This is a genomic window from Desulfacinum hydrothermale DSM 13146, assembly GCF_900176285.1.
GTDB lineage: Bacteria > Desulfobacterota > Syntrophobacteria > Syntrophobacterales > DSM-9756 > Desulfacinum > Desulfacinum hydrothermale.
Genome location: NZ_FWXF01000007.1, coordinates 1 through 185,885, shown reverse-complemented (window position 1 = coordinate 185,885; position 185,885 = coordinate 1). Strand labels below are relative to the sequence as shown.

145 protein-coding genes, 5 tRNA genes, 1 other RNA gene and 2 pseudogenes are annotated in these 185,885 nt (G+C 61.1%); 70 read left to right on the top strand and 83 right to left on the bottom strand.

What is annotated here, in order from left to right; all coding sequences use genetic code 11:
• The 5 genes and pseudogenes from B9A12_RS17315 to B9A12_RS16945 form a co-directional block, all read left to right on the top strand.
• Nucleotides 1–561 (top strand): annotated as a pseudogene (locus tag B9A12_RS17315) (hypothetical protein); the annotation flags it as partial.
• Nucleotides 558–965 (top strand): hypothetical protein, encoded by a 408-nt coding sequence (locus B9A12_RS08365; RefSeq protein WP_084057432.1) that lies wholly within the window; start codon nt 558–560, stop codon nt 963–965. The pseudogene B9A12_RS17315 and the gene B9A12_RS08365, both read left to right, overlap by 4 nt.
• A 421-nt stretch (nt 966–1,386) precedes the next feature.
• The gene (locus tag B9A12_RS16950) at nt 1,387–2,973 is read left to right on the top strand and encodes a hypothetical protein (RefSeq protein WP_170920455.1); all 1,587 of its coding nucleotides are present in this window, start codon (nt 1,387–1,389) and stop codon (nt 2,971–2,973) included.
• Between the two features lie 13 nt (nt 2,974–2,986).
• Nucleotides 2,987–3,214 carry a hypothetical protein gene (locus B9A12_RS08355; protein WP_084057430.1) on the top strand — a complete coding sequence of 76 codons (228 nt, stop codon included), beginning with the start codon at nt 2,987–2,989 and terminating at the stop codon, nt 3,212–3,214.
• A 110-nt stretch (nt 3,215–3,324) separates the two neighbouring features.
• Nucleotides 3,325–3,474, top strand: a complete 150-nt coding sequence (locus tag B9A12_RS16945) for a hypothetical protein (protein ID WP_170920454.1) — start codon at nt 3,325–3,327, stop codon at nt 3,472–3,474.
• 85 nt (nt 3,475–3,559) lie between these two features.
• Here B9A12_RS16945 and B9A12_RS08350 read toward each other — a convergent pair whose 3' ends face one another.
• Together B9A12_RS08350 and B9A12_RS08345 are read right to left on the bottom strand one after the other, a co-directional pair.
• Nucleotides 3,560–4,771, bottom strand: a complete 1,212-nt coding sequence (locus B9A12_RS08350; RefSeq protein ID WP_084057429.1) for an NADP-dependent isocitrate dehydrogenase — start codon at nt 4,769–4,771, stop codon at nt 3,560–3,562.
• 225 nt (nt 4,772–4,996) lie between these two features.
• Nucleotides 4,997–5,073: transfer RNA gene (locus tag B9A12_RS08345), tRNA-Trp, on the bottom strand.
• Nucleotides 5,074–5,234: 161 nt separating this feature from the next.
• Between B9A12_RS08345 and B9A12_RS08340 the strand changes: the two genes are divergently transcribed.
• From B9A12_RS08340 to B9A12_RS08285, 11 genes are all read left to right on the top strand, one after another.
• The gene (locus B9A12_RS08340) at nt 5,235–5,498 is read left to right on the top strand and encodes a hypothetical protein (protein ID WP_084057428.1); all 264 of its coding nucleotides are present in this window, start codon (nt 5,235–5,237) and stop codon (nt 5,496–5,498) included.
• A gap of 292 nt (nt 5,499–5,790) precedes the next feature.
• A complete protein-coding gene (locus tag B9A12_RS08335) occupies nt 5,791–7,233 on the top strand; it encodes an acetyl-CoA carboxylase biotin carboxylase subunit (RefSeq protein WP_084057427.1) in 1,443 nt (480 codons plus the stop codon).
• A gap of 203 nt (nt 7,234–7,436) precedes the next feature.
• Nucleotides 7,437–9,089 carry a hypothetical protein gene (locus B9A12_RS08330; protein ID WP_084057426.1) on the top strand — a complete coding sequence of 551 codons (1,653 nt, stop codon included), beginning with the start codon at nt 7,437–7,439 and terminating at the stop codon, nt 9,087–9,089.
• 136 nt (nt 9,090–9,225) lie between these two features.
• Nucleotides 9,226–10,101 carry a site-specific tyrosine recombinase XerD gene (gene xerD / locus B9A12_RS08325; protein WP_245802391.1) on the top strand — a complete coding sequence of 292 codons (876 nt, stop codon included), beginning with the start codon at nt 9,226–9,228 and terminating at the stop codon, nt 10,099–10,101.
• A gap of 31 nt (nt 10,102–10,132) precedes the next feature.
• Nucleotides 10,133–12,787 carry a CBS domain-containing protein gene (locus B9A12_RS08320; RefSeq protein ID WP_084057424.1) on the top strand — a complete coding sequence of 885 codons (2,655 nt, stop codon included), beginning with the start codon at nt 10,133–10,135 and terminating at the stop codon, nt 12,785–12,787.
• Nucleotides 12,784–13,446 (top strand): site-2 protease family protein, encoded by a 663-nt coding sequence (locus tag B9A12_RS08315; protein ID WP_139796551.1) that lies wholly within the window; start codon nt 12,784–12,786, stop codon nt 13,444–13,446. The genes B9A12_RS08320 and B9A12_RS08315 overlap by 4 nt, the downstream gene beginning before the upstream one ends.
• A gap of 30 nt (nt 13,447–13,476) precedes the next feature.
• Nucleotides 13,477–14,484, top strand: coding sequence for a tryptophan--tRNA ligase (trpS, locus tag B9A12_RS08310; RefSeq protein ID WP_084057423.1), 1,008 nt, complete (start codon nt 13,477–13,479; stop codon nt 14,482–14,484).
• Nucleotides 14,474–15,235, top strand: coding sequence for a pseudouridine synthase (locus B9A12_RS08305; RefSeq protein ID WP_084057422.1), 762 nt, complete (start codon nt 14,474–14,476; stop codon nt 15,233–15,235). Before trpS ends, B9A12_RS08305 begins: the two co-directional genes overlap by 11 nt.
• Before the next feature lie 33 nt (nt 15,236–15,268).
• On the top strand, nt 15,269–17,152 hold the full coding sequence (locus tag B9A12_RS08300; protein WP_170920453.1) for a tetratricopeptide repeat protein: 1,884 nt from the start codon (nt 15,269–15,271) through the stop codon (nt 17,150–17,152).
• Nucleotides 17,153–17,165: 13 nt separating this feature from the next.
• Nucleotides 17,166–17,241, top strand: a tRNA-Val gene (locus tag B9A12_RS08295).
• 449 nt (nt 17,242–17,690) lie between these two features.
• Nucleotides 17,691–18,140, top strand: a complete 450-nt coding sequence (locus B9A12_RS08285) for a hypothetical protein (RefSeq protein WP_084057419.1) — start codon at nt 17,691–17,693, stop codon at nt 18,138–18,140.
• Between the two features lie 664 nt (nt 18,141–18,804).
• Here B9A12_RS08285 and ffs read toward each other — a convergent pair.
• The 3 genes from ffs to B9A12_RS08270 form a co-directional block, all read right to left on the bottom strand.
• Nucleotides 18,805–19,062, bottom strand: an RNA gene (gene ffs, locus B9A12_RS08280) — signal recognition particle sRNA large type.
• A gap of 240 nt (nt 19,063–19,302) precedes the next feature.
• Nucleotides 19,303–19,944 (bottom strand): hypothetical protein, encoded by a 642-nt coding sequence (locus B9A12_RS08275; RefSeq protein ID WP_084057418.1) that lies wholly within the window; start codon nt 19,942–19,944, stop codon nt 19,303–19,305.
• Nucleotides 19,945–20,029: 85 nt separating this feature from the next.
• Nucleotides 20,030–20,716 (bottom strand): HAD family hydrolase, encoded by a 687-nt coding sequence (locus B9A12_RS08270; RefSeq protein WP_170920452.1) that lies wholly within the window; start codon nt 20,714–20,716, stop codon nt 20,030–20,032.
• A gap of 156 nt (nt 20,717–20,872) precedes the next feature.
• On the opposite strand from B9A12_RS08270, the gene nadB reads away from it, so the two are divergent.
• Complete coding sequence (gene nadB, locus B9A12_RS08265; RefSeq protein WP_084057416.1) at nt 20,873–22,552, top strand: L-aspartate oxidase; 1,680 nt, start codon at nt 20,873–20,875, stop codon at nt 22,550–22,552.
• A 97-nt stretch (nt 22,553–22,649) separates the two neighbouring features.
• On the opposite strand, the gene B9A12_RS08260 is transcribed toward nadB, so the two are convergent.
• From B9A12_RS08260 to B9A12_RS08205, 12 genes are all read right to left on the bottom strand, one after another.
• Nucleotides 22,650–23,114, bottom strand: coding sequence for a hypothetical protein (locus B9A12_RS08260; RefSeq protein WP_084057415.1), 465 nt, complete (start codon nt 23,112–23,114; stop codon nt 22,650–22,652).
• 13 nt (nt 23,115–23,127) lie between these two features.
• Complete coding sequence (locus B9A12_RS08255) at nt 23,128–23,913, bottom strand: hypothetical protein (protein WP_084057414.1); 786 nt, start codon at nt 23,911–23,913, stop codon at nt 23,128–23,130.
• 220 nt (nt 23,914–24,133) lie between these two features.
• Nucleotides 24,134–25,375, bottom strand: coding sequence for a menaquinone reductase integral membrane subunit QrcD (gene qrcD / locus B9A12_RS08250; RefSeq protein WP_084057413.1), 1,242 nt, complete (start codon nt 25,373–25,375; stop codon nt 24,134–24,136).
• Between the two features lie 35 nt (nt 25,376–25,410).
• Nucleotides 25,411–26,175, bottom strand: a complete 765-nt coding sequence (gene qrcC / locus B9A12_RS08245; RefSeq protein WP_084057412.1) for a menaquinone reductase iron-sulfur cluster-binding subunit QrcC — start codon at nt 26,173–26,175, stop codon at nt 25,411–25,413.
• A gap of 15 nt (nt 26,176–26,190) precedes the next feature.
• Nucleotides 26,191–28,593: a molybdopterin-containing oxidoreductase family protein gene (locus tag B9A12_RS08240; RefSeq protein ID WP_084057411.1), complete on the bottom strand. Its 2,403-nt coding sequence runs from the start codon at nt 28,591–28,593 to the stop codon at nt 26,191–26,193.
• Nucleotides 28,594–28,668: 75 nt separating this feature from the next.
• On the bottom strand, nt 28,669–29,226 hold the full coding sequence (qrcA, locus tag B9A12_RS08235; RefSeq protein ID WP_084057410.1) for a menaquinone reductase multiheme cytochrome c subunit QrcA: 558 nt from the start codon (nt 29,224–29,226) through the stop codon (nt 28,669–28,671).
• Nucleotides 29,227–29,501: 275 nt separating this feature from the next.
• Nucleotides 29,502–30,542: a cytochrome d ubiquinol oxidase subunit II gene (cydB, locus tag B9A12_RS08230; RefSeq protein WP_084057409.1), complete on the bottom strand. Its 1,041-nt coding sequence runs from the start codon at nt 30,540–30,542 to the stop codon at nt 29,502–29,504.
• 60 nt (nt 30,543–30,602) lie between these two features.
• Nucleotides 30,603–31,919, bottom strand: coding sequence for a cytochrome ubiquinol oxidase subunit I (locus tag B9A12_RS08225; RefSeq protein WP_084057408.1), 1,317 nt, complete (start codon nt 31,917–31,919; stop codon nt 30,603–30,605).
• A 39-nt stretch (nt 31,920–31,958) separates the two neighbouring features.
• Nucleotides 31,959–33,155 (bottom strand): flavodoxin domain-containing protein, encoded by a 1,197-nt coding sequence (locus tag B9A12_RS08220; RefSeq protein WP_139796550.1) that lies wholly within the window; start codon nt 33,153–33,155, stop codon nt 31,959–31,961.
• A gap of 152 nt (nt 33,156–33,307) precedes the next feature.
• The gene (gene rbr, locus B9A12_RS08215) at nt 33,308–33,883 is read right to left on the bottom strand and encodes a rubrerythrin (protein ID WP_084057406.1); all 576 of its coding nucleotides are present in this window, start codon (nt 33,881–33,883) and stop codon (nt 33,308–33,310) included.
• Nucleotides 33,884–33,980: 97 nt separating this feature from the next.
• The gene (locus B9A12_RS08210; RefSeq protein ID WP_245802388.1) at nt 33,981–34,412 is read right to left on the bottom strand and encodes a Fur family transcriptional regulator; all 432 of its coding nucleotides are present in this window, start codon (nt 34,410–34,412) and stop codon (nt 33,981–33,983) included.
• A 78-nt stretch (nt 34,413–34,490) separates the two neighbouring features.
• Nucleotides 34,491–37,154, bottom strand: a complete 2,664-nt coding sequence (locus B9A12_RS08205; RefSeq protein WP_212636875.1) for a M1 family metallopeptidase — start codon at nt 37,152–37,154, stop codon at nt 34,491–34,493.
• A 151-nt stretch (nt 37,155–37,305) separates the two neighbouring features.
• Here B9A12_RS08205 and B9A12_RS08200 point away from each other — a divergent pair, with 151 nt between their 5' ends.
• Both B9A12_RS08200 and B9A12_RS08195 read left to right on the top strand, forming a co-directional pair.
• The gene (locus B9A12_RS08200) at nt 37,306–37,818 is read left to right on the top strand and encodes a MarR family winged helix-turn-helix transcriptional regulator (protein ID WP_084057404.1); all 513 of its coding nucleotides are present in this window, start codon (nt 37,306–37,308) and stop codon (nt 37,816–37,818) included.
• Nucleotides 37,815–38,654: an HAD-IIB family hydrolase gene (locus B9A12_RS08195; protein ID WP_084057403.1), complete on the top strand. Its 840-nt coding sequence runs from the start codon at nt 37,815–37,817 to the stop codon at nt 38,652–38,654. Before B9A12_RS08200 ends, B9A12_RS08195 begins: the two co-directional genes overlap by 4 nt.
• A gap of 106 nt (nt 38,655–38,760) precedes the next feature.
• Here the strand turns inward: B9A12_RS08195 and B9A12_RS08190 are convergent, their stop codons facing one another.
• The 6 genes from B9A12_RS08190 to B9A12_RS08165 form a co-directional block, all read right to left on the bottom strand.
• Complete coding sequence (locus tag B9A12_RS08190) at nt 38,761–39,867, bottom strand: ABC transporter ATP-binding protein (RefSeq protein ID WP_084057402.1); 1,107 nt, start codon at nt 39,865–39,867, stop codon at nt 38,761–38,763.
• 38 nt (nt 39,868–39,905) lie between these two features.
• Nucleotides 39,906–40,736, bottom strand: coding sequence for a carbohydrate ABC transporter permease (locus B9A12_RS08185; protein WP_084057401.1), 831 nt, complete (start codon nt 40,734–40,736; stop codon nt 39,906–39,908).
• A gap of 19 nt (nt 40,737–40,755) precedes the next feature.
• Nucleotides 40,756–41,637: a carbohydrate ABC transporter permease gene (locus tag B9A12_RS08180; protein WP_084057400.1), complete on the bottom strand. Its 882-nt coding sequence runs from the start codon at nt 41,635–41,637 to the stop codon at nt 40,756–40,758.
• 72 nt (nt 41,638–41,709) lie between these two features.
• Nucleotides 41,710–43,023: an ABC transporter substrate-binding protein gene (locus B9A12_RS08175; RefSeq protein ID WP_084057399.1), complete on the bottom strand. Its 1,314-nt coding sequence runs from the start codon at nt 43,021–43,023 to the stop codon at nt 41,710–41,712.
• A 463-nt stretch (nt 43,024–43,486) separates the two neighbouring features.
• Complete coding sequence (locus B9A12_RS08170) at nt 43,487–44,029, bottom strand: nitroreductase family protein (protein WP_084057398.1); 543 nt, start codon at nt 44,027–44,029, stop codon at nt 43,487–43,489.
• A gap of 86 nt (nt 44,030–44,115) precedes the next feature.
• Nucleotides 44,116–44,907, bottom strand: coding sequence for an RluA family pseudouridine synthase (locus B9A12_RS08165; RefSeq protein ID WP_084057397.1), 792 nt, complete (start codon nt 44,905–44,907; stop codon nt 44,116–44,118).
• 75 nt (nt 44,908–44,982) lie between these two features.
• Here B9A12_RS08165 and B9A12_RS08160 point away from each other — a divergent pair, with 75 nt between their 5' ends.
• On the top strand, nt 44,983–46,479 hold the full coding sequence (locus B9A12_RS08160; RefSeq protein ID WP_084057396.1) for an RsmG family class I SAM-dependent methyltransferase: 1,497 nt from the start codon (nt 44,983–44,985) through the stop codon (nt 46,477–46,479).
• A gap of 68 nt (nt 46,480–46,547) precedes the next feature.
• Here the strand turns inward: B9A12_RS08160 and B9A12_RS08155 are convergent, their stop codons facing one another.
• Complete coding sequence (locus B9A12_RS08155; RefSeq protein WP_084057395.1) at nt 46,548–47,210, bottom strand: YiaD family glycine zipper/OmpA-like lipoprotein; 663 nt, start codon at nt 47,208–47,210, stop codon at nt 46,548–46,550.
• Between the two features lie 181 nt (nt 47,211–47,391).
• Between B9A12_RS08155 and B9A12_RS08150 the strand changes: the two genes are divergently transcribed.
• On the top strand, nt 47,392–48,597 hold the full coding sequence (locus tag B9A12_RS08150) for an MFS transporter (protein WP_170920450.1): 1,206 nt from the start codon (nt 47,392–47,394) through the stop codon (nt 48,595–48,597).
• Between the two features lie 449 nt (nt 48,598–49,046).
• On the opposite strand, the gene B9A12_RS08145 is transcribed toward B9A12_RS08150, so the two are convergent.
• The 3 genes from B9A12_RS08145 to glyQ form a co-directional block, all read right to left on the bottom strand.
• A complete protein-coding gene (locus B9A12_RS08145; protein ID WP_084057393.1) occupies nt 49,047–49,361 on the bottom strand; it encodes a BON domain-containing protein in 315 nt (104 codons plus the stop codon).
• A 113-nt stretch (nt 49,362–49,474) separates the two neighbouring features.
• On the bottom strand, nt 49,475–51,547 hold the full coding sequence (glyS, locus tag B9A12_RS08140; protein WP_084057442.1) for a glycine--tRNA ligase subunit beta: 2,073 nt from the start codon (nt 51,545–51,547) through the stop codon (nt 49,475–49,477).
• A 124-nt stretch (nt 51,548–51,671) separates the two neighbouring features.
• Complete coding sequence (gene glyQ, locus B9A12_RS08135; RefSeq protein WP_084057392.1) at nt 51,672–52,556, bottom strand: glycine--tRNA ligase subunit alpha; 885 nt, start codon at nt 52,554–52,556, stop codon at nt 51,672–51,674.
• Nucleotides 52,557–52,893: 337 nt separating this feature from the next.
• Here glyQ and B9A12_RS08130 point away from each other — a divergent pair, with 337 nt between their 5' ends.
• From B9A12_RS08130 to B9A12_RS08120, 3 genes are read left to right on the top strand one after another with little or no spacing between them, the layout of a single operon-like run.
• On the top strand, nt 52,894–53,529 hold the full coding sequence (locus B9A12_RS08130) for a TetR/AcrR family transcriptional regulator (protein WP_170920449.1): 636 nt from the start codon (nt 52,894–52,896) through the stop codon (nt 53,527–53,529).
• An 8-nt stretch (nt 53,530–53,537) separates the two neighbouring features.
• A complete protein-coding gene (locus B9A12_RS08125; protein ID WP_084057390.1) occupies nt 53,538–54,803 on the top strand; it encodes an HlyD family secretion protein in 1,266 nt (421 codons plus the stop codon).
• Between the two features lie 38 nt (nt 54,804–54,841).
• The gene (locus B9A12_RS08120; RefSeq protein ID WP_084057441.1) at nt 54,842–56,353 is read left to right on the top strand and encodes a DHA2 family efflux MFS transporter permease subunit; all 1,512 of its coding nucleotides are present in this window, start codon (nt 54,842–54,844) and stop codon (nt 56,351–56,353) included.
• Here B9A12_RS08120 and B9A12_RS08115 read toward each other — a convergent pair.
• From B9A12_RS08115 to B9A12_RS08080, 8 genes are all read right to left on the bottom strand, one after another.
• The gene (locus tag B9A12_RS08115) at nt 56,340–59,000 is read right to left on the bottom strand and encodes a hybrid sensor histidine kinase/response regulator (RefSeq protein ID WP_170920448.1); all 2,661 of its coding nucleotides are present in this window, start codon (nt 58,998–59,000) and stop codon (nt 56,340–56,342) included. The genes B9A12_RS08120 and B9A12_RS08115 overlap by 14 nt on opposite strands.
• 465 nt (nt 59,001–59,465) lie before the next feature.
• Nucleotides 59,466–64,922: an SIS domain-containing protein gene (locus tag B9A12_RS08110; RefSeq protein WP_084057388.1), complete on the bottom strand. Its 5,457-nt coding sequence runs from the start codon at nt 64,920–64,922 to the stop codon at nt 59,466–59,468.
• Between the two features lie 459 nt (nt 64,923–65,381).
• Nucleotides 65,382–66,014: a corrinoid protein gene (locus tag B9A12_RS08105; protein ID WP_084057387.1), complete on the bottom strand. Its 633-nt coding sequence runs from the start codon at nt 66,012–66,014 to the stop codon at nt 65,382–65,384.
• Between the two features lie 18 nt (nt 66,015–66,032).
• Nucleotides 66,033–67,484, bottom strand: a complete 1,452-nt coding sequence (locus B9A12_RS08100) for a trimethylamine methyltransferase family protein (protein WP_084057386.1) — start codon at nt 67,482–67,484, stop codon at nt 66,033–66,035.
• Nucleotides 67,485–67,493: 9 nt separating this feature from the next.
• Nucleotides 67,494–68,129, bottom strand: coding sequence for a hypothetical protein (locus B9A12_RS08095; RefSeq protein WP_084057385.1), 636 nt, complete (start codon nt 68,127–68,129; stop codon nt 67,494–67,496).
• An 11-nt stretch (nt 68,130–68,140) separates the two neighbouring features.
• Nucleotides 68,141–71,050 (bottom strand): 2Fe-2S iron-sulfur cluster-binding protein, encoded by a 2,910-nt coding sequence (locus tag B9A12_RS08090; protein ID WP_084057384.1) that lies wholly within the window; start codon nt 71,048–71,050, stop codon nt 68,141–68,143.
• Complete coding sequence (locus B9A12_RS08085) at nt 71,047–71,307, bottom strand: sarcosine oxidase subunit delta (RefSeq protein ID WP_084057383.1); 261 nt, start codon at nt 71,305–71,307, stop codon at nt 71,047–71,049. The genes B9A12_RS08090 and B9A12_RS08085 overlap by 4 nt, the downstream gene beginning before the upstream one ends.
• Nucleotides 71,308–71,360: 53 nt before the next feature.
• On the bottom strand, nt 71,361–72,578 hold the full coding sequence (locus tag B9A12_RS08080; protein WP_084057382.1) for an FAD-dependent oxidoreductase: 1,218 nt from the start codon (nt 72,576–72,578) through the stop codon (nt 71,361–71,363).
• Between the two features lie 309 nt (nt 72,579–72,887).
• Between B9A12_RS08080 and B9A12_RS08075 the strand changes: the two genes are divergently transcribed.
• Nucleotides 72,888–73,763, top strand: a complete 876-nt coding sequence (locus B9A12_RS08075) for a MurR/RpiR family transcriptional regulator (RefSeq protein WP_084057381.1) — start codon at nt 72,888–72,890, stop codon at nt 73,761–73,763.
• Between the two features lie 45 nt (nt 73,764–73,808).
• Here B9A12_RS08075 and B9A12_RS08070 read toward each other — a convergent pair whose 3' ends face one another.
• A complete protein-coding gene (locus tag B9A12_RS08070; RefSeq protein WP_084057380.1) occupies nt 73,809–74,555 on the bottom strand; it encodes a DUF72 domain-containing protein in 747 nt (248 codons plus the stop codon).
• A 19-nt stretch (nt 74,556–74,574) separates the two neighbouring features.
• Between B9A12_RS08070 and B9A12_RS08065 the strand changes: the two genes are divergently transcribed.
• Together B9A12_RS08065 and B9A12_RS08060 are read left to right on the top strand one after the other, a co-directional pair.
• Nucleotides 74,575–75,468 (top strand): DUF1848 family protein, encoded by an 894-nt coding sequence (locus B9A12_RS08065; protein ID WP_212636874.1) that lies wholly within the window; start codon nt 74,575–74,577, stop codon nt 75,466–75,468.
• On the top strand, nt 75,465–76,007 hold the full coding sequence (locus B9A12_RS08060) for a YbhB/YbcL family Raf kinase inhibitor-like protein (RefSeq protein WP_245802386.1): 543 nt from the start codon (nt 75,465–75,467) through the stop codon (nt 76,005–76,007). Before B9A12_RS08065 ends, B9A12_RS08060 begins: the two co-directional genes overlap by 4 nt.
• Here B9A12_RS08060 and B9A12_RS08055 read toward each other — a convergent pair.
• A complete protein-coding gene (locus B9A12_RS08055) occupies nt 75,985–76,323 on the bottom strand; it encodes a hypothetical protein (protein WP_139796549.1) in 339 nt (112 codons plus the stop codon). The two genes, B9A12_RS08060 and B9A12_RS08055, sit on opposite strands and share 23 nt — an antisense overlap.
• A gap of 427 nt (nt 76,324–76,750) precedes the next feature.
• On the opposite strand from B9A12_RS08055, the gene B9A12_RS08045 reads away from it, so the two are divergent.
• Nucleotides 76,751–76,826: transfer RNA gene (locus tag B9A12_RS08045), tRNA-Arg, on the top strand.
• A 202-nt stretch (nt 76,827–77,028) separates the two neighbouring features.
• Here B9A12_RS08045 and B9A12_RS08040 read toward each other — a convergent pair.
• The 3 genes from B9A12_RS08040 to cooS form a co-directional block, all read right to left on the bottom strand.
• Nucleotides 77,029–80,202: a PAS domain S-box protein gene (locus B9A12_RS08040; protein WP_170920447.1), complete on the bottom strand. Its 3,174-nt coding sequence runs from the start codon at nt 80,200–80,202 to the stop codon at nt 77,029–77,031.
• A gap of 727 nt (nt 80,203–80,929) precedes the next feature.
• On the bottom strand, nt 80,930–81,601 hold the full coding sequence (locus tag B9A12_RS08035; protein WP_170920446.1) for an MEDS domain-containing protein: 672 nt from the start codon (nt 81,599–81,601) through the stop codon (nt 80,930–80,932).
• A 275-nt stretch (nt 81,602–81,876) separates the two neighbouring features.
• Nucleotides 81,877–83,781, bottom strand: a complete 1,905-nt coding sequence (cooS, locus tag B9A12_RS08030; protein ID WP_084057374.1) for an anaerobic carbon-monoxide dehydrogenase catalytic subunit — start codon at nt 83,779–83,781, stop codon at nt 81,877–81,879.
• Between the two features lie 195 nt (nt 83,782–83,976).
• On the opposite strand from cooS, the gene B9A12_RS08025 reads away from it, so the two are divergent.
• The 3 genes from B9A12_RS08025 to B9A12_RS08015 all read left to right on the top strand — a co-directional run bounded on the left by B9A12_RS08025 (nt 83,977) and on the right by B9A12_RS08015 (nt 86,702).
• Nucleotides 83,977–84,603, top strand: a complete 627-nt coding sequence (locus tag B9A12_RS08025) for a TetR/AcrR family transcriptional regulator (RefSeq protein ID WP_139796548.1) — start codon at nt 83,977–83,979, stop codon at nt 84,601–84,603.
• 108 nt (nt 84,604–84,711) lie between these two features.
• Nucleotides 84,712–85,269, top strand: coding sequence for a NapC/NirT family cytochrome c (locus B9A12_RS08020; protein ID WP_084057372.1), 558 nt, complete (start codon nt 84,712–84,714; stop codon nt 85,267–85,269).
• Between the two features lie 86 nt (nt 85,270–85,355).
• Nucleotides 85,356–86,702 carry a multiheme c-type cytochrome gene (locus B9A12_RS08015; protein ID WP_342752488.1) on the top strand — a complete coding sequence of 449 codons (1,347 nt, stop codon included), beginning with the start codon at nt 85,356–85,358 and terminating at the stop codon, nt 86,700–86,702.
• A gap of 310 nt (nt 86,703–87,012) precedes the next feature.
• On the opposite strand, the gene B9A12_RS08010 is transcribed toward B9A12_RS08015, so the two are convergent.
• The gene (locus B9A12_RS08010; RefSeq protein WP_170920445.1) at nt 87,013–87,300 is read right to left on the bottom strand and encodes a DUF2845 domain-containing protein; all 288 of its coding nucleotides are present in this window, start codon (nt 87,298–87,300) and stop codon (nt 87,013–87,015) included.
• Nucleotides 87,301–87,769: 469 nt separating this feature from the next.
• Nucleotides 87,770–88,630, bottom strand: a complete 861-nt coding sequence (locus B9A12_RS08005; RefSeq protein WP_084057369.1) for an RpnC/YadD family protein — start codon at nt 88,628–88,630, stop codon at nt 87,770–87,772.
• Nucleotides 88,631–89,631: 1,001 nt separating this feature from the next.
• Between B9A12_RS08005 and B9A12_RS08000 the strand changes: the two genes are divergently transcribed.
• From B9A12_RS08000 to B9A12_RS07990, 3 genes are read left to right on the top strand one after another with little or no spacing between them, the layout of a single operon-like run.
• Complete coding sequence (locus tag B9A12_RS08000; protein ID WP_084057368.1) at nt 89,632–90,336, top strand: flavodoxin family protein; 705 nt, start codon at nt 89,632–89,634, stop codon at nt 90,334–90,336.
• Nucleotides 90,299–90,853: a DUF1638 domain-containing protein gene (locus tag B9A12_RS07995; protein WP_170920444.1), complete on the top strand. Its 555-nt coding sequence runs from the start codon at nt 90,299–90,301 to the stop codon at nt 90,851–90,853. The genes B9A12_RS08000 and B9A12_RS07995 overlap by 38 nt, the downstream gene beginning before the upstream one ends.
• A 29-nt stretch (nt 90,854–90,882) precedes the next feature.
• Nucleotides 90,883–91,593: a Crp/Fnr family transcriptional regulator gene (locus B9A12_RS07990; protein WP_084057366.1), complete on the top strand. Its 711-nt coding sequence runs from the start codon at nt 90,883–90,885 to the stop codon at nt 91,591–91,593.
• A 354-nt stretch (nt 91,594–91,947) separates the two neighbouring features.
• Here the strand turns inward: B9A12_RS07990 and B9A12_RS17310 are convergent, their stop codons facing one another.
• The 6 genes from B9A12_RS17310 to B9A12_RS07960 form a co-directional block, all read right to left on the bottom strand.
• Entirely contained in the window at nt 91,948–92,199 is a 252-nt protein-coding gene (locus B9A12_RS17310; protein ID WP_212636873.1) for a hypothetical protein, read from the bottom strand.
• Nucleotides 92,200–93,002: 803 nt separating this feature from the next.
• The gene (locus tag B9A12_RS07980) at nt 93,003–94,556 is read right to left on the bottom strand and encodes a mercuric reductase (RefSeq protein ID WP_084057365.1); all 1,554 of its coding nucleotides are present in this window, start codon (nt 94,554–94,556) and stop codon (nt 93,003–93,005) included.
• Between the two features lie 159 nt (nt 94,557–94,715).
• The gene (locus B9A12_RS07975) at nt 94,716–97,799 is read right to left on the bottom strand and encodes a DUF5714 domain-containing protein (RefSeq protein WP_084057364.1); all 3,084 of its coding nucleotides are present in this window, start codon (nt 97,797–97,799) and stop codon (nt 94,716–94,718) included.
• A 339-nt stretch (nt 97,800–98,138) separates the two neighbouring features.
• Nucleotides 98,139–98,837, bottom strand: coding sequence for a patatin-like phospholipase family protein (locus B9A12_RS07970; RefSeq protein WP_084057363.1), 699 nt, complete (start codon nt 98,835–98,837; stop codon nt 98,139–98,141).
• A 478-nt stretch (nt 98,838–99,315) separates the two neighbouring features.
• Nucleotides 99,316–100,446 (bottom strand): SO_0444 family Cu/Zn efflux transporter, encoded by a 1,131-nt coding sequence (locus B9A12_RS07965; RefSeq protein ID WP_084057362.1) that lies wholly within the window; start codon nt 100,444–100,446, stop codon nt 99,316–99,318.
• A 20-nt stretch (nt 100,447–100,466) separates the two neighbouring features.
• Nucleotides 100,467–100,820, bottom strand: a complete 354-nt coding sequence (locus tag B9A12_RS07960) for an ArsR/SmtB family transcription factor (RefSeq protein ID WP_139796547.1) — start codon at nt 100,818–100,820, stop codon at nt 100,467–100,469.
• 259 nt (nt 100,821–101,079) lie between these two features.
• Here B9A12_RS07960 and B9A12_RS07955 point away from each other — a divergent pair, with 259 nt between their 5' ends.
• Nucleotides 101,080–104,436: a bacteriohemerythrin gene (locus B9A12_RS07955; protein ID WP_084057360.1), complete on the top strand. Its 3,357-nt coding sequence runs from the start codon at nt 101,080–101,082 to the stop codon at nt 104,434–104,436.
• Nucleotides 104,437–104,544: 108 nt separating this feature from the next.
• Here the strand turns inward: B9A12_RS07955 and B9A12_RS07950 are convergent, their stop codons facing one another.
• Both B9A12_RS07950 and B9A12_RS07945 read right to left on the bottom strand, forming a co-directional pair.
• Nucleotides 104,545–104,859, bottom strand: coding sequence for an AzlD family protein (locus B9A12_RS07950; protein ID WP_212636872.1), 315 nt, complete (start codon nt 104,857–104,859; stop codon nt 104,545–104,547).
• Complete coding sequence (locus tag B9A12_RS07945; protein ID WP_084057359.1) at nt 104,856–105,626, bottom strand: AzlC family ABC transporter permease; 771 nt, start codon at nt 105,624–105,626, stop codon at nt 104,856–104,858. The genes B9A12_RS07950 and B9A12_RS07945 overlap by 4 nt, the downstream gene beginning before the upstream one ends.
• Before the next feature lie 601 nt (nt 105,627–106,227).
• On the opposite strand from B9A12_RS07945, the gene B9A12_RS07940 reads away from it, so the two are divergent.
• From B9A12_RS07940 to B9A12_RS07930, 3 genes are read left to right on the top strand one after another with little or no spacing between them, the layout of a single operon-like run.
• Complete coding sequence (locus tag B9A12_RS07940; protein ID WP_084057358.1) at nt 106,228–106,929, top strand: RNA polymerase sigma factor; 702 nt, start codon at nt 106,228–106,230, stop codon at nt 106,927–106,929.
• Between the two features lies 1 nt (nt 106,930).
• The gene (locus B9A12_RS07935) at nt 106,931–107,521 is read left to right on the top strand and encodes a zf-HC2 domain-containing protein (RefSeq protein ID WP_170920443.1); all 591 of its coding nucleotides are present in this window, start codon (nt 106,931–106,933) and stop codon (nt 107,519–107,521) included.
• Nucleotides 107,514–107,963 carry a DUF3106 domain-containing protein gene (locus tag B9A12_RS07930; protein WP_084057356.1) on the top strand — a complete coding sequence of 150 codons (450 nt, stop codon included), beginning with the start codon at nt 107,514–107,516 and terminating at the stop codon, nt 107,961–107,963. Before B9A12_RS07935 ends, B9A12_RS07930 begins: the two co-directional genes overlap by 8 nt.
• A gap of 209 nt (nt 107,964–108,172) precedes the next feature.
• On the opposite strand, the gene speB is transcribed toward B9A12_RS07930, so the two are convergent.
• Nucleotides 108,173–109,558: an agmatinase gene (gene speB, locus B9A12_RS07925; RefSeq protein WP_212636871.1), complete on the bottom strand. Its 1,386-nt coding sequence runs from the start codon at nt 109,556–109,558 to the stop codon at nt 108,173–108,175.
• A gap of 62 nt (nt 109,559–109,620) precedes the next feature.
• Nucleotides 109,621–109,929, bottom strand: coding sequence for a hypothetical protein (locus tag B9A12_RS17305; RefSeq protein ID WP_212636870.1), 309 nt, complete (start codon nt 109,927–109,929; stop codon nt 109,621–109,623).
• Nucleotides 109,930–110,465: 536 nt separating this feature from the next.
• Between B9A12_RS17305 and B9A12_RS07915 the strand changes: the two genes are divergently transcribed.
• The 4 genes from B9A12_RS07915 (at nt 110,466) to B9A12_RS07900 (ending at nt 115,463) form a co-directional block, all read left to right on the top strand.
• The gene (locus B9A12_RS07915; RefSeq protein ID WP_212636869.1) at nt 110,466–110,981 is read left to right on the top strand and encodes an NUDIX domain-containing protein; all 516 of its coding nucleotides are present in this window, start codon (nt 110,466–110,468) and stop codon (nt 110,979–110,981) included.
• A gap of 124 nt (nt 110,982–111,105) precedes the next feature.
• Nucleotides 111,106–111,471, top strand: coding sequence for a VOC family protein (locus B9A12_RS16940; protein ID WP_170920442.1), 366 nt, complete (start codon nt 111,106–111,108; stop codon nt 111,469–111,471).
• Between the two features lie 124 nt (nt 111,472–111,595).
• A complete protein-coding gene (gene acnA / locus B9A12_RS07905) occupies nt 111,596–114,349 on the top strand; it encodes an aconitate hydratase AcnA (protein WP_084057352.1) in 2,754 nt (917 codons plus the stop codon).
• Between the two features lie 46 nt (nt 114,350–114,395).
• Complete coding sequence (locus B9A12_RS07900) at nt 114,396–115,463, top strand: DUF362 domain-containing protein (protein ID WP_084057351.1); 1,068 nt, start codon at nt 114,396–114,398, stop codon at nt 115,461–115,463.
• Nucleotides 115,464–115,630: 167 nt separating this feature from the next.
• Here the strand turns inward: B9A12_RS07900 and B9A12_RS07895 are convergent.
• From B9A12_RS07895 to B9A12_RS07885, 3 genes are all read right to left on the bottom strand, one after another.
• Nucleotides 115,631–115,718 (bottom strand) — tRNA-Leu (locus B9A12_RS07895).
• 352 nt (nt 115,719–116,070) lie between these two features.
• Complete coding sequence (locus B9A12_RS07890; RefSeq protein ID WP_084057350.1) at nt 116,071–116,496, bottom strand: polysaccharide biosynthesis C-terminal domain-containing protein; 426 nt, start codon at nt 116,494–116,496, stop codon at nt 116,071–116,073.
• A 98-nt stretch (nt 116,497–116,594) separates the two neighbouring features.
• On the bottom strand, nt 116,595–117,629 hold the full coding sequence (locus tag B9A12_RS07885) for a M28 family peptidase (RefSeq protein ID WP_245802384.1): 1,035 nt from the start codon (nt 117,627–117,629) through the stop codon (nt 116,595–116,597).
• Between the two features lie 670 nt (nt 117,630–118,299).
• Here B9A12_RS07885 and B9A12_RS16935 point away from each other — a divergent pair.
• From B9A12_RS16935 to B9A12_RS07845, 6 genes are all read left to right on the top strand, one after another.
• Nucleotides 118,300–118,641, top strand: a complete 342-nt coding sequence (locus B9A12_RS16935) for a P-loop NTPase family protein (RefSeq protein WP_170920441.1) — start codon at nt 118,300–118,302, stop codon at nt 118,639–118,641.
• Nucleotides 118,631–121,642 carry a PAS domain S-box protein gene (locus B9A12_RS07875; RefSeq protein WP_170920440.1) on the top strand — a complete coding sequence of 1,004 codons (3,012 nt, stop codon included), beginning with the start codon at nt 118,631–118,633 and terminating at the stop codon, nt 121,640–121,642. Before B9A12_RS16935 ends, B9A12_RS07875 begins: the two co-directional genes overlap by 11 nt.
• Before the next feature lie 821 nt (nt 121,643–122,463).
• Nucleotides 122,464–124,641 carry an acetyl-CoA hydrolase/transferase C-terminal domain-containing protein gene (locus B9A12_RS07860; protein ID WP_084057437.1) on the top strand — a complete coding sequence of 726 codons (2,178 nt, stop codon included), beginning with the start codon at nt 122,464–122,466 and terminating at the stop codon, nt 124,639–124,641.
• Nucleotides 124,642–124,772: 131 nt separating this feature from the next.
• A complete protein-coding gene (locus B9A12_RS07855; RefSeq protein WP_084057345.1) occupies nt 124,773–124,985 on the top strand; it encodes a hypothetical protein in 213 nt (70 codons plus the stop codon).
• 123 nt (nt 124,986–125,108) lie between these two features.
• A complete protein-coding gene (locus tag B9A12_RS07850) occupies nt 125,109–126,503 on the top strand; it encodes a class II fumarate hydratase (RefSeq protein ID WP_084057436.1) in 1,395 nt (464 codons plus the stop codon).
• A gap of 599 nt (nt 126,504–127,102) precedes the next feature.
• On the top strand, nt 127,103–128,152 hold the full coding sequence (locus B9A12_RS07845) for a VgrG-related protein (RefSeq protein ID WP_139796543.1): 1,050 nt from the start codon (nt 127,103–127,105) through the stop codon (nt 128,150–128,152).
• Between the two features lie 192 nt (nt 128,153–128,344).
• Here B9A12_RS07845 and B9A12_RS07840 read toward each other — a convergent pair whose 3' ends face one another.
• The gene (locus B9A12_RS07840; RefSeq protein WP_084057343.1) at nt 128,345–130,297 is read right to left on the bottom strand and encodes an acetoacetate--CoA ligase; all 1,953 of its coding nucleotides are present in this window, start codon (nt 130,295–130,297) and stop codon (nt 128,345–128,347) included.
• 445 nt (nt 130,298–130,742) lie between these two features.
• Entirely contained in the window at nt 130,743–131,093 is a 351-nt protein-coding gene (locus B9A12_RS07830) for a cupin domain-containing protein (protein WP_084057341.1), read from the bottom strand.
• Nucleotides 131,094–131,397: 304 nt separating this feature from the next.
• Here B9A12_RS07830 and B9A12_RS07825 point away from each other — a divergent pair, with 304 nt between their 5' ends.
• The 4 genes from B9A12_RS07825 (at nt 131,398) to B9A12_RS07810 (ending at nt 135,539) form a co-directional block, all read left to right on the top strand.
• A complete protein-coding gene (locus B9A12_RS07825) occupies nt 131,398–132,204 on the top strand; it encodes a sugar phosphate isomerase/epimerase family protein (RefSeq protein ID WP_170920439.1) in 807 nt (268 codons plus the stop codon).
• 25 nt (nt 132,205–132,229) lie between these two features.
• Nucleotides 132,230–132,559 carry an MTH1187 family thiamine-binding protein gene (locus B9A12_RS07820; protein WP_084057339.1) on the top strand — a complete coding sequence of 110 codons (330 nt, stop codon included), beginning with the start codon at nt 132,230–132,232 and terminating at the stop codon, nt 132,557–132,559.
• Nucleotides 132,556–132,786 (top strand): KH domain-containing protein, encoded by a 231-nt coding sequence (locus B9A12_RS07815; protein ID WP_084057338.1) that lies wholly within the window; start codon nt 132,556–132,558, stop codon nt 132,784–132,786. The genes B9A12_RS07820 and B9A12_RS07815 overlap by 4 nt, the downstream gene beginning before the upstream one ends.
• Before the next feature lie 284 nt (nt 132,787–133,070).
• On the top strand, nt 133,071–135,539 hold the full coding sequence (locus tag B9A12_RS07810) for a Lon protease family protein (RefSeq protein ID WP_084057337.1): 2,469 nt from the start codon (nt 133,071–133,073) through the stop codon (nt 135,537–135,539).
• Nucleotides 135,540–135,627: 88 nt separating this feature from the next.
• On the opposite strand, the gene B9A12_RS17790 is transcribed toward B9A12_RS07810, so the two are convergent.
• From B9A12_RS17790 to B9A12_RS07745, 13 genes are all read right to left on the bottom strand, one after another.
• On the bottom strand, nt 135,628–137,244 hold the full coding sequence (locus B9A12_RS17790) for a bifunctional aminoglycoside phosphotransferase/ATP-binding protein (protein WP_084057336.1): 1,617 nt from the start codon (nt 137,242–137,244) through the stop codon (nt 135,628–135,630).
• Nucleotides 137,245–137,470: 226 nt separating this feature from the next.
• Entirely contained in the window at nt 137,471–138,244 is a 774-nt protein-coding gene (gene folE2, locus B9A12_RS07800; protein WP_084057335.1) for a GTP cyclohydrolase FolE2, read from the bottom strand.
• A gap of 140 nt (nt 138,245–138,384) precedes the next feature.
• Nucleotides 138,385–139,164, bottom strand: coding sequence for an ATP-binding protein (locus B9A12_RS07795; protein WP_084057334.1), 780 nt, complete (start codon nt 139,162–139,164; stop codon nt 138,385–138,387).
• 227 nt (nt 139,165–139,391) lie between these two features.
• Nucleotides 139,392–139,679 (bottom strand): FAD assembly factor SdhE, encoded by a 288-nt coding sequence (locus B9A12_RS07790; protein ID WP_084057333.1) that lies wholly within the window; start codon nt 139,677–139,679, stop codon nt 139,392–139,394.
• The gene (locus B9A12_RS07785) at nt 139,679–140,533 is read right to left on the bottom strand and encodes an esterase/lipase family protein (protein WP_170920438.1); all 855 of its coding nucleotides are present in this window, start codon (nt 140,531–140,533) and stop codon (nt 139,679–139,681) included. The genes B9A12_RS07790 and B9A12_RS07785 overlap by 1 nt, the downstream gene beginning before the upstream one ends.
• A 1-nt stretch (nt 140,534) precedes the next feature.
• Nucleotides 140,535–141,230, bottom strand: coding sequence for an HAD family hydrolase (locus B9A12_RS07780; RefSeq protein ID WP_084057331.1), 696 nt, complete (start codon nt 141,228–141,230; stop codon nt 140,535–140,537).
• 16 nt (nt 141,231–141,246) lie between these two features.
• Entirely contained in the window at nt 141,247–142,716 is a 1,470-nt protein-coding gene (locus B9A12_RS07775) for a thymidylate synthase (protein WP_245802383.1), read from the bottom strand.
• A 16-nt stretch (nt 142,717–142,732) separates the two neighbouring features.
• A complete protein-coding gene (locus B9A12_RS07770; RefSeq protein WP_084057330.1) occupies nt 142,733–143,329 on the bottom strand; it encodes a deoxycytidylate deaminase in 597 nt (198 codons plus the stop codon).
• 176 nt (nt 143,330–143,505) lie between these two features.
• Nucleotides 143,506–144,513, bottom strand: a complete 1,008-nt coding sequence (locus tag B9A12_RS07765; RefSeq protein ID WP_084057329.1) for an ABC transporter ATP-binding protein — start codon at nt 144,511–144,513, stop codon at nt 143,506–143,508.
• A 51-nt stretch (nt 144,514–144,564) separates the two neighbouring features.
• Nucleotides 144,565–145,533: an ABC transporter ATP-binding protein gene (locus B9A12_RS07760; protein WP_084057328.1), complete on the bottom strand. Its 969-nt coding sequence runs from the start codon at nt 145,531–145,533 to the stop codon at nt 144,565–144,567.
• Nucleotides 145,534–145,548: 15 nt separating this feature from the next.
• Entirely contained in the window at nt 145,549–146,475 is a 927-nt protein-coding gene (gene nikC / locus B9A12_RS07755; protein WP_084057327.1) for a nickel transporter permease, read from the bottom strand.
• Entirely contained in the window at nt 146,476–147,480 is a 1,005-nt protein-coding gene (locus B9A12_RS07750) for an ABC transporter permease (RefSeq protein ID WP_170920437.1), read from the bottom strand.
• A gap of 106 nt (nt 147,481–147,586) precedes the next feature.
• Nucleotides 147,587–149,194, bottom strand: a complete 1,608-nt coding sequence (locus B9A12_RS07745) for an ABC transporter substrate-binding protein (RefSeq protein ID WP_084057326.1) — start codon at nt 149,192–149,194, stop codon at nt 147,587–147,589.
• A gap of 210 nt (nt 149,195–149,404) precedes the next feature.
• Here B9A12_RS07745 and ftsH point away from each other — a divergent pair, with 210 nt between their 5' ends.
• Nucleotides 149,405–151,312 carry an ATP-dependent zinc metalloprotease FtsH gene (gene ftsH, locus B9A12_RS07740; protein ID WP_084057325.1) on the top strand — a complete coding sequence of 636 codons (1,908 nt, stop codon included), beginning with the start codon at nt 149,405–149,407 and terminating at the stop codon, nt 151,310–151,312.
• A 426-nt stretch (nt 151,313–151,738) separates the two neighbouring features.
• Here ftsH and B9A12_RS07735 read toward each other — a convergent pair whose 3' ends face one another.
• Nucleotides 151,739–153,259, bottom strand: a complete 1,521-nt coding sequence (locus tag B9A12_RS07735; protein WP_170920436.1) for a leucyl aminopeptidase — start codon at nt 153,257–153,259, stop codon at nt 151,739–151,741.
• A 170-nt stretch (nt 153,260–153,429) separates the two neighbouring features.
• Complete coding sequence (locus B9A12_RS07730) at nt 153,430–154,299, bottom strand: HesA/MoeB/ThiF family protein (RefSeq protein ID WP_084057323.1); 870 nt, start codon at nt 154,297–154,299, stop codon at nt 153,430–153,432.
• A 267-nt stretch (nt 154,300–154,566) separates the two neighbouring features.
• Here B9A12_RS07730 and serC point away from each other — a divergent pair, with 267 nt between their 5' ends.
• Both serC and B9A12_RS07720 read left to right on the top strand, forming a co-directional pair.
• The gene (gene serC, locus B9A12_RS07725) at nt 154,567–155,652 is read left to right on the top strand and encodes a 3-phosphoserine/phosphohydroxythreonine transaminase (protein WP_084057322.1); all 1,086 of its coding nucleotides are present in this window, start codon (nt 154,567–154,569) and stop codon (nt 155,650–155,652) included.
• Nucleotides 155,653–155,842: 190 nt separating this feature from the next.
• Nucleotides 155,843–156,541, top strand: a complete 699-nt coding sequence (locus B9A12_RS07720) for a PilZ domain-containing protein (protein ID WP_170920435.1) — start codon at nt 155,843–155,845, stop codon at nt 156,539–156,541.
• Here the strand turns inward: B9A12_RS07720 and B9A12_RS07715 are convergent.
• The 5 genes from B9A12_RS07715 to B9A12_RS07695 all read right to left on the bottom strand — a co-directional run bounded on the left by B9A12_RS07715 (nt 156,538) and on the right by B9A12_RS07695 (nt 162,957).
• Nucleotides 156,538–157,542: a P1 family peptidase gene (locus B9A12_RS07715; protein WP_084057320.1), complete on the bottom strand. Its 1,005-nt coding sequence runs from the start codon at nt 157,540–157,542 to the stop codon at nt 156,538–156,540. The genes B9A12_RS07720 and B9A12_RS07715 overlap by 4 nt on opposite strands.
• Before the next feature lie 207 nt (nt 157,543–157,749).
• Nucleotides 157,750–158,238, bottom strand: a complete 489-nt coding sequence (locus B9A12_RS07710) for a cyclic nucleotide-binding domain-containing protein (protein ID WP_084057319.1) — start codon at nt 158,236–158,238, stop codon at nt 157,750–157,752.
• 855 nt (nt 158,239–159,093) lie between these two features.
• Nucleotides 159,094–159,951 (bottom strand): rhodanese-like domain-containing protein, encoded by an 858-nt coding sequence (locus B9A12_RS07705; protein WP_170920434.1) that lies wholly within the window; start codon nt 159,949–159,951, stop codon nt 159,094–159,096.
• Nucleotides 159,952–159,962: 11 nt separating this feature from the next.
• A complete protein-coding gene (locus tag B9A12_RS07700; RefSeq protein ID WP_084057317.1) occupies nt 159,963–160,487 on the bottom strand; it encodes a Crp/Fnr family transcriptional regulator in 525 nt (174 codons plus the stop codon).
• On the bottom strand, nt 160,462–162,957 hold the full coding sequence (locus B9A12_RS07695; protein ID WP_084057316.1) for an ATP-binding cassette domain-containing protein: 2,496 nt from the start codon (nt 162,955–162,957) through the stop codon (nt 160,462–160,464). The genes B9A12_RS07700 and B9A12_RS07695 overlap by 26 nt, the downstream gene beginning before the upstream one ends.
• 399 nt (nt 162,958–163,356) lie before the next feature.
• Here B9A12_RS07695 and mutY point away from each other — a divergent pair, with 399 nt between their 5' ends.
• From mutY to dacB, 8 genes are all read left to right on the top strand, one after another.
• Nucleotides 163,357–164,466, top strand: a complete 1,110-nt coding sequence (gene mutY / locus B9A12_RS07690) for an A/G-specific adenine glycosylase (RefSeq protein ID WP_084057315.1) — start codon at nt 163,357–163,359, stop codon at nt 164,464–164,466.
• A gap of 56 nt (nt 164,467–164,522) precedes the next feature.
• Nucleotides 164,523–165,416, top strand: coding sequence for a hypothetical protein (locus B9A12_RS07685; protein ID WP_170920433.1), 894 nt, complete (start codon nt 164,523–164,525; stop codon nt 165,414–165,416).
• A 3-nt stretch (nt 165,417–165,419) separates the two neighbouring features.
• Nucleotides 165,420–166,610 carry a ChaN family lipoprotein gene (locus tag B9A12_RS07680; protein WP_084057313.1) on the top strand — a complete coding sequence of 397 codons (1,191 nt, stop codon included), beginning with the start codon at nt 165,420–165,422 and terminating at the stop codon, nt 166,608–166,610.
• 352 nt (nt 166,611–166,962) lie between these two features.
• Nucleotides 166,963–167,958 carry a 3-dehydroquinate synthase II gene (locus tag B9A12_RS07675; RefSeq protein ID WP_084057433.1) on the top strand — a complete coding sequence of 332 codons (996 nt, stop codon included), beginning with the start codon at nt 166,963–166,965 and terminating at the stop codon, nt 167,956–167,958.
• Nucleotides 167,958–169,079 (top strand): prephenate dehydratase, encoded by a 1,122-nt coding sequence (gene pheA, locus B9A12_RS07670; RefSeq protein WP_170920432.1) that lies wholly within the window; start codon nt 167,958–167,960, stop codon nt 169,077–169,079. The genes B9A12_RS07675 and pheA overlap by 1 nt, the downstream gene beginning before the upstream one ends.
• A 26-nt stretch (nt 169,080–169,105) precedes the next feature.
• On the top strand, nt 169,106–169,942 hold the full coding sequence (gene aroE, locus B9A12_RS07665) for a shikimate dehydrogenase (RefSeq protein ID WP_084057311.1): 837 nt from the start codon (nt 169,106–169,108) through the stop codon (nt 169,940–169,942).
• Between the two features lie 64 nt (nt 169,943–170,006).
• On the top strand, nt 170,007–171,326 hold the full coding sequence (gene aroA, locus B9A12_RS07660; protein WP_084057310.1) for a 3-phosphoshikimate 1-carboxyvinyltransferase: 1,320 nt from the start codon (nt 170,007–170,009) through the stop codon (nt 171,324–171,326).
• Nucleotides 171,327–171,510: 184 nt separating this feature from the next.
• Nucleotides 171,511–172,842: a D-alanyl-D-alanine carboxypeptidase/D-alanyl-D-alanine endopeptidase gene (gene dacB, locus B9A12_RS07655; RefSeq protein ID WP_170920431.1), complete on the top strand. Its 1,332-nt coding sequence runs from the start codon at nt 171,511–171,513 to the stop codon at nt 172,840–172,842.
• Between the two features lie 15 nt (nt 172,843–172,857).
• On the opposite strand, the gene B9A12_RS07650 is transcribed toward dacB, so the two are convergent.
• Entirely contained in the window at nt 172,858–173,781 is a 924-nt protein-coding gene (locus tag B9A12_RS07650) for an NAD(P)-dependent oxidoreductase (protein WP_281247908.1), read from the bottom strand.
• Nucleotides 173,782–174,058: 277 nt separating this feature from the next.
• Between B9A12_RS07650 and B9A12_RS07645 the strand changes: the two genes are divergently transcribed.
• The 6 genes from B9A12_RS07645 to B9A12_RS07620 all read left to right on the top strand — a co-directional run bounded on the left by B9A12_RS07645 (nt 174,059) and on the right by B9A12_RS07620 (nt 180,581).
• Nucleotides 174,059–174,811: a DUF6125 family protein gene (locus tag B9A12_RS07645; protein ID WP_084057307.1), complete on the top strand. Its 753-nt coding sequence runs from the start codon at nt 174,059–174,061 to the stop codon at nt 174,809–174,811.
• Nucleotides 174,812–175,064: 253 nt separating this feature from the next.
• On the top strand, nt 175,065–176,012 hold the full coding sequence (lpxC, locus tag B9A12_RS07640) for a UDP-3-O-acyl-N-acetylglucosamine deacetylase (protein ID WP_084057306.1): 948 nt from the start codon (nt 175,065–175,067) through the stop codon (nt 176,010–176,012).
• Nucleotides 176,013–176,125: 113 nt separating this feature from the next.
• Nucleotides 176,126–176,698 carry a DUF4390 domain-containing protein gene (locus tag B9A12_RS07635; protein WP_084057305.1) on the top strand — a complete coding sequence of 191 codons (573 nt, stop codon included), beginning with the start codon at nt 176,126–176,128 and terminating at the stop codon, nt 176,696–176,698.
• Between the two features lie 9 nt (nt 176,699–176,707).
• Nucleotides 176,708–178,933, top strand: coding sequence for a sensor histidine kinase (locus tag B9A12_RS07630; protein WP_084057304.1), 2,226 nt, complete (start codon nt 176,708–176,710; stop codon nt 178,931–178,933).
• 19 nt (nt 178,934–178,952) lie between these two features.
• Nucleotides 178,953–180,344 (top strand): sigma-54-dependent transcriptional regulator, encoded by a 1,392-nt coding sequence (locus B9A12_RS07625; RefSeq protein WP_084057303.1) that lies wholly within the window; start codon nt 178,953–178,955, stop codon nt 180,342–180,344.
• Between the two features lie 159 nt (nt 180,345–180,503).
• Nucleotides 180,504–180,581, top strand: a tRNA-Pro gene (locus B9A12_RS07620).
• A 315-nt stretch (nt 180,582–180,896) separates the two neighbouring features.
• On the opposite strand, the gene fbp is transcribed toward B9A12_RS07620, so the two are convergent.
• Nucleotides 180,897–182,009 (bottom strand): fructose-1,6-bisphosphate aldolase/phosphatase, encoded by a 1,113-nt coding sequence (fbp, locus tag B9A12_RS07615; protein ID WP_084057302.1) that lies wholly within the window; start codon nt 182,007–182,009, stop codon nt 180,897–180,899.
• A 223-nt stretch (nt 182,010–182,232) separates the two neighbouring features.
• Between fbp and B9A12_RS07610 the strand changes: the two genes are divergently transcribed.
• Nucleotides 182,233–183,351, top strand: a complete 1,119-nt coding sequence (locus tag B9A12_RS07610; RefSeq protein WP_084057301.1) for an FAD:protein FMN transferase — start codon at nt 182,233–182,235, stop codon at nt 183,349–183,351.
• Here the strand turns inward: B9A12_RS07610 and B9A12_RS07605 are convergent.
• The 4 genes and pseudogenes from B9A12_RS07605 to B9A12_RS16930 form a co-directional block, all read right to left on the bottom strand.
• Nucleotides 183,293–183,796 (bottom strand): hypothetical protein, encoded by a 504-nt coding sequence (locus B9A12_RS07605; RefSeq protein WP_084057300.1) that lies wholly within the window; start codon nt 183,794–183,796, stop codon nt 183,293–183,295. The two genes, B9A12_RS07610 and B9A12_RS07605, sit on opposite strands and share 59 nt — an antisense overlap.
• A gap of 38 nt (nt 183,797–183,834) precedes the next feature.
• Entirely contained in the window at nt 183,835–184,938 is a 1,104-nt protein-coding gene (locus tag B9A12_RS07600) for an NADH:ubiquinone reductase (Na(+)-transporting) subunit F (protein WP_084057299.1), read from the bottom strand.
• Between the two features lie 12 nt (nt 184,939–184,950).
• The gene (locus B9A12_RS07595) at nt 184,951–185,544 is read right to left on the bottom strand and encodes an NADH:ubiquinone reductase (Na(+)-transporting) subunit E (protein ID WP_084057298.1); all 594 of its coding nucleotides are present in this window, start codon (nt 185,542–185,544) and stop codon (nt 184,951–184,953) included.
• A 231-nt stretch (nt 185,545–185,775) separates the two neighbouring features.
• Nucleotides 185,776–185,885, bottom strand: a pseudogene (locus tag B9A12_RS16930) (transposase); the annotation flags it as partial.

The window sequence follows — 185,885 nt, the reverse complement described above, 5'->3', positions numbered from 1 at the left end:
GGGCCTCACCTACTTATATTAAGCCGGCGGGGCGATACGTTTTCTTTTACATACGAAGACAAAACGGTAGATATAACCATTCCAGAATTTGCTGATGTAAAACTAGCGTTGTTCGCAGCGGTGCGGAACGTCGGGGACTCCATCGACGCCCGCTTCAAGCACGTGTTGATCTTTCCACCCGCTGATCCAGAGCCATTAATAACGGCGTCCATCTTCTTAGAAGAGGCAGGCTCGCCCGCACTTGACCAAGCCTTAATCTCCCCAACTTTTCGGTCTATCCGGCTCGTTTGGAACAAAACTCTCGCTGTCCCGGCGCGCCGGGGCGCCGGTGTTATCCAGGGCACTGTACTTGTGGCGGGCGAACCGGCCCATCGACGGGTAACACTCTTTGATCGGCACACCATGCGACCCTTAGCCATTACCTGGAGCGACCCGACGACGGGAGAATATCGGTTCGACGGGTACGACCCGCGGTTCAATTATCTTGTTGTGTGCGGCGACTACACGCAGTCCTACAACGCAGCCGTTGCCGATTGGGTGCGGCCGGAGGTGTCCGAATGATTGCGCTGAATCCTACTGTGCAGGATGCCATGCTGCAGGCGGTGGCCGATGCCATCGATGCCGGATCGCCCAGCCCCGGGCTCATCCGCATCTACGACGGCACGGCGCCGGACCCTCCCGGAGCCGACGTGACCACGCAGACGCTACTGGCCGAACTGACGTGCAGCCTGCCCTGCGGGACCGTAGCCGATGGGACGCTGACCCTATCGCCCATCGCCGAAGAAGGCAACGCACCCGCCACGGGGACAGCTGGCTGGGCGCGCATCGTGGACGGGGCGGGCGCCTGGGTGGCGGATCTCGACGTGGGCACGACGGGCAGTGGGGCGGCCATCGAGCTGAATGCGGTGGAAATATACCAGGGCGGCATCGTGCGCATCACGCAAGCGACCCTGAGTGCGGTATGAGGCGATGGGCTATGATCTCCAGCTATACCGCCGGCTCCCCGCATCGCTGGACCTGGACCTGGCGGCGCCCACCGGCGGCATCCTGTTGGTCCTCCGCGAGCCGATCCCGGAGACACCGGATTTCCATCTCGGAGCGCAGGACGCACCGCCTCCAGAATTGCGAGTCGGGGCCCTCGCCGCTTCCGTCGGCATGCTGGGAGACTGGATCGGCGCCACAGGCCTGCGAGGCCCATTGCAGGCGGCCGTGCAGGGGATGGCGGCGATCGTCGGGCAGCAGGGAGTCGGCGGGTTCATTGCCGAAGGCGTCCCCACAGGTGTGGCGCCTGCGATCACGGGCGAGTGGGACCCGAACACGTGGCGCGGGCCCGGAACACAGCCCGCCGAGCGATATGCTCCAGGATCGCCCGCGCCGGCAGATCGGGTGGGCATCGCGTGCGGATGGCATTATGGAGCGCCTCGAAAGCCAGCGGCACGGGAGCGATGGCAGGACGCCACGCACTCCTCCTCCGCGGTGCGAGCGCCTCACGTCTATCTATCCCGCACGAGAATCGGGGCAGGCATCTCCTGGGGGGATGGCACGCCGGTCAGTGCCAGGGCGTGGTCAGCCTACGTGGCGGCCTACCGTCGGCATACCGCCCGCGGGGCGGCGTGGGTGGAAGGATCACCGGTGCGGCTCCTGTGGGGCGTGCCGTGGATCCGGCTCTGGCCGCGCCAAAGGGGGTATGAACACCCACACGATGAGGCCACGCGGACGCGTAGGGCCTGGACGTGTCCCTCTGCCTATGGACGCAAGCTCCCCGGCCTGCTGGCCAAATACTGGGCTCCGTGGGAGGAGGCCATGCGGCCCCCTTTTATCTGGCCGCCGCCTGAACCTCCCGAGCCGCCCGTCGAGCCCCCGTTCGTCCCGGACCTCGACCTGGTGCTGGAGTGCCGGCTGCCGGTCCCGCTGTGGGGCCCGGTGGCTTTTGACTTGTGGATCGATACATGCGACCGGGCCCGGCACGCAGGGCTGGAGATCCCCACACATCGGAGGGTTATCGTCGTGGTCCATACCCTGACCATCACCACCATTCCCGACGGCACACCCATTCCGTGCGCGGCCCTGGAAATCACGTCAGACAGAGACTCGTGGTGCTGGCGCTGGCGGGCGACGGTCATCGGTGCGGCGACCGAACTGGCCGAGGAGCAGCGCGAAGTGCTGATATCCATCGATGGGCTATCTTGGTCCGGCATCGTGGAGAGCTCGTCGATGACCCGCAGGCACGGGGCGTCGACCACCACGGTGGGCGGTCGGAGTCTTTCTGCTCAGCTATCCACACCCTACGTGGCGCCCAGGAGCCGCCTGGAGGCCGCGGATCGGACTGCGGTGCAATTGGCGGAGGACGAACTCTATAACACCGGCTGGACGCTGGACTGGCAGACGGTGGACTGGCTCGTTCCTGGCGGTGTCTTCTCGTATGACCGGTTAACGCCCATTGGTGCCCTGGTCCGGATTGCCCAGGCTGTCGGCGCATGTGTGCGGTCCCACACGCAGCAGCAGATACTCACGGTCTATCCCAAGTATCCGGTGCCCACGTGGGATCTGGGTGGCGCCACGCCGGATATCATTATCCCGGGCGATATCATCCTGGAGATGGGGACGCAATGGCGGCCGGAGGCACTCCATCGCGGTGTCTGGGTGGCTGGCAAGACAGCTGGCGTGTCGGTCCGCGTCTATCGCTCCGGAACAGACGGCGCTCCCTATGCCCAGATGGTGGTGGATGACTTGATCACCCATATCGATGCGGCCCGCGAGCGCGGCCGCCAAATCCTATCGGCTGGAGGCAAGCGGGCCGATGTGCGCCTGTCCATGCCCCTCACCACCGACACGGGCCTGATCCTGCCTGGCCACATCGTGGACGTGACCGACCCGGCCATGCGGGGCTATGCCGACGCCATCTCCATCAATGCCTCCAGTGCGCGCGTCATCCAAGCTGTTACGATCGAGCGCGTGGACGAAACACCATAGGGAGGACGTGCACATGGCTAACGTCTGGACGCAATTCCGGCGCCTGCTGCCCAGCGAGGCGCTTCTGGCCGGCCAGGTCACGGCCCACAATTCCGACGGCACCAGCACCATCAGCCTCCCCGACGGGGCCACACTAAGAGCCCTGGGCCAGTCGGTGGCCGTCGGTGCGCGTGCCCTCGTCCGCTCCGGCGAGATCGTCGGCGAGGCCCCCGACCTCCCCACCTACGACGCCGAGGTGTGAGCCCATGCCCACCCCACCCTCTGCCCCTCCCGCCTCCCTCATGATCACCTTGACCCCGTGTACGGCTCCCCTAACTTTCGCATTTTACCTGCAAATGTTTCCCATTTTACATGGCAGCTTACAACGAGCTCCAACGACAACACAACGCTTTCCGGGGTGAAGAGGAAGAAGACCTCTTGGACGCCGTGGAAGAGGCCTTCGCCAACCTGGAAGGGCTTCGCAGTCTGAACGACGACAACGGTGACGGCTTGAATTCCTAAAGATCGACGGCAAATGGGGCAAGGGGGTGGCAAGGGCGTGGAACCCATGCCTCCCCCTTGCCCGTTTCGGCGTCGTCGGCAGCCTTCAGAGGGCCTGGTCCAGCCGCTCCTTGATGGCGGCCAGAAACCCATCCGAGTCCACGATCTGCTTTCCGGGAAAGGGCGGGGAAATGGCGGCAAGATCCCCGGTCAGGATCCCGTCGTCGATGGTTCGCAAGGCGGCCCGTTCCAGGGTGTCGGCGAAGCGAACCGCGTCCGGAACATCGTCCAGTTCGCCGCGTTTCCGAATGGCTCCCGTCCAGGCGAAGAGGAGGGCCATGGGGTTGGTGGAGGTCTTTTCGCCCTTGAGGTAGCGATAATAGTGGCGCTGGACGGTTCCGTGGGCGGCTTCGTACACGTAGCAGCCTTGGGGGGAGATGAGAACGGAGGTCATCATGGCCAGGCTGCCGCAGGCGGACGCCACCATGTCGCTCATGACATCCCCGTCGTAATTCTTACAGGCCCAGAGAAGGCCGCCTTCGGATTTCATGATCCGGGCCACCACGTCGTCGATGAGGGTGTAGAAATAGTGGATGCCCTTTTCTTCGAAGCGCTCCCGATAGGCGGCGAATTCTTCTTCGAAGATCTCCTTGAACCGGCCGTCGTAGGTCTTTGAGATGGTGTCCTTGGTGGCGAACCACACGTCCACGCCATGGTCGAGAGCGAAGAGGAAGCAGGCCCGTGCGAAGCTCCGAATGGAGGCGTCCGTGTTGTGGATTCCCTGGAGGATGCCGGGGCCTTGGAAATCCGCGATCTTTCGCACTTCGGTCGCCCCCGTGGAAGAGCGGAAGACCAATTCGGCGGTGCCTGGTCCCGGCACCCGGATCTCCGAGTTTCGGTACACGTCCCCGTAGGCGTGGCGGGCGATGGTGATGGGCTTTTTCCAGCTTCGGACCGCCGGCGGAATCTTTTCCACCAGGATGGGAGTCCGGAAGACCGTTCCGTCCAGGTAACCGCGGATCGTGCCGTTGGGGCTCTTGTAGGCGCGCTTGAGGTTGTATTCCTTCACCCGTTCGGCGTTGGGGGTGATGGTGGCGCACTTGACTCCCACCTTGTGGGTTGCCACGGCCCGGGCGGCATCCAGGGTCACGGCGTCGTCGGTGGCGTCCCGGTGTTCGATGCCCAGGTCGTAGTAGTCGATGGTCAGGTCCAGGTAGGGAAAGAGCAGCTCATCCTTTACCATCTTCCAAAGGATCCGGGTCATCTCGTCGCCGTCCATTTCCACGATGGGATTTCTCAGCCGGATTCTTTCCACCATTGTCCTTCCTTTCTCTAGCTTCCGCGTTTCCGCTCGGCGCTCGAGTGGATGATGGAACCTGGGCCTGCCTTGAAACGGCCCATACCCCATGTGAAGGCGGCGTATGGGCCGTTTGGGACCAGGCGTGACCGAAGATGCGGGGGGTCTTGCAAAGCACGGGCAGGAAAAAGCGTGCTCATAGTAAAAAAGGGGTCGCGGTCTGGATACCGTACCCCTTTTCGTGCGTGGCAGGCCAGGAGGGATTCGAACCCCCAACCCCCGGATTTGGAGTCCGGTGCTCTAGCCGTTCGAGCTACTGGCCTAAAACCGCCGCCTTTATAGCCCCTTCCGGAGCTGTTGTAAAGCAAAATATGTGGCAAAAAAGAGGGCGCTCACCTTGTCTCCGGCATGCTTTGTGCTTAAAATTCCAAAGCAGGAAGCGCTCGATCCCACCAAGGGATCTGGGCCAGGAAGGAGGATTGGGATGAAGATCAAGTATTGCAAGAAGTACGAAAAGTACGTGAGCCAGCAGCATTGTGAGTTCTTTAATGAGGGGAAGGATTGCGAGTTCTACAGCCCCGGGTACTGGAACAGCATCAAGGAGTTGCTCCAGGACGTGAACCGTCCCAAGTGGGAAGTGACCGAGGTGATCAAGCCCTACAAGTGCAGCCTTTTGGACCGCGAATACCTCAATCGGATGACCCGTCGGCGACGCGAACAGCGGCGGCGATCCGCCCCGAGGCCGTAAGGAAGCGAGGACCGATCCGCGGCCTGAGGATTCCCGCCTTGTGAGCCAGCCTGAGATCTTCCCGCCATTGCGCCGTTGATCCCCCCCGGGCACTATGCTATGAGTGCTAGCCACTCGCACGAGATGGCCTGTGGTGATCTTTGTGCCGTCTTTGCCGCCGCCGACGACGGGGCGTGCGCTCTATCGAGAAGAAACCACATCTTCCGCGTCCGCGGACCGGAAGGCAGATACGGGAATGCCACGCCGGGGTGGCCGGGCCCCGGGGTTTTGCACCCAAGCGAAGGGGTGGTCCATGTTCAAGAAGCTTCTGGTGGCCAATCGAGGGGAGATCGCCATTCGGATCATACGTTCCGCCCAGGAACTGGGGATTCGCACGGTGGCGATCTATGAAGAGACCGACAAGACGGCCATGCACATCATGAAAAGCGATGAAGCGGTGTGTATTGGGTCCGGGCCGCGCAAAGACTATCTGGACATCGATCGCATCGTGCAAGCGGCCAAGGCCGTGGGGGCCGACGCCGTTCATCCGGGTTACGGTTTCCTGGCGGAAAATCCCCTCTTTTCCAAACGCTGCACGGACAACGGGCTCCTGTTCGTGGGGCCGCCTCCCCAGGTGATTTCCGACATGGGCAGCAAGGTGATCGCCCGAAAGGTCATGACGGAGGCCGGCATCCCGGTGATACCGGGAAGCGGCGTATTGCCCGACGGGCAGGATGGGGAAAAGGAGGCCCTGGAGTTCGCGCGACGCCACGGGTTTCCCATCATGATCAAGGCGGTGGCCGGAGGCGGTGGCCGCGGCATCCGGGTGGCCAACGACACGGCGGAATTGGTCCAGGGGCTTCGTCTGGCCCGGTCCGAAGCGCGCATGGCCTTCGGGGATGAGCGGATCTATCTGGAAAAGGGCCTCAAGAATCCGCGCCATGTGGAGGTGCAGGTCCTGGCTGACGGGCACGGCAACGTGGTTCATCTGGGCACCCGGAACTGTTCTATCCAGCGCCGCCACCAGAAGATGATCGAGATCGCTCCGGCCACCCTGCCCTCGCTGGTCGAAGAGCGCATCTGTGAGGATGCGGTCCGGGCCGCGCGGGCCACCGGCTATGTGAACGCGGGAACCGTGGAATTTCTGGTGGATTCGGAAGACCAGTACTATTTTCTGGAGGTGAACACCCGCATTCAAGTGGAGCATACGGTGACGGAGATGGTCACCGGGGTGGATATCGTGCGCGAGCAGCTCCGGATCGCCGCCGGGGAGGGCCTCTCTTTTGGTCAGGACGAGGTGAAGGTGCGCGGACACGCCATCGAACTGCGGATCAATGCGGAAGACCCCAAAAACGGCTTTATCCCCAACCCCGGCCACATCCGCATCTACCAGTCACCTGGCGGACACGGCGTGCGGTTGGACGGGTGCATCTATCAGGGCTACGAAATCCCCCGTTATTACGATTCCATGCTGGTCAAGCTGACCGTTTACGGCTTTACCTGGCACGAGGCGGTGGACCGGCTCCGTCGGGCCCTTGACGGCTTTAACATCGTGGGGGTCAAAACCACCATTCCCTTTTACAAGCAGATTGTGCAGGAGCCCGACTTTGTTCATCAAAAGTTTGACACATCCTACATCGACACCCATCCGGAGCTGTTGGACTACCGAGAGGAAGTGCCGGAGTTCGATCGGCTGGCGCGTCTCATCGCAGAGATCAACGCCTACGGCCTCAATCCTTACGCCGAAAGATCCTAACGGGCTGTGGGGGAGGCGGAGGGATTCGGCCATTCCATCGTATCTTGGCCATGCGTGTGAAAGTGCGCTTGCACGATTGCCGGCAGGAAGATGACCTCCTGCCTGGACGGAAGGGGCGGCCGGTGCCGGCTTGGGGGGCGGGCTGAAGGCGCCGTATCCACGAGCGGGTGCTAAACCTATAAGGACCTTGGGAGCGAACGGGCATGCCAGACAGACAACGGGTCACAGCGAAGATGAGCGTCCGGGAGATCCTGGCCTTCTTGCGGGAGACTCCCGGTTATTTTCTCACCAACAACGAACGGGACGTGTCGCAATCCGACTTCAAGTGCCGGATCCTTCCCCGCACGACCCTCCGTGTGGCTCCCTACCGGGACGATACCGGCTACTTCGCCTTTGAAGTCACCGGCGGCGCTTCGGTCCACGTGGATCTCATGAACCGGCAGATCAATCCCTTCGAGAAGCTCCGACTGGTCAAACAGCGTATGCCACAAACCCTGGTGCAGACCGTGTGCCGGGGACGGAATCTCTTCGGGTATCGGCCGTACCCGGACAATGTACTGCGCATGACGGTGCGACTCTTTGCCCGGTACGTGGATGTGTGGCGGGTCTACGACTTTCTCAACCATGTGCCGAACCTGGAAGTGGTGGGGCGTGAGGTCCAGAAGGCGGGGAAGCTCCTCATGCCGTGTGTCTGCTTCAACACGGGCGTTGGACACACGGACGAGTACTACGTGGCCAAGGTGGGAGAGATTCTGGACACCTTTGGCGAAGAGATCATCGTGGGGATCAAGAACCATTCGGCCGTGGGGAGCCCGCGACGGATCGCCTCCCTGGTGGCGGCCATCACGTCCCGTTATCCGGAGCTCATCCTGGCCTACCACGGCCACAATACGGATGCCAACGATCTGGGCCGCCTGGTGGCGGCGGTGGAAAACGGCGTGAAGATCGTGGAAGTGGCCGATCACGGCTACGGGGGCATGTATTCCCAGGCGCCGGCCTTGAGCCTCATTCAGACCCTCAACGACTATGGCTACAAGGCACCGGGACTCAAGGTCCAGCCCATCGTGGACGCTTCGGACCTGTTGCGCCGGGAGAGGCGCCATTACGAGCGGTTCGAAACACCGTTTCGCGGCTTCGATCCCACCGTGAAGCGTCACAAACTCACCGGGGGCGCGGCCAGCATCGCTTTCGAGCAGGCCCAGAGCCTGGGACTCCTGGAGCGGATCCACCAGATCTTCAGTGAACTCATGGACGTGAACCGCGAGATGGGCAACATCTGGTCCGTTACGCCGGGAAGCCAGATCCTTTGGAGCACGGCGGTGAGCAACGTCATCCACGGCAGGTACGAAAACCCGAGCGATGACTTGAAAAACCTGCTGCTCGGCCGCTACGGCCCCTTTCCCTTCTACGAGCCTCAGCAATGGATCTACGAAAAGGTACTGGAACACGGGCGGCGCGACGGCAAGAAATGGTACCAGATCCTGGCCGATGAGGCGGGAATTCAGCCGTTGCCCGATGTGGACCTGGAGGCCAAGCGAAAGGAGTTGGAAGAGAGCCTGCGCCGTCCCGCCTCCGATGAGGAGCTCTGTCTCTATGTCCAGTTCCCCAAGGACGCTCTCGACTACTTCCGCTTTGAGGACACCTTTGGAAAGGCCTGGCTGCTGCCGCCCGATGTGTGGTACCGCAGGGGCGGATTCCGCGACGGCGAGACCATTCGGATCCCGGACGAAGAGGGCAAAACCCATCAGATCGACGTGGTGTCCACACATCGCAAAGCGGACGAAGTGGAAACCTCCCTTCTGGTGGACTTCCATTTCCAGACCTATTCGGTGCCCCTGAACCACCCCAAGCGCTGAGGGGCTGGGAATGTGTGGGATCGTGCCGGAAGGGACACAGGGTCGCCGCGCCGCAAACGGTCGTCTCGCCAGGGGCGATGGGTGCCGCCCGGGCAGGGGCGATTGACGGAGCAGGGGAGACAGTGCGGTGGACGAAATGGTGGATCGTTTTCTCACCTACCTGGTGGCGGAACGGCGGTTGAGCGCCAATACGGTGCGGGCCTATGCCGCCGATTTGGCCCATGCGACGGACTATCTTTCGCAAAGGGGCGCCAAGAGCTGGCGCGATGTGGAAAGCGAGGCACTTTTCGGCTATTTCCGGCAGGGCTTGCAGGGACTGAGCCCGCGCACTCGGGCACGGAGGTTGGCGGCCGTGCGGTCCTTTTTCCGTTACCTGGAATCGAAGGATCTGATCGAAAAGAACGTGGCTTCCCGGATCGCCTTCCCCAAGATCCCCGCTTCGCTTCCCAAGGTTTTGAGCGGTGAGCAGGTGGAGGCCATCTTGCAAATGCCGGATCCCGGTACCCCCCTGGGGATGCGGGATCGGGCCATCTTGGAAATCCTCTATGCCACGGGGCTTCGCGTGTCCGAGCTGGTGGAGCTGCGCTTTTCGCAGATCAACCTGGAGGCCGGCTTCCTGATCGTCCGCGGCAAGGGAGACAAGGAGCGCCTGGTGCCTCTGGGGGAATGGGCCTTGGAGGCTTTGAAGACCTATCTCGACCGGGGACGGCCCCGGCTGGCCGGGCGGGAGGACCGGGACGTGATCTTTTTGAACGCCCAGGGCAGGCGACTTTCCCGTCAGGGCGTGTGGAAGATGGTAAAGAAATACGCCGTGCGAGCCGGGGTTTCCAAGACGGTGAGTCCCCATGTATTGAGGCATTCCTTCGCCACCCATCTGCTGGAAAACGGGGCCGACCTTCGGTCTTTGCAGGTGATGCTGGGCCATGCAGACATCAGTACCACACAGATCTACACGGCCGTGGCTCGGGAGCGCCTGAAAAGGCTCCACCAAATCCATCATCCTCGCGGATGAGACCCCTTCACCAGTGGCAGGGTGTAGCCCAATGGATGTGATCACCACCCACCTCAATGCCGACTTCGACGCCATGGCTTCCATGGTGGCCGCCAAGAAGCTTTATCCCGAGGCCCTGCTCGTCTTTCCAGGATCTCAGGAAAAGAACCTTCGGGAGTTCTTTGTCAGCACGGCGGGCTATCTTTTCGACTTCACCAAGCTCAAGGGCTTGGACCTGGAACAGGTGACCCGGCTGGTGCTGGTGGACACGCGGCAGGCCTCGCGCATCGGCAAGTTTCGTGAGCTCATCGAGGCGGGCCGGGTGGAGGTCCACATCTACGATCACCACCCCGACGCGGAAGACGACGTGCACGGGTCGGTGGAGGTCGTCAAGCCCGTGGGGGCGACGGTGACGCTGCTCACCGAGCTCATCCGCCAGCGGGGCATTCCCTTGAGCTCGGAAGAGGCCACCATGCTCATCCTGGGTATCTTTGAAGATACGGGCTCCTTCACCTTCTCGAGCACCACACCGGAAGATTTCCGGGCGGCCGCCTACCTGGTGGAGCAGGGGGCCGATCTCAACATGGTCTCCGACCTGGTCACACGAGAACTCACCGCGGAGCAGGTGGCTCTTTTGAACGAGCTTTTGCAGTCGGCACGCACCTACAACATCAACGGGGTGGACGTGTGCGTGGCCACGGTGTCCGTGGATAAGTACGTGGGGGACTTCGCCGTTCTGGTCCACAAGCTGAAGGACATGGAAAACCTGGATGTGATCTTCGCCTTGGCGCGCATGGAGGATCGGATCTATCTGGTGGCCCGGAGCCGGATTCCCGAGGTGAACGTGGGCGAGATTGCGGCACACTTCGGCGGGGGCGGCCACGCCACGGCGGCTTCCGCCACCATTCGGGATTTGACGCTCATCCAGGCTGAAGACCGCCTCTTCGAACTGCTCCAGAGCACCATCAAGCCGTCGGTGACCGCCCGCACCCTGATGAGCTCCCCCGTGCTCACAGCCGATGCCGAAAGCTCGCTGGGGCAGGTGGAAGAGATCATGTTGCGCTATAACATCAACGCCATGCCCGTTCTGGAAAAGGGGCGCCTGGCGGGCCTGATCAACCGCCAAGTGGTGGAAAAGGCCATCTATCACGGTCTGCGCGACCAGAAGGTCTCCGACTACATGAATCGGGATTTTTCCACGGTGCAGGCCTCGGCCACCCTGATGGAGATTCAAAAACATCTGGTGGAGCATCAGCAGCGCATTCTGCCCGTGATGGACGGGGACCGACTGGTGGGGGTGGTGACGCGGCGCGATCTTCTCAATCACCTGATAACGGATCGGTCCCGGGAGCCGATGGCCCTCAAGGAAGAGATGGCTTCGGGCCCGTGGGGGCGCCGCAAAAACGTGACCAGCGTTCTGGCCGAACAGTTGCCGCGCGAGATCATCGGGCTGCTGCGCCGGTTCGGGGAGCTGGGCCAAGAGCTCCATTACAAGGTCTACGCCGTGGGAGGCTTCGTTCGCGATCTGCTGCTGCGTCGCCCCAACCTGGATATCGACATTGTGGTGGAAGGCGACGGCATTCGCTTTGCCAAGGCCTTCGCCGAACGGGAAGGGATTCGGGCCCGGTGCCACAAGAAGTTCAATACGGCCGTGCTCATCTTCGACGAGCGTCTCAAGGTGGACGTGGCCACGGCCCGCCTGGAATACTACCAGTATCCGGCGGCCCTTCCCGTGGTGCAGTTCGGTTCGCTCAAGATGGACCTGTACCGGCGCGATTTCACCATCAACACCCTGGCCTTGGCGCTCAATCCCGACGAATTCGGTCAGCTCATCGACTTTTTCGGTGGGCAGCGGGATATCAAGGATAAGGCCATCCGAGTGCTGCACAACCTGAGCTTTGTGGAGGATCCCACCCGCATCCTGAGGGCCATCCGGTTTGAGCAGCGCTTTGGGTTTCGAGTGGGAAAGCAGACGGCGAGCCTCATGCGCCACGCGGTCAAGATCGGGCTCATCGACCGGCTGGGAGGCCAGCGACTCTTCCACGAGATCCAGCACATCCTCATGGAAGAAGATCCGGTGCCGGCTGTCCGGCGCATGGCGGAATTCGGCGTCCTGGAGGTCATCTGCCCCAACGTGTGTTTCGACGCCAAGGCTGTGGAAACCCTTCTGCAAATCAAGGAGGTGTTGTCCTGGTACGAACTGAGCTTCCTGGAAGAGCCGCTGGAGGGTTGGCGGGTCTATCTCCTGGGGCTCCTGTCCAGGCTGCATTACAGAGATCTTGGGAAGGTCCTGGAGCGCCTGGATCTTCCGAAAAACATGAGGGAACGAATTGCCTGGACGTTTCAAAGGGTTAACGAGGTCCTGGGAGACTTTTTGCGGTTGCCTCCCCCACGTCCCAGTGCTATCTATCGAGCACTCCAACCGTTCAGGCCGGAAGAGATCCTGTTCATGATGGCCACCACGCAACGGGAAGAGGTCCGGCGGGCCATCAGCCACTATTTCCATCGGTATCGTCACGTGCAGCCGGAGATACGAGGAAGGGATCTCCAGGAGATGGGCATTCCCCCCGGTCCTATCTATGCCAAGATTCTGGATCGCGTTCTGGATGCCCGCTTGAACGGAGAGCTGAGGAGCCGCCAGGAGGAGCTGGCTTTGGCGCGGGCCATGGCCTGGCGTGAACTGGGAGCCGGGGAAGGCAAGCAATGACCATGATCATGGAATGGGTTCGAGACGTGTCCATCTACGCCGTGCCGCTTCTTCTGGCGGTGATCAGCCACGAGGTGGCCCACGGGTGGGTGGCGGAAAAGCTGGGAGATCCCACGGCGCGCATGCTGGGACGCATCTCCCTCAATCCTCTGGTGCACATCGATCTCCTGGGCACGGTGATCATCCCTTTGGTGTTGCTGGTCACCAACGCTCCTTTCATGTTCGGCTGGGCCAAGCCCGTGCCCGTGCAATTCCATCGGCTTCGAGGAGGGCGGCGCGGCATGGCCTGGGTGGCCCTGGCGGGCCCTCTGACCAACCTGATGCTGGCCGCGGCCAGCGCCCTGGTCTATCGGCTCATTCTGATGCTCTTCGCATCGGGTTACGCGGTGGGAACGGCGGCCATGGTGCTGCGACCACTCTTTCTCATGGCCCAGTTTTCGGTGATCTTCAACCTGGTGCTCATGGTGATCAATCTCTTTCCCGTGCCGCCCTTGGACGGCGGGCGCGTGCTGGCCGGAGTGCTGCCTCGCCGGCTGGCGTGGCAGTTGGCGCGCCTGGAGCGCTACGGGATGCTGATCGTTGTGATTCTCTTGGCCACCGGGTGGTGGGGGCATCTCTTGAACCCGGTGGTCAGCCTTTTTGCCCGACTGTTTCTGTAAGGACGAACGTGTGTGGAGGTGACGCGGAAAATGACCCCTAAAAAGCGAATTCTGAGTGGAATGCGGCCCACGGGCCGTCTGCATCTGGGAAATCTTCACGGTGCTCTCAAAAAGTGGATTCAGCTTCAAGAACAGTATGATTGCTACTTCTTCGTGGCCGACTGGCACGCTCTGACCACCGACTACGCCACCCCCGGGGCCATCCGAAAAAACACCTGGGACATGGTGCTCGACTGGCTGGCGGCCGGTTTGAACCCGGAACGGTGCACGGTCTTTATCCAGTCGGATGTCAAGGAACATGCGGAGCTGTATTTGCTGCTGGCAATGATCACTCCCCTGCCGTGGCTGGAAAGAAACCCCACCTATAAGGAACAGCAGCAGCAGCTGACCGCCAAGGACCTTTCCACCTACGGTTTTCTGGGCTATCCGGTGCTGCAGGCGGCCGACATCATCATCTACCGCGCCCACGGAGTGCCCGTGGGCAAGGATCAGCTGCCCCACGTGGAGCTGACTCGGGAGATCGCCCGGCGTTTCAACCATCTCTACGAAAAGGAGATCTTTCCCGTGCCGGATGCGCTGCTCACGGAAGTGCCCGTGCTGCCCGGCACCGACGGGCGCAAGATGAGCAAGAGCTATGACAACTGCATCTACATCACCGAGCCCGAGGACACGGTCCGGAAGAAGATTCTCCAGATGATGACCGATCCGGCCCGGGCCCGTCGGACCGATCCGGGGGACCCGGCCAAGTGTCCGGTCTTCGACTATCACAAGCTCTATTCCACGGCCGAAGAAATGGATCGGGTGAGCGAAGGGTGCCGAACGGCCGGCATCGGCTGTGTGGATTGCAAGAAGATCCTTCTGGAACATATTATGGCCCATCTGGGCCCGATCCGACAGCGGCGCGAGGCCATGGAGAAGGAAATGGACACGGTGCGCCAGATGGTACTGGACGGCACGGCCAGAGCCCGGGAGGAAGCCCGTAAAACCATGGACCTGGTCCGCTCGGCCGTGGGTCTGGGCGTGGAAAATGGCATCTAGCCCGAAGAAGGCGGCATCGGCCATACGCCTCCACAAATACATCGCCCAGGCGGGCTTGGCGTCCCGCCGGGAGGCGGAACGCTGGATCCAGCAGGGGCGGGTCCGCGTCAACGGCCGGGCGGTGACCCAGTTGGGCGTGAGTGTGGATCCTTCCGTGGATCGTGTGGAGGTGGACGGCCGTGTGGTGAAGGCGCAGCAGCAAAAGGTGGTCCTGCTGCTGCACAAACCCAGGTATTGTCTGACCACCGTGAAGGACCCTCAAGGCCGTCCCACGGTCATGGACGTGCTGGGCCCCGTGCCGTGGCGGGTCTTTCCCGTGGGGCGACTGGACTGGGACGCCACCGGGGCCTTGATCCTCACCAACGACGGAGACTTGGCCAACCGGTTGCTCCACCCCCGCTACGGTGTGCCTAAAACCTACGAAGTGAAGGTGCAAGGGATCCCGTCGCAAGAGGCCTTGGAACGCCTTCGCACCGGGGTGCGCCTGGAAGAGGGCATCACGGCGCCCGCTGGGGTGGAGGTCCTTCGCCGGGGCCCCAAAGCCACCTGGCTGCGAATCGTGCTTCACCAGGGCTGGTACCGGCGGATCAAGCGGATGGGCCAGGCCGTGGGGTGTCCCGTCTTGAAGATCCACCGAACGGCCTATGGGCCGATAGGCTTGGGATCCCTGGGGGTCGGCCGATGGCGGCATGTGAAAAGCCTTGAACTGAACCGGCTCACGGCGGAGATCAAGCGACAGGGGAACGGATAGGGGACTTGAGTGATGCTGGGCCGGAGACGGTACGTGAGAGACTACCAAACCTCGCTCTTTCGCCCCAGGAAAAAGAAGAACCGCGCCAAGACCCTTGTCAAGTGGCTGCTGGTTTTGGGGCTGGTGGCGGCCGGCGTGTTGTGGTTCCAGGGGGTTCCCCGCGTGTCCCAGATCGTCCTGGAGCATCTGCCGGTGCCCCATCGCCTTGTGGGCCTCCAGGTTCAGATCAATGGAAAACCACAACGTCTGCCCGCCGGGGCCCAGCGAATCGTCCATCCCGAAGACCGGTTGGAGATCGTGGCGGTGGAAACGGACGGCTGGATTCCCTGGGGGGTCAAACTCTTTGCCGGTCCCGTGCCCTGGCCCCCATCTCCTGAAGGCCCCTTGTCCTTTAAGGAGCTCTTTCCCCAGGAGGATTTTGAGACTCCGCTGAAGGTGCCGCTGAGGGCACGCTGGTTCGGGCGGGAGTTGGGCGCCGTTTCTTTTGTGGCGAAGCTGGGTGCCAAGGACTGGCTCCACAAGGCTGACTCCGCCCAAAGCCCCGAGGAGAAAGTCCGTTTTCTGGAACGGGCGTTGGCGGAAGATCCGGGAAACACCTTGGCGAAAACCCGCCTGGCGGCCCTCTATGCCGATCAGGGCCGTCTGGCGGAGGCGGAAAAGCTCTACCAGGAGATCCTCCGCCTGGGGCGGTCTCGGCCGGTGCTGGAGCGCTTAGTCCACATTTACCAGCGCCAAAAGAAGCATGAGGCCGTTCTCACCACCTATCTGGAGCTGCTGCGCCTGACAGACGATCCCTCTGTTTTTGAGGCGTTCCTGGCCTATCTCAACAAGCACCTGTCCGTCAAAAGGGCCTTGGCCTTCCTGAGCCGGCACCTGAAGGAAGTGCCGACCCGCTATCGCGGTCCCTGGTTCCTGGTGCAGGCCGAACTGGCCTCGCGCAGCAGGCGCTGGGGGGAGGCGGCCCGGGCCTACGAGGCGGCCCTCAAGGCGGGCGTGCGCGATCCCAACATCCACTACAACCTGTCGGTGGTTCGTGCCAAAACGGGGGATCTGAAGAGGGCTGTCGCCGATCTGGAAAAGTACCTGGAGGCCAATCCGAAGGATGAGGCCAATCAGCTCAAGTTGGCGGCTCTGTACGAAAAGTTAGGCCGCGACGATCAGGCCAAGCGCGTTTACCAGCGGGTGCTCAAAAGGAATCCCACAAAGAAGGCGGCCCTCGTGCGCCTGTTGGCTCTCCTGGAAAAGACGGGGGACAAGAAGGGACAGCTGAAGGCCTACGAGATGCTTTCGACGCTGGAACCAGACAACGCCGTGGTCCACTTCAACCGCGCCATGCTCTACTACGAGCTGCAACAATGGGACAAGGCCGAGAAAGCCTTTGCCAAGGTGGCGCGCCTGGAGCCGGACAATCCCGAGCCTTTGCACTACCTGCTGGCTCTTCGCCAGAAGCGAAAGGATGCGAAGGGACAGGTGCCCATCTTGCGGCGCCTGGTCGAGCTGGAAAAGGACAACTTGTCCTATTACGATACGCTCTTTGTGCTCTACGACCAGGCCAAGGATTACGACCAGATCCTGAAGCTTTTTGAAAAGGCCGTCCAAGATCATCCCCAGGTGGTGGCCTTTCATCAATACATCCTCTACGCGGCCCTCAAGAAGGGGGACAAGAAAAAGGCCCTCCATTGCCTGGAGCAGTTGAGCCGACTCATGCCCAAGGAGGTGAAATACCTGAGACAGGCGGCTCGGATTCACGAAAGCCTGGGCCAGTATCGACAGGCTCTGGAGAAGACCAAGCGGATTCTGGACGTGTCGCCGGGCGATGAACAGGCCAAGGAGGACTATCTGCGTTTGAAGCTTCTGCTCTTGGGGAACAAGAAAGCCAGCTTTTTCTATTGCATTGAGCGGAACCTTGTTGTATAAGGCTCAACGTTTCGGGCGGGTAACTCAGCGGTGAGAGTGCCATCCTCACACGGTGGAAGTCGAGGGTTCGAATCCCCCCCCGCCCACCAGAGAGCAAGGGGTTGCGATCGCGAGATCGCAACCCCTTTTTGCGTTGGGAGGGGGAGGGCGACGGAGCCCTGGGTTGGGAAGAAAAGGATGTCATCGGGGCGGGGGATCTCTGGGCGTCGTTACGCCACCTGACCGCCTTGGCCAGGATCTGTCGGCAGGAGTCCGTGCCCGGCTCCCGTGGCCCGGTTGTTTTTGGGTGGGGCGGGCGTTAGTTTAAGACGAAAGACCGGGCACCGTGAGGAGCGTTTCATGTGAAAAGGCTCGTGCGTTGGATTCGGGTGGAAACGGCCGTGGCCGCCATGGGGATCGCCGCTCAGCCGTCTCGCGCAGAAAGGATCCTGTAAGAGGACTCTTTCATCCGAGCGGGGAGGTGGCGCGCTCCAGCGTCCATGATCCCGGGGACATAAAGAGGGTGGATTGGCCATGAGGTGGAAAGGACGGAGGATCCATGGGAAAGTATTTTGATGTGCAAGTGCGGACGGCGGAAGACGATCCATCGGAAACCATCCTGGAGGTGCGTGTGTCGCTGGAAGGGACGGAGACCGGCCAGGTCTTGACCACATGCCGTACGCTGGACCAATTGTCGCAACTGGCGGAGGTTTTGAGACGCGAGGCGGAACTGTTGGTGGATCAAGCGGGGGAGGCCTTGCGCGAATTGGAGTCACGACCGAGGGACGAGGAGATGGATTTGGCGCCGGAAGAGGTTTGGAAACAAATGGAAGCCGCCGCGAGCGAAGAGGACATGTTTCGCTATTTCAATGCGCTTTCGGAAGACAAAAGGCGCCAGGTGGCCGAGTACATTCTGACCCAGGTGAGCATGTTCAAGGGGCGTGGGCCTGTTTTCGCCGAGCACTATAACATCGTGGAACACACCCTGGACGAGGAAAAGCTCCTTTAAGAGTTTGTCCACAAAGCGGCTCTTGGCCTTTTCGGGCTTTCTGACCTGTTGAAATTCCACTGCGCCCGCTGGTGCTTTTGGATCTCTCATAGACAGCTTTGTAGGGGCGGGTTCGGAACCTGCCCCTATTTGCTGCAGGGCCAGGCTGGCAGCGTGAGTCCGCCCGGTAGTCCCAACCTTGCGTCCGCACAAGAAGGGACCAGGCAGGGCCTTGGAGCTTGTCCGAAAAAGCCGATTTTAGAACTTGTGGGTATGCTAAGTGTTCGAAATTGCATTGGCCCAAATGGATGATTTGGCGTCTTCAAACAGCGTCCTTGTCCGATAGGCTTTTTGCGCGAACCGGGCAGGTGGGTTGGGGTTTGCCTTGACAAGGCTTGCTGGCGGTGCGAGAGCGAAAGGGCTTGGTGCTGGCTCGTCTGCGGGGGCGACTCGCCGGCCCCCCCCAAGGGCGTTGTTCGGTTCAAAATGCCGCCAATGGTCCATGGCCTTCGTGGCCGCAGGGTAATCGGCCCCACGGGAAGGTGCCGTCGTAACCCCATGGCTTGCGGGACATCCGCAGGCCCTTCGGCGGCCTTATGGGGATTGGGTTGAGGAAAAAGCGCTCCGCCCCGGCGTTTTCGAACCCGTTCTTGGGTGCTGCAGGGTAGGAAAGAAAGACCCTTGGCCGTGCACCCCTCGTCGAACCGGTCGGTGTCGATCCGCCGTCCCTGCAGGTCTTGGTCAGAGTAAACCACGACACAGACCGCAATGCTTACCGCTGCTTCCTTCCGGACCTGACGGGGTTCACATCCGTCTGTTGCGCGGTGTCCGACCGACGCTGCAGTTCCAAACGGATCGTCCTGGCACGAGCCCTCGAAGGGGGATTCAGCCCCGCTGAGCGGATTTCGGGTTCAGGGAACCGCTAGCTCCCCGCCTAGCACGACCAAGGGCAAAAAGTGTTCCGAAGAACGATCCATGTTCCGGGTGGAGTGGGAGAAGGTTCCGGTCCACCCAAAGCGTGGCCGAGAATAGCAGAAACGGGAGGCCAATTCAACGCCATTCCATGGCGCGCAGGATCCGAAAACCGTAATCTCCAATCCGTAGCGTAGGTCGTGGTTGGTGCGCAGTGGCCAGGCATGGCCGATGGGCCGGGACGGCTTGCCCGTGTCCCGAATCTCCTCCCTCATGGCCCGTCGCCCACCACCGTCCCATCCAGAAGCAGGCAGCGGGGCTGCAGGTCCTGAAGGCGCCCGCGCAGAGTGGCCGGATCTTCCTGGATGCGCAGGTGCTCCCAACCTCCCAAGTACACCAGGTGTGGGGGCTTGAAGGTTCTCAGGATGGCCCGAATCTGTACTTCCAGATGTGTTTCCCGTTCCCAAAAGATGGTGGGCCAGGCGCCGGAGGGCGGCGGGGCGGACACGGCACCTGCCTGCAAGGCGCAAGCGGCCTGCCGGTAGACGTGGTCGGCGGAGGGATCGGGGTCGCGGGGCAGGGTGAGCAGAACGGTCAGATTGGCCGGGGAGAGCAGTTGGGGCCAGTGGGCCAGGAGGCGTTGGCTCACGCGGGAACTGTCCACGGGATAGCAGGGCACGCCGTGGGCCCTACGGTGAGCTTGGGCGGCCCGCCATTCGTAGGGGATAGCGATTTGGCGAAAGAGTCGACGGATGTGGGGGTGGCCGAGGGCCTGGTTCCTGGGCATGCCCAGGCGCTTGGCGGCGGCGGCGACGCTCCTTTGAAGCCGCTTCAGCAAAAAGCGCCGGTGACGGATGCGAAATCCCAGGGCGAAGGGGCTCACCTCCACGGCCGTCACATCGGGGCGCAGCATCTCCAAAATCCGGCAGGTGCGACGGTATCCACGAGGATCGGCGTGGAAGGTTCCCACCAGAGAGAGCCCGGCGATGGGGCGCTTGTCAGCGGGCGCCCAGAGCCGGGGCGAGCCAGTACTGGAGATCCCGGAAGGAGTCGGCATGGACATGGGCCTGGAGTTCGGGGTTCTTGTAGGCGACAAAGATAACGCCCGAGTTTTGCGCCAGCATGGCATCCACCTGGGAGTCGCCGATGAAGAGCACGTGCCGGGCAGGTGATTGGAAGCTTCGAAGAATCTTCTCCATGGACTCGGGATGGGGCTTGGGATGGTTCACGTCCGCCGCCGTGACCACCAGATCGAAATAGGCGCGCAACCCGAAGGATTCCAGGATCTGCGGTGTGGAAACCGTCCGGTTCGTGGCTAGGGCGATGCGGCAATGGGGCCGAAGGAAGGCGAGAAACTCCTCCAACCCGGGCTCTTTTCTCAAATACCGATTGAAGATACGAAAATCGATGCTCTGACAATGCCTCCAGGCTTCATCCAAAAGGGGACCCGAACCCAGAAGGTATGCCAAGGACTCCCGGGCGGAGTGCATATGGATGTAGTCCTCCTGGTCCGGCCGCACCTCGGGGCGGCCCAATCGGGCCAGGATGTGGTTGTAGAAACGCACATTGGCTTCCCGGGAGTCGAAGAGGACACCGTCGCAGTCGAAGACCACCACCTTGGGAGCGCCTGAATCGAAGAGCTGAGTCGCCTGAACCGCGGCACGCAGGGGGCTGGAATTTTTCATAAAGTCTGTCGTTTGCCTGTTTGGGTCACGGGTATATTTTTGCTGATCTTCCAATGCTTTACAGCAGAGCTGTAATCGAATAGAGTCCCTTGTGTCAAGCTGGGCGATGATGCGCGGTGCTAGCAAAGGAACCTTTGATGGGAAAGGCGGAGATTCATGGAACATCGTTTTGATTTCTTGGTGATTGGAAGCGGTATCGCCGGTCTCACCTTTGCGCTCAAGGTGGCGGAGCATGCCACGGTGGCCATTGTGACCAAGAAGGACAAGCTGGAAACGAGCACCAACTACGCCCAAGGGGGAATCGCCTCGGCGTTGGGCCCCGACGATTCGTTCCAGCTTCATATCGAGGACACCCTCACGGCCGGCGACGGCCTGTCGAAACCCGAGGTGGTGGAACTGGTGGTGCGCTCGGCTCCCGAGCGGATCCATGAATTGGCTCAAGTGGGTGTGCCCTTCTCACCGGGACGCTCCCAGGCATGCCCCTTTGATCTGGGGCGCGAGGGAGGCCACAGCCGAAACCGAATCGTGCATGCCGAGGACATGACGGGCCAGGCCATCGAGCGGGTTCTGATCAATGCGGCGGAATCCCATCCCAACGTGTCCATCTTCGAAAATCACCTGGCCCTGGACCTCATCATCCAGCACGACGCTATCCGGGTGGGATCCATTCCGGTGGAGCAGCGCCAGTTGTGCTGGGGTGCCTACGTGTTGGACGCGAAAAACGGAACGGTTCACACGTTCATCGCGCACGCCACGCTGCTGTGCACGGGCGGAGCCGGGAAGGTGTATTTGTACACCAGCAATCCGGATGTGGCCACGGGCGACGGCCTGGCCATGGCCTATCGGGCCGGGGCCAGGCTGGCCAATCTGGAATTCGTTCAGTTCCACCCCACGTGCCTCTACCATCCCCATGCCAAGAATTTTCTCATTTCCGAGGCCGTACGGGGCGAAGGCGGGCGGCTGATCGACAAGCGCGGCAACGCCTTCATGGAAAGATACCACCCGCTCAAGGACCTGGCTTTCCGGGACGTGGTGGCCCGTGCCATCGATACCGAAATGAAGCGCACCGGCGATGACTGCGTCTACCTGGACATCAGCCACCGGGACGCGGACTTTCTGAAAAGACGTTTCCCCAACATCTACAAGAAGTGCCTGAGCCTGGGGATCGACATCACCAAGGATCCCATCCCCGTGGTTCCCGCCGCGCACTATATGTGCGGGGGGATCGCGACGGACCTGTGGGCCCAAAGCTCCATCGCCAACCTGTATGCCATTGGAGAATGCGCATGCACCGGCCTTCACGGAGCGAACCGTCTCGCCAGCAATTCCCTGCTGGAGGCGGCCGTCTTTTCCCACCGGGGAGCGCTGCACTGTATTGAGAACATCCCGGCATGGAGGCAGCGTGCTTTCCCGGAGATTCCCGCCTGGCCGATGGAATTGTCGGCGGGCAACGGGAGTCAGAGCGAGATGATCCTCATCTCCCACAACTGGGACGTGATCCGGCGGCTTATGTGGAATTACGTGGGCATCGTGCGAACGGACAAGCGGCTCAAGCTGGCGAGTCGGCACATCGCCCAGATCCGGATGGAAATCCGGGAACATCTGCCCAACATCCCGCTGCACACGGACCTGGTGGAGTTGCAGAACCTGGTCCTGGTGGCGGAGCTGATCGTTCGGTGTGCCCTGACGCGTAAGGAAAGCCGAGGATTGCACTACAACCTGGACCATCCCCAAAAGGATGATCCCAACTGGAAAAAGGATACTCTGATCGCCAGATGGAAGGAACCGCGGATTCCCATGTTGGGGGTCCCGCATGGGTTGGAAGACGGGGCATGAGGGGACACCGGGGCCCCGTCGGTGAATCACAGGGGAGAGGGAGCGGTCTGGCCCGCCTCGGACGACCCGGGACACGGCATCAATGGCCGTTTGTGGATCACGAACCACCGGCCATGCCCACCACCTTGGGGGATTGGGTCGAGGCGGTGTCCATGGGCTCGGCCTCCACATCGGCATCCAACAGCGGCTTGGTATGATCTTCCAAGAGCTTATCCGGGTTGTGCTCGACCTTCATGGTGAGTACCCCGCCCATGAAGCTGATCTCATAATTGCGGTCGGAAAGGTCCACATGCCGGAGGGCGTCTCGGACCTTGCGTAGCTGTGCCTTCGCCTTGCGATAGACATAGACGATCCCCGCGGTGCCTACCGCCAGGGCAAAGAGAAAGACCCACAAGGGGGTGGCCAGGATCTTACCCATGGTGATGATGATGGCCATGAGGCCGAAGACGAACAAGACCTGCAGCCCGATGATGCCGTACAGGTAGAGGATGCCCTGATTGATGGTGGGCTTCTTCTCTGCCGGCTCGTCCTTTTTCTTTTTGGATCGTCGGTTGAAGAACATCTCGCATTTCCTTTCAGCCTTCCGTGCCGGTTTCGTCCTGCGGCGCAGAAAGGAGCTCGGAGGGATTCGTGGGGAGCAGTCGCATCTGTTCAATCTTGAGTTTTTCAATCTCCATCTGATTTTGAAGAACCTGCTTAGATAAACGGTAACGGAGATAGATCACCCAAATCAAGACGGCCGCCAAAAAAGCGGCGCCTCCGAGGACGAGCCACTTGTATTCCTTCAAGAATCCGGCGGCGACGCGGCCCAGGTCCCCCAGGAAGTTGGGGAGCATCCAGAAGATCAGAACCGCCAGGAGTACCAGAAAACCCACATGGAAGATGGAGACCCCGTCCAGAAGGCGCCAAAAGGAGGTGAGGGCACCGGCGCTGGGCGATCCGGAGCCTTCTTGTGGCCCGCGAGACCCATCTTCGCCATAGAGCAGGGATAGGAAGGCCTTGACGGAGAAGGAGATGAGCAGGACCAACCCCACGGGGATGCCAATGGCGGCGGAAAGCCAGGCCCGAAAGGGAAAGGGGCGGTTTTCGGTCTGCAGGTGGATGCGATAGCGCTCCAGCGGGCCGAAGGTGCTTTCAAAGACCATCTTTTCGTAGCTGGTCAGGGTACTTCCGGTGGTTTCGTAGACCTTGGCCCCGGAAGGGTCGGTGATGATGATGCGGCTCCGCTCGCCCGCCTGACTGGCGGCCGTGAGGTAGATGAGGACTTCCAACACCAGAAGAAAAGCCACCGTGAGGCCGAGAATGATCTTGGGATGACGGTTGCTTGCGAAAATCTCTGCCAGTCGGCCTTTGGTTGCCATGGTTCCACGTTGCCTCAGTTCTTACGCCCCCATTGAGAGTTGTGAGGCTAACACCCCTGTGGGGGAGTGTCAAACCGAAAGAAGGGGCTTCCGGGCCGCAGAAAAAAGCCTTGAGGGGGCCGAATCGGCCCGCTCAAGGCGGCAAGCTTCCCGTGTCGGCATCGGATGCCCGCTCCTCCTTCCATCTTCCGGGGACGGCCGGCGGGCATGAATCCGGCCTTTACGGGTTCAGTTCCGGCTCCCGGGGAAAGACGGGCAAGTACCGATAGGAAAGGGAGACGATCAACGCTCCGTAGGCCAGCATGGCGATGCACGGTGCCCATTCGTAGACCGTGGGGATATAGACGGCCCAGTGGTCGAAGGGCATGACCGGAATGGCCAAGGCTTCCACGGTCATGGCGAATCGGTTGATCACGATCCCGGTGCAGTCCAGGAAAAAGGCCAGAAAGAGCAGCCCGTTGCTCTTGCGGGCCTGCGGGGTCAGGAGCAGGATGACGGGAATGACTCCGCAAATGCCCAGTTCAGCCACCAGGAGCCACATACCGTAGGGTTCCTGGTAGAAGTCGCTGAGTTTCAGGCCGAACCCCGGAGCCGTGTCCAAGGCCCAATAGAGGGTGTCCAAGCCTTTGAGGATCAGATAGGTCAGGAGCAGGCCGCCTTCGATCTTGCCGATCAGCTCATAGACACTGCGGTCCACCAGCTGCTTGCGGCTCACCTTTTCTATGATCCTGCAGATGATGGCCGTGAAGGCCGGGCCGCAGGCCATGGCCGACAAGGTGAACAGGAAGAAGGTCCAGGGCCAGACGAAAAATCCTTCGCGATAGGCAAAGGGGCGGCCGAACATGACGCCGGGAACGCCACCCAAGGATCCCTGATGGAAGAAGCTCAAGAAGGTGCCGGTCATGGCGAAGATGGCCATGATCTCATGGAGATTGTGGCCGAAGATGTGAACCGGCTTGATGGCATCCAACTTGCGGTTTTCCAAGATGATGGGCACAAACTCGATGACGAGCACGATGGCATAGCAGGAGATGCAAAAGATCACCTCCGTGAGCATGGAATGCACGTTGGCATGCCAGTAGCCGAACCAGCCCCGAAGCGGCTGCCCGATTTCCAGAAGCAGCACCAGCAGGGCGCCGGTGTAGCAGCAGAACCCCACGATCACGGCCAGGTTGATGATCTTGTGAAGCTCCTTGAGCTGTGGGAAGAACCGGGAAAGGCCGTAGTAGAGAAATCCGGAGAAGAACGCTCCGGCGCCCAGGGCAATGATCCCCAGGTCCACGCAGATATAGAGCCCGAACCCGAAGTAGTTGTTGAGGCCCGTGACGTTGAGGCCCTTGAGGAGGACCGTCAAGCCCGCGTAGATGCCCCAGGCGATGACGGCGAAAAGAACCAGCATCCAGAGGCCGAAGACCGGCAATGGGCAGCGTTTTACACCTTCCGGTATCAATGCCTTGTCCATAACCTACTCCTCGAAGACGTTGAGGGTGCGCCCTTCTAAGACAGATCGTTGTCCGATTGTTTGTGAATCCACTGTTCGGAACTGAGGTAGTAGACCTTGGGTTCCGTGTGGAGCTTTTCAAGAATCCTGAATGCCCGCGGATCCTTGGCAAGCTTGGCCACTTGGCTGTGCGGATCCCTCAGGTTGCCGAAGGTGATGGCCCCGGTGGGGCAGGCCTCCACACAAGCGGGCGTGTATTCCACGCCGTCTGGATCCTCTCCGTTGATCCGGGCGCGGTCCCGCGCTCGATTGAGACGGTGGTGGCAGAAGGTGCACTTTTCCACCACACCGCGCATCCGGGGGCTCACTTCGGGCGACAGCATGGCCTCCATGGTCTTGGGCCATTTGGGGTCCCACCAGTTGAAGCTGCGGGCGTGGTAGGGGCAGGCGACCATGCAATAGCGACAGCCGATGCAGCGTACCGCAATGTGATCCACGATGCCGGTATGCTCATCCCGCACAGTGGCATTGACCGGGCAGACGAAGGTGCAGGGGGCATGGTGGGGGGAGTCGCAATGCATACAGGGACGGGGCAACATGGCCTCCCGGTGCTCCGGGTAATCCTTGCCGTTTTCCAACCGGTACAAGGTCAACCAGGAGATGGTGCGCAGCTTGTTGCTTTCGTCGGGGCGAAAGGCGATGTTGTTTTCCTGCTGGCAAGCCACGGCGCACGCTCCGCACCCCGTGCACTTGTCCAGGTCGATCACCATGCCGTAGCGGACCTTGCCGGCCGCATGTTCAGAATGTGCGTTTCCACTCATCGGTGTTATCCCCTGTTAGGCTAAGCGCAACTGGGCTCTGGTGGCCCAAACGGTTCCCAATCCGGTTACGGGATCCAGCTGTACCTCAACCATGGCGTTGGCGTTGACGCCTTTGCCCTGCACGTATTCGTCGTAGGCGGTGTGGCCCAGTCCTTCGGGCAGGGCGATGACTCCCGCGGGGACCGTGGGAGCAAAACGAACGCGTACCGCCGCCTCCCCGCGCGGGGTCTTGAGCAGAGCCTTGGCCTTGGGGCGTAAGCCCAGCTTTTTGCCGGTTGACGGGTGAACCTCCACGAACACATCCTGCTGGAGCAGCAGGTCGTCGGGCAGGAGCTTGTTCATGAAGGGGGCATTGGGGACATAGCCCGGCGCCAGGCTCAAGGACCGATGGGTGATGAGCAGCAAGGGCAATTCGCCGGCGTCGCCGGACGGATTCAGTGGCGCGTAATGGGCCATGAAAAGCTCATCACCGGCATTGGCGGACACGCTGGCCAACAAGCCCTGGCAGGCCAGCTCCAAGCGCGAGGAGGGCGTGGCGTACCGGTCGAGGGCTTGGGGAGCGTCCACCCAACACAGGCCGGAGGTGAGTTTCCTCCAAACGTCCGAAGCCTTGCTGAAATTGGGCTTCAAGGGAGCGCCGGGGGCGACGGAGGCCGGATCGAACGTGGCGTCCACCAGGGTCCCGCTGCCCGCCTGGGCGATTTGGGCGGCCCTCAGCTTCAGCAGGTCCTGGTAGCTCTTCCAGGGAAGGCTTTGGGCCACCGTGCCTCCCAGAGCCTTGGCGAGCGACAAGAGGACATCGCCCGTGGCCTTGGTGTCGTACTGAGGGCTCAAAATGGGAGTGGCCACCGCATAAAAGGCGAAAGGGGCACCGGGGAGCCCGATCACATCGTCAAGGCGCTCGAAGGCGTTGTGGTTGGGAAGGATGAGATCGGCGTACGCGGAGGTTTCATCCAGATAGCTGGAAAAGGAGACCACCGTTCCTGCCTTCTGCAGGGCCTGAACGGCCAGGGCATTTTCCGGCAAGCCGTAGGCCGGATTGGCCTCGTGGATGAAAAGCAGCTCGATCGGATATTCTTCTCCGTTGGCCAAGGCATTGAAGAAGGCGTGCACCGTGTTGGGCCGCACCTTGGTTTTTGGGGTGGATGCGGGCTGGCCCAAGGGCTTTTGGCCCTGTCCCTTGAAGGCCTCCATGTCCATGGCCGGGTCCGGCAAGGCCTGCCAGGGCTGCGGGGGTACCAGCGAGATCATGGCCTTGGAGGAAAAGGCTCCAATCAGGGCGTTGAGAGCCAGGAAGGCCAGGTCGTGGTAGAGGTTGTTGGGCGTGTCCGTGGGCGGACCCCACAAAACCACGGCGTTCTTCTGCCGTGCCAATTGGCGGGCCAGCTCCTGAATGACCTCAGCGTCCACGCCCGTGAGCGACGCCACGTCCTGGGGCGAGTACTTGCCCAGTACCAGGGCCTTGAAGCCCTTTCGCTGTGCGCCCGCCGCGTCGGTCCAGTCTTCGAATCCGAAGACCTGGTCGGCCACAAAGGCCGCGTCGAATAGCTTTTCGCGGATAAGGACGTGGGCGATGCCCAGGGCCAAGGCGGCCTCGGTGCCGGGGTTGCAGGCGATCCATCGGTCGGCCTTGGACGCGGTGAGGGAGCATCGGGGTTCCACGTGGACGAACTCCGTCTCCGGAACCCCGGGTTGTTCCGTTTGCCACCGAGAGAAAAGGCGCTGGGCCCGGGTTGGGCTGGCCCAGCCTTCCAGCAGGGGCGCACCGAAGTTGAGCACGTAGGTGGCCTTTTCCAGGTGGAAGGCCAGATCGGCTTCCTGACCGGTGGCCAGGGCGACGGCCAGCCGGGTGCTGTCGCTGTGGCAAGGCATGGTGTAAAGATTGGGGGAACCATACGCCGCGAAGAACTGCTTCCACAGATCCGCCGTGCTGGAACGGCTTTGGCCGGTGAGGCAGGCCACGGCGTGGGGCTGGCCCTTCTGGCGGAGTTCCGTTAGCTTTGCGGCCACGACCTTCAGGGCCTCGTCCCAAGAAATGGGCTGGAACCCCTTGGGATCACCCCGCTTGCCCGTCTGCTTCAGGGGCTGGGTGACGCGATAGGGGGCGTAAAGGTACTGCAAACCGGCCGCTCCGACGGGGCACAGCCCGCCGCGATTCACCACATGGTCCGGGTTGCCTTTCACGTAGATGGCGCGGTGACCATTGACCAGGCGGACCTGAATGCCGCAGCCGCCGGGGCAGAGAAGACAGGTGCCGGTGGCTTCGGTGATCTCCCCGCGCTCCGGTGAGGGCCGCCAAGACCAGTTCTGGGTCCAGATGGCGGAATCATCTGCCAGCTTCCAGGGAATGGGGGTCAACAGGGTTCCACCGATGGCCCCACCCACAAACTGTAGAAAAGCTCTTCGCCCTAGACTCATTCCAAATCCCTCGCGTTCGGTCGGTTCAGACCTTTGGCCTCTGTATGAATTCCCTCAAAATGCCGGGTTGTTCCTCTACTTGTGGCAAACGTGGCAGGAGTTGCTGGCGCCCTTTTCCGCGTGGCACTTTTCGCACTCCACCATCTTGATGGTGTTCTTGCTGTAGCCCGTGAGCCGGTTCTCCTTGTAGACGGGCATCTTGTCCTCCGCGCTCACGTCCCGGTGGCAGCGGACACACTCGATGCCCTGTTCTTCCGTGTGGGCCACGTGGGAAAAGTAGACGTTGTCCGGCTGCCGTGCATAGACGAGCCAGGGGATTTCCCGTTCCTGTTGGATGTATTCCTCCACCAGGATCCGCTCATCTTCCGATTCGGTCATGGGTTCTTCATGACATTCAGCGCACATTTCCACCCCGGGTACGCCCGAATAGGATCCATCTTCGCGGGTGAAGTGGCAGTCTTCGCAGCTGAGGTCTTCGTGGGAGGAATGGAGGAAATTGAGGGGTTGCTGCTTACTGGAGTAGAGCAGGTTGGGAAAGACCAGCCAGCCCACCAGGAGAGCTCCCACAAATCCTGCCAAGAAGAAGACGAGACCGAGGCCTTTTTTTGACGTACTATTTTTCACTTCGCCCATGAGTCAGCCCCACAAAGACTTTAGGTTAACGGGTTGGGTTAAAGGTGATTACCACGCAAAAAAACATACCAATTCCGGGACCGCACGACCGTTGGCGAACGCTCCCAAAAAAGCAAAATTTCACAAACCGATCCCTTTTAATCGGATTTCTGAATCTTTGTCAAGAGAAGACCCAAGGTGGGGGGGGTGACAGCGGGGCAATCCAGGAAAGGGGTTGGAAGGAGGCCGTGGGGGGGCGGTTCCCCCCACGGTTGGACCGTTGGATCCGGCTTGGATCAGTAGGCTTCGTCGTAAGCCAGATCCTCTTGGGTGATCTTGGGGTGAAAAAGCCGGTACGTCCAGGACTGGTAGCCGATCACGGTGGGCACGAAGATCAGGGCCACCGTCAGCATAATCTTCAGGGTCAAGGGGCTGGACGATGAGTTGTAGATGGTCAGGCTGTAGGTGGGGTTGAGGCTGGAGGGCAGAAGATTGGGATAGAGCCCTGCCACGCCGAAAAAGGTGGTGCTCACGATGGTCACCGCGGAGCTGATCCACGCCTTGCCCCACTGGGCCTTCCCAGCAAAGTAGCGGGTGGCGAACAGAGCTCCCACCGTCAGAACCGGGATGAGGATGATGGGGATGGAAAAGAGCAGGGGGTTTTTGAGGTAGTTCACATAAAGCCGCGTGGCGTACCAGGTGGCCACCAGGAAGGCCACGGCCACGGCCGCCAGGATCCACCAAAGGGCCTTGGCGGTGGCTCCAGCCCGCTGTTGGAGATCCCCATCGGTCTTATGGGCCAGCCACAGCGCCCCGTGGACCAGGAAGAGCATGAGAAAGAGAAGGCCACCCAGAAGCCCGTAGGGGTTGAGGAGGGTGAAGAGGGTCCCCTGGTAGATCCCCTTCTCGTCAATGGGAATGCCCGCAAAGATATTGGCGAAGGCCACGCCCAGCAAGAAAGCGGGAAGGAAGCTTCCCACAAAAAGGGCCGCATCCCAGAGCCTCCTCCAGCCGGGGCTGTCCACCTTGCCGCGGAACTCAAAGGCCACCCCGCGCACAATCAGCCCGAAAAGAACCAGCATGAGCGCCGAGTAGAGGCTGCTGAACAAAATGGCGTACGTGGTCGGAAAGGCGGCGAAGGTGACTCCGCCCGCTGCGATGAGCCATACTTCGTTGCCGTCCCAAAACGGACCGACGGCGTTATAAACAATCCGCCTGTCCCCTTCGGTCTTGGCCACGAAGGGATTGAGAATGCCCAGTCCCAGATCGAAGCCGTCCAGCATGAAATAGACGGCCCACAAAAGACCCCACAAAAGGAACCAGATGGATGGGAGCATGATGTTACCTCCAATGGATATGTCCGGTAAGGATCGTCGTCCCTTTCATGAAAGGACGTCTCATGCTGAAGCCTCTTCCTCCTGGGGGCCGCGACGGGCGTGCTGGATCATGAGGTAGAAGGCGATCAGCCCCAGCAGGGAGTAGACGATCACAAAGGCCGCCAGCGAGATGCCCACCTGTGTGGCGGCGATGGGAGAGACGGCGTCTGATGTCTTCATCACGCCGTATACCACCCACGGCTGCCTTCCCACTTCAGCCAAAGTCCAACCGGCCTCCAGGGCCAGGTAGGGAAGGGGAATGGCCAGCAAAAGGACCTTGAGCATCAGGGGATGATCCACGGGGTTTTTGCGCTTCCAAAAGGCCCAGGAACCCAATGCCAGGAAGAGAAATCCCAGTCCCACCATGATGCGAAAGGCCAGGAAGGAGATGGTAACCGGCGGGCGATCCTCCTTGGGAAAATCCTTCAGCCCCTTCACGGTGGCGTTCATGTCGTGGTAGGCCAAGAGGCTCAGCACTCCGGGAAGCTTCCCCAATTCCAACCGGTTGGTTTCTTCCTTCTCATTGGGGACGAGAAAGAGATATTGGGGCGCCCGTTGCGTCGTTTCCCAAAGCGACTCCATGGCGGCCAGCTTGGCCGGCTGAACCTTCGCCACTTCCGCGCCGTGGGCATGGCCCTGAACCACGGCCGCCACCGAAAAGATGAATGTGAACACGGCGGCCGTCCGAAAGGATCGACTGAAAAAGGAAACGTGCTGCTTACGAAGAAGGTGGTAGGCGCTGATCCCCAAGACCACCATGCCCGAAAGAATGTAGGCGCCCACCAGGGTGTGGAAGATGGTATGCCAGGCGAAGGGCTGGGTGACCACGGCCAGAAAGTCGGTGAGTTCCGCCCGGCCGTTTCTGAGGGTGAAGCCCACGGGATGCTGCATCCAGGAATTGGCAATGAGAATCCAAATGGCGCTCAGGTTGGAAGCGAAGGCCACCAGCCAGATGGTGACAGCGTGGGCCTTGGCCGAAAGCCGATTCCAGCCCAGGGCCCACACGGCAAGGAAGGTGGATTCCAAAAAGAAGGCGGCGGTGGCCTCGATGGCCAGAAGGGATCCGAAGATATCGCCCACGTACTGGGAATAGCGGGACCAGTTGGTGCCGAATTGAAATTCCAGGGTGATGCCGGTCACCACCCCAACGGCGAAGTTGATGAGAAAAATCTTTCCCCAGAACTTGGCCATCCGCTTGTATTCCTCATCGCCCGTGCGCACGTACTTGGTTTCCATGACGGCGATGAGGATGGACAGCCCCAGGGTCAGGGGAACAAAAAGGAAGTGAAAGATGGTGGCTGCAGCAAACTGCAAACGCGATAGAAGCAACGTATCCATGACCGCAACTCCTTGGTTGAAGGATCTTCCCGGGACAACCTACGGGGTCGATTCCTTGACGGCTCGGCCCACCTGGCGGCCCAGTTCCACACATTGGGCCAGGGCCTCATGGTCGGGAACGTACTGAACTCGCAGGCCCGGTTCCAGCACATCCAACTTCATCTCTTGTAGCTGCTGTGTGATGAGTTTTACCGCCTCGCCGCTCCAACCGTAGGATCCAAAGGCGGTCGCGATCTTGTTGGCCGGCTTGAGGCCCTTGAGGTAGCAGAGCATGTCCGCCATGGTGGGAAGCATGCCGTTGTTCAGGGTGGGGCAACCGAAAAGGAGCGCCCGGCTGTCCAGCACTTCCGTCATCACGTCACTTCGGTGATTGTGCTTGAGGCTCAGGACCTTGTAGGACACCCCTTCCTCGGCCAGACCGGAGGCCACCGCGTGGGCCATCTTTTCGGTGCTGTGCCACATGGTGTCGTAGATGATGAGGGCCTTGGCCTGAGACTCCTGCCGGCTCCAGGTATCGTAGGCCTCCAGGATGGCCTTGGGTTGACTGCGCCAGATGATCCCATGGTCCGGGGCAATGGTTTCGATCTCCAGTCCCGATTCCGATACCGTTGCGAGCAGCTTCTGCACCAGGGGGGAGTAGGGTAGGAGGATGTTGGCGTAATACTTGGCGGCATGGCGCATGAGCTCGGAAAGGGCTACCTGGTCGTCGAAGGTTTCGCTGGTTGCCCAGTGTTGGCCGAAGGCGTCGTTGGAGATGAGCAGCTTTTCTTCCGGAATGTAGCTGAACATGCTATCGGGCCAGTGGAGCATGCGGGTTTCCAGAAAACGCACGGTCCGCGATCCCAGCGAGATTTCCTGTCCCGATTTGACCACTTCCAGGGGCCAGCGTTGGGAGCCGAAATGGGCTTCCAGGGCCTTCTTTCCCATGGTGGAGCAAAAGACCTTTTCCGGCTGAATCGCTTCGATCACTTCTGGAATGGACCCAGAATGGTCCATTTCCACATGGTTGACGATGAGGTAGTCGATGGAGCGCGGGTCGACGACCTTTCGGATGTTGTGCAGAAGCTGGCCGCAAAAGGGCTTTTTGACGGTGTCAAAAAGGGCCTTCTTGTCGTCCAGAGCCAGATAGGCGTTGTAGGAGGTTCCCTTGTAGGTGGAATATCCGTGGAAATCTCGGATGTTCCAGTCCACAACGCCCACATGGTAGATGTCTTTTTTGATCTCAATCGGCATGATTCTTTTTGAACCTCTTCAGTATGGTCAGACAAAATGGGTAAGGCGTGGGGAGGGATTGGGACTGAGTGAGATCCCAACCACGCCCCCCTTGCGGCTCACCACGGACGCCTTAGGACAACTATCATCTCACCGGGGACAGGGCGTCCCAACCCTTACCAATTTTCGCCCAGCAGTTCGAAGTAGGCCTGCGGATGGGCGCAGGCGGGGCACTGGGCGGGCGCTTCCGTGCCCTCGTAGATGAACCCACAGTTGAGACAGCGCCACATGACCGGGGCCTCGCGCTTGAAAACCCGTCCCTGTTCGATGTTGGCTGCCAGATCCCGGTAGCGCTTTTCGTGCTGCTTTTCGGCCACGGCAACGTTTCGGAAGACGGCCGCAATCTCGTGAAAGCCTTCTTCTTCAGCCACCCGGGCAAACTCCGGATACATCTCCGACTGCTCGTAATGTTCGCCCGCCGCGGCCGCTTTCAGGTTGTCCAGGGTGGATCCGATCACCCCCGCGGGAAAGGCGGCGCTCACTTCCACTTCGCCCCCTTCCAGGAACTTGAAAAAGCGCTTGGCATGTTCCTTTTCCTGATTGGCCGTCTCCTCAAAGATCTGGGCGATCTGAACGTAGCCTTCCTTTTTGGCCTTGGAAGCAAAGTAGGTGTAACGGTTCCGGGCCTGGGCTTCTCCGGCGAAAGCAGTGAGCAGGTTCTTTTCCGTACGTGTTCCCTTCAGTCCACTCATCTTTGTCCTCCTTGTTCAGTTCATAGGTTCGAGCATCCATCGTACGACTTTCCATCAGGATGCCTCCCCGGAGATCGGGGAGGGCGCAAGCGCTTGCCTACACAGAAGGCGGCCGACTTGGTGGATCCTCAGGGGATGCGCGTCGGCACGAAGCGCACAGTCCTTGGTACTCCAACACGAACCCCTCCACCGTGTAGCCCGCGGGATCGGTCAGGAAGTCCAGCGGGTCGAAGCCTTCCTGAACGGGAGCGTCTTCCAGCCTTCCACATCGACGGCATCTCAGGTGGAAGTGGCGTGTGGGGTTTCCATCGTAGCGTTTTTGGGGCCCTGCGGTTGCTAACTTCTGAATTAACCCGGCCCGGGCCAGGAGTTCAAGGTTTCGATAGACCGTTCCCAGGCTGATGCGCGGGATTTCCCGGCGCACCTCCGCATAGACCTCGTCGGCCGTGGGATGCCAGTGACGGCTGCGCAGCACGCTTAGGATCTGCCGTCTCTGGGGAGTCATCTTGAGCCTTTGGGGTGGGTCCACCGGTCACCTCCGCAATTGATAACGATTACTATTTAAGAACTGACTCGGGCCATGTCAACGGAAGTCCCTCAAAAAAAATCACCCGAGTCCTTCCAGATACGCGGCGGCCTGGCCGGCCACCGTGGGACACACGTCCTGGGAAACACGCCTTCGGATCTCCTCCAGGGCCTCCAGAACCAGGGGCTTCACGTTGTCTTGGAGTCGAGCCACGTGCTGGAACGTGTTGAGCAGCCGAGATGCCACGGTGGTGTTCACGGGGGCCAGTTCCACCACGTGATCCCGAATCCAATGGATGCCCTGCGGGGTCCAGACCCGCTTGGTGTTCAGCGCCATGGTGACCAGTAGCGCTCGGCTCAACGTGGGATGGGTGATGTCAAAGGTGGCCCGGGCCTTTTCCTCGGCGATGGCTTCGAAAACATCGGGCTGCGTCCGGGACGCCACCACCTTGAGGTAATTGGCGTAGCCGCTCACGTCTGAATGCCAGGCTCGGTAGGTCTCCTCCATGAGGTGCGTGCGCTCCGGCCAGCTGCTGCGGTTCAGGGCCATGAGGGCCGAGACCCGGTCGTTGGCGGTGGTGGCTTGGCGAAAATGCTCGTAGAGCAGTCGGTGCACCTCCGGTGTGTCCGCCACGGCGATGAGTTCGGTGACCGTGGCCTTGAGCATCCGATCTTCCAGGCCGTCGCGCGGATGGGCCGGGGGGTGGTGCGTGTGGATCTTGTGAAAGAGCTGGATCAGATCGTGGTGGAAACGGCGGTTGACGGCCTCCATGAGCCTTTCCCGGGCCGTGACCAGTTCCGGAAACCGGGTGGCGTAGCGGCGGTCCAGTGGCTGTTCGTCGATTCGCAGGAAGAAAGAGCGCAGGGCCGGGGAAAGGGTGTCGTCGCGAAGAAAGACCCCGTAAAGGTCCAACCACTGGGGGTCCACTTCCCGGTCGGGGTCCTGGACAAGGCGCAGGCGCTGCCGGTCGGTCAGCTGCCGAAAGGCCTCCACCCGGTTGAAGGCATGGGGATCCAGCAGGGCCTGGGCCCTCAGGGTTTCCATGGAAACGCCTTCCATCCGGAACGTTCCGTAAAAGGACATGTGGCGGTTGAGGGAAGCGAAGGCGGGCGCTTCGCTGAGGCCTTCCAGCACGAGGCGGTCCTGGAAGCCTTCCAGGAGAATGGTCCGGGAGGTTCCCGGGATGTCCCGGCCCCGGCGGTCCACCAAAGCCAGTTGCATGGGGACCGGAAAGGGGCGGGATCCGGGAGGAACCTCTTGTCGGAAGTCCACGGTGAAGGTCCCGTTGGCTTCGTTGTAGGCGCACGTTGCCGTCACCTTGGGATAACCCAGGGTGTGGAGCCATTGCTTTTTGAAGGTTTCCAGGGATCGGCCGGACGTTTCTTCAAAGCACTGGAAGAATTGATCCGTGTTGGCGTTTCCGTGACGGTAGCGAGTGAAGTAGAGATGCTTGCCCTTCTCAAACGTGTCTTCGCCCAGCATGAGGCGGAGCATGCGGATGACCTCGGCCGCCTTCACATAGGTCACCCCGTCCACCAGTTCGTCCGGATCGTTGAAGCCTTCGCGCACGATCCGGCCGGCATGGCCTCCGTCCTCGATGGCCAGGGGCCCCAGCAGGGGATTGCGGATGCTGTCCACCTGGTGGAGCCGCATGAAGGTGGGATCGAAAACGGAGGCCATGTAACGGCGTTCCACGTCCACGGTGTAGGCTTCGTTGAGCCACATGTCGAACGGTGTTTCCATGGTGGTTTCGCTGCCGCACTGGTTGTGTTCGAACTCATGGACGATCACGGCATGCGCGTAGAGCAGATGGCTGTCCAGGCTGTGTTCCCCCACCAGGGCGGCATCGGTCACGATGGTGGTGTTGCCCACGTTTTCCATGCCCCCGAAGTTGGACTTGGTCATGCAGATGGTCCGATAGGTTTCCCCCGGGTATTCGTAGCCCTGGGTTTGGTGAATCCACAGGATGGCATCTTTGAGGATCTCCATGGGGATCCTGGCCTGGTCCACCTTGCCGGGGGGGACCAGATATTCCAGTCGCACGGTCCGGCCCGATGGGTAGGTGATGGAATCGCACAGTTCGTCCCAGGTGCCGGCGCAGGCGATGAACAGATAGGGCGCCATGGGAATGGGGTTGTGATAAGTGATGCGCTTCCGGGTCGGGTCGTTTTCCAGGGGCACGGGCACGCCGTCGGGGTTGTGCGTACGGCTGACGTTGCCGTTGCTGATGAGATGGGTGTAGCGGGCGTCTCCTTCCAGGGTGGTGGTGAAAGTGCACTTGGCCCGGCAATCGTCCAGTACGGGCATGATCCGCTGAAACCCCCACTGCTGGCACTGGCTCATGTATTGCTGGGGGGCTCCGGGCGGCGTCACATCGCGGTAGATCCCCTCCAGGAGATGATCGGAGGGAAAGCAGATGGTGTGGGTGGCCACCGCGAAACGATCTCCCGGCTGGAGCGGCCGGGAAGGGGTGATGAAGAGCTTGTTCCGGGCGGGATCCGTCCTGAAGGCGGCCGGTTGGGCACTGTGGGGATCCTCGGGATGGGGGTTGAAGTGGACGGATCTCACTTCCAGGTTGTTGGCATCCAGGGCGATGAGATCCTGAGCCGCCACGGCTTCCAACTGCAGGTGGTTTTCCGCCTCCACCCGGTCTTCGTAGAATCTCAGGGTGATGTCCATGTGGTGGAGCTTGAGGGGCAGAGGACCGAAATCGGACCGCATGTACCGAAACCTTCGGGTGCTCACGCTGTAACCTCCTTTTTTCTGCTCGAAAACCGTCATTCCAGGGCGACCCTGGGAAAAATGTATGCTATAAACGCCGGGGCGTTGGATCTGTTTTAATCCATGGAGGCCGTGAGGGCTTCAGAATTCTCTACCATCAGTTTGGAGGATTTTCATGGTGGACCCGACGGTGGTGCACATTACCAAAAGGTTGCGGCAGATCGCCCGCGAGCTGGATATCCATTCCAAGCACATCCAGGAGACCTACAAGATCACCGTTCCCCAACTCATCTGCTTGCGGGAGATCCACGAGTACGGCCCCATCTCTCTAGGGGCGCTGACCAAGATCGTTTTCCTCAACAGCAGCACGGTGACGGGGATCGTGGACCGCCTGGAAAAGAGGAACCTGGTTCGGCGCACCCGTGTGAGCAAGGATCGTCGAAAGATTCATGTGGAGATCACGGAAGACGGCGTGGAGTTCATCAAGAACGCCCCCACCCCCCTCCAGGACACCTTTGTGAAACGGCTCCAGCAGTTGAGTGAAGAAGAGGTCCAGGCGATCCTGTGGGCCATCGAACGCCTGGTGCAGCTCCTCACCTCCGATGCCGAAGGGATCCCGGAGCAGCCGGTGATCCCGGTGGCAGGGGGGGAGACCCCCGCCGCGAAACCGGAGGAGCCCCAATCATGACGGATTGCAGCGCAGGCCGCAACGTTTCGTGCCGAGGTCTTCGGCCCCTGGCAAGCCTTACGGCGCGGCAAGTGGAAGGCCTGTGGGGGGTTCTCTTCGATATTGACGACACCATCACCACCCAGGGCCGTATTCCCGCCTGTGCCTACTCGGCTTTGTGGGCCCTCAAGGACGCGGGTCTGAAACTCATTCCCATCACCGGGCGTCCCGCCGGCTGGTGCGACCACATGGCTCGCATGTGGCCCGTGGATGCGGTGGTGGGGGAGAACGGAGCCTTTTACTTCTGGTACGACTCGACCAGCGGAAGACTCAAAAAACGGTATTTGATGACGGATGCCGAACGGAGGGAGAACCGACGCCGCCTTGAGAGGATCTGGAAGGAAATCCAGGCGCGGGTGCCGGGGGCGGCTCTGGCCTCGGACCAGTCGTATCGGGAAGCGGACCTGGCGGTGGATTACTGCGAAGACGTGCCGGATCTGGGCTGGGAGGCAGTGGAGCGCATCGTGGAGGTGTTCAAATCCCACGGTGCCCACTGCAAGGTGTCATCCATTCATGTGAACGGCTGGTTCGGCGATTACGACAAGCGGCACACGACACAACTTCTGGCCCGCGAACTATTTGACATCCCGCCGCATGGCCTCAGACGCCGAGGCCTCTTTTGCGGTGATTCTCCCAACGACGAGCCCATGTTTGGAAGCTTCGATCTCTCGGTGGGTGTGGCCAACATCGCCCGGTTCGTCCCCCACATGGAACACCTTCCCGCCTTTGTCACTGCCCGTGCCGGGGGCCAAGGGTTCGCCGAGCTGGCCGGGAAGATCCTGGCGCTCCTATCTTGACGCCCAGGCCCCCAGAAGGATCGGCGGGCTTGTGCGAAAGAAGGTTGGATCGGCAACCGTTGGGCGGCCTGCATGGAGGCCGGGGGCTTGGGCGCCCGGCCACGGATCAATCGCCGTTCAGAGCCGTCCCGGTTTCCGGCTCGAAGAGATGCATCTTGTTCATGTTGACCGCCAGGTCGATCGGTTCGTGCACGCGCACCTGCATGCTGGGACTGACCCGGGCGGTGAAGCTGTGGCCCCCCACGGCGGCGGTCACGATCACCTCGGACCCGATGGGCTCTCGCACATCCACTTCCGCCCGCAAGGGTTCCACCCCCTCGGGCAGGTCATCTCGGGTGCGTTCTTTGATGTCTTCGGGGCGGATTCCAAAGATCACCTCCCGGTCCACATGGTCTCGGTAGGCGGACGCGCGATGCCGGGGGATCTTGAGTCGAAAGCTTTGCCCGTCGACCCACAGATCTTCGCCTTCCCGGGCGATCCGCACGTTTAGAAAATTCATGGACGGGCTTCCGATAAAGCCCGCCACAAACCGGTTGGCCGGGCGTTCATAGACCTCCAGGGGCCGGCCCACCTGCATGATCTTTCCGTCTTTCATGACCACGATCCGATGGGCCAGAGTCATGGCCTCGATCTGGTCGTGGGTGACATAGACGATGGTGGACTGCAACCGTTCGTGCAGCTTGGCCAGCTCGGCTCGCATCTGCACGCGGAGCTTGGCGTCCAGGTTGCTCAGGGGTTCATCGAAGAGAAAGGCCTGGGGATCGCGAACAATGGCCCGGCCCATGGCCACCCGCTGGCGCTGGCCGCCTGAAAGCTGGGCCGGTCGGCGGTGGAGCAGATCCGAGATGCCCAGAATCTCCGCCGCCCTCTTGACCCGCTGGTTGATTTCGTCCTTGGGCACGCCCCGGTTCATGAGGCCGAAGGCCATGTTCTTGTAGACGTTCATGTGAGGATACAGGGCGTAGCTTTGGAAGACCATGGCGATGTCCCGATCCTTGGGCGGCACCTGATTGACCACGCGTCCCGCAATGGAGATTTCCCCGCTGGTCACTTCCTCCAGGCCTGCAATCATCCGCAACGTGGTGGATTTGCCGCAACCGGAGGGCCCCACCAGCACCACGAACTCCCGGTCGGCCACCGTCAGGGTGAAGTCCCGCACGACCCAATGTTTCTTGAAGCGCTTGTTGACCTGTTCCAGTCTGATCTCTGCCATGGTTGCCCGTTGATCTCCTTGGGAATCGTTGGATAGTCCTATTTTTCCTGGCGCATGGCGAAGCCCTTGACGAAGCTTCCCTGCAGGATGAGCAAAATGATGAGCGGGGGGAGCATCGCCAGGATGGTGCCCGCCATGATCACGTTCCATTCGGCGGCCTGTTCCTCACCGGCCAGAAGCATCTTGAGTCCGATCTGCACCACGCGCATGTCGTTGGACTGGGTCACGATAAGAGGCCACAGATACTGGTTCCACATGTAGATGAATTCGATCATGAAAAGGGCCAGCATATTGGTCTTGGACAGGGGCACCAGAACCTTCCAGAGGAACTTCATGGGGCCTGCTCCGTCCATCCGGGCGGCATCGGCCAGATCGTTGGGGACGGTGAGGAAGAATTGGCGGAAAAGGAGGGTCCCCGTGGCGCTGGCGAAAAAGGGGATGGTCAGGGCGTAGTAGGTGTTCATCCACCCAAAGTCCTCCACCAATTCAAAGGTGGGGACGATCCGGATGGGCAGGGGCAGCATGTGGGTGATGAGGATGAGGATGAAGAGGGTGGCCTTGCCCCGAAACTCTCCGAAATAGGTGAAGGCGAACGCCGCCAGAATGCTCAACACGATCTTCCCGGCGGCCACGGCCACGGAGATCAGGGTACTGTTGAAAAGGAGGCGGCCCATATGGACCCGTTCCCAGGCCGCCCGGTAATTGTCCAGCAGATGGGAGCCCACGTGGAACTTGGGCGGGAAGGAAAAGGATTCCTGGAAGGAGTGAGTGCTGGTTACCAGGGCGAAGACGACGGGAAAGACGATGAGGAGGATGCTCACCGTCAAGGTGATATGAGCCAAAGCACGTTGTGTTCGGGTGATCTGCATGGCGGAAGACGCCCCCTCTTCAACGGTAGAAAACCTTCCGGCCGGCGAACCGGAACTGGAGGATGGTCAGGATGGCCACGAAGACGAAGAGCACGATGGACTGTGCCGACGCGTAGCCGGTTCGGAAGTTGACGAACCCGTCTTCGTAGAGCTTGTAGACCAGAATATCTGTGGCCTTACCCGGACCGCCCTGGGTCATCACATCGATCAGGCCGAAAACCTCGAAGAAGCCGTAGAGCGAATTCATGATGAAAAGAAAGAAGGTGGTGGGTGACAGCAGCGGGAAGGTCACCTTCCAGAACCTTTGAAACGTCCCGGCTCCGTCCATGTGGGCCGCTTCCAACAGCTCCTTGGGAACGTTTTGAAGACCGGCCAGGAAAAAGATGACATTGTAGCCCAACATCTTCCACGTGGCGGCGGCGGTCACGATGAGTAGGGCCAGATCGCCGTTGGTCATCCAGTTGATGCGCATGCCGGTGGCGCGTTCCACAAGATAGGTGATGGGGCCGGTGGACGGATCCACGAGAAGGGCCCAGATGGTGCCGGCCACGGCGGGGGAAAGGGCGAAGGGCCAGATGAGGGCCGTTCGATAGATGTCCACGCCGGCCAGGGGCAGGTTGGCCAGCACGGCCAGCCCCAACGACACGCTCAGCCCCACCACCACGATGAAGCCCGTAAAGAAGAAGCTCCGGATCAGGCTGTTCAAATAGGCGGGATCCCCCAGCAAAGTGACGAAATTTCGAAGCCCTTTGAAGATGAGAACGTTTCCAAAGGGCGACACCCGAAAAAGGCTCAGATAGAAGGACTGGATGGACGGGACGATGAGAAAGACCAACACCACCACCAGGGAGGGCAGCACCAGGAGGTAGGGCAGCAGCCTGTTGGGAAAACGACTTTCCATTGGGATCCTTTGTGGCCAGGGGAAGGGGCCCGAAGTTCCGTGGGTTTCGGACCCCGTCCCGGATCGGACAGATTATTGGTAAAGCTCCGAGTATTCCTTGAGCACCCGGTTGGCCTCTTGGGCCGCCTCGTCCAGGGCCTTCTTGGGATCCGCCTTGCCGGCGAAGCTGTTTTCCAGGGCGGTCTGGACGATGTTGCGGATCTCCACGAAGTTACCGAGCCGCACGCCTTGGGACATGGGCGTCTTCACCCCGGAAAGGACCTGCAGGAAGGCGGTCAGGTGGTTGGGATGCTTGGCAAACCAGCCTTCGTCCATGAGGAGCTTGAGCGCGCTGTTGGTGGCGGGGAAGTAGCCCGTGTCCTTGTGCCACTGGGCGGTCACTTCGGGGCGGATGACCCACTTGAGGAATTCCTTGACGGCCGCATATTCCTTGTCACTGTGGCCTTTGAGCACCCACAGGGTGGCCCCGCCGATCACCGAATTGCCCCGCGAATAGTCTTGGAAGCGCGGCAGGAAGGTGGTGCCCACCTCGAATTTGCCCTTGGCGGCGGCTTCGATGGAGCCCACCGACGAGGTGGATTGGATCAGCATGGCGATCTGCTGGGAGAGAAAAGCCTTGTTGGCCGAATACTCCCGGCCCCCGTAGATGTAGACTTTTTCCTTGGCCATGCGGGACATGGTTTCCAGGTACTTCACGCCGAAAGGCCCGTTGAACAGGACCTGGGTGGCGCGGCCTTTACGGCCGTTTTCGTTGTTGGCGTAAAACTGGTTGTGGTAGGCGTGGGCCTGTTCGAAAATCCAGGCAGGCCAGCCGGTGGAAAAGGCGTTGGGGACCACGCCGGATTCCACCAGTTTCTTGCCCATCTCCTCCAGTTCCTTGAAGGTCGTGGGGGGGCGGTTGGGATCCAGGCCCGCCTTCCTGAAAAGGTCCTTGTTGTAGTAGAGGATGGCGGTGGAGGAGTTGAAGGGCATGGAATAGAGTTTGCCGTTCACGGAGTAGTAGTCACGGATGGGGCCCACCACGTCGCCGAAATCCACCTCGCCTTCCTTGAACAGGGTGTGGACCGGGACGATCACGCCGCTGTCCAGCATGGTCTGGAGTCCCACTTCATAGACCTGAGCCAGGTGGGGAGGATTGCCCGATTTGACGGCCGCAATGGTCTTGGCCAGCACTTCCTTGTACTTGCCCATGAATTGGGCCTCCACCTGGATGTCCGGGTGGGCCTGGTTGAATCCATTGACGATCCGTTCCACCGCCGGCAGCCGTTTGCCGCTCATGGCGTGCCAGAACGTGATCTTGGTCACGGCCTGGCCCACGGCGGGCATCAGCAGCAGGGCCAGCGCAAGAACCAGAACCAGTGCGCCCGTTCCTTTTCGTGCCTTCATGGGTTCCTCCTCCTTTGTTGAGATAGGGTCTCCCAGGTCCCCGGCCTGGGCCGTCGCCCCCACCGCAGGAGCGCCGGCGTTGGGTGCCGGGGCGTTTCCAGACAAGCCGATCGGGGTGGATCCCCAAGGGTTCTTGTTCCAAACCGCCAGAGCCGCAGGCCTCTTGTACAGAACGCTGTGATCGGAATCCTGTCCTGCGTGCCGGGTAGTGCGCGCTTGGCGATCGTTGGCCTGTGACGGCGAGCCCCAGGTGCCGTGGCGGCGGCCTGCCCTTCCCGGTGGGTCGTCGTCGGGCCGGCTGCTACAGGCTGGGCCGGCCCAAGCGCTTGAAACCTGGGCGCGGTGGCCCCAAGGTGCGCCCTGGGCCATTCCCACCGGCTTTCGCCCCTTGTCTTCACGGTTTACCCAGGTCGCCGGTGCACAAAAAACGGGATGCGGCCGCCGCCGCATCCCGTTTTTCCTTTCAGAACTTCTCGTAATGGGTGAATTCCTCCACCTCCCGCCTTTTGGGTGCCGACGGCACCTTGGACGGATAGCCCATGGGAAGGAGCACCACCACCTCGTAGCCCTCGGGAACGCCCAGGACTTCCTTGGCCTTGTCCTGATCGAAGAGGCCCACCACCACGGTGCCCAGACCCAAGTCGGTGGCGGCCAGGCAGATGTTCTGGGTCGCGATGCCCAGGTCGAAGAGAAACCAGTCGCCGAACTTGGTGGTCACCTGTCCCTTGTAGTAGCCGGAGCTTTGGAGCTTGCCGCACAGGGCAAGAACCACGGGGGCCGCCACGATGGCCTTGGTGGCCGGGTTGCCCTTCCCCATGGTCGCCTGAAGCTTTGACTTGGTCTCGGGGTCTCGCACCACGACCACTTCCCAGCACTGGGTGTTGGCCCAGGACTGGGACCACTTGACGGCCTCCAGGATCTGGTTGAGAAGGTCGTCCGGAACGTCCTTGTCCTCAAAGTTTCGGATACTCCGTCGGGATCGGATCACATCCATCAATTCCGCCATGAGGCACCTCCCTGGCATGTGGGTGGTTGGAAAGTGTGCAAAGGGTGATGGCATTCGTTCCTTATTTTTTCACAAGAATTCCGGAGTTACAAGACTTGGGAGAGGCTTTGTGACCTTTCATAATCGGACCATGCCCACAGAGGCCGAAAGGGGTGTGCTGGATGATCGGGAAAAACGTCCTTTTCGTCCCAGGGCCATTGCCTTGGGAGGGGGCAGACCACCTCCACCGAGGTGGAGCGGGTGGGGTGGGGGACCACCAGGCGCCAGGCATGGAGAGCGATCTGTCGGTTGGGCAGTGGCCGCAAGGCACCATAGCGGAGGTCCCCGGCGATGGGGCACCCCACGGCGGCCAGCTGAACCCGTATCTGGTGCTTTCGGCCGGTTTCGAGCCGGACGGCCACCAAAGACCGGGACCCTTCCGTGCCCAACACCCGATAGTGCAGGCAGGCACGGCGGCCTTGGGGATGGCCGTCCTGGACCACGTGGGTGGATCCGCCCGGTCGTTGGCACAGGTGATGGACCAGGGTGGCTTGCGGCACCTTCGGTTGTCCTTCCACCACCGCCAGGTATTCCTTGAGCGTTCCCTGTTCCCGAAAGGCCCGACTGAGACGGGAGGCGGCCTTGCTGGTCTTGGCGAAGATCAAAGCTCCTGAGACGGGTCGGTCGAGCCGGTGAACCAGGCCCAAAAAAACATTCCCCGGCTTTTGGTATCTTTCCTTGATCCATCGCTTGGCCAGTTCCAGAAGGCAGGGATCTCCGGTGCGATCTCCTTGAACCAGAAGGCCCGCGGGCTTATAAACGGCGAGGACGTGATTGTCCTCGTGGAAGACGGGCCAGGCGGGATGGAAGAAGGTTTCGTTGGAAGCTCGCGGACACATGAGTCTCATCCTTGGAAGGTGTTCGATAGCGGGAAAAGCCGCCGGGACCCTTCGGGCACTCAAGGGAAGTGAAACATGAAAAAGACCCCGCACGACCGGAAGGGCAAACCAGGCCCGAAGCAGCTCGGGGCGATCCTCACCCGATGCGGCGTTTCCCTGGCGCCCGAGCAAATCCACCGGCTCTGGGCATACCACCAATTGCTCCGCAAACACAACGAAGAGCTGAATCTCACCCGGATCCACAATTTCGAAAACATGGTGGAAAAGCTCTACGCCGATTCCATCCTGCCGGGACTTATGATTACCCTGCCGTCTCCCTTGTTGGACCTGGGAACCGGCCCTGGTATGCCCGGCATACCCCTGAAGATCGCCTTTCCCCATCTGCAGGTGATCCTGGCCGAGGCCCGCGGCAAACGCGTGGATTTCCTGCGCAAGGCATTGGATGAGTTGGGGCTGGAAGGGATGCGTGCCGAGGGGGGGCTGATCACGGCTTCCTTCAGTGAGCCGGTCAGAGGCGTGATCACCCGGGCCGTGGAATCCATCGGCGAGACGCTGACACGCATCGAAGGCTGCCTGTGCCAGGGGGGACTTGCGATCTTCATGAAAGGGCCCCGGTGCGACCAGGAGGTGGCCGAGGCCATTGGGAACTTTGCGGGCCGGTTTGAGTTGCAGCAAGACATGGCCTACACCATCCCCGGCACACCCCACGAACGGCGGCTGGTGGTCTTTCGCCGGCTTACGCAAAGGCCAGGCCAGGTGCGCAAGGTGTTCGAGGGTAGGGGCCGTCACAAGCGTGTGGCCAGTTCCGCCAATGCCCATTTCAAAAGGCTCAAGAGAATCCTCACGGCCAAGGGGATCCGCAAAGAAGGCACGGCACTGGTCAGTGGAGACAAGTTGGTGCGTGACGTGATCCAGCGGCACGTGGACCGGGTTCGCACCTGGATCTCCTGGCCGGGGGGGGCCGTTCCCCCGGAAGGCTTGCCGGACCAGGTCCTTTGGATCGAACTGGAAAAGAGCCTGTTTCGCGAGCTGGACGTGTTCGGAACGGGAGCCCCTCTGCTGGAAATAGGGGCGCCTCCTCTGGAACCGTGGGATCCGGGTTCCCCCCTGCCCGCCGGCGTGACGCTCTTGGTGCCCTTTCAGGATCCAGAGAATGTGGGAGCGGTGCTTCGCAGTGCCGTCGCCTTCGGGGTGCGCGCCGTGGTGATTCTCAAGGAAGGGGCCAGTCCGTTCCATCCCAAGGCGCTGAGGGCGTCGGCCGGAGCCGCTCTGGACGTGCGCCTCTATCGCGGGCCCGGTCTGAAGGATCTTTCGCCCGAGCTCCCCCTCATCCCCCTGTCCCGGGAAGGTAAACCGCTGGACCGAGCTGTTTTTCCGGAAACACTCGCCATCCTCCCTGGAGTGGAGGGGCCCGGACTTCCGGAGGCGTGGAGACAACGCGCGCTGTCCATTCCCATGACCGACCGGGTGGACTCACTCAATGCCGCCTCCGCCGTGGCCATCGCGCTCTACGAGTGGTCTCGGCGCCGCAGGGCGGAAGAGGAAAAGACGAGGGCCCCCGAAAAGGTGTAGGCGCGGAAAGATCCGCGCCCACACGATTGGGTGCCGAGATTGGGAGGGGTTCGGCCCTGGACCGAGGGCTAGCCCTCCACTGGGGTGATCACGATATTGACCCGCCGGTTCATCTGGCGTCCGGCTTCCGTGGCGTTGGTGGCGATGGGCTTGGATTCGCCGTAGCCGATCACATCGATGCGGTCAGGATTCACGCCACGTCCCACCAGGGCGTTCTTGACGGCCATGGCGCGCCGTTCCGAAAGCTGCTGGTTGTAGGCTTCGGAACCCGTGCTGTCGGTGTGGCCCTCCACCCGGATGCGGGTCTGGGGATAGTTGTTCAGAACGCGGGCCACCCGGTCGATCTCATCATAGGCTCCGGGCTTCAGGGTTGCCGAATCATAGTCGAAGAGCACGTCCGAGCGGAAAGTGACGGCCAGCACATTCTGATCCCGGCGGATGCTCGCCGCTTCCACGCCGGCCAGGGCCTGCCGCATTTCCTGTTCCTGACGGTCCATGTAGTTTCCAATCATGCCGCCGGCAACGCCACCCACGAGGGCACCCGCCGCCGCACCGATCAGGGTGGATTCGGTGTCGCGGCCAATGGCCTGACCCAGCACCGCGCCCGTGGCAGCGCCCACGCCCGTACCGATCATGGCGCCTTTTTCCGTTCGATTCCGCGGGGCGGCGCAGGCGCTCACCAGCATGAGCACCACGAGAAGAACACCGATCGAAGCAAGATAACGTTTCATCTGCAACCTCCTGGTTTGAAGACTCGGTCCTATCCGTTTACCCTTTCATCATAAGTCCTTCAGGGATGGGTAACAAGATGTATGAGAAGGGCACATGGGTCTTGCATCGGGCGGCGAACGTTGTAGACTGCCGCTTCTCAACGTCTGGTGCCTTGCGCCCACGTTCACTGGAGTTGATGGCATGAAATGGATCGCTGCGTTCCCTGGGGTGCTTCCCTTTCCCATGCGCCTGCTGACCTTTCCCCTGTGCGGATTCACGTTCGTGACCGTGCTGTGGATGACCCTGTCCTTTTTGCCCGTCCATCTGCAATCCCTGGGGATTTCCGACGGCATGATCGGCACCATCATGGGCACTTATTCCTTATCCGCTCTTTTTTTGATGCTGCCATTGGGAGTTTTGTCCGACAGGGTGAGTCCCAAAAAAGTGCTGGAGGTGGGGGCGGTGCTCCTTTTGCTGCACCTCATGGGGCTTCGCCTGGTGCGCAGCGCGCCTCTTTTTCTCTTCATGGCCTGTGTGGGAGGCATTGCCTGGGCCATCTTTCAGATTGTGCTCCAGGCGCTCTTCCTCAAGGTCATCCAGCCGTCCCATCGCGGTTTGAAGATCGCCCTTTTTCAGATGGGCACCTTCCTGGGCTTTGGTACGGGCCCCCTGCTGGCGGGAACGGTGTGGGGGGAGATGGACTACGTGCGGATGCTGCGCTTCGCCGTGGCCGGCGCCGCGGCGCTCATGGTGATCGTGTTGCTTCTGGAAGACAGCGACCCCATCCATTTCGGCATCAGGGATTACCGGGAGGACTTGAAGCAGCCCCGCGCCCTTCTCTTCTTGCTGGTCTGGGTCATCTACGCCTCCCACCTGGGAGTTGAACACACGGCCTTTACGCTCCTCATGAAAAAGGGGCTGGGATTCAGCAATGCCCAGATCGGCTGGTGCTTCCTGGCTATCGGGGTTTGGATGGCGCTGGTGTCGCCCGGATTGGGGCATCGTTTCGATGTGCGCCAGAGCGTGATCCGCCTGCTGGCCCTGGGGCTCATGGCCTCTTCCACCTTCCAGGTGCTCACAGGATTCGCTTCCAGCCCTTTGCAGATGATCGTGATTCGCTTGTTCCACACCCTGGGCGATGTCCCCGTCATGCTGGCCATGAGCATCATGACGGCGGCTTTCTTCCCAGCAGGACGTCTGGGGGGGCATTCGGCGGTGGTGTACGCCGTTCGTACGGTGGGCGTCTTTGCGGGCAACTATGGGGCGGGGCTCCTGATGCCCCATGTGGGGTACCGGGGCGTCTTCGCCGCGAGCGGCCTCGTGGTCCTTGCCGCCACGTTGGCGCTGCTGCCGAGCATCCGCCGCACCCTCCATTTGGTCCAGCCTGCGAAGAACCCTCCCGCATGAAAAGGGCACCATCTCCGATACGCGTGTCCCGCCAGGAACCGAAGAATTTCCCGCGTTTCTGAAGGGCTGGCTACGGGAAACGGGGCCCGGCTACGCGCAGAACGCTATCTGCAGGATGACTTTGGATCCCGGAGCCTCTTTTCTTCAGGAGCTTGTCCGAGAACGCCCAGGTCGCTCTCTCCGGGCCCGTGGTGCCGGCCTGGCCATGACGCAGTAGGGGCGGGTTCCCAACCCGCCCCTACAAAGCTCAAAAAAACATCACATGGCCCAGTTGAATGGCATTTGTCAGAAAGGCCGAGAGGCCATTGTCAGACACCCTCCTTTGAGGACAAGCTCCCGGGGCATCCTTTCCCTGAACCGGCTTCGGCTGGGCCCCTGTGGGACGGCAACGCATCCTGTGCGGCGTGCTATCACCCAGTTCGGCCGGTTCTCCCGCGGCCATTGGCGGCTCACGGTTGGATGCGGATGAGATTCCGCACGGATCGGACCCCACGGGTTTTTCTGGCCAGATCTTCGGCCCGGATGCGCGCCTTGGGAGAGTGGACCACGCCCGTCAGGGTCACTTCGCCTTGGAAGGTGTCCACATCGATGGCCAGACCGCTCACCAGCGGATCGTCCAAAAGCTTGGCTTTTACTTTGGCGGTGATGGTGGCATCGTCCAAGACCTGCCCGGCGCTGCGCCCGGCCGGCGTCTGGCAGGCCGCAAGGCCCGCCACCAGCACCATGAGGATGAAAAAGAAGGCGAAGGAGCGTAGGTTTCGCATGTCTCGAAAGCCTCCTTGGAACCCGTTGGTTCGGCCACCGGGACAAGCGCTGCGGGCAGTGGGTCTTCCAGACAAACGTCTTCTCCCGGTGCGGACTGGACGGCACGGCCCCGTCAGGCCGTCTGCACCTTCCGAAAGTCCGCGATTCGGTTGAAAAGTCCATGAATGGCCGTGAGCAGGGCCAGGCGATTTCGGCGCACCGTCTCGTCTTTGTCCATCACGAGCACGCCTTCAAAAAAGGCGTCGATGGGCTCGCGCAAGGCCGCCGCCGCGGCCAGGGCCCCGTCGTAGTCCCCGGACGCCACGCGGGCCTGGATCTGTTGCGCCGCGTCTTCGTAGGCGTCATGAAGGGCCTTTTCCACCTGGGCCTGGAAGACCTCGGGCTCCACGGGGGCCTTTTCGCCTTCCTTGATGATGTTGCCCACCCGTTTGACGGCGACGGCCAGGCTTTCAAAGTCGGGCCGCTGGGTGAAGGCGGCCAGGGCCCGCACCCGGGCCACGGCATCCACCAGGTCGTCGATCCCTACGGAAAGGGCCGCGTCCACGATGTCCGGGCGCAATCCTTCCTGTGAGACCAGGTGGTGGTGGAGTCGACCGCGAAAGAAGTCCAAGACCCCGGCCTTTACGGTGGCTTGGGGCTCGGTCATCTTGGCTTCCAGCAGCGGAAGGGCCTGGTCGATGAACGCGCCCAGTGAAAAGCGTAGATTCTTGGCCAGAACGATCCGGATGATGCCCAGCGTTTGCCGGCGCAGGGCAAAGGGATCGGCCGTTCCCGTGGGAAGCAGCCCCACGCCGAAGCAGCCCACGATGGTGTCCATCTTGTCGGCCAGGCTCAGGATGGTGCCTTCCATGCCCTCCGGTAGCGGGCCGCCGGCCCGATTGGGCAGGTAGTGCTCGTAGATAGCCTGGGCCACTTGCTCCGGTTCTCCCTGCAGCCGGGCGTACGCGCGGCCCATAATGCCCTGAAGTTCGGGGAATTCACCCACCATACCGCTCACCAGATCCGCCTTGCACAGAAAGGCGGCGCGGGTGACCGCGTCCCGTTTTTCCGGACAGAGGCGGTCACAGAGCCACTGGGCCAAGGCGGTGAAACGTTCCACCTTCTCCCAGCTCGTTCCCAGCTTGGCATGGAAAACCACGCTCTTGAGTTCCTCGGCCCGGTCTTCCAGTGGAACCTTCTGGTCTTCTTCGTAATAGAAGCGGGCGTCTTCCAGACGCGCCCGTACCACCCGAGCATTGCCCGCCGCCACCAGAGCCGGATCCCGGGGAACCGTGTTGGCCACGGTCACAAAGTGAGGCATCAGACGGTCTTGGGCATCCGTGATGGCGAAGTAGCGCTGGTGCTCCTTCATCACGGTGATGAGCAGTTCGGGCGGCAAAGCCAGGTACTTTTCCTCAAAGCTTCCCAGAAGCGGGTAGGGGTATTCCAGCAGGTTGGTGACTTCGTCCAACAGATCCGGATCCTCCAGGATGGTCCCGCCCACTTCGGCGGCCTTTTCCCGGATCCCTTGGAGGATCAAGTCGCGTCTTTCGCCCATGTCCACAATGACCCGGTGATCCGCCAGCTTCTTCTTGTGTTCCTGAAAACCGGTCACCGGTATCCACTCGGGCGCCATGAAGCGATGTCCGAAGGACCGGTCCCCGCTGGTCACGTCCCCGTAGTTGAATTCCACCACCTGGCCGCCCAAAAGGCACACGATCCAATGGACCGGTCGGGCGAAGGTGACGGAAAGACTGCCCCAGCGCATGGACTTGGGAAAGGGGATGTGGGCCACGAAGTCCGGAAGCATCTTCTGGAGCAGATCGCGGGTGGGCAGGCCCGCCTCCTCCTTGACCAGGCACACGTATTCGCCTTTGGGCGTGCTCTTGATGGCGAGCTCGGACACCTGGACGCCTTGGTTGCGGGCAAATCCTTCCGCCGCCTTGGTGGGATTTCCCGCCTCGTCGAAGGCCACCGACTTGGGCGGGCCGATGATTTCCGTCGTGCTGGCTTCCTGTCTTTCGGCCACATCCGGAATGCACAGGCACAGGCGCCTGGGCGTGCCGGTCGTTACGGGCGTGCCATGGGCAATGCGGTGGTCTGTCAAAAAACGCACCATCTGTCCCGCCATGGCTTCCAACGCCGGGCCGATGTAGCCCGCCGGTATCTCCTCACTGCCTATTTCCAGGTAGAATTCCTGTCCCATATTCGACCTCGTCTCGTGGTTGGGATGCATGGAATGGAAGTGGCCGGGCCCGAAGGCCAAGCTGCCAAGGACAAGGGGGCACGTTTCCTTTGCCCTTCTTACCTTTTTCCCCTGTTCCTTGCTTTTACCTTCCCCCTTTTCCCTTCTTCAACAACGGATGGCCCATGGCTTCCCGCTGGGCCACGTAGGCATGAGCCGCCAAGCGGGCCAGGTTGCGGACTCGGGCGATGTAGTTGGTGCGTTCCGTTACGCTGATGGCCCCCCGGGCGTCCAGCAGATTGAAGACGTGTGAGCACTTCAGACAGTGGTCGTAACAGGGGAGCACCAACCCCTGGTCGGCCATGCGCATGGATTCCTTTTCGAACATGTTGAAAAGCTGAAAGAGCATGTCCACGTCGGCCGCCTCAAAGTTGTAGTGGGACCACTCCACTTCGCCCTTGTGGTGGACGTCCCCGTAGGTCACATCACCGCACCAGATCAGGTCATACACATTGTCCACCCCCTGGAGGTACATGGCGATGCGCTCCAATCCATAGGTCAGCTCCACGCTCACCGGGCTCAACGCGATGCCGCCCACCTGCTGGAAATAGGTGAACTGGGTGATCTCCATGCCGTCCAACCACACTTCCCATCCCAGGCCGGACGCTCCCAGCGTGGGAGATTCCCAGTCGTCCTCCACGAAACGGATGTCGTGATCCAAAGGATCGATGCCGAAACTCTTGAGGCTTTCCAGGTAGAGCTCTTGGCTGTCGGGCGGCGAAGGCTTCAGGATCACCTGGTACTGGTAGTAGTGTTGGAGGCGATTGGGGTTTTCCCCGTAGCGGCCGTCGGTGGGACGCCGGGACGGCTCCACATAGGCCACGTTCCACGGTTCGGGGCCCAGCACGCGAAGGAAGGTGGCCGGGTTGAAAGTGCCGGCCCCCACCTCCAGATCGTAGGGCTGCTGGATGACGCAACCCCGGTCGGACCAGAATTTGTTCAAGGCAAGAATAAGCTCTTGAAACGTCATGTGCGGCTCCTCTTTGATGGATGGGTGGTCTGGGAACGCCATATCGTCCACCGACGGTGAACGGGAGTGCTCCTCCATGCCTAGAAAAAAGTCTGTAAAATTGACCATATAGTTACTTCACCGTCCAAAAGTCAAGGAAAAACCTCGGTAAGGACAAAGAGGATCGGGAACGGTTCGATTTTCTATTGATGGGAGAACCTGCACTGCGCTAGATAACTGAGTGAATGTTTACTTAAAAAAAGCGGGCCGTTCTCCAACGCCGAATTCGAAAAGACCCATCGGGGCTTTTTCCCGCGCGTACCGCGACGGCCGCTTGACTGGAAAGGGAGAGACGGTGGTGGCTGCCGCACAACCCAAGCACCGATTGCCGGCGGAACAACGGCGCCGGAAGATCCTGGATGCCGCCATTGGCCTCTTTTCCCGGAAGGGGTTTCGGGGAACCACGGTCCGGGACCTGGCCCGGCACGCGGGCGTGAGCGAAGCCATGCTCTACCAGCACTTTCCCAGTAAGGAAGCCCTCTACGACGCCATTCTGGAAAAGAAGGTCCAGGAGATGCGCCGGGCGTGGGATCTGGACTGGGAGGCAACGGGAGACGTACGCACGGTGGTGCGCCGCATGGTTCAATCCTTTCTGCAACGGCACATCTCGGACCCGGCCTTTGTGCGCCTCGTGCTCTTTAGCGCCCTGGAAGGGCATGGGCTCGCCAGGGATTTTGTGCGGGGGCCCAGGGCCCACTTCATGGAGCGTCTGGCCGCCTACCTGGAAAAGAAGATGGAAGAAGGGACCCTGCGGGATCTGAACGCAGATGTGGCGGCACGGCTCGTGATCGGAATGGCCTATTACGGGGTGCTGCTGAGGGAGGTGTTCGGGGAGGATTTCCTACAAAGTCTGGAGGTGGAGGCTTTGAGCGAGGCCATCGCGGATGTCTTCTGGCGGGGAATCCGCCGCGACGATTCCCACGGGCAGGAGTGAGGGAGACCATGGCGGAGAAGGTGGAAGAAAGGGCGCCGGCCGAGGCGGCGCCGGTTTCCAAGGGAAATCACGCGAAAAGGATCCTGTTTCTGGTGTTGATGGGCGCGGCGGTTTTGGGCGCCGTCTATTGGTGGTTTTTTGTGCGCCACAAAGAATCCACGGACAACGCCTATGTGATGGCGGACGTGGCGGCGGTGAGCGCCCGCATTCCAGGCACGGTCCAGGCCGTTCACGTGGAAAACGACGATTTCGTCCGAAAGGGTCAGGAACTGCTCACCTTGGATCCGGCCGACTTTCAGGTGCAGGTGGCCGAAGCCCAGGCGGCCATCAAGCGGCTGCGGGCGGAAACGGAGGCCGCCGTCACGGTTTTGGACTATCTCAAGGCCACCACGGAGGCGGGCATTCGAGGGGCCGAGGCGGCCCTTTCCGCCTCCCAGGCCCAGTGGGAGGCGGCCAAGGAGGCCCTTCAGGAAGTGGCCGGGCAGCGCGATGCCCGGTTGGCCGACTGGCGGCACGCCAAGAGGGACTGGCAGCGCTTCAGTGCCTTGGCACGTGAAGGGGCCGCTTCCGTTCGGGACCGCGATCGAATGAAAACGGCCCTTCGCAAGGCCGAAGCCGGTCTTGCGTCCGTGGAGGCCCGGTACCGGGCGGCGCTGAGTCGCGTGCGAGCGGCGGAAAAGGAGGTGAGCCTGGCCCGGGCCAAGCTGGATGAGGCAAAGGCCGCTCGGATGCAGGTGGACGTTCAGGCGGCCAAGATCGCCGCCTTGCGGGCCCAGGAAAAGGAGCTGCAAGCCAAGCTGGAAAAGGCCCGGCTCCATCTTTCCTATTGTCGAATCACGGCGCCCCTGGACGGCTATGTGGCTCAACGGCGCATCCAGATGGGGGAACGGGTCCAGCCCGGACAACCGCTCCTGGCCGTGGTCCCGCTCCACCACGTCTATGTGGAGGCCAACTTCAAGGAAACCCAGGTGGAAAAGATCCGCATCGGGCAGCCCGTGGAGGTAACAGCCGATTGTTATCCGGGCAAGGCCTTTCGCGGCCGGGTGACGGGGATCCGCTCCGGCACGGGGGCGGCCTTTTCCTTGCTGCCGCCGGAAAACGCCACGGGAAACTGGGTCAAGATCACGCAGCGAGTGCCCGTGCGCATTGAACTGGAGAATCCCTTTTCGCCGGACTTTCCATTGCGCGTGGGCTTCAGTCTGGAAGTCACCGTGGACACATCGGACCAGAGCGGCCCGCGGTTGCGCGCGGCGGCTGAGGGAGGCCGGTCGTGAACGCGCCCAGCCCGGAGGCCCGCAAATGGGCGGTGGCCATGACGGTGATCATCCCCACCTTCATTGAGGTGATGGATACCAGCGTGGTCAATGTCTCCCTTCCCCACATCCAGGGGAGCCTCAACGCGGGTGTGGACGAAGTGACCTGGGTCCTCACCTCCTACCTGGTCTCCAATGCCATCGTTATTCCCATCACGGGTTGGCTGGCCAGTATCTTCGGCCGACGCAACTACCTGATTTTTTCCATCGCGCTCTTTACCGGCAGCTCCATCCTGTGCGGAGCCGCCCCTTCCCTGAAAATCCTGGTCATCGCCCGCATCCTGCAAGGCCTGGGAGGAGGCGGCCTGCAGCCCCTGTCTCAGGCCATCTTGCTGGAGACCTTTCCGGTGCGCGAGCACGGGGTGGCCATGGCCATCTTCGGTATGGGGGTGGTGTTCGCGCCCATCCTGGGGCCGGTGGTGGGGGGCTGGATCACGGACAATTGGGCGTGGCGTTGGGTCTTTTACATCAATGTGCCCCTGGGGGTGCTGGCGGTCTTCATGGCACTCCTATTCGTTCACGACCCACCCTATATCCGAGCCCGCAAGATCCGGATCGACCATTGGGGCCTGGCCTTGCTGGTGGTGGGCCTGGGCTGTCTGCAGGTGGTCCTGGACAAGGGGGAACGGGAAGACTGGTTCGAATCGCGCTTCATCCTGGTGCTGTCCGTGATCGCGGCGGTGGCCCTCACCCTCTTTGTCCTGGTGGAGCTTCGTGCGCGCCATCCGGTGGTGAATCTGCGGGTCTTTTCGGATGCCACGTTCGCCGCGGGAAACATCATCATGTTCACCGGATTCTTCTGCCTGTTCGGCAGCATCGTGCTCCTGCCCCTCTACCTGCAAAGGCTCATGGGCTACACGGCCCTCTGGGCGGGGCTGGTGCTGGGGCCGGGCGGACTGGCCAGTCTTCTGATCATGCCCGTGGCGGGGCAGCTGATGAAGCGGGGCGTTCCCCCCAGCCGGCTGCTGGCCGTGGGCCTGGTCTTTGCCGCGGTGGCCCTGTGGCAGATGTCGCGCTTCAACCTGGAAGCGGACTTTGTGGCCGTGGCCCTGCCTCGCGTGGTTCAGGCCCTGGGCATGGGGCTCTTCTTCGTTCCCCTGGCGGCCGCCACGTATGTCAATATCCCCCGTGAACAGATGGGCAACGCCACCGGCATTTTCAACCTGCTTCGGAACCTGGGTGGAAGTTTCGGAGTGGCCTTTTCCACCACGGTGCTCTCTCAGCGGTCCCAGTTCCATCAAAACATGTTGGTGGATCACCTGACGCCCTACGCCAAGTCCTTCCAGGTGGCCATGGAAAGGATGCTGGAGCTGATGGGCGGGGATCCCGCATCCTTTTTCCACCGGAAACTGGCCCTGGCGGGCATCTATGAACAAGTCCTTCGGCAGGCGTCCATGATGGCCTTCAACGATACCTTTTGGCTCTTCGCCTGGTTTACAGCGGCCTTGGTGCCCCTCACTTTCGTGATGCGCGGTTCCAAAGGGGCCGGAGCGCCCGTTATGGGCCACTGACAGGCCGATCCAGGGCGCGGTCGATGATATCCAGGAGCTGCTGGATGGGGTAGGGTTTGGCAATGAAGTCGAAGGCTTGAGCCCGCACCAGCTCCGGCGGCCCCTCGGTGGGGGAGAACCCGCTGGCGATGATGATCCGGGCATCGGGGTCCAGTGCCAGAAGCTTTTCCATGCACTTCTGGCCCCCCATGCCCGGCATGATCCAGTCGAGGATCACCACGTCGATCTGATGGCCTTGTTGACGGTAGAGCTCCAGGGCCTCCTCGCCGTTGCCGGCCGTGAAGACCTTGTGCCCGCAATGCTCCAACATCTCGCTCCCGATTTCTCGGGTGGGCTCTTCGTCGTCCACCAAAAGGACGGTTCCCGTGCGCCGGGCCGCCGGTTTGGGCTCGTCTCGGGATCCCACTTCTTGGGGCGTTTCGGAAGTGGCCGGGAAGTAGATCCGGAAACGGGCGCCGCGACCCGGTTCGCTGTCGCAAAAGATCGTTCCACCGTGGTTCTGGACGATCCCGTAGACCATGGCCAGGCCCAGACCGGTACCACGCCCGACGGGCTTGGTGGTGAAGAAGGGCTCAAAGATCTTGTCTTGCACCTCCAAAGGGATGCCGGGGCCCGTATCTTCCACGCTCAGCTGCACATACTTTCCGGGCTTCAGGGAAGGGGGAAGCTGGGACGTCTCCAGCACGGCTTGGGTGGCGATGATGAGCCTGCCTCCTTCCGGCATGACATCTTTGGCGTTGACCACCAGATTCATGACCATCTGGGCGATCTGGGGGGCGTCCGCCTGGATGGTGGGCGCTTGGGGATCCAGATCCAACCGGATTTCAAACATTTTGGGGATGGTGCGATCCAGAAGCGGCTTGAGCTTGAGGATCTCTTCGTTGAGATTCAGGGGCTTGGGGTTGCTTTCCAGTTTTCGGCTGAAGGTGAGGATTTGCCGGGCCAGCTCCGATCCGCGCTGGACGCCTTCCAGGATGCGCTGGATGCGGCGCCGGTCCGGGTGGTCCGGATCCTTGTTGAGCAGCATCAACTCCGTGTAGCCCTGGATGCTTTGGAGCAGGTTGTTGAAATCATGGGCGATACCTCCCGCAAGGGTTCCCACCGCCTCCATCTTCTGGGCTTGCATCAACTGGGATTCCAGCTCCTTTTCCCTCGTGAAATCCCGGGCGAAATTGATGGTGGCGGGCCTTCCGTCCCAGTCCACCACGATGGCGTTGATGTGAATCCACAACACGGAGCCGTCCTTGGTCAGGGCTCGAAAACGATAGGAAGAAGGCACGTGGGGTTCACCGGCCAGTCGTCGCCGGTGATATTCGAACACAAAGCTGCGGTCTTCCGGATGAACGAATCGTTCGGCGGGCAGTTGGGAGATCTCCTCGTCGGTGTAGCCGGCCCACAGCCTGAAGCGGGGATTCCAGAAGCGGAAGAAGCCGTCTTGCAGGACGAAGATGGCGTCATTGGAATGGTCCACAATGGACCGGTACTTGGCGTCCATCTCGCGGAGGGCCCGCTCGGCTTCCTTTCTCCGGCGGATGTCCCGGTAGGCGGCGTAGATCCCCACGAGCCGGCCTTCCAGGCGAATGGGGGATGCCACGATGGCCACCTCCACCGAGGTGCCGTCCTTTCGTTTGCGTTTTGCTTCCACTTCGAAGGGGATGCCCTGGAGAGCCTGCCGGGAAAGATCCTCGGCGTGGGCTTTTATTGAATCGTCCGTCACCAAATCGTTGATGGGGCGTCCCACGGCCTCATGGGGCTCGTATTGAAAGAGGCGGGTAAAGGTCTTGTTGATGGAAACGATGTGGTCTTGGGGATCCAACAGGGCCACGGCGTCGGGAGAGTTCTGGTAGATGGCTTCGAAGTAGGCCTTTTGCAGTTCCAGGTCCTGCTCGATCTGTACCCGATCGGTGATATCCAACAGGGCGCAGATGGTCTGATCGGTTCCGGGGATGCGGCTCAGGTTGATAAGGATGTGGCGCCACTGTCCGGAGCGGGTTTTCAAACGGAATTGGTATTGGGGCGGCACGTTGGGGTCGTCGGCAAGGCGTCTTCTGGCGTAGTCGAGCATGCGATCCCGATCTTCCGGGACCACAAACTCCGTCCACGACCGGCGGCCCTCGATTTCTTCCTTGCGGTAGCCCGTGAGTGTTTCAAAACGCCGATTCACCATGAGGATCGTGGTGGAGGCGTCCACCAGCGCCATGGCCTGTCCCGTGTGTTCGCAGATAACCTGGTAGCGGTTTTGGGCCTCCACCAGTTCCGTGATCTCCGTGCCGGTGGAGAGGATCTCCTGCACTTGGCCATGGGAGTCGAAGACGGGAAGATTGGTCCAGGCCACCCACACCAGGGAACCGTCTCGCCGTCTGTTTTGGTTGACATGGTGCAGGTATGCAGCCGGATCCGATGCCATGCGGCCGATCAGATCGTCATAGAGGGGGTCCCCTTGGGAACCGGTGGGCAGCAAGGTTTCGTAGATGGATTGCCCGACGATGGTTCGCTCGTCGTAGCCGAAAAATTCCAATGCAAAGGGGTTTATGTAAAGAATCCGCCCGTCAGGCCGCATCCGAAGGACAATTTTCTGGCTGGATTCCAGAAGGGAACGATACAGGTCACTGGAAAAAAGGCGGCTGCAGTCTCGCTGGATGTCCATGGGTTCGGGTCTTGTCCTCCTTGCATGGCGAACTGGTTGAAAACCAGCCGCTGATCCATATTCTTGTAATAAAACCATCGGAGAAATTCCACCATCTCTGTAGGAAATTTTGCAAAACCTCGGCAGATCTCCTGACGACCTTTTGGGGTGATCCGTGATCCATGGCTGGTGGCGGATACCGTGGACCCCGTGGGGGAAGGGTCCATGATGGGTGCCCAAAGCGGCGGCGCCCGGGAGTCTCTCTGAGAACGCCCAGGTGGCTCCTTTCTTATGCGGACGGAAGGTTGGGACCATCAAGCGGCCTTGTGCTGGAGACCTGGCCGCGGCGTAGTAAGGGCGGGTTCCGAACCCGCCCCGCCAGGGCTTTCTGAGAGCTCAAAAAGCACCGCGGAGTCGGTGACATTGCAAACGGCCAGAAATCCCCCAAAAGGCGAAAGGCCATTGCGTTGGCAAGCGCCTTGAGATTCAGCCCGTTTTCAGCGAGTTGCAAAAGGATGCCCACCAACTCGGTTCATCTGAGAGGGTCAGGTCCCGGCGGTCTGTTTTTCGAAAAAAGGCGTCCAGCAGGTCCCGGAAAGTGGACGGTCGATCGCCGGATTCGGGCAGGAGCGAAGCCGCCGCCCGGACCTGCTCGGCAATGAGCTCCGCCGTTGCTTGACTCCCTTCCATGAAGAGCCGACGCCTGGGTACGGAAAGCAAAAAGAAATCGCTCCAGGCGATGCCTTCGGATGCCATCAGGCTGTTGAAGTGGCTGACGATCTTCATATAGCGGGGACTGTGAAAATCGGTGGTGACGGCCTCCTTTCCCAGGGCGGTGCAGGTCCGTTCCAGGGCGGCCGAAAGGTCTTCTTCTTGGTTCCATTCCCGGTAAGAGACCCTCAGAGTGACAAGGCGGCCGGTGTGGGTCCAATCGTCCAGCAGGGGAATGAGGAGAAGTCCGAGCTCGTCCGGTCCGGGCCCCATGCCCACGATGCGGCGGGCGAGCACGCGCCATGTGTCGCCATGGGCTTCCACCCACGGGCCTTCGGGGGCTGGGCGTTGGGCGTCGGAGGCACAGATGGCGCCTTGCAAGCCTTCCTGCGGCGTTTCGCCGACCAGGAAGAAGGGAGCGTCTCGCTTTGTCTGGAGGCGAAAATGGTCCAGCACTTCCGTGGGGTTGCGCAATCCGCCGGCTCTTGATAGTTGGAGCAATTCCTCCCGCGTTTTTGCCGCCCGCACCGGGTAGGTCGCCCAACCGTGCACCCGCTGGATGACGGGCGCCAGATTTCTGAGCGAGGTCAGGAGATGATGGGTCAGCAATCGCAGGTCCCGTTGCTTGTGGGCCGCCAACGGCGCAAACGGGCCGAGGGAACGGCGAAGCGTCTCAGACCAGGGGTCCCTGTCCAGGGAGCTTCCCTCCAGGCAGCTTCTCTCAGCAGCGAGGACCGCGGCCAGGGCGGCGGTACACAGGGGGGCGAAGGCGTCGGGAACGGCGCGCGTCCGATCCTGACGACTCAATGACGGGAGGCCCAGCAGGTGACCGATGGGCTGTGCGAGCAGGGCCTTGGCCACCTTTTGCTGGAGAAAGGCGTTCTGGGTGATGAGGAGGATGCGGGCGGTGCGACATCCGTACGCATTCAGTTCATCCAGAGCGGTGGGCAAGTGATGCGCGTCGGTGGCATCGATCACAATGAGATTGTCCTGGTTGGCGTCGTAGTCGGACCTCAACACGGGCAGATACCAGTATTCGTCGTAGAACGGCCGAACCGGCCCCGGCAAGGAGTTGCTCTCGGGGTGTTCCAAGAACGCATCCACATGGCGCCCATCCAGGAATTGTTCTTCCCAGGCGCACACTTGGGATTCCCCGTAGCGTTCCACCATGCGGTCTCTGGGTTCCAGACGCACGTATTTTACCCAGCTTCGAGGATCCACGGTGACCAGGGGCCCGTGGGCGCTTTCACCGTACGGATGGAAGGCGAGCGTCATGGAACGGGTGCGGTCGAAGCTTTCAAGCCAGGCGGAAACCGGCGTTGCCGTTGAGCCGATGAGGTAGGCGGTGGTGTAGGAGAGGTTGGCCTCCATGGCGGCTTTCGCGTCTTGGCGAAGGGTGGGCTCATTCAGAAGGTTGTCCAGGGCGGCGGCCCCTGTCTGGAAGGCTTGCCGCAGGGCTTGGGCCTTTTTCGGTTGGGTGGCCTCCACCACCCTGTGGAGGAGGTGGAGTAGGAGGAGGTAACAGACGCTCCAACAGCCCCGCTGGATGGCCCGCGCGGGAAGGATCTTGTGGGAACAGGCGTCGATGGATTCGTGGGGTTCTGCGGTGACCCACAAGGTGTCCGCGGTTCCGGCGGCTTGCACCTGTTGGACCAGAGATGGCGGCGGCGGGGCGCTGGACACCGCAATGAGAAGGTCTTCCCGTCCCAGGCGCACCGCGTCCAGTTCGTCGGGGGCGACCGGGCGAAAGTCACGCCCCAACAAGCGTCGCCACACGTCCACTGCAGCCACGACGGCCGAAGCGGCGTGCGGATCCGAAGGCACAAAAAACACACGTCCGGAGACATCCGGATCTTCTTCCAGAAGGGAACGGATCGCGTCCAGGGGCAATGCCTCCCGTTCCACAAGTCCATGGGCGGGGTCTTGTAGTAGGGACGCCGCGGCCAGGCGCAAGGTCTCCAGCCGGCGGCGCTCGTTCTCAAAGACGGACGATTGTTCCAGCAGGGAAGGGGAGGCAAGGCGGCGGGCCGCGTGGTCGAGATCCGCTTCCCCCACGGCCGCCTCCTTGATTCGGTGCCAATGTTCGCGCACGGAGTGGTGTGCGGCTTTCCGGGTTCGAGCAGTGGTCACCGATTTTGCCAGGTTGCGTGGAAAGTCGTCTTCTCTTCTGCCCTGTGCTCGGCCGTAGTGGTAGGCGAAGAGATAGGCGAAGGGCAGATCCACGTAAACCTGGAAGGGTTCCGGCAGCTCCGGCAGGAAATGGATGCGGCCTCCACTGAGCTCTTTCAATTCATCGTCGTCCGGTCCCGGGCAAGTGGTGGTCATGAAGGTGATGTCGGCCAGGAAGAGCTCTTTCATGACGGTTCGGGCGGATTCCCGGCAGGACCGACGGGTAGCCGGGACCCAGACCAGATGCTCCCAAGGCTTGCCGCCCATGGCCCGCAAAGGAAGCTCGTTATGGTCCACCACGCGAGCCACCGTGGTCCATGCGGTTTCCTCCAACTTGAATGCGATCTCATACGCCGGGGTGGTGCTGGACAGGCGATCCACCACGAAGGCCGCATGGCTTCCCCGGTAGAATCGAGCCATGTCCTGGGCGAAGGCCAGGGTTTCCGGGGCGTTCAGGACGCTGTCAACGGCATTGGGTAATCTTTCCATGACGTCCAGATACGGACGGAGATCTTTGGTGGAACCGCGTGCGGATGCGAGCCAAAGGCCGAACAGGGTCAAACCGTGCAGCATGCACAAAGGACTCTTGATGGCCGAGACGGTCACCTCCTCGCCGCTCATCACAGGCAGGGTGCCCATGCTCTTGGCCGTCAACAGGGCGAGATCGGAAAAGGGCTTTTCCGTGAGTGCCAGGATGGGTATCCGGTGATTCAAGCACGCCTTGGCGCATTCGATCACGTCCGCCGTCGTGCCGGACCAGCTCAAGAAGATGGCAAGATCCTTTCCCGGGTCAAAGGCACAGGAGGGATCGGCGATTTCCAGGGGACTCAACACAAGAACATCCAGCCAGGGGCAGATCTCTTCCAGGATGCCCTTCGCCATCAAGCCCACATGCCGGCTGGTGCCCATGCCAATCAGGACGAGACGTTCCAGGTTCTGGACCTGCGGGCCGAAGCGCTTGTTCAATCGTCGCAGCCGCACAGGAATGTGGGTGAGGGAGGGGCTTCCATCCGGCGCGTAGAACCGGAAGATGGTTTCCAGGCGTTGCGGAATCTCGTGCAGGTGAGATTCAAAGAAGGATCGGTCGATGTCTTTTCGCTCACGCCATGGGTGGATTGTCGTCTCCAGCGGTTCGAGATCCTCCAGAATCTCCCCGTCAAAGGTCTTGAAGGTCACATGGCGCTGGACCTGGGATCCCATGCAGCGGGTGTCGATGACGGCCAGATTTTCCGGCCCTTCCAAGGCGTATACCTTGACGGAAAAGGAAGAGAGGATCTCTTGGCGGATCCCGGCGTAGAGGTCTTCCAGCGCCTTGATTTCCTGCGGAGAAGCGCCCCGGCGTTCCGCTTCCTTCTTTTCTTGAACATGGGCTGTCCGGGCGGCCTCCATTTGTTCGTTCTTTTCGTGGATCAGTCTCTGGGGGAAGAGGCCAAGGGCCGCGTTCACGTCGGAGACCACCATGAAATCGTCGTTTTCCGGCCGATGAACGATAAAGACGGGTCGATTGTGACTGGCCACATACATCCTGCCGGGCGAACGGGTGCTGATGCCCGCCACGGCGATCTGTCCCCCGTCCCGGGCCATTTGCCGGGCGGCTTCCACAAAGGCCGTCTCATCCATGTCCGTATCGCTCTTGTCTTTCAGCGCGTGCCACACCTTGAAATCGATGGTCTGGGAAGCCGCCGAGATGTGATCCACTCCGGCTTGGGTCTGGGCAGCCACGGCCTCGAACCGGCGCTTGTCCTCCCGGAAGGAGCTGAAGTAATGGCCCCAGAGCAGGGCCATGTACTCGGCGGAATTTTCCGATCGGAATCCATACCCAGCGAGTCGGAGATATTCCTTGACCTCGTTTTCCACCGTGGGGCTGAACTGGCCGTTGAGGACAATGGTTCGCTGCCTGTCCCGATCGAAGAAGGGATGGGAATTCTTTTCCGTAACGGCGGACTGGAGCGCATAGCGACCATGGGCCAGGATGGGGGGGGCATAGAAACGCAGCAGGGACGGGTGGGTGGCGCCGGCTCCCTGGGGGCCCGTGGCGAACACTGACGATGGATCAAACGACGCCACCTCCATAAGGCGCCTGCTGAGGTATTCCAGCACAGCCGCCGCCGCCCATCCGTAGACGTTGGCACCGCGTTCGGCGCAATAGACGGCACGCCATGAGCTTTCGGCCAAGGCGGCGTTCTTGCAAAGCTTTCCAAATCCTTGCTGGATGCGATCCCCAGGGGTTTCCTCCTCCCATAGGTGTTCGCTCACCATGGCCGCGTCCAGCAGCCGGAAAAGACAACGAACACCGTCCCGATCGAAATCGGGCGGGATCGTGACTCGGACGCCGACCAACGTCTTCCACAAAATCTTGTGAAGGGAGGCGGCGCTTGCGGAGGCCAGGTAGTCGAGGCGGGAGCGCTTCAAAGGCCTTTGATGGTGGAGGATCCTTTCGAAGACCAGGTCGAAGGCGGATCCCATTTGCTCTTTGGAAAAGTCGCTTCGGCCGGAATAGTCCAGGGTTTGGAACCGCTCCAGGAAGGCCGCCCGCAACAGGGCCTGGGCGACGGCTGTGGACAGGTCGTGGTCACGGGCCAGGCTTTCGACCAGTTGGGACAGGCCTTTTCTGGATCGTATGGTATGGGAGGCCGGCGGCGTGGGTCGGCCCGGGGTCCCGGGCTGGAGGGTCTGCGCCTTGGAAGGATCCAAATCCACCAGCGCGTCGAAATTCGGTGCGCTCCGTTCGCCCCTCAGGTAGGGCTCGAAATCTTCGGGGGCAAATCCCTCCAAGGCCAGCACACGGCGTTGAAGGGGCCGCAGGTCCCTTTCGCGCTTCGCCTCAAACCAGATGGCCGCCAGGGCTTCGCTATGGCCGCCGTACAACGACCGATCCAGGAGCGCCTCGGTCAGACGGTCCACGGCTCCCACCGCCTTGACGGTTCGAACGGGTTCCCAGGGATCCCCGAAGGTGGCCACGCCCGTGCTGTCCGGGGCCCGATAGACCAGGGCCGACATGGCCGTGAGCACCCGGGTGAGGCTGTTGCCGGCGCCTCCCACATATCCCACGATGCCGCACATGGGCTGCACTGCCCTCCTGGAAACAGGGTTAAAAAAGTCCCTTCGCTGTGTTGTGTGGAAGCGGCTGGGAGCCTTTCTGAGAATTCAAAAAGCACCTCGGGGCCGGTGGAATTGCAACGGGTCAGAAAGCCACAAAAGGGCGAGAGGCCATTGTGAGACCGGCTCCCACGAATGCAAAAGTTTGATCTTCATCGTCGGACTTTCCCGGACTGTCTGGCAACTGGGCTGACGGTGAGAGGAGGGTCTCCTTGGCCCTCCGGCTCATGGATGACGAGCGGTGTGCGCCGCCGCAGGCTGGACCATCACATCTTCCATGCCGACCCGCTGGACCCGGCCATCCATTGGGAACGGCGAAGAGGCAACAATGAAAACTTGAAGAGAGGATCCGAGCGGGCCCAGGCCTGATCTTTCCCCTCTTCGGCGGGGAATCAGAAAGGCTTTCAGCCCGCTTTCCAATCGCTATTGGACCAAGGTCTTGGCCAGCTTGGCGGCGGAACCGGCGTCCGGGGCGTATCCGTCGGCATGGATGGAGGCGGCGAAATCCTGGGTCACCGGTGCGCCTCCCACCATGACCTTCACCTTGTGGCGCAGCCCCTCAGCCTCCAGGGCGGCGATGGTCTCCTGCATCATGGGCATGGTGGTGGTGAGAAGAGCCGACAGGCACACCAGCTGGGCGCCGTTGTCGCGTGCTGCCGCCACAAACGCCTCCGGCGCCACATCCACGCCCAGGTCCTTCACTTCAAACCCGGCGCTTTCCATCATCATGGCCACCAGGTTCTTTCCGATGTCGTGTAGATCGCCTTTGACCGTGCCGATGACCACCTTGCCGGCGGCGTTCAGCTCGTCGGCGGTCAAAAACGGCTTGAGGATCTCCACGGCGGCGCTCATGGCCTTGGCCGCCATGAGCACTTCCGGGATGAACATGTCCTCGTTTTCCATGCGCTCTCCCACCACGTCCATGGCGGGCGTCAGGGCCTGGTTCAGAATGTCCTTGGCCGAAGTGCCTTGATCGAGCGCTTGACGAACCAGCCGGCACAGTTCTTCCTCGTTGCCGGAAATGAGAGCCTGCTGCAGTGGTGCCCACTCACTCATGGTTTCCTCTCCAGTCTTCTAAAGAAGGATATCAAAGCGTTTCCGTATTTGCCCATCGAGCGATCCGGGAATATAAGGGGACTCGTCTTCGGAAAGCAAGCGCTCAACCATGCGCCGGGCGCGGCCCCATGTGCCCGACGCCCCTTCCTTTTCCCATTTGGAACGGCTCTTGCGGTCGCTAATGCCGTTGCCTTCGTAGTATTCATCGTGCAGGTGGGCCAGGGTATGGGGGCTGGTCATGAAGTTGCCTCCAGGGCCCACGGATTCAATGACCTCCAACGCCAGCCGCTCAGCATCCAGCGGAATGCCGTCCAGGACCCTACAGGCCATGCCGATGATTTCATCGTCGATCACAAATTGCTCATAGGCCACGGCCAGCATGGATTCCAGCATACCCGCCGCATGATGCACGTAGTTGGAGCCGCCCATGGCGGCCAGCACGATGGTGAGCGCCTTTTCCCAGCCGGCTTGGGCGTCGGGGATCTTGGAATCTGAAAGCCCCGCCGAGTTATAGTTGGGCACGCCCACATGGGCGGCCATCTGATGGATGGCGGCGTTCATCATACCACACTCCACCGCGCCCCCCAAATAACCCATGGTCCTCAGGTTGGCCATGCCCGGGATTCCTCCGTAGAGGACCGGAGCCCCGGGTTGGGTCAACTGGCAGACGGTGATGCCGGCCAATTGTTCTGCGTGGATCTGGGCCAGGGTGCCCGCCATGGTGATGGGGGACGTGGATCCGGCCATGGGCGCACAGGAAAGGGCCACGGGGATATGATGGCGGTTGGCCTCGCGCATGATCCGGGTCGATTGGGTGCAGAATTTCAAGGGGCTGATGGCGAAGGAAGTGATGATGGACAGAAACGGCCGGGCCTTGAGCGCATCCAGGCCCCCGGCCAGAATCGCCGCCATCTCCAGCACGTCGTGGAGTGTTTCTTCCGTGTTCACGCCGGCCATCACGTGCTTGCGTGTTCCCTTGAAGCACGCGTAAAAGACGTTCACATCGTAGGCGGCCTCAGGAATGTCCGTGGGAATGCAGGGGCGCAGATAGAAGTGGATGTTGTCCAACCGATCCACCAGGCGGGCAAGCTGGTAGATGTCCTGGAGCGTGGAGGGCCGTGCCGTGCCGGTCTCGGGATCCACGATCTTGATGGCGGCGCCTCCGGTGCCCAAATGGACCTGGTGATCCTGCAGGTCCAGATGGCTGTCTTCGCTTCGGCCGTAAAGAATCACTCGGCCTGGGGCCTTGGCGATCTGGGTTTCCACGAGGGAGCGGGGGAAGGTGACGCGCGCCCTGTCCCGGTCCACCGCGGCCCCTGCTTGTTCCAGCATCTCCAGGAGATCCTCCAGCCCGGATTCGTAGGTGAATCCAACCTTCTCCAACAGGGTCAAGGCGGCATGGTGAATCGTTTCGATCTGATCCTGACTCAAGGGGCGATAGATGCCGCCTCGGCGGCCTTTGCTCTTCATAGCTTACTCCTATGGCTCATCCAGAATGGATACCAAACGTTCCTCGCCCGCGGGACCAAGCCCCAAAGGCCGCCCGGCGTGAAGCAAGGCCTCGGCCACGCACTGGCCATAGCCGCGCGCAAAGGCCAGGAACACCACCGCCCACGAGCCGTCGTTTCGAAGCAGGACCACCTGGGTCGGTACGCGACAGACCGGCCCCTGAAAGACGGAGGGACAGGGCTGACCGGAACGACCCAAGTCCAGGGATGTGACCCGTTCCATCACATCCAGTGTCTGGGGACCTGCAAGGGCAAGCAATGCCAGGCCGTCGGTCACGTCCGTCACCCACTCCCCCCGCGGATGCAGCGGGGGCGCCTGGGGGCGAAGTTGCCACAGGCTTGCCTGGACCTCGTTGAGCCGGCTGATGATCCAGCCTTCGTGGAGGGCGCTGGCCCCGGGTTTTTCCGGTATGAGGCCCTCCAAGCCGGGGGTGCGATCCAGCCCGGGATCTTGGATGTCCAGCTTGGCAACGTGGCTCAGATCCACGAGCCAGGGCCCGTTGCCCTCCTCTCGGAAACGGATCGTGACCTTCCAGCCGTCGCGCACCTCTTCCTGAACGGGTGTTCCGGGCAGGGTGAGCGGAGGGTGGCGGTAGGCTTCCTGCATGATGAATGCTCCTAGCTCTTCATGCGTTTGCCGTGGGGATCGTAGAAGGGGACGGGCACCACCACGGCATCGAAGTACTCCGGCGGATCCCCGGGTTCGAAAAGGTGCAGCCGGGAACCCGCGGCAGCCAGGTCCTCGTGCACCAGCGCCAAGCCGATGGGCTTTTCCAGCGTGGGGCTGTGGCGACACGTGCACACGTGGCCTCGGATGGATCCGTCCACCACGATGGAGCCATCCAAGGGGGGCCGGGTGCCGTCCACCTGAAATCCCACCAGCTTCAGGCGTCCCTTTTGGTTTTCCGCAAACTGGAGGGCGGGCGCTCCCACCGTCTTGGCCCAGGTTTTTGTCCTGTCCCATAAGAAGCCCAGGCCCAGGTCGATGAGCGTGGTTCGGATCTCGCTTTCCTGACCGATGATCACGTGTCCCTTCTCCAGGCGGAGGACGTTTTGGGCTTCCAGACCGAAGGGGCGGATGCCGAAAGGACGGCCCGCTTCCAGGAGCCATTGCCAGACCGTGGCCGCCATGGAAGACGGAACGTGGATTTCGTAGGAGAGTTCTCCCACAAAGCCCAGGCGAAGCACCCGGGCGGGGACCCGTCCTTGCAGCCGAAATGTGCGATAGCCCATGAAGGGAAACGCCTCGTTGGATACGTCCGCATCCGTCAAGCGGGCCAGAACCTCTCGCGCCTTGGGTCCGGCCAGATTGATGGAGGCCAGCGCATCGGTGAGGTTGACCAGGTGGTATCGCCAATCTTCATGACGGCTATGATACCGGAACCATTCCACGGTGGCGCCGGCGCGTGAGGTGGACGTGGTAAAGTAGTATTCGTTTTCGCCCACCCGGGTCACCACGCCGTCATCCAGCAGGCAGCCGTCTTCGGTGCACATGGCCGAATACTTGAGCTTCCCGGCGGGCACCCGGCTCATGTCGCTCACATAGACCCGCTGCAGCGCCTTTTCCGCATCGGGTCCGAAGATGCGAAACTTGCCAAGAGTGGATCCATCGAAGATGCCCACGTTTCGGCGAACGTTCAGGATCTCGTCACGGCCGGTCGGGTCGTCACGAAAGTACCGCGCGCGCTTCCAGACGCCCACGCGGTGAAAGACGGCGCCCGACCGTTCCTGAACCTCGTGAAGAGGTGTTTTCTTGTGGATATCCATAGGATGGCCTGCGTAGGTGGCCAGAAGCGTGGGCTTCAAGGGAGGGCGAACTGTGGTGGGCCGCAGTGTTCCCGCGGATTCGCCACGCAGGTGCGCCATGATGAGCGGCAAGTTGTGGCCGGGAATGCCGCTCTGGCTCGGTCCCGTTCCAGCGGCCGTAAAGCGTTTGGCGAGCTCCGGCACGTCCAAGCCCATGGAAACGGCTTGGCGCAGATGCTTGACCGTGACATCCTCGTCGAAGCAAACGAAACTCTTGGCGTTCGCCCCGGGAGCCATGACCAGCTTGGAGCCGCGCATCACCCGATGCCTGTCTTTCAACTGCCGGTGGGCTTCTTGGGCCGTGCCAACATCCAGGGCACCGCACTGGGCGGCGGCGCTCCGTCCGGCGGCGGTCCCGGACAGCTCGATGGCGGGGGGATCGTCGTAGCCCAGGAGGCGCCCGGCTGCATACAAGCCTTCCGGCATGGACGTGGGAAGAAAAAACCCCGTACGTTCGTGGTAGGCCAAGGGAAGCCGCGCCAGGGAAAGCAGACCGGTCAGGGGCGAAAGCCCGGCGGAAGCCGCCAGCAGGTCGCAGGTGACCGTTCGGGTGGCGTTTCCATCCGTGGTGGTAAGCACTGCGGCCTCCACCCCTTTCCGCCCCAGGGCCCGGGCGGCCACCCAGCCCTTGAGAAGCGGAATGTTTCGCTCTTCCAATGCCGCCACTCGTTGAGGGTCGTGTCCGTCCGGGCGGCAGTCCGCCACGCAGACGATCTGCAGGCCCAGATCGTGCAAATCGGCGGCGGCTTCCAGGCCCAGATCGTGTCCCACACTGAAGACGGCCGAAGTGCCCGGGAGCAGAGCGTAGGTGTGCGCCAGCCGGTGGGCGCAGCCGGGCTGCATGACCCCGGGCCGTTCGTTGTGCTCGAAGACCAGCGGCCTTTCCGTGCAGCCGGTGGCCACCACCACGGCTCTAGCCCGGATCTCCAGGTAGCGTTGGTAAAAAAAGTCCTCGGGTCCCCCGTCCTGGACGGCCGTCACCAGGTTGTGGCCGTACAGCCCCGTGGCGGTGCAGGAGGTGTGGATGCGCACATTGGCAAGGCCTTCCAGTTCGCGGGCGAGACTTCGACTGCGCTCAAAGAGTGGGGCCTGATCGTATCGAGCCGTTCGCCAGTCGTAGAAGCCGCCCAGCCAGGGACGCGCCTCCAGCACAACCACTCGGAGCCCGCTCTGGGCAGCGGCCTTGGCGGCGTGCATGCCGGCGGGACCTCCCCCCACCACGCACACATCCGCATTGAGATGCAGCTCATCGGTGCGGCCGGGCACCCAGTCCGGATTCACGGTGCCCGCGCCAGCGGCCCGTCGGATCAGGTTCTGGAAAAGAGGCCACAGGCGGTAGGGCTTGTGGAAGAGACGGTAGTAGAATCCGGCGGGCATGGCCCAGTGGAAGGCATCCAGAAAGCCCAGAAGATCCCGTTTCGGACTGCCCCAAACGTTTTGGGCCCGCACCTGCATGCCGGAGCGCAGGGGCACCTGCTCCGCGCGCATGTTGGGCAGCCCGTCGATTTCCATGAGGCAGTTGGACGATTCCCCATCCAGGCTGTAAAGACCCCGGGGGCGGTGATATTTGAGGCTCCGAGAAAAGATACGGACTCCGTTGGCAAACAGAGCCGTGGCCACCGTATCCCCCCGGTATCCTTCCAGGAGTCGGTTTCCGTAGGTGAAGGAGACCCGGTGCCGCCGGTGGATGCGCTGGGCGGGGCTGGGGGCGATTCGATTCATCGGCGCTTCTCCGAACAGGACGTTTCACGGTTTGTCCCAGGATCCCGCCACACGGTGAACCACCGGCCGCAGCCGTCCCGATGAAACCACCATTCCTGCTGGGGGCCGGCCCGGTGGGTGCGTCGATGCACGTAGTCGCACCAGGCCTGGGGCGTCAGAGCTTGGTAATCGGGGCGGGGGCCGTGTTCTTCACCGCCGAAACGGAATTCATACAGATCACGCTTTCCGCAGATGGGACAGGTGATGGTAAAAGACATGGCCTTCTCCCAAGGGTTGGAGCCTGGCCCGGGGGACGGTCGGATGCGGCGATTCAATTCCACGGGCCGTACTGTGGCGGCGAGGCGATCTCGCCCAGCAGCCGGTTTTCTTCGTAGCGTTGGAGCCGAAACGGTCGAAGAATCTGGGGGCGGCGGCCGGTGGCCATGTACTGGGCCATGTATTTCCCGGTAATGGGGGCCGATTTGAACCCGAAGTACCCCCAGCCGCAGTCCATGTAGTAGCCCTCGATGGGATCGTTTCCGTCGATAATGGGCGCCATGTCCGGGGTCATGTCGGCCAGGCCGCCCCACTGCCGCATGAACTTTACCCCCCGCAGGCACGGCAAGAGCTCCGTAAGGGCTTCCGCCTGATGCCGGATGTAGTGGGCCGTGACGTGCGTGCCGTAGCTGATCCAGGGATCCATGTGCGCGCCGGTGACCACCTCGCCCTTGAGGCTCTGGTGGGCATAGCAGTGATAGGTGCCGGAAGAGATCACGTGATGAAGGAACGGTTTGAGCGGTTCGGTCACCATGGCCTGAATGGGCAGCACGTGGATGGGCAGGCGCACGCCCACCATGTCGGACACCAAAACGCTCCAGGGACCCGCGGCGTTGAGGACCCGGTGGGTGGCGATGGTCCCCCGCGACGTTTCCACCGCACTGACCCGATTCCGGCGCACGGTGATGCCCGTCACTTCCGTCTGCTGATGAATGTGAACGCCCCGGGCCGACGCCCCCTTGGCCAATGCCCACACCAGGGCGTCGTGACGGACCGTCCCTCCGGGTGGGTGGTACATGCCGCCGAAGATCGGGTACGTGATGTCTTCGGACAGGTTGAGTTGAGGGATGAGCTCTTTGCACTGCTGGCGGTCCACGATTTCGCTTCGAACCCCCAGGTACTGGGCGGAGGCCACCTGGAGACGCAGCGCCCCCAGGGCCGCCTCGCTGTGGGCCAAATTCAGGTTGCCGCAGTTGAAGAACATGAGGTTGAAGTCCAACTCGTCCATCAACTGGGGCCACATCTTGAGCCCCTCGTCGTAGAGGGGGATGTTTTCCTGCGTGCGCTGGTTGGCGCGGACGATGGCCGTGTTGCGTCCGGCACTGCCGTAGCCGATATGGTTTTTTTCCAGTACCGCCACGCGGTTGATGCCGTGGTTTCGGGCCAGGTAGTAGGCGGTGGCCAGGCCGTGCAGCCCGCCGCCCACAATGACCACATCGTAGGCGGATCGAAGCGGCGCTTGCTTCCAGAGCCTTCCAAACGGTTGGAACATGGGCGGTCCCCCCGGTGCGGACGCAGTGGATGACGATACGACCGATGACACCAGACCCTAACAGATGCAACAAAACATGTCAAACAAAAAGATCCCTCGGCCCGGCTCGGTGTCCAGGGCCGGGAGGTGTTCTCAGGGTTGGGGCGCTGCCGACAGGGGATGTTTTTGGGAAGTTCGGGGTGGTGTTGGCGGTGGGAAGAAGGGGTACCGGCCCGCGATGCCCCTGGTCCCGACGGGATCTTTCTTGACAAGGCCTGGAGATAATGCAACAGATGTTGCAAAGCGTGGGCGTTCGGAAGGGGAAACGGCATGGATCGAAATAAAAAGCGCTCCATCATGGAGGTCCTGGCGGATGCCAGAGATCGGCTCACGCCGAAGGGTAAGATCTTGGCCGACTACATTCGGGCCAATCCGCGGAAGGTGGTCTTCATGACCACCCGGGAACTGGGGGCGGCGTGTGGAATAAGCGAGTCCACGGTGGTGCGCTTTGCCGAGCGGCTGGGCTTTTCGGGTTACGGCGCCCTGATCCAGGCCCTTCGCGACCACATGGATGCCGGACTCACCCTGGTGGACCGCCTCCAGCTCATGGAGGGCCACGGCCCGGGCGGCCGGCGGACGGTCCAGATCATCCTGGAAGAGATCGAAATGCTCAAGGGCCTCATGCAAAGCCTGGATATGGAAGCCTTTCGGGCCGTGGTTCAGATCTTGCGTATGGCTCGCGCCATCTTCGTGGTGGGATCCCGGCTTTCTTACACGGTGGCCTACTATCTGGCCTGGTCTTTGACAAAGATCCGCCCCGGGGTGGAGCTTCTCAAGGGCAGTGACACCACCACCATCGATCGATTGAGCCTTTCGGACGGTGAAGGGAATGTGGTGGTTCTTGTGGCCATGTCCCGATATCCCAACGAACTGGTTCGGGTCGCCAAGGCGGCGCGCCGACTGGGCCATCGGGTCGTGTTGCTCACGGACAGCTCCCGATCTCCCCTCGAGGCCTTCAGTGACGAACAGCTGGTGGCGCCCACGCGCCACATCCCCATCTTCGGCCATCCGGGTCCGCTCATCTGCCTGGCGAGATGCCTGCTCCATGAATTGCTGCGCAGCGGCGACGGCTCCGTTCCAGTCCACCTGGAAAGGCTGGAAGCGGCCTACCGAGAAAATCACATCTTCTTCCATCCCGACCTCTGAGGTGGGCACGAACAAGAAGGGATCGGGCCCTCGGGGCGGGACGTTTTAATCAAAGGGGCCGTTTCCTGCCGCGGCGCCAAGGATTTCTTGGAGCCGTTTGGCATTGGCCACCGCATGGGCCTGAAAATCGTTATCGAAGTAGACGTAGGTCGGTCGTTGCCAGGAGAGGATCTTTTCCGCCCAGCGCTGAAGCTCTTCTTCCGAATAGCTGGATGCGTAGAGTTTTTGGGATCCGTGGAGGCGGATGTAGATGAAAGGGGCCGTGAGGATCTCCGCATAGGGGTAGCGCCCGGCGGTATCGGACAGGCACAAGGCGATCCGGTGCGAGTCGAGTTGATCGAAGAAGCGGTCGTTGAGCCAGGATCGGTGGCGCACCTCCACCACCGGGTGGCGGACGCTTTCAAGGAGATCGGCGAAATGGCCGAAACGTTCTTCATCGTAACGGAGGCTGGGGGGGAGCTGGAAAAGGATGGGGCCCAGCTTGGATTCCAGCAGGGCGCATCGGTTGAGAAATTCAGCCAGTTGCTCTTCCACGTCTTGAAGCTTCCTGTAGTGGGTGATGGTTCGTGGGGCCTTCACGGACCACAGGAATCCGTCGGGGGTCTTGTGCTTCCAGCCCAGGAAGGTCTTTTCGGCAGGGAGCCGGTAGAAGGTGGCGTTCAGTTCCACCGTGTCAAAATGGCGGGCGTAGTGTTCCAGCCACCTTCTCTGGGAAAGTCCTTCGGGGTAGAATGGACCCTGCCAGTGCCGATAGATCCAGCCGGATGTGCCGATTCGAACCCTTTGGGACATGGCGAGGCCTTCTGAGACCATGATCGTCCTTTCCGCATCCCGGCGCACGGACATTCCCGCCTTTTATATGGACCAGTTCATGGCGGGAATCCGTGCCGGTGCCTTCGAGGTGGAAAATCCCTATAACGGCCGGGTAAGCCGTGTGGCGGCCACCCCGGATGAAGTGGCCGCCGTGGTCTTTTGGTCCAAGAATTATCATGCCTTCCTGGAGGGCGGCTATGGCCTGGAACTCCAGAGGCGGGGCTACCGCCTCTTTTTTCATTTTACCGTCAATTCCCCGCACCGGGTCTTGGAGCCCCATCTGCCGGATCTGGAGGATCGGCTGGCACAGGTGCGGAGACTGACGGAGCTGGTGCCGCCCCAAGCCGTCAACTGGCGGTTCGACCCCATCTTGTGGTTTCGGGACGAGCGGGGGGAGACCGGGAACAATCTGGGCGACTTTGTCCGCATCGCCGAAGGCATGGCCCGGGCCGGGGTGCGCACGTGCACCACGAGCTTTCTGGATATCTATCCCAAGGTTCGAAGACGGGCGGCCGGGGTGGCCCGCTGGCGTTTCCTGGAGGTGAGCCGGGATAAGCGCCTTCAGGTGCTTCGCCGGATGCTCGACGTCCTCAATTTCCTGGGAATGGAGCTGCAGGTTTGTTGCGAAGAGGACCTCGTGGAAGCCTTGGGCCTTCCTGATGATGTTCGATCCGGGGCCTGCGTCTCCCATGCCCGGTTGGAAGAGATTTACGGTCCGTTGGGATTGTCCCATCGACGGGACAAAGGCCAGCGGTCGAAGGCGGGCTGCGGCTGCGATGAATCCCGGGACGTGGGGTCCTACAGGCGCCAGCCCTGCTGGCACGGGTGTCTTTACTGCTACGCAAATCCCGTGCGATCCGGCGGGCGGCGTGGGCAAGGAGGTGCGCCGTGAAGGTCAAGATGATGGCAATGATGGTGTTGGCATGGATGATGTCCTGGGCATTGCCGGTGGCGGCGGGAGACTTGGAACTGCGCTCGCCGGCCTTTGCCGACGGCGGGCGCATCCCCCTTCGGTATGTGATGCCGGCCGCCGGTGGGAACAACCTCTCCTTGGCATTGACTTGGACCGGAGTGCCGGATAGGGCCCGTTCCTTGGCCCTGAGCGTTGTGGACCCCCATCCGGTGGCCAACAACTGGCTCCATTGGCTCGTGGTGGATATCCCACCGGAGGTGGGCGGGCTGAAGGAGGGAGCGTCCGGGCGTTCCATGCCCAGGGGGTGTCGGGAGCTGCTCAATTCCTTCGGCTTTCGGGGCTACGGAGGACCCCAGCCGCCGCGGGGAACGGGCGACCATCCCTATGTGGTGACGCTTTACGCCCTGGACAGGGACCGGCTTGCCATCGGCGACCAGGCGGGCTTGGAGGGATTCCTGCGGGCGGTGCGGGGGCACGTGCTGGAGAAGGCGACCCTCACAGGGTATTTTGGGAGGTGACGGCACGGAGCTTGGTGATCCGGAGCTTGCCGTTCTCATTTTCCAGGTGCCATCGGACTCGAAATCCCATGTGGGACTCCTTGAGCACGTCCAGGCAGAAGGCCTGGAAATAGCCTTCGGGCACCAAGGCGTAAAAGGCGGCCGTGTCGGTGCTCTCTTTTTCCAGCACCCAGCCGGAAAAGGGTTCATACACGCTGGTGAACGGGATCTCCCGGCCCTCGTCGGAGACGACGCGGCCGGTGAAGGAAATAAAGAAAAAGCGGCGTCCTTTCGCTTCCGCCCGAAGTGCAGATGTCTGCTCCAGAATACAACCCATGATGTGACGTGCTCTCTTGTAACCTTTGTCCCTGCCGCTTTCGCTTGTGCCGTCATGAACCTTATCGGCAGGTCGTCCGGATTCCATGAGAAAAAGCAGCTCCCGTGACCGTAATCCCGGGTGGGCAGGGCGGTGGGGCACGCCGGAAGGGGCGATTCTCCTCACATCAGCCTCCATGCGTCCCGCCCTCTTGCGGGGATGCAGGAGAGGGTGGACATTAAGGTGGGATCGGCCTTGCCCACGATACGCATCGTCCCCAATCTCCCTGTATGGGACTTGTTGGGGTACGGCGTCTCTTTGGATCCGTGGCGGATGCCCTGCGCTCCGGGGCGACGGGCGGTTTGTGGCGGGCTGCGCCGGAAAGAAACCTACCTCATTGACATGTTCACGGGGCTGTGGTAGATGGCATCCAACTTTCATGGCGGAAGGGCGACTAGCTCAGTGGATAGAGCGTTGGTCTCCGGAACCAAAGGTCCCGGGTTCGATCCCCGGGTCGCCCTCCAATCCCACCTTTCCCCACCTGCCTTGTGTTTCCATGCTCCCGGCGCCTTATCACGAACCCATTGGAAGCCGCCAAAGATGGCTCTCGATCCAATGCAACGGCTGCCTGGGTGTCTCCCATGGTCGGAGCCCTTCATCGCCGGGGGAACACAATCAAGGAATGCAAGGAGTGTTCTGAGCCCGTGGTCCACAACGGACGGTGCATCACGGCTTTCGAGCCGCTGCGGCAAGATGGGGTTCTGAGGATCCCAGGAGGTCTTGAATCCGTTTCAGAAGCGATTCGTTGGAAAAGGGCTTGGAAATGAGCTGGATGTCATCGGATCCCAGCCCTCGGCGCTGAAGCATCTCCGCCGTGTAACCGGACATGTACAGGCAGAGCGCAGCGGGGCGCAGGTTCTTCAGGCGTTCCCAGAGCTCGCGGCCGCTCATGTCCGGCATCACCACATCGGTGAGGAGCAGATGTACCGGATCGGAGTTCGTTTGGACCCAATCCAGGGCCGCCCGGGGGCTGGTGAAGGCGTGCACCCGATAACCGGCGTCTTCCAGGATCGAGCGGGCCAGTTCCAGGATCAAGGGCTCATCTTCCACGATCAGCACCGTCTGCCCAGCCCCTTCCGCCTTTTCCTCGGCCGATGGGCGTGCCGGCTCCGCCTTGGGCTCCGCATCCGTTCGCACTCGGGGAAAGTAGAGGTCGAACCGGGTGCCTCGACCCGGATGGCTCGCCACGTCGATCCATCCCCCGTGCTGTTTCACGATCCCATACACCGTGGAAAGGCCCAGGCCCGTTCCCTGGCCCACCTCCTTGGTGGTAAAGAAGGGCTCAAAAATGCGCTCCAGTGTCTTCTCATCCATGCCGTGACCGGTGTCTTCCACGGAGAGACGCACGTATTGGCCCGCGGGAACGAAGACCGGCCCCACCTTGAGGGTCCCGTCCAGCTCAACGTTTTGCGTGCTGATGGTGATAGTGCCCGTGTGTTCAATGGCGTCCCGGGCGTTGATGACCAGGTTGGCCAGGATTTGGTCCACTTGGGACGGATCCAGGGACACGGTCCACAGGTCCTTGTCGGGTTGCAGATCCAAGACAATCTCCTCGCCGATCAGCCGCTGGAGCATCCGATGGGTTTCGCCCAAGTGGTCGTTCAGATTCAAAGGAACGGGGCGGATGATATCTTTTCGGGCGAAGGCGAGCAGTTGCCGTACGATGCCCGCAGAACGCCGGGCGGCCTTGTGGATTTCAGTGATCATCCGGTGCACCCGGTCGTGGGGGTTCAGGCAACCCAGGGCCACTTCCGCGTAACCGGTGATCACCTGCAGGGCGTTGTTGAAGTCATGGGCCACGCCGCCCGCCAGGCGCCCCACCGATTCCAATTTCTGGACCTGGATCAGCTGGTCTTCCAGTTGCTTTTTGGCCGTGATGTCTTCCTTCATCCCCACGTAGTGGCTGATGCGACCCTTATCGTCCAGGATGGGGCAGATCACGGCCTGTTCCCAGAACAATGTCCCATCCTTTTTCCGGTTGCAAAAGACACCGCTCCACGTCTTGCCTTGCGTGATGGTCTTCCAGAGCTCCTCGTAGGTCTCCTTCGGTGTCTTCCCCGATTGCAAGAAGCGGGGGTTCTGACCGATCACTTCCCGGATGCCGTAGCCCGTCAGGCGGCAAAACTGTTCGTTGACGTATTCGATGTGCGCTGAAGGATCAGTGATCACAATGGATAAGGGGCTCTGTTCCACCGCCTGCGTGAGCAGGCGAAGCCGGGCCTCCATGGTCTTCTGGGCGGTGAGGTCCATCTCGATGCCGATCATGCGAACCGGATTTCCCTCGTCGTCCCGCTCGATCACCTTGCCCCGATCCAACACCCAGGTGCAGGAACCGTCAGCGCTTCGAATGCGATAGGTCGCTTCGAAGTAAGACGTTTCGCCCTTCAAGTGGTTGCGAAGGCCCTTGAGCACTTCCGGGCGATCTTCCGGATGGAGTGTCTCGGACCAGGCCGCCGGATCCTCCCAGCGCCTGGAAGGGTCCAGGCCACGGCGTTGGGCCCACTGGGCATCGCGCACCACACGCCGTTCAGGGATGCGCCACTCCCATGAACTCATGGATGCCGCCTGAAATGCCAGCTCGTATTTTCCCAAGGCTTCGTAAAGCAGGTTCAAGGTGCGGCGTTCTTCGCTCTGATCCCGAAAGACGAGGACGCAGCCCAAAAGGCGGCCCTGGGAATCCACGATGGGGGACGCGCTGTCGGCCACAGGCCGTTTGCTTCCTTCCAGTGGGATCAACAGGCTGTCGTCGGCCAGCCGGACCGGTGCGCGTTTTTCCAGAGCCAGGGCCACCGGGTCTGGGATAGGCGTTCGGGTCTTTTCACCTACGACCTGAAAGACCTCCGCCGCGGGAAGGCCCCGGGCTTCTTCCTCTTTCCAGCCCGTGAGGCTTTCCGCCGTGGGGTTCATGCGCTCCACCAGGCCCTTGGGATCGGTGAGGATCACCCCCTCGGCCATGCTCTGGAAGGTGATGCGCAGGACCTCTTCCCTTTTGCGGCTTTCGTCCAAAAGGCTTCGGATTTGCCGCGTTTTCTGACGCACCCGCACCTTGAGAAGCACAATCCAAAGCGCACCGAGCCCCATCAGAACCGCCAGCAGCCCTGCGGCCCAGAGGAAGCGGCGCCACGGGATGGGGGCTTGCAAGGGCGTTCCCATCCACTTGCGGTCGATGGCTTCCAGGGATTGGGGATCCAACGAGGCAAATCCGCGCTCCACCTCTTCCAAAACGGCCTCATCCCCCTTGCGCACCGCCCGGTGAAACCATCCAGAATAGAGGCTGAAGCCGCGTTTGAATCGATCCGTCAGGCCATACTTGGAAAGAAAATAGTAAGCCGGCGGATCGTCTATGCAAAAGATCTTCACCTTGCCGGCGGCCGCAGCGCGGATGATGGCTTCATAGCTGAGATATTTTACAAAAGTGCGGACGCCGTTGTTGCGCAGCACCTGGATACAGGCGTCGCCTTTCTTCACCGCCACGGCGAATCCCCCCAGGGAATGGGCATCGGGAAGGCCCGAAATGGTGGTGTGGTAGAAGATGCTCACGGGAATTTCCGCGTACGGTTTTCCGAAGCTGTAGATCTTGGCGCGATTGGGGGTCTGGAAGATCGTGTCGATCACATCGCCTCGGCCTTGGCGGAAACTCTCCAGGGCCTTGCCCCAGTCCATGGCCACAAGCTGCACGGAACGGCCGGTCGCTTGTTCCCACAGGTGCCACTGGTCCACGAGAATGCCCTGAAGATGTCCGTCTGGGTCCCGGAAGATGTAGGGCGGGTAGTTGTCATCCAGAACGACTTGGAGCGGCCTGGGCCCCTCTCCGGGATTGGCGAAGGTGAAAGCGGCCAAGGGCCCCCAAAAGAAGGACCAACATCCACAAGACCACCGCGAAAAGGCCCGTTGTGTGAAAAAAACCACCCACCGAAAAGCGGGAAGGGCCTCCATGGTGCGCCAAGTCCCGGGTTCCGAACCCGCCCCCCCAAAGCTCAAAAAGCATCACATGGCACAGTTGCATTGCATTGATCAGAAAGGCCAAGGGTTTCTTGCGGGACAGCCTCCCAGGGAGGTTCCGGGCGGGGGGGACGTGCCGTGCCACCGTCTTTTCGACCACAGGCAGGGGGGCGCAAATGGGGGAAAATGCCACGCACATAAGCCGTTCTCCGCGCTTAGGCTGGGGGATCTCCAACGGGGCGATACATGCCTTCGCTGTTCCCTCTTCCTTGACGGCTGATGATTCGGGGGAGGGTGTTACAACCCATGGGGTTTCTCTTTTCCTTGATTCCCTCCGCAGGGCCAGGGCAATAGGGGCTTCCATGAGGAGGATCGCTCCGTCGGCGAGAATACTTTCACATTGCCCCAGTCTTTTCCATGCCCAGGCTCCCGCGTGTGGGGGTGCGCGTAAGTTGCGATAAATAATGGGTTCCCGCTTGGGCCGGACTGTGAGGGTAGATGGCGAGAGCAGACAACCTCAGCCACCCTTCCGGAGCCACTTAAATGTGAACTTATGCTCCAATGTGCATGGGGTGTCAAGGTGGAAGGCCGTCTTGTGCATGGGGCGAAGACGCACACACTGCGTTCATGGACGATCTTCCGGCCAATGGTGGACCGGGACGAGGCCTTTAAGGAGGCGGGTGTAGGCGGAGTCTGCGGAAGGGTTTTCGATCAGGATCTCGTAGGCACCATAGGCGGGATTGAACATGGGGCCGTCTTTGCAAAGAATGTAGGGATGGCTCAAAAAGACGTAACTCAGCAGCCCCCTGGGAAGCGATCGTTTCGGGTAGAGGCAGAGCAGGGTGCAGGGCATGTTCTGGATCACCCGGCTGAGGCGGCTCTCGTAGTCGATCACAAGGTGACTTCCCACGGGATGTTCCACAAGCCAGGCGGCGTCCGAGGCCATCCGTACCCCTTCAAAGCCCAGCTGCAGGGACGAGTGGACAAAGGATATCAACTGCGAGAGCACCCGATCCGGATCGAAGGCGCCGTCCTGGATGTAGATGCTTGGCGCCCAGTGGGTGGCCAGTTGGTGACGGCGGGGAAGGGGAAGACCATCGGTTCGGGCCTGATCCAAGGGGCTTTCCAGGATGTCACGTTCGTCCGCCACCAGATAGAGGATGCGTTCGCCTTTCCGTAGCCCCTGGCCAACGAAGGAACGCACCAGGGCATCGCGTTGTTTCACCCCAGAGTAACAGGCGCAAAAGTGCTGGGGATGCAGCTGGATTTCGTCCCGATCTTTTTCCACCGTTTCCATGGTCACGGCCCCCTGTGCCTGTGTTTTCTGAAGCATAACCTGCCAGGTCCGGGAGGGCATCCCTTTTGTGGGAACGGTAAGGAGCGTGGGAGCCCCATGGAGCCGGAGGAGCTTGTGCGGGAACGCCCCGGTTACTCCCTTCTTGTGCGGACGGAAGGCTGGGGTTCTCAGGTGGGCCGGTGCTGCCGGCCTGGTGTTTCAGCAGTGGGGGCGGGTTCGGAACCCGCCCCTGGTGCCGTTAGGCCGGGCGCCCAATGCCCGGGGGATGGTCGCCGTTAGATGCCGAGCTTTTTCCGGTTTTTTTCGATGTGATCCAGCAGGGCGTCGGCGGCCTCTTCGGGATGGGGGTTCACATTGAGAAGTCCGCCCGTCACGTCCGAAAGCTCTTCTGTCAGGAGCTTCACCAGGTTGGGAGCGCCCGTCACGTTGGGGATGGGGTTCACGTACGTGTAGAGACCGAAGGCCAAGGCGAATATGGCGTCGATGGTCGCTTTTTGCTCCATGTATTCGGGAGCCGCCACCACCACGGGCAGGTCGGGGATGGCCACACCGCCCAGGGCGGTGGAAACGGCCGCCACCAGATCGGCGCACCGTCCCGTATCGGTACAGGTGCCGTAGCTCAAAACCGGGGGTACGCCCAGGGCTTCGCAGACCGCCTTAAGCCCCGGTCCTGCCAGGTCCTTGGCTTCCGGCAGGCACAGCCCCGCCACCTGAAGCGCCGCGTTGCCGCATCCCATGGAAAGCACCAGGATGTCTCGCTTGATGAGTTCCTTGGCCATGCGCACACTGTGCACGTCCTGACCGGTGTCCCTCAGTGTGGTGCACGAAACAAAGCCTGCCACGCCCCGGATCGCCCCTTTCTTCATGGCGTCCAGCAGGGGATCCAGGCTGCCGCCCAGGGCGTCCAGGATGCTTTCCGTGGAAAAGCCCACCACGGCCTGGCCCGTGCGGAGCCCGGTCACCGGTTCCACCTTTTGGCGCCGTTGGGGGAAATTGGCAATGGCCATTTCCAGAAGCTGCGCCGCCTGGTCCTTGGCCTCTTCCGGCACGTAGTCCAGGCGCTCGGAAACGCCTTCAAAGGCCACCAGGTCGCTCACGGGGATGAGCTTGAAATGGTACTTTTCCGCATAGAGGGGGTCCACGGGCATGGAACAGTTCATGTCGCAGGCGAAAAGATCCACGCAGCCGCTGGCCAGCACGGCCTCCTGCATGATCCAGTTGCCGGTGAAGCCATAGAAGACGTCATCCATTTCCCAGCGCTGGATCATCTCCTGACCCGTCTCGATGGAGGCGATCACCCGAAGGCCCTTGGCACCGGCGGCCCGGGCCTTCTCTTGCCATTGGGGATCCCGCGCCAGCTGCACCATGGCAAAGCCCAGGAAGGGCTCGTGGCCGTTGGGCACCACGTTCACATAGGCGGGATCCAAAACGCCCAGGTCCACACGCATACGATGGGGCCGTGGAATGCCGAACAGGATGTCCTGGCAATATTCATTGATGATCTGGCTTTGGTAAGCCATGGCGATGCCCATGCGCATGGCCTTGAGAGCCAGGCTCACGTAGTAGCCGTCCACGTTGGTGAGGCAGGAACTGGTGGCTCGAAGCATCTCGCCGTAGATGCCTCCGGGAAAGATGTCCAGCTTCCGCCAGCACTCTTTCCTGTCGGCCGGAGCCAGGCGCTCCACAATCAGGCTGGGTTCATGGGCCAGGCGTTGAAAGTCGGATTGGGCGAAATCGCAAAGGCGAGCCGCCACGTCCTCCGGGGACCCGGAGGTGTCCAGCCCCAGACGCTGGGCGAAGTTCAGGAGCTTTTCCGGTTCGCGGATGGAAAAAGGGCTCTGGCCCTGGACCGTGGCCCGAAGCGTGCGCAGGGTCTGTTCCGTGTGGTAGTGGTAGGTGGAGGTCCCCAGGATGTTTCGAAGAAGCATCATGCGCATGGCCATGCCGTCTGCCTTGATGCCGCACACGCCCCGTTTGTCCTTTTGGGCGTCCGCCCGGCACGGGCCGTTGGAGCAGAGATCGCACCGCACACCGCCCATGCAGAAGGGACAGCGTTTGTCGGGATCATTTCCCAACCCTTGAGCCGCAAAGCGATCCCAAACGTTGGTCATCCCATCGGCCCGGATCCGCTCCACCATTTTTTGTACGGACTGGTGGTAGGACAATCGTTCCTTTTCCATGGCGCATCCTCCGTGTTAAAGACAAAAATCGGGTCGTTTCTGGAACTCTTCGGGTTGTGAAAGCCTTTTCACTATTGGAACGGCGACCCGTGGGTAAGTCAAGATGAAACGACGCCGGGCATCCCCAAGGGAAGGTGCGCCCAGCCACGAAACTGCAACAAATTGCCTTGGACAGGATCAGGGAAGTCGGCTAAAGTGAAAAGAAATTCACGTCATGGGACAGGTTTCAAACATTACACGCATTCGAAAACGAGAAAAGATGACATCGCGCAAGCGGCCCTACACCTCGCCAACCGGGAGGGTCTCAAGAAGCTGAGCGTGAGCCGGCTTGCGGCGGAGGTGGGGGTGGTGCCTTCGGCGCTCTACCGGCACTATCCCAGCAAGGACGCCATCCTGGATGCGGTGCTGGAATTGGTTCGGGAGCGGTTGGTGGACCATGTGGAAAAGGTCTGCAGGGAGCACTTTTCGGCCCTGTCGCGCCTGGATGCGCTCCTGGCGCGGCACGTTGAGCTCATCACGGCGCACCAGGCCATCCCGCGGATCCTTTTCAGCGAGGAGATCGTGGGGGATGCGCCGGGACGCCGCGCCCGCTTGGCGGAAGTGATCCAGGAACACGTGATGCGCGTGGCGGCTCTTGTGGCCGAGGGCCAGGAAAACGGGGAGATCCGGCGGGACGTGAAGCCGGAGGCCGCCGCTCTCATGTTTTTGGGGATCGTGCAGCCGGCGGCCATTTTGTGGCACGCCAGCGAGGGACGCTTCGATTTGATCCAGCATGCCCGGGCCGCGTGGAGTCTGTACCGGGAGTGCCTGTGTGCGAAATGAGGGGCGGGGCGGCAGGCTGTTGCCACGAGCGCTTCCTTCATCGCCAATGGGCCGCCCACACGGGATGGGACGGGCGGAGAGGATCCGACGGGGGAAAGGAGGGCGAAGATGAGACGTTGGGTCAAGGCCTTGCTTTGGATCGGCGTGGGCATCGTGCTGGGATTCCCTCTCTTTTCCATGACCTACTACACCATGGTGCGCACCTCCACACCCCAGTTTTGCGCCTCCTGCCACGAGATCCGCTTCGCCTACAACACCTGGAAGACGTCCACCCACACCAACAACGCCCAGGGCTTCGTGGCCGACTGCATGGACTGCCACCTGCCGGCGCCCCATGACACCGTGGAGTTCTTCTACGCCAAGACCATACACGGCATCAAAGATATCTTCGTTCATTTCACGGAAGGGCCCGACGCCTACGATCACGCCAAGGCGCGGGAGACCGCCTACGCCTCTTTCAAGAACGCCCAGTGTCAGAAATGCCATCGAAACATCCTGTATATGCCGGAAAAGCGGGGGGCCATGCTGGCCCATCGTTCGGTCCTCTATCCGCGGCCGGGCTATGAAAAACGCTGCGTGGACTGTCATCGCAACCTGGTGCACGTGGCGCGGGATCATTTCGCCTACAAACAGTTGGAAGGAAACTACAGGGGATTGGGCCTGTAGGTTTGAACCGCCGTAGGAGGCACAAGGGGGGATCTGCCATGAAAAGACGACGCGTTTCGTGGAAGGGGCCGGTTTTGGTCGTGGGGATGGTTTTGGCTACGGCGGCGTTGGTCTGGGCGCAGACGACCGTGAACCTTCCCAAGGCCAAGGAGTTTCGCATCGAGCGTTCCATGCCCAAGGAGGCCGTGGCCTGCCTGGAATGCCATCGCCGGGAGAGTCCGGGAATCTTTTCCGACTGGACCCACAGCCGCCACGCCAGTGCCAATATCACGTGCCTGGACTGCCATCAGGCCGAAGAATTCGATCCGGACGTGAGTCCGGATCACTACAAGCAGTATGAGCGCTCCGATGTGCCTTACGGCACCAAGGAATATCGGGTGCCGGTGGCCGCCGTGGTAACGCCCAAGGATTGTTCCCGGTGCCATCCGGACGAGGCGAAGCAATACAGCCGGAGCAAGCACGCCAACACCCGGGAGATCATTTGGAAGATCGACCCGTGGTTGAAGCTGGGCATGAACAGCGACACGGAACGGGAGGCCGGCTGCTTCCACTGCCACGGCACGGTGGTTCGTATGAAGGACGGCAAGCTGGATCCTGCCAGTTGGCCCAACGTGGGTGTGGGCCGCATCAACCTGGACGGGAGCAAGGGCAGCTGCACCAGCTGCCACACGCGCCACCGCTTTTCCGTCATGGAAGCGCGAAAGCCCGAGGCCTGCGGCCAATGTCACTTGGGCCCGGACCACCCGCAGATCGAGATCTACATGGAATCCAAACACGGAGATATCTACACGGCCTTCGGGGATGAGTACAACTGGAACGCCGCTCCGGGCACCTGGACTCCGGGCGTGGACTTCCGGGGTCCCACGTGCGCCTCATGCCACATGTCCGGAGCCGGAACGGTGCTCACCACCCATGACGTGACCGAACGGCTGTCGTGGGAGCTCCAGGCGCCGCTGACCGTGCGCCCCTCGGACTTCAAGCCCCTGCCGGCGCAGACCAACTGGCAGGTGGAGCGGGAAAAGATGCAGGCCATCTGCATGCAGTGCCACGGCAAGACCTGGGTGACGGACCACTACGTGAAGATGGACAAGGTGGTCCAGGAATACAACGACGTCTATTTCAAGCCGGCCAAGGCCATGCTGGATGAGCTCTACGCCAAGGGCCTGCTGGACAAGACCAGGTTCTTCGATGAACGCCTGGAGGTGGAATATTACGAGCTGTGGCACCACGAAGGCCGGCGGGCCCGTATGGGCGCGGCCATGATGGCGCCCGACTACTCCTGGTGGCACGGCTTCTATGAGTGCAAAAAACGCTATAACAACTTCATGGAAGAGGCGCGCCACCTGGTGGAAACCAACCAGAAGGCCTACAAGGCCACGGACTATCCCAACGCCACGGGAAAGACCGAACCCTACCAGCAGGTGGGTCCGTAGGCCCAACCTGCACGCAAACCGATCAGCCGGGGGCCTCCGGCCCCCGGCTTTTTTTTGAGAACCTGAGGGGATCGGGCGAAACGGCGTTGGATCGAGCTTTTCCGAGCCTGGTTCCGCGGCTCAAGATGCAGGGAAACTTCCATTGCCTTCGTGGCAGCTGGGCTCCAGCCCCGCCGAAAGGGGTCATGGGAACATCAGGAAGTGGCAAGGCCGAACCCGGCGGCCCAGGCGACCTCCGGGGGCCCTTGCGCGGCCCTGAAGGGCTGCGCCAGAAAAAATGTGCTCACCCCCAGCGTTTTCAGGCCAGATCCTAATATCCCCTTTCGCCCCGAAGGATCTCCACCAGCCGACTTCCCTCGAAGCGAAGAATATGGATGAAATCGGTGGGACCGAAGTTGTAGATCCAGTCTTCCAGAATCAGCTTGTCGTGGCCAAAACGGGTTCGGATCTTGCGTTCCCCGACGAACTGCTCATAGAGCGGAGGGCCGCACTTGGCCAACACATCCACCTTGGAGTCACCGATCCGGACCAGTCGGCCCGAGCAGCGAAGGGCGAACAGGGAATCTTGCGCTCCGGCGCCAAAGGTCCCGAAAAACACACATACCATCAGACCAAGGAGGAAAAACGGGAGCCACCGCCGGACCTTTCCGGGGCGACCTGCCCAGGGACGCCCAATATGCGTCGGGATTGGAGATTGACTCATGGAAAGCCGCTCCATTTTCCTTAAACCGCGCTTCCAGCAGATGGAAGAGTTGTAACATGAGCCCCCGGGCTCCCAAAGGCCGAAAAATGTGAGCTCCTGCCGCAATGTCTGCCGTCGTGGGCCTGCCGCGGCTTGCCATCCCAGAAAAAGCCGCTCCAGTTCTTCAGGCTCATGGACACCTCCCACATTTCTGCATCGTAAACCTATCGTGTGTCTATTTTACTGGAAAGGTGCCCCCTGAAGAGCCAGGGTATTCTTAAATCCTGGGTGTACGCCCGGAATGGCGTGGTTTGGGCGTGTCATCGGCCCCGGGTCTGAGGTGGTTGGGGATCCGGTGCCGTAGGAGCAATGAGGAAGCCAGAGTTCAAGGTCGGTTGAGGACCTTTTGGAACTCATCGAGCGATTGAGCCCGCAGGGCGTGCCGCAGTAATTCCTTGATCTGCCTTCGCGAATCGATCGCCATGATCCGCTCTTCCAGATCCCGGGGGATCAGCCCGAAACGCTCCGCCAGTGCCTCCAGCACCATCTCCCGGGCATTCGCCAACATGCCCTGCTGCAAGCCTTGCTGCAGCCCTTCCTCGTAGCCTTCTTTTTTGATCATCTCGTAGGCCACTGACTCCATCATGATATCCTTCCTCCTGCTCAAAAGCCTTTGAGGCAACTCCTTTGACACCAACCCCGACAACAAGGCCATGCAGGTGAGGAGATCCGCCCTTTGAGGCCCGGCCGGCAGCGCATCTGTAAGGGACCGCTCAGCCTCATCAAATACCTCAACTCCCCCCTTCATGAGAGCCACAAAAGGGAAAAGACAGGGATCACCTTTGTCCAAGACCTCTCTGGCATCTATGGCCGCAAGGGAAATGACCCGAAACGCATACCGAAGCCCCCCATCTTCGTACTTCTCCACCACGGCCCTGCTGGGAGTGAGGAGCAAGACGGCGGGAAGCACCGATAACCCCGTCTTGAGCCGATAGCGTGCGTCGTATTCGAGAAGCCTCAGGGGAAGGTCACGCTCCCAACGGCTCTGCACCTCCAGGAGCACCACGAATACCCGGCCATCGGAAGTCCGGACCCTGATGGGAAAATCGCTCCGCCTAAAAGTGGCAGTTTCCTGGGGCAATTCAAGGATCTCGGATCCCTCCACCTGGAGGCCCAGGAAATATTCCAGGGCGGCCTGCCGGCAGTGGCCCAAGATGACCTTCACCGCAGCATCATAGCTTCCCATGGCTCTCCCCGGGGGCATGTTTTCTGATGCAGGAAGATTAGCATACTCTGGAGGTGGTTGGAAGACGAGCCTCCCCGGGGTCGGTGAATGGGCGGATGGCCTCCCCAGTCCCAGGAGGCTCACCATTGCCACCACTTGATACCTGGGCCGTCGCTTGCCGTTTGACGTGGGGAGAGGGGACTGGGAGCACCGAAGGTACTCTGTGTGCCTAAAGACCAGATTTCTCGCGGGATCTGAGCATGGCACCCAGTTAGCGCCGTGGGTGTCCGTGTGAAAAAAGGGCCATGCGTGTCAGCGGTCGTAATTTCAGGCAGTCGTTGCGGGCGAGCAGGCCGTGATTGACGGCGCACCTGGTGTCTCGTGCCATCCGCTTTCCCGGCGTGTGTGTCAATACGTCGGTCGGCGTTCCCCCAAGGGCGCAAGATATGAGCTGCCGCAGGTCCTTGGGCAAATTGGCAAGATTTGGGCTTATTGGACTTGCCAAAAAGCAAAAGGCCCCCCGGCTTTCAATGTCGAGAAATCCTCCCACAAAGATCAGTTTTCCCAGCTTTGTAGCAATGACTACAGAAAGATAGACTTTGATCCTCTATTGTTGAAATCGGGTGGAACGGAAAGATCCCAAGAAAGGAGGTGATCAGCATGCCGAAATGTGGAATCTGCGGAGGCGAGGCCCCGAAACAGCCTTGCATTACGGAAGAGGGGCGTTGCGATCTGTGTGGTAGGAAAGTGGTCCTGGCCGAAGAAAAAGGCAAAGACCAAGAAGAAAAGAAGTGAACGCAACGGGGAAGGGCCTTGGATGCCCTTCCCCCCCAAACGGATTCTTGATGGCGTGGTCATCTCGTAAGGCTGGGACAACGGACGGGGAAAGCCGGTTTGACCGATAGGTGATCCCAAGGGGGGCTCTGGTTGCTCCTTCTGGAGTCCAGGGTGTTGATCGATCGTTTGACGCGTAGCCCATCACGGATTGCACCTGTCATCTCCAGGTAAAGAGGGGAAACGAAATGACGCGCATCCCGATCATTGGAATCTCAGGGAGCCCGATTCGGAACAGCAACACGGATCGGATGGTGTTGAAAGTCCTGGAGGCCAGCGGGCTTCCCTTCGAATTCGTTAAGCTCAGTCGCCTGAACGTGAGACCATGCATCGCCTGCCTCGGCTGCAAAGACGATAACCAGTGCAAAGTGAAGGACGACTTCCCGCCGCTTGCCGAGAAGCTGAAGGGGGCGGCCGCTGTGGTCGTCGGCGGTTATGCTCCCTACGGGTCGCTGGATGCCTTCACCAAGGCGTTTTTGGAAAGACTCTTTTCTTTGCGCCACCAGAATGGGCTGAACAGGGGAAAGCTGGCCGTGGCGGTGGTCACGGGCATCGGACGAGGCGCCCCCGGCTTGGACGAATCCGCTGGTCAGCTCACCCATGCCTTGCGCCTGGAAGGCATGGAGGTTCTGGAAACGTTGAAGATTGTCGGCAATCCGGAATGCATGGTATGCGGATATGGCGAAACGTGCTCCATGAGTGCCATCCCCTGGATCTTCGGCCAAGATGCCCGTATCACGCCGGACAAGTTCCGCCGCGTTGAAGATCAATCAAGCGTTTGGGAGCGGACCCACAAGGTGGGAAAAGAGATTCGAAAGCGCCTGCGCTCTGAGCGGGGGATGGGAAGGGGGGGAAATGAAAGCCCTCGTGGCATGCCGGATTTTCGAGGATGAGTTGCAAGCTTGCCTTGGCGATCGAAGCGATGTGACCATCCATTGGGTGGAGGCGGCTCTCCATGCGGACTTGGGTCGCCTGGAGGAAGGCATCTGCCGCGGACTTCACGAGATTTTGCCCGAAGGCCGTCCGCCGTATCTTCTTTTCGGCACAGGATGCCATCCCGAGCTCAAACGGATCGCCGAAGAAAACGGCATGGAGCTGGCTCCTTATCGCAACTGCCTGGAATGGATGGTTGGTCCGAGAGCGCGTGAGCTGGAAAAGGACCGCACCATGCTCATGACTCCGGCCTGGGTGCGCACTTGGCCCACCCTCATGGCCGCCTTGGGCTGGGATGTGGTGGAAACCCGGATCCAGCTGGGACGTTATGACCAGATCCTCGTGTTGGACGCAGGACTCAATCCTCTCAGTGAGGAAGAAATCCTCACTTTCTTCGATCTGGTCCAGGTGCCGCTGACGGTCGAACCGGTGGATATAAGGGAGTTCTGTACTCGCCTTCGGCAGTTCATCGGATAAGCCAACCGGAGTTTCCAGGAGAACCTTGCATGGGATGCCTGTGCGAAGAACTGTTCGGCGAAGATCTGCGGGTCCACCCGGAGTGCATCGGCAATCTCTGGCTCTTCGAGAACCTGGAACCGGCGGACATCCAAGCCCTGGTTTCGGCGGCCGAGCGCCGGATCTATGAGGAACGGGAGGTCATCTTTTACCAGGGGGAGGCGCTGCGCCGGATGTTTCTTATCAAGGCCGGACGCGTCAAGCTCAGCAAAGTGCTGGAAGACGGCCATGAAATCACTCTGGACATACGAAAACCCGGCGATTTTTTAGGCGAGCAGATCCTTTCGGAAGAAACGCAATATCCGGTCAGTGCGGTGTGCATGGAACGCACCCTGATCTGCGGCTTCACCAAGGAAAGATTCGAGGCGCTGATTCGCCAACGGCCGGCTGTGGGGCTTCAGGTGATCCGGAATCTGACCAAGAGAATTCAGCTCTTGACGGATCGGGCGGAGAGCCTGTCCTTTTCCAATCTGGAGGAGCGTCTCTACAGGGTGTTGGTGAGCGTGGCCAGGGAGCACGGCAGACGGACCGCCGGGGGATACGCCATCCATTTTCCTTTGACGCACGAGGAACTGAGCTTTCTGGTGGGAGCCCATCGAGTGAGCATCACTCGGGCCATGGGGAGACTCCGGGACGGAGGGCGAATCGCCGTGCAGGACCGTCATGTGGTTGTCTACATGGCGCCATCGAATGAGAGCTGATCCGCAGCGCCCCGAGCGTAAAGATGCGCCGGCCGGATCCGGGCGGAAGTTCCCGACCGCCGGGCGGGAGCCTGGCACTCCCAGCACGGCAACCCAGGATATCCCCACTCAGATCGCTCCATGCCTTCAAGCCATCTCCTGCCCATATCCCGCACTGGACCATCTCCACTCGTGCGGATTTTTACACGACCCTGCCTTCCCGGGGTTGTTGTGTATGTAGGCGATCACCGCATTCAGATGGTGCTGGTCGCGAATGTATCGATCCCAATAGTCTCGCATCCAAAAACGCTTGCCGGGCACGCTGATCCCCAGCTCGGCGGCATGGGCCAGCGCCCACCTGCCGGTGTAGGATTTTCACGACTGCACCATCTTGGACAAGGGAGCCTGCTGTTCGATCAGCACATGCACATGGTTGGGCATCACGCACCAGGCCAGCAGCCGGTAGCGTGAGCCGTCGAAATACAAGAGGTTATTCTGCACCAACGCGGCAAGACGTGGATGGCGCAAGGCGCAGCAGCCCATGCCCAGATCCAGCCACGCTTCGATGCGCTGACGCCTCCACTTCTCCCGCTCGTTTACGGGCTTGGTTGCCGGTTCTCGCTCCAACTGGGGCAATCTCTCCTGTGGCAACGAATCGGCCAGGCGAAAGGTAACAGATTGGAGCAATGCCGGCGCATCCAAATGAGGCAGATACCCCCGGCTGTACCAGCCTTTGTAAGCGTGATTCTCTTTACCGGGCTGGAGCCCGGTGCTCCCAGGGGGCGGCGAACCAGGGCTCGACATCACTGGGAACACCGAGCTCTGGCTCGGCAATACCTTCCGCGCTGAACCGCAGGATCCCAGCCTACCAGGTTGGTGTTTCATGGCGCCACCTCCGGCTTCACCAGCCGCACTCGGCCGGTGAACAGTTGCTGCTGGGTTGCCCTTCCAATAAAATGCACATGTCAGATTTACGATCCAAAAACAAGGAAGGCATGCATCAATAGGGGCCCTACACGGGTGGCCGCCACCATGATCACTGACAAGGGACAAATGATCCACATCCGAAATACTTCTGAGGCGGAGCCGATCCATGTGGAAATGTTCAATGCCCTCGGACTTCCGCTCTGTCCCTGGAAAAGGGTCCTGAGCATTGATTGAAAATTTGTAGGGAAAAATGAAAAACCACATTCTAAGAATAACAACAACATACGCCAAAAAGTGACAAACTTGGGCTAGGAGCCTGCCAGATAATGGCCTTTCGCCCTTTTGTGGCCTTCTGACCAGTTGAAATTTCACCGGCCCCGTGGTGCTTTTTGCGTTCCGAGACAGCCTTGTAGGGGCGGGTTCCGAACCCGCCCCTACGGCGGCCTGGCCAAGCCGACCGCACGGGCCCCCAGGCAGCAATCTGGGCGTTCCCGGACAAGTTTTTAGGTGTTGAAGAGCCTGAGGCGCCAGGCCATGAGCTTTGCAAGCATCTTTTTTGTCCTCGGGGTGAGTCGGCTTCGATTGTAAAGATCGCCCGCCTTGCGTAAACCTTCCCCCACGGTGGGATAGGGGTGGATGGCGGCCGCCAGGCCTTTCAGGCCGATCTGGTGAGTGATGGCCAGGCTCAGCTCCCCGATCATATCACCGGCGTTGGGCGCCACCACGGTGGCCCCGACGATTCGATCGCTTTCCTTGCGCGTATGGACCCGCACCATCCCCTCGCTTCGGCCTTCCAGGACAGCCCGGTCCACTTGGGAAAGGGGAAGGTCGAAGGTCCGGATCTCCACTCCTTGCTTGCGAGCCTCCTTTTCATAGAGGCCCACATGGGCGATTTCCGGGTCCGTGTAGGTGCACCATGGGATGGTGAGGGCACTGGCCTTGGCTCGGCCCCAGAACAGGGCGTTTTGGATCACGATGCGAGCCATGAAGTCGGCCGCGTGGGTGAACTGGTAGGGGGAACACACGTCCCCAGCCGCATAGATCTTCGGATGGGTGGTGCGAAGGCGCTCGTCCACGACCACACCCTTGGGCGTGGCGGCCACTCCCACACGGTCCAGATCCAATCCTTCCAGGTTGGGAGCCCGGCCCACCGCCACCAGGAGATGGTCCACGTCCTCCTGCCTGGCCCGACCGTGGGTGTGCACCCGGATACGGACCGCCCCGTCCGGGCCGGGACTCAGTGCCAGGTCCCGCCCGCAGCACAAGAGTTCCACTCCATCGCGCTCCATGACCCTCCAAACGATCTGTGAGGCGTCCGGATCCTCCCGGGGAAGAATCCCGTGCAGGGCTTCCACCAGAAAGACCCTGGATCCGAACCGGGCGAAGGCCTGGGCCATCTCGCAGCCGATGGGACCGGCGCCGATGATCCCCAGCCGCTGGGGAAGCTCGGTCAGGGAAAAGAGCGATTCGTTGGTGAGGTAGGGAACCGTTTCCAAGCCGGCAATGGGCGGAGCGGCGGCACGGGCTCCGGTGGCGATAACGGCCTTTTGAAATCTGAGACGTGTGCCGTCCACGTCCACCGTTTGGGAATCCACAAAGCGGGCGTTCCCGAAGAAAACGTCCACCCCCAGGTCCGCAAGCCGTTGGGCGGAATCATTGGGGGCGATGGAGGCCCGCAGGCGGCGCATGCGCTCCATGACCCGTGGAAAGTCCACGCGGACGCCTTCCGGGACCAGGACACCGAAACGGTCAGCGTCGCGCACCGCTGCGGCGGCGCGCGACGCGGCCAGAAGAGCCTTGGACGGCACGCAACCCACATTGAGGCAGTCTCCGCCGAGCATGTGCCGTTCCACCAGAGCCACCCGGGCGCCCAGGCCCGCAGCGCCGGCGGCGGTCACCAACCCGGCGGTGCCCGCTCCGATGACCACCAGGTTGTAGTGGGAAGCAGGCTCGGGGTTCTTCCAGTCCGCCGGACGGACCAAGGAAGCCAATTCCCGGTTTGCTTCATCCCAGGGCTGCAGCACGGCGGGCGTGTCTTCCGAGTTGTGATTCCCCATGATTCTCCCTTCTTGGGCGAGCCCGCGCGGCGTGCCTACCGGAGCCCGACCGATGGAAATGTCCCCCATCCTTCATCCCGTTGGGGCTTGAGCAGAAGGTTTTCCCACCTGACATGGACTCCGTTGGTCCCGCTGCGAACTCCGTCTATCCATCCATCGTCACGCCGAAATCCCCTGGTCCGCGCATCCGTTGAGATTCCTGAGCAAAGGGCAGGTGGCGCCAAGACATTCGCGGTTCTTTGCCTGCTGGCGGCATTTGAGGGGATGGTTGGCACCCAATGGGCGATCCAGGATGTGGTTGGAGAGTTCGGCCGCTTTCTTGAGAGCGATCCAGGAATCCCGCTGGCAGCAACGGGCGGCATCCAGGGCCGCGATCTCAGCCAGGGCCGCCTGGGTGGCCTGCTGGGCCAGGCGGCGTTGGGGGCCCTTGACCGGGTTGGCCTCCACCAGGATGGAAAAGGCGATTCCCACACCCACCGCCGCTCCACAGCAGCCCATGAACCCGCAGGACCCGCCGGGGATCCGGGAGCCGCGCCGCAGCGCGGAACGGATCTGATCCTCGCCCACCGGGCCGCCCGCATTGCGGTAGGCGGTCACGATCACGGCGGGCACCAGGGCGTGGTGTTCCGGTCCGTGGACCGGCATGGCCGGATGGCGGCGGATCTTATCCATCAAGGCGATCAGGTCCGTTTCGGAAGAGGCCAGACAGATGTGTTCCATGACCGAGAGGGCGTCTCGGGAATGACAGGCGTCGCAGACGAAGTGGCCTTTGAGACACCGGGCGGAAGACAAGAAGCGGCCACCGCAATAGGAACAGGTTCGAAGCACTTCCGAGGACTCGTAGGACAGCGGTTCTCCGCACACCATGCATCCCGAACGGCGTTTAAGCGCAATGCTTCGGTCTTCGCCGAAGGCGGGACTGTTGGGTGGCGTCGGGGCCGCATCGCTCCGTGCGCTGGGCGGCTCCTCCGGCGGCGAACAGGCGCAGCAGTCGGTCTCTTCCCGGTTGGTGACAGCCCCCGCAGAATCCAGAACCCACAGCTGATCGTTCAGGACCTCCGCCTCCCATTGCGGGATCCGGTGGACCGGGCCGGCAGTGAGCCGTCTTCCGGAAAAGGTGACCACGGCCGCGAAGGGGCCCGGGTAGAGGACGGGAACCGCGGCGTCGGCGCCTTCTTTGCGGGCTTCGAAGGTGAGGCTGTGGAACCGATGTCCTCGGACCACGCGGTAGGGAAACCTCTTGATCAGGCGCACGGAGCTGAACCCGGATTCTTCCAGGATCCCCACCAGATCCCGTTGCGTGAGCGCACCGGCGATGCACTCGCCGTGGAGCACCGGGTCGTTGCGGACGGCCGGATATGGATCGGTATCGCAGACCACGTCAGAGACCACCAGCTTCCCGCCGGGGCGCAGGATCCGATGGATTTCTTGGAAGGCGCGTCGCTTGTCGGTGGAAAGGTTGAGCACGCAGTTGGAAAGGACCACGTCCGCCGTCCGGTCTTCCAGGGGAAGGGATTCCAGAAGGGAACGGAGGAAGGTCATGTTCTGGTAGCAGAGGCGTTTTGCCGTGTGTTGGGCTCCGGTTCGAGCGCGCTTGAGCATGGCTTCCAGCATGTCGATGCCGATGACGCGTCCGTGGCGTCCCACCCGCTTGGACGCAATGAAGCACTCCACACCGGCTCCGCAGCCCAAATCCACGACCGTCTGGCCCTCTCGAAGACCCGCATCCACCACCGGGCTCCCGCAGCCGTAGCCGCGAAAGCGATATTGTTCCGGGATATGGGCCATGAGATCCTCGGGGTAGTGGACGGGATTGAGGATGTCCAGTTTGGGGCGGGCGGCGGCCTCCGAATAGAAGTCGCGAACCACGGAGAGGCTGGACGGGGCGGCCAGGGCCAGCAGGCAGTTGGAATGGGTGAAGGCCACACCGCCATGGCCGTTTCCGCAGCTTTCCAGGATATCGCCCATCTTGAGGCGAAGGGCCGGGCCGTGGGCGGGGACGGCGCTGGGAGCACGGTGGGAGATGAGCCAGAGTGCCAATTTCTCGTAGAGCGCCATGTAGGGATCGCTTCCCAGGAAGCGGCCTCCGGCCAGGTAGCTGTGATCGGGATCGCCGCCGCCCAGGATGAACCGGAGCGGATGATCGAGCCGCGCGGCCGTTTCGCGCCGGATTTGCTGGAAGAGGGGACTTTCCTTCCAGGCCTTTTCCAGTCCGTGGGGCCAAGGCACGGCCAGTTCGGGAAGGCCCACCAGGGCGGCCGAAGGGTAGAGGTTTCCGTCGGGGCCCAGGGCCAGCGACTCCCATGCCATCCCGCTTCCGTCGTGGCGGGTTCCCGCCGGGGAAAAGACCTGGGACGCCAGGGCCTGAAGGTTGTCCACCGAAATGCCCAGGGATTGGGCTCGTTGGGCGGCACGGCGCACGGTCGAAAAGAGTTCGCCGGGCGGGACGAATTCTTCCGACACGCCTCGCCCCCGGACGAAGTACCACATGAAATGGATGTTGGACGCCCCCACTTGTCTTGCCAGTTCCGGCATGTGGGGCACGTCGTCCAGGTTGGAACGGGTGGGACACATGGAAAGGGTGAAAGGGATCCCCATGCGGGAGATTTCCCGAAGTCCCCGCACCGTTCTGGCGAAGGTCCCCTTGCCACGCACCGCGTCGTGGCGTTCCTCCAGTCCGTCCAAGCTCACCTGCAGGTGCAGCCGTTCGGGATCCCAATGGTTCTTTTCCAACACGGAACGGGCGGCCAGCCCGTTGGTGAGCACCACCACATGGGTGTCCGAAAGCTCCAGGAGGGCTTCAATAATACGGGGAAAATCGCGGTGCACCAAGGGTTCTCCTCCCGTGAGGGCGAAAAGACGGCAGCCCAGCTCATGGGCCTGCCGAGCCGCTTCCAGCACGGCTGCCGCCGGCAGCTCACGGGCCTGGGAAGGCGATGAGGCGAAAAGGCAGTGACGGCACGAAAGGTTGCACCGGTCGGTCAGATGGATCCAGAATTCCTTGAGATGACGGGGTCTCAAAAGGTCCGCCCTGCCCGTGTAATCCGAGGGAGCGGCTTCGGGCAGTCGATTCCAGAAGCGGTCGGCGTCGTGGGTCGGCAGACGCCCCGGCTTTGCTGTCGCTTCCAGAAGAAGACGATCTCCCGGCTCGTTGGGGACCATCCAGCAGGGGGGATCCGGTCGAACATAGATGGGCGTGGTGTCCCAGTGCATCCGCATCCACTCGCGGGGATCAAAAGCCATGGTGAACTCCTCGTGTCTTCTTGTGCTCCAATTTGCGTGTCTCGGCGCCTCCTTGGGAGACTGTGTAACAATGGCCTTTCTGACAAATGCAATGCAACTGTGCCATGTGATGTTTCTTGAATTTTGTAGGGGCGGGTTCGGAACCCGCCCCTACAGCGGCCTGGTCAGGCCGCCCGCCGAAGCCCACAGCGAGCAATCGTGGCGTTCTCGGCCACGCTCCCGGGCCGTCGTTTGGGGGGGTGTCCGGGCCCCTGATTCCATGGACCTGCCTCACGGTAGCGTCCTCGGCCCGGGGATTCAAGGAGAAGGCGCCCCTGGAGGCGCCATTTCCTCATCGTATCAAGGGGCTTCGCCATGGGAATGGGGCGCCCCATAGACGCCGGGGCCGCTCAATCTGGTCTGGGCGAGAAAGCCGGCGGCGGCATCGAAGCCCATGCGCACGAGCTCCTGGCGGTGGGAAAAATCGTAGGCGGGGACTTGTTGCGGGCATGGGGCCGGCAGCAAGGGGACGTGGGCCGAAACGGACCCATCCACGTAGAGTGCGGATCCGATGGACACAGGGGGAAAGACCACCGGGATGGCGGTGCTGGCCAGAAGATGACGCCGGAGATCTCCCGAGGTGAAAAGCTCGGTTTGTCCAGTAAAGTAGTTGGTGGCGACCACAACCAAAGCGGCTTGTAGGCGTTCGTAGGATGCCGGGGCATGGGCGGCGATGAGCTGCTCCATGGCTTCACAGGAGACCGGGGAGATGCGGCGAAAAAGAAGATGGAAGGCACGGCGAAGGGTGGGCCGGCCGAACACATCTTCTTTCTTGAGATTTTGCCAGATGCGGGCCAGTTCTTCCACCCGGGCCAAAGAGATGTCTTTGGCCACAAAGGCGGCGTTCAAGGCCCCGGCGGAACTTCCCACCAAAAGATCGGGCCGGATGCCGGCCTCCAGCACGGCGCGCAACATGCCCACTTGGGCCGCACCCAGGGAGACGCCTCCGGAAAAGACAAAAGCCACCGGTTTCGGTAGGCCGTGGAGTTGTCGCGACATGGCGTTTCCTCGTTGAAAAGGCGGACTGGCCGGGGATTGGGCCGGCGCCGAAAGGGTCTTGACGGCTCCGGCGGTAGGGGCCCCCGCCGGGCCGCCCCCTGCGAGCGCAAAGTCTGTTCATTCCCAGATGGGCGTTGCCGGATATCCTGGCAGTCCCCAATTTTGCGTCCCCGCACGGAGGGAGCACTCCGGGCCCTCTCACACAGGCTGATGAGAACCTGTCCTACCCTGGCTTTTAGGCCTTTTGGTGGATTTCCAACGGGTTGCAATTCCCCCGTTCCCGGTGTTTCTTTTTGCGTGCCGTAGGGGCGGGTTGGGAACCCGCCCTTGCAAAGCTCAGAAACTTCACATGGCACAGTTGAATGGCATTTGTATGAAAGGCCAAGGGCCCATTGTCAGACAAGCTGCCAGGGGGCGGCCACCGCAGGGCCTTTCGCCACCCAAGACCGGCGCGCCGCGCCGGTTAACGGGAGGAAGATCAGGTGCCGGGAAGGGATGAGCACGAGCAGGAGCCGGCCCCGGGCTGGAATCTTGTGGCGGACAGGCGCTTGCGGATCTTTGATGCGATGAGCGGAACCAGATAAAGACTCAGGAGCAAGATCCCCGACACGATTTCCCACGGATACGGGGTGGTGTTTTGGACCCGAAGGAGCGTGGCGGCCAGGGGAAGCTGGAAGGTGTGGAACAGGACATTGGTGAGCCAGCCCATGATCAGGGTGCACGCACCCACGGAAAGGAGGTAGACGGCGGTAACGGCCTTGCCCCAAAAGCGCGCAAGTACCGTCAAGGTGGCGGTGTTGGTGGCGGGCCCTGCCAGGAGGAAGACCAGCGCCGCTCCAGGGGAAAGTCCTTTCAAGATCAACGCTGCGGCAACCGGGGTGGACGAGCTGGCGCAGATGTAGATGGGAATTCCCACCACAAGCATGAGCACCAGGGACCAGCCTTCGTGGGTGGAGAGAAACCGGGAGACGTCTTGAGGGAGGACGACCGCAATCACCCCGGAAATCAGGATCCCCGCAAAGAGCCAGCCGCCCAGATCCTGGAGCAGATCGAAAAGGGCGTAGTGCACGCCGTCCACAATCCGGCGGCCGAAAGACGGCCCTGTTTTCGAGGAGCTGGGCGCGGACTCGGCCGGTCCGTTGGGTTGCGCAAAGGGAAACGGCGCAGTGGGCGGCGTGGCCGATTCCGGCAGGCGATTGACGATCAGCCCCGTGACCGTGGCGGTGACAAGGGCGGCCAGGGGCCTCAAGACGGCCAGAACCGGGCCCAAAAGGGCATAGGTGATGGCGATGGAATCCACGCCCGTTTCGGGAACAGAGACCAGAAAGGCTGCGGACGGCCCCTTGGCCGCGCCGCGTTTGCGCAAATCCATGGCCACCGGCAGGACTCCGCAGGAACAGAGCGGCAGCGGGATGCCCAGTATCGAGGCCTTCACCACGGCCGCCGTGGTCCGGCCCCCCAGGTGTTGCAGAACCTTCTCTTCCGGCAGGAAGGCCTTCACCCATCCAGCGGCCAGCAGTCCAAAGAGGATGTAAGGGGCCGCCTCCACGAGGATTTGCCAGCTGTTTTCCAAAACCTTGAAAAGGACCAGATAAGAGGATTCCAGCATCGTTTCTCCTTGGTAGTGGATCACTGCTCGGCCACGTGATCCAGCCCTTCACGGAAGAGGCGGCGTACGTGATCATCGTCCAGTGAGTAGAAGGCCATCTTGCCTTCCCGGCGAACTTTCACCAACCGGGCCACACGCAGCAGGCGGAGCTGGTGGGAGACGGCCGACTGGGAAACAGCGGTGGCGGCCGCCAGGTCGCACACACAGAGTTCCCCCTGCTGCAGGGCGCTCAGAATGCGCACCCGGGTGGGATCTGCCAGGACCTTGAAGAGTTCCGCCAGGCGCCCTGCGGTTTCCTCTGATACCATGGCCGATCGGGCCGCCTCCACCTTGTCCGGGTGAATGCAAAGGACCGCACAGGTCTCCGGATCCATTGATTCCTCCACATATGAGCATGTGTTCATGCAATGCTATCCAAAGGACCTTTTCCTGTCAAGGTGCCGTTGGAGAGGGGCCGGCTTTTTTCGCGTCCGGGATTCCTTGGGGCGGGGGATCTTCATGGTGGGGAATCCGCGGGGACCGCTCGACGATTTTGCCTCAAGGTTCTGGGCATGGGAACCGATAGGGTGAGTGGATGGGCGCGCGGGCGCTAAGTGACCATTGATCGGAGAGAAAGGAAAGGAGCCGATTCTCATGCGATTGACATTAAAGTCCAAGTTGATCCTCCTCTGTGTCGCCATGGTGGCCGTTCCCCTGACTGCCAACACGATCCTGAACGCCGTTCTGTCCACGTCCCAGTCCGAGCACCTCAACCAGTATCTCAAGGATGCGATGGTCAAAGAGGCCAAGGCCCGACTGAGTACCATTTTGGAAAACGACCATGCCCTGGTATCCAACCTGGTGCAGCAGACCGAAAACGACGCGCAACGGCTGGCGGCCTCATCCAACCTGCAAGGTTATCTGAGCGCCGAGACGGGAACCAACGAAACCCTGAGAAATCTTGGAAAGGAACGCGTCTTTGCCGAGATCGGCCGCTTTTTCGACCTGCTGGAGGCGCGCCGGCGTTCGGTGGAACAAAAATTGACAAGGGATTTGAAACTGGCTCGCGCCGTCATGAAGCAGTACGGGATGGCGGTCACCGCGGGAATTGAATACCGCTGGAAGGCGAAAAACGAGCTCACGGGTGAGGCACAGTCCATAAAACTTCCCCTGATTCAATTCGGCCAGAAACTGCTCTACCCCGTCGATTCGTTGGACCAGGAGGTGGCCGTCATCGATGATGTGAAGGCCATTTCGGGAAGCGACTGTATCATCTTTCAACGCATGAACGAGGCTGGAGATATGCTTCGGGTCGGCTCCAGCGTCGTCAAGGGCGAAAAGATGCGCCACGTGGGCACCTTCGTGCCGGCCAAAGGTGCCCAGGGAGATCCGAACCCGTTCATCCAAGCGGTCCTCCAGGGGCAAACGTACCACGCCAGGGAAAAGAGGGACGGCGAATGGGTCCAAAGCCTCTACGCGCCTCTAGTGGATCCCTTTGAACAAGTGATGGGGGCCGTGGCCGTCACCATCCGGGAAAAGGATGTGGAAGGAATCCAGAAAGCCATCGCCTCGGCTCACCTGGGCACTTCGGGCATCTTCTTCATCGTGGATGGGCAAGGAGTCATCGTCGCCCATCCGGATAGCGAGCAGGTGGGTAAAAAGGTGGGAGACCTCCCCGATGCGTCACAGATTTTGGCCGCCTACTCCAAGGCGCGTGAGGTTGGCAAAGCCTTTATCAGCTTCAAGGGTGGAGATGGTGTCCCGCGGGTGATGGCAGGTATTGAATATGTCGATTACGGCTGGGTCATCATGGCCACTTGCTCGTGGGAGGATCTGGCGGGAGAAGCACAGAAAGCCTACTGGCGCGGATTCCGCGGGGAGATGGAGGCCCTTTGGAAGCTGGGCGTCGTACATACCGCGCAAGGCGAAAGGCCACTTTACAGCCAGGTTCGCTACCTGGATGCAAAGGGCCGGGAAGTGCTCAAATTCGTGGACGGCGCCTTCGTGCACGATCTGGAAAACAAGAGTGCCACCTCCTGGTTTCAAGAGGCCGGCAAGGCCGACGGCCCCGTGAACACGGGTGTCGTCTTGGCCGAATACACGGGCAGGCCTGAGATGCGCGTGGTGATGCCCCTGCGGGAAAAGGATCAATTCATGGGGGCAGTGGTGGTCAATCTGGACTGGGCCGTCGTCTGGGAGGTGTTGTCATCCAAGACCTATGGAAAAACGGGCTATTCATACGTGGTCAATCCGGAAGGAATTCTTATTTCCCACCCCAAGTACACTCTGACGGACGGGATTGCGCTGACCGATGCCCGTTACGGCGTGCTTGGGGAGCTCATGAAAAAGGGGCTTGGTGGTGAGAAAGGAACGGGGGCCTACGAGTTCGAGGGCGTTGCCAAATTCGTGGCCTACAAGCCGCTTCGGGTGGGAGACGCCACCTATGTGGTGGCCACCACCATGGCCCAGGACGAACTCATGGAGACGGCGCGGCATGCGGCCCGGCAACTGGGCGAAGGGCAGTGGCAATCCATGAAGTGGGCCCTGGGAATCGCCCTGGTGATGTTGGCCGTGGGCGGAGGGGTCGCCGTGGCCTTCGGCCGTCGGACCGCCGCCCCCATCGTTCAAGTGGTGGAAGGCCTGAGCGAGGGAGCGGACCAAGTGGCGGGAGCGTCCGAGCAGGTGTCGGAATCGAGCCAGGAACTGGCGGACGGGGCTTCTCAGCAGGCGGCCTCTTTGGAAGAAACCTCTTCGGCCTTGGAAGAGATGGCGGCCATGACCCGGCAGAATGCGGACAACGCCTCCCAGGCCGACGCCATCACCAAGGCGACAGGAGAGAACTTGGTGGAAGCCCAAAAGGCCATGGAGACGTTGGAAGAGGCCATGGGAGACATCGGCGAAGCCAGCCAGGAGACCCAGAAGATCATCAAGACCATCGATGAAATCGCTTTTCAGACCAACCTGCTGGCGCTCAATGCCGCCGTGGAGGCGGCCCGGGCCGGCGAGGCCGGTGCCGGCTTTGCCGTCGTGGCCGACGAGGTGCGCAACCTGGCCATGCGCGCCGCGGAAGCGGCCAAAAATACATCCGAGATCATCGATCGAACCGTTCAAAAGGTCGGCTTTGGAAACGAGGCGTCGGAACAGGTATCCAAGGCGTTTGCCAAAGTGGCCGAAGGATCGGCCCGGATCGGCGAGCTGGTCTCCGAAATCGCTGCGGCCAGCAGTGAGCAGGCCGAAGGCATCGAGCAGATCAACCGGGCCGTTGCCGATATGGACCGCGTTGTGCAGCAAAACGCCGCCAATGCGGAGGAATCCGCTTCGGCCAGCGAGGAGCTGCGGGCCCAGGCCCAGCAGGTTCGCGAATACGTCCAGCAACTGGCCCAAGTGGTCGGAAGCCGGCAGGCTCATTCCGAGGATGCGCCCGCGTTGCCCCATCATTCCGAGATGAAACGCTTGAAAGGCGGGGCCCAAAAGCCTAAGGAAGTGAGTCCGCCCGCTTTGCCTCAAAGGCGGCTTCAAAGTGCGGCCCGTTCCATCGCCCCGACGGCCCACAAGCAAGGAAAGCCGGCTCCGGGGCCATCCGCCGGAAAGGATGTGATGGTATGGACCGACGAGTATTCCGTGGGGGACTTTGATTTGGATCGTCAGCACAAAAGGCTCTTTGCCTTGGTCAATCAATTGGCCCACGCGATGCGACAGGGCCAAGGAAAGAAGGTATTGGAACCGATTGTGGGAGAATTGGTGGACTACACCCAAACCCACTTTGAGGACGAGGAACGAGCCATGGAGCGGTGCGGTTATCCCGATCTGGCCGCCCACCGGGAAACGCACGCAAAGTTTGTGCAAAAGGTCCAGGAGGTCGTGGACAAATTCCAGAAGGGCGAGGTGGGCTTGAGCTTCGAAGTTCTGGAATTCCTGGAAACATGGCTGAAAAAGCATATCCTGGGAACCGACTGCCAATATGCGCCGCACCTTTCCGGCGGCCGGGAGGACGCCTCCGACCTGTTTTGATGGAAGACCCGTACGCCGAAAACATCGGGTGTCGCATAAAGGAACGCGGCGGGGCCGGGGTGCGGAGGCACCCGGCCCCGCCCGGCTTTTGCCGACCTGGTCGGTCCGCTAGCCCGCAAGGTATTGTCCGGCCAGTTTGACGGCCATGCCCACCAGCATGGCCAAAAAGACGTTTCCGTTTTTCAGGGAAACGGCTGCGGTGCAGGTGGCGGCCACAATGCCGGAAGGGCCTGCGGCCAGTATTCCCGGGGCCACAAGGGCCACCAGAAGCGTGCCGGGAAGCGCCTCCATAAAGGCGCGGGATCTGCCACCACGGGGCAATCGGCTGGAAAGAAGGAGCCCCCCCAGACGCAGTCCGTAGGTCACCAACGCCGCGGCAACAATGGCCCCATAGGCCTGCAGGTCCTGCCCGTTTCCCATCATGACTCCGCTTCATCTCCACCGTGCCGGTTTTTGCGGCAGGCGGCCACCAGCGACCCGGCCAGGGCCCCGCAAATGATATACCACTTGCCGGGAAGAAGGCGTTCCACGACCACGGCCGTGGCGGCGGCCACCACCCAAGGAACCGTATCGCTAGCCCCCCGCCAAAGAGACATGGCCAGTGCCGTAAAGACGGCCACAAAGGCGAAGTCCAGGGCATAAACCGACGGATCCTCGATGGCCGCTCCCAGTAAGTGGCCGGAAAGGGTACCCAAGCACCAGGCCGTCACCACGCACAATCCCCCTCCCAGAAGAAAGCCCGTGGAAACATATCCGTCACGACGGCGTACCGCCATGGTGACGGCCCAGTTTTCATCGGCCACCAGGTGCATCCGGCATGCCTTGTGCCAGAACGAAGCACCGCGAAAAACGGGTTCCAGGGAGGCCCCGATGAGAAGGTAGCGCAGGTTGATGGCCAGCACGGCCAGGGTCATTTCCGCGATGGGAAGGGGGGGCACCCACATGTCCACCATGACGAACTGGGCCGATCCCGCAAAAACGCTGAGATTCATCACCAGCAATTGAACCCAGCTGATTCCCTTTTGAACCGCCAGAACCCCCAGGACGCTTCCGTAAGCGGCCACGCTGGCCGCCACGGGAAGGTTGGCTGTGAACCCTTGGCCCACGTCCTGAAGGGCAACAAAACGTTCGTCTCGTCCCACCTGAAGGCTCGGGTCGTTGGGGCATCTGGAGGATGTCTCAGGGTTCATCTCGGCTCCCGGTTCAGCAAGAGTGCGCGAGACCGCACTTTAGCGCAGGAGCGGGGGCTTGAAAAGAACCTGTCCGTGGCCGCGCCATGGACACTGGCTTTCTCACACATTCCCGTTGCCCACGGCCAGAAATCTTCTGGCGCTTGTCATCCCATGGGAGCGTTGGGGGCATCCAATGGGTTGAGACGAGGGCATGGGTCGTAAAAGGGAGATGGGAAAAAAGGGAGGTGAATCATGCGAGCCCGAAAATGGTTGACGATCGTGGTAGTGAGCGTGGGATTTTGGATGCTCCCCGCCATGGCCCGTGCGGACTGGGTTCGGTACGGTCGCGGGGTTGTTGTGGTGCATGGGAGGGCTCCCGTGGTAATCCAATGCGATGACTGCCGGGTTCATGGTCCTTGGCCCCGTTGGCGGTCCCATGTGCGCTGGCATCAGCACCGAAAGTGGATGAAGCGGCATCACCATTGGCGTCATGGGGGAGGCGATGGCTTTTTCCTTGGAGCTTCCATCCACAGCCCGGGTCTCACCGTGATCTTCCGCTCCCGTGATTGAAATGGGGGCCGAGGCCGGCTAAGGGTAAAGCTGAGGATAAGGAGGCAGGTTGGCAGAAGACCGGGAAGTGGGGAAGGGCAGGTGCAACGTGCTGAGCGCGGCTAGGACGCAAGTGCCGTCAGCAGACGAAGCGCCTTCGGCCGGTCCTGTTCCGGACGATCACGAACTGGTGCGCCGGGCTCAAAAGGGAGACCGGCAGGCCATGGAACGCCTGCTGGCCTCCCACTATCCCAGGGTGCTGGCCACCGCCTTTCGGCTGTGCGACTTCGACCTTCCGAGAGCCCAGGAGACGGCCCAGGAGGCCATGATCCAGGTGTTACGCCACATCGGCCGGTTTCAAGGGCGTTCGGCGTTCAGCACGTGGCTGCACCGCATCGTGGTCAACACGTGCCTGATGGAGAGGCGAAAGCGCAAGAGGCGGCTCTCCCTCTGGGACGGATGGCGCTCTTCCCGAGGGGAGGATCCGCCCAGCCGGGATGGGGTGGGATCGGGCGTTCCCTGGATGGGGACCTGGCCCGCCTGGGCGCGGGGCCAACCGGGCCTGCGAAACGATGTTCAGCAGGCGTTGCGGTTGCTTTCGGAGCGGCAAAGGACGGTCTTCATTCTCAAGGTTTTTGAAGAGATGACCCTCAAAGAAATTTCGGAAGCCACGGGCATGGCTCTGGGAACGGTCAAGACCCACCTGGTGCGGGCCATGCAAGCCATGCGAAGGCATCTTCAGGACTACGACGGAAACCATGAGGGGCACTGACATGGGCGGGTGCAAAAAGTTTCGGGACACTGCGGCGCTCTATGCGGCGGGAGCGCTGATGCCGGGAGAACACGGGCGATTCGCGGAGCATCTGTCCTCCTGCGCCCAGTGCCGAAGGGAAGTGGAGGCATGGATCGATTTCCTTGAGGACGTGAGTGGGGCGGAGAGACTGCCGCAGCCTTCCGCCGGCGAGGCGGCTCGAGCGGCGGCGCTGGCCCTTCGGCGTTTGGGCGAGGAATCGACGGAAAAGCGGCGCCCAAGGTGGCTGCCCATGTCACTTCCATGGGCATGGAACGCTCGGTTCTGGGCCGGAGCCGCGGCTTGCACCTTGTCTCTTTTGCTGTTACTGGGCGGCGTTCTATGGCACCGTTTGGAATCGAGGCATGCCCAACCGATCCGCATGACACAGGAGACGAAATTGGTTCCGGATGAGATGGACCTGGTCAAGCACCTGGATCTTTTGAGGGACCTGGAAACCATCGAAAGGGTTGTGCAGACTGTGGACGCTCCATCCAGGTCCGGGGATCGGCCGGGGCCCGGACATGGGCAGGGGCTGCGTAAAAGCGAGGAAAGGGTAACGGCCCATGGGTAGGTTGAGAGCCTGGTTGCCAATCGCCATTCTGTGGGGCTTTCTTTGGGTGCCGCACGCCGCCTGGGGAGGGTATAAGGATGGGGCCGCCGCCCGCTGGGAGCGGCCCTGGAGGGTTGTGACCTCTTTGCCTGCGGGGGCCGTCCTGGCCAAAAGGCACGCGGGGAATGCCGGCGGATTGGGCCCGGGAAACGACGGCCTGGACTGGCAGAAGCGGTACCGGGAGTGGCAGTCGCTCAGTCCTGAAGAAAAGGAAAAGATTCGAAAACGATACGAAAAATACAAGAGCCTTCCGGAGCCGAAAAGGAAGCTTTACGAAAAGCGCTACCGGCAGTGGGAGCGCCTGACGCCGGCGCAGAAAAAGCGGGTGGAAGACGGTCTGCGCCGCTGGGATCAACTCACGCCCCAAGAACAGGAATCCATCCGCCGCCTCTTTTTAAGATGAGCTTCACGACCAGGCCTTCCCCCACGGGCGTGGCGCGGCTGTGGGTGGAGACGGCGCGCCCCATGGGGTGCGGAACGATCGGAATTTGATCCCCTTGCAGCGAGGCACCGGAATGTGGGGGGCGTGTCCTGTTGGGCAAGCTGACCTTGACTGGAAACGGGTTGTGGGTGCCCCGCGCAAAATCCCGAATAGCAGATCCGGGCGATGGCTCAAGAGCCCTCCGCTTGAGTCAACATTCGGGCCAGGATTTCCTTTAATAACTTGGCTCCCACGGCGGCGGTGATCCCCAGCGGATCCCGCTCGGGGTTGATCTCCACCAGGTCGGCTCCCACTAGCCGGCCTCGGATTCCGGCGATGAGATCCATCACGTCCCGCGGAGACAATCCGCCGGGCTCGTGATGGGAAACACCGGGGGCGTAGGCCGGATCCAGGCAGTCCACATCCAGGGACAGATAGACAGGGCCTTCGAAGGCCATCGGCTGGGGTCCCCGCCACCGGTCGCTGGGAAGGACTTCCACGCCGTAGCGCTCTGCCACCCTTTTTTGTTCCGCGTTCATGGTGCGGATGCCCACCTGAACGAGCCTTTGCGCCAGGCCCTCTTCCAGGATGCGCGCGAAAGGCGACCCGTGGCTCATGGGGTTGCCGTCCAGAGCCGGGTAGAGGTCGGGGTGAGCGTCCAGGTGCAGGATGTTCAACGGGCCGTGGTGAGCGGCCACAGCGCGCACCACGGGGACGGTGATGGAATGATCGCCTCCCAGGGCCAGCACGGAGCCACCCCTTTTGACAATGGCCGCCACGGCCTCTTGGACCTTCTCCACCATGGAATCCGTTCGAGAAAAGCTGAGATCTCCCGCGTCCGCCCATCCATCGCAGGTGCGCAGATCCAGGCCGGATTCGGCCGTGAGATTCATGGACCCCGAATGGAGCGCCTCCCGAATGCGCCCGGGGGCGAGAGCCGGACCCCGTCGGTGGGAGGAATGGGCGTCGAAGGGAACGCCGAGCACGGTGACCCGGGCGCCCAATTGCTGGAGGCGATGGACCAGCCAGGTCAGTTCGCGGACCAGAGGGGCAAAACGGCCCCGACGCCGAAAGCAGTGGACCAGGCTCTTGTAATACCAAAGGGTTCCCGATTTCCCGCCCCGAAATCGGGTCCAGACCGATGCCCCTTCCCGTTCCAAATCGGCCACGATGGTGCGGGCGTTGTGGACCTTGTCCGCAAGGGTGATGAGCACCGCATCGGCCGGCGCCGTCTCCAACCGGGCCAGGTAGGCTTCCTTGCGTTCCCGCCAGGGGGGCTTGGGGCTTTGGAGGCAGTCGGAACAGGCTCGAACCAGCCCGGCCACTCGCTCTCCGAAACGAACCCGAATGGCCTCCAGGGTGTCTTCGCCGCCTTGATCCTCTGCCGCGTCGTGGAGAAGAGCTGCCACGGCCACGTCCTCGTCCCCTCCGTTTTCCAGCACCAGGCCGCCCACGGCCAGGAGATGGGACACATAAGGGACGTGGGATCCCTTGCGTACCTGCCGGTGGTGGTAGTCGAAGGCCGCCCCCAGGGCATCGCGGAATCGCTGGGAAAGGGCGGCGAACTGGTGCTTCACCCCATGGCGTGACTCCCTGCGCTCGGTGTTTCCTTGGCCCCCCAAAGCGTCCCGGCCCACCCTCATCCTGAAAACATGGGAAGGCGAACGGAAGCCGATTCTGGGACATTCCTCTCGCGGGCCTCTTCCGTCCAAAGGGATTCCAGCCCCTCTTTCCAGTGGGCGAAGAATTCCTCCATGGACTCCACGAAATCGGGATCGTGTTCCGTTCGGTTCAGGGTGCCGTGGACCACGATCTTATCCAGAGCGGGCGGAAAGCCCGTGGTTACGGTCCACGGGAAGGCATTGGGGCATTCGGGCATGGTGAAACGAACACCTCCGTTGATCTTTTCCCGGTGGATGACGAACCGGCCCCAGATGCAAAAAATCACCCCCGTCTCATCGCGCACATCGGATGCCGACTCAATGGATGCTTAGTAGCGGGGGAGCGACTCGATGGTGCAAAGCCGTTGGATCTCTTCCTGCGTGGCCTGTTGTTCGGCGATGGTGAAAAACTCCATGGGGACCTCCACGTGGTGGTACTTGGAACATATCGGGCGTTTGGGAGCGCGGGTCCCATGGTTGCCCTTGGGGCGTTGGCCAAGCGAAGTGCCTCCACCGGCTTATGGTTTCGTACCGCCTGGGTTAAGGGCGGGCGGCATGGGCGCCCAGTGTGCGGATCCTTCTACCATGGCGCAGGTGCCCGGGTGAAGGATCTTCAGCGGATGCGGCCCCCAAGATCTGTAACGGGAAGGCGCCCGTGGGATTGGAATCCGATGGAACCTCCCATGACCCGTCACGATAGGGCCGAAAGTCTTCCGGTTTTGGACTTGATGGAGACGCCCGTTTGATGCCATGTTCAGAGACGTGAACGAAAACGTTTCCATGGACCTCGTGATTCTCCTGGGTGCCAATGAAGGATCGGAGAATGAAATATTGCCCCCTGTGCGCTTCCCTGCTGGAAGAGCGGATCCTGGACGCACGTCCCCGCCTGGCCTGTTCCTCCCCACAGTGCGACTATGTTTTTTGGAACAATCCCACACCGGTGGTGGCCGCCGTGGTGGAAGTGGAAGGCTCCATCGTCTTGGTGCGAAGCAAGGGCTGGCCGAAGAAGTTTTTCGGTGTGGTGGCGGGTTTTCTGGAAGCCGGGGAAACGCCCGAGCAGGGAGCGCTTCGCGAAGTGCAGGAGGAATTGGGCCTGGATGGGCGCATCGAAGATTTTCTGGGCATCTATTCCTTTTTTGAAAAGAATCAGGTGATCTTCGCCTACCATGTGCAGGCGGAAGGGCAGGTGAGCGTGGGAGACGAACTGGCGGAGGTCAAGCTGTTGCCGCCCGAGAAGGTTCGACCGTGGGATGCGGGAACCGGTCCGGCGGTGCGAGAGTTTCTGTCGCGCCGGGGCCTTGGGGAAGCGGGGGGCGGCTCTGAAAGTCGCCGTCCGTGATGCGCGGTCTATGGGGGGCGAGGGGCGCCGGCGCCTCGGCCTGTGCCACACCCGCGTTGAGGCGCCGGTGGGGGGCCTGCGCCACCCAGGGTTCTTCACGCATCAACGTCATGGAGGGTCAACGATGGGAAAGAAAGTGCCGGCCGGAGAGCAGCTGGTTCTGGCCATCTATGTGCGCAACCTGGAGCGATCCGCCCGGTTTTTTACGGACTTTGGGTTTGTGATCAACCGCCGGGATGGTGTCTTCATGGAACTGCGCTGGGACGATTCCCTGCTCTTTCTGGTGGAAATGCCGGATGTGAAGCCCCCGGAAGGGGCCATCGGCAATGTGCGGGTGGTTGTGGAGGATGTGGACGGGATCTATGAAAAGGCCCGGGCGCTGGGCCATGAGATTGTCACGGACATTGGAGACCGGTACTACGGGATGCGGGACTTTGTGGTGGCGGGCCCGGACGGCATCAACCTGCGGTTTGCGGCCCTGCGGCCATGAGCGGATCGGACCGAGGGGCCGGAATTGATCCAAGGTGCTCCAGGTCTCAGCACGGGCGGCGCCTGGGGACCGGCCGTCCCATTCCAATGGAAAGGTGATCGGAATCGATGGGAGAGCTCTAGGAATGGACAAAGAACGGTTTACGAGAACACTGGAGTGGAACGGAAGGCGACTCACCGTCTTCGATATCACCGCGCTGGAACGGGAAGGGATGGCGGACATAAGGCGCCTGCCCTATTCCATAAGGGTCCTGGTGGAGAACGTCCTGAGAAAGATGGATGGCCGGATTGTCAAGACCGAAGATCTGGAAAAGATCGCTCGGTGGCGCCGCACCTACCAGGAGCCGGTGGAGATTCCGTACCATCCGGCCCGGGTTCTGATGCAAGACTTCACCGGTGTACCCGCCGTGGTGGATATCGCCGCCATGCGCGACGCCATGCGGGATCTGGGCGGAGATCCCCGCAAGATCAATCCCCTGGTCCCCGTGGATCTGGTCATCGACCATTCCGTGCAGGTGGACGCCTACGGCACGGAACGGGCCGTGGAGATCAATGTGGCCCGGGAGTATGAACGCAACCGAGAGCGCTACGCGCTGCTCAAGTGGGCTCAAAAGAGCTTTTCCAACATGCGTGTCGTGCCGCCCCGGTCCGGGATCTGCCACCAGGTGAACCTGGAATACCTGGCGCAGGTGATGGTGGTGGCCGCCGGGCCGGACAAGGACCATGCCCTGGTCTTCCCGGACACGGTGGTGGGCACCGATTCGCACACCACCATGATCAACGGGTTGGGGGTGCTGGGCTGGGGTGTGGGCGGCATCGAAGCGGAGGCGGTGATGCTGGGCCAGCCCTACACCATGGCCATCCCGGAAGTGGTGGGGGTCCGTCTCACGGGCCGGCTGCGGCCCCATGTGACGGCCACGGACCTGGTGCTGCGAGTGACGGAAATGCTCCGGGCCCGCAAGGTGGTGGAAAAGTTCGTGGAATTTTTCGGCCCCGGTCTGGCGAGCCTGAGCCTGCCGGATCGGGCCACGGTGGCCAACATGGCCCCGGAATACGGCGCCACCGTGGGATTCTTTCCCGTGGACCAGGTGACCGTCGATTTTCTGCGTCTCACCGCACGGGACGAGCAAGCGGATGTGGTGGAGCTATGCGCCAAGGCGTCCGGGTTGTTTGCAGACGGTTCGCACGAACCGGAATATACGGACGTGCTGGAGCTGGATCTGGCCACGGTGGAGCCTTCCGTGGCGGGGCCCTCCAGGCCCCAGGACCGGGTGGAACTCGGGGTTCTCAAGGAACAGTTCGCGGAAGTGCTGGGCTGCCGCTATGGGTCCCAACCGTCGGTTCAGGATCTGTCCACTTTCATGGAGGAGTCGGGCTGCCGGACGCAACGACTGCGCACCTGTCGGCCGCTGAGCCATCGCTTTTTCGATGTGGAAATAAACGGCCGACTCTCCCGGATCGGTGACGGGTCCGTGGTCGTTGCGGCCATCACCTCGTGCACCAACACCTCCAACCCGGCTGTCATGCTGGGCGCGGCCATTCTGGCTCGAAATGCGGTGAAGCGCGGCCTCCAGGTGCCGGCCCATGTGAAGACATCGCTGGCGCCGGGCAGCAGGGTGGTGATGGATTATTTGAACGCGTCCGGACTCATGCCCTACCTGGAGGCCCTGGGCTTCCATTGTGTGGGCTTTGGATGCACCACGTGCATTGGAAACAGCGGCCCTCTGCCCGCCTCGGTGGAAGAAGTGATCGTTCGAGAGAACCTGAACGTGGCCGCCGTCCTTTCCGGAAACCGCAATTTCGAAGCCCGGATCCATCAACGCATTCGGTCCAATTACCTGGCTTCCCCGATCCTGGTGGTGGCCTTCGCCCTGGCCGGCCGGATCGATGTGGACATGGACAACGAACCCGTGGCCCTGGATCCCAACGGGGATCCGGTCTACCTGGAGGAGCTCCTTCCCACGCAAGAGGAGATCCGGTGGATGGTGAAGGAGACGGTGCGCAAGGAGTTTTTCCAGAATCAATATGCGTCGGTGCTGGAAGGAGACGCCCTGTGGCAGGGGCTGGAGGTGGACGAGAGCGTCACCTTCCCGTGGGATCCGGCTTCCACCTACATTCGAAAGCCCCCTTATTTTGACGGCATCACCCCCGAGCCTTCCCCCGTCCAGGACATCCAGGGCGCCCGAGCCCTGCTGGTCCTGGGCGACTCGGTGACCACGGACCATATCTCCCCCGCAGGAGCCATCCCCGCCGATTACCCGGCCGGTCAATACCTCCTTTCCAAGGGCGTGGAACCGGCGGATTTCAATTCCTACGGATCCCGGCGGGGCAACCACGAAGTGATGATGCGCGGAACCTTCGGCAACATCCGCATCAAAAACCAGTTGGCGGACGGCAAGGAAGGAAGCCTGACACGCAAGTTTCCCGAGGGCCGGGAAATGTTCGTCTATGATGCCGCCATGGCCTACCGGGAGGAGGGCGTGCCCCTGATCGTTTTGGGCGGCGCGGAGTATGGAACGGGATCGTCGCGGGACTGGGCCGCCAAGGGGCCCAATCTGCTGGGGGTGCGGGCCGTGCTCGCCCGGTCCTTCGAACGGATCCACCGCAGCAACCTGGTGGGCATGGGCGTGCTCCCCTTGGCTTTCCAAGAAGGAGAGAGTTGGGAATCACTGGGCCTGAACGGAAGCGAACGGTTTACCATCCGCGGTCTGGAAGATCTTTCCCCCAGAAAGGTTCTCACCGTGAGTGCGGAAAGGCCGGACGGATCGGTCGTCACCTTCCAGGCGATCGCGCGCCTCGATACGGACGTGGACGTGGACTATTTCCGCCATGGGGGTATCCTGCCCTATGTGCTGAGAAAGCTCCATGGGGAAGGCTGATGGACGGACCGTGGGGGCGGGGAAACCGTCCAGAGGAGACCAAAAGATGCACACGGTGATGATCCATGCGGCGTCTTATGACAATGTTCGGCAGGCGGTGGACCGGGTGTTTGAGACCTTTCCCCTGGCCTTGACGGGAAAGACGGTTCTCATCAAACCCAATGCCCTTCGCGCCTCCAAGCCGGAAGAGGGAATCGTCACGCACCCTGCGGTGCTCAGGGCCGTGGTGGAACGGGTGGAAGAGGAACGGCCCGCGTGCATCGTGGTGGGCGACAACCCGGGGGCCTTCGACTACGGGGCCAATGAGAGAACATTCCGGGAAACGGGGCTCATGGACGCCGCCAAGGGCTATTATGTCAATATCGGAGTCGATTCGACCCGCGTGGCCTTCCATCCGGAATTCATGGAATCAGTGGGCGTGTCCCGGATCGTGTTGGAAGCGGATGTGGTCATCAGCCTGCCCAAGTTCAAAACCCATGGGCTGACGGTGATCACCGGGGCGGTCAAAAATTCCTACGGTATCCTTCCGGGAGCCCAGAAGGCGCGGCTTCACAAGGCGGCGGGGAGCCCCCGGAGGTTCCACGACCTGCTGGTGGAAGTCTTCCGACTGCGCGTTCCCGACCTCTTCATCGTGGACGCCGTCACGGGCATGGAAGGAAATGGTCCCGCATCCCCCGAGCTGCGCTCCATCGGTTTGATCTTGGCCGGAGACAACGCTGTGGCCGTGGACGCGGTCATCGCCCACATGATGGGCTGTGACCCCGGGACGTTGCGGTTCCTGCAACGGGCCAAAGAGCTGGGCCTGGGGGACTATGATCTGGATCGAATCCGGGTGGTGGGAGAGCTGGTGCGGCTGGCCAACTACAGGCTGCCGCCCTTGAGCGGCGAAGCCATCATGACAAACGAGCGGATCCAGCAGCTATTCGAGGCCAAGATGTCCTTGCGGCCCAGGGTGGATGCGGCCCTCTGCACGGCCTGCGGCACCTGCGTGGACCATTGCCCCGTATCCGCCCTGTCCATGCCCCAAGATCTCCCGCAGGTGGACCCGGCGGTCTGTATCACCTGCTTTTGCTGCCAGGAAATGTGCCCCGAAAAGGCCATCGCCCTGGGGTGATGCCTTGGGAGTGGGGAGGTAATAAGGGTGCTAAAGTGAGCACGTTGTGATTTGCAACTTGCCCTTTGCAAGTCCCCACCAATGCCCACTTCCCCATCAGCACGGCGGCAAGGCCCAATAAGGGACATTGGAGGAGGGGCCGGAAAGGGCTCAGGGGCGAAAGAGGGTGGTGCCTGGGGCGGGAATCGAACCCGCACGGGCACAGGGCCCAAGAGATTTTAAGTCTCTTGTGTCTGCCTATTCCACCACCCAGGCGTGTGCTGGAACCTAGCACAGCGCTGGAGTGAGTGGCAAGAGGGATGCCGGGGGATCCGGGGACACCGACGGAGCGTGTCCGAAAACGGACTACCGAAAAGGAGACCCCGCTCAGCACACTTTCTGTCGGGGCGGTCCGCCGGGTCGCCCCGACAAAACCGCCGCCAAGCCCATTCACGGTCATCCCGTCATCCGCAGCACCATCCTTCCTTGGAACCCTACGGCCTCGGTGCGGTAAAGGAAACCGAGAGGCCTTTTTCGGACGGTTTTCCAGGGTGAAAAGGGACACGGGGCCGCAAAGGGGGCGAACGGAAGTGGGCCGGGATCCGCTGCCGGCTTGGAGGGTTTCCAATCAAGGCCGTGATAGCTGGATTTCCGGAAAGGGCTGAAACGGCACATCGTCTTGGGGATCGTAGGGGGAGTCGTAGTATTCCACCAGCCACGCATCTTCCAAGGCGTGAAAACGGTGTGCCAGAAGCGGTGGGATGACGAGCTTATGGCCGGCTTGCACGTCCGTATGCCCCGCCTCGCCGGTCTCCACATCCACCGTGAGGATCCGCACTTTCCCTGAGATCACATAGAACCGTTCCGTTTTTACCCGGTGGTAGTGGCCGCCGCGAAAGAGACCGGGCCCGGCGCGCAGGGAAAAGACGGCCAGGTGCTGAATCAAAAGCCCGTCTTCGATGAGAGCCACCTCCCCTCGTCGTTCCGTCCATCTCTTGATCCTTCGAAATGCGGCCGTCACGGGAAGGGATTCCACGCGGATCTGCCGACTCATGAGCACCTCCAGGGGGTCCGGCCCGCTTCCGCACCAACAAAGCACCGGCGAAAGGAGGGCAGGCTTGTGGGGCCGCGTATGCTTCCGGCGGCCCCATGTCATGGAAACAGAAAGAACAACAGACTTTTTACCAGTTGAGCCATGAAGGGAAAATCGAGCGTGTCCAGCGTGTCGGCGGTGGTGTGGTAATGGGGATTCCGGTAAAAGGCCGAATCGGTCACCATCACCGCTCGGTATCCGTGGTCCCAAAAAGGTGCATGGTCGCTCAAGCGCACGGAGGGAATGAGCCAGCCGTTGAAGGGAACGGTCAGCGTGATCACGGGCAAGTGGGGATTTTTCCGGAAAGCCTTTTCCATGGCGCGCAGAAATCCCCTGGACCGGCCGTTTCCCACAATCCCGATGAAGTCTCCTGTGTCCGGATAGTTCTTCAAGCGGAGGGGCCACGGGTAATCCTGACAACCGGGGGTTCGGCAGGTGTAGCCCACCATTTCCAGGCAAATCATGCCATCCAGGCGTTCCCCGTGCTTCCGGGCATTACGGGCCCGGACCCGGCTTCCCATGGCTTGGGTGCCGTAGACCGGAGGTTCTTCCAGGGCGAAGGCCGCAAATTGAACAGCGGGGCAGGTGCCGGCCTTGGATCGCAAGCCCGCAAAGAGACGGGCCGTTTCCAATAGAACCGCAACGGCGCTGGCATTGTCGTCAGCTCCCACCGTGCCCGTGAGGGAATCGTAGTGGGCTCCCACCACAATCCGCTTCCAGATCGGAGAGCCTCGGGCCGGGGTTTCCGCCAGGATATTCGCCACCCGGCGTCCCTGCCATGTGTAGGGTTCTTCCTGGGGGTCCATGCCCGCCTGGCCAAACTCTCGGGCGATGTAGTCCGCCGCCAGGCGATGGCGCTTCCAGTCGGCCACACTGCGCTCCCCGATTTCCACCGTGAGCCTGTGCAGGTGGTGCCGGAGCCGCTGCTCCACGGCTTCCAGTTCCACTCCATCGATCCAGTGGATGGCCATGCGCTCTCCCTCCAGTTGGAGCATAAACACGCCTCTTCGATCTTTCAAATGGATGGTCAGGTCGATCCGGCTGGCATGGAAGATGGGATGGCTGAGCGCGCTGGAGCGAACGCCGCTGAACATCCTTGAGCTCGAGGCGCAAAGGGGCCGTCTTTTCGCCGTCGGCCTGGTTTCCAGACAGCATGGCCAAGGAGATATTGTCAAAACCACTAGAGGCGCCCCAGGGCTTGGTCTTGACATAACCTGCGCCCATGCTGACGTTTTTCAAAGGAAGGCCGCCGTCCTCGTCTCAAGATGAAAAGCAGACTTTTTCATTCTCTGCCGCTTTCTCAAAAGACGGTTAAAAGACATAATTGATAAGCGGCCCATAAAGGCGAGATGATTAAGCGAAAAATGCGAGAATCTCAACGAGCATCGAGGGCCTGGACGAAATGATGAAAGGCGGCTTTTCCACTGGCAGCTCCAACCATTGTCAGCAGCCCCACCGGGCTGAGAAAATCGTCCGTGGCTTCGCAGATTCTTTGTGTTGCCGCCGAAAAGGGCATCCAGGGCGCGCTGTACACCTTGGAGGAGGGAGGCGCCTCCATTCTCAACCGAAGCAACGGTATTTCCCGGCCGCTGAAAGAACCGATGGAAAAGCGCACGGTTTTGTTGCGGGAGGTCAACCCCCTGGAGTATTACCACGATGAAGTCTTGGAGATGTTTCGCAAAGACGTTGAAAAGATGGCATCCAGCTGGCCGTCATCGAAAGTCTTCGAGGCTATCATCTGGCCATGGAGGGGTTTGGAACCTGGTGACCCGCATACAGAATTTTATCAACTACCGCCGGAGTCACAAAGTGACCCTGATGCTGGAGAAGGCACAGGAAGCTATTACCGACGATGTTCGGATTACAGACCTGGGTGTGATCTATACGGCGGACAACGTCACGGTGCTTCGCTGGGCCGAGTACAATGGCAGGGGCATCAAGGCGGTCAGTTGTCTCAAGAAGCGTCTCGGTGATTTCGAGCCGGAACCGCGTGAATTTCAAATCACCGGCGATGGCATTGTGGTGGGGGAAAGCCTTGGGCACCTGCGCGGCCTGCTCACCGGGGTCCCCGCGGCGGAACAGGAAAAGCCGGAGTATGAGCGATAGAGGAACGGCCATGGGCGAAAAAAAACGAACCATCATGTTCGGTTTCCATTCCCCGGTGGATCGCAGGCTGATGCGGGAGTGGGTGGTGGGGGTGGGGCATGAAGTTCTTGAAAATTTGGACGAATCCTCCAACGTGGATCTCATCTTGATGGATTCAGCCACGGCCCGCCGTCTTAGGGACAAGGCCTTCGGCTTGAAAAGGGCGGCGAAATATTTTCTCCCGGTTCTGGTTTGCATCAAGGCAGGTGAGAATGCCAGCCCTTGGCTCAAGGCGGGCTTTGACGATGTGCTCCATCTGCCGGCAACCAAGGACGAATGGCTGGCTCGGATGGATATCATGCTCCGGCTCCGTCGCCAGTCCGAGGAGTTGGGCCAAAGAAGCGAGTATCTGCACCGGGCGCTCATCGAGTCTTCCGGCGACCATATTTTTCTTCTCGACGCAAACGGCACCTTTGTGACCAGCAACGACCGGGTGACCCATTTCGGCCTGGAAAGCGGCGCTCAATTGGTGGGCAGGACCATCGAGCAGGTCTTTCCCAAAGAGGTTGCCACCTTCTATCGTGAGCAGTTCCAGCGGGTGCTGACCGAGGGGAAAACGGTGGTCTTCGAGCATGACTTGCCCTCGGAGCGTGGCACCCACTACCATCTGGACACACTCTATCCCATCCATCTTCCCGACGGAACGGTAGCGGTGGGCGGCATCTGCCGGGACATCACCGAGCGCAAGCAGGCGGCAGAGGCGCTGCGCGAGAGCCGGGAACGACTGAACCACCTGTTCACCGTCAGTCCGGCCATCGTCTATGAACTGGACCCTGAGAATCTCTCGCCCACCTGGGTCAGTTCCAACATTACGGAAATAACGGGCTACACGCCTGAAGAGGCCTTTCAACCCGGCTGGTGGGCAGAGCATGTGCATCCGGAAGACCAGGAGCAGACGAAGAAGGCAGAAGAGAGATTTTTGCTCGAAGGGCGGGACCGGGGGGCCCATGAGTATCGTTTTGAGAAGAAAGACGGCACCTACATCTGGGTGCGAGACGAATTAAGGCTGCTCAGGGATGAGCAAGGCAGGCCGAAGGAAATCGTGGGTTCCTGGATGAACATTACCGACCGGAAAGAAGTCGAAATAGAACTGGCCAAAAGCGAACAACGCTACCGTAGCGTCTTTGAAAGCACCGGAACGGCCATGCTCATTGTCAACGAAGACGGCACCATTGCCTTTGCCAACAGCCAGTGCTCCGCCACCACCGGGTATTTACCCGAAGAGCTGCCAGGTACCAACTGGCGTGGCTATGTCTTTGCCGAAGACCTGCCGATGATGGAGAGCTATTTTCGGCTGCGTTTCAGTGATCCGGAAAAGGCTCCCAAACGCTACGAAACCCGTTTGATGCACGCCGACGGTTCCATCAGAAATACCCTCCTCACCGTCGGCACCATTCCGGCCACCCGGCAGGTGGTGGTTTCTATGCTGGATATCACTGACCTGGTCAGGGCCGAAGAGGCGAGACGGTTGCTGGAAACCGCCATTGACAACACCATCGAGTGCATTATGCTCAGCGACCGGGAAAACCGCCTCACCTACGTCAACCGAGCCTTTGAAAAACTCACCGGCTATTCTGCCGCCGAAGTTCTGGGAAAAACCCTTGGGATACTAAAAAGCGGTCGGCACGACCGGGAATTTTATCAAGATCTGAAATCCACCATTTATTCGGGGCGTCCCTGGCAGGGCAATATGATCCTCAAGAAAAAAAATGGGGAGCTCTACGAGGTGGCTGCCAGTATTACACCGATTTTGAGCCCATCCGGGCATGTGGATTATTTCGTCTCGGTGCATCGGGATGTCACCAAAGAGCGTGAAATGGAAAGACGCATCCAGCAGAATCAGCGGCTGGAAGCCATCGGCACCCTGGCAGGGGGTATCGCCCATGACTTCAACAACATTCTTACCCCCATCGTGGGATATACCGAGATGTGCATGTATTCCCTGCCCAGGGGCAGCAAGATCCGGGAAAACCTTGAGGCTGTGAATCGAGCGGCTGCGAGAGCATCCGATCTGGTTCAACAGATTCTTTCTTTCAGTCGCAGGTCAAACCAGGAGAGAAAACCAATTAGAATCGCGCTGATCATTAAGGAGGCCTTGAAGCTCTTACGTTCCACCATACCCACGTCCATTGAAATCAGACAAGACATATCCGCAACCGAGGAATCGGTGATCGCCGATCCGACGGAAATCCATCAGGTGATCATGAATTTGTGCATCAACGCCAGCCATGCCATGCCCGACGGCGGGCTGATGAGCGTTGGTCTTCATGCTGTGGACCTGGATCGGGAGGCCATCAAGATGATCCCCGGTTGTAAGCCGGGCAGACACCTGAAGTTGTCGGTGGAGGATACCGGCCACGGCATTGCTCCTGAAATCCTAGATAAAATATTCGAACCTTACTTTACCACCAAGAAGGAGGGGCTCGGAACAGGTTTGGGCCTGGCCACAACCCACAGCATCGTTACTGCGTGCGGCGGAGGGATAACTGTATATAGTGAGCCGGGCAAAGGGAGTCGTTTCGACCTGTATTTTCCGGTAGCCCGTGGGGTGGCAACGCAAGTGGTCGAAAAAACGGCAGTGATCAGAGGCGGGCATGAAAGAGTTCTGATTGTGGATGACGATATGGAGGTTCTCGATCTGCACAGAAAAGTTTTGGAGAATTATGGCTATTCTGTAACCGCCGAAACGGATCCCGAGAAGGCCCTGGCGTTATTCGAAAAATCACCTGCTGACTTCGATATGGTACTAACGGACATGACCATGCCTCGCATGACCGGGGATCTGCTCGCCGCCGCTCTGTTAAAGATCCGGCCGGATCTGCCGGTTATCGTCTTGACTGGCTTCAGCGAGCGAATCAATAAAGATAAAGCGCAAGAACTAGGCATTCGGGCTCTATTAGCCAAGCCTGTTTCGGTCAGTGATCTACTCTCAACCATAAGAGATATATTTAATGCCCAATGAATTTCAATTCAAACCATGAAGGGCCAACCATTGCAGCAACTCGGGCTGGCCATTCCGCCGCGCTCCACTGCCAGCCGGCCCTGCGAGCCGAATCCGCCGAGAAGAGCTCCCTCAGTGCCTGAATGGAGCAAAATAATGGCGGATGCAAAAGTTGCCGATCCGACCACGCAGGAGTTCAATGAATTTGTTCGAAAAGCTGTCATTCAGACCTTTGCATTCTTCGGCATTTCCACACAAAACAGCGAGGAGCCTGGAGCCTCCCGGATCCGGGGAGTTCTTCAATCGAAGGGCCACGGGAAGTCCCGACAACCGGGGGTCCGGGAGGTATAGCCCACCCTTCCAGGCAAATCATGCCGTCCAGGCGTTCCCCGTGCTTCCGGGCATTTCGGGCCCGGAGCCGGCTTCCCTGCCATGGGTAGGTTTTTCCTGCGGGTCCATGCCCGCCTGGCGAAACTCTCGGGCCATCGGGTCCGCCGCGCGGCGATGGCCTTTCCAGCCAGCCACACCGCGCTCCCCGATTTCCCCCGTGAGCCGGTGCAGGTGGCGCCGAAGCCGTTGTTTCACGGCTTTCCAGTTCCAGTCCATCGATCCTGTGGAGGGGCCTGGGCCCTCCTTTCGGTCGGAGCATGAACACAAGGGGCAGGAAAACCCGAGTGGGAGCCGGATTGTTCATTTTGCTGTGTTCTTCCTTGCGGATGCGGCGACATTGTGAAGAGACTTGCAAAAAACGCCGGGTGCGGTTAAAAGGATCGGTCGTAAAATCTATCTGAACTCGCGTTCCCATGTCCCAGGCGGATGCGACCACGGAGACGGAGATGCCCATGAAGCACAATCGCCCTGCCGTTTTTCAAGACCCCGAAGCCTGCACCGATTACATCTTGTCCCGGGTGGGCAAGAACATCGTTTTGGGTTTGGCCTTGGGGTTGGGGAAGCCCAACCATCTGGCCAACGCCATTTTCAACCGGGCCCGCCGCGATCCGTCCATTCGGCTCAAGATCATCACGGCCATCACCCCGGAAGTGCCCGGCTGGTCGTCGGACCTGGAGCGACGGTTTCTGGAACCGATCCTGGAAAGGGTCTTCGGCGGTTATCCGCCCCTGGAGTATGCCTTGGCCGTCCGGCGAAGAGATGTGCCGGAAAACATTCAGGTGTGTGAATTCTTCTTCCGTCCGGGCGCGTTCATGAATTACGAGCACGCCCAGCTCAACTACATCAGCACCAACTATACCCATGCCGTGCGGGACCTCATGGACAACGGCATCAATGTGGCCGCTCAGCTGGTCAGCGCCGAACGGCAGGCGGACGGGCGGGATCGCTATTCCTACAGCTGCAATCCGGAGGTGGCTCTGGACCTGGTTCCGGCCATGCGACAGGCGGAAAGGGAAGGGCGTCCGGTGGCCATCGTTGCGCAGGTGAACCGCAATCTTCCCTACATGTACGGGGATTCGGAAGTGGAGCCCCAAGAATTCGACGCGGTGCTGGATCATCCCGACTGCGAATTCCCCCTGTTTGCGCCGCCCAAGGAATCGGTGAGCACCCAGGACTACATGATCGGCCTCAACGTGGGCAGTTTGATTCGCGACGGCGGCACTCTGCAGATCGGCATCGGATCCCTGGGCGATGCCATCACCTATGGACTCATCGTCCGCCACGAGCACAACGACCTGTACCGGGAGATCCTGCAACGGACCGGGATTCTGGAGCGCTTCGGGCAATCCGTTGAGAAGCACGGCGGAACGGACCCCTTCCGGGAAGGCCTCTACGGGTGCACCGAGATGTTTGTGGACGGCTACGTGCATCTGATGAAGCACGGCATCATCAAGCGCAAGGTCTACGACCATCCTGCGATCCAGCGCCTGGTCAACGACGGGCGGCTCCAGGAGGAGATCACCGGGGCGGTGTTGGATCAGCTGGTGGCGGCCGGGGCCATTTCAAGAAAGCTGACGGCAAACGACGTGGCTCTCCTGTCCCGATTTGGGATCCTGGATCCCCAATGGCGCTGGGATGAAGGGGAGCTCACCAACGGAGTGCTCCGCATCCCGGCGGACCTGGATGATCCCAAAGCCCGTCAAGCTCTGGAAGCCCACGCCCTGGGCCAAAGACTGCAAAACGGTGTGGCCGTGCACGGCGGATTCTTCATCGGGCCGCGCAGCTTCTATGAGGCTCTGCACCAGATGCCGCCCGAAGAACGGCGCCTCATCAACATGAAAGCGGTCTCCTACATGAACCATCTCTACGGCGACGAAGAGCTGAAGGTTCTGCAGCGCCGCCATGCCCGTTTCGTCAACACGGGATTGATGGTCACCCTGAGCGGGGCCATCGTTTCCGACGGACTGGAGGACGGTCGGGTCATCAGCGGTGTGGGGGGCCAGTACAACTTCGTCTCCCAGGCCCATGCCCTGCCCGGAGGCCGCTGCATCATCATGATTCGAAGCACGCGGGGCAGCGGTGCCCACGCCACGTCCAACGTGCTCTTCAATTACGGCAACACCACCATCCCCAGGCACCTTCGCGACATCGTGGTGACCGAATACGGCATCGCAGATATCCGCGGAAAGACGGATCAGGAGGTGGCCGCCGCTCTCATCCAGATCGCGGACTCCCGATTTCAGGACGAGCTGGTCCGGCAGGCCAAGGCGGCCCACAAATTGCCCGCCGATTACCGCGTTCCCGATGCCTTCCGCCACAACGTGCCCGAAAGGCTGGAGGCCGAACTGGGATCCTTCCGGCAAAAGGGGCTTTTCGGTCCCTTCCCCTTCGGAACGGATCTCACGGACCAGGAACTGATCCTGGCCAAGGCCCTGCGGCACCTGAAGGATGCCACCAACGGCAACAAAGGCAAGCTCTTTCAGGTCAAACCCCTGCTGGCAAGCCTGGCGCCGCCCGCTGCGGCCAGGCCCTACCTGGAACGTCTGGGCTTGGACGCACCGCGAGATATCAGGGAAAAGATCATGCAGCGCCTGGTCACCCACGCCCTGGCGGCGACCGGCGCCATCTAAAGCGCACCGTCGTCTTTGCGGGAACGTCCCGCCGACGCATCCGTCCTCTCCTTAGAACTGTGAAGTCGCCATGCTGGCATGAGTCTTGCCCCTTCCGTGGATGCAACACACATCGACGGAAGGGGTAAGTCATGAAGGTCATCGGCTTCCAAGAATATCTGGAGCGGAAACGACGGGCCCAGGAAGGGGCGGTCTACAGGGCCATCCAGGATGAGCAGGAGCGCTTCCAGGCGGCGTGGGAAAACATGCGCCGGCTTCCGCCTGCCCGCATCGTCCAGCTCTTCCAAAAAAGCCTGAAGCACGGTCTGCTCCATCTGCAGGACATCAACCGAAAATTCGATTGATCGCCCGCCCGGAACCTCTGTATGCTCCTTCCCAGAAGCTGATCCCGAAAAAGACCGCCAAAAGCATTCGTGGGGTGCGGCAGCCTTGGGATGGATCTGGAATGGGACAAAGGGGAAGAGACGATGGTCGATGGAATGCGCGTGGAGCGGGATTCTCTGGGCCAGGTTCGGGTGCCGGCATCCGCCTATTACGGGGCCCAGACCCAGCGGGCGGTGGATAACTTCGGCCTGGGCGGGGTGACCATGCCCCGGGAGATCCTCCGCGTTTTGGCTCTCATCAAGGAAAAGGCGGCGCAGGTCCACCGGGAAGCGGGAAGGCTGGACCCGAAGCGGGCCGACGCCATCGCCCAAGCCGCCCGGGAGCTGGTGGAAGGCCGCCACTGGGACCAGTTTCCCGTGGACGTCTATCAGACGGGTTCCGGGACATCCACCAACATGAACATGAACGAGGTGGTGGCGGGCCGGGCCAACGAAATCCTGACCGGCCGGCGCGGAGGCCGGGAGCCGGTGCACCCCAACGACCACGTGAACCTGGGCCAGTCCAGCAACGATGTCATTCCCACGTCCATTCGCATGGCCGCCTGGTTGACGCTGCGGGACCGTTGCCTTCCGGCACTGCGAAACCTCCAGAGCACCCTGGAAGAAAAGGCGCGAGAATTTGCGGACGTGGTCAAGATCGGTCGCACGCATCTTCAGGATGCCCTACCGGTGACCCTGGGCCAGGAATTTTGCGGGTATGCCCGGCAGGTGGAATTGGGCTGCGCCAGGCTCCAGGGCCTGGAAGATCGCCTCTGCCAGGTGCCCCTGGGCGGAACGGCGGTGGGCACCGGGGTGGGGGCGCCTGCCGGATTTGCCCGGGCGGTGCTGGAAGCGATCCGATCGGAAACGAACGCTCGGTTTCGGGAGGCGGCCGATCACTTCGAAGCGCAGGGTTCCCAGGACACCCTGGTGGAGGCGAGCGGCATGGTGCGCACGGTGGCCGTGAGCCTTTCCAAAATCGCCAACGACATCCGCTGGCTCGCGTCGGGACCGCGATGCGGTCTGGGCGAAGTGCGCCTTCCTGAACTGCAGCCGGGATCATCCATCATGCCGGGAAAAGTGAACCCGGTCATTCCCGAAGCCGTGATCCAGGCCTGCGCCCGCATCCTGGGAAACGATCAGACCATGGCCCTGGGCGGCCAGGGCGGGGTCCTGGAACTGAACCTCATGATGCCGCTCATGGGCCACACCCTGATGGAATCGCTCAACCTGCTGACCAATGCCGCTGGGGCGCTTGCCGAACGCTGCGTGGCGGGAATGGAAGCGGACCGGGCGCGATGCCAATCCATGGTGGAACAGAGCCTGGCGATGGCCACCTACCTGGTGCCCCTGCTGGGCTATGACCGGGCGGCGCAGGTGGCCAAGAAGGCCCACGCGGAGGGGATCACCGTGCGGGAGGCGGCCCTGGCCATGGGCGTGGCAGATGAAAAAGACCTGGAGCGAGCCTTCCGTGCGCTCGTCCCTGGAACGGGTTTCTGACGCCTTTCTAGTCAAGGTCCTGACGGATCGGGTGCCGTCGAGAGGCCTCCGTGGGGTGAGTTCCGTGGAGGGTGTCGCCCCTGGAGGCGTCTGTTTCGCGGCGATGGATAGGCCGTGGATGTCCCACCCCATGGTAGCGGCATACGACGGTCGGGCGCTCTCCTTGTGGAGATGCTCCGAGGAAGCCATTACCTGGTTCCTTTTCGTGGGGACCGGACGGTTTGGGACTGTGGTGACAAGGCGGTCGCGGCCGGTCTGAGGCCAGAGAGGCTTTGCGCTCGGTGGGCCGACTCGGCGGGGCCCCCCTAGCGGATGGTGATCGCAGGATGCCTTCCTACTTGGAAAGCCTTTTTAGCACAAGCTCCCATTGGGAAGCGATGGGGGGCAAGATGGGACCGGTGCCCGGAACATTCTGCCGCGTTGGGGCGCTGGCAGGAAACCGCCTTGGGGGTGGGGGCGCGGGTCATATTTTCCGCCTTCCTCATGAGGCCTTGCTCCCAGCCGGAACCAGGCCCGGGATGTCTTTCTGATCGTCCATTGTGCACGAATATTGCTACAACTCTGCTTGAGTTCCATCCATTGCAGCAAGGGAGGCAATCTTGGCGGTACACTTTGTGCGAAAGCCCATACCGAAGCCCTCCATGTCCCCAGGGACCGAGGATCAGGCGCGCGTGCTGACCCGGTCGGTGGAACAGCGGGTCTTTCAGAGAGTTTTCCAGGCGGAACAAGGTCTTGCCGGCGAAGCCCCCCAGGGGCCCGCCGGGGAGGATTGGCGGATGCTCCGGGATCTGAGCGCCCCCCAGGCGGATCCCCAAGCGGCGCGTTCCCGTTTTAGCGCCATGGACAAACAGCAGATCCAGGCCGCCATCGTGGCGGCTTATATCAAGGCGTCCGCGTTGGGTTCCGGCCAATCTCTGTGGAGCGGTCCCTCTCTGTCCGGACTTTCTACGGTCGACCCCTCGCCCGTTGCCCTGCCCGAGGCGGTGGACGAAGAGGCCCCTTCCGTGGAACCTGTGCCGTTGGGAAGGCTCTCGTCGGCCTTCGAAGCGGGGCAGGAGGGAGTGGCCGCCGTGGGCTACGATCGGCGCGGCGGTACATCCTATGGCATCTATCAGTTGTCGTCCAAGACCGGCACCATGGATCGGTTCCTGGATTTTCTTAGGCAGCGGGAGCCCCAATGGGCCGCGAGGCTGGAGGCAGCGGGCCCGGCGGACACGGGCAGTCGAAACGGAGCGATGCCCCGAGTGTGGCGCCGGATCGCTCGCGAAAACCCCGAGCGTTTTGCCGCGCTCCAGCATGCCTTTGTGCGGGAAACTTACTACGAGGCGGCTGTGCGGGCGGTGGAAGCGGCCACCGGAATAAAGGTGGAGAACCTGTCCCGGGCCGCCCAAGAGGTGCTGTGGAGCACCGCCGTGCAGCACGGTCCCAAACGGGCTGCACGCTTCTTTGCCCAGGCGCTGAACCGTGCCGTGGGAAAGAATGGTGACGTGGATGAAGAAGCGCTCATCCGATCCATTTACCGGTTGCGGGAGCGAACGAGCCGCGTCTTCCACGGACCCGTACGGGATGCGCTGCTGAGCCGTTTTTCCCGCGAAAAGGAAGTGGCCTTGGCCCTGCTGCGAGGCGAGCCTCTGGACAGGCTGGCGTGAGGGACGGTCTGAGCTTGGTTTAAGTGGGCTCGGTTGGCTTGGGCTGCGGAGGCGTTCTTGGACATCCCATGGGCCGTCGGGTCCTGCCTGCCCCATGGACTACGATGGCCTCTTACCGCGGGGCCGAGGCCCCGCGGCGATGCAGGCTATCCCATTTTCCGACCCCGCATGGGTTTTTCGACCCCGCATGGGTCAAGACTGAAGTTCTGGAATATCCTTAAAATAATCGAGGGATTCCGGATTGGCCAGAGCGTCTTTGTTCTTCACTTCCTGGTTGTGGATCACCTTGCGAACGGCCAGCTCCACCTTCTTTCCGCTGATGGTGTAGGGAATGTCGGCAACGGCGATGATCTTGGCGGGCACATGCCGTGGCGTGGTGTTTTCCCGGATCGCCTTCTTGATCCGCTGGACCAGCTCGTCGGTGAGCTCGTGGCCCTCACGGAGTTTGACAAAGAGGATGACCCGTACATCGTTGTCCCAGTCTTGACCCACCACCAGGCTGTCCAGCACTTCGGGGATGGTCTCCACCTGCCGGTAGATTTCCGCCGTACCGATGCGAACGCCGCCGGGGTTCAGGGTGGCATCGGATCGCCCGTAAATGATGACCCCGCCCCGTTCGGTGATCTCGATGAAGTCTCCGTGGTGCCACACCCCCGGATAGACGGAAAAGTAGGCGTCCCGGTACTTTTGCCCGTCCGGGTCGTTCCAGAAGTAGATGGGCATGGAGGGGGCCGCCGCCGTGCAGACCAGCTCTCCTTTCTGACCGATCACGGGCCTTCCGTCCTCGTCCCAGGCCTCCACCTTCATGCCAAGCCCCCGGCACTGGAGTTCGCCGGCATAGACGGGGCCCATGGGGTTGCCCAGGGCGAAGCAGCTGATGATGTCCGTGCCGCCGGAGATGGACGACAGGCACAGGTCTTCCTTGATATCACGGTAGACGTATTGGAAGCTTTCGATGGAAAGAGGCGATCCGGTGGACAAGATGGCCTTGAGAGGCGTGAGGTCGTAGGTCTCCCTGGGTTTCACACCCGCCTTTTCCAGGGCGGCCAGGTACTTGGCGCTGGTGCCGAAGATGGTGATCTTTTCGTCCTGGGCCATCTGCCACAAGGATCCGGGATCGGGATAGAAGGGGGAGCCGTCGTACAACAAGGCGCGGGCCCCCAGGGCCAGGGAACTCACCAGCCAGTTCCACATCATCCAGCCGCAGGTGGTGAAGTAGAAGATGGTGTCGTCGCGTTTGAGGTCCGTGTGGAGCCCAAGCTCTTTCAGGTGCTGGATCAGGGTGCCCACCACGCCGTGAACGATGCACTTGGGCACTCCCGTGGTACCCGACGAATACATGATGTAGAGCGGATGATTGGCGGGGACTTGCTGGAATTGGATTTCCAGACCGCTTTCCTTGGCCATGAAATCCTCCAGGAGCACCCCGTTTCGCACGCGCCCCGGATCCGGATGGGGATCCGTGTAGGGCATGACCACCACCTTTTCGATGCTGGGCAGTTCCTTGAGGATCTCGGCAATGCGGCCCAGGGAATCGAAGGTCTTGCCGTTGTAGTAATAGCCGTCGGCGGTAAAGAGCACCCGGGGTTCGATCTGGCCGAACCGGTCCAGGACGCCCTTGATACCGAAGTCGGGGGAACAAGACGACCAGACGGCCCCCAGGCTGGTGGTGGCCAGCATGGCGATGACGGTCTCGATCATGTTGGGCACGAATCCGGCGATGCGGTCTCCGGGTTGGATGCCCATGTCCCGAAGGGACTTGGCCAGGCGGGCCACTCGATCGTAGAGCTCGGCGTAGGTGATATGGCGTGTGGCCTGCCCCTCGCCCTTGAAGCTCAAGGCAATGCGGTCATCGCGGTAGCGCAGCAGGTTTTCGGCGAAGTTGAGCTGGGCGCCTTCGAACCATCGAGCGCCGGGGAGCTTTTTCACATCATCCACCACCTGATCATAGGATCGGCTGCAAAGGATGTGGCTGTAGTCCCAGAAAGTGGCCCAAAAGGTGGGAATCTCGGTGACAGACCATTGGTAGAGCTCTTCGTAGGTGCGGAAAGATTGACCATGCCGCTCGTTCACGTATTGCAGGAATTGATACATGTTGGAGTTTTGAATGCGCTCTTCGCTGGGTTGCCACAGGAGTTTGCTCATGGAATGCCTCCCTTGCAGATAACGGTGAAACGGACCGAACCTTCACATGGGCTGGAGGATAGCGCCCTACAAGCTTGGCCTCCAGCCCCAAAGGGGGACGTCTTGGCCGGTGCCGGCCGCCGAGAGCAGATCGGGAACGGGGAAAGAGCGCTTGGGGAACGGGAGTGTGCGATGCGTCTGCTCATGGCTTGGATGTTTTGGGGTGATCCAAACCGCGAAACCACTCACGAGAAGCCATTCTAGCAGGCTTTGGGTATGAACCAAAGTTAAAAATGAACAAACTTTCTCAATCCAGGGGCGGGCGGTCTGGGACGGGGAGCTCAAGCGCTCCGCTAAGACCACTTCGAAAAGGGGTGGCGCTGGCAGGGGCCGGCTGGCGCCCTTCCCACAGCCGCCCGACAACCTGGCTGGATCTTTCGACGGTCCCTTGCCGCGCCTTTTTGACTCACAGTTCCGGTGGTCCAGCGGGGATGAGGCATACGAAGCGAAGGGGCGCCGCCGAGGTGTTCTTGATCTGATGGTCTTCGTTGGGGGCAATGAAGATCGCGTCGCCGGTCCGCACGGGTACCCATTGGCCGTCTTTGAGAACGGAGCCTTCCCCGTCGTGGATGAAGATCTCGTGTTCCCAGTCATGGGTATGGCGCGGCGTGTGCCCGTCGGGTTCCAGTTCGAAAAGGCGCATGCAGAAATTGGGCGCGCCGTCTTCTTTGCCTATCAAAACGCGGCCGGCGACACCCTTGGCAACGTCGTTGTCGAAACGAGTGGGTTCCACGTTCGTATAGGATTGGATCTTCATGGAAATCTCTCCTTTTGAACCGATGCGTCCTCCCTTCGCGTGCAGGCTCCAACAAGCGCGGGCATTGACCAAAGAATCTCGGGGTCGGCCCCAGCGGTGTGGGGCTCCATCACCATAAGCCGATCCCCGGGGCGGACGCAAGTGGCTTTGGTAAGGGGCCGCCCGGATGGGCGGCCGGGAAGAGGCGAGGGGGTCCGGGTGCGCGGCATTCCGGGAAGCCGCCGGTGGAAACAGGTGGCCTGCAGGTGGAGGATCCCCTACAATGGGGGCGTGGGGAACCGGGACTCTTTTTTGGAGGAAGCCCTTGAAGTCCGTATGGTTCGATGAAAAGGCTCGGCGGGTACTGGAGCAGGTCCATGTGAATATGCCTTGGAGGTTCCTGGGGGAGTACCGGGAATTGATTTTACGGGAAGGCATCAATCTGGAGCTGGGCTTTTCCGGGGAGGAATTGGACCGCTTGGATCTGCGGGACGTGGAAAAAACGGTCGCCGAACTTGGCGCATCCCAATGTGGACTCACGGTCCACGGGCCTTTCTGGGAGTTGTGCCCGGGCAGCCAGGACCCTCTGATCCGGCAGGTGACGCGGCTTCGTCTCCATCAGCTGGTGGACGTGGCGGCGGTGGTGAAACCGGTGCAGGTGGTGTGTCATACGGGATACGATCCCCGCCATCATCGCGGCCAGATGGAGGCGTGGCTGGACCGTGCCCTGAAGGTGTGGGAGCCGGTCTTGCGGCGCCTGGAGGGGCTTGGCATTCGGCTTTGTCTGGAAAACGTTTGGGAAGAGGACCCGGAGCTGCATCGAAAGATATTCGAGCGGTTGTCGAGTCCGTTTTTGGGTTTCTGCCTCGATGTGGGCCACCAGCACTCCTTTTCTGGTACCCGGCTGTCGGTGTGGTGGGAGACGTTGGAGGACAAGATCCTGGAGCTCCACCTCCACGACAACGGAGGAGACCGGGACGAGCATCTGCCGGTGGGACGCGGTACCGTGGATTTCCACGACCTTTTTGGCAGGATCCAGGCTTTGGATCCACGGCCGGTCCTGACGGTGGAGCCTCACAAATTGGCGCACCTGGTGGAAACGGTGCGGGCCTTGACGGTTTGGTTGGGATGAGGGAAGCGAAAGGAGGAGGCGGGCCATGGCCATTGTGGAAGTGAGCGTGGTGCCTCTGGGAACGGGCCATACGAGCCTGAGTTCCCATGTGGCCGGGGCCTTGAAGGTGGTGGAAGAAAGCGGGCTGCGTTACGAATTGACAGGCATGGGAACGATCCTCTATGGAGATTTGGATGCTATCCTCACGGTGGTGCGTCGTATGCACGAAAGCTGCTTCGACCGCGGCGTCCAGCGGGTCTTGACCCAGGTACGCATCGATGACCGCAGGGACAAGACCAACACACCTCAGGAAAAGGTGGCATCGGTCCGACAGAAGATGGCAACGGGGGACGGGGAAGGGAAAGGGAGTCCATGAAGGAACTTGTGGAATATCTGGTTAAGGCGATGGTGGATCAGCCCGAAAAGGTCCTATTGGCTCAGCGCACTCAGGATGAGTCCATATTTCTGGAACTGACGGTGGCTTCGGACGACATGGGAAAGGTGATCGGCCGGCACGGAAAGACCATTGACGCGTTGCGAACCGTGACACAGATGGCCGCTGCCAGTCGAGACCGTCGGTGCCGATTGGAACTTCTGGGCTGATGGGACGGCGGCCCATGGGGGCGCGAATCCCGGCGGGTCAGCGGCGGGGTGGCAAAAAATTCTGGAATGTTTATATCAAAGCGGACGCAGGCTTCCGTTGTGAGGCCCTTACCCCCCCACCATGCAGGACTCAGGACCCATCGCCCATAACGCATCAGGGTTTCCGCGATGGGGATAACATGCTCTACTTGGAGTGATCTGCGGCGTGGAAGGGATGTTGGCTGCTGGCCCGAAGGATCTGTACGGAAACACCCACAACAGCAGTAGGATGCGGAGGAGAGAACATGCCGAGTGTGTATAAAGAAGTGCCAGTGCAAGAGCTTCGTGGGTGCGTGGAGCCCGAGACCCTCCCCTTTGAGCACACGGGGGCGTTGGAGCCGCTGGAAGAAGGCGTGGTGGGGCAAGAACGTGCCATCGACGCCATCAAGTTCGGCATGGGCATGAAGGAGAAGGGCTACAATATCTACATCGCCGGACCGGGTAAAGCGGGGCTCACCTACATCGCCAGGACCTTTCTGGAAGAGCAGGCCAAGAAGGAGCCGACCCCTCCCGATTGGTGTTACGTGCACAACTTCAAGCAACCGGACGAGCCCAAGAGCCTGAAACTGAGTGCGGGGCGTGGCAAAGAGCTCAAGAAGGACATGGAGGAGTTCATCAACACCCTCCAGGCCAAGATCCCGGAAGTGTTCGACAGCGAAGACTATCGAGCCAAGGAAACCGAGGTCCAACAGGCTTTCGAGAAGCGCCGCCGGGAGATCGTCGACGAACTGTCGGAGATCGCCAAGGAAGAAGGGTTCATCCTCCAATTTTCCCAGGTGGGCATGGTGATTATTCCGGCCAACCAAGAGGGCCAGCCCATGAGCCAGGAGGAGCTCAGTGAACTGAGCGAGGAGGAAAAGAAGGCTCTGCGGGAAAAGAGCGATGAGCTCCAGGAAAAGATGAAGGCCGCCATCAAACGCATCCGCGAAGCGGAGGCGGAATTCAAGGAAAAACACGCCAAGCTGGACAACGAGATCGCGCTCTTTGTGGTGGGCCAACTGATCGAACACTATGTGGAAAAATATCAGGACGAGCCGGAGGTTCTGGACTACCTGAAGGCGGTGCAGGAAGACATCCTGGAAAACATCGACGACTTCAAAAAGAAGCCGGAAAGCCAGCAGCAGATGGGGCCCTTTCCGGTCCAGCCCAAGGAGGCGGTCTTTCGAAAGTACGATGTGAACGTCCTCATCGACAATTCCGAGACGGAAGGGGCGCCGGTGGTGATCGAATCCAACCCGGCCTATCCCAACCTTTTTGGGACGATCGAGCGCCAGGCGTGGTTCGGAGCCCTCTTTACGGATTTTACGATGATCAAGCCGGGGGCGTTGCACAAGGCCAACGGCGGTTACCTGGTCATGAAGGCCCTGGACCTTCTCAAGTGGTATTTGTCTTGGGAGGCCGTCAAGCGCGCATTGCGCGATGGAGTGATCAAGATCGAAGACCTGGGAGAGCTCTACGGGATCTTCAGCACCCGGACCATCCGGCCCGAACCCATCCCCTTGGACGTGAAGATCGTCCTGACCGGGGATCCCTACCTCTTCCATTTGCTCTACATCTACGACGACCGGTTCCAGAAGCTTTTCAAGGTGAAGGCGCATATGGATGATCAGATGGAGCGCAAAGATGAGGCCATCTTGCAATGCGCCCGCATGATCAGCCGCTTCTGCCAGGAGAACCAAATCCGGCACCTGGACCGTTCGGGCGTGGCCCGCGTCCTGGAATACAGCATGGAGGTGACCGGGGATCGGGACAAGCTGAGCCTGGAACTGGGCGATATCAGCGATCTTCTTCGGGAAGCCAACTATTTCGCCGGCCTGGACAACGCCCAGTTCATCGGTAGAGACCACGTGCACCAGGCGATCCAGAAAAGGATCTACCGCGCGAACCTCATTGAAGAGCGGATCAAGGAGCTGGTCAAAAAAGACATCTTCTGGGTGGAGACCACCGGCGAAAAGGTGGGCCAAGTCAACGGCCTGTCCGTGCTCATGACCGGAGATCACGAATTCGGAAAGCCGAACCGAATCACGGCCACCGTTTCCGTGGGTCGGGAAGGCGTGGTCGCCATCGAGCGGGAATCCAAGCTCAGCGGCAACATCCACACCAAGGGGGTGCTCATTCTTTCCAGCTTCCTCAAGGAGCGCTTCGCCCACAACAAGCCCATCTCTTTGTCGGCGTCGCTTTGCTTTGAGCAGAGTTACGGCATGGTGGACGGAGACAGCGCCTCCAGCACGGAGCTCTATGCGATCCTGAGTGCTCTATCCGGTGTGCCCATCAAGCAGGGGATCGCGGTGACGGGATCCGTGAGCCAGAAGGGAGAAATCCAGCCGGTGGGCGGCGTGACCCAAAAGATCGAGGCCTTCTTTGACATCTGCGCCCACAAGGGCCTCACGGGTGATCAAGGGGTGATCATCCCCGAAAAGAACGTGCCCAACCTCATGCTCAAGCAGGAAGTGGTGGATGCGGTCCAAGAAGGCAAGTTCCACATCTGGCCCGTGTCACGTATCGAGGAAGGCATCGAGATCCTGACCGGTGTTCCCGCCGGTGAGCTGCAACCCGACGGGACCTATCCCGAAGGGACCGTGTTCCGCAAGGCGGACGACCGACTGCGGGAGATCGCCGAGATCGTCAAGCGCTTTGGAAAGGACGAAAACGGGGACGACAAGGCCTCGGCAGACGATGGAAACGGTGGGGGATGTCCCACCTGCGAGCGCTAGACGGCGGGCCTGAGGGTCGTTATCCAAGCCGCCAAGGGCCGCCGGGGTGCGCCGTGCCAACGCGGGGGACGAGAGCCATCACTTCCTGTCACCCATCGGCTTGGGAGGCGCGCCGGCGGCTCTGTTTTGAAAGAAGGGGATAGGCGGCGTTCATGGCCTTGAGAACCGTCTCGTGATGGGGCGCTTGCGTGTCGATTCGGCACAGAACGTCTTCGGGAAGATCGTCGGTGGGCTCGTACGTTTCCAGGAATCCGGGCAGGTGATGCAGGCGGGCGTCGGAATCGGTCGGTTTCGTTTCGCGGGCCCGGAGACGCTCTTCCAGCACGGCGGTGGGGCAGCCGCATTCCAGGAAGACGATGGAGCCGTCCAAGTCGTCGGCAAGCCGAAGGGCTTCCCGGCGCCATCTGCCTTGGGAAAAGGTGGCGTCCACGATGACGGATCGGCCGGAACGCAGCCGGTCGTGGGCCCGGGCAAGGAGCTGGGCATAAACCTGTTTTTTCCTTTCCGGCCTGTACATTCCTTTGCCAAAGGAGGTTACCGAGGGGGCCTGTTCCGGTCGGTCCATGAGCTCACGGCGTATCTGATCGGAATGGATCGCGTCGATTTCCAGGAGTGAAGCCAAGGAGCGGGCCAGTCTCGATTTTCCCGATGCGGGCAGCCCGCAGCAGATCCACAAGGTGGGTGTGGCAAAATGGACCGCGTGGCGGTATGCCTGCTGGAGGTAGCGGCGGGCCGATTGGATCAGCGGCTTGCGATCCCCCTTGGGCAATTGGTCCGCCCGAAGGCAGCAGACCTTGACGCGGACCATGGCCCTGTAGCAGGCGTAAAAATCGAGCAGTCGGTAGAGGCCGGGGTCCCGGGCCGCTTCCACGTAGGCCGAGAGGGCCCGGTGACTCCATTGGGCGGCACCCGCCAGGTCCAGGTCCATGTGGAGAAAGGCCAGATCCACGGCCGTATCCCCGTAGCGAAAACGATCGTTGAATTCGATGCAGTCGATGATCTGCAGCGATTCGGCAAAATAGATGTGATCCGGGCGTAGATCCCCGTGGCCGTCTCGGATTCTTCCCTGGGCGATGCGGTTCATGAAAAGCCCGCTGTGGCGGTTCAAGAAATGATCGGCCACGGTCCCAATGAATTCCCAGCGCTCCCGGTCCAGCCAGGTTCCTGCGAACCGCTCCGTCTGAGCGAAATTTTCCTGCACGTTGTAGGTGATGGCCTCGGGCATGCCGAAACGGTCGATCTCCCGGCTTCGTTGGGCGGATGCGTAAAAGGCAGCCAGCCGCCGCCCCAAGGCTTCCATGGCTGCGGGGACCAAGGTTCCGGCCTTCAGGCGGGCCTCCAGGCTGTGGCTGGGATCCAGTTGGCGCATACAAACGGCGTATTCCACCTCCTGGCCGGGCCCATCCAGGCTCAGGCGGCCGTTCGAGTCCCTTCGGACGGCCGCAACACCCAAGTAGACGCCGGTGCTGAGGCGCTGGTTCAGACGCACTTCCTCATGGCAGAAACGGTGCCTGTCTTCCAGGCGGCTATAATCCAGAAAGCCCAAGTCCACCGGTTTCTTCAGCTTATAAACCTTTTCACCCGTGAGAAAAACGGTGGAGATGTGGGTGTCCATGCGCCGTATTTCCGTGACGGCATGGGGGTAGAAGGTGGGGTTCAAAAAAGCGGCACAAACCTCATCCCATGTGTCCCGATCCCGTCTCATGGGGGTTCCTCATGCGCAGTTTGAACCCAAGCACTCGCGAATCTCCCTGTAATCTTATTAAAACCGCGTGCCGCTTTTCCAGCAAGTGCAGGGGGCCGCGCCATGGCTCGACTCGCGCATGGCGGCCTTCATGGTGGGTGGCGGAGCGGTGTGATGCGCCTTGATGCAAGTAGGGAGGAGGGCTTGGGATCCCAAGCCGCCGCCCGGGACGAGAGGCCCGCGCGACTCAGCGCATGCGCTCTATGAAGGCGTAGGCACTGTGGTTGTGGATGGATTCGAAATTTTCCACGTCCACCTGAAACCAGGTGATGTCCTCGTTTTGTTTCAACTCAAAGGCCACGTCCCGAACCACGTCCTCCACGAACTTGGGGTTTTCGTAACCCTTTTCGGTCACGAACTTTTCGTCCGGTCGCTTGAGCAGGGAATAGACTTCGCACGAGGCGGCCTCTTCCACGATGCGCACCAGGTCCTCGATCCACATGAACCTGTTGAAACGCACCGCCAGGCGGGCCATGCCTCGTTGATTGTGGGCGCCGTGGTTGCTGATTTCTCGTGAGCAGGGGCAGACCGTGGTGATGGGGACGTTCACTTCCACCACCAGGTCGTAGCCGTCCTGGTCGCTCAGGGACCCAGAGACCCGGCACAGGTATTCCATCAGCCCGGGCGTGCCGGTGACGGGCGAATTCTTTTCGATGAAATAGGGAAAGGCGATTTCCAGGTGGGCGGATTGGGCGTTGAGCCGCTCCTGCATGGCCTCCAGAATCTTGGAAAATTCCCGTATGTCCAGGTGGCCGTAGAACTCGTTGAGGATCTCGATGAAACGGCTCATGTGCGTGCCCTTGAACTTGCGGGGCAAGTTCACGTACATATTGATGCTGGCCACCGTGTGCTGGACGCCGTTTTTCTTGTCCATGACGGTGATGGGATAGCGGATGTTTTTCACCCCCACCTTGTCGATGTTGATGTTGCGATGGTCCAATTGACTCTGCACGTCGATCATGGAAAGTGCCGTCCTAGTGTGTGCGAGCGCTCAAAATTGAAGGCGCGTCGTTGCGGGGATCCGGCCCCCTTCCACCGGCATGAGCAATCCCGCCTCTATCACATTCTCACGGGTGGAGCCGCTCGCAGGAAGGCCACCGGTTACGAAGGCTGTTGTTGTTCTTTCAGGTTCTCGGCGATGGCCGTGAGGGCCGCCCGAGTCTTCTCTCCCACATCCTCGGCGACGGTTCCCGCCAGATCCGCTTCAATGATCGCCTCATCGTAGGGAACAAAGCCCAGAAACCTGTATCCGGGCAGCTGGTCCTGGAGGAACGCAGCGTCCCTGTCGCTTCGGATCTTGTTTCCCACCACGTAGAGGTTGTCGATACCGATGTCCTTGGCCAGCTGTTCCACCTTGAGGGCTGTTTCGATGCTCCGCCGGCCCGGTTCCACCACCACGATGAGGGCATTGACGGCTCGGGAGGTGCCGCGGCCCAGATGTTCAATGCCCGCCTCCATGTCCATGACCACCACTTCGTCGCGCCGAAGGATCAGGTGATGGACCAGGTTCTTGAGAAGCACGCTCTCGGGGCACACACACCCGGTGCCTCCCTTCTTGACCCCTCCCATGACCATGAGGCGGATGCCGTTGCCGCAGGGGACGGCTACCTTTTCGGGCAGGTCATCCACCTGGGGGTTCATCTTGAAAAATCCCCCGAAGCTCCCCGGAACCGATTCCGTGCGCTCGGCGATGAGCTGCTTCATCTGAGAGATGGGTACCAGTTCGCCGGCGTCCCGAACCCCCAGGGCATGACCCAGATTGGCGTCCGGGTCGGCGTCAATGGCCAGAACCGATTTTCCCTGCGAGGCGAACCAGCGCGCCAGAAAAGCCGATAGGGTGGTCTTTCCAACTCCGCCTTTGCCGCTGACCGCGATCTTCACAATGCGCTCCTTATCTCAATACCATGTTCGCCTTGTGCATGCTCACTTCCGCTGTTATGGGCCTTGTAATACTTTCGCCATCCCGTTGCAATCCCCAATGTGGTGTCGGGCGGGGCGCTGAATGTGTGAAAGAGTGAACACAGTGCTAGGGGCCCGCGCTTGCGGTCTGCAGGGTAGCCCAACGAGACATCCGCGCTTTCAGGAAAACCGCCTTCTCGGACAAGCTCTCAATCGGGCTGGGTTCGGAGCGTTTCCGAGCGCGCCCCTTCGACGATCTTGGCAAAAAGGGTCTGGTTGTAACCCTGGGGGATGGGCCTTTGTCCCAAGGAGATGGCCAGAAGGTCCATGTCGTCCAAGGTGAGGATCTGTTCCAGGTCCAGAAGTTCCTGGGCCGTTAGATCGTCCGCGTTTTTCTCCCAAAAGCGCATGAGCAAGAGCTCCAATTCCTGGGTGGCACGCCGACGACACAGGTAGTGGAGCTTTCTTTTCAGGACATCCAAGGATTCTGAATGCATCAGCTCTCCTTTTCCGGCTTCCTGCAGTGATCGATGGATGCCAGCACTCGGGACAAGACACCCGGATGGTAGAGCATGGCCACGTGACTCACAGGCTGGGTCCACTCCAGTTGCCAATGGTCGTCAACGGGCACAAGGGCTTCCATGGGAAGCACCATGTTGTCCACGGGGGATGCCAGGGCGATACGGGGATAGGGCACCGAAGGGTCGTCCCCTTGCAGCCCTTGGATGAGGGGACCGCGATAACGCAGGGATCGGCCCAGGCGACCGAAGGCAAAGACGGCCAACCGGCTCCCCTGGTGGGGAGAGCCCAGGGTGACGATTCCCCCGATGGGAAGCCCGGACAAACGCCGGGCGGCGGCCCGGCACAAAAGCCCGCCCAGGCTGTGACCCACCAGCACCAGGGGCCGCTGGGGAGCCTGGGTATGAACCTGCTGGACGGACTGGATGAGTTGGGCCGCAATGCCTTGGAAGTCCCTTTTCCAACTGCTGTATTCAAAGGTCACCACATCCCGGAAGCCGGCCCGGACCAGGCGACGCCGGAGCAGCCACCAGGCACTGCGGTTATGATACAGCCCGTGCACGAGAAAAATGACGGGTTCCGATGCCTCCGGATCGAGTTTGGGCCGAGAGTGCTTTTTTCCGAACCAGGCGGTGGGAAAGGCCAGCACCAGGAGGATCTGGGCCATGGTCCCCGTGAGGATGCCGGTGAGGATCCAGCGGCCGGGATGTCCCCCGGAAAGGTGCCGGAGCCGCTCCAGGCCGGCACCATTGGCCGTATCGTACCAATAGAGTAGATAGGTGAGGCAGGAAGCCCCCAAAAACAGACTGAGGATGACGAGCCCAAAGAACATCTCACACTCCCAGGTTGGCGAAAAAGTCCAGCACTTCCTCGAGCGACGAAACACAGCCATGCGGCCGGGGGCATCGGCCGTTGACCAGGTCCACCAGGAGCTCTCTTTCCCGTTCCGGCCGGCAAAGAATCCAAAGTCCTTTCATGCCGGCCTTTTGGGCTGGGGCGATGTCCAGCTCATAGCTGTCACCAATCATCCAGCATGTATCCGCTCCGGCTTCCTCGGCCGCTTGGCGACCCGTTTCATAAACGCTTGGATGCGGCTTCTTCTTTCCAAAGCGGTAACTGAGAAGGCAGAAGTCACTGAGGCGGATGATCTCTGGGCAGGTTCTTCGAAAGCCTTCAAAGAAGGGATGCCAGATGTTGGAGATGAGCCCCACGCGGCATCCGCGGCCCTTTAGGGTGCGGATGAGTTCCGAGGCGGGTTCGATTTCCCGGACGCAAAGGATCTGGTCTTCCCAGATCTCACACACGGCCCGGTGAATCTGCGTCACGGGGTGGTCCGGAAGAACCCGGGCAATGGCTTTGCTCAGCACCTCCGGCTCGGTGCAGGGCGTCGTCATGATCAGTTTGCCCACCCGCTTGGTCTGCTTCTCGTCCAGTTGAAGCGCTGTGCCCAACAGGCGGCGAGGCGATTGGGCGGCGCCGGTGACCAGGGTGTGGCCGATGTCGAAAAAGACAAAAGGCTTGGATGGCACGAAGATTCGTTCCTTTCTATTCCTGCACGAAGGGGGTTCCGGTTCGCAGGCACCATTCGGCCCGTTCCAGTTGCCGTCCCAGGTAGAGCGCGTGGTTGATGTCGGACAAGGCGCCGTCGCGTGCAATCTCGTGCTGAAGTTTGGATGCCTTCGGGTGACGGTATTCCTTGAGGGTGATGTCCCCGTGGCGATGCTCCACCACAATGGCGTCCCGGTCCAGACTGATTCGGAAATACCCCATGGGATCCTCTCGGTAGCCGAAGGGGCGCTGCGCTGCGATGAGGGCCGCCCGGTCCATCTGGGATTCGTCCAGGCTGATGGAGTGGCTGACAACGGTGATGGGGCCGGGAGGAATCCCGGTCTTCGATGCCACGAAATCGAGGATGGCCATGAGACCGTAGAAGTTGACAAGCCAGGCGTCCAGGGCGTTGTGGGTTCGAAAGGTAGCCGTGAGGGTGAGAGCGTCCTGGAAGGTGCGAAAAAAGAGGCTGACCAGGCAGGGATGTCCTTTGGGCGCCGTGAGATCCCGGCGCGGATCCCAGAGCACCACATAGGCCTTGCGATCCTGGGGATCTTCAACGAGGCGGCGGGCCGCCTCCGTGAGTGCGTCCACGCCGAAGTAACGGCGGAGCCTGTGGCCGTAGGTGTAGGTTTCATCGCCGGCCAGCAGGGGACTCAGGATGTCTTGCTGGTACTGTCCCAGCCGGTCGGGATCCAGACCGAACCGGTCCAAATCCTTTGAGGAGATGGGACCGGGCCGTTCCACCACCACCTTCACGTTTTGGAGCTCGCGACGTTTGCCCTTGGCGAGGGTCACCGGGCGGCCGAACCGGTGAAGGACGGAGATGAGCTGCAGCCAGGCGCCCAGGGGCTCGTCGGCACAGATCACGTGGGCCCGCGGATTGCTCGGAAAGGTGCTGACCCGAACCTGGGGCAAAGGAATCTCCACGCGTTCCAGCAAGCCCCCGGACTCAGGGGCGTAGGATGCGAGAAAATCCCTGAGTCGGTCCAGGGCTTCCTTGTCTTGGGGCGTTCCGAAAACGCGGATCCGGGGAGGGCGGGCGAAATCCTCGGGACGCACCAGATCGTCAATCACTCGGGAGGTGCCCCGGATGCGTACGGCGCGGGGACTTCGGCCGCCCACCGGGACATATTCCAGCGCAGCCCCTGAGCAGGGCTCCAGACCATGCTGGAAGAAGGCGGAGAGTTCCTCGAGAGACCCGGAACGGTTGCGTCCCAGGACGAGCAAGGTGTCGATCTGGGGATTGTGGAGCAGGTTGCGAAGGAGCTCCCTCAGGCCGTTGCCGTAGAGCGTTCCCACGGCGGCGATGGGGCTGGTGGCGGGATCCAGGTTGATGTGGGCCTGGCGTAGGCGGCGAAGCACATAATCGGGCTGGGACCAAAGGGTGAGGAGGCCCACCGTGCCCCGGGGGTTGATGCGGCGTATCGAGTCACCGAAAAAGAGGGGAATGAACTCCAGGGTCATGGTGCCGTCGCCTGCCTCAGGACGATTCCGTTCCCGGCACGTAAAAGTCCGTGGGGGCGCTTCTTCGCCGGGAGGTGATGTTGCGGATGTCCGACAGGATATAGTCGTAGGTTTCCGCCGAGATGATGAGCTGTTCGAAGACCTGGATGCCGGCTTCCTGGATGGCCTCTTTCCAGAAACGATCCCGCTCGGGAGTGGCCGATTCGTATTGGTGCTCGTAGTAGATGGCCCGGATCCGGGCGGTGGCGATCAGCTTCAGGCACACGTAGCAAGGGGCCAACGTGGTGTAAAGTGTGGCTCCGGCGATGGAGATGCCGTAGCGGGCCGCCTGGGCAATGGCGTTGGCCTCTGCATGGCTCGCTTTGCAGAAGTTGTATTTGTCGATGTCCGGAACTCCCAGGCTGCGCCGGTAGCAAAAGGGGGTTCCATTCACATCGGGCATGTCGATGCAGTGGGGCGCTCCCGGCATGGCCCCGTTGTAGCCGGTGGCCAGGATGTGATTGTCCTTGACGATGACGGCACCGGTGGGCCGGGAGTTGCACGTGGAGCGTGTGCTCACGATCTTGGCGACGAGCATGAAGTATTCGTGCCAGCTGGGGCGTTTTCGTGCCATGGCGCAATGCCTTTCCACATTACCAAAAGGAATACGGGGGTTCGTGCTGAACTGTAAACCTCCGGCGCTGGAGGGTGGGTGGCGGTTTCCCTCTCGCCTACCAACTTTTGTCTTGACCCGTGTACCACCTTTCTCGCAGCTCGTCCACCGTCACCGAATGCTGGCTGGGTCTTCCGTCAACCCAAGGTTTCGTCCACCTCGTCGCCGTAGAGGAAACACCGAATCCAGTGTCGGTCGCCGTTTTCCTTGAGTCGCGGAGCGGCATGGCGGCATTGTTCCATGGCCTTGGGGCATCGGGTGTGGAAGTGGCACCCGGAAGGCGGATTGAGCGGGCTGGGCAGGTCGCCCGTGAGTCCCTGTCGCTGCTTCTTCCGGTCCGGGTCCGCGATGGGGGCGGCTTCCAGCAGGGCCTGTGTATAGGGATGGAGCGGGTTTCGATACAGCTCCGCCTTGTCGGCCAGTTCCACGATGCGCCCCAGGTACATGACGGCCACCCGATCACTGATGTGTCGAACCACGGAAAGGTCATGGGAAACGAAGAGATAGGTGAGGTGAAATTCTTCCTGCAAGTCCATGAGCAGGTTGATGACTTGGGCCTGGATGGACACGTCCAGGGCCGAGACGGGCTCGTCACAGATGATGAGTTCCGGCTGCAGGGCCAGGGCGCGGGCGATGCCGATACGCTGTCGCTGGCCTCCGCTGAATTCATGGGGATAGCGATTGATGTGTTCCGGGCGCAGTCCCACCACGTTCATGAGGTGGCGGACCCGGTCCAAACGCTCCTGCTCCGTGCCCACCTTGTGGATCACCAGTCCTTCGCCGATGATGCGGCCCACGTTCTGGCGGGGGTTGAGCGAGGAGTAGGGATCCTGGAAGATGATCTGCATCTTGCGCCGAAGGGGGCGCATTTCGTCCCGGGAAAGCGCCAGGATGTCACGGCCGTCGTAGAGGATCTTTCCGGCGGTGGGCCGTTCCAGCCGCAGGATCAGTCGGCCCAGGGTGGACTTACCGCAGCCGCTTTCTCCCACAAGACCCAGGGTTTCACCCCGATGGATCGCCAGGCTGACGCCGTCCACGGCCTTCACCGCTCCCACCTGCCGTCGGAAAACGCCGCCCGTGACGGGGTAGTGTTTTTTGACCTGTTCCAGAATGACCAGTTCCGAACCGTTTCCGATGTGTGCCATATCTCGATTCTCTTGATGGTAGCCCGTGAAAGGATTCACCCAAGGGGGCGCCTAGTGGAAGAGCCAGCAGCGGACCGAGTGACCGTCCTTGGGGGCGGTCAGGGGCGGCTCTTCGGCACGGCACCGGTCGAAGGCGTGGCGGCACCGATCGTTGAACTTGCACCCCACGGGAAGGGCCAGCAGGCTCGGCACCACCCCAGGAATGGCTTCCAGGCGCCGCCGCTGGTCATCGCTCATACTGGGGATGGATCGCATGAGCCCTCGGGTGTAGGGGTGCAGCGGATCGTGAAAAAGCTGCTTTACCGGCGCTTCCTCCACCACCCGACCGGCGTACATAACCACCACGTGTTGGGCGGTTTCGGCCACGACGCCCAGATCGTGGGTGATGAGCAAAATGGCGGTTCCCGTGGTGCGACTCAGTTCGTCCATCAGTTCCAGGATCTGCGCCTGAATGGTCACGTCCAGAGCCGTGGTAGGCTCATCGGCGATGATCAGTTTGGGATTGCAGGCCAGGGCCATGGCGATCATGACACGCTGGCGCATCCCGCCGCTCATTTGGTGGGGATAATCCTTGATCCGGCTTTCCGGCGAGGGGATGCCCACCATGCGGAGCAGCTCCACGGCCCGATCCATGGCCTCGGGGCCTTTCATGTTCTCATGAAGCTCCAGCACCTCGGCGATTTGGTCTCCGACCCGGAAGACGGGATTGAGCGACGTCATGGGTTCCTGGAAGATCATGGAGATCTTGTTGCCCCGAATGGATCGCATACGGTTTTCGGAAAGGGTGAGTAGATCGGTGCCTTCAAAGAAAATGCGGCCTCCCACAATGCGCCCTGGGGGCTCGGGAATGAGGCGCATGATGGAAAGGGCCGTGACGCTCTTACCGCAGCCGGATTCGCCCACAATACACAGGGTCTTGCCCGCGTCCAGGGAAAAGCTCACGTCGTCCACGGCCGTGGCCACGCCGCGATCCGTAAAGAAGTAGGTTTTGAGGTTTTGGACTTCCAGCAGTTTGGTCATGGGCACAATCCTCGATCAATCGCGAAGTCGCGGGTCCAGCGCGTCGCGCAGGCCGTCGCCGAGCAGGTTGAAGCCGAGAACGGAAAAGAGAATCATGAGTCCCGGGAAGGTCACCGCCCACCAGGCGCGAAGGATGAGCGCGCGGCCGTTGGCGAGCATGGCGCCCCATTCCGGAGTGGGCGGCTGGGCTCCCAGCCCCAGAAAGCTCAGTGCCGCCGCCTCCAGGATGGCGGAGGCAAAACCCAGGGTGGTCTGGACGATGAGCGGTGCCAGACAGTTGGGCAGGATATGCAGGAAGATGAGCCGGCCGTCCCGGGCACCGAGAGCGCGGGCCGCCTGCACGTAGTCCTTGGAGTACTCCTCCAAAACGGATCCTCGCACCAGGCGGGCATAGCGGGGGATGCTCACCACGCCGATGGCGATCATGGCGTTACGCAGGCTTGGCCCCAAAAAGGCCACGATCACAATGGCCAAAAGGATGCTGGGAAAGGCCAGCAGCAGGTCCATGAAGCGCATGATCACGTTGTCGATCTTGCCGCCATAGAAACCCGCGAAAGCGCCCGCGATGGTGCCGAAAAAGAGCGAGATGGAAACCGATACGACGCCCACCACCATGGAGATGCGTGCACCGTAGATGATGCGGCTCAGCAGATCCCGGCCGAAGTCATCGGTGCCCAGAACGTATTCCCAGGTTCCCTTGGCATCCCAAATGGGCGGCTTGAGCTTGGAATAGAGGGACTGTTTGATGGGGTCGTGGGGAGCCAGCCACGGAGCGAAGAGGGCCATGCACAGAAAGATCAGGATGATGATGAGCCCCGCGATGGCGGTCTTGTTCTTGCGCAGCCTCAGCAGGGCTTCCACCAATGGGCTTCGGGATTTTTCCAGGCCCTCGTTGGTCGGAGCCGGTTGGGTGCCTTTTAAGGTCGTGGCAGCTGCACTCATTTAACTCACCTTGATCCTGGGATTGATCCACGCATAGAGGATGTCCACCAGCATGTTGATGGTCACGAAGGTCGTGGCGATCAGCATGGTGCCTCCCTGGACGGCATTGAAGTCCCGGGCGTAGACGGCGTTCAGGAGCCACAGTCCAATGCCGGGCCAGGCGAAGATGGTTTCCGTCAGGATGGCGCCGCCCAGGAGGATGCCGAACTGGAGACCAATGACGGTGATAACCGGAATCAAAGCGTTTTTCAGGGCGTGTTTGTAATGGACCACCCTGGGGGCCAGTCCCTTGGCCTTGGCCGTGCGGATGTAGTCCTGGCGCAGGACCTCCAGCATGCTGGAGCGGGTGATGCGTGCGATGATGGCCATGGGAATGGTGCTCAGGGTGAAGGCCGGCATGATGATATGCCAGACGGCGTCTTTCAACGCCGGCCAGTTGAGGGTGAGCAGGCTGTCCAGGATGTAGAGGCCCGTGATGGACTCAATATGAATGTGGTAGCTGAGACGGCCGGAAAGGGGGAGCCAGCCCAGATGAACGGAAAAGATGATCATGAGGATGAGTCCGAGCCAAAAGATGGGCATGGAGACCCCGACCAGGGAAAAGATCATACTGGAGTAATCGAAGACGGAGTATTGGCGGGTGGCGGACAGGATGCCGGCCAGCATGCCCAAAGTGACGGCGAAGATCATGGCGGCGATGGACAGCTCCACCGTGGCCGGGAAGCGGTCGGCGATTTCGGTGGTGATCTTTTCATTGGTTCGAAGCGCACGGCCCAGATCCCCCTTGGCCAGCCGGGCGAGAAACCTTCCGTATTGCACGTACAAAGGCTTATCCAATCCCAGCTGTTCCCGAACTTCCTTCAGGGCCTGTTCCGAGGCCCGTTCTCCGAGCATCATCTCTGCCGGATCTCCGGGAACCAGGTGGATCATGAAAAAGACGAGAACGGAGATGCCGAAAACCGTGGGGATGAGCGCCAGTGTGCGGCGTAGGATAAAACTCAGCAAATCCAAACCCTCAACAGTAAAGCGGCAAGGGCCCGAAGGCCCCTGCCGTTGTTTGCGTTCATCCTATCGGCGTCGCGGCACAACGCCGTGAGCCGAACTCCCCGGGCTAGTCCACCCACACCTTGTGCAGGCGCACGCTTCCCGTGGGATGTAGCTTGAAGTTATGAACCCGCTTTTGCATGGGCCAGACCACCAGGGAGTGGGCGATGTTGATCAGAGGCACTTCCTCGTGGATCAGTTCCTGGGCGCGGCGGTAGAGCTTGATGCGCTCTTCCTTGCTGCTGGCCTGCTTGGCCTTGAGGATGATCTCATGATATTCCTTGTTCTTCCACTGGGTGCGCACGTTGGGATCGGCATAGCCGTCCAGCAGCACCGCCAGGAAGTTGTCCGGGTCTCCGTTGTCGCCGGTCCAACCCAACTGGAACAGATCCATGGACGCATCCTGCTCCCGCTGCTTCTTGAGGTACGTGCCCCATTCGAAAGTGACCAGTTCCACGTCGATGCCCACCTTCTTCAGATCGGCCTGGATGGCTTCGCCCACCTTCATCCCGTTGGGGTTGTAGGGCCGGGGCACGGGCATGCTCCACAGGGTGATCTTGGTCTGGCCGGCTGCCTTGAGTTTTTCAAAGAACTTGGCCTCTTTCAGCAGCTTCTTGGCCATCTCGGGATCGTAGGGATAGTCCTGGATGTCGTCGTTGTAGCCCCACATGTTGGGGGGGATGGTGTTTTTGGCCACCTGGCCCAGGCCGTAGTAGATGTTGTCCACGATGGCCTTCTTGTTGATGGCGTAGGCGATGGCCTTGCGGATCCTCTTGTCCTGCCACAACGGCTTGGTGTGGTTGAAGCTCACATAGCCGATGTTCATGCCGGGCTGGGAGACCAGCTTCAGATTGGGATCCGCTTTGGCCAGTTCGATGTCTTCCGGGTTGGGGAACTGGCAGATGTCGATGTTTCCAGTCTTGAGCTCCAGGAAGCGCACCGAGTTGTCGGGAATGACCCGGAAGATGGCCTGATCCAGGTAGGGGCGGCCGTCCCAGTAGTCCAGGTTGGCTTCCAGGATGATCCGGTCGTCCTTGATCCACTTGACGAACTTGAAGGGACCGGTTCCCACCGGATGGCTCTTGAAGTCCGGGCCGTACTTGAGTACGGCGGTGGGGCTCACGATGGCGGCGAAATCCATGCCCATGTTGGCGATGAAAGGCGCCTCAGGCCGCTTGAGCTTGAAGACCACCGTATACTCATCGGTGGCTTCAATGGAATCGATGATGTTGTCCATCTCCATGGACAGCCAGTATTCCGCCGGCGGTTGATCCTTGGGAAATTCCCACTTGTCCTTGAAGAACTTGACCTTCTTTTCCTTCATCATGCGGCCCAGGGAAAAGACCACCGCATCGGCGTTCATGGGCGTCCCATCGTGGAACTTCACGCCCTTGCGCAGATGGAAGGTGTAGGTCAGGCCGTCTTTAGAGACGTCCCAGGAGGTGGCCAGCCCCGGGACGATGTCCGTGGACTCGTCGGCGTAAAGGACCAGCTGGTCATACACGTTGTCACAGATCATGAACGAATTGCCGTCGGTCTCGAACGCGGGATCCAGGCCGACGCTGTCGCCGCCGCGTCCGAAAACGAGAGTGCCGCCGATCTTGGGCGTGGCCGCAAAGGCGACACCGCTGAGCAGAAAAACCGCTGCCAGCACTGCAAACCACCATCGTCTCATGCTCTTCCCTCCGTGTTGGGGTCTCTTTCCCTTCTGCCTCTCAAAACCAGGGTTGCCCAAGTCAAAACCCGTGCACTTGTAGCAAAAAGTGATTAAAGTGTCAAAGAAAACGGCTGTGTGCATCCAGGGCGAACTCTGAATCGTCTTGATGCCTTATGGCGTGGTGGGGCTCTGAATATGCCCGATAGTGGGATGTGTGGAGGAGGCGCTATGGCACGCAAAGAAGAGGAGCAGAGAGGATTCCAGGGCATGATGAACCGCATCAAGGATTCCATGGGTAGTGGCGGTGCCCCGGATCCCACCCGGCGCAAGATGCACTTTTCCTTCTGGTACTTTCTTCTGGCCCTTCTCGTCATTTCCTGGCTCCAGGACCAAATGTTGATGCAGCAGAAGGTCCAACTGCCCTATTCGCATTTCAAGCAGTTGGTTCGGGAAGGGGCTGTGCGTAACGTTATCCTGGGACCGCACAAAGTCAAAGGGGAAATCGTCAAAGGGGATCTGGCCGGCCGGTTCTTTGTGACCGTGCGGGTCCAAGACCCGGAGCTGGTCCATCTCCTGGACCAACAGGGGATCTCCTACACCGGCCGGCTGGAAAACAAGTGGCTGGAAGCCATCTTGTCGTGGCTGCTGCCCATGGCTCTCTTCATCGCTTTTTGGAGCTTTCTCATGCGGCGGATGGGCGGGCCCCAAGGGGTGCTTTCCGTCGGCAAGGCGCGGATGAAGATCTATGCGGAAAAGGAAGTGGGAGTCACCTTCGACGACGTGGCCGGGATTGAAGAAGCCAAGACGGAACTTGGGGAAATCGTGGAGTTTCTTAAAAATCCCGAAAAGTTCCAGAGGCTGGGAGGCAAGATCCCCAAAGGGGTGCTGCTGGTGGGCGCCCCGGGTACGGGAAAGACGCTCCTGGCCAAAGCGGTGGCGGGTGAGGCCGGCGTGCCCTTTTTCAGCATGAGTGGTTCCGACTTCGTGGAGATGTTCGTGGGTGTGGGAGCCGCTCGCGTGCGGGACCTCTTTGCCCAGGCCAAGCAAAACGCTCCCTGCATCATCTTCATCGATGAATTGGACGCATTGGGCAAGGCACGGGGTATGAACCCCGTGGGCGGTCACGACGAGCGCGAACAGACCCTGAACCAGCTGTTGGTGGAGATGGACGGTTTTGAAGCCAATTCGGGGGTGATCATCATGGCGGCCACCAACCGGCCGGAGATCCTGGACCCGGCCCTGCTTCGGCCCGGGCGTTTCGATCGGCACGTGGCGGTGGACAAGCCGGATATCCGAGGCCGGGAGGCCATCCTGAAGATCCATGCCCGTCACGTGGTATTGGAAGACGATGTGGACCTTCACATGGTGGCGGCCATGACGTCGGGTTTCGTGGGAGCCGATCTGGCCAATCTGGTGAACGAGGCGGCCCTGCTGGCGGCCCGCCGCAGCAAGGACAAGGTGGGGATGGCCGAGTTCCAAGAGGCCATCGATCGGATTATCGGTGGACTGGAAAAGAAGAACCGGGCCATCAACCCGAAAGAGAAGGAGATCGTGGCTTACCACGAGGCCGGCCACGCCCTGGTGGCCATGAGCGTACCGCACACGGATCCGGTGAACAAGGTCTCCATCATCCCGCGCGGTATCGCGGCCTTGGGCTACACCCAGCAGATGCCCACCGAAGATCGGTACCTGATGACGCGCCAAGAGCTCCTAAGCCGCCTTTATGTATTGCTGGGAGGCCGTGTGGCCGAAGAGATCGTCTTCGGCGATGTGTCCACGGGTGCGCAAAACGATCTGCAACGGGCCACGGATATCGCTCGGAGCATGGTCATGGAATACGGCATGAGCGAAAAGCTGGGGCCGGTTACCTTTGCCCGCGAACCCCGCTCGCCCTTTCTGGATACGGGAGCGGCGCCACGGGCGCGGGAATTCAGCGAAAAGACCGCGCAGGAGATCGACGAGGAGATCTCCCGGTTGCTGGATGATGCGCACGAAAAGGTGGGGCGCATCCTGAAAGAAAAACGGGAGTACCTGGAGCGGCTGGCCAAGGACCTTCTGGAAAAGGAAGTGGTGGAAGGGGACGCGCTTCGGGCGATCGAAAAGGAGGTGCGCAACGCGTCGGGGCAGGCGGAGTGACAAGGGAGCCCCGGGGGCCATGCCTTCGATCGTCTCGGAGGGTCGTGACGAGTCTTTCTTGAGGGGAGAAGGGCGGCGGCCGCGGGGCAGAAACCCCGCGGCGACAAAGGGATCCGTCCCTCTCGTGTTCTTTCCGAGCGCGCACGTTGCAACGGCGAAAATCGCCCTGCTACGAGCCTGTCTGACAATGGCCTCTCGCTCTTTTGTGGCTTTCTGACCAGTTGAAATTCCAACGGTCCCGAGGTGCTTTCTGCAGACACCCTTGTGGGGGCGGGTTCGTAGCCCGCCCCTACTGCTGAAAGGCCAGGCCGGCAGCACGGCCCCGGCTGCTAGCCCCAAGTCGCCGTCCGTCCAACAAGGGAGCAACCTGGTCGTTCTCGCACAGGCTCCTTGGGCGGCGTGATTTTTTCCCGACGCAGGGTCCGCTCAACCCATTTGCCAAGCGTCCCAGCCTTTTACCAGCTCCACCAGCGTTCGCACCCCGAAGCCGCTGGCCCCTTTGGGGATCCAGCCCAGATCCTTTTCCGCCATGGCGGTGCCGGCGATGTCCATGTGGGCCCAGGGAGTCTTGTCGTCCACGAACTGCTTGAGGAACATGCCTCCGATGATGGCGCCCGCCTGCCGGTTGCCCACGTTCTTGAAATCCGCCACGTCGCTTTTCATCTCTTCAAAATAGAAATCGTAGAGCGGCAGGGGCCAGAAGAGCTCGCCCACGGGGTCGCCGGCATCCTTGATCTTCTGGAGAAAGTCGTCACGGTTGCCCATGAGGCCGGCCACCCGGTCTCCCAGGGCCACCACACAGGCGCCGGTGAGTGTGGCGAGATCCACGATGCACGCGGGTTGGTACTTCTGGGCGTAGCTCAGAGCATCGCAGAGAATCATGCGACCCTCCGCGTCCGTGCTGATGACCTCCACCGTCAGGCCCGCATGGGTCTTGATCACATCCCCGGGCTTATAGGCCTTGCCGTCGGGCATGTTTTCGGTGCAGGGCAAAAGGGCGACCACGCGACGCCGCAGGCCCAAGCGGCCGATGCATTCCATGGCGCCCAGAACGGAGGCGGCGCCGGCCATGTCCCGCTTCATGTCCTCCATCTTGGCGCTGGGCTTGATGGAGATGCCCCCCGTGTCGAAGGTGATCCCTTTGCCGACCATCACGATGGGGGATTGGGCTTCGGTGCCCGCTGGGGCGTGTTCCACAACGATGAATCGGGCCGGTTCCCGACTTCCTTGGGCCACCGCCGCGAAGGCCCCCATGCCCAGCTCCCGGGCCTTGTCCAGATCGAAGGCCTCGAAGTGCATGCCGTAGGCTTGGGCGATCTCGGCGGCTCGTTGGGCCATGCGGATGGGGGTTACCAGGTTGGAAGGCTCCGTGGTGAGGTCCCTCGCGGTTGTGATGCCCTGGATGACGGCTGCTGTTTCCTCGAGCATTCCGGCAAGTTCGGGCAAAGGTTCTTGGTGAAAGAGGGTGAGTCGGGCGGGGAGATCGGGAGTCTTTTCCTCGCCGTTTCGGGTCTTGAGTCGATCGTTTTTATAGAGACCCAAGGTGAAGGCGAGCACGGCTTCACGAAGCCCGGCTTCCAAGGAAAAAGCCAGGCCCTCCAGCGCTTGCGCGGGCAACCCCGCACGGTCCACTCTGAGCTCCCGGCAGCAGCGCGCGGCGGCCGCCGCGGATTGGCGCAATTTTTCCAAGGTGCACTCTTCACGTTTTCCCAGGCCCGTGACCAGGATTCGGGGTGCCGGACCGGGCTCGGGGGCGTAGAGCACGGTGGTCGCTTTGTGCTTGCCCCGGATGTCTTCCAGGGCCTTGGTCTGCTTCAGCCAGGGGGCGTGTTCGTCCATCCACCGGCGAAATCCCGGTAAAAGGGGGTCGGAATCGTCGGTGCAGAAGAAGATAAGAATGTCCGTTTCCCATTGTGGGGCGGGAGCCTGAACAGATTGAAAGTCCATGTGTGTCACCTCCTGGTGTGCGTGTGCATCTGCGTTTCGAACCGCTATCGTTTCTCCGTCAAGACCTTGGCTCCATCGTGGCCACCCTCCATGGGGCATGGCTCGTAGGACGCCGCGGTGCACCCTCCGGCCGGGAAGCCATCCCCGAGCGCCCGCCGAGGCTGGGCCGTTCAGGCCGGCGAAGAATCGTTCGTCCCATCCCCCGAAGCCAAGGGGACCACATGGATGGAACCCGATTCTCCGTCGAAATAGAGAAGCTGTCCGGCATGGGCCGGAGCCCGTCCGGCGAGCACTCGAATGGCTTCCAAGGCCTCCAGGCTGCCGATGACGGCCGCCGTCGGGCCCAGGACTCCCAAGGATGCTTCCGAGGGATCGCGCTCCAGACGGTCGCCATATATGCTCCGCAAAGTCAAGGGGGATTCCGGTAGAAAAGTGGTCAATTGTCCCAGCCAACCCGCCACGGCCCCGTGGATGAACGGGATGCGCAGGCTCTTTCGGGTGCGGTCCAAAAGGAATCGGGCAGCCAGGTTGTCCACGGCATCGATCACCACCTGAGCGCCGGCAATGGACCGCTCGGCGGTGTCTTGGTCCAGCACCAGCTGCAGGGCCGTGAGACGGACAAAGGGGTTGAGCCGGCGACAGACGGCCGCAGCCACCGCCGCCTTGGGCTGGCCCAGCGTGTCCGAGCTGGAAAACCATTGCCGGTTCAGGTTGGAGGGGGCGAAGGTGTCGCCGTCGCAAAAGCGAAGGTGGCCCACTCCCGCCCGCGCCAGCAGTTGCAGGATGGTGCCGCCCAGACCACCGCAGCCGCAAACGAAGGCGGTGGCCTGGGCCAACCGCAGTTGCTCTTCCATGCTGAGGGCCCAGACGTTCTTGGTGTAACGGACCGGCAATAGGCCTTCTTCCAGGGCCCGCTGCTGGGCTTCCCAGGGGGCGAGCCCCTGGTCGAGGGCCCAGGAAAGTAGGGCGGTATCCTCAATGACGGGAAGGGTTCGGTCGCCGATCCGTTCCGGTCGGGCCAAGGAGGTCAAGGGATCCATGGCGTCGGGCCTCCGTAGTGGACTCCATAGGATGTGAAACGCGGTCCCTTCCTTCCATACACAAGAACCCGGGCAGGTTTCAATGAGTTGCGATGTACGATACGCGCAACACACCCACTGCACATCTGTGAGGCCGGTAAGGGGAAAAGAACGTTGACAAAATGGGACGCCGTGGGTAGCGTGAGGCGGTCAGTCATTGAAATTTCCAAAGTTTGGCAAACCCTATTGATGCATCTTCACAATGGTTATTCATGTGGGAGGCACCCGATGAGTCACCGCATTTACAACTTCAATCCCGGTCCCGCTGCCCTTCCTCTCCCGGTGCTTGAACAAGCACAGGGGGAACTGCTCAATTACCGGGGATCCGGAATGTCCATTTTGGAGGTGAGCCATCGATCCGCATGGTTCGATGAGGTTTTGAACGACGCCGTGGCGCGCACCAAGCGGCTCCTGGGGTTGGACGAGCGGTTCCGGGTGCTTTTCATGCAAGGGGGTGCCAGTCTGCAGTTCTGTCTCGCGCCCATGAATCTTTCGGCGGGAGACAAGCCTTTGGATTATGTGGACACGGGCACCTGGTCCACCAAGGCCATCAAAGAGGCGCGCATTCAGGGTAAGAACGTGCGGGTGATAGCTTCTTCGGAGGACAGGAACTATACCTACATCCCCACCGATATACCCGTGGACGAGGAGGCGGCCTTTCTGCACATCACGTCCAACAACACCATTCGGGGCACTCAGTTCAGGGAATTTCCCAAAGCGGAAAAAGTACCCCTCATCAGCGACATGTCGTCGGACATCTTCAGCCGTCGCTTTGATCCCTCGCCGTTCGGCCTCATCTACGCGGGGGCTCAAAAGAACGCCGGCCCGGCGGGCGTGACCCTGGTGATCGTTCGCGAGGACATGCTGGAACGTGTCCCCGCTGAGCTTCCCACCATGCTCAAATACACCACCTATGCGGAAAAGAATTCACTCTACAACACCCCGCCGGCCTTCGCCATTTACATTACCGGCTTGGTGCTCAAGTGGCTGGAAGAAGAGATCGGCGGATTGGAGCGCATGGAGGAAATCAATCGCCGGAAAGCGGAGCTCCTCTACGGGTACCTGGATGCCCAGGACTTCTATCGGGGGACGGCGGAGCCCGCATCCCGCTCCTGGATGAACGTTACCTTCCGGCTTCCGAGCGAAGAGCTGGAAAAGGCCTTCATTGAGGAAGCCCAGCGAAACGGTTTGGGGGGGCTCAAAGGCCACCGCTCGGTGGGGGGATGTCGGGCATCGATTTACAACGCCATGCCCTTGGAAGGCGTGGAAGCCCTGGTGAATTGGATGAAAGATTTTGCGGCAAAGAACGGTTAGGCGTTTGTCCGAAAACTCATAAAGGGCCACAGGGCCCAGTGGCATTGCAACGAGTTGGAAATTCCCCAAAAAGCCATTGTTGGGCAGGTTGTTAGGTGGGCGTGCCGGGGTAGTGGCCGGCACGAGGATCAGGTTGTGAAGCCATGAGCCATAGCCCAGCTGAATGGTAGCGAAGGAGGGATGGTTCCTCTTGGCGGAGCAGAAGCGGTCGTCCAAGGAAATTCGGCCCGGGTTCAGCGTGGACATCGTCACCAGGGTGGATTTCAACCGGGAGGTCATCGATGCCCGAAAGGCCACCGTCTTCGACGTGGATGGCGAGCTCATCGTGGTCTCCCGACCTTCCCCGGATTTCCAGGAAAAGCATGTGGGCAAGAAATGCACGGTGACCTTAGTCGTCCGTGACCAAGGGGGCAAGAGTCGCTTCGGGGTCTCCGCCTACTTGGAAAGCCTGCGGGATCGCTACGCTCTTCGCGAAGGCACAACCGTTCCGGCTGCCATCATGCGGATCGTGGGGCCCGTGGAGCCCTTCAATCTGCGCATGGCCTTCCGTGTGCGCCCTCCCATCACCAGTGGGATTGCCCTGGATGTGGAAGGCAATCGGGTGAATATCCTGGACATATCCACCGGGGGCGCCAGGTTTCTCACGACCATGCGCCCCCTACCCCAGTTCCGACAGCGCGTGGACGTGACCCTGCATCTGGATGACAAGGCGCACCGGTTCAAGGCCTTCGTGGTGCGGTTGGGGGATCCTGGTCCCGGGGTGCCCCAACGGGGGGCCAAGGAGGTGGCCGTCCAGTTCTCGGGGATGGAAAAACAGGCCAAAGAACGACTGGCACGAAAAATAATTCAGATTGAACGGGAGCTACGGGCCAAGGGCCTGGAGGACTAGCTTCCAGAGCGGTCCCGCGCCTGGTCGGGCGGGCAAAGATCCCGCGCCGCCGGAAGCCCGCCCCGGCTCGTGGCGGCCCAAACCGCGCGCACCACGGCCGTCTCCAAACATTGGGCGGCCAGGCTTCCCACGATGCTCACATCCACCCCTTGGAGATGCCCGCAGCTCAAGGCGAAAACGGTATCCCCATCCACCTGGGTATGGCAGGGCACGATGCTTCGAGCCAGGCCGTCGTGGGCCATCTGGGCCACCTTGGTGAGTTCCGTCTTGTTCAAGGCGGCGTTGATGGCGACAACGCCGAGAACGGTGTTTTGCCCGCTGGAAAACCCCCGCAGACGCAACCTGTCTTCCAACGCCTGTTGAGAGTCCAGGAAATCGCGGCTTTCCGGAGCCGTTCGGCACCCCGCCAGGATGCGTCCTGAACGCCTGTCCACCACGTCACCGAAGGGATTGACCACCACCAGGGATCCCACCAGAAGACCGGAAGGGTTCCTCATGCAGCAGGAGCCCAGCCCTCCCTTCATGGCATGATCCAGCCCCAGGAGCTTGCCCACCGTGGCCCCGCATCCGGCGCCCACACAGCCTTCTTCCACCGGGGCCGTGGTGGCTGCTTCACACGCTCGGATGCCCAAGTCGGCGTCCGGGGGATCTCCATGCTGGTTGATGCCCAAATCGAAGATGACCGCCCCGCACACAATGGGAACGACCCCGTATTCGGTTTGAAAACCCACGTTCCGGCTTTTCAGGTAACGGCGAACACCGTCACCCACCGTCAGGCCGAAGGCGCTTCCGCCGGTCAGAAAGACGGCGTGGACGCGATCCACCAGGTGGATGGGATTCAGGCCCTCCGTGCCATAGGTCCCCGGGGCGCCACCCCGGATGTCCACGCCGGCCGGGGCGCCTTGGTCCAGAAGGATCACGGTGCAGCCGGAAAGCCCGGTGTTCGTCTCCGCGTGACCTACGCGGATACCATCCAATGCCGTGAGGGTGGTGTTTTCCATAAGCTGTTTCCTTGCGGGAGTTGTAGATCCGGGATCCGTGTCAAAATGCGAGTTCCCCTTCCGACTGGGCCATCGCGTTTTGCGGCCTTCCACGAAGCGAGAGGATCTTTTCAACGCAACTTTGTGTAAACAAATCTCCATGCGGGTGCAAGGGTGGAGTCGCCGCCGACGCCGGATGGGGCCGGCGGCTGGGGAAAGGAGGGGGGATCAGTGAGGTAGATCCATGGAAAGAATCTGCCCGGTGCCGTGCGACTCCGCGCTGTGGGCCCGGGAGACGGAGGTGACGGCCTCATAGGCCTTGAGAAGCCGAGCCCCGAGCGTTTTGGCCAGACGCCGGTAAAACCGCATGGCGCTCTCGGGCTGGCTTTCCAGGATCTCACGCATCTTAGCACCTGGAATGCGCACTGCGCGCGTTTCCGAAAGGGACGTGGCGGTGGCCGAATAAGCGGACCTTTCCAGAAGGCTGGACCAACCGAACACCTCGCCGGGCTTGCTCACCAGATAAGCCACAAAGCTTCCCTCTTCCAGACTCAGCTTTACCTGTCCTTTGAGAAAAACATAGAAATACTCGGCCGGATCTCCCTCCCGAAAAAGGATCGTATCGGCCTCAAAGGTGACCTTTTCGGATTCATCCATAAACCGGCGGATGATCTGGTTGTCCAGGTCACGAAACAGATCGGTCTGCAGGATATACATGGTTTCCCCCTTTCTTCCGGCGGTCCGGAACGGTGGTTCCTGACTCGTCACGGCGGGTTTACAAGGCGCAGTGCTCCGGAAAGTGAGCCGGTGTCGCTTCCCGGAGCTTGCCTATGGGCATTTTGAGGGGGAAAGCCACCATGGCCTGTCCTTTTTTTCTGGGTCGACGTTGGCTTCTACGGAAATCGAACAAATCCAAGCGGCCGAGTCAAGGTGTGCGCCGGGTTGACTGCGGTGGGCACAACGTGGCGCGTTCCCCGAAGAAAGGAATCCTCCGGGCGTTGTTCGTCTCTTGGAACCATTCGGGTCTGGAGGCTGATGGAGAATCGCCAAGGAGCCTGTCTGACACTGGCCTCTCGCCCTTTTGTGGCTTTCTCAGCAGTTGAAATTCCACCGGCTCCGAGGTGCTTTTTGAATTCTCAGACGGTCTTGTCGGGGCGGGTTCGGAACCCGCCCTTACGGCGGCGGCCTGGCTAGACCCACCGCACGGGCGCACAGGGAGCAACCTGGGCGTTCTCGGACAGGTTCCAAGCCCCTTGGGACATCAAGAGATCTGCGTGATCTTCATATCGGCCAGGCTTCAGCGGCGCAGGAGGTGGGCTCATGCAATACCCGTCGGGCTGCGTCCTCCGGACAAAGGGAGTAGTCCGTGGATGCTCTTTTCTTCCTCAACGGTCCGGGCGCAGCTCACCACCCTTCCTGGTTGGAGAGGGCCACCAGGCAGGCGGCCTCCTTGAAAGAGCCGGTTTGCCGGCGGTCCGCATCGCGATCTGGCCCGCTTTTAGGTGAACCAGGAGCGATCCCCTTTCACCTGTTCAGGTTGCGCCATGCAACAGGGGCTCATCCCCAGCCGTTTCAGCCATGCGCCTCGGGAAAGCATTTGGAAAAGGTCTTGGCGATAACCCGCACGTGGCCCTTTTCTTGTGCGGACAGATCGAAGAAGATTTCCCGGACCGGTTCGCCCACGGTCACAACGGCGGCGTTTCGATAGAGATCGTAGGAGGCGTACTCGATCTCCAATGCCAGTTCGCCGAACGGAACGCAGTCGTCGGGGGCGGAACCTTGCAGACGCCCCAGCGCTTCGGGCCATGGAGTTCCCCCTTCCATGATGGATCCCTCCAGGGATTGGAAGAGCTCCTGGAAGGGCGGGAGGGGGTCTTCCGGATAGTGTCTGGCCAGGAGGCGGTAGAGGACTTGGGCGTGGGTGCGTTCCAAGTCCACCAAAGCCCTGGCCGTTTCGCCCATGGGCGAGTCTTTCAACAGCTCCTGGGCGTGGGAATAAAAGAGCCAAGCACCTTTTTCCAGGTCCATGGCCTGGTGCAGAACCTGGCGCGGATCGTCGGTGTGGTGGAAGATGGTGAGACGTGGGAAATCCACAAGCTCTTTTCCTTCCCACGCGTAGTAGCCACCGAGCAAATTGATGAGAGCCTTGGCGTCCGGGATGGCGTCCTCGGCCAGCAGGGTGGCGGCTTGGGAACGCCGCCCGCTGGCGCAATAGAAGAGCAGTTCCTTACGGGGATCCAATGCGTGCACGCGCCCTTCCAGGGTACTCAGCGGAAGGAGCACGGCTCCGGGAATGTGGCCCGCTTCATATTCCGCCGGTTCCCGTACGTCAATCAAGACATAGTCCTTTTCCGCATGGGATTGTTGGTAATCGTTCAGATCATCGATGAAAAGGGAACGTACCTTGGACGCCTTCCGTTGTTCGGTCATGGCCTTCCCCCTCAATGGATCACACATTCGTGGATATGGTATTCCAGAAGTTTTTCTTCCGTGGCGACGATCCTTCCGATCATCACATCCAGAATCTTTTCGATCAGCTCAGGAAATTGGCGCAGAATCTTTCGAAAGCTCTCCCGGTCGATGCTGAGCAGCTCCAAATCTTCGGCCGCTCGCACACCGAAGAGTCTTTTCACATTAGCCAAGAGTGCCAGCCCGCCAAAGAAGTCGCCGGGATGGAGTTCGTGCACGATGAAGCTGTGGTCTTCGTATTGGCGTATGATCTGCGCCTTCCCTTCGATGACGACGTAAGCCTTATCGGCGGGTTCTCCCTGCTGGAAAAGGAATTGACCCTTTTCAATACGGAGTCGATGGCAGAGAAGGGCGTAGACCTTGAGGCGTTCCAACGGCAAGCCGGCGAAGGTGTCCACCCGCCTCAAAATCTCCACATTCCGGTCCAGCTCGCACACGTGTTCCGTGCCTTCTTCCGGAATGCCGGAGCCCTTAGTCGTTTCCTCGGACGAGCTCATAGAACAGCCCCCTTTTTTCCATCAGTTCCTGATACCTGCCCATTTCCACGATCTGGCCCGACTTCATGACGGCGATCAGGTCATAGTCGCGGATGGTTTCCAGTCGGTGAGCCACGGAAACAACCGTGGCCTTGCCGCGCAATTCCACGTCCAGATAGTGTTGGATGCGATGCTGGCTTGCCATATCCAGGCTGGCCGTGGCCTCGTCCATGATGAGCAGCCGAGGTTTCTTGAGCAAGGCCCGGGCGATGCCCACCTTTTGTTTCTGGCCTCCCGAGAGGCGATCCCCTTTGCTGCCCACCTGAAACTCCAGCCCCAGCTCCAGGACCCGATCGTAGAGGTCTTCTTCGTGAAGCAGATCCACAACCGCCTTCATCACCTTGTCCCACGCCCAGGATCCGTCCTCTTTGAGCCGCCCGAAGAGGAGGTTGTCCAGCAGGGTGCGGCTGTGCAGGTATTCGTTTTCGGAATAATACACAAAAGCCTCGGGATCCTTTCGGCTGCAGTAGTCCCGGAAGAGGGGACGGGCTTCCAGGATCTTGGCCCGGAGTTCGCGAGGCACGGTCACCATCTTGTGCTTTCCGGGAACGGTCCTCAAGGCCAGGGCGAGAAGGGGTTCCACATCACGGGGCTGAAAGGCTGGGTGTTCTTCCTTGTAATGCTCCATGATGGCCTGGTAGAGGTCCAATTCCTCCGGGGGAATGGGAGACTGTTGAAAGAAAAAGGGATCATCGCCCAGATCACGCATGAGCGGTACGGTCCGTCGGGACACGTCCAGGCCAAGCGCCAGCAGAGGCTCCAACAAACCCTTCTCTTGCAGGAAAGCCCGAAAGCGCGGGCTCTTGGGCAGGATTTCGCAAGGTCGGCCCTCGCCGCTGGGATAACCGAAAACGATATTTGTGGCGATGCTGCTATGCTCCATGAAGGTCCCTTTTTGGAAAAACTCCACGCAATCGGCCAGTTCCAAGCCCCAGGCATCGTGGAGTCGGTGCCGAGCTCGGATGACCTTGTGGACCAGATCCTGGCAGCAGTCCGCCCCGACCAGCGAATTGAGCCCGAAGCGAAGGATGTCGTCGGTCAGGCCCACTTGGTCCACCATGTGAAGGATCTCTTCCGAACCGGGGTCGTCGTCCGGTGCCGTCTTCCCGGCCACGGTGGACAGGGCGCGGCACCCGTACAGAATGTTTTCCCGGATTGATCCGTCGAAGATGAATGGATACTGAGCCACGAAACCCAGGTGTGGGATCACCTCCGCCTTGGCCAGTTCCCGCAACTCATGGTGGTCCAAGTAGACATGGCCATGTTCGTAGCGGTAGAGCTGGGCCAGGATCATGGCCAGGGTGCTCTTGCCGCTTCCGGAAAGGCCTACCAGCGCCAAACGCTGACCGGGCTGGAGTTCCAGATTGATCTGTTCCAGGAGGCGAATCTTGCCGTGCACATCAAAAAACAGGTCTTCCACCTGCAGATGGCCGGAAAGGGCAACGAGCTTCTTATCCCGCGCCAGCAGCCTGAACTCCGGTTGGACGTCAAACGCCTCCTGGATTCTTCCATAGGAAACGGCGGCGTTTTGATAATTCTGGTAAAAGTCCATGAGTTCCTTCCAGGGGTCGTAGAGCTTTTCGTAGGCGGAAAGAAAGGCCACCAAGGCGCCCAGGCTGAAGTGGCCCTGGATGCTGTAATAACCGCCGAGCAGGAAAAGCAGAAACGGCCCCAGGCTCTGGAAGAAGTTGTTGGTGAATTTGATTCCGAACTTAAAAAGGTTCATGCGGTGGCGTAGCTGGAACAATTTCTTGGCAAAGCGGGCCACTTTTTCACTTTCCAGCTGATAACTGGCGTTGGCGTGGATTTCATGGATCCCCGATACGGCTTCGCCCACGGCATTGCTCATGGCCCGCCTTTCCGTGACCCGCTGGCTGTTGAGGCGATTGAAACGCCGCTGCAGGAAGGGAATGATGGCGATCTCAAAGGGATAGATGGACAGGCTCAGGAGAGCCAGCAAGGGGTTGAGGTAAAACATGTAGGCGCCGAAGGTACCCAGTGTGAGGACGTTCACCACGGGGACCGCCACGGCGCTGCCGAGAAATTCCGCCACTGAAGAAATCTCCGACGTGAGGGCCGAAATGACCATGCCGGGAGGGGTCCGCCTGTAAAAACCGATGGGCAGTTGCAGGACGTGCTGGTAGAGGCCGGTGCGCATTTCTAAAAGGATCTTTTGGCCGATATAGCCCTGTAACACGTTGATGGCGTACTTGAGGATGCCGGCCAGCAAAACGGCACCCATGTAGAGACCGCAGTAGAGAAAAAGGGTATCAATCTTTCGAAAGCGGATGGCCTCGTTGACGATCCTCTTTTGCATCTCCAGGGGGAAAACCCTGAAAAAGACCGTGAAGACAATGAGCAGGAGAAGCAGGGCCTGGAGGCCCCGGCAACGTGTGAGCGCCCAGGACCAGAGGGATTTTTTCAGGATCATCCGCGTTGCTCCTCGGAATAGGACAGGTCCAATGCCATGAAATTGCCACAAAGCGGTGCGTGGATCCCTTGGATGTGGCTCTTGTCTAATCAACATAGGAAGACCCAAAAGTCAATTCGGGGCACCGCTGGCACGCCATGATCAGAAGGGGTGCGGTGAGAAGGTTGGGGCTCGCAAGGAGCAACCCGGGCATTCTCGGGCAGGCTCCTGGGCCTCTTTTCGGCATGCGGGTGGAGGCGGGAGGTGAACGTTTCCAACGGGTTTGGAACTTGCGCTTGCGCGCGGGTGGGGTTTGATCCATCCTCCAATATGCCGGGATAGGAACACAAACCTTCCTGTAGGCGGAGAAGTGCAGGGGCGCCCGGCCTGGGTGGGTGCGAAGGGTATGGCGAACGGGAGATGACCGAGAGGAACGGGGAGTTGGAAAATCCGCAGCTGATCGGGCGGGAGTTGGTGGAATGGTTTCGGGTCAACCAGAGGGATCTGCCGTGGCGGCGGGACTATTCTCCCTACGGGGTGTGGGTTTCAGAGATCATGCTCCAGCAAACCCAGGTGGCCGCGGTGATTCCCTACTACCTTCGATGGATGGAACGCTTTCCGGACGTGGCGTCGGTGGCGGCCAGTAACGAAGAGGAGGTCCTCCTTTACTGGGAGGGGCTGGGCTATTACACCCGGGCAAGAAACCTGTACAAGGCGGCGCGTCTCATGGTGGAGCGCTTCCAGGGAGAGGTGCCGACCACCCGACAGCAACTCCTGGCACTTCCCGGAGTGGGACCCTATACGGCTTCCGCCATTTTGAGCCTGGCCTTCAATCGGGATGTGCCGGTGGTGGATGGCAACGTGGAGCGAGTGGTTGCGCGCCTTCTGGATCTGGGATGTCCCATCAAGTCGGCGGAAGGCCGCCGGGAGGTGCTGCGCGCCGCAACGGATTGGCTCGTGGAGGGCAAGGCCCGGTTGTACAACCAGGCCCTCATGGAACTGGGGGCCCTCGTCTGCACACCCTCCGATCCCCAGTGTCCCAGCTGTCCTGTGGTCTCCCATTGCCGGGCTTTCCGGCTTGGCACGGTGGAAGATCGGCCCGTTCGGCCTCCCCGGCCTCGTTTGGAAGAAATTCAGACGGCGGTGGCGGTGCTTTGGGACCGGGGAAGAATCTACATCCAAAAGCGGCGTGCGGGAGGACTCTTCGCCGGGATGTGGGAATTTCCGGGGGGGAAGATCGAGGACGGAGAGTCGCCTCGCCAGGCTTTGGCTCGGGAACTTTGGGAGGAACTGGGAGTGCACGTGCAAATCGAGGAAAAGATCGGCCGGATCCGGCATGCCTACACTCGATTCCGGGTGACGCTCCATGCGTACTCCTGCCGGCTGCGTCCTTCCGGGCAGCAGGTGACGGCCCGTGCCGCCGAGCAGGGGCGATGGGTGGATCCCCGGGATCTGGGCCGTTACGCCTTTCCGGCCGCCAATCGCCGACTCATCCGATCGCTTCAAGAGATGCCGGGTTCAGGGGCATGATCAGCCTGGCCTTTTCCACGCATCGAACGGAGGTCCTTCCGGCGGTGGAGGAGCTGATGGCGACCCACCAGATGGTGGTGCTGGAGGAACCTCCCCATCCCAGTTTTCAGGCCATGTTGGACGGCCGGATGGACGTGCAAGAATATCTGGAAGAGACGGAGTACGAGTTTCCCGTCTTTGCCCAGGCCTCCTGCCGCCTCTACAGACGCTTGTATGAGGCGGGAATCGAGATCGTGCAGGTGGAGCCCTACCTGGAAGCCCTGGTGGCTCTCCATGAATTCTTTGCCGAAGGGGGCGATTCAAGCGCCCTGGCCCCTGAGAGCCTAGAGGCTCGGGTCCACAAGGTGGAACGGCGGGCTTTTGGAACGCTCCTCAACTATTATCGGCGCTCGATGGATGGGGATTTTCCGAGTGTGGTGCAGGCCGTCAAGGATTTCGCCCGGGCGGATGCGGTCCGGATCAAGCTGAGGGATGCGATGCGGGCCCGTGCGGTGGCGCGGTTGGCCCGACGCACGGGTCGGTTGTACGTGGAGGCGGGCTACATACACTGGGCACTCTACACGGATCTCAGGAAGGAGGTCGAGGATCCGAGCCGGGTCCGTGCGCTCTGGCCGCTGGAAGCGCTGGCGCGGCGTCTGGTGGGCAAAAAACAGGTCTTGGGACCCGGCGACCTGTTGACGTTGTGCTATGTGTTCCATCCCCGTTGGGAGGGAGCGAAAGCCGACGAGCTTGCCGCCAAGAGCCTCATCTACGTCAAGCTTTTGGAAAAGAAAGAGATGGCGCCGGGCCGGATCCGGGCCCCGCACCTTTGGGACGAGGCGAGGGCCTGGCGGGCCGTGCGACCACTTGGCTACGAGGAGTGCCGCCTCTTGTGGCCGGAGGTGCGAAGGGCCTCCACCGCCCAGGCTTGGAAGGCGGTTCGACGATTCCTAGAGAGGAGAAAGGGCTAAGGGATGCTGGAGGTGATCACAAGGGGCACCGCATCAAGGGTGTGCCGTTGGCTTGTGCTGGTTCTTGTGGCGGTCCAAGGCTGCAGTGTTTTGCCCACGAAGCCCGATTCCGCTGCGTTCTTGTCCAAAGCCGGGTGGAAAGTGGGGGACGTGGTGCACCTGCGCACCGGCCGGAGGATCAGCTTTGAAGAGATGATCGGCGATCTGGAAACGGTGCCAGTGATCTACGTGGGGGAAACCCATGTGAGTCGGGCGGATCACGCACTGCAACTCAAGGTGGCCCGGGCCTTGTGGGAACGCCATCCCAAGCTGGCCATTGGGATGGAAATGGTGCCAAGGGTCCTGCAGCCGGTCTTGGACCGATGGGTGAAGGGCGAACTCAGTGAAAAGGCGCTGCTCGAGCAACTGTCCTGGGAAGAGTCGTGGGGCTACGATTTTTCGCTCTACCGGCCCCTGTTCCTGTTTGCACGCGCGCGCCGTCTTCCCATGGTGGCACTCAACGCACCGGGTACCGTGGTGAAAAAGGTGGCGAGGAAGGGCCTGGCCGGCTTGAGTGACGAGGAGCGGAGTCAACTGGCGGATCGAATCGAGGGCGACGATCCCCGCCATCGCGCCTTTGTGAAGGAAGAATTCCTCCGTCACGGTCACGGCAACTTTCCGAACTTTCAGCGCTTTTACGAGGCCCAGTTGGCCTGGGAGGAAACCATGGCGGAAACCCTGGCTCGATGGCTCAGGGCCCACCCGGGTTTCCAGGTGCTGGTGGTGGCGGGAAAAGGCCACGTCAACCAGCGATTCGGCATACCGGAAAGGACCCGGAGACGAGTGGAGCACCGCTATGCGGTCATCGTCTCCATGCCGATTCACGAGAAGGGGTTTGAGGTGTCGCCGGCGGTGGGGGACTATCTGGTGGTGACCCCAAAGGAGCGGCCCTTTCCCGGCCACGGCCGCCGAATCGGCATTGTGCTGGATCCGAAAAGGGGGGGACCGGGCTTGTATGTGGTGAGCGTGCTCCCGGGCAGCCGAGCGGATCGAGCCGGCCTGCGGGCCGCCGACAGGATTGTGGCCGTGGACGGTAAGGCGGTGCAAGATATGGGGGATCTGCACGAGGCGGTGAGGGCAGAGGCCAGACGTCTCACATTCACTGTGGATCGCAACGGCAAGCGGCTGGAGGTGGTGATCGACTTGAAGAGATGATCGGCTGCACCACGCAAAGATGGAAGGCGAACGGTGCCGGCTGGAACCAGCCCATGCGTCGGCCCCGGGGACGGTTCCTGGATTGCCGATCGCCAAGCCCAGATCACGGGCGAGTTGGGAGAAAGGCTTGACAAGGCCGCGTTGGGTCCTCTAGAAGAAGCTAATCCACAAAAACGCCAAGAGGGTCGCCGGGATGCCTGTACGCCATCTCTTCTTTTATGGGTTCTACTTTTTTACGAAGGAGTCCTTCGGCTGACCCGGCGTGCGCCAGCATTTTCAGTATCGCCACTTTTGCAAAGGCCGGGGTTCAGCCCACGGCCTTTTTTATTTCCAGGACAGGGAGGGAGAAGCGGTGAAGGAGGTCTGGGTTCAGTTGCACGACTGGGACAAGGAGGTGGTGACGGCCGCCGTGGAGGCGGGGGCCGATGGGGTGGTGGCGCCCCCGGGCGTGGCGGATCGAGTGCGACGCCTCAGCCGGGTGCTCGTGGTGGCGGAAGATGGAGACTGGATACCCGGTCGGGATGTGCACTTCGTGACGCTCAAGTCCCCGGAGGATGAAAGGCGCATTTCCGATCTACTGAAAAGCGGCCAACGGGTGGTGGTGGAAAACGCCGACTGGGAGATCATACCCTTGGAGAACCTGGTGGCCGGGGGCGGCGCGCTGGTGGTGGCCGCGGACGACGAAAAGCGAATGGAATTGGCGTTGGGCGTGTTGGAAAAGGGAGTGCAGGGGGTGTTGATCCCGGGCGACGATCCCGCAACGGTCTCGGTGTGGACGAGGAAGGTGAAGGCCATGGGCCCCGCAGAAAAGCTGGTGGAGGCTGAGGTGGTGCGAGTGGAACCTGTGGGGTTGGGGGACAGGGTCTGCATCGACACCTGCTCCCTGCTCACCGGCGGGCAGGGGGCTCTGGTGGGAAACAGCGCCGGCTTCCTCTTTCTCGTGCATGCGGAGACGAGGCAAAACCCTTATGTGGCTCCCAGGCCGTTTCGCGTCAATGCAGGGGCGGTCCATGCTTATGTGAAGGTGCCGGAAGGGCGCACTCGGTATCTGTGCGAACTGGAAGCGGGGGACCCCGTTGTGGTGGTGGACACGTCGGGAAAAACCTCTGAGGCGGTGGTGGGCCGCATCAAGGTGGAAAGGCGCCCCCTGGTTGTGGTGGAAGCGCGCTGTGAGGCGGGTGCGGGAAGCATTCTTTTGCAAAATGCTGAAACCGTTTGCCTGACGAGTCCGCAGGGGGACGGTCTTTCCGTGACGTCGTTGGAAAAGGGTGTGCGGGTGCTGGTGTCCCTTCAGAGCGGCGGCCGACACTTTGGGTTGGCCGTGGACGAATCGATTATGGAGAAATGATGAAAGGGCAATCCTTGGAAGAGCTTCGCCGCGGTATCGACGCGTTGGATCAAGAGATCCTGGATCGACTCAACCGCCGCATGAGACTGGTGGAACAAATCGGACGCATCAAGGCGGAAAAGGGGCTGGACACCTTTGATCCGGGAAGAGAAGAGGCCGTGTGCCGCCGCCTGGTGGAGGCCAGCCCCGGTCCGCTTCCGGCCGAATCGGTGCGGGCCATCTATCGGGAAATCCTGGCGGCTTCCCGCAAGCTGCAGCAGCCCTTGAAGGTCGCCTTTCTGGGGCCGGAATGGACCTATTCCCACCTGGCGGCCTTGTCCGTCTTTGGCCATTCCGCCCATTACCTGCCCCAAAGCGCCCTGGTGGATGTCTTCGACCATCTGTCCAAGGGATTGGCCCGCGTGGCCGTGGTTCCCATCGAGAATTCCCTGGAGGGGGGCATCGGACAGACCATGGACTTGCTGTACGAAAGACCCGTGCGGGTGGTGGGCGAATGTTACCTGGAGGTGGCCCATTGCCTCTGTTCTCGAGCCTCCGATCCCGGCTCGGTTCGAAAACTCTACGCCCATCCCCATGCCCTGGGGCAGTGTCGCAGATGGATTTCCGAGCACCTGCGTCACGCCGAGATCTACGAGTGCGCTTCAACGGCCCAGGCGGCCCGGCAAGCGGCGTCCGAAGCGAGCGGTGCGGCACTGTGCAACGTGAAGGCGGCGGAAAACTACGGATTGAGTGTGTTGGCGGAACGGGTGGAAGATCATGCCGGCAACACCACACGCTTTATCGTCTTGGGATTCGAGGAGAATAGCCCCACGGGCGACGACAAGACCTCCATTCTTTTCGCCGTGGCGGACAAGCCGGGAGCGCTCTACCGTGTCTTGGAGGTCCTGACGCAGCACGGTTTGAACATGACGCGCATCGAATCCCGGCCCAACCGGCTGCATCCCTGGCAGTATCTGTTCTTTGCCGATATCGGGGGGTATGAAAGGGACGAGCGGGTGCGGGCGGCCTTGGAAGAGGCGGCGTCTCGGACGACCTTTTTCAAGATCTTGGGCTCCTACCCACGGGCCAATCCCCGCCATCCCATCCGATTCGATCTGGAGCGATCCCGTTTCGGGGGCTGAACGGTCGAGGCAGAAGGAGTGCCCTTATGGCTCGCAGTGTGCAACACGACCTGTACGGGGTCGTGGGAAATCCCGTGCGCCACAGCTTGAGTCCCGCCATGATGAACGCGGCGCTGGTCCACCTTGCGGTGCCGGCCTTCTATTTGGCGTTGGAATCGGAGGACTTTGCCCAGGATCTGGAGGGGCTTGTGGAGCTGGGACTACGCGGGCTGAGTGTCACCATCCCCCACAAGGAAACCGCTCTGGGATTGTGTGCCTGGGTGGATGAAGCGGCCCGCGAAATCGGGGCCGTCAACACCCTCCGCTGGAGCGAGAAGGGCTGGGAAGGCCGCAATACGGATTGGATCGGCGCCGTGCGGGCTCTGCAGAGTGCGGTGGAGCTGGGAGGACAAAGGGCGCTGGTTCTGGGAGCCGGGGGGGCGGCGAAAGCGGTGATCTACGGGCTGGTTCGTTCCGGACTCCAGGTGACGGTGGCCAACAGAACGGAGGCCAAGGCTCGGGACCTGGCCGCCCGGTTCGGCTGCCACTGGGTTCCCTTGGCGCACATGAAGGAAGTGAGCGTGGATCTGGTGGTCCACTGCACGGCAGGGGGGTTGCGCGGACGATCCTATGCGTTCGCGCTGGAGGAGGTGCCGTTTCGCCCAGGCGCGGTGGTCATGGATATCGTCTACTCTCCCCTGGATACCCCGTTCCTGCAAGCGGCCAGAGCGGCCGGAGCCTCGGTGGTGGACGGCTTGGAGATGCTGCTGCACCAGGGCGTGGAGCAACTATCATGGTGGCTGGGACGGCCTGCGCCGGAATCGGTCATGCGCCGGGCGCTTCGGGATGCCGCCGGGGGACGGGAGGGCCGAGAAGGGGCCTGAGATGCCAGGTGCCGGTCACGGCGTGTATGGGAGTGAGGCATGAGGATCGAAGGGAAATGGGGCCATGAATAGGACAGATCGCAAACAAGGCATTACGGAACAGGCTGCGGAAGAAGTCGCCATTCCCACCGTGGAACGGGTCACCGGGCGTGTGCCCCTTCCCGGATCCAAGTCGGTCACGCATCGGGCGTTCATCCTTGCGGCCTTGTCCGGCGGCGAAAGTGTCGTTCTCAATGCCCTGGACGCAGAGGATACGCGCGTGACCGCTTCGGCCCTTCGGGATCTGGGAGCCCGGGTGGAATGGCGTGGAAGTACGGTTCGAATTCGCCCTCCCCACGAGCTGTGGCGCAGCCCTTCCTCACCCATCAATGTGGGAAACAGCGGAACCAGTCTCCGCCTTCTGGCCGGACTGGCAGCAGCCGGCAAGGGAACCTTCGTCTTCGACGGGACCGCCAGGCTGCGCGAGCGGCCCGTGGGAGCCCTGACCGTCGCCTTGGAGACGCTGGGGGCGGTGGTGCGCTTTCCCTTGAAGAGAGGCTATCCGCCCGTTGTGATCGAAAGCGACGGGCTTTGCGGTGGCAGGGTTTGTGTGGACGCCTCCCAAAGCAGTCAATACCTTTCCTCCATCCTCCTGGCGTCCACGAAAGCGTCGGGCCCGGTGGCGGTTTCTTGGGAGGAGAACGTGTCCTCCTTTCCCTATGTGGAGATCACGCTGCAGATGATGGCTCAGGCGGGCTTGGACTTCCGCAAAGCGGGACCCACGGAAGTGGTGGTGAATGCGCCCCAGGTGGTGAAGCCTTTCCACTATAGGGTGGAAGGGGATTGCTCTTCCGCTTCCTACTTTTGGGCGGCGGCGGCCTTGACGGGCGGAAGCGTTCTAACCTACCCTGTGAGCCAGGCGGCTCTGCAGGGCGACTGCGCCTTTTTGGATATCTTGAGTGCCATGGGCTGCCGGGTCGATTGGACGGAGGAAGGGGTTTGCGTGCAGGGTCCGCGCACCCTCCGATCGGTCGATGCGGACATGAACCGCATGCCGGATATGGTTCCCACTCTGGCGGTCCTGGCCGCATGTGCCGAGGGGGCATCCCGCATCCGCAATGTGGCGCACCTTCGAATCAAGGAATCGGATCGGCTGCGGGCGGTTGCGGTGGAGCTGAGCAAACTGGGGGTTCAGGTGGAAGAAGGCTCGGATGGCCTGGTGATCCAGGGACCCCCGCGCCGAGGGGCGACCATAGAAACCTACGAGGATCACCGGATCGCCATGGCCTTTGCCGTGTTGGGGCTTCGGGTACCCGGCGTGGTCATCCGGGGGGCCGCCACGGTGCGCAAATCGTTTCCTGAATTCTGGGACACCTTCTTCGGGCTGATCCATGGATCCACATAGGAGATCCCACAGACAAGGACCTGCTTTTCGACGGCTTGGCAGTAAATCCAAGGGGGCGAGCCGCCAGCTGGGCTCAGGCTTGTTCCAGGTTGTGGTGGCCCTTTCGATCTGGATCGTTTTGGTCGTGGCCCCCAGCCCATGCTTTGGTGCCGGTTCCAGAACAACCGACTCGTGGAAAGCCCACTTGAAGCGCCTTCAGATGGTGGCGCGGCACGTGGGCGTCCATGTGGTTCGGCTTTCTGACGACAAGACCGTTTTTGAGATGCATTCGCGCCGACCGCTGGTGCCCGCTTCTCTTGTCAAGCTCATCACCAGCTATGCCGCTCTCAAGAATTTGGGCCCCGATTACCGATTCGTGACCGAGCTGTGGGCTCATGGAAGGCCCCGGGAGGGAATCCTTTCCGGAAGCCTGTGGATCAAGGGGCATGGCGATCCGTATCTCACACCGGAACGGCTCTGGCTGCTGGCCCAAAAGATCCGGGGCATGGGCATTCGCCGCATTCTGGGCAGCATCCACGTGGACAACTCGGATTTCGACCCGCCCTACGAACAACTGTGCCTGGACGGTGAGCTGGACAGGCCCCACAATCCGGTCCTGAGCGCCACGGCCGTGAACTTCAACACGATGACACTCCAGATCTCGTCCCAGCAGGGGCCGGAGGGCACGGCCGTCAGGGTGTTTCCGCCCACAGACTATGCGGCGATCCGGCAAAGATGGCGCCAAAGGCCTTCGCGCAAGGTGATCATCTCTCTTTCCTCGTTGGGGATGGGAGACGACGGAAGGGAGGTCTTCCAGTTGCGGGGGCGGCCGCCCGCAGAAAAGGTGCTTCCCGTGGAGCGCCGTATGAATGTGCGGGACCCGGAAAAATTTGTGGCCCTCACCTTCCGGCGAATGCTCCAGGAAGTGGGTGTGCAGGTGAGCGGGAGCTCTTCTCAGGCTCTGGCGGTGCCCGAAACCTCCGTCCTCCTCTGCTCACTGGAATCACCTCCCCTGGGAGATCTTCTCTTCGGAATGAATCGATACAGCAACAACTTCATGGCGGAGATGATCCTGCGGGTGCTGGGTGCCCATGTCTACGGACTGCCTGGAAGCTCTCGGAAGGGATGCCGCGTGTTGGACAATGTCTTGAGAAAGCTTGGGGTGGCCCGATCGGAAGCCTTCCTGGATTCCGGATCGGGACTCAGCCGGACGAGCCGGGTCAGTCCCAGGGTCTTCAACACGGTGTTGAAGGCCGCCTACAACGATTTTCTCATCGCGCCGGAATTCATGGCCTCCCTGGCTCAGCCCGGAGAGGACGGAACCTTGCTCCGCCGCCTGAAGGGCCTGCCGGAAGGGACGGTGGTTCGCGGCAAAACCGGCACCCTGAAGGACGTGGTGAGTTTCAGCGGATATGTGGTGTCGCCTGCAAAGAAGGTGTACGCGGTGACCGTGATCCTCAATGGGGTTCCACACATCTGGAAAGCCCGCCGGGAGGTGGATCGCTTTGTGGAGCACATCCCCTCCCTGGCCGGCTGAAAGAGCCCTCATGGTTCAGCGGCCGGCCAGCCGGTCCAGAACCTTGAAGACGGCCGCCATGTCTTCATCCCCCCAACCCATGGCCCGGGCGGCGTTGTAGGCTTCTCGACAGGCAGCCGTGGCCGGCAGGGGACAGCCCAAGGATCCCGCTTCCGTCAAGACCAGATTCAAATCCTTGAAGACCAGGTCCACCGGAAAGTGTTTTGTATAATCGCCCTGGGCAATGGCCTTTCCCTTTAGGGCAAAAAGCGGCGCGGCCATGGCTCCGGAAGCGATCGTTTCCAGCATGGCCTCCATGTCCAGGCCCAGTCGCGATCCAAAGACCAGGGCCTCGGCCAAATCCACCATCATCGTGCCCAGGAGGAGATTGATCATGAGTTTCATGGCCGTGCCGGCGGGGACGGCACCGCAGCGAACCACCTTCTTGCCCATGGTGAGCAGGAGGGGTTCCATCTGGTCAATCAGGGCCGGATCGCCGCCGACGAGAATAACCAAAGTGGCCTGTTCCGCCGGGACCTTGCTTCCCGAAACGGGGGCGTCGAGAAAACGGCCGCCGGCCGCCTCCACCAACGCCGCCGCGCGCCGCGTGGCGTCCAGGGATACGGTGCTCATGTTGATCACCACCGTTCCCGGATTCAGTCCTTCCAGAATGCCTTGAGGCCGCTGGAGGAGGTCCAGGAGATCCGTTGGGCCCGTCACCATGAAAATCAGCGCGTCGCTCTGTCGTGCCAGATCCGCGGGGGACGAGGCCGTTGGCACTCCCATGTGGCGAAACGGTGCCGTCTTGGATGCCGTTCGGTTGTAGACGATCAGGTCGTAGCCGCCGTTGACCACGTTACGCGCCATGGGGTTTCCCATGGTCCCCAACCCGATAAAGCCCACGCGCATGGTAAGCCTCCCTGTGTGTGATCGGTGTTCTCTCGCCGCCTGCCAGACCAAGGCGTGAAACGAAAGATGCAAGGCGCGACGAAGTTCCCTGTCCAAAACGTTGTGGCCTGCTTTGGAAAAGCTACACCCGAGCGGAAGCCCTTCTCAAGGGATTTTCCGCGGGGGATATCCTTTATGATAAATTTCTTGACCGCCGGCCGCCCGTTCAGCTATCCGTTTCCATCAAAGACCCCTGTCAACGGCACCTGCTGGTTTCCGTTACGAGCTGAACGGAGGCAGGGCCGCAACGCGTGTTCCCACCCAACCAACCCCAAAGTGAGGAGCTGCCATGAGTGCACATGTGGATCCCAAGCCTTTTGAAGAGTGGAGTGAAGCGGAGCTGGTCCAGTGGATCATGGATGGATTGCGGCGAAATCTCATCCACTACGGCTGCTGGTTCCGGGAGGTGGAGCACCAATTGGGACTGGAAAGGACCTTGCCCATCGAGGCGGACGCGGGAGACGCGGCTTTCGGGATCATGCTCAAACGCCTTTCCAAGGTGTTGGGTTTCGAGCTGGAAGACGGGGTTCCCAAGGCGCTCAAGGATATGGACAAGGCGCAGCTTCGCCAGGTGATGAACGCCGTGGCCGCCAACTGGCTGGCCACAGACGGGGTGTGGTTCCAGGCCGTGGAAAAGGTGCACGGGATGAATACGGCCAAGCGGTGCAACGACACCTGCTGGACCCGGTTTTCTCCCTATGAGGCCTATCGCATCAAGAAGCTCCTCGGGCTTCCCCGGGAGGCGGGGCTGGAAGGCCTGAAGACGGCTCTTGAATACCGGCTTTACGCTCGGATCAATGAGCAGGCGGTGGAGGTGGTGGATGAACACAGCCTGATCTTTCGCATGGTGGATTGCCGGGTGCAGAGCGCGCGCAAGCGCAAAGGCCTTCCCGATTACCCCTGCAAGTCTGCAGGAATGGTGGAGTATCCCTGCTTTGCCCGAACCATCGATCCCAGGATCGAAACGGAATGTATCGGATGCCCCCCGGACGCCCATCCGGACGCGTGGTGGTGCGCCTGGAGGTTCACCCTGAAGCCCTGACAGTCGTTGCCACCCAATAAGGAAAGGCGGGGTGTGGCTGTTGCATAAAAGTCACAGTCGGGTTAGGAGTGTGTCTTTTGGGGCACAGGCCCACCCGCCGTGGAGGGGCTCAGGTCCTGCGCGGAGACGAGGGTGCGCGCCCAAAAGATCTAAGGATATTAACTACTAGATGGATATCAGGGAGAATTCTTCTTTCTTTCTCGAGCTGGTACGATCATTGCCCTAGTCAAAAGCCTCGAGGAGGAATGAGACATTGCACTACGACCTGTTCAGTCAGCATACGGTTGGAGCGGAAGCGGAATTTGGCGGGACGGGCCTCCATTCGGGGGCTCGCGTGAATGTGAGGCTGCGTCCCGCACCTCCCCATCACGGGATCGTCTTCTACCGGGTGGACCTGCCCGGAAACCCCGCCATTGCGGCCCGCCATGACAATGTGGTGGACACGTCCCTGGCCACGGTTCTGGGATCCGACGGGGTGCGCGTGGGAACGGTGGAGCACTTCATGGCGGCGGTCCGGGTGCTCGGTATCGACAATCTCCGCGTGGAGATCGACGGGCCGGAGATGCCCGTCATGGACGGCAGCGCGGTTCCCTACTTGGAAGTGCTCGCCCGAGCGGGGCTGGAACGCCAGGAAGCGTCCAAAACGTGCCTGCGGGTGGAATCGCCCTTTACGGTCCGTCAGGGGGATGCGTATGTGAGGGTCCGGCCTGCGGATGTGTTGCACATTGACTACACCATCGATTTTCCCCATCCCCTGGTGGGGCGTCAGCACTTTGCTTGGAGGCTGGATGCGGGGGCCTTCCGGCGGGAATTGGCGGCGGCCAGGACCTTTGGGTTCCTCCGGGAAGTGGAATATCTACAGAGTAAAGGCCTGGCGCTGGGCGGCTCGTTGGACAACGCGGTGGTCTTCGACGATCACGGTGTGCTGAACGCGGAGGGCCTGCGCTTTCCGGACGAATGTGTCCGTCACAAAGTGCTGGATTTTCTGGGAGACTTGGCGCTCTGCCCGTTTCCTGTCTTTGCCCACTTCGAGGCGCACAAGGCCGGTCATGCTCTGCACAACCAGGTGCTGAGGGAAATGTTTCGAAGACCCGGTCATGCTCGGTTCATCCAGGCGGCCACGGCCATCCCCCAGAAGGTCATCCATCAGCCGGTGCCGTCCATCTACTGGAAGCCTCCTGTGTTGGCTCGAACGGGATGAGGGGACAAACCGGGGTCCCGGCGTCCGGTTGACTTCGTAGATCTGCTTGTCAACGCCCGGCGTGTCCGTTAAGATCTGAGCTCTTGAGAACCCCAATCGCAGAGCACGGACGGATGCGACAGGCGTTTTTTTTTGCCTCCCTCTTATTGGCGATCATGTGCACGGTGCTGTCTGGTCCGGTCGCGCAGGCCCGGAACAAGGCGGATATCGTGGAGCTGCAGGTCTATCCCGACCCGCCCAACCTGAAAGTCCGGTTTCGTATCGATAATTGCTTCAATGAAGAGATGCTGAAGGCCATCAAGAGCGGGGTGGGAGCCACCTTCCGCATCCTGGTGGTGCTGGAAAAAGAGGGCGTGCCGCTGTTTCGAGACCGGCTGGTGGATGTGTCCTTTGAGCACAGCATCCGATACGACACCTTGCACGGACAGTACCGCGTGAAGTTGGCGGAACATCCCAACACCACCTTGACCACCAAGGATTTTGCCAAGGCCAGGCAATGGATGAGCAAGGTGGAGGACGTGCCCATCATTCCCTTGTGGCGTCTTCCCAAGAACCAGGAATATCAGGTGCGTGTGAAAGCGGAATTGTCCAAGGTCCGGCTTCCCTTCTTCCTGCGTTATGTTTTCTTCTTCGTCTCTCTGTGGGACTTTGAAACGGACTGGGCCCAGGTCTCCTATGTGCATTGAGTCGAGACGATGAGCTATTCCAACGCGGCACTGGTCCGGCGCCGTCGGCGACGGGAAAGAATCGTCCTGATCATCGTTTTGTGCCTGGTGGTGGTTTTTGGGTTTCTGGAGGGATGGTTCTTCCAGTACCGATCGGAACTGCCCATCTTTGGCAACATCCTGCTCTTTGCGCTCATCAACCTGAACGTCATCTTGTTGTTGTTGCTGGTCTATCTGGTCTTGCGCAACGTGGTCAAGCTGATCTTCGAGCGGCGCCGGCGCATCCTGGGCCATCGGCTGCGCACGCGCCTGACCCTTGCCTTCGTGGGCCTCACCCTCATTCCCACACTTCCCCTTTTTGGGCTGGCGACCCAATTCATTTCCTTCAGCCTGGAATACTGGTTCAGCAACCAGGTGGAACAATCCCTGGAACAGGCCGTCTTGCTGGGAAAGGATTATTTGAAACAGGTCCACGGGGATCTGCTCGTGGATGCGCAATTGGTCCAGTGGGAGCTCTTCCCCGGCGGGTGGACGGCCCATGGGCCGGCCGTGCGTGAAGGGGACGTGCCCCAGTCCTTCTGGGAACGCTACCATGTCCAGGGCGCCTTTGTGGCCGATGCCCAGGGAAAGGTTCTCTGGGAGGTCTGGAAGGACCCGACGCAGCAACTGGATCCCTTGGTGATGGCCCAATTGGTTCGGGAATGGGCCCTTTCCGACGAGACGGTGGATTCCTTCCCCTTGGTGCCCACCGGGGGAAAGAGGGAGGCCATGGTCGCCTTCCGGCCGGTGGGTGGGGACGAGGGGAAAGCCCCTGAGGCCTATCTGGCTCTGGTTCGAACTCTCCCGTCCAGCATGGCGGCTCGCCTGGACGCGGTGGTGCGCGGCTACGAAAACTACAGCCAACTGAAACTCCTGAAGGCCCCCTTGAAGACCAGCCATCTCATCACCTTTTCCATTGCCACGCTGCTGGTGTTGTTTGCAGCCGTCTGGTTCGGTCTCTACCTGGCCCGGGACATCACGGGACCGATTCAGGGTCTGCTCATGGCCACGGAAAAGGTGGCGGAAGGGGACCTGGACGTTTCGCTCGACTGGGAAAGGGACGATGAGATCGGGACCCTGCTGGCCTCCTTCAATCGCATGGTCCGCGATCTTCGCCACAACCGTGAACAGCTCACCCTGGCCAACGAGGCCCTCCAGGAAAGCAACCGGGAGTTGGAGGATCGGCGCCGGTACATGGAGATTGTGCTTCGCAACATCGGGGCGGGGGTGGTGAGCGTGGATGTGCACGGAACCATTCGGACCATGAACAAGGCGGCCGAAGAGATGTTGGGCCTGCAGGGCGATGGGGTCATCGGGCGAAGCTATACGGAACTGCTCCAGGCGGAACACTTGCAGGTGGTCAAGGCGTTTCGGGATATGTACCAGGTGGGACGCCAGCCCACGATGGAGCGGCATGCTCAAGTCATGGTGGGCAACCGGCTCATGGCGCTTCTGATCAAGGTGAGCCTGCTTCGGGACGAAGAGGGGCGCGATGTGGGCGTGGTGGTGGTTTTGGACGATCTGAGCGAACTTCAAAAAGCCCAGCGCATGGCCGCCTGGCGCGAGGTGGCCCGGCGGATTGCGCACGAAATCAAAAACCCCCTCACGCCCATCAAGCTTTCCGCCCAAAGAATACGCCGGAAATATGGGCCGATGCTGGATGAGGAAGGGGGGGTGCTGGCCGAGTGCACGCAGACCATCATCGAGCAGGTCGATCACATGAAGCGACTGGTGGACGAGTTTTCCAGCTTCGCGCGCATGCCCGACGCCAACCCCACTCCATGCGACTTGGGGGCCCTGGTGGAGGAGGCGGTGGCGCTCTACAGGCACACCTATCCCAAGATCCAGTTCGTGGTGGATCGGAGCCCGGACTTTCCCTTGCTGCGCCTGGATCGCGGCCAGTTTCGGCAGGTGTTGAACAACCTCTTGGAAAACGCCGTGCAAGCTCTGGACGGAGCCAGCGGGCGCATTGAACTGCGCCTCTACTACGATTCCATTTTGCGCATCGCCCGTCTGGAATGTGCGGATACGGGACGGGGACTGCCGCCCGAGGCGCGCTTGCGCATGTTCGAGCCCTACTATTCCACCAAGGAAAAGGGGAGCGGATTGGGCTTGGCCATCGTGTCCAAGATCATCACCGATCACAACGGCTTTGTGCGTGTGCGGGACAATGAGCCCCGCGGGACGGTGATCGTCATAGAGCTTCCCGGCACATAAAGAGAAAGGTTGTGGGAAGATGGCGGAAAAGATTCTGGTGGTGGATGACGAACCCAGCATCCTGCAGTCACTCAAAGGGGTCCTGGAGGATGAGGGCTACGAGACGGTGTTGGTCGGTTCAGCGGAGGCCGCCTTGGAGGAGATCCAACGGGACGCTCCCCATTTGATCCTTCTCGACATTTGGCTTCCGGGCATGGACGGCATGGAGATGTTGGATCGGGTCAAGAAGACCCATCCCACCATCCCGGTCATCATCATTTCTGGACATGGCACCATTGAAACCGCCGTGCGCGCCACCCGGGTGGGGGCCTTCGATTTCATTGAAAAGCCGCTTTCGGTGGAACGCATTTTGGTGTCGGTGCAAAACGCTTTGCAGGTGTCGCGCCTGGAAGCCGACAACCTGCTGTGGCGCCAAAAGGCCGAACGCCGCCAGCGGCTCACGGGAGAAAGTGCGGCCATCGTCGAACTTCGCGACCAAATCCGGAGGGCGGCCCCGTCCCATGCCACCGTGCTGGTGACTGGAGAAAATGGTACGGGAAAGGAATTGGTCGCCCGCTCCATCCATTTTCTCAGTCCTCGCAAGAACCGGCCTCTCATTGAAGTCAACTGTGCGGCCATCCCGGAAGAGCTCATTGAAAGCGAACTCTTCGGCCACGAAAAGGGGGCCTTCACGGGGGCCCAGGAGAGGCGCCGGGGCAAGTTCGATCTGGCCGACGGCGGCACGCTCTTCCTGGACGAGATTGGGGACATGAGCCTGAAGACCCAGGCCAAAATCCTTCGGATCATTCAGGAACAGAGCTTCGAACGGGTGGGAGGATCCAAGACCATCCGGGTGGACGTGCGCATCGTGGCGGCAACCAACAAGGATCTGCAGGCGGAAATCGAGGCGGGGCGGTTTCGCCAGGATCTCTTCTTCCGCCTGAACGTGATTCCCCTCCACGTGCCACCCCTGCGGGAGCGCCTGGACGACATTCCGCTACTGGTGGAAGACTTCTTGAATGAGCTGTCCCAGGAAAGCACCCTGGGCAGGAAGGAAATCGATCCGGAGGTGTTGGAACGTCTCAAGCGCTACGATTGGCCGGGCAACGTGCGGGAGCTCAAGAATTTCGTGGAGCGTCTGGTCATCATGACGCCGGGTCGAGTGATCCGGCCCCACGACCTGCCGCGCGATTTCGTGGCTCAGCAGGGGCGCGCACCCGGCGGGGAGGATCCCTTTCGCTATCCCACTCTCAAGGAGGCCCGTTTCCATTTCGAACGCCAGTATTTGCTGAAAAAACTGGAGGAGAACGACTGGAACGTGTCCCTGACGGCGCAAAACGTGGGGCTGGAGCGCAGCCATCTCCACCGAAAGATGAAGGTCTTGGGGATCCGGGGCGACAACGGAGGCGACGCCTCTCCGGGCCGTTCGTGATGGGTGCCCCATGGAGGATGGAGCCGGTCGTGCCCGTGCCTGTCCCAGGGTGCGAAGCCGATACATCCCACGCCCACAAAAGGTCTTTTCTTTTTACTCCCCGTACCGGTGCAAGCCTTGACAGCACCGGGCTTTGGTGCTAAGTACTGCCAACGCTGTCGGGGCGTAGCGCAGTCTGGTGAGCGCACTAGCATGGGGAGCTAGGGGTCGGCGGTTCAAATCCGCCCGTCCCGACCAGCAAAAAGGTGAACAAGCCGGCCTTTCGGGGCCGGCTTTTTTTGTGACAAGCGGTTCTCGTGGCTGCCCTGTGCGAAAGCGGCTGGGCCGCCCCTCCAGGAGCCCGTTTTGGGACAAGTTCCCAGGAGCGTGTCCTAGATCGCCAAATCATCCCTTTGGGCCAATGCGATTTCGAACAGTTAGCATGTCCAAATGTTCTAAAATCGGCATTTTCGGACAGCCTCCTCGGGGATAGGATAAAAGCCGGCGCCCGTGCCCGGGCTGCGGGGCCGGTCGGGCGCACAAGCTCTTCCGGGCACGATACCCCCGGGTATTTCATTGGGTTTCTGGGGGCCTCACGGTGAAGCGTTCTTCCAGGTCCGCCAGTTTCTTCACGATTCCTCCGTATTCCAGTTCGCTGAAAGGCAGCATGGCGTTTCCAAAAAAGCCCTGTCGGCGGATTTCCGTCGCCTTGTCCGAGATGCGATCGCGAATGCGGTCCCAATAGGGATGGGCGAAGGCATCCACCGGGCTGGTGAGTCGGCCGTGATGGACGCAAAAGGCGGCGCAGGAAACGATGGGGGGGCCGTCGAAGAAGGAGGTGCCGGTGTTTTGTCGGACCGGCATGAGGGGGCCGGCATGGCTGCCGCGCATGAAGCCGGCCACGTAAGCCCCCAGATGAAACGGAGCCAGAACCTCGCCGGTGGCGGGAAAGCTTCCCTGGACGCGAACGAGCATGATGGGGTCGTCCTTACCCGTGTATTTGCCGGCGATGTTGTGGAGCCGGGTGGTGCTCACCGCCACCGCTTGTTCGCCCGTTTGACGTGAATGGATGGATTCCACCACAAATCGCTCCGGATCCCTCAGCAGCGCGGCGATGTCGTAGAGGTCTTCCGGGGCGTTCAACGTGATGACGCGATCGGCCTCCACATGGGAAACATCCATGATGGTGAAGGAAAATCCCTGAAACATGCCCGGTGAAAGCAGCAGGCCCGAACAGGTCATGGGATCGGCGAACGCCTGGTAGAGCGGCAGGTTGTAGGCGCCCGGATCCGTCTTATCCGCAGCGAAAAAGAGGAAGGGCTCCGCCGTTCTCTCGTCAAACTCCATCTCGGCTACGGCGGGCCCCAGCCCCCGGACGTTGCCGGCGAAAGCGTCCTTCAAGAGATCCTGCCCCGCCCCGTAAAGGCCCTGGTCCTTGGCCACGTCCGTTCCGGCCTTGAAGGCGTCCCAGGCGAGCTTGTGCACCCCTTCATGGCCGACGCCCCCCGTGTGGGTGCACAAGATGGCAATGTCGTCGCCCGTGTAGCTCACGTGCCAGTCGATGAGAAGCCCTTTCTGGTGCTGGCGAACGTGCCCCGTGACCGTTTCCAGCACGCGCTGGCTGGGCTGAATGTGTCCTCCGATGCTCCCAATGTCCGCCTTGATGGCTGTAAGTGTCATCTTCATAGCCTTGGCCCTCCTTGTATCTTCAGGTTGGAAGATCCGCCGCACGAACACCTGCGGCCGGGGTTGGGCGTAAGGATCGCGGGGGAAATGGGAGCGGGAAACGGGCTCAAAGAGGGGAAGCAGGAATCCGGTTGCGGTTGCGCTGCAGCATGGTTCAATATGACACGTCCATTGTCAGGAAAGCAAGCAGGGACCGACGCAGCATGGAGCGAGAAAGGATCCCATGAAGAGAAGAGCCGCGGTGACGTGGAAAACTAAAAACATGGCGGCGGTGTTCGTCTTCACCGTGCTGGCACTTTGGGGTTGCTCCCGGCAGCCGCAAGTGACGGCGGTGGCCAGACCCCTGATGGGAACCGTGGTGGAGATCAGCGTGGTCAGCCGTGATGAGGGGCGGGCCTTGCACGCCATCAAGGCGGCCTTTTCGGAGATGGAGCGCATCGAAAGGCAAATGAGCTTTTTCCGGAAAGACAGTGAATTGAGCCGGCTGAATCGGCGCGCCGGCCAACAGCCGGTGAAGGTTTCTTCGGAACTCTGGGACCTTCTGCGTGCGTCGGTTCGCATTTCCCAAATGACCCAGGGGGGCTTTGACGTGACCGTGGCGCCGCTGCTGCGGCTGTGGCCCATCTACAGAGCGGAAAAGATCCTTCCCACCGATGCCAAGATTGAAGAAGCCCTCCGGCATGTGGGCTACGGCAAGCTGCTTCTGGGGCAACAGGACCACACCGTGGCCTTCGCCGACCCGGGCATGGCGCTGGACCTGGGTGGGATCGCCAAGGGCCATGCCATCGACCGGGCCGTTCAGATCCTGAAGGGCCTGGGTGTGCAGGCGGCCCTGGTCAATGCGGGAGGAGATCTGTACGCCTACGGGCGAAAGCCCGACGGGAAGCCGTGGCGCATCGGCATTCGCCATCCCCGGCAGAAGGAAGGCATCTTGGCCACAGCCCGGGTGGAGGGCGTGGCGGTGGTGACTTCGGGCGATTATGAAAGGTTTTTTATCAAGAACGGAAAACGCTACAGCCACATCATCGACCCGCGCTCCGGCTTCACTGCCCGGGAGACCGCCGCCGTGACGGTGGTGGCGCCCCAGGCCACGCTGGCCGACGGGCTGGCCACCGGCGTGCTGGTCCTGGGGCCGGAGAAGGGACTTTCGGTAGTGGAAGGCCTGCCCGGTGTGGAGGCCGCTGTGGTCCGAGAAGGCCCGGCCGGGGGGCTGGAGTTCTGGGTGTCCACCCATTTTTTGACCCGGCTGGGGGTGGATGCGGCTTCCATCCGGCGCCAGGGCGTCAGGGTGGTGGAATGGGCGGGGAAGAGGCCTCGGGTTGCAGCCCCAAAATCCCAATGACCTTCTTGGGGTCGAGCCGATACGGGCTTTGCGCCCCCTGGTAAAAGCCGTGGGCCTCGATGAAGTGGATGGATAGGTCCGTCCATTGGAGCCGCTCGCCCGTATCCAGTCGCTCCAATTCCACGTGGGTCTTGGGATAAAGGCCGGGATGGCCCCAGGGGCACGGGAGTTTACCGCGGGCGGCCTCAATGCGCACGCGAAACCGTTCCTCAACCACCACGGGATCTCCCAGCCCCTTCTTAGCGGCGTCGGTGAGGCGGCGAAGACGGCGGGCGATGGCGTCGTGAAAGAGGCCCGCTTCTTTGACCGCCTTTTCATCTTCGGTGAGGATCTGAATGAGCGCCCTGGGATCGCCTTCCAGGTACCCATGGTATTGGAGGCCGGAGCGAAGCCTTTGCTCCACTTCATCCAGATCCGGGCTTTGGTAGACGGGAAAACGACCCATGGCTTCCCCTCGCGGTTTCCTGAGTTGGGGTGGGTGGTTCAGGCGAACTTGTCGTAGAAGATGCGGTCCTCGGGAAGACCTTTACTCACGAGAATCTCCACGGCGGCGTTGATCATGAGCGGGTTGCCGCAAAGATAGGCCTCCATATTGGACGCGTCCTCTATCTGGCGGGCCACTGCGTCTGTCACATAGCCCGTTTCTCCCTCCCAAGCGTCCTCGGGGGCCGGAGCGGAAAGAACCGGGATATAGCTCAGCCCCGGGATCCGTTCCGCCAGGGCCTGAATCTCCTCCTGGTAGAAGAGATCCGCCTTGCAACGGACACCGAAATAGAGCGTGGCCCGGCGGTTGATCTTTTCATCGGCCATCTGATGCAGGATGGACATGAGAGGGGCCAGGCCGGAGCCCGTGGCGATCAGGACCATCTCTCGCTCGGAATGGCGCAGATAGAAGTCCCCGTAGGGGCCGTTGACGCGCACCGGATCGCCTTCCTTGAGCATGGTATGGATGTAGGTGGTGGCCAGGCCCCGTTCCACGCGGGTGATCACCAGTTTGATTTCGTTTTTGAGCCCGGCGGGCGAGGCGATGCTGTAGGCCCGGTAGATGGGCTCAGGGCAACCCGGATAGGCCGGCACCTGGAACTGGATGAATTGGCCGGGCTTGAAGGTGATTTCCGGGGGATCCACCAGCTTGAGGTGCACCTCCTTGATGTTGGGGGTCAAGGGGCGTAGGCCCACCACCACGGCTGCATATTCCTTGATGAGGAAAAATTCTTCCGGGATGTGAATCGCCAGGTCGTTACGCACGCGCACCTGACACGACAGGCGCACCTGCTCGGCGATTTCCTTTTCATCCATGTAGGGGGTTTCCGTGGGCAGAATGGGGCCCCCGCCCTCCAGGACCTTGACCTTGCAAAGCCCACAACTGCCCCGACCGCCGCAGGCGGAAGGGATGAAGATACCCTGGTCCATGAGGGTACCCAGAAGCTTTCCTCCCCCCTGGACGGTCAGTTCCTTTTGTCCCTCGTTGATGGAAATGCGGCATTCGCCGTAATCGGCCAGGACCGCGTGGGCCGCTTCCAACAGCAGGGCCAGCAGGGCCGCCAAGGTGCTGATGGCCAGGAGTCCGAGGGCGAGTTGTACCATGGTGTTTCCACCTCAACCGATTTGAATCATGCCGCTGAAGGCCATGAAGGAGAGGGCCATCAAGCCCGCAATGATGAGACTGATTCCCGGCCCCTCCAACGCCTTGGGAATGGGGGCCTTTCGGATCTTTTCCCGAATGCCCGCCAACGCCGTGATGGCCAACAGCCAACCCAGACCGCCCCCGAAGCCGTAGGCCACCGACTGAATGAAGTTGTACCGGCGGATGATCATGAACAGGCACACACCCAGGATGGCGCAATTGACCGTGATAAGCGGCAGAAAGACGCCCAACACCACGTAGAGTCCCGGGGAGTACCGATCGATGATCATTTCCACCAACTGAACGAAGGCGGCGATGACGATGATGAAGACGATATAGCGGAAGTGCTCCAGTTGGAAGGGCACAAGCAGGTGATGATAGACCAGGTAATTGAGGGCGGTGGTGCAGGTCATGACGAATGTCACCGCCAGCCCAAGGCCCACGGCGGATTTGAGTTCCCGGGAGATGGCCAAAAAGGAGCACATGCCTAGAAAATTGGCCAGTAAAATGTTGTTGGTGAAGATGGCGGCGAAAAAGATCACCGGAGCGCTCAAGGTGGTTTCCATGCCGGGGACGCCCTCCTAGGAGCTTGTCCGACAATGCGGATTAAAATTTGAGTCCTGCATCGTTCATGAGCAAACATCGCGGGTGAAAGTGCTGTGACTGCAGAGACGTTGCTCGTCGACGCAAGATATCGGGCATCAGCAGGTATCAAAGAGCCATTCAAAAAGGAGCAAGCTGCCCCTTTAGGCAGCCTGTGCCCTGATCGCTCTTTGATCTATATTGATGATGCCCTCAGCTACGGCCTTTACAATCTTAAGAAGGTTATGGGCAGCGCACATCAGGGCAAATTCGCCCCTGACCTTTTCCAGCCCCCGCAGGCGAAAACCTCGAAACCCAAGATTTT

Coding starts and splice junctions, on each gene's coding strand:
- B9A12_RS08240 (WP_084057411.1), bottom strand. CDS start 28,593: ATGAGTCTAGGGCGAAGAGCTTTTCTACAGTTTGTGGGTGGGGCCATC.
- B9A12_RS08100 (WP_084057386.1), bottom strand. CDS start 67,484: ATGAAGAGCAAAGGCCGCCGAGGCGGCATCTATCGCCCCTTGAGTCAG.
- B9A12_RS07595 (WP_084057298.1), bottom strand. CDS start 185,544: ATGGAAACCACCTTGAGCGCTCCGGTGATCTTTTTCGCCGCCATCTTC.
- B9A12_RS08020 (WP_084057372.1), top strand. CDS start 84,712: ATGAGACGTTGGGTCAAGGCCTTGCTTTGGATCGGCGTGGGCATCGTG.
- aroE (WP_084057311.1), top strand. CDS start 169,106: ATGGCTCGCAGTGTGCAACACGACCTGTACGGGGTCGTGGGAAATCCC.
- B9A12_RS08335 (WP_084057427.1), top strand. CDS start 5,791: ATGTTCAAGAAGCTTCTGGTGGCCAATCGAGGGGAGATCGCCATTCGG.
- B9A12_RS08315 (WP_139796551.1), top strand. CDS start 12,784: ATGACCATGATCATGGAATGGGTTCGAGACGTGTCCATCTACGCCGTG.
- B9A12_RS07685 (WP_170920433.1), top strand. CDS start 164,523: ATGGCGACCCACCAGATGGTGGTGCTGGAGGAACCTCCCCATCCCAGT.
- B9A12_RS08115 (WP_170920448.1), bottom strand. CDS start 59,000: ATGGACATCCAGCGAGACTGCAGCCGCCTTTTTTCCAGTGACCTGTAT.
- B9A12_RS07855 (WP_084057345.1), top strand. CDS start 124,773: ATGAAGGTCATCGGCTTCCAAGAATATCTGGAGCGGAAACGACGGGCC.
- B9A12_RS07820 (WP_084057339.1), top strand. CDS start 132,230: ATGGCCATTGTGGAAGTGAGCGTGGTGCCTCTGGGAACGGGCCATACG.
- B9A12_RS07600 (WP_084057299.1), bottom strand. CDS start 184,938: ATGGTACAACTCGCCCTCGGACTCCTGGCCATCAGCACCTTGGCGGCC.
- B9A12_RS07605 (WP_084057300.1), bottom strand. CDS start 183,796: ATGGGTCGTTTTCCCGTCTACCAAAGCCCGGATCTGGATGAAGTGGAG.
- B9A12_RS07950 (WP_212636872.1), bottom strand. CDS start 104,859: ATGATGGGAAACGGGCAGGACCTGCAGGCCTATGGGGCCATTGTTGCC.
- B9A12_RS07960 (WP_139796547.1), bottom strand. CDS start 100,820: ATGGATCCGGAGACCTGTGCGGTCCTTTGCATTCACCCGGACAAGGTG.
- B9A12_RS07700 (WP_084057317.1), bottom strand. CDS start 160,487: ATGAGCTCGTCCGAGGAAACGACTAAGGGCTCCGGCATTCCGGAAGAA.
- glyQ (WP_084057392.1), bottom strand. CDS start 52,556: ATGACGTTTCAAGAGCTTATTCTTGCCTTGAACAAATTCTGGTCCGAC.
- B9A12_RS07965 (WP_084057362.1), bottom strand. CDS start 100,446: ATGCTGGAATCCTCTTATCTGGTCCTTTTCAAGGTTTTGGAAAACAGC.
- cooS (WP_084057374.1), bottom strand. CDS start 83,781: ATGGAAAAGGAACGATTGTCCTACCACCAGTCCGTACAAAAAATGGTG.
- B9A12_RS08070 (WP_084057380.1), bottom strand. CDS start 74,555: ATGTCCCAAAGGGTTCGAATCGGCACATCCGGCTGGATCTATCGGCAC.
- B9A12_RS07625 (WP_084057303.1), top strand. CDS start 178,953: ATGGCGGAAAAGATTCTGGTGGTGGATGACGAACCCAGCATCCTGCAG.
- B9A12_RS08125 (WP_084057390.1), top strand. CDS start 53,538: ATGGCGGAGAAGGTGGAAGAAAGGGCGCCGGCCGAGGCGGCGCCGGTT.
- B9A12_RS07745 (WP_084057326.1), bottom strand. CDS start 149,194: ATGAGACGATGGTGGTTTGCAGTGCTGGCAGCGGTTTTTCTGCTCAGC.
- B9A12_RS08090 (WP_084057384.1), bottom strand. CDS start 71,050: ATGAATCGAATCGCCCCCAGCCCCGCCCAGCGCATCCACCGGCGGCAC.
- B9A12_RS08065 (WP_212636874.1), top strand. CDS start 74,575: ATGATCGTCCTTTCCGCATCCCGGCGCACGGACATTCCCGCCTTTTAT.
- B9A12_RS16945 (WP_170920454.1), top strand. CDS start 3,325: ATGGCAGCTTACAACGAGCTCCAACGACAACACAACGCTTTCCGGGGT.
- B9A12_RS08200 (WP_084057404.1), top strand. CDS start 37,306: ATGGTGGACCCGACGGTGGTGCACATTACCAAAAGGTTGCGGCAGATC.
- B9A12_RS08330 (WP_084057426.1), top strand. CDS start 7,437: ATGCCAGACAGACAACGGGTCACAGCGAAGATGAGCGTCCGGGAGATC.
- qrcC (WP_084057412.1), bottom strand. CDS start 26,175: ATGAGTGGAAACGCACATTCTGAACATGCGGCCGGCAAGGTCCGCTAC.
- B9A12_RS07955 (WP_084057360.1), top strand. CDS start 101,080: ATGCGATTGACATTAAAGTCCAAGTTGATCCTCCTCTGTGTCGCCATG.
- trpS (WP_084057423.1), top strand. CDS start 13,477: ATGACCCCTAAAAAGCGAATTCTGAGTGGAATGCGGCCCACGGGCCGT.
- ftsH (WP_084057325.1), top strand. CDS start 149,405: ATGGCACGCAAAGAAGAGGAGCAGAGAGGATTCCAGGGCATGATGAAC.
- B9A12_RS08255 (WP_084057414.1), bottom strand. CDS start 23,913: ATGGCAACCAAAGGCCGACTGGCAGAGATTTTCGCAAGCAACCGTCAT.
- B9A12_RS07770 (WP_084057330.1), bottom strand. CDS start 143,329: ATGGCACGAAAACGCCCCAGCTGGCACGAATACTTCATGCTCGTCGCC.
- B9A12_RS07790 (WP_084057333.1), bottom strand. CDS start 139,679: ATGCATTCAGAATCCTTGGATGTCCTGAAAAGAAAGCTCCACTACCTG.
- B9A12_RS07930 (WP_084057356.1), top strand. CDS start 107,514: ATGGGTAGGTTGAGAGCCTGGTTGCCAATCGCCATTCTGTGGGGCTTT.
- fbp (WP_084057302.1), bottom strand. CDS start 182,009: ATGAAGATGACACTTACAGCCATCAAGGCGGACATTGGGAGCATCGGA.
- B9A12_RS08190 (WP_084057402.1), bottom strand. CDS start 39,867: ATGGCAGAGATCAGACTGGAACAGGTCAACAAGCGCTTCAAGAAACAT.
- B9A12_RS07730 (WP_084057323.1), bottom strand. CDS start 154,299: ATGGATCCCTTGACCTCCTTGGCCCGACCGGAACGGATCGGCGACCGA.
- B9A12_RS08145 (WP_084057393.1), bottom strand. CDS start 49,361: ATGCGAAACCTACGCTCCTTCGCCTTCTTTTTCATCCTCATGGTGCTG.
- B9A12_RS07715 (WP_084057320.1), bottom strand. CDS start 157,542: ATGGAAAACACCACCCTCACGGCATTGGATGGTATCCGCGTAGGTCAC.
- B9A12_RS08305 (WP_084057422.1), top strand. CDS start 14,474: ATGGCATCTAGCCCGAAGAAGGCGGCATCGGCCATACGCCTCCACAAA.
- B9A12_RS07830 (WP_084057341.1), bottom strand. CDS start 131,093: ATGAAGATCCAATCCTATACGAACGTGGAACCCACTCGTTTCGACAAC.
- B9A12_RS07630 (WP_084057304.1), top strand. CDS start 176,708: ATGAGCTATTCCAACGCGGCACTGGTCCGGCGCCGTCGGCGACGGGAA.
- serC (WP_084057322.1), top strand. CDS start 154,567: ATGAGTCACCGCATTTACAACTTCAATCCCGGTCCCGCTGCCCTTCCT.
- aroA (WP_084057310.1), top strand. CDS start 170,007: ATGAATAGGACAGATCGCAAACAAGGCATTACGGAACAGGCTGCGGAA.
- B9A12_RS08155 (WP_084057395.1), bottom strand. CDS start 47,210: ATGAAACGTTATCTTGCTTCGATCGGTGTTCTTCTCGTGGTGCTCATG.
- B9A12_RS08195 (WP_084057403.1), top strand. CDS start 37,815: ATGACGGATTGCAGCGCAGGCCGCAACGTTTCGTGCCGAGGTCTTCGG.
- B9A12_RS08080 (WP_084057382.1), bottom strand. CDS start 72,578: ATGTTCCAACCGTTTGGAAGGCTCTGGAAGCAAGCGCCGCTTCGATCC.
- B9A12_RS08175 (WP_084057399.1), bottom strand. CDS start 43,023: ATGAAGGCACGAAAAGGAACGGGCGCACTGGTTCTGGTTCTTGCGCTG.
- B9A12_RS07875 (WP_170920440.1), top strand. CDS start 118,631: ATGAGCGATAGAGGAACGGCCATGGGCGAAAAAAAACGAACCATCATG.
- B9A12_RS07990 (WP_084057366.1), top strand. CDS start 90,883: ATGGGATGCCTGTGCGAAGAACTGTTCGGCGAAGATCTGCGGGTCCAC.
- B9A12_RS08085 (WP_084057383.1), bottom strand. CDS start 71,307: ATGTCTTTTACCATCACCTGTCCCATCTGCGGAAAGCGTGATCTGTAT.
- B9A12_RS08015 (WP_342752488.1), top strand. CDS start 85,356: ATGGTTTTGGCTACGGCGGCGTTGGTCTGGGCGCAGACGACCGTGAAC.
- B9A12_RS07775 (WP_245802383.1), bottom strand. CDS start 142,716: ATGACCCTGGAGTTCATTCCCCTCTTTTTCGGTGACTCGATACGCCGC.
- B9A12_RS07975 (WP_084057364.1), bottom strand. CDS start 97,799: ATGGCTTTTGATCCCCGCGAGTGGATGCGGATGCACTGGGACACCACG.
- pheA (WP_170920432.1), top strand. CDS start 167,958: ATGAAAGGGCAATCCTTGGAAGAGCTTCGCCGCGGTATCGACGCGTTG.
- B9A12_RS07850 (WP_084057436.1), top strand. CDS start 125,109: ATGGTCGATGGAATGCGCGTGGAGCGGGATTCTCTGGGCCAGGTTCGG.
- B9A12_RS08160 (WP_084057396.1), top strand. CDS start 44,983: ATGAAAAAGACCCCGCACGACCGGAAGGGCAAACCAGGCCCGAAGCAG.
- B9A12_RS07765 (WP_084057329.1), bottom strand. CDS start 144,513: ATGGCACACATCGGAAACGGTTCGGAACTGGTCATTCTGGAACAGGTC.
- B9A12_RS08105 (WP_084057387.1), bottom strand. CDS start 66,014: ATGAGTGAGTGGGCACCACTGCAGCAGGCTCTCATTTCCGGCAACGAG.
- B9A12_RS08165 (WP_084057397.1), bottom strand. CDS start 44,907: ATGTGTCCGCGAGCTTCCAACGAAACCTTCTTCCATCCCGCCTGGCCC.
- xerD (WP_245802391.1), top strand. CDS start 9,226: ATGGTGGATCGTTTTCTCACCTACCTGGTGGCGGAACGGCGGTTGAGC.
- B9A12_RS08340 (WP_084057428.1), top strand. CDS start 5,235: ATGAAGATCAAGTATTGCAAGAAGTACGAAAAGTACGTGAGCCAGCAG.
- B9A12_RS07935 (WP_170920443.1), top strand. CDS start 106,931: ATGGGCGGGTGCAAAAAGTTTCGGGACACTGCGGCGCTCTATGCGGCG.
- B9A12_RS08035 (WP_170920446.1), bottom strand. CDS start 81,601: ATGGAAACGGTGGAAAAAGATCGGGACGAAATCCAGCTGCATCCCCAG.
- B9A12_RS08120 (WP_084057441.1), top strand. CDS start 54,842: ATGACGGTGATCATCCCCACCTTCATTGAGGTGATGGATACCAGCGTG.
- B9A12_RS08320 (WP_084057424.1), top strand. CDS start 10,133: ATGGATGTGATCACCACCCACCTCAATGCCGACTTCGACGCCATGGCT.
- B9A12_RS07710 (WP_084057319.1), bottom strand. CDS start 158,238: ATGTATATCCTGCAGACCGATCTGTTTCGTGACCTGGACAACCAGATC.
- B9A12_RS08180 (WP_084057400.1), bottom strand. CDS start 41,637: ATGGAAAGTCGTTTTCCCAACAGGCTGCTGCCCTACCTCCTGGTGCTG.
- B9A12_RS07860 (WP_084057437.1), top strand. CDS start 122,464: ATGAAGCACAATCGCCCTGCCGTTTTTCAAGACCCCGAAGCCTGCACC.
- folE2 (WP_084057335.1), bottom strand. CDS start 138,244: ATGATCGACGTGCAGAGTCAATTGGACCATCGCAACATCAACATCGAC.
- glyS (WP_084057442.1), bottom strand. CDS start 51,547: ATGGGACAGGAATTCTACCTGGAAATAGGCAGTGAGGAGATACCGGCG.
- B9A12_RS07810 (WP_084057337.1), top strand. CDS start 133,071: ATGCCGAGTGTGTATAAAGAAGTGCCAGTGCAAGAGCTTCGTGGGTGC.
- B9A12_RS07945 (WP_084057359.1), bottom strand. CDS start 105,626: ATGAACCCTGAGACATCCTCCAGATGCCCCAACGACCCGAGCCTTCAG.
- acnA (WP_084057352.1), top strand. CDS start 111,596: ATGGACAAAGAACGGTTTACGAGAACACTGGAGTGGAACGGAAGGCGA.
- B9A12_RS08350 (WP_084057429.1), bottom strand. CDS start 4,771: ATGGTGGAAAGAATCCGGCTGAGAAATCCCATCGTGGAAATGGACGGC.
- B9A12_RS08110 (WP_084057388.1), bottom strand. CDS start 64,922: ATGTGCGGCATCGTGGGATATGTGGGAGGCGCCGGCAACAGCCTCACC.
- B9A12_RS07610 (WP_084057301.1), top strand. CDS start 182,233: ATGAAGAGAAGAGCCGCGGTGACGTGGAAAACTAAAAACATGGCGGCG.
- B9A12_RS08095 (WP_084057385.1), bottom strand. CDS start 68,129: ATGCAGGAAGCCTACCGCCACCCTCCGCTCACCCTGCCCGGAACACCC.
- nadB (WP_084057416.1), top strand. CDS start 20,873: ATGGAACATCGTTTTGATTTCTTGGTGATTGGAAGCGGTATCGCCGGT.
- B9A12_RS16940 (WP_170920442.1), top strand. CDS start 111,106: ATGGGAAAGAAAGTGCCGGCCGGAGAGCAGCTGGTTCTGGCCATCTAT.
- B9A12_RS07705 (WP_170920434.1), bottom strand. CDS start 159,951: ATGACCGAACAACGGAAGGCGTCCAAGGTACGTTCCCTTTTCATCGAT.
- mutY (WP_084057315.1), top strand. CDS start 163,357: ATGACCGAGAGGAACGGGGAGTTGGAAAATCCGCAGCTGATCGGGCGG.
- B9A12_RS08075 (WP_084057381.1), top strand. CDS start 72,888: ATGGATCGAAATAAAAAGCGCTCCATCATGGAGGTCCTGGCGGATGCC.
- B9A12_RS07695 (WP_084057316.1), bottom strand. CDS start 162,957: ATGATCCTGAAAAAATCCCTCTGGTCCTGGGCGCTCACACGTTGCCGG.
- B9A12_RS08005 (WP_084057369.1), bottom strand. CDS start 88,630: ATGGGAAGCTATGATGCTGCGGTGAAGGTCATCTTGGGCCACTGCCGG.
- B9A12_RS07645 (WP_084057307.1), top strand. CDS start 174,059: ATGAGTGCACATGTGGATCCCAAGCCTTTTGAAGAGTGGAGTGAAGCG.
- B9A12_RS17790 (WP_084057336.1), bottom strand. CDS start 137,244: ATGAGACGGGATCGGGACACATGGGATGAGGTTTGTGCCGCTTTTTTG.
- B9A12_RS08275 (WP_084057418.1), bottom strand. CDS start 19,944: ATGCTGCGCCCCGATGTGACGGCCGTGGAGGTGAGCCCCTTCGCCCTG.
- B9A12_RS08000 (WP_084057368.1), top strand. CDS start 89,632: ATGACGCGCATCCCGATCATTGGAATCTCAGGGAGCCCGATTCGGAAC.
- B9A12_RS07680 (WP_084057313.1), top strand. CDS start 165,420: ATGCTGGAGGTGATCACAAGGGGCACCGCATCAAGGGTGTGCCGTTGG.
- cydB (WP_084057409.1), bottom strand. CDS start 30,542: ATGCTCCCATCCATCTGGTTCCTTTTGTGGGGTCTTTTGTGGGCCGTC.
- nikC (WP_084057327.1), bottom strand. CDS start 146,475: ATGAGTGCAGCTGCCACGACCTTAAAAGGCACCCAACCGGCTCCGACC.
- B9A12_RS07980 (WP_084057365.1), bottom strand. CDS start 94,556: ATGGGGAATCACAACTCGGAAGACACGCCCGCCGTGCTGCAGCCCTGG.
- qrcD (WP_084057413.1), bottom strand. CDS start 25,375: ATGGACAAGGCATTGATACCGGAAGGTGTAAAACGCTGCCCATTGCCG.
- B9A12_RS07885 (WP_245802384.1), bottom strand. CDS start 117,629: ATGTTCAGCGGCGTTCGCTCCAGCGCGCTCAGCCATCCCATCTTCCAT.
- B9A12_RS08355 (WP_084057430.1), top strand. CDS start 2,987: ATGGCTAACGTCTGGACGCAATTCCGGCGCCTGCTGCCCAGCGAGGCG.
- B9A12_RS07760 (WP_084057328.1), bottom strand. CDS start 145,533: ATGACCAAACTGCTGGAAGTCCAAAACCTCAAAACCTACTTCTTTACG.
- B9A12_RS07915 (WP_212636869.1), top strand. CDS start 110,466: ATGAAATATTGCCCCCTGTGCGCTTCCCTGCTGGAAGAGCGGATCCTG.
- B9A12_RS07970 (WP_084057363.1), bottom strand. CDS start 98,837: ATGTCGCGACAACTCCACGGCCTACCGAAACCGGTGGCTTTTGTCTTT.
- B9A12_RS08285 (WP_084057419.1), top strand. CDS start 17,691: ATGGGAAAGTATTTTGATGTGCAAGTGCGGACGGCGGAAGACGATCCA.
- B9A12_RS07785 (WP_170920438.1), bottom strand. CDS start 140,533: ATGTTCTTTGGGCTCGTCATCCTCAGTCTGTTTTTGGGGGCTTCCTGC.
- B9A12_RS08260 (WP_084057415.1), bottom strand. CDS start 23,114: ATGTTCTTCAACCGACGATCCAAAAAGAAAAAGGACGAGCCGGCAGAG.
- B9A12_RS07815 (WP_084057338.1), top strand. CDS start 132,556: ATGAAGGAACTTGTGGAATATCTGGTTAAGGCGATGGTGGATCAGCCC.
- B9A12_RS07840 (WP_084057343.1), bottom strand. CDS start 130,297: ATGAGCAAACTCCTGTGGCAACCCAGCGAAGAGCGCATTCAAAACTCC.
- B9A12_RS08270 (WP_170920452.1), bottom strand. CDS start 20,716: ATGAAAAATTCCAGCCCCCTGCGTGCCGCGGTTCAGGCGACTCAGCTC.
- rbr (WP_084057406.1), bottom strand. CDS start 33,883: ATGAGTGGACTGAAGGGAACACGTACGGAAAAGAACCTGCTCACTGCT.
- B9A12_RS07995 (WP_170920444.1), top strand. CDS start 90,299: ATGAAAGCCCTCGTGGCATGCCGGATTTTCGAGGATGAGTTGCAAGCT.
- B9A12_RS07735 (WP_170920436.1), bottom strand. CDS start 153,259: ATGGACTTTCAATCTGTTCAGGCTCCCGCCCCACAATGGGAAACGGAC.
- B9A12_RS08225 (WP_084057408.1), bottom strand. CDS start 31,919: ATGGATACGTTGCTTCTATCGCGTTTGCAGTTTGCTGCAGCCACCATC.
- B9A12_RS08365 (WP_084057432.1), top strand. CDS start 558: ATGATTGCGCTGAATCCTACTGTGCAGGATGCCATGCTGCAGGCGGTG.
- B9A12_RS07900 (WP_084057351.1), top strand. CDS start 114,396: ATGCACACGGTGATGATCCATGCGGCGTCTTATGACAATGTTCGGCAG.
- qrcA (WP_084057410.1), bottom strand. CDS start 29,226: ATGGGCGAAGTGAAAAATAGTACGTCAAAAAAAGGCCTCGGTCTCGTC.
- B9A12_RS07635 (WP_084057305.1), top strand. CDS start 176,126: ATGCGACAGGCGTTTTTTTTTGCCTCCCTCTTATTGGCGATCATGTGC.
- B9A12_RS08150 (WP_170920450.1), top strand. CDS start 47,392: ATGAAATGGATCGCTGCGTTCCCTGGGGTGCTTCCCTTTCCCATGCGC.
- B9A12_RS08185 (WP_084057401.1), bottom strand. CDS start 40,736: ATGCAGATCACCCGAACACAACGTGCTTTGGCTCATATCACCTTGACG.
- B9A12_RS08055 (WP_139796549.1), bottom strand. CDS start 76,323: ATGGGTTGTATTCTGGAGCAGACATCTGCACTTCGGGCGGAAGCGAAA.
- B9A12_RS07890 (WP_084057350.1), bottom strand. CDS start 116,496: ATGAGTCGGCAGATCCGCGTGGAATCCCTTCCCGTGACGGCCGCATTT.
- B9A12_RS08170 (WP_084057398.1), bottom strand. CDS start 44,029: ATGGCGGAATTGATGGATGTGATCCGATCCCGACGGAGTATCCGAAAC.